The organism is Algibacter lectus, from assembly GCF_900112395.1.
GTDB classification, from domain to species: Bacteria; Bacteroidota; Bacteroidia; order Flavobacteriales; family Flavobacteriaceae; genus Algibacter; species Algibacter lectus.
This window is the reverse complement of the sequence record NZ_FOLN01000001.1, coordinates 576,716-807,401: the sequence shown is the minus strand read 5'-3', so window position 1 is coordinate 807,401 and position 230,686 is coordinate 576,716. Positions and strand designations below refer to the sequence as shown.

At 33.3% G+C, this 230,686-nt stretch carries 159 protein-coding genes (2 of these 159 cut by a window edge); 98 read left to right on the top strand and 61 right to left on the bottom strand.

Annotated elements, in window-relative coordinates; translation table 11 throughout:
- From BM246_RS02815 to BM246_RS02800, 4 genes are all read left to right on the top strand, one after another.
- Window positions 1-773, top strand: partial view of an endo-1,4-beta-xylanase gene (locus tag BM246_RS02815; RefSeq protein ID WP_175489766.1) — the 3' portion only. The gene continues 595 nt to the left of window position 1, outside the view; 773 of the gene's 1,368 nt are visible here — the last part of the coding sequence; its start codon lies off the left edge, out of view; it ends in the stop codon at window positions 771-773.
- Window positions 774-910: 137 nt separating this feature from the next.
- Window positions 911-1,993 (top strand): endo-1,4-beta-xylanase, encoded by a 1,083-nt coding sequence (locus BM246_RS02810; protein WP_074935698.1) that lies wholly within the window; start codon window positions 911-913, stop codon window positions 1,991-1,993.
- Window positions 1,993-3,282 carry a sugar phosphate isomerase/epimerase family protein gene (locus BM246_RS02805; RefSeq protein ID WP_083415692.1) on the top strand — a complete coding sequence of 430 codons (1,290 nt, stop codon included), beginning with the start codon at window positions 1,993-1,995 and terminating at the stop codon, window positions 3,280-3,282. Before BM246_RS02810 ends, BM246_RS02805 begins: the two co-directional genes overlap by 1 nt.
- Before the next feature lie 10 nt (window positions 3,283-3,292).
- A complete protein-coding gene (locus BM246_RS02800; protein ID WP_074935697.1) occupies window positions 3,293-4,045 on the top strand; it encodes a ThuA domain-containing protein in 753 nt (250 codons plus the stop codon).
- Between the two features lie 114 nt (window positions 4,046-4,159).
- Here BM246_RS02800 and BM246_RS02795 read toward each other — a convergent pair whose 3' ends face one another.
- The 4 genes from BM246_RS02795 to BM246_RS02780 all read right to left on the bottom strand — a co-directional run bounded on the left by BM246_RS02795 (window position 4,160) and on the right by BM246_RS02780 (window position 8,832).
- Window positions 4,160-5,197: a glycoside hydrolase family 43 protein gene (locus BM246_RS02795; RefSeq protein ID WP_074935696.1), complete on the bottom strand. Its 1,038-nt coding sequence runs from the start codon at window positions 5,195-5,197 to the stop codon at window positions 4,160-4,162.
- A 20-nt stretch (window positions 5,198-5,217) separates the two neighbouring features.
- Window positions 5,218-6,654, bottom strand: a complete 1,437-nt coding sequence (locus BM246_RS02790) for an MFS transporter (RefSeq protein ID WP_074935695.1) — start codon at window positions 6,652-6,654, stop codon at window positions 5,218-5,220.
- Between the two features lie 5 nt (window positions 6,655-6,659).
- Window positions 6,660-7,820, bottom strand: coding sequence for an endo-1,4-beta-xylanase (locus BM246_RS02785; protein ID WP_074935694.1), 1,161 nt, complete (start codon window positions 7,818-7,820; stop codon window positions 6,660-6,662).
- A gap of 541 nt (window positions 7,821-8,361) precedes the next feature.
- A complete protein-coding gene (locus BM246_RS02780) occupies window positions 8,362-8,832 on the bottom strand; it encodes a hypothetical protein (protein ID WP_074935693.1) in 471 nt (156 codons plus the stop codon).
- Window positions 8,833-9,265: 433 nt separating this feature from the next.
- Between BM246_RS02780 and BM246_RS02775 the strand changes: the two genes are divergently transcribed.
- The 10 genes from BM246_RS02775 (at window position 9,266) to BM246_RS02730 (ending at window position 18,071) form a co-directional block, all read left to right on the top strand.
- Complete coding sequence (locus BM246_RS02775) at window positions 9,266-10,222, top strand: glycoside hydrolase family protein (RefSeq protein WP_231961808.1); 957 nt, start codon at window positions 9,266-9,268, stop codon at window positions 10,220-10,222.
- Between the two features lie 269 nt (window positions 10,223-10,491).
- Window positions 10,492-11,082 (top strand): Crp/Fnr family transcriptional regulator, encoded by a 591-nt coding sequence (locus BM246_RS02770; RefSeq protein WP_081958690.1) that lies wholly within the window; start codon window positions 10,492-10,494, stop codon window positions 11,080-11,082.
- 207 nt (window positions 11,083-11,289) lie between these two features.
- Window positions 11,290-11,955, top strand: coding sequence for a DUF6796 family protein (locus tag BM246_RS02765; RefSeq protein WP_074935692.1), 666 nt, complete (start codon window positions 11,290-11,292; stop codon window positions 11,953-11,955).
- Window positions 11,948-13,615: a CRTAC1 family protein gene (locus BM246_RS02760; RefSeq protein WP_074935771.1), complete on the top strand. Its 1,668-nt coding sequence runs from the start codon at window positions 11,948-11,950 to the stop codon at window positions 13,613-13,615. Before BM246_RS02765 ends, BM246_RS02760 begins: the two co-directional genes overlap by 8 nt.
- A 3-nt stretch (window positions 13,616-13,618) precedes the next feature.
- Window positions 13,619-13,888 carry a hypothetical protein gene (locus tag BM246_RS02755; RefSeq protein WP_074935691.1) on the top strand — a complete coding sequence of 90 codons (270 nt, stop codon included), beginning with the start codon at window positions 13,619-13,621 and terminating at the stop codon, window positions 13,886-13,888.
- A complete protein-coding gene (locus BM246_RS02750) occupies window positions 13,888-14,268 on the top strand; it encodes a hypothetical protein (RefSeq protein ID WP_074935690.1) in 381 nt (126 codons plus the stop codon). The genes BM246_RS02755 and BM246_RS02750 overlap by 1 nt, the downstream gene beginning before the upstream one ends.
- A 38-nt stretch (window positions 14,269-14,306) precedes the next feature.
- Window positions 14,307-15,713, top strand: coding sequence for an FAD-dependent oxidoreductase (locus tag BM246_RS02745; RefSeq protein WP_074935689.1), 1,407 nt, complete (start codon window positions 14,307-14,309; stop codon window positions 15,711-15,713).
- 4 nt (window positions 15,714-15,717) lie between these two features.
- Window positions 15,718-16,089, top strand: a complete 372-nt coding sequence (locus tag BM246_RS02740) for a hypothetical protein (protein ID WP_042504565.1) — start codon at window positions 15,718-15,720, stop codon at window positions 16,087-16,089.
- Window positions 16,090-16,177: 88 nt separating this feature from the next.
- On the top strand, window positions 16,178-17,419 hold the full coding sequence (locus BM246_RS02735) for a cation:proton antiporter (protein WP_074935688.1): 1,242 nt from the start codon (window positions 16,178-16,180) through the stop codon (window positions 17,417-17,419).
- 25 nt (window positions 17,420-17,444) lie between these two features.
- A complete protein-coding gene (locus tag BM246_RS02730) occupies window positions 17,445-18,071 on the top strand; it encodes a Pycsar system effector family protein (RefSeq protein ID WP_052415316.1) in 627 nt (208 codons plus the stop codon).
- 112 nt (window positions 18,072-18,183) lie between these two features.
- On the opposite strand, the gene BM246_RS02725 is transcribed toward BM246_RS02730, so the two are convergent.
- A complete protein-coding gene (locus BM246_RS02725; RefSeq protein ID WP_074935687.1) occupies window positions 18,184-18,828 on the bottom strand; it encodes a carbohydrate-binding family 9-like protein in 645 nt (214 codons plus the stop codon).
- Between the two features lie 264 nt (window positions 18,829-19,092).
- On the opposite strand from BM246_RS02725, the gene BM246_RS02720 reads away from it, so the two are divergent.
- The 12 genes from BM246_RS02720 to BM246_RS02665 all read left to right on the top strand — a co-directional run bounded on the left by BM246_RS02720 (window position 19,093) and on the right by BM246_RS02665 (window position 37,570).
- The gene (locus BM246_RS02720) at window positions 19,093-20,145 is read left to right on the top strand and encodes a substrate-binding domain-containing protein (protein WP_074935686.1); all 1,053 of its coding nucleotides are present in this window, start codon (window positions 19,093-19,095) and stop codon (window positions 20,143-20,145) included.
- A 115-nt stretch (window positions 20,146-20,260) separates the two neighbouring features.
- Window positions 20,261-21,748, top strand: coding sequence for a sodium:solute symporter family protein (locus tag BM246_RS02715; protein WP_074935685.1), 1,488 nt, complete (start codon window positions 20,261-20,263; stop codon window positions 21,746-21,748).
- A gap of 23 nt (window positions 21,749-21,771) precedes the next feature.
- On the top strand, window positions 21,772-22,905 hold the full coding sequence (locus tag BM246_RS02710) for an N-acetylglucosamine-6-phosphate deacetylase (protein WP_074935684.1): 1,134 nt from the start codon (window positions 21,772-21,774) through the stop codon (window positions 22,903-22,905).
- A 47-nt stretch (window positions 22,906-22,952) separates the two neighbouring features.
- Window positions 22,953-24,269: a sugar MFS transporter gene (locus BM246_RS02705; RefSeq protein ID WP_074935683.1), complete on the top strand. Its 1,317-nt coding sequence runs from the start codon at window positions 22,953-22,955 to the stop codon at window positions 24,267-24,269.
- A 1-nt stretch (window position 24,270) separates the two neighbouring features.
- The gene (nagB, locus tag BM246_RS02700) at window positions 24,271-26,214 is read left to right on the top strand and encodes a glucosamine-6-phosphate deaminase (RefSeq protein ID WP_262481197.1); all 1,944 of its coding nucleotides are present in this window, start codon (window positions 24,271-24,273) and stop codon (window positions 26,212-26,214) included.
- 122 nt (window positions 26,215-26,336) lie between these two features.
- Window positions 26,337-27,938 (top strand): aryl-sulfate sulfotransferase, encoded by a 1,602-nt coding sequence (locus BM246_RS02695; protein ID WP_074935682.1) that lies wholly within the window; start codon window positions 26,337-26,339, stop codon window positions 27,936-27,938.
- Between the two features lie 439 nt (window positions 27,939-28,377).
- Complete coding sequence (locus tag BM246_RS02690) at window positions 28,378-31,470, top strand: SusC/RagA family TonB-linked outer membrane protein (RefSeq protein ID WP_074935681.1); 3,093 nt, start codon at window positions 28,378-28,380, stop codon at window positions 31,468-31,470.
- 13 nt (window positions 31,471-31,483) lie between these two features.
- Window positions 31,484-32,854, top strand: a complete 1,371-nt coding sequence (locus BM246_RS02685; protein ID WP_074935769.1) for a RagB/SusD family nutrient uptake outer membrane protein — start codon at window positions 31,484-31,486, stop codon at window positions 32,852-32,854.
- A gap of 44 nt (window positions 32,855-32,898) precedes the next feature.
- Window positions 32,899-34,344 carry a CBM96 family carbohydrate-binding protein gene (locus BM246_RS02680; protein WP_074935680.1) on the top strand — a complete coding sequence of 482 codons (1,446 nt, stop codon included), beginning with the start codon at window positions 32,899-32,901 and terminating at the stop codon, window positions 34,342-34,344.
- 17 nt (window positions 34,345-34,361) lie between these two features.
- Window positions 34,362-35,108 (top strand): glycoside hydrolase family 16 protein, encoded by a 747-nt coding sequence (locus tag BM246_RS02675; RefSeq protein ID WP_074935679.1) that lies wholly within the window; start codon window positions 34,362-34,364, stop codon window positions 35,106-35,108.
- 124 nt (window positions 35,109-35,232) lie between these two features.
- On the top strand, window positions 35,233-35,994 hold the full coding sequence (locus BM246_RS02670) for a 6-phosphogluconolactonase (protein ID WP_074935678.1): 762 nt from the start codon (window positions 35,233-35,235) through the stop codon (window positions 35,992-35,994).
- A gap of 16 nt (window positions 35,995-36,010) precedes the next feature.
- Entirely contained in the window at window positions 36,011-37,570 is a 1,560-nt protein-coding gene (locus BM246_RS02665; protein ID WP_231961807.1) for a family 20 glycosylhydrolase, read from the top strand.
- A 43-nt stretch (window positions 37,571-37,613) separates the two neighbouring features.
- Here BM246_RS02665 and BM246_RS02660 read toward each other — a convergent pair whose 3' ends face one another.
- Window positions 37,614-38,636 (bottom strand): LacI family DNA-binding transcriptional regulator, encoded by a 1,023-nt coding sequence (locus BM246_RS02660; RefSeq protein ID WP_074935677.1) that lies wholly within the window; start codon window positions 38,634-38,636, stop codon window positions 37,614-37,616.
- 284 nt (window positions 38,637-38,920) lie between these two features.
- On the opposite strand from BM246_RS02660, the gene BM246_RS02655 reads away from it, so the two are divergent.
- Window positions 38,921-40,525: a beta-N-acetylhexosaminidase gene (locus BM246_RS02655; RefSeq protein ID WP_074935676.1), complete on the top strand. Its 1,605-nt coding sequence runs from the start codon at window positions 38,921-38,923 to the stop codon at window positions 40,523-40,525.
- Window positions 40,526-40,844: 319 nt separating this feature from the next.
- Here the strand turns inward: BM246_RS02655 and BM246_RS02650 are convergent, their stop codons facing one another.
- From BM246_RS02650 to BM246_RS02605, 10 genes are all read right to left on the bottom strand, one after another.
- Window positions 40,845-42,053, bottom strand: coding sequence for a glycoside hydrolase family 117 protein (locus tag BM246_RS02650; protein ID WP_074935675.1), 1,209 nt, complete (start codon window positions 42,051-42,053; stop codon window positions 40,845-40,847).
- A gap of 24 nt (window positions 42,054-42,077) precedes the next feature.
- Window positions 42,078-43,091 carry an L-rhamnose/proton symporter RhaT gene (locus BM246_RS02645; protein ID WP_042504568.1) on the bottom strand — a complete coding sequence of 338 codons (1,014 nt, stop codon included), beginning with the start codon at window positions 43,089-43,091 and terminating at the stop codon, window positions 42,078-42,080.
- Window positions 43,092-43,132: 41 nt separating this feature from the next.
- Window positions 43,133-44,167: an aldose epimerase family protein gene (locus BM246_RS02640; RefSeq protein WP_074935674.1), complete on the bottom strand. Its 1,035-nt coding sequence runs from the start codon at window positions 44,165-44,167 to the stop codon at window positions 43,133-43,135.
- 34 nt (window positions 44,168-44,201) lie between these two features.
- A complete protein-coding gene (locus BM246_RS02635; protein WP_074935673.1) occupies window positions 44,202-45,296 on the bottom strand; it encodes a mandelate racemase/muconate lactonizing enzyme family protein in 1,095 nt (364 codons plus the stop codon).
- Window positions 45,297-45,311: 15 nt separating this feature from the next.
- Complete coding sequence (locus BM246_RS02630) at window positions 45,312-47,498, bottom strand: glycoside hydrolase family 3 C-terminal domain-containing protein (RefSeq protein WP_074935672.1); 2,187 nt, start codon at window positions 47,496-47,498, stop codon at window positions 45,312-45,314.
- A 63-nt stretch (window positions 47,499-47,561) separates the two neighbouring features.
- Entirely contained in the window at window positions 47,562-49,016 is a 1,455-nt protein-coding gene (aldA, locus tag BM246_RS02625; RefSeq protein WP_074935671.1) for an aldehyde dehydrogenase, read from the bottom strand.
- 17 nt (window positions 49,017-49,033) lie between these two features.
- A complete protein-coding gene (locus BM246_RS02620) occupies window positions 49,034-51,568 on the bottom strand; it encodes a glycoside hydrolase family 2 protein (RefSeq protein ID WP_074935670.1) in 2,535 nt (844 codons plus the stop codon).
- A 21-nt stretch (window positions 51,569-51,589) separates the two neighbouring features.
- Window positions 51,590-52,354: an SDR family oxidoreductase gene (locus BM246_RS02615; RefSeq protein ID WP_175489770.1), complete on the bottom strand. Its 765-nt coding sequence runs from the start codon at window positions 52,352-52,354 to the stop codon at window positions 51,590-51,592.
- Between the two features lie 38 nt (window positions 52,355-52,392).
- Window positions 52,393-53,409 carry a zinc-dependent alcohol dehydrogenase gene (locus BM246_RS02610; protein WP_074935668.1) on the bottom strand — a complete coding sequence of 339 codons (1,017 nt, stop codon included), beginning with the start codon at window positions 53,407-53,409 and terminating at the stop codon, window positions 52,393-52,395.
- Window positions 53,410-53,917: 508 nt separating this feature from the next.
- Entirely contained in the window at window positions 53,918-55,573 is a 1,656-nt protein-coding gene (locus BM246_RS02605) for a tetratricopeptide repeat protein (RefSeq protein WP_083415688.1), read from the bottom strand.
- Window positions 55,574-55,924: 351 nt separating this feature from the next.
- On the opposite strand from BM246_RS02605, the gene BM246_RS19825 reads away from it, so the two are divergent.
- From BM246_RS19825 to BM246_RS02560, 9 genes are all read left to right on the top strand, one after another.
- Window positions 55,925-58,435: a T9SS type A sorting domain-containing protein gene (locus BM246_RS19825; RefSeq protein ID WP_074935667.1), complete on the top strand. Its 2,511-nt coding sequence runs from the start codon at window positions 55,925-55,927 to the stop codon at window positions 58,433-58,435.
- Between the two features lie 362 nt (window positions 58,436-58,797).
- Window positions 58,798-60,273, top strand: coding sequence for a sulfatase-like hydrolase/transferase (locus tag BM246_RS02595; protein ID WP_074935666.1), 1,476 nt, complete (start codon window positions 58,798-58,800; stop codon window positions 60,271-60,273).
- Between the two features lie 34 nt (window positions 60,274-60,307).
- Window positions 60,308-61,240: a family 16 glycosylhydrolase gene (locus tag BM246_RS02590; RefSeq protein ID WP_074935665.1), complete on the top strand. Its 933-nt coding sequence runs from the start codon at window positions 60,308-60,310 to the stop codon at window positions 61,238-61,240.
- Between the two features lie 625 nt (window positions 61,241-61,865).
- Complete coding sequence (locus BM246_RS02585) at window positions 61,866-64,181, top strand: SusC/RagA family TonB-linked outer membrane protein (RefSeq protein WP_074935664.1); 2,316 nt, start codon at window positions 61,866-61,868, stop codon at window positions 64,179-64,181.
- Between the two features lie 19 nt (window positions 64,182-64,200).
- Window positions 64,201-65,934 carry a RagB/SusD family nutrient uptake outer membrane protein gene (locus BM246_RS02580; RefSeq protein ID WP_074935663.1) on the top strand — a complete coding sequence of 578 codons (1,734 nt, stop codon included), beginning with the start codon at window positions 64,201-64,203 and terminating at the stop codon, window positions 65,932-65,934.
- Between the two features lie 12 nt (window positions 65,935-65,946).
- Window positions 65,947-67,530: a hypothetical protein gene (locus BM246_RS02575; RefSeq protein ID WP_074935662.1), complete on the top strand. Its 1,584-nt coding sequence runs from the start codon at window positions 65,947-65,949 to the stop codon at window positions 67,528-67,530.
- Window positions 67,531-67,622: 92 nt separating this feature from the next.
- Window positions 67,623-68,915, top strand: a complete 1,293-nt coding sequence (locus BM246_RS02570) for an Ig-like domain-containing protein (RefSeq protein ID WP_074935661.1) — start codon at window positions 67,623-67,625, stop codon at window positions 68,913-68,915.
- A 247-nt stretch (window positions 68,916-69,162) separates the two neighbouring features.
- The gene (locus tag BM246_RS02565; RefSeq protein ID WP_074935660.1) at window positions 69,163-70,356 is read left to right on the top strand and encodes an HYR domain-containing protein; all 1,194 of its coding nucleotides are present in this window, start codon (window positions 69,163-69,165) and stop codon (window positions 70,354-70,356) included.
- Window positions 70,357-70,641: 285 nt separating this feature from the next.
- On the top strand, window positions 70,642-71,445 hold the full coding sequence (locus BM246_RS02560) for a T9SS type A sorting domain-containing protein (RefSeq protein ID WP_083415686.1): 804 nt from the start codon (window positions 70,642-70,644) through the stop codon (window positions 71,443-71,445).
- Between the two features lie 90 nt (window positions 71,446-71,535).
- On the opposite strand, the gene BM246_RS02555 is transcribed toward BM246_RS02560, so the two are convergent.
- Together BM246_RS02555 and BM246_RS02550 are read right to left on the bottom strand one after the other, a co-directional pair.
- Window positions 71,536-74,103, bottom strand: a complete 2,568-nt coding sequence (locus BM246_RS02555) for a glycoside hydrolase family 2 TIM barrel-domain containing protein (protein WP_231961806.1) — start codon at window positions 74,101-74,103, stop codon at window positions 71,536-71,538.
- Window positions 74,104-74,341: 238 nt separating this feature from the next.
- Window positions 74,342-75,211 (bottom strand): AraC family transcriptional regulator, encoded by an 870-nt coding sequence (locus tag BM246_RS02550; protein WP_042504575.1) that lies wholly within the window; start codon window positions 75,209-75,211, stop codon window positions 74,342-74,344.
- A 217-nt stretch (window positions 75,212-75,428) separates the two neighbouring features.
- Between BM246_RS02550 and BM246_RS02545 the strand changes: the two genes are divergently transcribed.
- The 18 genes from BM246_RS02545 to BM246_RS02460 all read left to right on the top strand — a co-directional run bounded on the left by BM246_RS02545 (window position 75,429) and on the right by BM246_RS02460 (window position 107,006).
- Window positions 75,429-78,671 (top strand): DUF1553 domain-containing protein, encoded by a 3,243-nt coding sequence (locus BM246_RS02545; RefSeq protein WP_139221831.1) that lies wholly within the window; start codon window positions 75,429-75,431, stop codon window positions 78,669-78,671.
- A 31-nt stretch (window positions 78,672-78,702) separates the two neighbouring features.
- Window positions 78,703-80,217 carry a DUF1501 domain-containing protein gene (locus BM246_RS02540; protein ID WP_074935657.1) on the top strand — a complete coding sequence of 505 codons (1,515 nt, stop codon included), beginning with the start codon at window positions 78,703-78,705 and terminating at the stop codon, window positions 80,215-80,217.
- Window positions 80,218-80,228: 11 nt separating this feature from the next.
- Entirely contained in the window at window positions 80,229-81,335 is a 1,107-nt protein-coding gene (locus BM246_RS02535) for a twin-arginine translocation signal domain-containing protein (protein ID WP_074935656.1), read from the top strand.
- A gap of 20 nt (window positions 81,336-81,355) precedes the next feature.
- Window positions 81,356-82,750 carry a DUF2231 domain-containing protein gene (locus BM246_RS02530; RefSeq protein WP_074935765.1) on the top strand — a complete coding sequence of 465 codons (1,395 nt, stop codon included), beginning with the start codon at window positions 81,356-81,358 and terminating at the stop codon, window positions 82,748-82,750.
- A gap of 11 nt (window positions 82,751-82,761) precedes the next feature.
- On the top strand, window positions 82,762-84,249 hold the full coding sequence (locus tag BM246_RS02525; protein WP_074935655.1) for an alpha-L-fucosidase: 1,488 nt from the start codon (window positions 82,762-82,764) through the stop codon (window positions 84,247-84,249).
- A gap of 184 nt (window positions 84,250-84,433) precedes the next feature.
- Entirely contained in the window at window positions 84,434-87,568 is a 3,135-nt protein-coding gene (locus tag BM246_RS02520) for a SusC/RagA family TonB-linked outer membrane protein (protein ID WP_042504578.1), read from the top strand.
- 17 nt (window positions 87,569-87,585) lie between these two features.
- Window positions 87,586-89,400 (top strand): RagB/SusD family nutrient uptake outer membrane protein, encoded by a 1,815-nt coding sequence (locus tag BM246_RS02515; RefSeq protein ID WP_042504579.1) that lies wholly within the window; start codon window positions 87,586-87,588, stop codon window positions 89,398-89,400.
- An 11-nt stretch (window positions 89,401-89,411) separates the two neighbouring features.
- Window positions 89,412-90,974, top strand: a complete 1,563-nt coding sequence (locus BM246_RS02510) for a hypothetical protein (RefSeq protein ID WP_042504580.1) — start codon at window positions 89,412-89,414, stop codon at window positions 90,972-90,974.
- 156 nt (window positions 90,975-91,130) lie between these two features.
- Entirely contained in the window at window positions 91,131-92,813 is a 1,683-nt protein-coding gene (locus BM246_RS02505) for a sulfatase family protein (RefSeq protein ID WP_074935654.1), read from the top strand.
- Window positions 92,814-92,823: 10 nt separating this feature from the next.
- Complete coding sequence (locus BM246_RS02500) at window positions 92,824-94,443, top strand: DUF5060 domain-containing protein (RefSeq protein ID WP_074935653.1); 1,620 nt, start codon at window positions 92,824-92,826, stop codon at window positions 94,441-94,443.
- A gap of 128 nt (window positions 94,444-94,571) precedes the next feature.
- Complete coding sequence (locus BM246_RS02495) at window positions 94,572-96,119, top strand: alpha-L-fucosidase (protein WP_074935652.1); 1,548 nt, start codon at window positions 94,572-94,574, stop codon at window positions 96,117-96,119.
- 320 nt (window positions 96,120-96,439) lie between these two features.
- On the top strand, window positions 96,440-98,812 hold the full coding sequence (locus BM246_RS02490; protein WP_074935651.1) for a glycoside hydrolase family 3 N-terminal domain-containing protein: 2,373 nt from the start codon (window positions 96,440-96,442) through the stop codon (window positions 98,810-98,812).
- 1 nt (window position 98,813) lies between these two features.
- The gene (locus tag BM246_RS02485; RefSeq protein ID WP_074935650.1) at window positions 98,814-100,220 is read left to right on the top strand and encodes a sulfatase-like hydrolase/transferase; all 1,407 of its coding nucleotides are present in this window, start codon (window positions 98,814-98,816) and stop codon (window positions 100,218-100,220) included.
- A 35-nt stretch (window positions 100,221-100,255) separates the two neighbouring features.
- Window positions 100,256-101,767: a sulfatase family protein gene (locus tag BM246_RS02480; RefSeq protein WP_074935649.1), complete on the top strand. Its 1,512-nt coding sequence runs from the start codon at window positions 100,256-100,258 to the stop codon at window positions 101,765-101,767.
- Between the two features lie 34 nt (window positions 101,768-101,801).
- Window positions 101,802-103,211, top strand: a complete 1,410-nt coding sequence (locus BM246_RS02475) for a 3-keto-disaccharide hydrolase (RefSeq protein ID WP_231961805.1) — start codon at window positions 101,802-101,804, stop codon at window positions 103,209-103,211.
- A 14-nt stretch (window positions 103,212-103,225) separates the two neighbouring features.
- A complete protein-coding gene (locus BM246_RS02470) occupies window positions 103,226-104,545 on the top strand; it encodes a Gfo/Idh/MocA family protein (protein ID WP_074935648.1) in 1,320 nt (439 codons plus the stop codon).
- Between the two features lie 4 nt (window positions 104,546-104,549).
- On the top strand, window positions 104,550-105,731 hold the full coding sequence (locus BM246_RS02465) for a Gfo/Idh/MocA family protein (RefSeq protein ID WP_074935647.1): 1,182 nt from the start codon (window positions 104,550-104,552) through the stop codon (window positions 105,729-105,731).
- Window positions 105,732-105,836: 105 nt separating this feature from the next.
- Entirely contained in the window at window positions 105,837-107,006 is a 1,170-nt protein-coding gene (locus tag BM246_RS02460; RefSeq protein ID WP_074935646.1) for a cytochrome-c peroxidase, read from the top strand.
- Window positions 107,007-107,088: 82 nt separating this feature from the next.
- On the opposite strand, the gene BM246_RS02455 is transcribed toward BM246_RS02460, so the two are convergent.
- From BM246_RS02455 to BM246_RS02415, 9 genes are all read right to left on the bottom strand, one after another.
- A complete protein-coding gene (locus BM246_RS02455) occupies window positions 107,089-109,248 on the bottom strand; it encodes a right-handed parallel beta-helix repeat-containing protein (protein WP_074935645.1) in 2,160 nt (719 codons plus the stop codon).
- Window positions 109,249-109,405: 157 nt separating this feature from the next.
- Window positions 109,406-110,611 (bottom strand): carboxypeptidase-like regulatory domain-containing protein, encoded by a 1,206-nt coding sequence (locus BM246_RS02450; protein WP_083415685.1) that lies wholly within the window; start codon window positions 110,609-110,611, stop codon window positions 109,406-109,408.
- 108 nt (window positions 110,612-110,719) lie between these two features.
- Window positions 110,720-112,276 carry a sulfatase family protein gene (locus BM246_RS02445; protein ID WP_074935644.1) on the bottom strand — a complete coding sequence of 519 codons (1,557 nt, stop codon included), beginning with the start codon at window positions 112,274-112,276 and terminating at the stop codon, window positions 110,720-110,722.
- Window positions 112,277-112,281: 5 nt separating this feature from the next.
- The gene (locus BM246_RS02440) at window positions 112,282-113,535 is read right to left on the bottom strand and encodes a glycoside hydrolase family 117 protein (RefSeq protein WP_074935643.1); all 1,254 of its coding nucleotides are present in this window, start codon (window positions 113,533-113,535) and stop codon (window positions 112,282-112,284) included.
- 8 nt (window positions 113,536-113,543) lie between these two features.
- Window positions 113,544-114,920, bottom strand: a complete 1,377-nt coding sequence (locus BM246_RS02435) for a glycoside hydrolase family 28 protein (protein ID WP_083415684.1) — start codon at window positions 114,918-114,920, stop codon at window positions 113,544-113,546.
- Entirely contained in the window at window positions 114,921-115,808 is an 888-nt protein-coding gene (locus tag BM246_RS02430) for a family 16 glycosylhydrolase (protein ID WP_074935642.1), read from the bottom strand.
- A 31-nt stretch (window positions 115,809-115,839) separates the two neighbouring features.
- Complete coding sequence (locus tag BM246_RS02425; RefSeq protein ID WP_074935641.1) at window positions 115,840-117,681, bottom strand: sulfatase family protein; 1,842 nt, start codon at window positions 117,679-117,681, stop codon at window positions 115,840-115,842.
- A 6-nt stretch (window positions 117,682-117,687) separates the two neighbouring features.
- Complete coding sequence (locus BM246_RS02420) at window positions 117,688-119,067, bottom strand: glycoside hydrolase family 28 protein (protein ID WP_074935640.1); 1,380 nt, start codon at window positions 119,065-119,067, stop codon at window positions 117,688-117,690.
- Window positions 119,068-119,071: 4 nt separating this feature from the next.
- Window positions 119,072-120,373: a sulfatase-like hydrolase/transferase gene (locus BM246_RS02415; protein WP_074935639.1), complete on the bottom strand. Its 1,302-nt coding sequence runs from the start codon at window positions 120,371-120,373 to the stop codon at window positions 119,072-119,074.
- 490 nt (window positions 120,374-120,863) lie between these two features.
- Here BM246_RS02415 and BM246_RS02410 point away from each other — a divergent pair, with 490 nt between their 5' ends.
- The 7 genes from BM246_RS02410 (at window position 120,864) to BM246_RS02380 (ending at window position 133,831) form a co-directional block, all read left to right on the top strand.
- Window positions 120,864-122,510, top strand: a complete 1,647-nt coding sequence (locus BM246_RS02410; protein WP_074935638.1) for a sodium:solute symporter family protein — start codon at window positions 120,864-120,866, stop codon at window positions 122,508-122,510.
- 20 nt (window positions 122,511-122,530) lie between these two features.
- Complete coding sequence (locus BM246_RS02405; RefSeq protein WP_074935637.1) at window positions 122,531-124,810, top strand: FAD-dependent oxidoreductase; 2,280 nt, start codon at window positions 122,531-122,533, stop codon at window positions 124,808-124,810.
- A 21-nt stretch (window positions 124,811-124,831) separates the two neighbouring features.
- Window positions 124,832-128,026 (top strand): glycoside hydrolase family 2 TIM barrel-domain containing protein, encoded by a 3,195-nt coding sequence (locus tag BM246_RS02400; protein WP_083415683.1) that lies wholly within the window; start codon window positions 124,832-124,834, stop codon window positions 128,024-128,026.
- Window positions 128,027-128,031: 5 nt separating this feature from the next.
- Complete coding sequence (locus tag BM246_RS02395) at window positions 128,032-129,153, top strand: glycoside hydrolase family protein (protein ID WP_074935635.1); 1,122 nt, start codon at window positions 128,032-128,034, stop codon at window positions 129,151-129,153.
- Between the two features lie 6 nt (window positions 129,154-129,159).
- A complete protein-coding gene (locus tag BM246_RS02390) occupies window positions 129,160-130,896 on the top strand; it encodes a glycoside hydrolase family 2 protein (protein ID WP_139221830.1) in 1,737 nt (578 codons plus the stop codon).
- Between the two features lie 163 nt (window positions 130,897-131,059).
- A complete protein-coding gene (locus tag BM246_RS02385) occupies window positions 131,060-132,361 on the top strand; it encodes a glycoside hydrolase family 117 protein (protein WP_074935633.1) in 1,302 nt (433 codons plus the stop codon).
- 12 nt (window positions 132,362-132,373) lie between these two features.
- Window positions 132,374-133,831, top strand: a complete 1,458-nt coding sequence (locus BM246_RS02380; protein WP_074935632.1) for a sulfatase family protein — start codon at window positions 132,374-132,376, stop codon at window positions 133,829-133,831.
- Between the two features lie 39 nt (window positions 133,832-133,870).
- Here BM246_RS02380 and BM246_RS02375 read toward each other — a convergent pair whose 3' ends face one another.
- The gene (locus tag BM246_RS02375; protein ID WP_042504606.1) at window positions 133,871-134,887 is read right to left on the bottom strand and encodes a LacI family DNA-binding transcriptional regulator; all 1,017 of its coding nucleotides are present in this window, start codon (window positions 134,885-134,887) and stop codon (window positions 133,871-133,873) included.
- A 490-nt stretch (window positions 134,888-135,377) separates the two neighbouring features.
- On the opposite strand from BM246_RS02375, the gene BM246_RS02370 reads away from it, so the two are divergent.
- From BM246_RS02370 to BM246_RS02335, 8 genes are all read left to right on the top strand, one after another.
- Window positions 135,378-136,619 (top strand): family 16 glycosylhydrolase, encoded by a 1,242-nt coding sequence (locus tag BM246_RS02370; RefSeq protein ID WP_074935631.1) that lies wholly within the window; start codon window positions 135,378-135,380, stop codon window positions 136,617-136,619.
- 203 nt (window positions 136,620-136,822) lie between these two features.
- Window positions 136,823-139,441 carry a WD40/YVTN/BNR-like repeat-containing protein gene (locus BM246_RS02365; protein ID WP_074935630.1) on the top strand — a complete coding sequence of 873 codons (2,619 nt, stop codon included), beginning with the start codon at window positions 136,823-136,825 and terminating at the stop codon, window positions 139,439-139,441.
- Window positions 139,442-139,594: 153 nt separating this feature from the next.
- Window positions 139,595-141,157 (top strand): alpha-L-fucosidase, encoded by a 1,563-nt coding sequence (locus BM246_RS02360; protein ID WP_074935629.1) that lies wholly within the window; start codon window positions 139,595-139,597, stop codon window positions 141,155-141,157.
- A gap of 67 nt (window positions 141,158-141,224) precedes the next feature.
- Window positions 141,225-143,018, top strand: a complete 1,794-nt coding sequence (locus BM246_RS02355) for an arylsulfatase (RefSeq protein WP_042504632.1) — start codon at window positions 141,225-141,227, stop codon at window positions 143,016-143,018.
- The gene (locus tag BM246_RS02350; protein WP_074935628.1) at window positions 143,018-144,859 is read left to right on the top strand and encodes a sulfatase-like hydrolase/transferase; all 1,842 of its coding nucleotides are present in this window, start codon (window positions 143,018-143,020) and stop codon (window positions 144,857-144,859) included. The genes BM246_RS02355 and BM246_RS02350 overlap by 1 nt, the downstream gene beginning before the upstream one ends.
- A 17-nt stretch (window positions 144,860-144,876) precedes the next feature.
- Window positions 144,877-146,670, top strand: coding sequence for a metallophosphoesterase family protein (locus BM246_RS02345; RefSeq protein WP_074935627.1), 1,794 nt, complete (start codon window positions 144,877-144,879; stop codon window positions 146,668-146,670).
- Window positions 146,671-146,682: 12 nt separating this feature from the next.
- Window positions 146,683-147,948, top strand: a complete 1,266-nt coding sequence (locus BM246_RS02340) for a family 16 glycosylhydrolase (RefSeq protein ID WP_074935626.1) — start codon at window positions 146,683-146,685, stop codon at window positions 147,946-147,948.
- 41 nt (window positions 147,949-147,989) lie between these two features.
- Window positions 147,990-150,503 carry a glycoside hydrolase family 2 TIM barrel-domain containing protein gene (locus BM246_RS02335; RefSeq protein ID WP_231961804.1) on the top strand — a complete coding sequence of 838 codons (2,514 nt, stop codon included), beginning with the start codon at window positions 147,990-147,992 and terminating at the stop codon, window positions 150,501-150,503.
- 52 nt (window positions 150,504-150,555) lie between these two features.
- On the opposite strand, the gene BM246_RS02330 is transcribed toward BM246_RS02335, so the two are convergent.
- From BM246_RS02330 to BM246_RS02300, 7 genes are read right to left on the bottom strand one after another with little or no spacing between them, the layout of a single operon-like run.
- Window positions 150,556-151,359 (bottom strand): alpha/beta hydrolase, encoded by an 804-nt coding sequence (locus tag BM246_RS02330; RefSeq protein WP_074935625.1) that lies wholly within the window; start codon window positions 151,357-151,359, stop codon window positions 150,556-150,558.
- A gap of 9 nt (window positions 151,360-151,368) precedes the next feature.
- Window positions 151,369-153,870: a glycoside hydrolase family 2 TIM barrel-domain containing protein gene (locus tag BM246_RS02325; protein WP_074935624.1), complete on the bottom strand. Its 2,502-nt coding sequence runs from the start codon at window positions 153,868-153,870 to the stop codon at window positions 151,369-151,371.
- A gap of 25 nt (window positions 153,871-153,895) precedes the next feature.
- Entirely contained in the window at window positions 153,896-154,762 is an 867-nt protein-coding gene (locus BM246_RS02320; RefSeq protein ID WP_074935623.1) for a LamG domain-containing protein, read from the bottom strand.
- A gap of 16 nt (window positions 154,763-154,778) precedes the next feature.
- On the bottom strand, window positions 154,779-155,894 hold the full coding sequence (locus BM246_RS02315) for a Zn-dependent alcohol dehydrogenase (RefSeq protein WP_074935622.1): 1,116 nt from the start codon (window positions 155,892-155,894) through the stop codon (window positions 154,779-154,781).
- Window positions 155,895-155,906: 12 nt separating this feature from the next.
- Complete coding sequence (locus BM246_RS02310) at window positions 155,907-157,154, bottom strand: NAD(P)/FAD-dependent oxidoreductase (RefSeq protein WP_074935621.1); 1,248 nt, start codon at window positions 157,152-157,154, stop codon at window positions 155,907-155,909.
- A 7-nt stretch (window positions 157,155-157,161) separates the two neighbouring features.
- Complete coding sequence (locus BM246_RS02305) at window positions 157,162-157,470, bottom strand: 2Fe-2S iron-sulfur cluster-binding protein (RefSeq protein ID WP_074935620.1); 309 nt, start codon at window positions 157,468-157,470, stop codon at window positions 157,162-157,164.
- Window positions 157,471-157,482: 12 nt separating this feature from the next.
- On the bottom strand, window positions 157,483-158,643 hold the full coding sequence (locus BM246_RS02300; RefSeq protein ID WP_074935619.1) for a cytochrome P450: 1,161 nt from the start codon (window positions 158,641-158,643) through the stop codon (window positions 157,483-157,485).
- 125 nt (window positions 158,644-158,768) lie between these two features.
- Here BM246_RS02300 and BM246_RS02295 point away from each other — a divergent pair, with 125 nt between their 5' ends.
- The gene (locus BM246_RS02295) at window positions 158,769-159,008 is read left to right on the top strand and encodes a cupin domain-containing protein (protein WP_042498918.1); all 240 of its coding nucleotides are present in this window, start codon (window positions 158,769-158,771) and stop codon (window positions 159,006-159,008) included.
- 122 nt (window positions 159,009-159,130) lie between these two features.
- Here the strand turns inward: BM246_RS02295 and BM246_RS02290 are convergent, their stop codons facing one another.
- Genes BM246_RS02290 through BM246_RS02280 form a run of 3 tightly spaced genes read right to left on the bottom strand, consistent with a single transcriptional unit; the run spans window position 159,131 to window position 162,457 of the window.
- Window positions 159,131-159,976, bottom strand: a complete 846-nt coding sequence (locus BM246_RS02290) for a class II fructose-bisphosphate aldolase (RefSeq protein WP_074935618.1) — start codon at window positions 159,974-159,976, stop codon at window positions 159,131-159,133.
- Window positions 159,977-159,994: 18 nt separating this feature from the next.
- On the bottom strand, window positions 159,995-161,551 hold the full coding sequence (locus tag BM246_RS02285; RefSeq protein WP_074935617.1) for an L-fucose/L-arabinose isomerase family protein: 1,557 nt from the start codon (window positions 161,549-161,551) through the stop codon (window positions 159,995-159,997).
- A gap of 3 nt (window positions 161,552-161,554) precedes the next feature.
- Entirely contained in the window at window positions 161,555-162,457 is a 903-nt protein-coding gene (locus BM246_RS02280; protein ID WP_074935616.1) for a carbohydrate kinase family protein, read from the bottom strand.
- 135 nt (window positions 162,458-162,592) lie between these two features.
- Between BM246_RS02280 and BM246_RS02275 the strand changes: the two genes are divergently transcribed.
- Together BM246_RS02275 and BM246_RS02270 are read left to right on the top strand one after the other, a co-directional pair.
- Window positions 162,593-163,438, top strand: a complete 846-nt coding sequence (locus BM246_RS02275; protein WP_074935615.1) for an AraC family transcriptional regulator — start codon at window positions 162,593-162,595, stop codon at window positions 163,436-163,438.
- A gap of 77 nt (window positions 163,439-163,515) precedes the next feature.
- Window positions 163,516-164,355, top strand: a complete 840-nt coding sequence (locus BM246_RS02270; RefSeq protein WP_074935614.1) for an AraC family transcriptional regulator — start codon at window positions 163,516-163,518, stop codon at window positions 164,353-164,355.
- A gap of 1 nt (window position 164,356) precedes the next feature.
- Here BM246_RS02270 and BM246_RS02265 read toward each other — a convergent pair whose 3' ends face one another.
- The 14 genes from BM246_RS02265 to BM246_RS02200 form a co-directional block, all read right to left on the bottom strand.
- Entirely contained in the window at window positions 164,357-166,000 is a 1,644-nt protein-coding gene (locus tag BM246_RS02265) for a sulfatase-like hydrolase/transferase (protein ID WP_074935613.1), read from the bottom strand.
- Between the two features lie 66 nt (window positions 166,001-166,066).
- Entirely contained in the window at window positions 166,067-166,783 is a 717-nt protein-coding gene (locus tag BM246_RS02260; protein WP_074935612.1) for a 3-ketoacyl-ACP reductase, read from the bottom strand.
- A 13-nt stretch (window positions 166,784-166,796) separates the two neighbouring features.
- Window positions 166,797-168,323, bottom strand: a complete 1,527-nt coding sequence (locus BM246_RS02255; protein WP_074935611.1) for a Dabb family protein — start codon at window positions 168,321-168,323, stop codon at window positions 166,797-166,799.
- A gap of 4 nt (window positions 168,324-168,327) precedes the next feature.
- Window positions 168,328-168,828, bottom strand: coding sequence for a GlcG/HbpS family heme-binding protein (locus tag BM246_RS02250; protein WP_074935610.1), 501 nt, complete (start codon window positions 168,826-168,828; stop codon window positions 168,328-168,330).
- A gap of 88 nt (window positions 168,829-168,916) precedes the next feature.
- Window positions 168,917-169,489: a Crp/Fnr family transcriptional regulator gene (locus BM246_RS02245; protein ID WP_074935609.1), complete on the bottom strand. Its 573-nt coding sequence runs from the start codon at window positions 169,487-169,489 to the stop codon at window positions 168,917-168,919.
- A 42-nt stretch (window positions 169,490-169,531) separates the two neighbouring features.
- Window positions 169,532-171,352, bottom strand: coding sequence for an arylsulfatase (locus tag BM246_RS02240; protein WP_074935608.1), 1,821 nt, complete (start codon window positions 171,350-171,352; stop codon window positions 169,532-169,534).
- 16 nt (window positions 171,353-171,368) lie between these two features.
- Window positions 171,369-173,177: a beta-agarase gene (locus BM246_RS02235; protein ID WP_074935607.1), complete on the bottom strand. Its 1,809-nt coding sequence runs from the start codon at window positions 173,175-173,177 to the stop codon at window positions 171,369-171,371.
- 88 nt (window positions 173,178-173,265) lie between these two features.
- Complete coding sequence (locus tag BM246_RS02230) at window positions 173,266-176,142, bottom strand: glycoside hydrolase family 2 protein (protein ID WP_074935606.1); 2,877 nt, start codon at window positions 176,140-176,142, stop codon at window positions 173,266-173,268.
- Window positions 176,143-176,295: 153 nt separating this feature from the next.
- Window positions 176,296-177,825 (bottom strand): sulfatase-like hydrolase/transferase, encoded by a 1,530-nt coding sequence (locus BM246_RS02225; protein ID WP_231961803.1) that lies wholly within the window; start codon window positions 177,823-177,825, stop codon window positions 176,296-176,298.
- Window positions 177,826-177,879: 54 nt separating this feature from the next.
- Complete coding sequence (locus BM246_RS02220; protein ID WP_074935604.1) at window positions 177,880-179,271, bottom strand: sulfatase-like hydrolase/transferase; 1,392 nt, start codon at window positions 179,269-179,271, stop codon at window positions 177,880-177,882.
- Window positions 179,272-179,273: 2 nt separating this feature from the next.
- On the bottom strand, window positions 179,274-181,763 hold the full coding sequence (locus BM246_RS02215; RefSeq protein WP_074935603.1) for a glycoside hydrolase family 2 TIM barrel-domain containing protein: 2,490 nt from the start codon (window positions 181,761-181,763) through the stop codon (window positions 179,274-179,276).
- A 14-nt stretch (window positions 181,764-181,777) separates the two neighbouring features.
- Window positions 181,778-185,044 (bottom strand): beta-galactosidase, LacZ type, encoded by a 3,267-nt coding sequence (locus BM246_RS02210; RefSeq protein ID WP_074935602.1) that lies wholly within the window; start codon window positions 185,042-185,044, stop codon window positions 181,778-181,780.
- Window positions 185,045-185,061: 17 nt separating this feature from the next.
- On the bottom strand, window positions 185,062-186,576 hold the full coding sequence (locus tag BM246_RS02205) for a sulfatase family protein (protein ID WP_074935601.1): 1,515 nt from the start codon (window positions 186,574-186,576) through the stop codon (window positions 185,062-185,064).
- 153 nt (window positions 186,577-186,729) lie between these two features.
- A complete protein-coding gene (locus tag BM246_RS02200) occupies window positions 186,730-190,956 on the bottom strand; it encodes a hybrid sensor histidine kinase/response regulator transcription factor (RefSeq protein ID WP_231961802.1) in 4,227 nt (1,408 codons plus the stop codon).
- A 360-nt stretch (window positions 190,957-191,316) separates the two neighbouring features.
- Between BM246_RS02200 and BM246_RS02195 the strand changes: the two genes are divergently transcribed.
- Genes BM246_RS02195 through BM246_RS02165 form a run of 7 tightly spaced genes read left to right on the top strand, consistent with a single transcriptional unit; the run spans window position 191,317 to window position 198,795 of the window.
- Window positions 191,317-192,327, top strand: coding sequence for a zinc-binding alcohol dehydrogenase family protein (locus tag BM246_RS02195; RefSeq protein WP_074935599.1), 1,011 nt, complete (start codon window positions 191,317-191,319; stop codon window positions 192,325-192,327).
- 3 nt (window positions 192,328-192,330) lie between these two features.
- Entirely contained in the window at window positions 192,331-193,983 is a 1,653-nt protein-coding gene (locus tag BM246_RS02190) for a UxaA family hydrolase (protein WP_074935598.1), read from the top strand.
- Between the two features lie 26 nt (window positions 193,984-194,009).
- Window positions 194,010-195,467: a tagaturonate reductase gene (locus BM246_RS02185; RefSeq protein ID WP_074935597.1), complete on the top strand. Its 1,458-nt coding sequence runs from the start codon at window positions 194,010-194,012 to the stop codon at window positions 195,465-195,467.
- Window positions 195,468-195,469: 2 nt separating this feature from the next.
- Entirely contained in the window at window positions 195,470-196,297 is an 828-nt protein-coding gene (locus BM246_RS02180) for an amidohydrolase family protein (protein ID WP_074935596.1), read from the top strand.
- A 2-nt stretch (window positions 196,298-196,299) separates the two neighbouring features.
- On the top strand, window positions 196,300-197,091 hold the full coding sequence (locus tag BM246_RS02175; protein ID WP_074935595.1) for an SDR family oxidoreductase: 792 nt from the start codon (window positions 196,300-196,302) through the stop codon (window positions 197,089-197,091).
- Between the two features lie 36 nt (window positions 197,092-197,127).
- Entirely contained in the window at window positions 197,128-198,447 is a 1,320-nt protein-coding gene (gene fucP / locus BM246_RS02170; protein WP_042506616.1) for an L-fucose:H+ symporter permease, read from the top strand.
- A gap of 6 nt (window positions 198,448-198,453) precedes the next feature.
- Window positions 198,454-198,795 carry an L-rhamnose mutarotase gene (locus BM246_RS02165; RefSeq protein ID WP_042498888.1) on the top strand — a complete coding sequence of 114 codons (342 nt, stop codon included), beginning with the start codon at window positions 198,454-198,456 and terminating at the stop codon, window positions 198,793-198,795.
- Window positions 198,796-198,960: 165 nt separating this feature from the next.
- Here BM246_RS02165 and BM246_RS02160 read toward each other — a convergent pair whose 3' ends face one another.
- From BM246_RS02160 to BM246_RS02150, 3 genes are read right to left on the bottom strand one after another with little or no spacing between them, the layout of a single operon-like run.
- The gene (locus BM246_RS02160) at window positions 198,961-199,689 is read right to left on the bottom strand and encodes an SIP domain-containing protein (protein ID WP_042506620.1); all 729 of its coding nucleotides are present in this window, start codon (window positions 199,687-199,689) and stop codon (window positions 198,961-198,963) included.
- 7 nt (window positions 199,690-199,696) lie between these two features.
- Complete coding sequence (locus tag BM246_RS02155) at window positions 199,697-200,326, bottom strand: ferric reductase-like transmembrane domain-containing protein (RefSeq protein WP_042498882.1); 630 nt, start codon at window positions 200,324-200,326, stop codon at window positions 199,697-199,699.
- 5 nt (window positions 200,327-200,331) lie between these two features.
- Window positions 200,332-200,769 (bottom strand): MoaF-related domain-containing protein, encoded by a 438-nt coding sequence (locus tag BM246_RS02150; protein ID WP_042498879.1) that lies wholly within the window; start codon window positions 200,767-200,769, stop codon window positions 200,332-200,334.
- A 339-nt stretch (window positions 200,770-201,108) separates the two neighbouring features.
- Between BM246_RS02150 and BM246_RS02145 the strand changes: the two genes are divergently transcribed.
- Both BM246_RS02145 and BM246_RS02140 read left to right on the top strand, forming a co-directional pair.
- Complete coding sequence (locus tag BM246_RS02145) at window positions 201,109-201,546, top strand: hypothetical protein (protein ID WP_042498876.1); 438 nt, start codon at window positions 201,109-201,111, stop codon at window positions 201,544-201,546.
- A gap of 5 nt (window positions 201,547-201,551) precedes the next feature.
- Window positions 201,552-202,901 carry a type VI secretion system contractile sheath protein TssC gene (locus BM246_RS02140; protein WP_074935594.1) on the top strand — a complete coding sequence of 450 codons (1,350 nt, stop codon included), beginning with the start codon at window positions 201,552-201,554 and terminating at the stop codon, window positions 202,899-202,901.
- 103 nt (window positions 202,902-203,004) lie between these two features.
- On the opposite strand, the gene BM246_RS02135 is transcribed toward BM246_RS02140, so the two are convergent.
- The 6 genes from BM246_RS02135 to BM246_RS02110 form a co-directional block, all read right to left on the bottom strand.
- Window positions 203,005-203,628: a toxin-antitoxin system YwqK family antitoxin gene (locus tag BM246_RS02135; RefSeq protein WP_074935593.1), complete on the bottom strand. Its 624-nt coding sequence runs from the start codon at window positions 203,626-203,628 to the stop codon at window positions 203,005-203,007.
- A gap of 5 nt (window positions 203,629-203,633) precedes the next feature.
- The gene (locus BM246_RS02130; protein WP_074935592.1) at window positions 203,634-204,992 is read right to left on the bottom strand and encodes a zinc metalloprotease; all 1,359 of its coding nucleotides are present in this window, start codon (window positions 204,990-204,992) and stop codon (window positions 203,634-203,636) included.
- A gap of 2 nt (window positions 204,993-204,994) precedes the next feature.
- Window positions 204,995-205,690: a type VI secretion system tube protein TssD gene (tssD, locus tag BM246_RS02125; RefSeq protein ID WP_074935591.1), complete on the bottom strand. Its 696-nt coding sequence runs from the start codon at window positions 205,688-205,690 to the stop codon at window positions 204,995-204,997.
- A 179-nt stretch (window positions 205,691-205,869) separates the two neighbouring features.
- Entirely contained in the window at window positions 205,870-207,225 is a 1,356-nt protein-coding gene (locus BM246_RS02120; RefSeq protein ID WP_074935590.1) for a DUF5689 domain-containing protein, read from the bottom strand.
- Window positions 207,226-207,246: 21 nt separating this feature from the next.
- Window positions 207,247-210,399 (bottom strand): carboxypeptidase regulatory-like domain-containing protein, encoded by a 3,153-nt coding sequence (locus BM246_RS02115; protein WP_074935589.1) that lies wholly within the window; start codon window positions 210,397-210,399, stop codon window positions 207,247-207,249.
- Between the two features lie 275 nt (window positions 210,400-210,674).
- Complete coding sequence (locus tag BM246_RS02110) at window positions 210,675-213,128, bottom strand: AAA family ATPase (protein ID WP_074935588.1); 2,454 nt, start codon at window positions 213,126-213,128, stop codon at window positions 210,675-210,677.
- Between the two features lie 269 nt (window positions 213,129-213,397).
- Here BM246_RS02110 and tssD (BM246_RS02105) point away from each other — a divergent pair, with 269 nt between their 5' ends.
- From tssD (BM246_RS02105) to BM246_RS02025, 17 genes are all read left to right on the top strand, one after another.
- Window positions 213,398-213,787: a type VI secretion system tube protein TssD gene (gene tssD, locus BM246_RS02105; protein ID WP_042499012.1), complete on the top strand. Its 390-nt coding sequence runs from the start codon at window positions 213,398-213,400 to the stop codon at window positions 213,785-213,787.
- A 154-nt stretch (window positions 213,788-213,941) separates the two neighbouring features.
- Window positions 213,942-214,394 (top strand): hypothetical protein, encoded by a 453-nt coding sequence (locus tag BM246_RS02100; protein ID WP_074935587.1) that lies wholly within the window; start codon window positions 213,942-213,944, stop codon window positions 214,392-214,394.
- Window positions 214,395-214,409: 15 nt separating this feature from the next.
- Entirely contained in the window at window positions 214,410-215,762 is a 1,353-nt protein-coding gene (locus BM246_RS02095) for a DUF5458 family protein (RefSeq protein ID WP_042506825.1), read from the top strand.
- A gap of 186 nt (window positions 215,763-215,948) precedes the next feature.
- Window positions 215,949-216,380, top strand: a complete 432-nt coding sequence (locus tag BM246_RS02090; RefSeq protein WP_042506827.1) for a GPW/gp25 family protein — start codon at window positions 215,949-215,951, stop codon at window positions 216,378-216,380.
- A 40-nt stretch (window positions 216,381-216,420) separates the two neighbouring features.
- Window positions 216,421-218,223, top strand: coding sequence for a type VI secretion system baseplate subunit TssF (locus BM246_RS02085; protein WP_139221829.1), 1,803 nt, complete (start codon window positions 216,421-216,423; stop codon window positions 218,221-218,223).
- 13 nt (window positions 218,224-218,236) lie between these two features.
- Window positions 218,237-219,241 (top strand): PKD domain-containing protein, encoded by a 1,005-nt coding sequence (locus tag BM246_RS02080; RefSeq protein ID WP_074935585.1) that lies wholly within the window; start codon window positions 218,237-218,239, stop codon window positions 219,239-219,241.
- A 3-nt stretch (window positions 219,242-219,244) separates the two neighbouring features.
- Window positions 219,245-220,399: a hypothetical protein gene (locus BM246_RS02075; protein ID WP_074935584.1), complete on the top strand. Its 1,155-nt coding sequence runs from the start codon at window positions 219,245-219,247 to the stop codon at window positions 220,397-220,399.
- 39 nt (window positions 220,400-220,438) lie between these two features.
- Window positions 220,439-220,948, top strand: coding sequence for a type VI secretion system TssO (tssO, locus tag BM246_RS02070; protein ID WP_042501681.1), 510 nt, complete (start codon window positions 220,439-220,441; stop codon window positions 220,946-220,948).
- Between the two features lie 141 nt (window positions 220,949-221,089).
- Window positions 221,090-221,695 carry a C40 family peptidase gene (locus BM246_RS02065; RefSeq protein ID WP_074935583.1) on the top strand — a complete coding sequence of 202 codons (606 nt, stop codon included), beginning with the start codon at window positions 221,090-221,092 and terminating at the stop codon, window positions 221,693-221,695.
- A gap of 30 nt (window positions 221,696-221,725) precedes the next feature.
- A complete protein-coding gene (locus BM246_RS02060; protein WP_074935582.1) occupies window positions 221,726-222,640 on the top strand; it encodes a hypothetical protein in 915 nt (304 codons plus the stop codon).
- A 14-nt stretch (window positions 222,641-222,654) separates the two neighbouring features.
- A complete protein-coding gene (locus tag BM246_RS02055) occupies window positions 222,655-223,521 on the top strand; it encodes a TssN family type VI secretion system protein (protein ID WP_133966490.1) in 867 nt (288 codons plus the stop codon).
- A gap of 28 nt (window positions 223,522-223,549) precedes the next feature.
- A complete protein-coding gene (gene tssD / locus BM246_RS02050) occupies window positions 223,550-223,945 on the top strand; it encodes a type VI secretion system tube protein TssD (protein WP_042506842.1) in 396 nt (131 codons plus the stop codon).
- A gap of 11 nt (window positions 223,946-223,956) precedes the next feature.
- Window positions 223,957-224,673, top strand: coding sequence for a hypothetical protein (locus tag BM246_RS02045; RefSeq protein ID WP_074935580.1), 717 nt, complete (start codon window positions 223,957-223,959; stop codon window positions 224,671-224,673).
- Window positions 224,670-225,443: a hypothetical protein gene (locus BM246_RS02040; protein ID WP_074935579.1), complete on the top strand. Its 774-nt coding sequence runs from the start codon at window positions 224,670-224,672 to the stop codon at window positions 225,441-225,443. Before BM246_RS02045 ends, BM246_RS02040 begins: the two co-directional genes overlap by 4 nt.
- Before the next feature lie 12 nt (window positions 225,444-225,455).
- Complete coding sequence (locus tag BM246_RS02035; protein WP_074935578.1) at window positions 225,456-227,228, top strand: type VI secretion system Vgr family protein; 1,773 nt, start codon at window positions 225,456-225,458, stop codon at window positions 227,226-227,228.
- 8 nt (window positions 227,229-227,236) lie between these two features.
- The gene (locus BM246_RS02030; protein ID WP_074935577.1) at window positions 227,237-228,589 is read left to right on the top strand and encodes a hypothetical protein; all 1,353 of its coding nucleotides are present in this window, start codon (window positions 227,237-227,239) and stop codon (window positions 228,587-228,589) included.
- A gap of 4 nt (window positions 228,590-228,593) precedes the next feature.
- Window positions 228,594-230,686, top strand: partial view of an RHS repeat-associated core domain-containing protein gene (locus BM246_RS02025; protein WP_074935576.1) — the start only. 2,260 nt of this gene lie beyond the right edge of the window; only the first 2,093 of its 4,353 coding nucleotides appear in the window; it begins with the start codon at window positions 228,594-228,596; its stop codon lies off the right edge, out of view.

Below are 230,686 nucleotides of genomic sequence, written 5' to 3'. Positions count from 1 at the left end.
TAGGTTTCGCTCAAGCAAATGATATGAATGTGCATGGGCACGCTTTAATTTGGCACAATGCAACACCTAGTTGGGTAGAAAATTTTTCTGGAACCGATGCAGAGTTTGAAGCTATGGTAGAAGATTATATTACAACAACTTTAAATCACTATAAAGGAAAGGTACGTTCTTGGGATGTTGTGAATGAAGCTTTTGAAGATGGTACAGGGCACCCGTTAAGAAATTCAGTTTTTAGACAAAAAATGGGAGATGATTATATTAAAAAATGTTTTCAGTTTGCTAGAAATGCAGACCCAGATGTAATTCTTTTTTATAACGATTACAACATGGCATCTAGCCCAACAAAACGTCAAGCTATGTTTAACTTGGTTGATGAGTTGGGAGATTTAATTGATGGTGTAGGTGCACAAATGCATATTTCTTACAACGGGCCTTCCGCAGCCAATATTCAAGCTGTTGCAGATGGTACAGTATCTAGAAATTTAAAATTGCACTTTGCAGAATTAGATATTAGAGCAAACCCAGAAGAAGATACCAGTTTAACTTCACTTTCTTCAGATAGAGCAAATGCTCAGAAAGACAAATTTAAAGAGGTTGTTCAAATTTATAATGCCATTCCGTTGGATAATAAATTTGCATTAACAGTTTGGGGTGTAAGAGATAATGAGTCATGGTTGTTAGATTTCTGGGGTGTTCCAGAGTGGCCATTAATGTTTGACGAAGATTATAATAAAAAGCCTGCATATGCTGGGTTTTTAGAAGGATTAGAGTAATAAATATCATTTAATATTTTAGTTAGAAAGCCCTAAGTTGTTCCGCATTTTAGGGCTTTTCTATATAAAAAAGTTAAAGTATTTAGGTCTAGAGATAAAAAACATACAAACGAAAGTAACCAACAAATAATAAGAATATGCTTTTCAATAAAATCTTAAAAATTACCTGTGTAACCTTGTTATTACTAGTTATGCATGCATGTAATAAAAAACAGAAAGAAAATGGCTTAAAAGCTAATGCGGAATTTCCAATAGGAACCGCCATTAAAATTGAAACTTTAAATGCCGATTTTGAGCTTCAAGATTTACAAAAATCAAACTTCAATAGTATAACCTCTGCAAGCGACATGAAAATGAACCGAATCACAGAAAGCGAAGGTGTGTACAAATGGAGCAGAATAGATGGTATTCTTAATTACGCTCAAAATAATAACCAACGTTTGTTTGGTCATAATTTAATTTGGCACAGTTCTACACCTAAATGGGTAGAAGAGAAAGCTTTAAAAGATACGTTGTGGTTAGCCGGTTTTATGAAAGATTATATAACAACTTATGTAGGCCGCTATAAAGGTAAAGTCGCGGGCTGGGATGTTGTAAACGAAGCATTTGAATCTGCAGGAGGAGCCATGAGAGAGACCATCTGGTACAGCGTTATGGGCAAAGATTACATCGCTAAAGCATTTACTTATGCCCATGAAGCCGACCCAAATGCAGTTTTGTTTTATAACGATTTTAATATTGAGCGAGACACTTTAAAACTAAATGCAACACTTAAATTAATAGAAGATTTAAGGGAGAAAAATATTCCAATTCATGGTTTAGGTTTTCAAATGCATATCCGTATGGATATTCCAGATGAGGTGATTGCAAATGCCTTGAAGAAAGCAGCCGATACAGGTTTAAAAATTCATTTATCTGAAGTTGATATTATTTTTAATGCACATAATGATACGCAATATGGCGGTGAACAAATTTACACTGAATTAACCGATGATATGAAAAAGGCACAAGCCGAAAAATATAAAAACCTTGTTAAAATGTACCGTTCCATTGTACCGAAAGCACAACAATACGGCATTACATTTTGGGATTTTACAGATAGAGACTCCTGGATAGATGGCTTTTTTAGTATAACCGATTGGCCAACTATTTACGATGATAATTTACAACCAAAACCCGCTTATTTTGGAGTTTTAGAAGGTTTAAAAGAAGAATTGTAATGAAAGCAAGAAATAGAATCATTAAGATATTGACTGTATTAATGTCTACGTTCAGTTTTGGGCAAACAGACTATAGTATTTCTTCTCAAAAAGATAGATTAAGGCAATATTCTGGGCAATGGGTAAGTGCTATTAATTCTAGCACAGATAGCGTTGCAGTACTGCCGACTTTGAAAATGAGCAGTATAAGTAATTTTAATAATAATTCGCTTAGCATAACGGTTTTGCAAAAAAATAGTGCCAGTAAATATGAACCAATACTTAGGGAGATAATTGGTTATGATCGTGTTACGAATACTGTCTTTGCAGCCGGACATAATAATGAAGGTACTTTTTTTACAGGGAAAGGCAGGTTTTCTTCAGAAAAAAAATGGACCATGCAGGATAAAGATCTTAATGGAAATAACACCATGACGGTTAATTTTAACTTTAATAATTATACCGATGTTACTTTGGAAGGCTTTGATAATAATGAAAAACATTTATGGAAAACGAGATACATCAAACATAATCCTAAAAATAAGAATATAGGTATTCAATTAGTTTCGGTCCATGATGATATGCTTAAAAATCCAGAAAAAACTTTGATCCAATTAGGTAGAATGGGTTATAGTTATGTTGAAACTTTTGTGTATAGAGAAGGGGGTTTTTATGGTTATACTCCGGAAGCGTTCAAGGCTGTAGTTAAAAAAGCAGGTATGAGGTTTTTAGGTTCTATGACGTTCTTTGATCCTGCAGATAAAAATGATGATGTTGCAATCAAGTTTTGGTGGAATAAGGCTATACAAGATCATAAAAAAGCGGGTGTCGAATATCTTTCAACTTCAAATATTAAAATAAAAAGTATTAAGACAATTAAAGAGCTTCAAGATTATTGTAATTATTATAATAAAATCGGAAAACTTTGTAAAGACAATGACTTAAAATTTATTTTTCATAATCATGCTGATGAATTTTTAATGGTTGAAGGTATAAGAGTTTACGATTACTTTCTGCAAAACACAAATCCGGAATATGTGTTTTTTCAATCGGATATCTATTGGATGCATGTCGCAGGTGTTAATCCTGTTCATTATTTTGAAACCTATCCTAACCGATTTATTAGTTGGCATGTTAAAGACTATAAAGAATTAGGAGAAAGCGGGAAAATAGATTTCGAAGATATATTTAAGTATCAAAAAATATCTGGAGTTCAATATATTTTATCTGAAGTTGAAGATTATAGCTTTCCACCGTTGTTTAGTGTTGGTTTAGCTTGGGAATATATTTATTATGAATTATTAAAATAAACCTTTGATTATGAAACCTGTTACAATTAAGAATCTTTTATTAACTCTATGTATGCTTACAATGATTAAAACCAATGCTCAAGATCAGTTTAGTGTTTTATTGTTTACCCAACATGATGATTGGCACTACAATAGCATTCCTATTGCTATTCAGGCCTTTGAAGATATGGCAGAAGAACATCAATTCAAATTTAATTGGACACAACGACCAAATGATCTTATCGAGAAATTACCAGAACATGATGTAGTAATATTTATGAATGCCAATGCCGATTCTTTGAGGACAAAGCATATGGTTGCTTTAAAAACATTTATGAAACGTGGTGGAGGTTTTGTTGGTATACATGGAACAGCAGATGGTGAAAACGATAATACTTGGTTTGATGGCCTTGTGGGCGCAAAATTTGTTGATCATCCAAAATTACAGGCTGCCATTGTAAAGGTTGAAAACACCGATTTTCCAGCAACATGGCATTTGCCAAATAAATGGTTACGTAGTGATGAGTGGTATAATTTTGAAAATATGAATTTAGATAAACTAAATATAGTATTAACTGTTGATGAAGCTTCTTATAATTTTACTGCAGGTTATGATGAAATTCCGTTAAAAGGTATGGGAGAAATACACCCTATTTCTTGGTTTCAATATTATGAAGGAGGAAAGTCGTTTTATACAGCCTTAGGGCATAAACCAGAATCGTATAAAGACAAAAATTTCTTAGATCATATTTTTGGTGGGATCTACTGGGTGGTTAGTAAGTGAAATAATTTAATATGAAGTTTAACTAAAAACTTCATATTAAATAAAAATGGATTGTAATGCTCAATAAGTCGCTTTACAATCCATTTCATTTATAGTCTTATTTCATAATAAACATTAGTCTTTATAAGGGGTTAAGGTCTCAATACTTCCATCTTCTCTATGTGTGATTTCAGCAAATTTAACAGACCTTAAATGCGTTACACCTTTAGATAAACTAGAATCATGATAAAATAAATACCATTTTTTATCAACTTTGCAAACAGAGTGGTGAGAGGTCCAACCAACTACAGGATTTAAAATACGTCCGCCATAAGTAAATGGTCCATAGGGGCTGTCTCCAATAGCGTAGCAGATAAAATGCGTGTCTCCGGTAGAATAAGAGAAATAGTATTTATCGTTATATTTATGTAACCAGGCAGCTTCGAAAAAACGACGATTATTGTCGCCAGCTAATAGTAAGTTTCCGTTTTTATCTAAAATTTCTATAGCTTTTGGTTTTTCGCTGAATTCTAATAAATCGTCCGTCATTTTTGCCACATAAGGGAGTAATGCAGGTTCGTTATCTTCAGGAAGAAATGCCGTTGGGCTATCGGGTTGAGCTGCATTAAATTCTCCACTTCTCCAGCGCTGTAATTGTCCGCCCCAAAGACCACCAAAATACATGTAGTAACTCCCGTCGTCATCTTTAAAAACTGCAGGGTCAATAGAAAAACTGCCTTTAATAGCTTCTGGTTGCGCTTTAAATGGTCCTATAGGCGAGTTGCTTGTGGCGACTCCAATTCTAAAAATGCCATCATGAGCTTTCGCAGGAAAAAACAAATAATATGTACCGTCTTTTTCATTGGCATCTGGAGCCCACATTTGCTCTTTTGCCCAAGGCACATCATCTACGTGTAAAGCGACACCGTGGTCTACGGCTTCACTATCGATAGAATCCATTGAGATTACATGATAGTCTTCCATTGCGAAGTGGCTTCCTAAATCGTCAAAAGCTTCTCCAGCATCAACATCGTGAGATGGGTAAATGTATATTTTTCCGTTAAAAAAATGGGCAGATGGATCAGCAGTGTAAATATTGGTTACCAATGGTTGGGAAATAGCGCGCTTATTTAGGTCATCAAAATTGATGTTTTCGATACTTTCTTCAGGCATAATTTTATGTTTTGTTAGTTTTAACTTTGTCTTCGTTCTTTTAGTTCAGCTTCAATTTGTACTTCCATTTTCTTATTAATTTCATAAAAGAAAAGTAAACCTACTCCTAGTAAAAATGGAATTGCAGGATATATACTTACAAGCATTTTAGTGCCTGTAATTGTAATGGCAGTTTGTTGCGTAAGGTCTGCATCATAACCATAACTTGCTAAAATGTAGGCTAAAAGCGCAGAGCCAATGCTTAGGCCGCCTTTTAAACCGACCATCATTGCAGAGAAAATAATGGCTGTTGCTCGACGGTTCGTTTTCCATTCAGAATAATCTGCAACATCGGCAATCATAGCCCAAAGTAGCGGGATAGTGATTCCGTAGAAAAAACCATGTAAAATTTGTGATGCAAACATCAGTTCTACAGATGTTGAAGAGAAGAAATAAAAGAAGATGATAAACAAAGTTGAAATAAATAAAAACGTCATAAAAACATCTCTTTTTCCATATTTGTCTGCTAATTTTTTAGATAAACCAATACCAACTATCATGAAAATAATACCACCAGCGTTGAATAATCCAAACCCTGCAGATACAGGATCTTCACCAAAGAAATTTACACCAATACTTGATAGAAAATCTAATAACGGACCTATAAAACTTGTTAATCTATCGGCATCTACGTAGTTTTTAAAATAATACACATAAGAGCCTCCCTTCATGGCTAGAGTAACAAAAACTAATGTGGTAACGGTTAACGTTATAACCCAAGGTTTGTTTTTAAATAAATCGGATAAATCTTCCTTAACACTCGATTTTTGTTCTGGCTTAGGGACAATACGCTCTCGCGTAGTGAAAAATGTGATGAGCAACATAATGGTGCCTATAATGGCAAGCCACGTCATTACTATTTCTATTCCAACTGCTTTATCACCACCTCCGGCAGATTCAATAATAGGTAGCATAAATACTTGCACAAAAAATTGTGCAAACATTACTGCAACAAAACGATACGCAGAAATGCTATTTCGTTCGCCCATATCGCCAGTAATTACCCCGCTTAAAGCTGAATATGGTAAGTTGTTTGCAGCATAAAGTAAAAGTAATAAAGTGTAAGTAACAACAGCATAAATAACTTTGCCTTTATATTCAAAGTTGGGCGTGCTAAAGGCTAAAAGTGCCACAACTCCAAGTGGTACTGCTGTCCATAAAATCCATGGTCTAAACTTTCCCCATTTAGAAGTTGTTCTGTCTGCAATAGCACCAATAATTGGATTAAACCCGAAAGCAGCAACAAGGCCAACACTTAATATAATTGCTGAAGCATGATTGGCTTCAAGACCATAAATATCAGTATAGAAAAAAGCTAAATAGGTAACTAATGTTTGAAATACTAAATTGGCAGCTAGGTCTCCTAAACTATATCCTATTTTTTCTTTAACTGAAAGTTTTTGTGTATCAGAACTCATAACTTTTAGTTTTGTTTTGGTTGATTATCACTTTTTAAAGCCATAACACGCTCATATGCTTTTTTAGGATTGAAGTCTCTATCGAATAATAACGGATGATTCGTTCTTCCGTTTATAGGCCAGTAATTTAACCAAGACTGACCGTCGTTTACTCCCCAAAATGTAACTCTATCAATTTTGTCTTTATGTTTCAAGAAAAGCTTAAAAATAGTTTCATATCTGTTAGCCAATTGCATAGCTGCAGCTTCAGATAATTTTTCTGGATACGGATTCATTTTTGGGTCACCTTCATACTGCTCATAACTTTGTTCTACGGCAGCACCATCCAAATCCCATGGGTTTGGTAGAGCTGTAACATCTAACTCGGTGAAACTAACTTTTACGCCTAATGCGGCATAAGCAAGAATACTATTTTCTATATCTTCTATAGATGGGCCTTCTAAACTCCAGTGGGCTTGCATACCAACACCATCTATTTTTACACCTTTTTCTTGTAGACTTTTTACAAGCCTTACTACACCGGCTCTTTTTTCTGGTTTCCAAAGGTTGTAATCATTGTAAACTAATTTTGCATTAGGGTCGGCTTCAGCAGCTAATTTAAAAGCAAGTGCTATAAAATTATCACCCATAACCTCGTAAAAATTAGAAGTTCTAAAACTGCCATCTTCATTTAAAGCTTCGTTCACCACATCCCAAGTATCTATTCTGCCTTTGTATCTTTTTACAATAGTATTTACATGGTGTTCTATATTTTTCACCATAGTAATGCTGTCTTTTTCATTTTCCATCCATGGCGCCAATTGGCTATGCCAAACCAAAGTATGCCCAACAATATGCATATTATTTTTTTCTCCGAGTGCTACATATTTATCGGCAATATCAAAATAGAATGTATCTTTTTGTGGGTGAATTTGTTCCCATTTCATTTCGTTTTCTGGAGTAATGGTATTAAATTCTTTTTCTATAAGGTTTATAGATAATGTGTCTTTTTCTTCTATTTGAGATTTGTTTAATGCCGCTCCAATAAGAAAATCACCTTTAAAAGCATCTTTCAATGAAGTGGTTTTAATTTCGGTTTTACTAATTTCTTTTATTTCGTTTTTACAGCTAGATGCACTTAAAATTAGTGCAGAAACTAAAAGGATATTTTTTATTCTGTGGGTCATGGTTATGGTTTAAAAAAGACGTTTTATAATTGAAATTTTAATACTTAAAATGATTTGAATAAAATTACTTTTTTAATAGAATGTAGAGTAAAACAAAATGGACTAATGGTGAAACAATTGTTGCATATGGTTGAAATTACTATGTATAACAGCTATTTCGAAATGATTGATGTGAAATAATTTTACTAGGGATAGATTTAGATGTCTAAAAGAAATTTAGTGTAAATGCTCTTTTTAGTTATAAAACATGGACACTTTTAAAAGATGAAATAATAGGAGGAAAGGCTTAGTTTTTTCATGAGGAAGGCTGTGTTTTCAATCTCACTTCAATAAAAAGCGAAGTATGAAAATAATAACAGATAATATAAATTATCCTGAATGTTTTTACGTAACCAATGAATAAGTTGGTTACGATTTTTTTTTTTTTGATGTTATCCAGAACATTAGTAGGTTGAACTGGAAATTATAAAGTCTTCTTATAAATACTTTAAATATTTATAAGAAGACTTTTTTGTTCCGTAAGGAAAGTGGTTGATGGACCTTAATTTATTTTTTTATAAACTTCAATGTTGTGATAAATGGTATCATTATTCTTATAAGTGTTTACTTGTTTATAAGAGTTTTTTCCGCGTTCAATAGGTATAACGTATGTATTGATATCACTTTTCATTGATTTCGAAGTAGACGTTAGCTTTTCAATAATGGTGTCGTTTTTAAAAGTATAAGTACCATAAGCATGCCATTCCGAAGCATCGGGAGCCGGATCTGTGTTCCATATTACATAGCCGTCTAGGTAAATTTTATGTTGCACTTTTGAAGTATCAACTATAAGGGTATCTCCATTAGCAAGATGGTAGAATTCGCTTAATTCCCAAACACCTTCCATGGTATTAAAATTTTCAACTTTTTTTGAATTAATTCTAGAACCACAAGCGATAGATATCATTGAAATTAATGCTAAATAAAATAAGTTTTTGAACGTTGTGGTTTTAATAATAGCCTTTCTTTTCATGGTTTTCTGTAGGTGTTTAAGATGAATTGTTTTTCGTCTTTAAATTAGAGATGTTTTAGAAATTTATTCACAATATATCTACGTAGGTAAAGTTTTACTAATATAATATAATTTTTTTAGTAGATAGAGGAGAAGGGCTTATCTTATTTTAAAAAGATAAGCCTTACTCCGTTTCGTGCTATTCAAAGGTATTTTACATCAAAATGAAACATAATTTATACGAATAGGGAATAATTAATACTTATAAAGATAGAGTGAAGGCTATTTTTGTTTGCATGACACGTAATGTTATTGATAAGCTATTACAGACGGCAACACAGGAGCAGAAATAAAAATTACTACTTGTTATAACAAGTCGTTCTATTCTAAAAAAGTATATATGATAAATCGGGTTTTTTGCAAACAGACTTTATTTCTTGTCCTGAGTTTAATAATGTTTCAAGGTTATGCTCAAAAAGAAGGGCAAGACAAGTCTAAAATTGTTGTGTCTAACTCTAGTCTAGAAAAGGACAGCGAAAGTGTTTTTGTGCGTTCGGAAAATAATTTGATGATCTATCCGGAAATGGATGGTTTAGAAGGCCGATTAGGTGAAAATATAAACGGGCCTTCGGTAATAAAAGTACCCGATTGGATTGAAAATCCTCTAGGTAAATACTATATGTATTTTGCGCATCATCATGGTAAGTTTATTCGGTTAGCTTATGCAAATTCGCCGGTTGGACCTTGGACTGTATATAAGCTAGGAGTGCTTCATATTGATAAAACAGCAGCTATTGGCCATATAGCTTCGCCAGATATTATTATAGATGAAGAAACGAAAACCATTAGAATGTATTTTCATGGATATAACAGAAATAAAGAAGGGCAAAAAACGTTTTTCAGCACGTCTAAAAATGGAATAGATTTCAAAGCATCCGATATCATACTGGGGCCTTCCTATTTTCGTGTTTTTAAATACAAATCGGAATATTATGCATTAGTAAAAGGTGCTTTTTATCGGTCTAAAGATGGTATGCAACCATTTGAGAAAGGTGCTTTAATTTTACCTAAAGCAAGACATACCGCTGTTAGCTTAAAAAAAGATAAGCTTGCTGTATTTTATTCCCAAAAAGGAGATGCACCAGAACGGATATTAAGTTGTGATGTTGATCTTTCTGAAGGTTCATGGAAAAGCTGGAAAGCTAACGAGGTTAAAGAAGTATTAAAACCAGAAATGGATTATGAAGGTGTAAATCTTCCTATTGAAAAATCGGTAAAAGGTTTTTCTAGAAAACCACTGCATGAGTTGAGAGATCCAGCTATTTTAAATGATAACAAAGATGTATACCTTTATTATTCAGTATCTGGAGAATTTGGAATTGGAGTTGCTAAACTCCTGAAAAGTAATTAAATATTATCTTCTGAACCAAATCGTTATAGTTGTTATTGATGGCTTGCTTTTTTAAGTTGCTTTTCAGCTAAATTAGGAGGGAAGTTTAAGAGAAACAAAATCGTACTAAGTGTCGCGTTAAGTAACTATCAAAAATTTAATACCCTTATTCAAATGTTAAATGTGATACCTTTGGCTTTATAATTATTACCAAACTACAATTGAAAGCAATTACAAAATACTGGTTTTTAGAAGATTTCAATCTTTTTAAGAAGCTTGGCACGTTCAATATGATGAAGATTGTTGAGATTCTAGAAATGGATAATATTGAAAAGGGAAAAGCTATTAACCTTAATGATGAGCATAAGAATAGTGTGTTCTTTCTAAAAAAAGGGAGTGTAAAAATTGTAAACAAAACGAACAACACTGTTAAGTATGTTTTAAAGCGTGGTAATATTTTTGGAGAACTTGCATTATATGATAAAAAAGCGGCAAGCGAAGAAATAGCTTATGCTTTAGAGGACTGTGTAATCTGCTACATAGAATCTGAACAGATGGAAGTGCTTATGGAAAAACATAAGTCTTTGAAAAATGGCGTGCTAAAAATTTACGGACTTCGAATTCAAAAACTAGAAAGAAGACTTCACAATTTGTTATACAAAGATAGTGTAACAAGAATTAAAGAGTTTATTGCAGATTATCTAGAAGAGTTTGGTGAATCCAATGAAGGTGGGCATTTAACTGCTAAAAATTTACTTTCACATAAAGAGATTGCAAACCTTACAAATACCTCTAGACAAACAGTGAGTAATGTACTGAGTACAATGAGGAAAGAAGGGATAATAGATTATAATATCGAGTTTATTTCAAGTATAAAATAGTTGTTAGAATCTATTAACGTTTCTTGTATGAATTCGATATAGATTATACATCGGTAGGCGTAATAATTAGCTGTTAAACTTGGCTTTTGATACTGTTATCATATAGATTGTTACTTATTGTAACCTGTTAATTCATAGTGTTTTATTTTATCTGAAAGGAATTTTAACATATCTCGACAAACCCATAACTAACACATTAACAATTAAATGAAATTAACTAAAACTTTAGGGTATCTAGGCCTTATTGCTTCTATTCTTGTAGGTTTGGGCGAATACTTTTTACACTATTCACCCTCAATTTTAGAACATTCAGAAAATTATGAATTTTTCAAATTTGTAGCATTAAATAATCTTACCGCAGGTCATTTCTTGGCCGTTATTGGATTGCCATTCTATTTTGCAGGATACATACATATATACCGAATGCTTAAATCGGGTAACGAAAATTTAGCTAGGCTAGTTCTTGCTATTGGGTTTGTAGCTTTTGCTGTAGGCGGTGTTTGGATTGGCTCTCGTGCTTCTATAGGTAATATTGTTCATTTAAAAGAAGCCATGGATGCTAATACTTACCAAAATCTATTAGCGAATTATACAAATCACATGGAAGTATTAGTGCAAGCGCTACGTGTTATTATAGCAACATTATCTGTTGTTTTTGCTATTGCTATTTTAAAAGGCGGTACATACTACCCAAAATGGATGGCAGTTTTCAACCCCATTGTAATACTTGTTTTATTAGTGGTTTTAGGTAAACTAATACCAGATTTAGGAAAACACATGCTACCTATTTTAATGAATGTCACTCATTTTATTCTTTTCGGATTATCATTATATCAATTTAATAAATACATTAAAAATCAAAAAAATGCTTAAAAAAATTCTAAAATACACAGGAATAGTTATCCTTTTACTAGTTGTACTCGTTCTTGGTTTTTTCTGGCGTGATTCAGTTTCAGATAAATACAACATCACAATAGAAGATAGTAAAATTCCTTTATTCGAGGACGTTGTAATCGATTTTAAACATCAATATAATGGTGATAAATCTTTACCAATTGCACCTTCTGCTTTAATAGATATTGATAACGATAATATAGATGAAGTCTTTTTTGGAGGTGGCATGTTTCAAGAAGATGCCATTTTTGCTTATCGCGATAATAAGTTTGTAGATATTTCTTCTGAAGTTAATTTACAGAAAAAAGGAAGTACTTTAACCACTGTTGGTGTTGTTTCTGCCGATTTTGATAACAATGGATTTACCGATGTTTTACTTGGTAGAGAAGATGGTTTAACAATCTATTATAATACCGACGGGAAATTTACCGCTAAAAAAATTGACACACCAATAAACGAAAAATCAACACCTGCCGGATTAACGGTTGGTGACATTGATAAAGATGGCGATTTAGATATTTTTATGGCAACCTATCTTAAAAAAGAGCTGATGGAAGGGCAAACCATTTTTGAAGATTACACTTATGGTTCCACAAGTGAATTACTTTTAAATACAGGCAACGAAAATTTTGTAAGTATCACTAAAGAAGCTGGTTTAGACTATGTTCACAACACGTTTCAAGGTGTTTTGGTTGATATTGATAACGATTCTTGGTTAGATTTAGTTGTGGTACATGATACGGGTGAAGCAAGAACTTATAAAAACAATGGCGACCTAACATACACGATGAAACCGAACCCGCTAACCAAAAAATTCGCCTACCCAATGGGGTTAGCAGTTGGAGATTATAATAATGATGGGTTGGTAGATTTTATGTTTTCGAATACAGGAAGTACGCTTCCTAGAGAGATTGCGAAAGGCGATATAAAAGATGCATCTTTATTTAATGAAAAATGGATTCTTTTTAAAAATGAAGGAAACTTTAAATTTACAGATACAGCTGCTGAAACTAAAATTGCAGACTATGAGTTTTCTTGGGGTTGCACCTTTGCAGATATGAATAATGATGGTTTACAAGATTTAATGGTAGCTGAAAATTATGTAGATTTTGCACCTAATAAACTGTTTAAACTGCCTAGTAGATTTTTAGTTCAGAAGGAAGATGGCACGTTTGCACCAACTGAAGAAAAAAGTGGTGTTGTTAATCCGTATTACGCTATAACATCATTAGTAAGTGATTTTAATCAAGATGGTTATTTAGACATGATTTGGGTAAATATCGATTCACCATCTTTAGCCTATATCAACAAAGGAGGAACTAACAATTATCTGCAAGTAGACTTAGGAGAATCTGTAAATGCACAAGGAGCAAAAGTAACAGTAACTACGCCAACAAGAACGTTAACCGATTGGCTGGTAAGCGGAGAAGGTTTAGCTAGTGATCAAACGGCGTTGCTTCAATTTGGATTAGGGAAAGAATCTACTGTTTTGAATATTAAAGTGCTTTTGGCAGACAATAGGGAGATTAGTATTGATAATCCGAAAATTAACTCGGTTATCGATTTAAAACCGCAAGTTAAAGTTCAAGTTGCTCAAGAAATAGATGTAGATACAGAAACAATCGAAGAAAGTAAGTAAGAAATGAAGTTTATAAAACAATTATTAGTAAAAGGTAAACAAGAGACGATCAATGATTTATCTAAGGGCTATTGTCCTAATTGTTGGGGGCATCAAGAGTACGATAACCTCATAAGAGAAAAGTATGAAGATGCACAGATAAGTGTTAATAACCACAGTGCTAATTATGCCTTTGTACAGAATTTTATGGTAACACATCTAAATGGTATAAAATTAAAGAGCACAGTTAAAGGTACAGAATGCCCTACTTGTGTGGTTGTTAATAACAAATAATGCTAAAAAGAATTACATATTATGCTATTCTTGGTATACTCATAATAGGTGTATATGGAGCTGGCGGGTTAGTTGTTGAAGAATTTAAAACAGGTGAAGGTTGCCCAAAAATAATGGGCATCCCCATGTGTTTAGTTATTCTATTCTGTTTTCTTGTTTCGTTAATAGTACATCTTTTAAAAAGGAAGAATATCGTATATTTTTTACTTACAGGCTTAGCAGGCAGTATTGCTTTAATAGCTTCAATCATGCAGTTTTTTGGTTATGCCAAATGCCCTAAAGCAGCTTCAGGAACACCAATGTGCTATTATTCATTATTACTTTTTAGTAGTTTAATTGTGTTAAAAATAGTACATTCAAAAATGAAAGTTCAACAATAAAAAACATTAGTCATAACGCTATTTTAAAATAAAAAAATATGAATACAATAGATTTATATGGAGCAGATTGGTGCCCAGATTGCCAAAGAGCAAAAGCTTATTTAAAAGAAAATAATATTGATTTTAATTTTGTTGATGTTGATTTAGATAAAGAAGCAACAGCAAAAGTTGAAGATATTAATAAAGGCAAGCGCATTATACCAACCATTATTATTAACGAAAAGCCATATACCAATCCGGACAATAGTATTTTAGCAAGTGTATTAGGTATTAATGAGCAAGGCCGCGTTATTTTATACGGAGCAGATTGGTGTCCAGATTGCCAGAGAGCAAAAGGGTATTTGCAAGATAATCATATTAATTTTCAATATATAGAAGTCGATAAATACACTTGGGCTGCCGACAAAGTAGAAGAAATTAATAATGGTAAACGTATTATTCCTACTCTGTTTATTGGCGATAAGAGCTATACAAATCCAGATAATTCAATCTTAAAAGAAGTTCTGAACATTGGTGAAGAATCTAAAAAAAAGGTATATGATAGTATTATTGTAGGTGCTGGTGCAGCAGGATTAACGGCTTCTATTTATATTCAACGGGATCGTTTTAGTTCTTTAATTCTTGAAAAAAAGAATATTGGAGGTAATGCTTTTTTAACTCAAAAAATAGAAAATTATCCTGGTTTTACAGAGATTTCTGGTCCAAAATTAATGCAACGTATGGCAGAACAAGCCAAGGTTTATGGTGCAACTATTGAAACGGGTGTTGAGGTGAAAAGTATTTCTAAAGACGGAAATTTATTCAATATAGATTCTAATATGGGCAAGTATCAAAGTAGATCTGTGGTATTAGCTTTAGGCTCTACATATAGAAAATTAGGAATTCCAAATGAAGAAGATTTAATAGGAGCAGGCATTCATTTTTGTGCAACTTGTGATGGTGCTTTTTATAGAGATAAAGAAGTTATCGTTATTGGTGGAGGAAATAGTGCTTTGGAAGAAGGTATATTTCTAGCAGGTTTTTGTAAAAAAGTAACTATTGTAAATCGCGGTGCGGCGTTTTCAGCTTCTGAAACTTATATTGAGAAATTACCATCAATAAAAAATATTGAAACACACCTTAATAAAGAATCATTAGCATTTATTAAAGATGAAAATGGAAACTTCAAAGGTTTAGAAGTAAAAGATAAAACGACTGGAGAAACGGAAGAGCTAACGGCAGATGGAGCTTTTATTTTTATAGGATTAATTCCAAACACAACTAGTGTAAAAGATATTATTGAGTTAAATGAAAGCGGCTTTATAACTACAACAGGATTAGGTGAAACTAACGTATCTGGTGTTTTTGCAGCAGGAGATTGTCGTGAGGGTGCCATTGCTCAAGTTGCTGCGGCTACAGGCGAAGGTGTGTTGGCAAGTTATGGTGTGAGAAATCATTTCAAATAAAATCATGGAAAACTGGCATTTACCAATTACAATTGTTCCGGGTTTGGGGTTACTTATTCTTTCTACCTCAAACCTAATGGTGACTTTGAGTAATGAAATAAGCGGAATGATTGAAAATTCTAAAAAGAAAGTAATTACAGCAAAAAAGTTAAAGCAATTAAAGTTGCTTAATATGGCGATGGTGTTTTTCTATGTTGCTGTGGCACTTTTATTAGTTTCTGCTGTTATAAATGGTTTATATGAAGTTGGAAAAACTTCATTGTATACCAGTGTTTTGGCTATTGTTTTCGCCCTCATCGGACTTATTTCTTTGGTAACCTTTTCCTTTAGGGCAGTAACAATTCGGCAAAATCAATTTCAGAACAAAATAGATTAAATCTGATATCTTATTATTAATTCAATGGGAAGTTTTACCTTACTATTGTTATTTTCGTAACGAAATATTTTAATACCATCTAAATAAAATGTTCGAATCATTCAGTATTGTATTTACAATTTCAGCGCTTTTTAGCTACATTAATTATAAGTGGTTAAAATTACCAACAACTATTGGGCTAATGATTCTAAGCTTAATCTTAATCGTTCCAATAACGCTTAGCAAGACTGTTTTTCCTGAATTTTACAGATTTTTTTGTGATATCATTGTTAATGCAGATTTTAAAACATTATTACTTAATGGTATTTTAAGTTTTTTACTGTTTGCAGGAGCTCTGCATGTTAATCTTGCGGCGCTTACAAAAGAAAAAAAGTCAATATTTCTATTTGCCACTTTAGGTGTGCTAATATCTACATGTATAGTTGGTAGTTTAACCTTTTTTGGAGCGCAACTTATTGGTTTAGAGTTACCTTTTTTACATGCACTTTTATTTGGAGCATTAATATCTCCAACCGATCCAATTGCTGTTATGGCTATTTTAAAAGAAGCGAATATTGCTGAAAGTCTAGGTATTAAAATAGAAGGAGAGTCCTTGTTTAATGATGGTATTGGTGTTGTTGTGTTCTCTGGAATATTATTAATTGCGGCTGCTACGGGAGAACTTAGTAATACAGAGATTGGCACAGAAATAGGCATGTTGTTTTTAGAAGAAGCAGTAGGCGGGTTGTTCTACGGATTGGTAATTGGTTTTTTAGGATTAAAATGTATTCAATCTTTAAAAGAAAATCCTCAATTGGCCGTAATGATTACCCTTGCCGTAGTTATGGGTGGAACGGCTGGAGCTTTTTTAATGGAGGTTTCAGCACCATTAGCGATGGTTGTTGCCGGATTATTTATAGGAAATAAAATTCATGTTAATGAAGATAAGAACCCAATACAAAAAGCAATTAGTTCCTTTTGGGAAATTCTAGATGATGTTTTTAATGGTATTTTATTTGTGCTAATTGGGCTCGCCATTCATTTACTGAATATTAATACAAGTTATTTTTTATTAGGCATTCTTGCTATTCTAATTGTACTTCTAGCTCGCTTTATTTCTGTGTTTTTGCCTTATTCCCTCCTAAAGCATGAGGAAACAAAACCAATGAAAACCGTTGCCGTTTTAACTTGGGGAGGATTGCGAGGTGGTATTTCTATTGCATTAGCTTTAAGTTTGGGTGAAGAACTTTCGGGAGATTTAATACTTCATATCACTTATATTATTGTATTCTTTTCCATTATAGTTCAAGGATTGACTATTGGTAAAGTTGTCAGAAAAATCTACTCTTAACACTTCAGTTTTTATAAATTTTAATATGAACAACAAACAAAAGGAAAAAGCAGAAGATCAATATTTAATGGAAGAATTAAATATTGATAAAGATGCTTTAAAACAATTAAAAAAGAAATTAGCTAAAGTCGCGCCAAGGTCTGAAAGAGGTGTTGAAACATTGTTCAGGTTATTGTCTAAAAATCAGTATACTTTAAATACGATGATTGATACCAAATCGAACATTTTAATATCTATAAACGCTTTAATTTTGTCGTTAATATTAGGGACGGTAATGAGTCAGTTAAGTAATGATCCACACCTCATTTTTCCTATAGTCATGATATTATTCACCAATTTGGCCTCTATTACTTTTGCCATTTTAGCAACACGACCAGAACTTGTTCATGGAAAAAATGAAACGAAAAATTTAATGTTTTACGGCAATTTTCAAGATATGGAAGAAGATGAATATGTTGAAAATATTACCAATTTAATGAATGAAGGGGATGAGCTTTATAAAACCATTGCAAAAGATACCTATCATTTAGGAAAAACGATTGATCGTAAATTTAAGCTCCTTCGCAAATCGTTTAATATTTTTTTAATTGGTATTATTTTATCCGTGATTGCATTTGTTTTGTGCCATGCTTTGTTTGGCGGATTGATGTAGTTTTTAATAAGAGAAGAGTGACTTTTTTAATATTAGCCAAAACATAAAGTGCTTAAGTAAATATTGTTAGAGTTTTTTAAATTTATGGCGCTTTTAATTAGAAAATAATAAATTAATTAAAATCAATTTCTCCAAAGTATGATTTTAAATGAAAGTCTGGTTTTTCTGATTTTATGGGGGTCCAACTTATGTAATGAGGTTTAGAAAGATCATCTCCACATTTATAAAAATTTGCTCTTGCTTTTAGTTTTTCGAAAGATTTTATGGTGCTAAATGCAAAAGTTTTTAAAGGAATTTTAATATATAATTTCCAATTAAATGTGGTTAAATCATGTTGATTTATTCGTTTTATTTTCGTTTTCACTTTAATTAAATCTATTGTTTCGATGTCGATTAATTGTCTTTGATATCTGTCTAGACCATAGCCGAATAATATGGTTCCCAGGGGGTTAAACTCAAAATTATAATAGCTTGGGTCATCTTGAAGGCTAATGAAGAATTCGACGCAGCTATCTTTGCAAACAGGATCGTTGTGATTAAGGTACCTAGCTGCCATTTCAAGTTCGATAACATCGTAGTGTAAATAAATATTTTTATTATCATGAGCTATTTTGAAGCGTATATGCTCAGGTCCATTAGGTGTTTCCCATGAGTATTGGTCTATATTATGGTAGTCAATAAATTTAAAAACTTTTTTTAAACTTGTTTTTTTATTTAAAGATTTAGATATATCTGGTACTACTAGTTTATTTTTCAATGACTCTTTTATTTAAAGAACGAAACTAATTAATTTTAGTAACTAATTATTGGTTTTTTTTATATAAATTGAGTTGCGTTACCGTAATTTTAGTTTGTATTCAAGATTAAGGAGAATGTTATTTTTAACAATGAGTAATATTTTAAGATGAAAGTAAGTTTTATAGTCCTTTTGGGGTTAATGAATGTTTTAGTAAAAAGATATAGTTTAATTTTGCTGTTAAATTAGAGTGAAATAAGTTTCGAGATAGTATAAAAGTTAAGTATGGATAATGATGAGCGCGTAATAGGTATTAAAGATGTAGCTAAAGCGGCTAACGTAGCATTGGCAACGGTAGATCGTGTAATACATAATCGTGCAGGTGTAAGCCTTAAAACAAAAGAAAAGGTTCTAAAGGTAATAAAACAAATGGGGTACAAGCCAAATATTATGGCTAGTAATCTGTCTAAAAGCAAGAAAATTGTAATAGGAGTTTTGTTGCCTAATATTTCTGAAGGTTCTGGTTATTGGGAGTTTCCAATGCAAGGAATTTTAAAAGCTAAAAAAGAATTAGCTCAATATAATATCAAGATTAAGACATATACCTTCAAGCAAGATAATAGCAAGGAAATTAGAAAAAAAATATTAGAATTGATTAATAGTGATATCCAGGGTTTGGTTTTAACTTCTAAGTTTGCTGATGAGATTGAAATTTTATTAGACGATTGTAAACAAAAGAATCGTCCATATGTTTTTATTGATTCCAACGTTAGAAAAATAGATTCACTATGTAGTATTCATCAACCGTTATTTGAAAGTGGGGAATTAGCAGCTCAGTTATTTAATTATTGTTTTGATCGAGGAGAAATTCTAATTCTACACTTAAAAAAGACCATGGATACAGAGGGTATAATAGGTCTAAAAGAAAAAGGTATGAATGCGTATTTAAATGAGAAAAATAACGCTATAACTACCAAGTCACTTGTTTTAACAGATTTTAATGAAGATGCCATAAGTGATATTTTATTTAAAACTTTAGAAGATAATCCACTTATTAAAGGTGTTTTTATCCCTAATTCGAAAGTGGCGTACATCGCAAAATATTTTGAAAAGCGGGCTGGTGATAAAATATATCTTATTGGATATGATTTTTTTAGAGAAGATGTTGAATATATGGAGAAAGAAATTATAGATTTTCTTATTTGTCAACGCCCGGAAGAACAGGGGTATCAAGCTGTTTTTAAGTTGTTTGAGCATCTTGTGCTGAAGAAAGAAGTTGAAAAAGAAATCATAATGCCTTTAGATATTATAACAAAGAAGAATTATAAATATTATTAAATAATTACGTTCTTTTTTTTAAACATGCTAGGTTAGTATGTTTTTTTTTATATTTTTGAGGTACGTTACCGTAAATTGAGGCATTGATTGTTAACTAATAAAAATTAAAACGCACATGACGCTACAGCTATTAGATTGGATTGTAATTATTATATTTTTCTTAATAATGGTAGCTATTGGAGTTTGGGCACATTATAAAAATAAAGACTCTGGAGATTATTTTACAGCAGGTGGCAATTTGCCTTGGTGGTTATCTGGTATTTCTCACCATGTTTCTGGTTACAGCGGAGCTGTGTTTGTGGCTTATGCGGGATTAGCCTATACCCATGGATTTTCAATTTATGTATGGTGGGCCATGACGGTTGGTATTTCAATTTTAGTTACAATAAATATATTTCCGGTGCGCTGGGTGAGATTACGACAGAGAATCGGGATCCAATCGCCTTTAGAATACCTCGCTATAAGATATGGTGTAAAAACTCAGCAAGTAATAGCTTGGAGTGGTGTTGTTTTAAAACTGTTTGATGTTGCTGCTAAATGGGCAGCTATTGCTATTTTATTAAAAGTATTTACAGGTGTTCCTATTCTTTATGGGGTACTTTTTTCTGGTGGTATTTCTATTGTGTATATAACTATTGGAGGATTATGGGCTGTAACTGTTAGTGATTTTATTCAGTTTATAGTTCAAATCGGAGCTGGAATTGTTATGTTCTTTGCTGCAACATCTAAATTAGGTGGTATAAATTCTGTTTTTACTATTTGGGATCAATTACCGGCCAAAAACAGTGAGCCTTTTACTGAGCCTTATACCGTTGGTTTTGCCTTGGCTTTCTTATTTATAAATATGTTGAGTTATAATGGTGGTACATGGAATTTAGCCACAAAGTACATTTCCTCTCCCGATGAAAGGAATACAAAAAGAGCAGCGATACTGTCGGGTGTATTATATCTTATCTGGCCTTTAATATTGTTTTTCCCTATGTGGGCAGCACCTATTTTGTTACCAAATTTGAATGATCCTACAGAATCTTATGGGCTTTTAACCATCACGCTATTACCAAAAGGGATGATAGGTTTGGTGTTGGCGTCTATGTTTGCAACCACCATGTCTATGACTTCTAGCGACGCAAATACTATTTCAGCAGTAATAACAAGAGATATATTACCACTTCACTTTAAAAGGTTTAATGTTAATGCGTCTGTTAATCCGTTGATTGTAGCACGAAAAGTAACATTTATATTCATCTTTTTTACAATCTTGATAGCAACACAATATGAATCTTTCGGTGGTATATTGGGGCTTATAGTAACTTGGTTTGCTGCACTTGTAGGGCCTATTGCAGTACCTATGTTGTTAGGGATGCTTCCGTTATTCAGAAAAAGTGGATCTACAGCTGCTTTGGTCTCCATTTTTGGAGGTCTGACGAGTTTTGCTTTAATTAAAATCTTCTCTATAAGTCTACCTTTTGCACTAGAGATAAGTTTGCCTCTAATAGTATCCGTTTTCTTATATATCCTTTTTGGCTTTATAAATCGAAAAGTAGAAGTAGCTCCAGAAGTATTAAAGTTGCTAGAATCTATTGATAAAAAATTTGAAAATTAAATTTTAATAATTCTGAAAAAATAATGAAAGAAAGTATTAATTGTGTTGACTGTATTTCGAACGAATTAATTCAAATAGTAATTGATGATAATTTATTAGTTTCAAAAACAAAAGGTGAAACCAAAGATTCTGAAACTATCTTTTTTGGTCCTGGTTTATTTGATCTTCAAATAAATGGGTTTTCTGGAGTCGATTTCAATACGTTTCCTATTATTGAAAAGGATTTTATTAAGGTGATTAATAAACTTTCAAAAGAAGGTGTTTTGTCCTTTTTTCCAACGGTTATTACAAATTCAGATGAGAATATTATTAATCTTTTAAAAAATATAAATGAACTGTGTTTACAAAACCCTTTAATAGCGTCTTACGTTACTGGAATTCATTTGGAAGGTCCTTTTATTTCCCCTGTAAAGGAGGCTTCTGGGGCGCATTCTAAAGATTATATTAAGGCGCCCGATTGGGAACTGTTTCAAGCATTTCAAAAAGCCTCAGGAAATAGAATTAAAATAATAACATTAAGTCCGGAATGGGACAATTCAGCAGATTTTATTGCAAAGTGTGCAGCACATAATATTATTGTTTCAATTGGACATACAGTGGCAAGCAATGCGCAAATAGACGCTGCCGTTAAGGCGGGAGCGACCATGTCTACGCATCTTGGTAATGGAGCTCCTTTATCGCTTCATAGAAATTCAAATATTATTTTAGATCAATTAGCAAATAATAAACTAACACCAAGTATTATAGCCGATGGATTTCACTTGCCTGATAATTTTTTGAAAATAGTACTTAATGTTAAAAAAGAGAATGTTATTCTAGTGAGCGATTCTACCATGTTTGCAGAGATGGAGACAGGTGTTTATCATACGCATATCGGAGGTAAAGTAAAGTTGGAAAAAGGAGGGAGGCTTTCTACTTTTAAAAACGAAAATGTTTTAGCAGGCTCAGCTGTTTCTTTACTTGATTGCATTAATACACTTTTTTCAAAAAGTATATTGAATTTGGCAGAAGTATGGTCTTTAGCTTCGATAAAACCTAAAAATTTGGTTGATTTACCTGATAACACAGAGGACTTTGTTTTGTTTAAATTGAAAAATAATTCCATATCTATTCTAAGTGTTTTTAAGTCAGGAAAACAAATTTTTATAAAAAATTAATATTTGAAATATAGTTTAACAAATTAATCAATTTTATAAAGTTACTTATGAAAGAATCTACCAAATCAAATACACTAATTCCAATTATTGTTATAGCAAGTTTGTTTTTTATTTTCGGATTTGTTACTTGGATAAATGGTGCGTTAATCCCTTTCATGAAGACTATTAATGAGCTTACAGATGCTCAATCGTATTTGGTAGCTTCAGCCTCGTATATTTCCTTCGTAGTTATGGCATTACCAGCTTCATGGATTTTAAATAAAATAGGTTACAAAAAAGGGATGTCTTTAGGTTTGGTAATAATGGCTATTGGTGCCTTAGTGTTTATACCTGCTGCGGAAGCTAGAACGTATTGGTTATTTTTAACAGGAATTTTTATACAAGGTATTGGTATGACCTTGTTGCAAACTGCTGCCAACCCCTATATCACGATATTAGGGCCTATAGATAGTGGCGCTAAACGTATCGCAATTATGGGTATAGCCAATAAAGTAGCAGGAGCTTTGGGGTCTATTATATTTGGGGCATTATTACTATCAGGTATCGACGAAGTAAAAGAAAAATTAGGTAAGGCTTCTTTAGAAGAGAAACAAGTACTTCTAGATACTATGGCTGATAGTGTTTTTATGCCTTATTTAATAATGTCGATAGTTCTATTTATTTTAGGTATTCTAATTAGAAAAGCTCCATTACCAAATGTAGAAGCAACCCAAGAAGAATTATCTGATGAGGATGGTGCAGTAAAAACCAATATTTTTCAATTTCCTCACTTATGGTTGGGGGTGCTTACCTTGTTTGTTTATGTTGGAGCAGAGGTTATTGCAGGTGATACCATTATAGCTTATGGTATTTCTTTAGGTTTTCCTGCAGCCGATGCTAAGTTTTTTACCACGCTTACTCTATTTGCTATGGTTTGTACCTATGCCATAGGAGTTTTGTTAATTCCTAAATATTTAAAACAAGGCACTGCCCTTAAAATAAGTGCGGTATTAGGTGTCGTTTTTAGTATATGTATTTTATCAACAACAGGTTTTAGGTCTGTTTTATTTGTTGCAGCCTTGGGGATTTCTAATGCTTTGGTTTGGCCTGCGGTATGGCCGTTAACCTTAGCGGGATTGGGTAAGTTTACTAAAATAGGCTCAGCTTTATTAATTATGGCTATTTCCGGAGGAGCTATCATTCCTCCACTATATGGCAGAATGGTAGATGCCAATAAGTATGAACTCATTACAAATGGAGTCAATGAAGTAGACGCTTTGGCAACAGCCTCAACAAATAGTTATTGGATATTAATTCCCTGCTATGTATTAATTCTATTTTTTGCATTATGGGGACACAAATATAAAAGTTGGTCAAAACAATAAAATAAAAAAAACAAGCATGTTAAAGAGTAATACAGACAAAGCAACAGGCTTTGAAAAAAGATTTGAGAACATCGGAACGATTGTTTTTGAAAACTCAACTATGGCATCAAAAGCTGTAGCCAAAGAAATTGCCGATTTAATAAAAGTTAAACAATCTCAAAAGCAACCTTGTATTTTAGGTTTGGCAACAGGAAGTTCGCCTAAAGGATTATATGCAGAGCTAGTTCGTTTACATAAAGAGGAGGGTTTGAGTTTTAAAAATGTAGTATCATTTAATTTGGATGAATATTATCCAATGGAGCCAGATTCTATTAATAGCTACGTGCGGTTTATGAAAGAGCAATTATTTAATCATGTAGATATTTTACCGGAAAATTATAATATACCTGATGGATTATTATCTAAAGAAGCTATTGCAGGTTATTGTGATGCCTACGAGGCAAAAATAGAAGCTCTAGGAGGTATCGATTTACAGATTTTAGGTATTGGTGGTAATGGCCATATAGGGTTTAATGAATCGAGATCACTTCAAAATTCAAAAACGCGTTTAGTAGCCTTAGATCATATTACCAGAGTAGCAGCAAGTGGCGATTTTTCAGGCTTAAATAACACCCCTAGAACAGCTATTACTTTAGGTGTTAAAAAAATAATGGAAGCGAAAAGAGTAATTCTAATGGCTTGGGGTGAAGGTAAATCTAATATTATAAAAGCCTCGGTAGAAGATACGGTTACCAACTTGGTGCCTGCTTCTTATTTGCAAGAGCACAATAATGCAACCTTCGTGTTGGATAATGCGGCGGCATCGAAACTAACACGTGTTAACAGCCCATGGTTAGTTGAAAAAATTGTTTGGACCGATAGACTAATTAGAAAAGCCGTTTTAAATTTAGCCTTAGATTTAAAGAAGCCTATTTTAATGCTTACTGATGCCGATTATATAGAAAACGGTATGAGCGATTTATTAGCAGATTCGGGGCCTGCCTACGACATAAATATTAGTATATTTAATAAACTTCAAAATACCATTACGGGTTGGCCAGGTGGCAAACCTAATGCAGACGATAGTAAACGTCCAGAACGTGCCGAACCTGCAAAAAAACGAGTGCTTATTTTTAGTCCACATCCAGATGATGATATCATAAGTATGGGAGGAACATTTAAACGTTTACAGGAACAAGGGCATGAAGTGCATGTAGGGTACCAAACTTCAGGAAATATTGCTGTAGCTGATGATGAAGCTTTGCGTTTTGCTAGTTTTGTATGTGATTATAACGATAAGTTTGGAATAGAAAATACAGAAGCGAGCGCCATTTATAAAAAAGCTGCTAAGTTTTTAAAGAATAAAAAATCTAGTGAAATTGATACTGCCGAAGTGCGTTATATCAAAGGATTGATACGTAAAGGAGAAGCGCGTGCTACATGCCATTTTGTTGGTATCCCAGACGAACAGATACACTTTATGGAATTGCCATTTTATGAAACTGGGGCGATAAAAAAGAACCCAATTGGTATCGCAGATGTAAAAATAACTTCAGATTTAATTGAAAAAATAAAGCCTCACCAAATATATGCTGCTGGTGATTTGGCCGATCCACACGGCACTCATAAAGTTTGTTTAGATGCTATTTTTGAAGCTGTAAAGCAATTAAAACCTAAAACGTTTATGAACGATTGCTGGGTATGGCTATACCGGGGAGCATGGCAAGAGTGGGGTATAGATGAAATTGAAATGGCAGTACCTATGGGGCCAGATCAAGTACTTGAAAAACGTAAAGGAATTTTTAAACACCAATCTCAAAAAGATGGGGTGGTATTTCAGGGGAATGATAGTCGAGAGTTTTGGCAACGTGCAGAAGATAGAAACCGAGAAACTGCCGATATATATCACCAATTGGGTTTATCTCAATATGCTGCGATGGAGGCATTTGTGAGGTGGGAGTATTAAACTAGTGATACGGCTTTTAAGTTTAGCATAGGCAAATTAATTAGTATTGTAAACGTTTGCATTTTTCTATTTTAAATTGTCTATTGTATTTGTTTCTGGAAATTAGCTATTTATAAAAAAAAATGATAAAAAAAATAACATTTATTCTTATTTTAACCGTTTCTGTCGTTAGAGCGCAAGCGCCAACGGTTGGGTTGCTCTTTTCAGATAGTAATGTATCGGAAGGTTACACACTATTTTCCCCAGAAGTAAACAATAGTGTGTATTTAATTAATAACTGTGGTGAAAAGGTAAATGAATGGACTTTTACGGAGTTTCCAGGAGCAACCTGTTATTTGTTAGAAAATGGAACATTATTAAGAGCAGGTAAAAATAAGTTAGAAATTAGAGGCTGGGATAATACAGTACTATGGAACTATGAGATGAATGCCAATGGGCTAAATCAACACCATGATATTGAACCACTTCCAAATGGAAATGTTTTATGCATAGTTAGAGATAGTTATTCTAATACAGAGATTATTGCTCAAGGAAAAGACCCTCTTAAAGTTGATCAAGTTATTGACTTAGATAAAATAGTTGAATTAAAACCTATTGGAACTAACCAAGCTGAAATTGTTTGGGAATGGAAATTTATAGACCATATCATTCAAGATTATGATAGTTCAAAAGCGAATTTTGGTGTTATTGAAAACCATCCCGAACGTATTGATATAAACTATGTAGATTCTAATATTGAAAGTTTGGATAGAGGTTATACGCATGTAAATGGGATTGATTATAATGCAAATCTTGATCAAATTATTATCTCTGCACGAAATTTAAATGAAATTTATATTATTGATCATAATACCACAACTGCTGAGGCTGCGGGACATGCTGGAGGTTATTCAAATCTAGGAGGCGATTTATTGTGGAGGTGGGGTAACTCTAGAGTTTACAAACAAGGCGGAGTTGAAGATCAAAAACTATTTTCGCAACATGATGTAAAATGGGTAGAGCCTGGGTATTTGGATGAAGGTAAAATATCTGTTTTTAGTAATGGAAGTGATCAAACTAGAGCTTACAGCACAGTCCATTTATTAGATACTGAGATTTCTGGTAATACGTACACTAAAGAGAATAATACATTTAAACCATTAGATTTTAACTGGTCGTGGAGTGGTGATATATTAGAAAAAACCATGTACGAAACAATAAAATCTGGAGCACATAGCCTTCCAAATGGGAACTTTATAATCTGTCAAAGTTCTTTAGGGCAGGTATCTGAAATTACAAAAGCTGGTGAGCACATATGGACTTATAAAAATCCATCTGGGAATAGTATATTTAATCAATTTGATAATATTTCTCAAAATTTCAACCCAATATTTAGAGCCGAAAAATATTCTAGTAATTATATAGGGCTTTCGGGCAAAGACTTAACACCCAGGGGATTTATTGAAAATGAAAATTCTCTTTCCAGCGCTTGTGCAACTTTAAGCGTAGCTCAAATTGAAATCGATAATATTAGGGTAACCAACCCGGTTACTGGTCATGTTCTAAAATTCAACCAAAAAATAGAACTCGATGCATTAAGAATAATAGATATAAATGGGAGAGTAGTATTCTCATCTAAAAATTTCTCGAATGATCATGCGTTGATAAATACTCAATCAGGTTTTTATCTTATTGAATTTGAAAAAGAAAAAATTATCAAACGAATAAAAATTATAGTCAACTGATTTTTTTATCATTAGAAACTATATAACTGTTGAACTCATTTTGTAAAAGTCATTCATGTTCTTAGTCTAATACTCTTCAATATATAATATGGTTACTAGTAGTAAATAGGGGGTAAATGGATAAAAATCAATACTCTGAAGCTCCTAAAAAACTACCAACCCCTTCAAAATATCAATTTTATAGATTTCTTAAATTCTTTATCTAAAAATTTCAATTACTTAATTAATCGTATCAATAAATTCACATTCCACAATCGTTTGCATTTTTTAATACTTTAATTATAACTAAAAAGTGATATTTATGAATTATTGTCACAGTTTATTGATTTTAGTGTGTTAAATGTTAATATTTTTGTTAAAATATTTTATGCAAACGTTTGCATTGAATCTAATTTTAGCTATATTTGGAAAACTAATTCTCAATAACAAATTTTAATTCATGAAAAAACTAACGAAAAAACCTTTTCTCGGTCTATGGAAATGGAAGAGTAAAACAATTTTGGCGTTGCTTGCTATTTGTTTTTCTACAGCTCATATGTATTCTCAGAATATGACTGTTTCCGGTAAGATCACCGATGAAATAACAGGAGAGTCTTTGTTTGGAGTAAATATTATTCTAAAAGGCTCAATTAGAGGCGTGTCATCAGATATGAGTGGTGTTTACAGCATAGGTGATGTTTCTCCTAACGATGTTTTACTGTTCACATATTTAGGATATGTTGATATGGAACTTAAAATTGGTAGCGAAAATGAAATTAACGTCGCTTTATCTCCCGCCATTGATGAACTTGATGAGTTGGTAATAGTTGGTTATGGAGTTAAAAAGAAAAGAAATTTAACGGGTTCTATAGTTTCTATAAGTAGTGACGATATTAGCGAATCTAATTTACAAGATCCTATATCTGCAATACAAGGTAGAGCTGCTGGAGTTCAAGTTGTTTCTAATTCAGGTGCTCCAGGAGGAGGGATGTCTATAAAGGTGAGAGGAAATTCGTCTTTAAACTCCGGAAATACACCGCTTTATGTTGTTGATGGTGTTCCAATAGAGTCTAATTCTTTATCAACTTTAAATGGTACTGAAAATTTTGGTTTAAATCCATTAGCTGATATAAACCCTAATGATATTCAATCTATTGAAATATTGAAAGATGCCGCATCCACAGCTATTTATGGTTCTCGTGCTGCAAATGGAGTTGTTTTAATAACCACTAAACGTGGGAAATCTGGAAAAGCACAAGTTGATATTAATATTTCGACTGGTATCAGTAGTTTAACTCGTAAACTAAGTGTTTTAAATGCGAGCCAATATAGAGATGCGGTTATTGATTCTTACAGGAATATGGATAACCCAACGCAACCTAATGCAATTGTTATAGATTCTTTAAACCCTAGAAATAGTGGAGATGTAGATTGGCAAGATGAAGTGCTTAGAATTGCACCTCAGCATAAAATTGATTTTGCTGTACGTGGTGGAACAGATGATGTTAAGTATTCGTGGAGTTCTTCTTTTTTAGATCAGGACGGAATTATTTTAAATTCAAATTACCAAAGAGTTACGTCTCGTTTGAATGTTGATTTTAAAGTTTCAGACAAATTTACTTTTGGTCAAAGTATATCTTATACAAATGGCGTTAATAAAAGAATTAATGCTGCTGGTGCTAATAACCTAAGTATTATAAGAGAATTATTGGTTCGTCCCCCAACTTTTGCTATATATCTACCAGATGGTTCGTATAATGGATATCAATTTGGTAGAAGAAACCCAGTTGGTCTAGCAGAACTTGCCACAAACCTTAATAAAAGTAATCGTATTATAGGAAATCAATATGTTGAATATAATATTGTAAAAGGATTGAAGCTGCGTAGTAACGTTAATTTGGATTATGTTTCTATGAAAGAAGATAAATTTCTTCCTTCAACGCTAGATTATCGAGCAGGTTACAATAGCGGTGAGGTTCGTGCTATAAATAATTTAACTTGGGGTAATGAAACCTTTTTAACATTGGATAAACAGTTTGGAGAAAATCATAATTTTGGAGCTCTAGCCGGTATGAGTTTTCAAAATTGGCAATATGAAAGAACGGGATTAGATGGTATGTTCTTTTCTAGCGATAATATAACAACGTTAAATGGAGCAGGAACTATTTCTAATCAAGATGTAAACATCACAACAGAACATTCATTACTATCTTATTTTGGAAGATTGTCTTATGATTATAAAGGGAAATATTTGTTTGAAGCAAACCTTCGTGCAGATGGCTCTTCAAGGTTTGGTGAAGATAAAAGATTTGGGTATTTTCCATCGGCTTCTTTAGCATGGCGTTTTTCAGACGAGAATTTCTTTAAGAATATAGAAGTTGTAAATGATGCCAAAATACGTTTAAGTGTTGGGCAAACAGGTAATGAGTCTATTGGTAACTATACGGCACAAGGAGAGTTTGCTGTTGGTGCTAATTATTTAGATTTTTCTGGAGCTGCGCCATCAGTAATGCCAAACTCTGGTTTATCATGGGAAACAACAACACAATATAATGCTGGTTTAGATTTGTCTTTCTTAAAAAATAGAATAACATTCAATGCAGATGTATATTTAAAAGTTACCGAAGATTTACTTTATAATGTTCCAATACCAAGAACGACAGGGTTTTCTTATGTAACGCAAAACATTGGAAGTATTGAAAATAAAGGAATAGAATTATCGCTTAACTCACGTAATTTAGTTGGTGAATTTAAATGGGATACTGGATTTAATATTAGTTCTAACCGCAACCAAATTACAGAGCTACCTGAAGATTTATTAACAAATGGTTTTATTCAAAACGGTAGCTACCATATTTTACAAGAAGGCAGTCCAATAGGAACGTTTTATGGTTGGAAATTTAATGGCGTTTACTCACGAGATGAAGACAACGTTAATCAAGTTACCAATGGTGCTTTAGGTGCTGTGTTTGAAGGTGGAGATCCTATTTGGGAAGATGTTGATGGTAACAATATTATAGATAATAATGATAGACAAGTTATTGGAGATGCTACTCCAGATTTCTTTGGAGGGATTACAAATAATTTCTCTTATAAAGGCATTAGTTTAGGTGTCTTTTTTCAGTTTTCTTACGGAAACGATATATATAGTGAGATAAATCATCAACGAAATTCTATTGTAAGATATAACAACTTATCTACAGATGCATTAAACAGATGGAGAGAACAAGGTGATGTTACAGATTTTCCAAAGCCTGTTCAAGACGACCCTTTACAATCGGATAGTAGAATTCAAAGCCGTTGGGTTGAAGATGGATCTTATATAAAACTTAAAAATATAAATTTAAAGTATAATTTCCCTGATCCTGTAGTGTCTAATCTAGGCCTAAGAAAGGTGGAAGTTTACGCTTCTGCACTTAATGTTATTACTTGGACAAAATATACAGGTTTCGATCCTGATGTTAATTCTTATAGTGGTTTAAGAGAAGGTGTAGACGAGGGGTCTTACCCGCAAAGTCGTACCATCATGTTAGGTTTAAATATTGGATTTTAAAAAAAAAAATATTATGAAATACATAAAAAATATTATAGGAATAGGGCTTCTTGCTTGTCTTGCGGTATCCTGTTCAGAACAAGTTTTAGAAAAGGATCCAGTAAGTAGTTTTTCTGGTCAAGGATTTTATCAAACATCTAGTGATGCTCAGGCCGGTGTTTATGGTATTTATGATGCATTACAATCTACATTCCGAATTAACTTTTCTTATTGGGGAGAGGGGCGTGCCGATGCAGTAAATACAAATCATTCTGGAGATCCATTAGCTTTACAGCAAAACACATTGAGTCAAGATATTTCATCTGCAAGTTGGAATAATATTTATGAAACTATTAGTCGTGCAAATTACGCTATTAAATATATACCAGGTGTCTTTGCTGGTGAAAGTGAATTTAGTTTACAGCTTATTGCCCAAGCTAGAGCCTTAAGAGCAATCTCTTATTTCTATGCTGTTAGAGTATGGGGAGATGTTCCATTAATTACCGAACCTTACGAAAGTGTTGATCAACAATTTTTTATTTCAAAAACAGATCAAGAATTAGTGCTCGATCAAATTGTTGAAGATTTTATTTTCGCAAGTGAAAACTGTAGAGATAATTTTTCGGGAGATAATACCAGAATACTCTTAACAAAAGGTGCTGCACACGCATTTCTTACCCAAGTGTACATGTGGAGAAAGGAATATGCAAATGCTATTGAATCTGCTGAAAAAGTAATAGACAACAGTCTGTATTCATTAGTGCCTATAAATGATTGGTCTAGAATATTTACTTCAGGATACTCTAATGAAAGTATTTTTGAAGTAGGTTATAATGATGTGCAAACCAATTCCTTACGTGTTTTGTATGCTATTGGTGCAGATAGTGATTATTTTCCAAGTGAATCCTTTAGAGATACGTTTGAAGATGACGATTTAAGAAAAGATCTTATTTGGGATACTACAGAGGAAAACCCACGAAAAATATGGAAATTTTTTGGAGAAGGTTTTAGCGATGAAAGTGCAGACCCGTCGGCTAATAATATTGTTCTTGTGAGGTTAGCAGATATTATGCTTTTAAAAGCAGAAGCTCATAATAAATTAAATGAAACCACTGAGGCTCTTAACTTATTAAATACTATAAGAAAAAGAGCAGGCATTACAGAACTAACGCTAGCTGATGCAAACGGCTTATATGGTGATTTAGAATCAGCAATATTACATGAAAGATTAATTGAATTATCCTTTGAAGGGCATCGTTGGTTCGATTTAGTTCGTACCGGAAAAGCAATAAGCACCATGAATCCAATTAACGGATTAAGTGACGAGGCAAATCTTGTTTGGCCTATTCATGAAGATGCGATAAATAGAAATCCTAGTTTAGAACAGAATGATTTTTATAAATAATCTGAAGAAATATTATTGTTCAATAAAATTTAAACTCAAAAATAATGAAAAATAATAAACCAATTTTATATGTTACTATAGCAGTTTTGTTTGCAGGTGTAACAAGTTTGTTTCACAGCTGTGAAATTCAAGAGAATTTTTCATATCAAAATTCAAACTCTAATGCTTCGTTAGGTGTAAATGCTTGGGAATATATACAAGCAACAGACTCTTTAAGTCTCTTTGAAGAAGCTATAAAACTTACAAACACAGAAAGTTTGTACGAGTCTAGTTCTAACAAAACATTTATAGCGCCTTCAAATCAAGCATTTGAAGAGTACCTTCAAGATAACGCATACACTGATTTGTCTGAAGTACCAGTGCCAATTTTACGCAATACTATTAAATACCATGTCGTAAATGCTACAGTATCTTTTGATGATCCAAATATTTCAGAAAGCAATAATCCGTTGCCATATATGAGTGAAAATGGTCAAACCATTTTTTTATCACGAACTAGTGGTTATATGGGGTTAGTAAATGAAGGCACCAACAAACAATGGAGCATTTTTACTTCCAATTTAAAAGCAACCAATGGTATTATACATATTTTACCATCTATAGTTTATTTTTCAGCGCGTTCAACAAGTATAGAGGGACCGGATGATATAGTAAGAGATACTATATTTCCAATAGCAGATACTTATGTTAATGGTGGAAGTAATTCTGGACGTAATTATGGTGCTGATGTACGTATGAGATTGAAAAATGTAACTGGTAGTGGAGGTTATGACAGAAAGGTTTTTTTAATGTATGACCTAGACGATTTTACAAAAGAAGGAGTTATAGTCGATTTAAAACTTGAATTAGCTGTAAGTTTTACAGCTGCAAAAGGAATTGATGTAGATGTTTACAACGTAGAAGACACCTCATGGACAGAAATGGGATTAACTTTTGATAATGCAAACTTTCCTACCACGGAACCAATATCTACAATAACATCATCAAAAGTAGATAAATTTGAATTTGATATCATTGACTACTTCAATGGATTAGATCACAATGGACGCATTGCTCTTATGGTAGATCAAGAAGCTGGTAAAGATGAAACTGATGAGTTCCATTCTAAAGAAAATACAGGCGGATTCTACGCACCTATGTTAATTGCAAGATATGCTTCTGGAGGTACTACTTTAATAATCGAAAAAAATACAGGATTCATTGTTAATAGTGGGGAGGCTTATGCTTTAAATAACGATGTTTTAGAGGTTTCTGGATCCATACCAGCAGATGTTAGTTTTACAATTCAACAAGCACCACTAAATGGTTGGTTAATAAGGGGCGCTAGTGTTTTACAGGTGGGAGAAACTTTTACACAAGAAGATATTGATGCCATGAATGTGGTTTACATAAATAATGGTGAAGGAACTGAAGATACTATTATAGTTAATGGAAAAGATAAAGCAGGAGCAACTTTAGAAGCTTTTAATATAAATATAACAGTGCAATAGTGCTAGTAGCCTAACACATGAAAATTAATAGCCCTATGCATTATATAGTAATAATATTATTAGCCATTAGTTCTTGCAGTTCACCCAAGGATGAAAACATTCAACCCATTGAACCCATAACACGAATCATTAATTTTTCGGGTTATGAATGGATAGTAAGGACTTCCGATGATGCTAAACAAGGTCCAGGTCCTAATTTGTTTTCAGATTCAGAAGATAATGTTTGGGTAGATGAAGAAGGTCGATTACACTTAAAAATTGTGCAAAAAGGCGGTCATTGGTACTGTTCAGGAGTCACACTACGCCTATCTCAAGGTTACAAAAAGTATGTTTTTTATGTAGCGAGTAGAGTAGACCAATTGGATGAAAACGTTGTGGGCGGACTTTTTACGTATAAAAACGATAATGAAGAGATCGATATAGAGTTTTCTAAATGGTCTCAGTCTGAAAATCAGGACTCTCAATTTGCAATTCAACCTTCAGATAATGTGGGTAATAAAACGCGTTACGATTTAAATTTGAAAAGCGACTTATCAACTCATTTTTTTAATTGGCAAGCCAGTAGTATTGAGTTTGCGAGTTATCAAGGACATACTTTAGAACCCAATGCAGAAGATGTTATTAGTACTTGGACGTATACAGGAAGCGATATTCCTCCTCTTAATAATGAAAAATTGAAATTGAATTTATGGTTATTTAGAGGAAATGCTCCAACAAATAATCTACCCGCAGAAATGATTATAGATCGAGTAGAAATACTATAAATTTATAATTATTGAATTAGTCTGCAATTATATAAATTCTGGTTGGTTTTAACTTACCGGCCAGAATTTTTTAACCTAACATGAGCACCTACGCTGTGTTTTAATAATAATTTTTAATAAAGAAATGCTAGATTTTACACAGAATATAAACGTTCTTTCTAACAAGACAACAACAGGTATGGCTGCGGGAAAAGCAGTAGAAGATTGTATATTACTATTACAAAAAACAAAAGAAAAAATCAGAATAGTTTTTGCAGCTGCGCCTTCTCAAGATTCTATGCTTGATTATTTATCAAAATCAAAATTAATAGATTGGAATAAAATAGAGGCATTTCATATGGATGAATATATAGGGTTAGCCCCCGGTTCTCCACAATTATTTTCGTCTTATTTAGAAGATAATTTGTTTTCAAAAGTACCTTTAAACAAAAACACCATTAATGTAAATAATGATGTGCCAAGCGAAATTATAAGATATACTAATTTGTTAGAAGAAGGTCCTATTGATATTGTGTGTTTAGGCATAGGAGAGAATGGCCATTTGGCTTTTAACGATCCGCATGTAGCCGATTTTAACGATGCTGAAATTGTAAAAGTAGTTGAGTTAGATGATGCATGTCGCATACAACAAGTCAATGATGGTTGTTTTGAGTCTTTTGAAAAAGTGCCTGAGAAAGCAATCACATTAACCATTCCAACGCTATTAAAAGGAACACATTTATTTTGTGTAGTTTTAGGAGTAAAAAAGAGTGAAGCTGTTAAAAATGCCCTTACTGAACCTTTAAGCACATCTTGTCCTGCGTCTATTTTAACAACGCATGCCGATTGTAATTACTATTTCGATAAAGCTGCCTATAAAGGCATAGAATCTTTAGAAAACGCATAAAATTGTAGATTAAGATATGATGAATTATAAAAATATTTTTAAATTCTTATTACTAGTAACTTTGATGTTTGCTAATACTGTAAATATCACAGCGCAAACAATAGCTTCTACGGAAGATTTTAAAGTCAAAGGGTTTCATTTGGATCTTCGAATACAGGTGATGACTCCAGAGGCGCTTAAAACTTTAGCGAATGAGCTTTCTGAAATGGGTATTAATACCTTAATTATGGAATGGGAAGGTACGTACCCTTATGAAAAACATGCCGTTATCTCAAACGAATATTCATATACTCGAGAAGAAGTAAAAGATTTTGTTTCCTACTGCGGTGGCTTAGGGATTAAAGTAATCCCTTTACAACAAAGTTTAGGGCATGTAGAATACATTTTAAGAAACCCAAGATATAGCAACTTAAAAGAAGATCGAAAAGATATTTCTCAATTATGTCCAATGGAAGCTATGGAAAGCAAAGCGCTTTTTAGAGATTTATTTTCAGATTTGGTAGAAACTCATAATTCAGATTATATCCATATTGGAGGGGATGAAACCTATTTATTGGGGCATTGTGAAAAATGTCAAGCAAAAGTAAAAGAAGAAGGTAAATCTAAATTGTTTGTAGATTACATGAAGATGATTACTGAACTCGTTATTGAATTAGGTAAAAAACCTGTTATGTGGGCTGATATTATTTTGAAACACCCAGAAGCAGCTTCAGAATTACCAAAAGAAACCATTTTTATAGATTGGAATTACGGGTGGAAAATTAATCATTTTGGAGATATTCCAAAGCTTCAGGAAATGGGATTCGAATTTTGGGGAGCGCCAGCCATTAGATGTCATCCTGATAATTGGTATGTAACCGATTGGACAACGCATTTTAAAAATCAAAAAGAATTTATTCCGTATGCAAGAGAGGCTGGGTATGAAGGCATGGTTATAACCTCGTGGTCTACCACAGGTGTATATGGTTTTACTTGGGATGTTGGGTATGATGTTATAGATATGGTTCAAATAAGAAACACCTATCCATTATCGGCTTTTCGTATTTTAATAGCGAGCTATACTAAGGCTTTAAATATGAAAGAAGCTTTAAACCCTGAAGATTTTGTTACCGAATATGGCAGAACAAGGTTTGGTTTAAATAAAAAAGATGCTTCAGTTTTATGGCATTTTTTATCAGCAGAACCAGAACTTATAAGTAATGGAAAACCTACTAAGAGTGAAAATATCGCTGAGGTTAAAACTAAATATAATGTGCTTAGAGAAGCATTATTGAAATTAAAACCAAAACAAAATGAAGCTGAACTAGATCAATTTAAATTAATGGCCGATTTAAGAGTACATTATTTAGATTTTAAAGAAGTGGAGTCTAAATATAATGCGCCTAGTTTTGTGTGGTCTCAAGCACCTATTTTGCTTAAAGCACTAGATATTATTTTAGCAGATGCGAAAGAACTGAATAAAAGATTTATTGCACTCAATAAAGGATTTTTGTATGATTCCGAATTAGAAGAACAAAATGAATTACGCGTGCAAGCGGTTCATGTACTTTATGATCGATTGGCTAAATTGAAATAAATACAAGACTATTATTAATTTATAGTTTAATCAGCTGAAACTACTATTTTATACTGGATTCACGAATTATTAGTTCTGTTTTTAAGGTAATAGTTTCAGAAGATATAGACTCATCTTTTTCTTCTATTTGACGAATTAGTAATTTAGTTGCAGCTTCCCCCATTTGAAAGGCGCGATCATTAATTGTTGTTAAGTGAGGCTCTATAATTTTAGAAATAGGATAATTACTAAAGCCTACAATGGCTACATCTTCAGGTATTTTTATTCCAGCCTTTCTAAAAACTTGAATAACACTTACGGCAGTATAATCATTAGCACAAAAAATGCCATCTGGTTTTGTTGTACTTTTTAGGTATGTTTCAGCGCATTTAACCCCTTCTTCGTAGCTAAGGTTATTTGTGAATAATATTAATGATTCTTCTACGGGTAATTTGTAATGCTTAAGAGCTGCTTTATAGCCTTCTAAACGTGCTTTGAAAATATTAGTAGTTTGGCTACCAGAAATATGTCCAACTCGCTTACATCCACTTTTTATAAGATGTTCAGTCGCTAAATAGGCAGATTCAAAATCATTGATAATTATTTTGTTTGTGTCAAAATCAGTGGGCACTCGGTCATAAAACACCAATGGGATGCCTAGTTTATTGATTTTTTTAAAATGATCACAATTTTTGGTTTCTATACTTAAGCATACAATAATACCATCAACCATTTTATTCTGAAGAATTTTTATAATTTCTTTTTCTCTTTTAAGTGAATCTTTAGATTGAAATATAGTAACATTATAACCATTGTTATACGCAAACTCTTCGATACCACTTATAACTAAAGAGTGAAAGTGAATATCAATTCTAGGGGCAATAACTCCAATAGTTTGGGTTTTTTTCTTTCTAAAGCTAGAAGCTATAGAGTTTGGTCTAAACCCCAATTCTTCAGCCATTTTTTGTACTCTTTTTTTTGTAGCATCACTAATGGCAGGATGGTTTCCTAAAGCTCGAGAAATGGTAGAGGGAGAAAGGTTCAAATCTTTTGCTAAATCTTTTAAAGTAATTCTTGAGTTCTTCATATTAATGGAAACAAACGTTTGCGGTTAAAGTTATCTCTATTATTTATTGCTAATTTAAAATTTACAGTGTTTAGGATTTTTCCTTGAAAAGGAATACAAATTAAATCAATAATAGTTGATAAATGTGTTTAAAACAATAAAATAGTTATGCAAACGTTTGCATAACTGTTTTATTGTTTTAAATTTGTTATTCACTATCAAAGTATTCGCTATTGTTTATAGTTTTTAATAGTAACGATAAAGTGAGATAGTTTTATACTTAAAATTCTAACCTTAACTATATTATGAAAACATTTAAAATATTCTATATTTTTCTTCTTTTTTTTATTTCTTTAGGAAATGCTCAAGTTAATATAATACCGCGCCCTCTAGAAGTTTCTACTGAAGATGGTTTTTTTGAATTGAACAATAAAATTGCTATCATATCTGATAAAGCTTCTAAAAATCAGGCAGATTATTTGGCTGCTATTTTAGATAAAGCTTTTGATATAAAAACAACCATTAAGAAAAGGGGGGTGGGGATAATTTTAAAAATAAATTCTGATCTAGAAATAACGTTAGGTAAAGAAGGATATCACCTTACATCTTCTAAAAAAGAAATTGTAATTGAAGCATCATCAAATACAGGTTTGTTTTATGGTATTCAATCACTGAGACAATTATTACCTAGTAATTTTGAGTTTTCTAAGCAATTGAACAAAAAAGTTTTAATTCCACAGGTAGATATTAAAGATAAACCACGTTTTGGATGGCGTTCTTTCATGCTTGATGAGTCTCGCCATTTTAAAGGAAAAGAGGTAGTTAAAAATTTATTAGATCAAATGGCTCTTCTTAAAATGAATGTTTTTCATTGGCATCTTACAGACGATCAAGGTTGGAGAATAGAAATAAAAAAGTACCCGAACTTAACTAGAGTAGGTAGCTATAGAGAAGATACTCAGTTAAGTAGAAAAAGTGATGAGCGTTATGGGTATTCACATCAAGGGTTTTATACACAGGAGGATATAAAAGAGATTATTGCTTATGCTGAAGAAAGACAAATTTTAATAGTTCCTGAAATTGAAATGCCGGGTCATGCAATGGCTGCGATAGCATCTTACCCTTGGTTGGGGATTTTAGGAGCAAATACTAAGGTGCCTGAGTTTTTTGGTAAATTGGACGATTCTTTCAATATAGCCAATCCAAAAGTATATCAATTTCTAACAGATGTTCTTGAAGAAGTATTTAAACTTTTTCCAGGGAATGTTGTCCATATTGGAGGAGATGAGGTGATGTTTGATATTTGGAAAAACTCCGAAATGATTCAAAATAAAATAAAAGAAGAAGGCTTGTCTTCTCCTGCCGACCTACAAATATTTTTTACAAATCAAATGTCCGCTTTCATGGAAAGTAAAAACCATAGAATGATGGGATGGAATGAAATATTGGGTGCCAATGTGCATGAATGGCAAGAAGACTCGGATGTAAAAGTAGAACAAAAATTAGCTAAATCTGCTATAGTTCATTTTTGGAAGGGTAATGTAGAACTTATCAATGAGGCGGTTAGCAATGGATATGATATTGTAAATTCTTTACATTCTATGACTTATTTAGATTATAATTATGATAATTTACCCCTTTCTAAAGCTTACTCTTTTGATCCTATTCCAGAAGGAGTAGATGAAAAATACACTAATAAAATACTTGGGTTGGGTTGTCAAATGTGGAGTGAATGGATACCTTCAGTACAACAAATGAATAATCAAATATTCCCTCGAATCGCGGCTTATGCAGAAGTCGGTTGGACTACTAAATCTAATAAAGATTATGAGGTTTTTAAAGAATCTCTAAATAGATACAAGAAGCGTTGGGAGCTATCAGGTATAGAATATCATAAAGATTTTAAATAATAATTAAATGAAGAAATCTTTAATAATAAGAAGTCTTTTGAAGTTATAAAACGCAATATGGATGTTCGTGAATACTAATTATAATTAAATAATTAGAAGCTTAATTCAATATATTCCTGACCAATGAGCATAGTGGAATACTAAACATTATTAAAGAAGATTAATATTTTTAGTTTTGGGAGAATTATAGATTAATTTTCCCAAAACTAAAAATATAGTATTAAATAGATAAGAAGTATTTTTAGCTAACAAACTATCTATAAAGGTTTCAAAAAATTTATAAATATCCTTATATTAAGGGCTGTTTATATAAAACAGTTTATTCCTCACCCACACCTTTAGCAGTATGCTTTTTCATTCTCCATGTTTTAAAACCTCTAATATATTGGTAATCGGAGTTTTTATATTCATGTGTTAAACCCCAACGTAATATTTCGGTAGGTTCTTTTTCGTTATCAGCAGTTCTATCTAAACCTATAGCATGTGGAGCTCCTTTTACTACACCTTTAATATCAAAGTTAATACCATCTGGAGACCATTGTACCGTGTTTTTCTCTGGACCATCTGTAGTAATTAATGCTGCTATACCGCCATCATAAGACCAAACACAAATTTCGTGTCCGCTATTTGAAATCGGGTTGTATGGAGATTTTACGTAAGGTCCTTTAGGATTATCTGCAATGGCAACACCATGTCTAATTTGTCTGCCCCCAAAAGTAATAGCTTCCCCCATTTGTTCACCTTTATAGTACAAGTAGAACTTCCCTTTGTATGGAATAATGCAAGGATCGTGTACTTTATGACTATCAAAATCCCCTTTCTTTTCTACGGCAAATCGGTCTTGTTTTTCTCCTTTCCAAATACCATTATCAGCAGGACTTAAAATAGGCTCTTCACTCTTAGTCCAAGGACCATTTGGTGATTTAGACCAAGCTAAACCTACTTGATTTTTAACACGAACACTATATGGGTTTTTAACCGTTTGATAGCATAAATAGTACGTGTCTTCATGTTTCATGATTTCCACAGTAAATACAGAACGATCATCATAATCACCTGCTTCTCCTCGAGCTACCGCTAAGCCTTCTTCTTTCCATGTAATTCCATCTTCTGAAGTTGCATACCAAATATCACAACGATCCCAAGGGAACACTTTATCTTTAACTACATCGCCGCCAAATCCTTGAGAAGGACCAGTACTTCTACTGTACCAAACATAGTATTTTCCATCTTCTTTAATTAATGCGCTAGGGTCTCTTCTTACAACACCTTCTTCATAAGCTAAATCGCCTTTTAAATCGAAAACTTGATATTCAAAAAACCATTCATTTCCTAAATCTGTTGGCCATTTAAGAGCTCTTTTTGAAGCAGCACTTAAATATTCTTTATTGGTGATGCCTAAAAAATCTTGTTGTTCGTCAGAAATTAAAGTCTCAGTTTCTGTAACATCTTGTTTTTTTTCTACGTTATTGCATGAGGTTAAATTCATTGCCATAGCAATAGTTAATGTGTATATTATTTTTTTCATTTTCTAATGATTTAATTTTTTTATTTATGAAATTCCATTTCCGTATGCCACAATCACAATACCGACTACCATGCATACTAATCCAAAATATAAAAAGCTTTTTGCTTTTCCTGAAGCCTTTATCCATTCTTTAGTAATAATACCACTCAAAATAGCTGTAACTACACAAGATGTATTAAAGATAGCATAACCAACAGTATTTCCACTTTCTCCTAACTTAAAGGCGGCAAATGCAAATAAAGCTGAAGCCGCATAATGAAAAACGGCCATGATTAAAATAAGCATAAAGTTTTTGCTAAATGCAGGTGTTTTAAATTCTCCCCATGCTTTTTTCTGAGATAACTGCCACAAGAAATAAGCCGTCATTACAATACCTCCACTAATAAAAATAGGAAACATAACGGCAACAGCAGTAATCCATTCTGCATTACCAGCCGCTTGACAAGCCTCATGTAAATACGGGCGACCCGCAGCATTGGCATAACTAAAACCAGTGGCTAATAAACCTCCAATAATAGCAATTAAGATACCTGTAAGCATAGAGCCTTTTTTCTCCTTTTTTTCAGAAGAATTAGCCTCGTCTTTTTCACGTAGTAAACCTGCTTTTCCATTAGCAAAAACACCAACTAAAACAACAGCTAAACCTATTAGAATAGTGGTTAGTACGTTTGTTGCAGGTAAACCTTCTTCAATGTAAGGTAATAGAGAACCTACAAGAATAATGGTGCCTATAAATAAAGAAAACCCTAAAGATAACCCAATGTGATTAATGGCTTTACTCCACATCATAACACCAATTCCCCATAGAAAACTTGTTAGACCCATTTTAACCCAAATATCGGTGGGCATGTTTCCAAAAATATCACCGAAACCATTAATTAAAGTTATTGAAGCGATAATTGGCACGACAAACATGGTTAGTAAAAAAAATAAACTCCAAGTATTTTCATACTTAAAATCTTTGGTAAATTTTTCTGGGAGTGCGTACAATCCCAACATTAATCCTGCGAAAATCGCTAATAAAACGCCTTCAATCATAATTGGTTTTTTTAGTTATTAATTTAGTTCTGTTATTGTAATTACCATCCAAATTTAAAGATGGTAGTACTTTTAAATTCTTCACCCGCTTTTGTTATTGATTTTGGTGAGTTTTCAATGTTTGGCCCATTTTGATATCGATGAGTTTCACAACAAAAACCGCGGTATTTTCCATATTGTTCACCATTTTCTCTTTTAATAGCGTCCGATGTGTATTTTCCAGTATATAATAACATACAAGGTTCTGTTGATGATACTGTTAATGTTCTTCCAGATTCATCCGATGTAATTTGAGCTACTTCTTGAAGCTTAAAATCAGAATTATCAAACACATAAAAATGTTCAAATCCATCACCCATTACAGCATGTACATCTCCAATGATTTTACCTTTAGATAAATCATCAATCTTACCTTCTATATTTTCAATTACTCCCGTTGCCGCACCTGTATCGTCCATATTGTGCCTTTTATTTGTATTTACTTTAGCACTATGGTTTTCTACATTAGAAGAAAAAGCATTTAAATTGAAATACGTATGATTTGTTAAAGAGAGCGGAGTGTCCTGATCTGGTGTGGCAGAATAATCAATCCTTAACTCATTATCTGATGATAAAGTAAATGTTACAGAAACTTCAACGTTTCCAGGGAACCCTTCTTCTAAATCCTTACTATAAAGAGACATTTTTACGCCATTATCAAAAGTTTCAGCTTTCCATATTCTTTTATCAAACCCAAGAACGCCACCATGAAGATTATTATCTCCACAATTTTTAGCTAAATGATATATTTTTCCATTTAAAGTAAATTTTGAATCTTTTATTTGAGAACAATATCTTCCAATAGTACCTCCAAAGTATGGTGAGTTTTCAACATATTCTTTACCGAAATAACCATCTAAAGTATCAAAACCACAGGCAATATTTTCAATTTCGCCCTTTTTATTTGGAACCGTTATTGAAGTTATAGTTGCTCCATAATTAGTTATTTTCACTTCAATACCATGTTCATTTTTCAATGAAAACTGTTTAATATCTTCACCTTGGTAATTTCCGAAAATTGAAATTTTTACACTCATATGATTGTATTAGATTTAGTTTGTTGTTAACTTATTATTTAGCTTCAAAAGGCGCTAATTTTTCCCAATCGAAAATCACACCAATTCCTGGGTAATCTGGGGCAACAGCTTTATAGTTTTCTACCACTAAAGGTCTTGTTGTATATTCATCTATTGGAAAGCTATGTACTTCTAACCAGCCTGAATTGGGTTGTGCAGATACTAAACTTACATGCAATTCTTGCATACCGTGAGAGCAAGCAGGAACCCCATGTTTATCTGCTAATCTTGCCGCTGCCAACCAACCAGTAATACCTCCACAGTTTGAGGCATCAGGTTGAATAAAGGATAGTTTTGCCTGATCGAAAGCATATTCAAATTCATGAATAGTATGTAGGTTTTCTCCCATAGCTAACGGAAAACCCGTTTTATCGACAATTTCCCCAAAACCTTTATAGTTATCTGGTATAATTGGTTCTTCAAACCAAGTGATGTTGTGCTCTTTAAAACCTTCAATAGCTTTTATGGCTTTTTCAACAGTCATGGAATAATTAGCATCTACCATAAAAGTAACATCTGGACCAATAAATTCGCGAACTGCTTTAATACGGTCTAAATCTTCTTGAAGATTATCTCTACCTATTTTAATCTTAACCGCTTTAAAGCCCTTAGCTAAATAGCCTTCCATATTCTTTAAAAGCTTTTCAATAGGAAACATTAAATCAATACCACCACAATACGCTTTACAGGTATTATTTACGCCACCAGCCATTTTCCACAATGGTAATCCTGCTTTTTTACATTTAATATCCCATAGGGCAATATCTACCGTAGAAATAGCGAAAGAAGCAATACCTCCGCGGCCTACGTAATGTACATGCCATTCTAAAAAGTCGTAAATACCATCAATATCAGTTCCGTCTTTACCTATTAAAACATTTGTAAAATCATGTTCAATCATGGCTTTAATGGCATACCCACCTTTTCCTCCGGTATAGGTATATCCTGTGCCTTCGCTACCATCTTCTAAAGTGATGGTTGTGGTTACTAGCTCAAAATGATAATGGTCGCCATGTTTAGCATCCGACATAACTTCGGGTAATGGTACCGTAAATAGACGTACATCTACTTTTGAAATTTTTGTACTCATATTATAAGTCTTTTACTATTTTAGTTTAATTGTTATTTCAATAGGTTTAGCTGCGCCAAGTTTTAAGCTTTTATTACTTGGTAACGCATTGCCTATCATTAATTTGTAATTTCCTTTTATCCACGCCTTTTCTCCTTCTAAATTAGTTTGATAGAAATCTTCATTAGAAATATTAAAGCTTATGTTTTTTGTTTCGCCTGCAAGTAATTCTACTCTTTTAAAGGCTTTTAAAGAATATTTTGGTAAGAAGCCTTGAGTATCTTCAGGCACTAAATAGACTTGAATAACGTCTTCAAAGTTTACTTTACTAGTATTCTTAATATCTACAGAAAAGGAGAAGTCTTGTTTTTTACTAATACTTTTTAAATTGCCGCTAGCATTGGAGAACTCTGTTTGGCCATAAGTTAGTCCGAAACCAAAAGGATACATAGGTTCTTTTTCCATGTATTTATAGGTTCTGCCTTTCATACTATAATCATCAAAAACAGGTAATTGTTCTACGTTTTTAGGAAATGTAATTGGTAAGTGACCAGAAGGAGATACATCGCCAAATAGAATATCGGCAACGGCATTGCCGCCTTGCTCTCCTGGATACCACATTAATACAATAGCATCTACATAAGGTTCTACATCTTCTAGCGAAACTGGGCTACCTGTGCCGATAACTAGAACTAATGGACCTTTTTTTACTTCACTTATTTCTTTTATATAATCTATTTGGCTTTGCGGTAGTTTTAAATCTTTTCGGTCACCTTTATGTTCAGATGCAATTGCATCAACTTCTTCACCTTCAATTTCGTTCGAAATACCAACAACTAGAATGGTAGCGTCAATTGTTTTTGCAACATTTGGAGCCCAATTAAGAGGATTTAAATTCTTTTGAAAAGGTAATACGCCTTGTCTGTAATTTAAAGAGGTTCCTAACGATACTTTCTCTGTAACACCTTCCAAAACCGTTACTAAATTGGAAGACATACCATAGTAATTTGCTATTAAAATATTACTTGAAGAGGAAAATGGTCCAGTGACATAAAGTGATTTTATTTTTTTATCAAGCGGTAAAACGTTATTATCATTTTTTAATAGCACTATTGATTGCTGCGCTACTTTTCTAGCAAGATCTTTATTTTCTTTAGAATTGATAACCTCTATACCTATACTATTATATGGATTACTTTCATCTTTATCAAAGAATCCTAATTTGAAGCGAGTCAAAAACAATTGCTTTAAACGTTCATCTAGCAGGGACTCAGAGACTAGTCCTTTTTCAACAGCAGATTGAATTGAATTATAAACCCATCCACAGTTTAGGTTAACTCCGGCAATAAGTGCTAATGCCGCTGCTTCTTCAACAGTTTTTGCCTTTTTATGTCCCTTTAGAATATCTCCTAAAGCACCACAATCGGAAACTATATAACCATTAAAACCCCATTGTTTTTTTAAAATATCATCTAACAAAAAAGTGCTACTAGTTGATGGTTCTCCATATACCGCATTGTACGCACCCATAACACCTTGTACATTAGCTTGTGTAACTAAGGCTTCAAAAGCAGGTAGGTAAGTTTCGTTTAAATCTAATTTTGAAGGATTAGCATTAAAACTATGACGTAGTTCTTCGGGGCCAGAATGTACCGCATAATGCTTTGCACAAGCTGTAGTTTTTAAGTATTTTGGATGATCACCTTGTAAACCTTTCACATAAGCAATACCTATTTTTGAAGTTAAAAAGGGATCTTCTCCGTAAGTTTCTTGTCCGCGCCCCCAGCGAGGATCTCTAAATATATTCACATTTGGAGACCAGTAGGTTAAACCGGCATATTGACCTCTATTATTTATAGATTTTGAAACTTGAAATTTGGCTCTGCCTTCATCTGAAATTGCAGTTGAAACTTCCTTTATTAATTCAGGATTAAAAGTGGCTCCCATAGCTATTCCCTGAGGGAAAATAGTTGCCTTTCCGTTTCGTGCAACGCCATGTAGAGACTCATTCCACCAATTGTATTCTGGTACGTCTAATCTTGGTATTGCTGGTGATGCTGAAACAAATTGACTGCATTTTTCTTCAAGAGTCATGGCTTGAACCAATAAATTGGCTCTCTCATTAAAGGGGATACTTTCATCATACCATTTAAAGTTATTTTGAGCATAACTTTGCAGGGTTAGAATAAATAGAATTATAAAGATTAAAACGTTGTTTTTCATTTAAATTTAATGCTATTAAATTGAATTGGTTTTGATTCATTCAAAACCAATTCAATTCACTAATTAGGCTTTATGTTTTATGTAAAAAGTTTTCTTTTCCATGTACTGTTCAAAACCATATTTACCATCTTCACCACCAGAACCAGATAATTTGTAACCGTTATGAAAGCCTTGGTGTTGTTCTCCATGACCTCTGTTTACGTAAATTTCTCCGTATTCTAACTCATCATTACATTTCATTATAGTATTCATGTTATTTGTAAAAACCATAGCCGCTAAACCATATTCACAATCGTTAGCATAACCAATAACCTCTTCAAAAGTTTTGAATTTTAAAACAGGTAAAATAGGACCGAAGGATTCTTCATGAACAATAGTCATATCTTGTTTAACGTTGGTTAAAACGGTTGGCTCGAACCAATAGCCCTTTTCAAATTGAGAACCTTCTGGTCTTTTACCACCAGTAGCAACAGTTGCACCTTCTTCAATACTTACAGCAACCAAATGTTCCATATGTTTTAATTCCGAAGCATTTACTTTTGGTCCCATATCTGTATCGTCTAACATCGGGTCTCCAACTTTAAGCGCTTTTGTGGCAGTAATAAACTTTTCCATAAAAGTTTCATAAATATCTTCATGAATATACATGCGCTCATTACAAGTACACACTTGTCCGCAGTTATCAAAACGAGAATGTAAAGCCGATGCTACAGCGGCATCAATATCAGCATCTTCAAAAACAATAAAAGGTGCTTTTCCTCCTAATTCTAATTGTACATGTGTTAAGTTTTGTGCAGCGTTTCTAGCAATTTGTTGACCAACAGGCGTAGACCCTGTCATGGTTACCATTTTACAGATAGGGCTTTCAACTAAAGCGTTACCCATTGCTCTACCTGGGCCTGTAAGAATGTTAATAACACCTGCAGGAATACCTACTTTATTAGCTAAATTTCCTAACTCTAAAGTTGCCAAAGGCGTTTCAGAGGTTGGTTTTATTACGATAGTATTTCCTGCAACTAGAGCAGGTCCTAACTTACGTCCAGCTAATGCTAGTGGGAAATTCCATGCTGTAATAGCAACAACAACACCCCTTGGTATTTTTTGAATCCATATTTGCTCGTTAGGATTATCTGAAGGGATAATATCGCCTTCAATTCTTCTAGCACCTTCGCAAGCATATTCAATAAAAGAAGCTGTAACAGCAACTTCCATTTTTGCTACCTTTAATAATTTACCTTGCTCTTTTACTAATAATTCTGCTAAATAATCTGAATTAGCTTTAATTTCATCAGCTAATTTATAAAGTAATTCTGCTCTAGAGCGTGCAGGTAATTTTTTCCATTCTTTTTGTGCTTTATCAGCAGCTTGTAAGGCTTCAATAGCTTCTTCAGCAGTACCGTTTTGTACACGTGCTACTATGTCTTCAGTAGAAGGGTTTACAATATCAATGGTATCACCAGAAGTTGAAGTTCTCCATTCTCCATTAATAAATAATTGGTATTCTTTAATTTCTGCCATTTTATTTTATTTTTTGTTTAATTTTTAGTTTTAAATCCTCTTGCAATAATTGTGTCTGTTTTACTTTCATAAATCTCTCCATTTTCGCCAGTTAGTTTATCAAAAAACTGATTATAATTGGAGTATTTATATATCGCATTTCTTTGTCTAATTTCATTTCCCATGGCCTTAAATTCTTTACCAGCATTATCATGGTTGCCAATTAAAAGCATGTATTTGTTTTTAGAAATTAAGTTTCCATTTTTATCTTTTAATTCTAAATTCACATAGAAATTACTTTTTACTTTTTTTAACACATCTACATTTAAATCCAACCATTTTTTAGAACTATTTTCATCAATTTTATCTATTTTAAATGATCCTTTGTTTAAAACAACAGCATTATCATTAGTGATAGTATAACTTGCAATACAATCTTTGTATTCTTTATAAAAATCGTTTACAATCCAAATTTTACTATTAAATGTTTCGTTGTTAAACCATCTTCTTTTTCCAAATTGAAGGTTTATTAAAACAGGCTGATAAGCTGTTTTAACATAATTAAATGAGCGCTTTTTTTGCTGATAATTATCAACAATACCCCATTTCATATCTGGCCAATAAGTAATAAAATGGCAGAGTGCAATGCCACTTGTTTTTGGCTTGTTTCTTCTAAAATGCTCTATTGATAATTGAAAAATAATACCTTGCGCATCTTGAGTTGCATCAACAAATTCCTGAAGAGAACCTGTTTTTTCACTTCCAAAAGTGTCGAAATTTTGAGCTCGTAAACGGTCTAAATCTGCCCAATGATGCCCCCAGCTTGGTCCAGGTGGCCATATTTCGTTTTCAGGGATAAATTTCTTTAAACTTTCAACATTTGGTACTGAAGTAATTGCTAGTTCGGGTACAATTGGAAAATCTAATTTATTAATCCAATCTTCCATTGGAGCATGGCCCATGTTGTAAAAATATGCTAATGCATGAACTGCTTCTTTGGGTTTGTAGCCAGCTTCTTGTGAAGCTTCACAAGTTAAAGGTGAATCAGGAACATATGGTAAATCTATATTTTCTTGTAATGTTTTACCTAAACGCTCTAAAAAGTCTCTAGTGAATTTTGGATCTCCAGAACGTAAAAACATTTCTTCACCTCCTTCCATCATTATTAAAGAAGGATTATTTCTACGTTCTTTAATTACAGCTACGCCTTCAGCAATAGTTGTTGCTATAAAATCTTCATCATGTGATAAATTTCCAGTTCCTAGAGGTATAACGTCGTTCCAAACGGTAATACCAGCTTCATTACATAATTCATAAAATAAAGGGATTTCAGAAGGGTGCCATCCAAAAATTCTAATGTTATTCATGTTTGCCTCTTTAGCTAACTGAATTAATTTTTTGTATTTTTCTTTAGACGTTCGACCTGTAAAAATATCTGGAGGCCCTCCCCAACAAGCAGAACGTATAAATATTTTTTTACCATTGATAAGTGTTGTTCTAGGGAAACTTACTTCATCTTTAGTAAAACCAGGATTCCATTCCATTTTAACTTCCCGTATACCAAAAGTGGTTTCCTTAAAATCATGATTAATTTTATTTTCAGATATTGAAAGTTTAGATATATATAAGTTTGGTTTCCCTATATCCCAAGGCCACCATAATTTGGCGTCTTTAATTGAGATGTCTTTTTTAATTGTATGTTTACCAGGGGCAATTTTTTCTGTAAATACCGTGGTAATAATATCTGATTTAAAGTTTTTACCCTGAATTGTAGATGTAAAAGTTATGTCTTTTGCCTCAGCTTCTGTATTTTCAATTTCTACTTCGAGCGTTACCTTTGCGTTATTATTAGCTTCAATCTTAGGACGTAAGTAAACATCTTTAATTCTTGTTTTACCTGTATATACCATTTTTATTGGTCTATAAATCCCAAAAGGAATTAAGTCTCTCCAATAATCGCCAAACCAAGGTGTTTTTCTGCCGGCTACTTTAGCATTAACTTGTGGAGGAGGAGCAAGCCTAATCATTAAAATATTAGAGCTAGCTAGATTTTTTTTACTGCTTCGTATGGCATGATTAATATCAAATGAAAAACCTGAAAAAGCTCCTTCATGACTTCCTAAAAAATGACCATTCAACCAAATATCACAGGCATAATCAACACCCTCAAAATCTAACCGTACTAATTGATCGGTTAGATCTTGAGTAACATTGAATTGAAGCGAATACCACCATTCATAGTGCATAACCCATTGGGCTTTTACGCTGTTTCTTCCAAAATATGGATCATCAATAGCTCCAATTTTCCATAAATCGGTATAGACATCACCTGGCACTTGAGCAGCATTCCAAACTAAAGTTTCAATATCTTCAGGAGGAAGTTCATGCAATCCTGCTTTTATGCCTTCTCCCGGAAGCATCATTTTCATTTTCCACTTAAAACCACTCAAATCTTGCGATAATTGACTGTTGTTTTTGTGTGAAACTTCAGATCCGGGTTGTGCTAAAGCCGCTAGAGATATAAAGAATACAAAATTTAAAATTATTAATTTTATTTTTTTATTGTATTTCATGGTTGTTTTGAATTTGTTGCATTATCGCCCCATCCAGCCACCATCTACTAGTGTGATAGAACCATGCATATAATCTGATGCTTTTGATGCTAGGAATACAATAGGTCCTGCAAAATCTTTAGGTTCACCCCATCTACCAGCTGGTATACGCGCTAAAATAGAATCTGCTCTTTCGGGGTTGTTACGTAATGCTTCTGTATTATCTGTAGCAATATATCCTGGCGCAATACCATTTACGTTAACACCTTTACCTGCCCATTCGTTAGCAAAAGCCATAATCATTTGGCCAATAGCACCTTTACTTGCTGCATAACCTGGTACTGTAATACCACCTTGGTATGTTAATAATGATGCTGTGAAAATGATTTTACCAGAACCACGAGCAATCATATCTCTTCCAAATTCACGAGTTAATATAAATTGTGAGTTTTGGTTTACTTCAATAACTTTATCCCACATTTCGTCTGGATGTTCTGCCGCTGGAGTTCTTAAAATAGTTCCTGCATTATTAACCAAAATATCTATTTGAGAGTGATTCGCCTTTACACTTTTTATAAATGTGTATAATGCTTTTCTATCTGAAAAATCACATTGATAAGCTGTGAATTTTTTTCCTAGGGCAGTTACTTCTTTTTCGATAGCACTACCTTCTAATTCTAATGAAGCTGATACGCCAATAATATCTGCACCGGCTTCGGCTAAAGCAATTGCCATACCTTTACCAATACCTCTTTTACAGCCTGTAACTATAGCTGTTTTTCCTTCTAAACTGAAACTATTTAAAATACTCATCGTTTATATTTTTATGTTTTTTACTTAATTTATTATGCTTGACAGTCCATAAGTACCTTTAAACCATCTGGGTTATTGTCTATGTTTTCAAATACTTGTTGAATATTGCTTAGAGGCTGCACATCTGTAATCATATCTTCAAATGGTAATTCGTTTGCCGTGATTAGAGTAATTGCTTTTTCATAATCCTCTTTTTCATAAACACGAGCACCAATTAATTTTAATTCTTTCCAGAAGAATTTAAATAAATCAACTTCTTTTTTAACACCATGTATGGCAACCATAACAATACGTCCGCGAATACCTGCTACTTCACACATTACATCTAATGCAGGTTGTACACCAGCAACTTCAAAAACCACATCGGCTTTTCTACCCTCCGTTTTGCCACTCACATAATCAACAAGATCGACATCGATAGGGCTTACAGCATCAAAACCTAATGATTTTGCTTTTTCAATACGTTTTGGGTTTACTTCGGAAATAATAACTTGAGCACCAGCTTCTTTAGCAACCATAGCAACTAATAAACCAATAGGGCCACCACCTAAAACTACAGCAGTTTCACCTTTAACTAATCCGCTTAAGCGTACATCGTGTGCTGCAACAGACAAAGGTTCTATTAAAGCTGCTAATTTTAAATCTGTATTTTCTTTTAGTTTGTGCAATGTAAATGCTGGCACATTCCAATATTGTTGCATAGCACCAGGACTATCAATACCAATAAATTTTAACTCTTCACAAATGTGATTAAATCCTTTATCAGACGCTTTTACTTTTCTGTCATCCAATGGGCGAACAACTACTTTTTCACCTACCGAAAAACCACTTACTCCTTCGCCAACAGCTTCTATAACTCCAGACATTTCATGACCAATAGTTTCTGGAATGTTCACACGTTTATCCATCATACCATGATAAATATGCACATCTGTTCCACAAACGCCAACATAGGCTACTTTAATTTGAACTTCTCCAGTTTTTGGTTGTTCAATTTCTTTGTCGATTACTTTGAAGGTTTTATTGCCTTCGTAAACTGTTGCTTTCATTATTATAGATTTTATTTTATGTGAGTTTGTCTGTTGTTTAAAATTTGATGCTTTGCCAGAATTTTACCAGTAGAAATTCCCTTGTATAAGTGTTTAAAATTTTATTGGTACATCAGCAGGACAATTTTAATTAATTTATAAGCCGAGCTGTATCTGATATGGTTTTAGATATATCTCATATTGTCATTTCAAACAAAATCTAGCTTACTCCGTATACTTTGGTTATATTTTTTATAGCCTTTAGTAACTTAATTAGCCTCATAAAAAAGAACACATGTGTTGTGTGCATTAATTTTTAATTGAAAAGATTTTAATGAGATAAATGTTTAATACATACACGTGCTAAAACCTTTAGTAGTCTTAAATACGGACTAATAAAAGGTTTAAAAGCAGTGTAGTATCGAGCATGGCTAAATTAGAAGATAGAGCCATAAATAGCGTTTAAATCAACTTGATTTAAACTTTACAAAGGAGGTGAGAGTGCGTTTTAATACTGACAAAAACTATACTATAAAGAATTTATGTAATCTTCGAGGTTTATATTTCTATCTAGGTTCATTTTTTTTCTAATGCGGTGTCTTGAAGTGTGTACAGACTCAACAGAAATACCTAGCAATCGAGACATTTCTTTACTAGACATATTTAATTTTATTAAGGCACAAATTTTTTGATCGCCTTGACTGAGTTTTGGATATTTGGCAAAAATAATGTCATAAAAGTCCTTGTTAACTTCTATGAAACGTAATTTAAATTCTTCCCAATAATTGGTGTTATCCACAGATACAGATCTTAAAATTTTATTTAATTCACTTTTTTTAATGGTTGGTTCGCCTTCTCTAATTTTTGTTTTAAGGTTTTTCATGAACTCATCCTTTTCTATCAATTGAAGCGCAGAAGCTGCTAGTTCTTTGTTTTTAAGTTCTAAAAGTTCTTTAGCTTTCTTTATTTCCAACTCTTTATTACGCCTAATAAGTTGTTTTTCTGCTTTGTGTTTTGTTCTTAGATTTTTTATGTAGAAATACCCAATAATAAGGATAAAAACAACCGATACAAGTAAAATAATTCTTTGTAGATTTTTTATCTCGTCTTCTTGCTCTAGCTGTCTTAAATGCTGAGCTTGTATAAGTTTTTCTTGTCTGTCTTTTTCAAGTCTGTAAGAATCCTTGATTTCCAAAAGAAAATGATTGTTAGGGCTACGACTATCAAAGAATTTGGCATCCAAATCTTTTGCTTTTTGCAAGTTTGCAAAAGCATTTTTGTAATCATTTTGTTTTAAATATAGCTCTGTAAGTTTTTCGTAAATTAACGGTGTAAAGTCGATATGACTTTCGTATTCTGAAGATACGTTTAGCGCCTTTTTGTATAATGTTTCACTTTTATCAAGTTGCATTAAATTGAGATAAATATCACCCCAAAATTTGTAAAACAAGACTAAATATGAAGGTTCATTTTCCACAAACCACGGATGTATATCTTTAAAAATTACCAGCGCTTCTTCATTTTTATCTTGTAATGCCATAATATTGGCCTTTTCAAATTCTAAAAAAGACTCTGCTATAGCTGGTTTACTTTTAGAGAAATATAAATAGCTACTATCTAGGTATGTTTTAGCGAGCTCCGTTTTTTTTAACTCTCTATAACTTGTAGTTATTGAAAAATAGTAGGGTACCAGGCCTGATGCTGGAATTTTGTTTTGTTTTACCAAAGACTTGTGAATTTCTAATGCTTTTTTTAAGTATTCTAAAGCCTTGTCTTCTCTTTTAAAATAATTATATATACTACCTAATCTATTATAAACAAGAGATTTTGTTGTTTCGAGTTTTGTGTTATCGGTAAGTAATAAAGCATTCCATAATACATTATAAGAGTTGGCATATTGGGCTCTATTTCCATAAACTAGAGATAATTCCATTAAACTTTTTATAGCATTAACGGTGTCTTTATTTTTTAAGTAAGCTTCGTGGCTTTTTTGAAATAAGATGATTGAACTATCTGGCTTTTTAAAGCGCAAATCCATCGCCCTATCAAATGATTGTTTTGTATTGTTTTGAGCACTTAGACTTCCAGTAATTAAAAAGAGAATAAGTGCTAAAATATTTAAAACTCTAGTGCTTTTTAGGTGTTCTAAATTGTTGTAAAACTTAATATTTTTTTTTACCATCATTAATTTGTTTGTAATGCTGTTTAGTTATTAAAAATATAAACTTATTAAGTTAATGTTGAAAATAATACAAAATAAGTCTTGTTTTTAAAGAATTGTGTAATTGTTGGTGTGGGTAAATATATAATTTTGAATTTAAATTTAAGTATATATATGATTTCTTATATAGAAAATTATTTATACAAAGGAGTAAATATATTTTATTTAGTTGAATGTTAAGTATATCTAAAGGTGCGCAAATACTAAGAAGTTGGTTTGTCAAGTTTTTGTCAAGTTGAAATTAATGATATGCCTATGTGATTTATATACATTTATCATTAATACTTACAAAAAATCAATTTTATATAAAAAATCATGAAAAAAATTACCCTATTATTTTTTTTTGCATCAACTATTTTAGCTGCACAAAGTTCAATTTCTTGGACAAATGCACCAACAAACTTAACATTTTCACCTGGGCAGGTTGTAGATATGGAACTAACCTATAATACGCCTGATTTAGATTATATATGTGTTTGGATTCGCGAAGTTGATGCAGCAGAAAACACGGTTGTTCAATATGGAGCTTTCATGACTTGCCCGCTTGGTGGATCACCTACAGATACACATGCAAATAGTGATGTTATAAATTACAATTACGCAATTCCGGCTAATGTACCCGAAAGTAATACTTTGGCAGCCGGACATTTTTATAAAATAATTATTTTTTTGGTTGATGATGGCGGAGGCTCTGCGAACGGCAGTGTTGATGTTACCGTATCATCAAGCATTAATGCTAATTCTAAAGTTACAGCGATCCTGAATGCAAAGCATATTGTAGGAGGTATTGAAACATTAGACCGTTCCAAATTTATTACAATTCATGCGAGTCAAACTGAAAATGAATGGAACGGAACTAATTTTACAGCAGATTTAAGAGATCATTTTTTGAATGGTTACGATGTTTACATGGGTAGAGATACTGGTGGTGTATCGTGGTTTTCAAATCAAATGCAAGAAGATCCAGCTAGAACAGGTTACGCTAATCCAGCACATATAGCATCACTAGGTTTAAATAGACGTAATACTTATGCGTCTCAAACAAATTTACATCCTTATGAAGCCAGAAATACTTTAATTTTAGGTGCTCAAAAATATCCATTTTGGACAGGCGAAGGACAAAAAGCAACAAACCAAGGTTGGAGTTTTGCTAACGGAACTGCAACTGGTGAATATATGGGGCGTTATATTAATGAGTTTCATGGCAATAATGGTCAGCCCGTTCCCGAGTTTGTTGAAATTATAAATGAACCTGCTTACGAACACCTCGGCGGACCAGAAGATTATACCAATTCATTACAAGAAGTTGCAGATTTTCATAACGATGTCGCCATAGCTATAAAGGCTCAAGTACCCAATGTTAAGGTAGGTGGTTATACTGCTGCTTTTCCAAATTTTGAGAAAGGCGATTTTCAACGTTGGATAAATAGGGATAAGCTATTTATGGATGTTGCAGGTAATAACATGGATTTTTGGTCTATACATCTATACGATTTTCCTTCAATAGGAGGTGGGCAGAAAAAGTTACGCTCGGGTAGTAATGTTGAAGCTACTCTTGATATGATGGAGCAATACAGTTACATGTCTTTTGGAGAAGTAAAACCATTTGTAATTTCAGAATATGGCGCACAAATGCACGATTATTCAAATCAACAATGGAGTCCGTATAGAGATTGGCTTCATTTAAAAGCGCAAAATGCTCAATTAATGTCTTTTCTAGATAGGCCAAATAATATTGCTTCTGCTATCAATTTCGTGATAGTAAAGGCTGAGTGGGGTTATAATAATGGCATTCCTTACAATCATCGTTTAATGCGTAAAGAAAACGAACCAACGAGTTATACAGGGCAGTGGGTATATACCGATATGGTAAAGTTTTATCAGTTATGGAGTGATGTTAATGGTACTAGAATAGATACGTTTTCAGATAATTTAGATATTCAAGTTGATGGTTATGTAGATGGTAATAAAGCTTATGTTATACTCAATAATTTAAATTTTACAGATGAAGAAATTGATTTAGATGTAATAGAAATCGATGGTTTATCTATGGCTTCTTTAATAAAAAAGCACTTGTATTTGGGTGGAAGTAATTTACCTCAGTTATTAGAAGAATCTATAGCAGTAAATACTTCAACTGTAACTTTAAATGCTGAAAGCACCATGATTTTAGAGTATACTTTTAGTAATGCTATTTTAATTGATGAAACAACTACCGAAACAAAATACTATGCTACAACGTATTTACAGCCTATTGTTGCAAATCAAACTACAAATTTTCAAGTAAATGATGTGTCAAAAAACACGTTTGGTGAAGCCGTTTTAAGAGTAGGTTTGGGTAGATTGCATGGCGCATCTTTACAACCTACAATAAAAGTAAATGGTACTTTGGTTGATGTACCAGAGAATTGGAGAGGAGATAATCAGGCACAACGTGAACGCTTTTTTGGAGTTTTAGAAATCCCTGTTCCTTTTAGTTTAATTCAAGCAGATAATACGGTTTCCGTAGAGTTTGGAGATACCGGTGGACATATTAGTACATTAACTTTACAAGTATTTAATTTTAGTAGTGATTTAAGAAATTTAACTTTAGATGTTCAGGATAACAAATTAGCGCCTTCAATAAAGCTATATCCTAATCCAACTAAGGGTGTTATTAATTTTAAAGGAGCCATAAACTACAATAATATTCATGTTTATAATATTGCAGGCTTAAGGGTTAAATCGTTTAAAAAGAATACCGAAATAGATATATCCGAACTTACTAACGGTATTTACTTTTTAAAAACAGATACAGGGTATCATTTTAAAGTGCTAAAAAAGTAGTTTTTTCGAATTGTCTAATTTATGTGAAGTACCTTTTCTAATATTTACTTAAATAAAATATTTGATTTGTTATATAATTAATCTAAAACTAAATAGTATGAAAAAATTATTTTATTATTGAGTGGGACATTTGCTTTTGCTCAAAAAAATGTTTCATGGCCTCCATAAACGATCAGGCCAGACCAGGCTTTTTTTTAATTTAAGGCAGGAACTAATGCAACGCTAAATGTTGCACTCAGTTATGATTTCACTATCGATTATTCAGGTCAAGATGTTTCTAATCCAAATAATGTGATTTTAAACTTATAAAAAGCACGTGTTTTTTGTAAGTACTCGTTAAATAAAACCTTTAAGTTTAAAATATGAAAAAGAAAGTTTCAATTATATCTCTTCTAATTGTTTCGTTTTTGTGCGGGCAATCTACACTTCTTACGGCACAAAATCGTCCTAATGTATTAGTAATACTGGCCGATGATTTGGGGTATCACGATGTTGGATTTACTGGATGTAAAGATATTTTTACGCCACAATTAGATAAATTGGCAAATAATGGTATTGTGTTTACAAATGGTTATGTAACACATCCTTATTGTGGTCCCTCTCGTGCAGGACTTATAACAGGTAGGTATCAGGCTAGGTTCGGAATGGAAATCAATTCAACCTATTCTCCTTTTGATCTGTATATGGGTTTACCGCTTGAAGAAAAAACCTTTGCCAAACGTATGCAGGAAACCGGTTATAGAACGGGAATTATTGGTAAATGGCACTTAGGTGCGGCAGCTCCTTACCATCCTAATAATAGAGGTTTTGATCATTTTTATGGGTTTTTATCAGGTGGACATACCTATTTTCCAGAACAAGTAAATACTATTATACCCCTAGTAAATAAAAAAGGAAAACCTAATTATGGAGCCAACGAAGGAGATTTTTATCCACTTGTTTTAAATAATGGGGCAGGAGAATTTAATGAATATCTTACCACGGCCTTAAGTCGTGATGCTGCCAAATTTGTTAAGGAATCAGATACGCCTTTTATGTTGTATTTGGCTTATAACGCTCCGCACATGCCACTGCAAGCTCCAAAAGAAACTATTGAAAAATATAAGCATATCGAAAGTAAAGAACGTCGCATTTATGCGGCCATGATTGATAAGATGGATGAAGGTATTGGTATGGTTGTGGATGCGCTTAAAGAAAGTGGAAAATTAGACAATACTATTATTTTCTTCCTTTCCGACAATGGAGGGGTCGCAACTACCGGATATAATAATGAGATTTTTTCTAGTAATTATCCATTTAAAAAAGGTAAAGGCTCTATGTACGAAGGTGGGAGTCATGTTCCATTTATAGTGCACTGGCCTAATGGAGTTAAAAAACCTAGACAGTTTGAGGGGTTGGTTTCATCATTGGATATTGCAGCAACAGCTATTGCAGTTTCTGAAGCTGACACCGAGAATGCAAAACTTGATGGTGTGAATTTGTTGCCATACCTACAAAATGAAGTAAAAGGCTCTCCTCATAGTGCACTGTTTTGGCGAGCATCAGAAGGTAAGGGATGGGCTGTAAGAACTTCAACTTCAAAATTTTTATTAGAGAATAAAAATATGGCGCTTTATAATATGGAATTAGACCCATTTGAATCTAATAACCTTATAGAATCTAGTAACCTACAGCGAAAGAAAATGGCGAATTTGTGGAATAATTGGAATGCCAATAATCAACCTGTTATCTGGCTGCAAGCTAATGCCTATCAAAAAAAGCGATTAGAAATGTATAGAGAATTACATGAAGAATTAAAAGTAGAAGCTTTAAAACGTACTCCAAAAACAATTGAATAATTTGATTTTCACATTTTTAAAAAAGATAAAAGAAATGAAACATATAAGTTATATAATATTAGTGTTATGCGTTTTTGCTTTCAGTTGTGAGAAAGCTAATTCTCTTTTAAAAGAAGTTGAAGAGCAGGAACAAACTGATATTGAAGATTTAGGCGATGAAACTGAAGATAAATATATGCTTCCTGAGCAATTACCTATACCAAATGAAGGTAAGTTTTGGAAATATCAAGATAAATTCTCAAACGAATTTTCATTCGATAAATCATCTGCTGAATTTACAACTAACTGGCAAGATAAATTTTTTAACGGATGGAGAGGTCCTGATAAAACCAGGTATACCCCTTCTCGTTCCGCTATTAGTAATGGAGAGTTGATATATGAAGCGGCCATAATTAATGGAACTGTGGAAACAGGTTGCATTAGCTCAAAAGAAATGGTTAAATACCCTTTATATATGGAGGTTCGGGCAAAAATAAGTAACTCGCCTTTAGCGTGTGCTGTGTGGATGCTAAGTGAAGATTCTACTCAAGAAATAGACAATCTTGAAGCTTATGGTGATGTAACTAACGATTATTTTTCTAAGAGATTGCATTTAAGTCATCATGTTTTTATTAGAAGTCCATTTCAAGATTATCAACCTACAGGTGCAGAAACTTGGTATGCTGATGGTGAAAATACAGTTTGGTCCCAAGATTACCATAGGTATGGTGTATTGTGGTGGGGCCCCAAAGATTTGCGGTATTTTGTAGATGGCAAAGAGGTTAGAAGAACTCCAGAGAATCAAATAGACCCAGAGAACTACACAAATAGTACAGGTTTAAATAAGCCTATGTATTTAATTCTAAGTCAAGCAGCGCAAGGTTGGAGAGAAAGTAATGGTATTGACTATCTTACCGATCCAGGTGTAACAAACCCTGAAAGAACAAGAAATTATTTTGATTATATAAGGGTTTTTAAACCTGAGTAAATTGGTTAACAGTTTTAATAAAATTAAATTAAACCAGAGAAGTTAATTTCTCTGGTTTTTTTGTTCCAATTTTAAAAAGAAAAGTACAAATTACTGCTCTTTATAAAATAGTAAAGTGCTAAAAAAATAATTGTATAGTTTTCGAAGTAGTTGTGCATTTATTGATCTAGGCTGTATTTTAATACAGCCTATTTTTTTAACAACAATGACATTTTTGTTTTTTCAATTTAAACTGAGCAAGAAGCTCTTAATTTCTACAATAAAAGCTTAATAATCTGAAATTTGAGATATGTTGTGTTCGTGTTTTGTGTTTAAGGTGTTGGTTTTTAGGTGTTTGTTTTGTTTTTTGGCTATTAATGTCAAGGTCATGTCAAGTATAAAAATGTTAAATTATTGTAGGGTAAAGTTCATGTCAAGTCAGTATTTCGCCATTTTTTTATCAAATTTATAATATTGGGGTATCAATTTTATAAACTAAATAAACTTATGAGTATTAAACTAACAATTATGAAATACGGGTTAGCGTTCATGCTGTTTATGAGTTATGGACTCATGCACGGCCAAAACCTAACAATTAAAGGATACGTATTCAGGTATTCAAAATATTACTTCAGGAACACCTTTAATGAATACTGTTGAGCAATTATATCTTTTGGAAGTAACTACCGAATTGTTGGGAACAGAACCATTAACGTTTTTTTTCAATGCAGATCCCTTAGATTATGATACCGATTTTGTTAGCGATGTTCAAAATAACAATGCCACTATTCAAAATCTAAATTTAAATATATCTGGAGGTCTTGAAAACTTAACGTTAAATTTTGCCACAAACTACTTTAAGCAAGATGGTGTTTTAATAAATTCTGGGTTTGATAGATTATCAAATAGATTAACGGGACAATTCACTAAAGGAAAATTTAAAGCTTTTGCTACTGTTGGTTATACAGTAGAGAATCGTACACAAGAACCTTGGTCGCTTTATGAGTATGGTGTAGGGCAGCAACCATGGTCTAGACCATTAGGAGCTATTCCATCTGTTGGTGAAAATAGTGTAGAGCTAGATGTGGGCAACGAAATTTTTTATAGCTATTTATCACGTCAATTAGATAATGTTGATGAAAGAGAAACAAAATCGAACAACATAGCGCTTAATCTAGAATATGAAGTTGCAAAAGGTTTAAAGTATAAAGTAAACCTTGGTAGAAATGAATTTAATTATTTTAGAAAGTTTTTTAGACCTCAATATTTAGCATATACACGTACTGGCGATTATAGTGCTACGGCATCTACACCAAATGCTTTGTTAAATGAAGATTATATCTTTTCTAAAAGAGAGTCTATTGAGAATATTTTAAATTATTCAACGCGTTTCGGAAAGCATAACCTTTCTTTATTAGGTGTACTTTCTTATGAAAGATTTGAAAGAAGAAATCTAGGTGTTGGCGTTATTTATAGTGATGATGCAAGTAACGATTTACAAACTTTAGGAAGTGGTTCAGAAGGTATTAAGCCAACAAGTTATAATGAAACTACAACTCTAAGTGGTAAATTAGCTAGAGTACAATATAACTATGATGAAAAGTATTTGTTTTCTGCAAGTTATAGACGCGATGGTTCTTCTAAATTTTCTGAAGTTAACAGGTATGGTAATTTCTTTGGTTTTTCTGCAGGTTGGAATATACATGAAGAAAACTGGTTTAATATTGAAGCCATTAGTAATTTTAAGTTAAGAGGAAGTTGGGCAGAAGTAGGTAACCAAGGTATTGCACCATATTTATTTACGCCTATTATAGAGTCTGGAATAAATTATCCTTTTGGTCCGAATGAAGAATTAAATTTTGGAGCTATTCAAAGACGTTATGTAGATCCTAATATTAAATGGGAAACTACTTTGTCTAAAAACATTGGTGTGGATTTATCCTTGTTTAAAAACAAATTAGCTATAACAGCAGATTTGTATCAAAATGATAAAAAAGATATGCTACTTCAAGAACGCCTTCCGGCATCTTCGGGTACTTACCAAACTGGAGCTTCTGGAGTTTACGATGTAAAAGTTGTTAACGGAGGAAATATGGTAAACAAAGGACTCGAAATTGCCATTAGTTATAAAGACAAAATTGGTAGCGATTTTAAATACAGCTTATCAGGTACGTTCACTAAAAACATAAACGAAGTAACAGATTTAAACGGTATAGATAGAGGGTATGCTAACGGTAGACCTATAATTTCTATGGGTAATAATGTAGAATACACTACTTTTTTAGCTAAAGGTTACGAAGCTGGTGCTTTTTTCCTTCTTCAAAATGATGGGGTAATTAAAACTCAAGAGCAGTTAGATGAATATACTCAGTTAGATTTAAGTAGTTTAAGTACACCTCAGTTAGGAGATATGATGTACAAGGATACCAATAATGACAACAAGGTAGATGATAATGATAGAGTTTATTCAGGATCAGGACAAGCAGAGTTCGAAGCAGGGTTTGTATTAAATCTAGACTATAAAGGATTCGATTTTAATGTTTCAAGTTTTTATTCTCATGGTTCAGAAATTTATAATGGCGCCAAGCTATATGCTTATAAAAATGGAAGACATAGAGATTTACTATATATGTGGTCTCCACAAAATCCAACTGCAGATGTGCCTACATTCAGGCAAAATGGATTCCATAGTAATGTAAAAGCAGGTTCCGATTATTTTATAGAAGATGGAACTTACTTAAGAATTAGAGCTATAACGCTTGGTTATACTATCCCTGATATTTCAAATACAGGAATTGAAAAAGCAAGAGTGTATTTAACATCAACTAACCCATTCACATTTACTAACTATTCTGGTTACGATCCAGAAGTAGGAGGTGATGGTATATTTACTCGTGGTGTAGATCGTGGTAACTACCCAGTTACTCGCCAGTTTATGTTAGGTTTTCAATTAAGTTTTTAAAAAATTAAAATTAATAAGTATGAAATTATTAAAAAACATAACTTTTACATTAATTTTTCTTTCTTCGTTTGCATTTGTTGCCTGTGATGAAGATAAATTTTTGGAAGAGATTAATCCGAATGCGATTACTACAGATACCTTTTGGAAGTCTGAAAGACAGTTTAATAGCGCATTAACGACCGTTTATGGCGCACTTCAATTTCAAAGTATAAGTGGTGGTGAGTTACAGTACGAATTTGTTTTAGGTGATATCGCCGGAACAGAATCTTGGTACAGACCACAGGCCTTTAGAAACTTAACCTTTAATGCAGGTATTTATCATGTCACCGATAAATGGAATGAGTTGTATGTTGGTATTTTTAGAGCCAACCAAGTAATTCAGTATATCCAAGAAGCCGATGATAGTGTGTTTACTGGCGATGCTAAAAATCAAATAGAAGCACAAGCACGTTTTTTAAGAGCTTTCTTTTATTTTCAATTAGCTCACACTTATGGAGGTGCAGTAATTCATGATAAAGTTGCCGAAACTAAAGAAGAACTTGCTAAACCATTTTCTACTATAGATGAAGTTACCGATGCTATTATTCTTCCAGATTTAGAGTTTGCGCAATCAAACTTACCACAAGTTTGGGATGGAGTTGATAACGGTCGTGTTACTTGGGGTGCAGCAACAACATTACTTGGTAAAGTGTATTTGTATAAGAAAGATTGGCCAACAGCAGCAACCGTTTTTAAAAGTGTTATCGATTCTGATGTTTATTCATTAACAAGAAATATTAGTGATAATTTTGGACATGAAAATGAGTTTAATGAAGAATCTATTTTTGAAGTTAATTATTCTTTCGATTTATCTCCAGGAACACCAGGAAGTGCTGTAGATGATACGCCATTTCAAACAGGAGCAGAATCATCTACTATGGCTACAGCTGTAGGGCAATTAAACTATGGAGCTTTTAATACTATTATGCCTACTTATAATTTGCATGAAATGTTAGTTAATGATGAGGTAGATACAGAAAATTCAATAAACGACGATAATGTAGAATCTAGAAGGATGAATGCAACTATTGCAGTTCGTAACATGGAAGGCACGTATTATACTTTAGAATCTTCAGAAGTTAAAGGTTTCGGGTTTGGGCAAAGTGCATATATTAAAAAACATTCTAATTGGTACCATTTAAGTGCAGAGCCTGCTTTATCTAGGTCGGGTATTAACTTTAGACATATGAGATATGCCGATGTATTATTAATGTACGCAGAGGCTGTCCTTATGGCAAATTCAGATTATGAAACAGCTATAAAATATATAGACATAGTTAGAAGCAGAGCTGGTGTTATTACGTTACAGCAATATATGGATAATAATGCCGGAATGTTTCCACAGTTACATGTTAGTAAACAAGTACATGGAACGCAACCTATGGTAGCAGCTAATGCAGAAACAGTGCTTACACATTTACAACGTGTAGAGCGTGTTGTGGAGTTGTGTTTTGAAGGCCATAGATGGAAAGATTTAGTACGTTGGGGTATTGTTCAAGAGGTGTTTGACGAGCTTAGAGCCGATGAGATTTGGAGAGAAGAAAATAAGGAAACAATTTTAAATGTTGGTTCTGGTGGTGTAGCACCATTAGATATTGTTGAGCGAATTAGACCAGATTTTGTTCAAAGTTCTGCGAATTACAACCCTGCACAACACAACTATTTCCCGATACCAAATCAAGAAGTACAAACCAATGATAATTTATTTAATTAAAAAAAGCGAATTATGAAAAATATAGGAATTTTTAAACTTATTCTCTTCATGGCACTTTTTGCAGTTGCTTGTGCTGAAGATGAATCGGTTAATTTAGTTGAACCAAGTCATAGAGCTATTGTTACTTCCGAAATGGATTTTGATAATACTATTAATGTTGGAGGTCATATCGATTTTGGCGATATTTCTCGTGGTGTGGAATCTAGAACATGGACCTTTCCAGAAACAGTTTCTAGAATATCTGGCACAGATGAAAACACATCTCCAAAAGATGTTGTAAAAGGTTTTTTCTATGAGCCAGGACAACATAATGTAACGTTACATCAGGTTTTTAAAGGCGATGTATATCCTAATGAAGATAGCACTGTACCTAATAATAGTAGAGAAATTGATACTACCATTGTAGTAACTGTACTTGGTGCAGTTGAGGCCTCTATAAAAGCACATTATATTAATGATGATGGAAGTACTGGAGCAGAATTAACTTTATCTGATAATGCTGAAAATGAAATTACGGCGAGTAAAGCAGTAAGATTATCTTATACAACAACAGGAGAACCTATTAGTTTTGTTTGGAATTTACCAGGAGCTAAACCAATACAGATAATGGATGCAGCTCCAGAAGTAGATGTAAAATACAGCAAGTTAGGATCTTGGGATTTACAATTTATTACTTCTAGAAGTAGACCAGGAGGTGCAGATACTATTAATGTGAAAAAATTCATTAAAGTAATACCTTCAACAGAACCTGTAACATTAGATCGCGTTTTCGAAAAAGAATCTCAAACTAAAATTGGTTTAGAATTTAGTAGAGAAATGGATTCGGAAACGGTAAATAAAAACAATTTTTCTGTTTCAATAGAAACCGCAGGAGGCGCTGTATTATCTCCAATAATACGTAGTGTTCTTGTAGATTCTGAAGAAGGCAATATTTTAGTTGTTGAATTGGATAATGAAATTATGTACAATGATGATGTTGTTAAAATATCATATACACCAGGAGATTTAGGAACGCTTGATGCTGTGGCATCCGAAGCATTTACAGACGCGGTTTTAACAGATTTTATAAAAGTGAATCTTTTTGACGATCCAAATTCAAACGTTGATAATTCATTCGAAACTTCAGAAGTTAGCAACTGGCCATATCTTTGGTGGGGTGCACCATGGGATGCATATAGCATGAGTTTCTCTTTTGATCAAGCTCATTCTGGATCAAAAAGTATGTACTTAGAGTTTGAGCCAAATGGAGGAATGATTATAGGAAATACAGATGCAGATGGTAACAACGTAACCTTTCCAACAGAAAAAGGATTTAAATATGAAATGGGTGCATGGATCTATGTTGTAGATTTAGGTACTCCAGTTACATCAAACCTTAGAATGTTTTGGAGACCTTCTACAGATTGGGGAGTTGCAGATAATCCTAATTTTAACGCTACAACTCCAATAGGTGAGTGGTTTTATACCTCTGTAACGGTTTCTTTTGCAGCAGATGGAAACGAGAGTTTTATGCTAAGAGGGCAAAATGTAAATTCTGAAACACTTAAGTTTTACATGGACGATTTAACACTGTATAAATTAACAAATAGACCTTAATAAATTGTTGAGTTAGTTTTTATAAAAAGGGGAGGCTGTGTTTTTAAGCGCTCCCTTTTTATTCGTTTAACTCATAATTAAATCAATAAAAAATGTTAGAAATAAGCTTTTTAAGTAAAAATATTAGTTTGCTAATCTTAGCGATAAGCTTAAGTTTGGGCAGCTGCAGTAATGATTCTAAAACAGAAGATCCAGCTGAAATTATAGATTATAAACCTACAGCAAATAATGATGAGTTAACTGTTGAAGAAGGTAGTACAGCAGGCACTGCTAATCAGGTAAATGTTTCCATAAATGATAATATTGGAAACGATGGAGGAGATGGAGATGATTATAACCTAGAAACTACCGCTAGTAATGGAGGTGTTACTGAGGTTAGTGATGGCGTTTTTGAATATATACCAAATGCAGATTTTAATGGTGATGATAGTTTTACTTATACCATTACAGATAAAGACGGAGATCAAGATACCGCAACGGTAAACATAATAGTTAATGATGTTGTTGATGGACCTACTGCAGAAGATTTTAACAATATAGACCCAACACAACCGTCTTTTACGTCTATAGATAACACAACACCAGATGGAAAAAAATGGGTTAAGTTAGAGAGTATGTCCGATGAGTTTGAGGCGTGGGATGGTAATAAGTGGTTTAAATCTACTTGGAATTATGGTATACCTGTTTTCATGACTTCTGCTGCTACCAACTCAGGAGTAACCGATGGTAATCTTTGGATAAAAGCAACATTAAACGAAAGTAATCCAGAAGATCGATGGTTTCAAACCGCTAGAATACATTCAAAAGCAGAGACCAGTTTCCCAATGTATACCGAGGCTAGAATAAAAGCCGCTCATATTTCAGCTTATAATACCTATTGGTTAAATAATGGCGATATTAATAATAGAGATGAAATTGATATTATTGAAAATAATTCTAAACCTTCTTGTTTAGGCTGTTCTCAGGCAGCAGATTTTCCTAATCAAATGAATTCGCAATATTTTCATGCAGATTCTAGTAAATCTCCTGTAACGATTAGAGATGAAGATAATTTCAAGCGTTCGGGCTTATCAGACACTAATCCGCTAAAAAATGTAAAATGGAATGAAGATTATCACACATTTGGAGTTTGGTGGAAAGATGCTAAACACATTCAGTTTTATTTAAACGGAGAACCAGCAGGAAGTGTTGAGGTTGGCGAAGATCGATCTGGAACAACATATACCGGTCGAGAATTTAGTAGAGATTTAGAAATTATTTTTGATTTATGGACAAATGAAGCTGTTTGGGTTGGTGGTCTTCCTCCTAAATCTGATTTAGCAGATAATACCATAAACACCATGAAAATTGATTGGGTTAGAACTTGGAAATTAGAAGACGAATAACACATTGATTACCGAATGTAAATGAAATAAAAAGTCTTTTTTTTTGAATATCATATTGGGCGTAATTGAAAATTTGAGTTTAAAACTTTAAAATTTCAATTACGCTCATTTTTTTTAATGATAATAGTGGTTTACCAAGGTTTAGTGATAAATTTTAATGATATAAAACCATTTGTTATAGTTTGAAATACATATGAAAAGTCGATTTTTTTAAATGAAGACTAAGTTTGTAGAATAAATAAATATTATGTTTCAAAAAATAGAAAAATATACGTTTTTAGCGCTAGCGTTATTTGTTATTACAGCATGTAGTAATAATGATTCTGATGAAAAAGAAGAAGTAATACCTATAGATACAACAAAGCCAACAATAACATGTGAATCTTCGATTTCGGTTTTTATTGATGCAGGAAAAAACGATGCCATTGTTAATTATACCGCACCTGTAGGTACTGATAATGTGCTAGGTGCCGTAACTGCGCAAACGGCTGGTTTAGCATCCGGATCATCATTTCCAATTGGTACAACAACAAACACTTTTGTTACTACCGACAAAGCAGGGAATACGGCTTCATGTAGTTTTGATGTTGTTGTTATGGAACCTTCTGGAGATAAGCCTTATGCTGTAGTAGATGGAGTTGAGGTGCCTAGCGGAAAAAAATGGGTAAAAGTAGAAGATATGTCGGACGAATTTGACGGTACTACTTTTGATGATAATAAATGGCATAGATATCCTTCATCAGATGGATTTAGTTGGATAGGAAGACCACCTGCATTATTTGAAGCAGATAACGTAACAGTAGCTAATGGTAATTTAAATATTACTGTTGAAAAATTTGACGCTCCAAAACGTGTTAATGGTATAGATTGGACTCACGGTGGAGCTATTGTGAGATCTAAAATTACAGCTAAACCAGGCTATTATTACGAATGTAAAATGCAAGCTAATAAAACAATAATGTCTTCTACATTTTGGATAGCTTTTAAACAAAACTGTAATACAGGACCTGTTAGAAAACTAGAGTTAGATATTCAAGAATGCGTTGGCCGACTTACAAATACGGCGGCTTGGGCTGATAATTTTGATCAAATATACGCATCGAATACATGGAGACACGAAAGAGATTGTGATACTGAAGTTACAGGATCTAAACAAAGTCCTGCCAAAACTATTTTAACCGAAAAAAATAACTCGAGATATTTTGTGTACGGTTGCTGGTGGAAATCACCAACGGAAATATTGTTTTATTTAGACGGAAAATTAAGTCATTCTATTACCAACCCTCCAGCAGATTTTGATTTAGAAGGCCATATTACCATGGCTATTGAAACCTACGATTGGAATCCAATTGATGCCAATACTATTTTTGATACAGGGTCTTTTGATGATTTAACAACAAAATATGATTGGGTAAGAACTTGGAAGTTAGAAGATCAATAAGAATATAAAAGTAAAAAAGATAAGTTTAAAAATATTTCCTAAGTATAAATTTAGTTAGTTTTAGTTAGTTTTTTTTAAGTAGAAAAGTCGTCTGAGTTGTTTCGGGCGACTTTTTGTTTTTTTGATGTTTTACATCTGAAACCAATGATAGTTCAATAATAGAACTACTTAGCCTCTAGATTAATAGAGTTTAAACATATGTGTTATTCTAAAAAACATATATACCACTGTAATCTCCTATAAATTAAGAGATTTGGTAATATATAAACTTAAATAACTTTTATTATGATTAAAAAATTACTCGTAACTTCTTGTTTAATAATGGGGAGTTTGGCTTACGGACAGTATGCAATGGACTTTGAAACTGGAACATTAACTCCAATTGTTAGGGGAGGTGCGGCAGCACAAGCCACTGCTGTTAATGCCTCTAACCCTTCAACATCAGGAATAAATTCTAGTGCAACAGCTTTTCAAATTACTTTAACAGATACAGCTCCGGCATGGAGATGGTTGGCTATTAATAATCCTGGAGGAACTTATGGAGCAACTGATGGAACTTGGTATAAATTTAAATTTTTATCTGCTAATGAAACAGCTGTAGATATACAATTAGAACCATGGTTTGGAGGCGTTAGGTATTTAACAAATACAGTTTCTCTTTCTGGTTTAACTGCAAATACTTGGTATGAGGTTGAATTTAATTTTGAAGACGCTTTAAGAGAATCAGATGGTTCTACAGCTGCTGGAGCTGAGCCAGGATATCTATCTAGATTAGATATTAAACTTAATGCTACAGGAACTTATGATGGTGATGTGTTTTACATTGATGATATTCAGCAAAATACCAATGTTACTTTAAGCACAGCAAAAACGGAAGCAATAAATCAGCTTGCAGTTTACCCAAACCCTACAAGAGGTGAATTAAATATTGTAAGCCCAGGTGTTACTATTAAAACTGTAGAGGTTTATAACGTAGTTGGTGCTTTGGTTGGTGCTTCTACTGATTTAACAAATTTTAAAAGCGGGGTTTACTTTCTAAAATTAAATACCGATGTAGGAAGCGTTACTAAAAGAATAGTTAAACAGTAAATATTTTATTAGTCACAAAAAAAACGAAAATCAACTTGATTTTCGTTTTTTTTTGTGACTAATTCTAATGTAATTAATAAGTTGAAAAGCTTATTTAATATTTACTTTTATAGAGCTAGAAGGTAAGCCTTCCGATGTTGCAATAACTTCAACATCACCCGCTTTGTCCATAGCTTGTATAATTAATAAAGTGGTTCCGTTATAGGTTGTATTCACGTTAGTTTGAAATTTTTGAACACTCTTTTTCCATCCATTATCAATTCCTAATAATTTGGCATTTCCTTTTATTTCATAAGTAATTTCTTTGTTATCCGTTTTAACAGGGTTACCGTTATCATCAGTTAATTGTACAATAATATGCGAAACATCATAATTGTTGGCGTTGATAGATTTTTCTTCTGTAGAAAGCTTTATTTGCGTTGCCTTTCTTGCTGTAATTATTTCAGAAGTTATTTCTTTTCTATCCTTATAGCCTTTTGCAACTAAATTACCATCAGCAAAAGGAACGCCCCATTTGTAAATGTGGTCTTCAAAATCTGATAATTTCTTTTTGCCAAGAGATTTTTCATTTAAAAACAATTCTATTTCATCACAGTTAGAATATATTTCTACAGATATCATTGCGTCTGTATTATAATTCCAATGTTCGTTTACGTCTTGCCATTCCCAAAGTGCATGCTTCCATTTTTCAGGGTTTTTAGCAGTGATTTTGCCGTTAGAATCTATTTTATTTAATGATTTTTCAATGTTTTGAGTAGCAATATAAAGGTGTGGTTCGTTAGTCCATAATGTTTTCATCATATGGTACGATCCTTTTTTGAATCCAGCAGTATTTAATAAACCAGAAGGTTGAACACGAACAGGCCAAGGCGATCTAATTTCACCCATATAATCTATACCAGTCCATAAAAATGTTCCAGAAATATGAGGGCGTTCCATAATGGCTTTCCACTCGTGGTATTGTGCTAAATTTTCGGTACCCATTATAGGTTTATCTGGGTAGTTTTTATGACCATAATCGTATAACACACGTCTGTAACTATAGCCAATAACATCTAAAGCATCGGCATACCCAGATAAATGGCTAGCAGAAGGTAAAATAAAGTTTGCTGTAACAGGACGTGTTGTATCTAGAGCTTTAGTCCATTTTGAAAGTTTTTGCGCTGTTTCGCCAATATCATATTTTCCTCTAGGTAAGGTTTCTAGTTGATGCTTAATTTCTTCAACAGAATATGGAGGTTCATCCCAAAAATAGTTTCCATTCCAGTTCATATTGTTAAAAAATCCTGTAGCCGCTGCATTTCTTGGGTAGGTCCATTCTATTTCGTTTCCAATACTCCATTGAAAAATAGAAGGATGATTTCTATGGCTTAACATAACAGCCTCTAGATCTTTATGAGCCCATTTTTGAAAATGCTCACCATAACCACGGGTAATATAATCGGTGCTTTTAGATTCGTTTTGGTTTAGGCGTTTGTCTTTTGGGTTATCCCATTCATCAAAAAATTCATCTTGAACTAAAAAGCCCATTTCATCACAAAGGTCTAAAAGTTCTGTTGATGCTGGATTATGCGAAATTCTAATGGCATTACAACCTCCATCTTTCAAAATTTGCAGTCTGCGTTTCCAAACACCTTTTGGCACTGCGGTACCAACAAGACCAGCATCGTGGTGTAAACAAACACCTTTGATTTTCATGTTTTGGCTATTTAAAAAGAAGCCTTTATTTGTGTCAAATTTTATAGTTCTAATTCCAAAATCAGTTTCGTAAGTATTAATATCCTGGTCCTCTTTTATAATGGTCGTTATGGCTTTGTAAAGATTCGGGTTGTCAATATCCCATAACGATGGATTAGCTATTTCAATATTTTGAATAATATCTTTTAAACTATTCGCTGCAAGACTTAAGTTGCTGCTAGTCGAGGCAACTTCTATATTGTTTTGATTAACAATACTTGTTTTTACGACAACATGTTCTTCCGAAGAAAAATCGTTTTTTACTGAAACTATTATTTGTGCTGTTGCTTTTTCAGTTGAAACTTCTGGTGTGGTAACAAATGTTCCCCAAACCGGAACGTGTATTTTGTTAGCCGTAACAAGCTGTACATTTCTGTAAATACCAGCACCTGTGTACCAACGACTATCGGCATATCTAGTATGATCAATTTTTACGGTTAGCACGTTGTTCTTTCCGTTTTTATTTAAATACGAACTTAAATTAAAATAAAAAGGAGAGTAGCCATAAGGGTGGAATCCTAATTTTTTACCATTAATCCAAACTTCAGAATTGTTGTAAACCCCATCAAAAAGAACATAGGTAACTTCGTTTTCATTGAAAGGTTTATCAAAGGTTTTTCTATAATAACCATAACCTTTACTTGCTAAGTAACCGGTTGCTTTGGCATCATTAGCTAATAAAGAATCGAATTTACTTTCTACAGCCCAATCATGTGGTAAATTTAGTGTTCTCCAATTTTCATCATTAAATTCTAGATCGCTGGCTAGAGAAATACTATCGTTTGATAATTTAAATTTCCAATCAAAATTAAAATCTTTAATATGTTCTGTAACAATTTTGTTGTCTTCTGCGGGTTTGCAATTAAATAAGGCTATACTTATAAAAAAGCATAGCATGGGTTTTAGATTTTTTAAATTCATTTTTAGTTTATTTGGTTTTAGTGATTTTTATTTGAATTCCATTAAGCCAAACAATACAATATTGAAGGCCGTTTTTTTTTTAGTAGATTTATATTTTTAAAACTTAATTAGAGCAAATTAAATATTGCATTTATAGAGCTACTTTTAAAATTTAAAAGTAAAGTTGTTACTTAGGTTGATACATAATAAATGTATTGTTTTATAACACATTTGATTAATGGAATAATTATAGTATTGATTATATGGTGACTTGCTCTTTTCTAAAAGCAGCGGGTGTTTTTTTAGTATGTTTTTTAAAGGTTCTAGAAAAGTATGCTAAGTTTTCAAATCCTACTTTTTGAGCAATTTCTTTAAGAGAACTAGTTGTGGTTAATAACAGTAATTGCGCGCGTTCTATCCTTTTGGATTGTATATATTTATTAGGTCTAATGCCATGAGTTTTATAGAAAAGTCTTGAGAAATAATCTGTACTATAATGGCACTTGTTAGCCAATTCGTCTATAGTTATTGGTGCATGTAGATTTTCATTAATATAGTTCTGTATTAGGTATATAGCTTTATTTGGGGTAACGTGGTCTTTATTGATTTTGTGGTTGGTTATAAATTTGGATAACAAAGTGGTCAAAATCCCTTGGGTTTCCAGTAACTCTTTGGCGTTTAACGTATCGTTTTGCTTAATAAAATCTTGCAAAGTTGGTCGATTGTCGTATGTTTTTGGGTTACTGTTTTTTATTTTTCTGTTATTATTTAATTCTACGAGCCGCTGAAAATAGTAAAGACAGTTTTGATCTGCTTCAATTTCATATTCAAAATCTTTTATTCCATATATAGAAAGTCCGTTACTAATATCTTCTAAAAAACTTATATAGTATTGTTCGTGGTAGTCTTCACAGGTATATCGAGCATAAGTGTAACTTGGTACGAGATAAATATGGTTTGGTTTTAAATCAAAAACCTTATTACTGTGGTAAACTTTTGCTGAGCCTTTTGTGATATAGTACATGCGAGTAAACGGACTAATCACGTTATCAAAATCCCATAGAGCATTTAATTTGGCATAACCGGTATTAAGTAATGTTAATCTTAAAGACTGAAAAATTTCTAACATTTTTTTTGATTAGTTTGATTACTGATTTTTTTAAAGAGACTGTTTTCAAAATTACACCAATTCACTCATAAAACTACAAATAAAAGGTGTGTTTTATACTTGACAATAACTGAACATGTCGGAAATGTGTATTTTTAGGGCTGATTTATACAGTTTTAACGGAATTGTAAAAATTATCTTTGAAAGATCAACTAACTATAATTTTATGTTCAAAGGTATGAGTTTTTACACCCTGATTCTAGGGGTGTTATTTATGTTTTCGTGTGGCGGACCAGATTTGCCAGAAGCTGTTTATGTAGCTTATAAAGAGCTACCAAAAAGCATAGATTTTAATCAGCATGTTAAACCTATTTTGTCGGATAAATGTTATTTGTGCCATGGGCCAGATGCAGGTAATATTAAAGGTGGTTTACAATTGCATACAGCAGATGTAGCCTATGCCGAGTTGCCAGAATCGCCAGGTAAAGTAGCTATTACACCAGGGGATTTAGAAAAAAGTGAATTTTTTCATCGTATTATTTCGGATGATCCAGATTTAATTATGCCCGAGCCCGGATCTCATCTTACTTTAACCAATTATGAAAAAGCAGTTCTTATTAAATGGATTGAAGAAGGAGCAGAGTATAAAGAACATTGGGCCTTTTTAAAACCCGAAAAACCAGAAATACCTAAGGTAAAGCAAACTGAATTTGTTTCAAATACCATTGATAATTTTGTTGTTAAGCAATTAGAGAACTTAAAATTATCACCTTCAGAAAAAGCGGATAAAGAAATTTTATTACGTCGTGCTTCTTTCGATTTAACTGGGTTACCTCCAACTTTAGAAGAATTAGATGCTTTTGTAAAAGATACATCGCCAAATGCTTTTGAGAAACAAATAGACCGTCTTTTAGCATCGCCTCATTATGGTGAACACATGACTTTGGATTGGATGGATCTTTCGCGTTACGCAGATACACATGGGTATAGTAATGATAGATATCGAGATACTTCGCCTTGGAGAGATTGGGTTATTGAAGCTTTTAATAAAAACATGCCTTATGATGAGTTTGTTACCTGGCAATTAGCAGGCGATATGTTCGAAAATGCGACACGAGAGCAAAAATTAGCAACAACATTTAATAGATTACACCCTCAAAATCTTGAAGGAGGTATTATTGATGAAGAGTTTAGATCGGAATATGTAGCAGATAGAACCGCAACTGTTAGTCAAGGTTTGTTAGGTTTATCTTATGCTTGTGCTAAATGTCATGACCATAAATACGACCCGATTTCTCAGAAAAACTACTTCGAAATGTACAGTTTTTTCAATAATGTAGACGAAACGGGATTAATTCCGTGGGATTTGGCAACACCAGTGCCTGCAATGATGCTTCCTACTAGAGAACAAGAAGAGGTTTTAGCCTACTTAGAAACTTTAGTAGACGATTCCGAAGAAAAAGTAAAAACAACAACTAGTAAAGAAAAGCCTAAAGCCGAAAAATGGATTGCTAGTAATCAATTCAAAAAAATACCATCAAAAAAGCAACCTAATGGCTTAGTTGCTGCATTTAATTTTGATAATGAAAAACTTATCAATTTAGCAGGTGGTAATGGGCAGAATAAAATAAGAATGCGTCAGCAATTTGTTGATAACGAAAAGGCTATTTATAAAAAAGGAGCAAGTGGTAAAGGTCTTTTTATGAATGGTGATACTTGGTTGGATTTAGATAACATTGGTATTTTCCAAAGAAGTCAACCTTTTAGTATTGGCATTCAGGTTTACATTCCTAAAGACTTAGAAACAGGCGTGATTTTTCATAAAATGAATAGTCCGGAACTGCATAGTTTTAGAGGGTATCACTTAAAAATTAAGGATAATAAAATAGAAGCCTTATTAGCGCATGTATATCCAGATAATGCTATTGTTGTAGAGTCGCTTAACGATGTGCCAAAAGAAAAATGGGTGCAATTAACCATGACTTATGATGGTTCTAGTAAAGCAAATGGCGTGTCTATATTTATGGATGGTGAAAAATTACAAACTAAAACTGTGTTTGATAATTTATATAAAGACATTGTTTTTCATGGCTTAAGATTATATGGTAAGGATAGTCCGCGTCTAGAACCTGGTTTACGTATTGGAGCAGTTTGGAGAGGAAAAGGAATTAAAGATGCTACTATTGATGACCTTATGGTATTCAATAAAGAATTAACAGAAATTGAAGTTTTACAAATTGCAAACCCTGATAATTTAGATAAAATTAAGCAAAAGGAATTAGCGGATTTAAATGAAACTGAAAAAGAAAAATTAGCTGAGTATTATTTAGCTAATAATTCTGAAGCTTATAGTTCTGCGCTTAAAGATTTAGAACAAAAGCGTTTGGTGTTAGCAGATAGTATAGATCCTATTAAGCAAATTATGGTGATGAAGGAGAGTAAGCTTAATAGACAAACTTATATTCTAGATAGAGGTAATTATGATTCTCCTACGGATAGTGTTTTTCCAAATGCTCCCGAAGATATATTTCCTATGACGGAAGATATGCCTAAAAATAGATTGGGGCTTGCAAAATGGATTACGCATAAAGATAATCCGTTAACAGCTCGAGTAACAGTAAACAGATATTGGCAAAATATCTTTGGTAGAGGACTTGTAAAAACGTCAGAAGATTTTGGAAACCAAGGTGAGTTACCAAGTCACCCAGCATTATTAGATTGGTTGGCTATTCAATTTATTGAATCGGGTTGGGATGTAAAAGCTTTGCATAAAACCATAATGATGTCTAGCACCTATCAACAAAGCTCTGTTATTACTGAAGCACTTTTAGCTGTAGATGGAGAAAATAAATGGTTAGCACGAGGCCCATCAACCAGATTATCTGGAGAAATGCTTCGTGATAATGCCTTATATGCTTCAGGTTTATTAAACACCAAAATAGGAGGGGAAAGCGTAAGGCCATACCAACCAAAAGGTTTATGGAAAGTAAACGGTGATACTTATGTGCAAGATGGAGAAGAAGGTTTGTATAGGCGAAGTATGTATACTATTTGGAAGCGTACCGTACCAAACCCAACAATTTCAATTTTCGATGCACCAACAAGAGATTTGTGTACTACTCGTAGGCAAAAAACAAATACACCACTTCAAGCTTTGGTAATTTTAAACGATCCTACTTACATAGAAGCTTCTAGAGTTTTAGGAAAACAAATTACAGAAGCCGATGATTTAAAAACGGGAATTACCAGTGCTTTTAAGAGGTTAACGGGACGCCAGATCAGCAATGAAGAATTAGATTTATTAACTGCTTTGCAAAAAGAGGAATTTAAAAAATTTGATGCTAATCTAGAGAAGGCAAAAGGATGGCTCCAAACTGGTGCTTTTGAAATCGCTGAAACAGATAATAAAGCCCTTATTGCGGCAAATGCGGTTGTAGCAAGTACTATTATGAATGCTGATGCTAGCATAACCAAAAGATAAAAAGCTAAACTCTAAATAAAGAAAAGACATTATGTGTAACGATCACCACAATAAACTAACATCTAACAATAGAGATTTACAAAAAATTGAACGGCAAATAGACCGAAGACATTTTTTAAAGAAAACCTCTTTAGGTCTAGGTGCCATAGCGCTAAGTAGCTTACTTGGGGCAGAAAAAATGTTTGGTGCTACAGGCAGCAAAACTAAGGAAGATATAATTCTAGAGAACTACAATAAAAACAGACTGGGCTTACCACACCATCTCCCTAAAGCAAAACGTATAATTTACTTATTTCAAAGTGGTGGACCTTCGCAAATGGATTTATTCGATTATAAACCAAAGTTGGTCGATATGTTTGGTAAAGAATTGCCAGAGTCTATTATTGGCGGGCAACGTTTAACAGGGATGAGTGGCAGCCAAAGTACCTTGCCAATTGCGCCGTCTACATTCAATTTTAAACAATACGGAAAATCTAAAGCGTGGGTAAGTGATGCCATGCCTTATTTATCTGAAGTTGTTGACGATTTATGTTTTATGAAAGGCATGCAAACCGATCAAATTAACCACACACCGGCTATAACCTTTATGCAAACTGGGCATCAATTACCAGGTAGACCATCAATTGGTTCTTGGTTAAGCTATGGTTTAGGATCCGATAATGAAAACCTTCCAACGTTTATAACATTAGTTTCAAAAAATGGAAAAGGGCAACCTCTAAAATCGAGTTTGTGGGGTAATGGTTTTTTACCAACAGAACATCAAGGTGTACAATTTAGATCTGGTAAAGATCCGGTATTGTATTTAAGCGATCCTGAAAATTACGATGGTAACGATAGAAGACACATGTTGGATTATTTAGGAGGTTTAAATGATATTCAAAATGATGCTTACGGAGATCCTGAAATTCAGGCAAGAATGTCTCAGTACGAAATGGCATTTAAAATGCAAACTTCTGTTCCGGAAGTAGCCGATTTATCTGATGAGCCAGATCATATTTTTGAATTATACGGTAAAGATAGTAGAGACCCTGGAACCTATGCTGCAAACTGTTTAATGGCGAGAAAACTATTAGAAAAAGGAGTGAAATTTGTTCAATTATATCACCAAGGGTGGGACCAGCATAATAACTGTCCAGGTGGCTTAAAGCATCAATGTAAAAAAACAGATCAAGGTACAGCAGCTTTAATAAAAGATTTAAAGCAACGTGGTATGCTAGATGATACCCTTGTAATTTGGGGAGGCGAATTTGGAAGAACGGTTTATTCTCAAGGTCAATTAACAAAGGAAAATCACGGAAGAGATCATCATCCAAAAGCATTTACAATGTGGATGGCTGGAGCAGGTGTTAAGCCCGGGTTTTCTTATGGGGAAACAGACGATTTTAGTTACAATGTGATAAAGGATCCTTTACATGTACATGATTTTCATGCAACACTAATGCATCTAGTTGGTGTAGATCACGAGCGTTTAACCTTTAAACATCAAGGGCGCCGATATCGATTAACAGATGTTCATGGTCATGTTGTAAAAGATTTATTAACCTAATCCTAAAAGTTATGTCATCAAGAAGAAATTTTATAAAAAAAACAGGTTTAGCTGGGGCTGCTTTAACAGCTATGCCGTCATTTGGATTTCATATTATGAGAAAACCAAAGGGCAAAGAAGTTATTTTAGGTCATGGCGATTATCAATATAAATTAATAAAAGATTGGGCTAAAATGAGCTCCATTGAAACACCTTTGCTTAACTGCCACGAAATGCAAATGGACAGTAAAGGCCGATTAGTTATGATTGGAGATCATCCAAAAAATAACGTAATCATTTTCGATAAATCTGGGAATGTAATAGATTCTTGGGGAACGGCTTATCCGGGTGGACATGGTTTAACGATATCAGACGAAGGTGGAGAAGAGTTCTTGTTTTTGGCCGATTCTGGTTGGTTTTTAAACAAACAAGGAGGCTGGACAAAACATAATGGTCGTATTAGTAAAACCACAATGGATGGTCGTGTTGTTTTCGATATCGGTCATCCAATTACTATAGGTATTTATAAACCAGGAGAATCTTTTTGTCCTACAGAAACAGCTATTGGGCCTAATGGCGATATTTATGTGGCCGATGGTTATGGTATGAGTAGAATTATTCAATATGATTATAACGGCAGATACATAAGACATTGGGGAGGAAGTGATAATCCTGATAAAAATTACCAAATAATGAGTGCTCACGGCGTAGCTATAGATTATAGAGAAAAAGGCAACCCAATGGTTGTTGTAACCTCTAGAAATCAAGCTAGTTTTAAATGGTTTACGCTAGATGGTAAGTATATTAAAACATTACACTTACCGAATATGCAAGTTTGCAGACCGGTGTTTGATGATACTAATTTATATGCTGGTGTTTGTTGGTCTCAGCCCGAAGTAGGAAAAACAGATTGGACACAACCAACAGGATTTGTTACTATTTTAGAAGGTGATAAGGTGGTTTCAAACCCAGGAGCAACAGCACCTATTTATGTAAATGGAGAACTTCAAAAATCGTATCAATTAACCGATAGACCAATTTCTCACGGTCATGATGTTTGTGTCGATAATGATAAAAACTTATATATCTGCCAATGGAGAGCAGACAAAACACCTCCTTTAAAATTAGAACGCATTTAAAAAATATAAAGAAAAGATATATGGATAATAGTGTTCCAGATTTTGTATTGTTTTTAGGTAGATTTCACCCACTTGTAGTGCATTTGCCTATCGGTTTTTTGTTTTTTGCTTTTGTATTGGAGGTTTTTAGTCGATGGAAAAAAAATCCAATGTTAACTACAGGTATTCCTTTGGCATTGCTTTTAGGCGCAATAAGTGGTGCAGTCGCTTGTGTTCTAGGATATATGCTATCTTTAAGTGGCGATTATGAAGCAGACGCGTTGGATACGCACTTTTGGTTTGGTATAGCAACTACGGCAATTGCTTTTTTAGCATGGTTAATTCGAATAGAAAAGATAAAAATAGCCAAATTAAATCGTTTGCAACCTAATATTTCATCACTAACCTTATTGGTTATTCTATTAAGTGTTACAGGTCATTATGGAGGTAACTTAACACATGGAAGTGATTATTTATTAAAATATTCCCCTTTCGGGAAAGAAGAAAAAACAGAACTTGTAGCTGTAACAAAGTTAGAAGATGCTCAGGTTTTTAATCATTTGGTAGGTCCTATTTTAGATAATAAATGTGCTAGTTGCCATAATGAAAGTAAGAAAAAAGGAAGTTTATCTTTTCACGATTCTACAGCGATTTTAAAAGGAGGGAAAAACGGTAAAATATTAATTTCAGGAAATGCCTCGGAATCGGAAATGATTAAGCGTGTACTTTTAGAACCGCATCACGATGATTTTATGCCGCCAGAAGGAAAAACACCTTTAACAGAAGAAGAAATAGCCATATTAACCTATTGGATAGATAACGCAAAAGGAAATTTTGATGCTACAGTTGCAAACGTTGAAACTCCAGAAGATATTTCGGGTATTGCAAGCACTATGTTAGGTTTGTCTAGTTCAGTAGTAAAAGGAGCAGATATTGCTTTACCAACAGTAAGTGTGGTAACAGCTAATCAAATTGTAGACCTTGAAAAAGAAGGGTTTACTTTAAGAGAACTCGTTTTCGATTCAGGTTTGTATGAGGTTGTTTTGGCTCCAAATACAGTGGTTAAAGGTGATGGTCAAGCGGCTTTAAAGAAACTTGAGAAATTACTTACCATAAAAGAGAATATTATTTGGTTATCTTTAGAGGATAATCAATTAACAGATGAAAGCTTGAAAATAGTTGGTCAATTACCTAACATTCAAAAGCTGAAATTAAATAAAAATCCTTTGTCAGATACTGCTATTACTGAATTAGTTAATTTAAAAAGTTTAACGAGTTTAAATCTATACGGTACTCAAGTAACCTCAAAAAGTTTACAAACTATTGCAAAGATAACGAGTTTAAAGCATGTATACGTTTGGAAAACTAACATTAAACAAGAGGATATAGATGAAATGGCATTAAACGATTATCCTGAAGTTATTTTAGGATTATAAAAACAACTTTTATGAACAAAAGCATATTTATAAAAAGCATAATTTTTCTTTTGTTATTATCATGTTCCTCTAAAAAAGGTTCAAAAGCAAAAGAATTACGTACACCAAAATATACAGCAGATTGGGAATCATTGCAGAAATATGAAGTTCCAGAATGGTATAAAGATTTAAAATTTGGTATTTATTTTCATTGGGGACCATATTCTGTACCGGCATATAAAAATGAGTGGTATTCTATTTGGATGTATAAAGAAGGGCATGATATAAATAAGTATCATAAGGAAACCTATGGGAATTTGGATACATTTGGATACAAGGATTTTATACCCATGTTTAAAGCTGAAAAATTCGATGCTGATGTTTGGGCCGATTTATTCGTAAAAGCAGGTGCGCAATTTGCAGGGCCTATTGCAGAACATGCCGATGGTTTTGCCATGTGGGATAGTGATTTAACAGAATGGGATGCTAAAGATATGGGCCCAAAAATAGATGTTGTTGGCGAAATGGAAAAAGCAATAAAAGCTAGAGGTTTAAAATTTATTACCACTTATCATCGTCATTGGTTATATTCATGGTATCCTACCTGGGATGAAAATACTGATGCTTCTAATCCGCTTTATGAAGGTCTTTATGGACCAAAAGTTCCGGAGGGCACTTTTGTTATGGCAAACAAATCAACAAATCCTTTACCAGATGATAAATTTAATCAAGAATGGTTGGATAGGTTGACCGAATTAACAACCAAATACGATCCGGATATTGTTTGGTTTGATAATAAAATGGATATTATAGGTGAAGACTATAGAAAACAATTTTTAGCCAATTTTTATAATCAAGGACTAGCTAAAGGTAAAGATGTTGTGGTTACTTATAAGTTTACAGATTTAGCGGTAGGATCGGCAGTTTTAGATTTAGAACGTTCTAGAATGAGTGAAAAGAAAGACTTCACTTGGTTAACAGATGATTCTATAGATTGGAATGCTTGGAGTAATATTCAGAATCCGGCTTATAAATCAACCAACAGATTAATCGATTTTTTAGTCGATGTTGTAAGCAAAAATGGAGCCGTTCTATTAAATATAACACCTACTGCAGAAGGTGTTATTCCAGAAGAAGTTGAAAAGCGACTATTACAGATGGGCGAATGGTTAACCGTTAATGGAGAAGCTATTTACGGAACTCGACCATGGAAAATTTATGGGGAAGGCCCTGCTGAAGTGATTGAAGGTCATTTAAGCGAACATAAAAATAAAGACAATACAGCAAAAGATATTCGGTTCACTACAAAAGGAGAAACCTTATATGCTACAGTTTTAGATTGGTCTACAGAACCTATTCACATTAAATCATTATCTAATAAAGATCAAACCATTAAGAGTATTGAACTTTTAGGTAGTGATGAAACCATCATTTGGGAACAAACTAGCAGCGCATTAATCATGCAACCATCAAAAGTAAAAATTGGTGATTATGCTTTTGTTTATAAAATAAACTTCTAACAACATTTACTCCTCAGTTCTACATGGGTTTTTATCGAAAACCCGTGTTTGTTGGCTTTACAAAGCCCTGTTTTAACAAATTTTTATGATTTTATCCATATGTTTTGTTTAAAAAATCATTTGTTACCATTCAAAACGTGAAGAAAAACAAAATTTGTAGAACTAAACTTTAAACAATACAAATATGAAATTTAATTTACTTGTTGGGTCTAGACACAAAACTTTTTTAACAATACTATTTTTTGTTATCAGTCTTGGTTTAGTGCAGGCACAAACAAAAACCGTAACCGGAAATGTAACAGGAGAGGGACAGCCTCTTCCTGGGGTGAGTATCTTGGTTAAAGGAACAGCTACGGGAACTGTTACCGATTTTGATGGAAACTTCGAAATTAAAACAGATTCTAAAGGTGTGCTAATTTTTACCTACATAGGTTTTTTAGCGCAAGAAGTTCCTGTTAATGGACAAACCAAAATGAATGTAGTTCTGAAAACCGACGTTGCCACTTTAGATGAGGTTGTGGTAATTGGTTATGGAAAGCAAAAGAAAAGAGAGCTTACAGGAGCTGTTGGGCAAGTTCAGGCAGAAGCCATTGAGCGCATATCAACATCGGATGTTGGTAATGCACTTCAAGGACAAATTGCTGGTGTAAACGTTACATCGAGTAGTGGGCAACCAGGTTCGGATGCTGTTATTCTAATTAGAGGGGTTAACTCTGTTTTTGGTAGTAACACACCTCTTTACGTTGTTGATGGAATTCCTCAAGATGGTAACCCTCAGTTGAGTGTTGCGGAGATTGAAACAATTGATGTACTTAAAGATGCTGCTTCTGCTGCTATTTATGGTACAAGAGGTTCTGCTGGTGTTATTTTAATAACCACAAAAACTGGTAAAGTTGGTAAAATGAATATCAGCGTAACGAGTTACATGGGAGTTCAGGATATTACTTCTAGCGTGCCTTTAATGAATTTTGAAGAATCTGTTTATGAGAATTTTTTACGAGTAGGTCACCTTAACGGAACTTTTCCAAACAATTCATTTACAACGTTAGAGCAAAATCCAAACGATTTTACTAACGATACCTATTTAATGGATATTTTACAAGTTGATAATGCTCGAATTCAAAATCACACCATGAATGTTTCTGGTGGTAAGGGTGGACTTATGTATAACGTATCTATGAATTATTTTGATCAAGTAGGATCTTTAATTAATTCTGGTTTAGAGCGTTTAAACGTTAGAGCGAATACAACTTATAAAAAGGATAAGTGGACGGTTACTACAGGTATTGGTTTAAGAACCGATCAACAGCAGTATACTCCATGGGGAATTTTATTAGATGGTTACAGGTATAAACCTTACCAAAAATTAATTGATCCTAACTCTCCAACTACAGAAGATAGTGCGGGTAATAATACAAGTAATGATGCTGTTAACTTAAGTTATTTAACAGGAAAGCTTAAACAATCTGATATTAGAACAGGTGATAACATGAGTATGCGTGTTCAAATAGATCACCAGTTAAACAAAAATTTAAAAGTAACAACTCGTGCATCTATTGGTCGTAATAACAATATGCGTACTACAATAAATCCATTATTCACAGCTTATGCTACAGATGGAACGCTAATACCACAACAAATTAGATCAGGAGTTAAGGAGCAAAGCAGTAGAAATACCAGTGCTACTATTGATGGTATTATTACATTTAATAAAAAGTTTGGTGATCATCAAGTAGGACTTGTTGGAGCATTATCTACAGAGAAATATACATTTAAATCGTTCTTTGCTCAAAAATTCGATTTATTTAATAACGAGATCACTACATTAAACGGAGCAACTTTAGATGCTAACGTTGGTACTGGAAGCGGTTGGGGACAAGATAGAGTGAATACTTTAATTGGTATGCTAGGTCGTGCTCAGTACGATTATAAAGGTAGATATTTATTAAGTGCGAGTTTACGTCGTGATGGAACAAGTCGTTTTTCTGAAGATAACAGATGGATTTATGCGCCATCAGCTTCTGCTGCATGGATTATTTCAGATGAATATGGTTGGGATGATATCTTTGGTAAAACTTTCAACTTCTTAAAAGTTAGATTTAGTTACGGTACTACAGGTAACCAAAGTATACAAGATTATAGTACAGATCCAACTATTTCTATTGGTAATGATTATGTTTTTGGTACAGGAGCGAATGAAGAACTTGTATTAGGAGCCGTTCAAGAAGCTTTTAAAAACCCTAATGCAAAATGGGAGAAGAAAATTGAAAAGAATTTTGGTTTAGATTTCGGGTTTTTTAATAACAAACTAACACTAACAAGTGAAGTTTATGATGGATCTAGAACTAATATGTTATTCCCAGTTATTTTACCTCCAACTGTAGGTGGTGGAAACAATTCTACTGTAATTCTTAATGTAGGAGATATGCGTAACTATGGTGTGGAATGGAGTGCAAATTATAAACATAGAGGAAAATTAAATTGGAATCTATCTGCAAACTATGCGGCCAATAACAATTTAATTACTAGAATGAGTGATTCTAATAAATTCTCATTTTTAGGAGGAAGTCAAGTAGCTCCAGGTTTACCTAGTGAAGATTTAGTAACAGCTTTAAGAGAGGGATATCCAGCAGGTGCTTTCTTTCTTATAGAAACTAATGGTTTAGTAAAAACAGAAGCAGAATTGGCTGAATATAGATTATTAGATCCTACTGCTAATTTAGGTTCGCTTAGGTATGTAGATCAACCTACTGTAGACACCGATAATGATGGTGTTGCCGATGCAGGTGATGGTGTGTTTGATCTTGATGATAGAGTTTTTAAAGGAAGTGGAGCTCCAGATTTTGAAGTTGGGTTAAACTTTAATGCTGATTATAAATCGATAGATTTTTCAATGAACTGGTATGCAGCTGTTGGAGGAAATATTATAAATGGAAGTAAGGCTTACGCTTACAAACAAGGTACTCACAGAGATTTAGTGTATCAATGGTCTCCAGCAAACCCAACATCAAATATCCCTGCCGATAGAGGTCGTGATAACTTTAATTACAGAGGTTATACCGACTTATGGTTACAAGATGGAAGTTTTGCTCGTTTAAAAAACACAACTTTAGGATATACATTACCTAAAAAATGGAGTAATAAACTAAATATCACAAAACTTAGATTTTATATAGCAGCAGATAACCTTATTACTATTACTAGCTACGATGGTTTCGATCCAGAAGTTGGTAATGATGGTTTAAATACAAGAGGTATTGATCAAGGAACATATCCTATCAGTACACAATATAGAGCTGGTGTTGAATTTAGATTTTAATAAAAAAAATAAGAAACATGAAAAAATTAATATTTAACAAAATAGCTGTTGTTTTACTGTGTATTATATGCAGTACTTCATGCTCGACAGAAGAATTTCTGACTGAAACAAATCCCAATGAGTTGTCAACGGGTAGTTTTTGGAAAAACAATCTAGATCTTAACTCGGGGTTAACCTCTGTATACAATGCTTTTAAGAACACCAATAATTTCTTAATAGTAGAAGAAAACTGTAAAGCAGATATGACTTGGCCTGGTTTCGGTAGACCAAATTCTAACAATCAATTTTCACCGTTTTATATATATACCTACAATGATTCTCAATCACAAATTAACAACAAGTGGTCATCATTATATGTAACTATATTTAGAGCAAATCAGGTTATTGAAAATGGTACGCGATTAATGGCGACTTATACAGATCAAACAAATATTGATTTTGCAACTCAAATAATGGCGCAAGCTAGATTTTTTAGAGGGATTGCTTATTCATATTTATACAATACTTTCAACCAAGGTAGTGTGCCTATTTTTGATTTTGTTCCAAAAGGTGAAAGTGAGTTTTATCAACCTTTAAGCCCTGCTTCAGAAGTTAAAGCTTTTTATTTAGCAGATTTAGAGTATGCTTATGAAAATTTACCTCCAATTTGGAGTCAGAACGTAGATTTAGGACGTGTAACTTCAGCAGCGGCAGCAGCAGAACTTGGTAGAAGTTATTTATATGAAGAAGATTATACTAAAGCTTCAGAATATTTTAACGACATTATAACTAATCCAGAATATCAAAGAGCTTTAGTAGATAATATTGATGATAATTTTTCAGCAGCAGGAGAGTTTAATTCAGAATCTATTTTGGAGGTGAGTTATTCTGTTAACTTTAAGTCTGAGTTAAATGCTTTTGATTCTCAAAACGTTTCCAACTCACTAGCTAGAGCTTTTGCATCAGGTAATGTTGGTGGCTACAGAAGTGGCATACCTAGCTGTTGGTTACAAATGGAATACAAAAATGAAAAGATGGATTTAAACGATCCACGTAATTACGTGCCTTGTGAAGATGGAAGTGAAGGCTGTGATCCGATAACATTAATGAGACCTAGATCATATTCATTACGTACTTCTTATACATTAGCGTTGGTTGACGATATAGATACACCATATTATGGAGGGTTTTTAGCAGGAGCTATTACACCTTTCAATAATAAAGAAAATGCTTATTTTAGAAAGTATACAAATTGGGCAACCGTAACTACTGAAGCCGATTTTATACCAAACTCACGTTCTCCTATCAATATTCGTTTAGTGCGTTTAGCTGATGTATTATTAATGCAAGCTGAATGTTTAATTAAAGGAGGAACCGATGATAGTAACCTTGAAGAAGCTCTAGTTTTAGTAAACAAGGTGAGATACCGTTCTGCTTTGCAATTGTTAGGGTTAGATGGAACTGGAGAGCATCCAGCGGCAGATCATGATAATGTGGCGTATAATGCACAAAGCTTAATGGAGCATTTAATGTATATTGAAAGACCCTTAGAATTATCTGAAGAAGGTCATGCCGTTCGTTTTCTTGATTTGAGACGTTGGGGAGTTCTTAAACAACGTTTTGAAGACTTGAGTACCAGAACTTATTATGGAATGCATTATGAGACAAAAGATAAAGATGGTAAAACAGTTACAAGATGGAATTCTATTTTACAAGAAGGAACTCCTCCATTAGCTACCGATTATGTCTATAAAGATTACGAACAAGCTGCAGTAAATTATAATGAAGCTTTACATGCTTACTATCCTATTCCAAATAGTGAAGTAACAGCTAACCCTAATTTAAATAACTAAAAAAAAATAACATGAAAAATAAATTAATTTTAATAGCATGTATCATTTCACTTTTTGCGGCTTGCACAAGTAGTGATGATTATGATGCTCCGAATTCGTTTTCAGATGTGTCATGGTATACAAGTGCGTTTAGAAGCGCTACACTGGGTGTAAGTGTTAATGATTTCGCTTCTTTTTCAGATTTGTCTCAAGGTGAGTTATCTCATTCATGGACTATTGAAGAGGGGAGTTTCTTTTTAGAAGGCCCGATCACTAGATCAGATTCTGTATATGATGAATTTATTATTGAACCAAGATCTTTAGAAACCGAAGATAAAACAGTACATGTATTATTTACCGAAGGTGGACTTAAAAAAGTTAGACTTTATAATGTGTTTAAAGATTCTGTAGCATTTAAAGGAGGAGACGATTTTATATTTCCAGCTAAAAGAGAATCAGGGCAATGGGTTATTGATACTACGTTTATTGTAGATGTATACGATACTATTGTACCTCAAATTTTAATTCGTCAAAATGGAGTTGTAATTCCACATGAATCAGTTTCTGATATTATTACAGTAGAAGCAGGTTCTACTCTCGAGTTGGTAGATGTTACAACTATTGGTCGTCCTAATACAAGAAGTTGGAATATAGCAGGAGTAACAAATACAGACTCGTTAGCAGTTATCCAATTTAATAAACTTGGTGAGTTTAAGGGGAATTTAAATTTAAGCAGACAAGGGGAAGAAATACCTGGAGATTATGAAAATTATAAAATTCCAGCAACCTTTAATGTAATTCCTTCATCGCTTCCATTTGAAGTTTCAGCAGAATTAATTGAATTAGAAAATCAAACAATTGAAGTTCCATTTAATGGAGAGTTTGCTCCTTTTGGAGATCAAGAGCCTTTCTTTACAGTTAACGTAAATGGATCTCCTTTTACAATTTCTTCTCTAGCTAGAAGTGCTACGGATGCAACTAAACTAGAAATCAAATTAGTAGATCAAATCTATAGATCAGATGTTATAACAGTTACTTATGATGGTAATGGAACGTTAGAGTCTACAGATACACGTAGTCCTGTTGCTTTTACAGATTTACCAGTTGCAATGTTTCAACATGAAGCTATTAAGTTTGATTTTGAAACAGGAGCAGGAAATTTTGTACCAAGAGATGGAGAAAATTTAGCAACTACTACTATTGAAATATCTACAGAGCAAGCAGCTAGTGGCACCAACAGTATAAAAATGGATGCAGCGGCATCAGGAAATTGGTCAGCTTGGATTAATTATACTGATACTTTTACGCTACAAGCTGGGGTACCTGTAATGTATGAATATAAAATATACAAAGTTTCTGGGACAGCAATAAATTTCTTAGCTCCATGGATTAATAGAGGAGGAAATACGACTGTGCAACAATTTTGGCATAATACCATCCAATCGGCTCCGTTTGATGAATGGACTACCATAAGAACTCAATTAGCGACACCATCAAATACAGCTAATGATTACAATATGTATTTTAGACATAGTGGATCAGGAACTATTTATTTAGATGATGTACGTATTATTGAGGCAGATGAAAGACCTTAAATCATTTTCTAATTAAGATATATTCAAAAAAGGTTTCGCATATTTTGCGAAACCTTTTTTATGTTAACATAAACCATAATTTATCGTAATAAAAACATATGTGATATTACTTGTTTGTATATATATGGATATTTACATGATTAAAAAAACTAAAAAATGAATAAAATTCTTGCACTCTGTTTAGCAATCATAGCATTTTCTTCTTGCTCAGAAGAAACAAAAAAGAAAACAAAAACAACGACTACAAAACAACCAAATATCATCTACATCATGTCAGATGATCATACCACACAAGCATTTGGTATTTATGGCAGCAGGTTAGCGAGCTTAAACCCAACACCAACATTAGACAAAATTGCAAGCGAAGGTATAATTTTCGATAATTGTTTTGTAAATAACTCAATTTGCACACCAAGTAGAGCAGCCATTTTATCGGGTCAACACAGTCAAGCCAACGGTGTTTTAGATCTAGAAGGCGCACTGCCTATGGATAAGCAATACCTGCCTATTGAAATGAAAAAATTAGGTTACCAAACAGCCATGATTGGTAAATGGCATTTAAAAGAACAACCAAATTTCGATTACTTTAATGTGTTTACAAAACACGGTCAGCAAGGTTCGTATTTTGATCCTTACTTAACTGAAACCGGAATGCATTTTGCTGAAGAAAAAGACCCAAGTTATGAGGGCAAACAATATAAAGGGCACAGTTCAGACATTGTTACCGATATTTCTATAGATTGGTTAAAAAACAAGAGAGATCCATCTAAACCATTTGTGTTATTTCATCAATTTAAGGCGCCTCATGACGATTTTGAGTTTGCACCACGATATTTAGATTATTTAAAAGATACTGAGATTCCTGAACCCGAAAGTCTTTATGATAATGGAAATAATGGATCGATTGCAACTCGAGGTCAGAACGATTCTTTAATTCATGTTATTGGTTCATCAGTTTCAAAAAGAAACACGATTAGACATATGGGTATGCGTCTTTGGAGCAAGCAATACACTAAAAACAATAATCCTGATTTCGACCCTACGCAAGCAGATGGTCTAAGTGAAAAAGAATATATACACGCTACTTATCAAGAGTATTTAAAAAGATATTTACGTTGTGTAAAAGGAGTTGATGATAATGTGGCACGATTAATTAAATATTTAAAGGCCGAAGGTTTATATGAAAATACAATTATTGTTTATACAGGCGATCAAGGGTTTATGTTAGGAGAACATGATTATATTGATAAAAGATGGATGTACGAAGAGTCTTTAAGAATGCCATTTTTTGTGCGTTATCCAGAAAAAATAAAAGCTGGTACAAGAACCGATGCGATAATAAATAATACAGATTTTGCACCCACACTTATTGAATTAGCAGGCGGAAAAGCTCCAGAAAAAATGCAAGGTCATAGTTTTAAAACTATTTTAGAAACAGGCAAAGAGCCAGAAGGTTGGCAACAATCTAGTTATTATAGATATTGGATGCATATGGCACATGCACATGCTAATCCTGCACATTTTGGTATTAGAACAAAACAGTATAAACTAATTTTCTTTTACGGGAAATATTGGGTAGATACAGATAATCCTGAAGCAGATTGGAATAAGAAAAGTTGGGGTAACAGATTTACTCTACACACACCAGCGGCTTGGGAATTTTACGATTTAGAAGCAGATCCTCAAGAAATGAATAATGCTTACAGCGATCCTAAATACAAAACGATTATTGCCGATTTAAAAGAGGAGTTAATAGCTAAACGTAAAGAGTTAAATGAGGAAGATGGAGCGAAGTATCCTCATATCCAAAAAGTGATTGACGAACATTGGAATGATTAAATAAAAAGGTATGAAGTATTTTTTTAACGTAATTTTAGTTGCTTTGCTATGTTTTTCAATTAATAGTTTTAGTCAATTAAAAAAGGAAAACTATAAAACGAATAAAACATACCAAATTCCAAAATGGGAAGTATTAGATATTTCTTTTACAAATAATGTTGATGTAAAATCACCATATACAGCTAAATTTAAGGCCGTTTTCACTCACGAAAACGGTTTTATTCAAGAAGTACCAGGTTTTTATAATGGCAATAACGAATGGATTATACGCTTTTCGAGTAGTTTAGAAGGGCAATGGAGATTTGAAACCAAAGCAGATGCTAATAAATTAGCGGGTAAAAAAGGAAAAGTAACAGTTACAGAAGCTAAAGAAAACAATCATGGTGCTGTAACTGTTAATAAAGAAGATCCTCAGCATTTTTATTATGAAGATGGAACACCGTATTTTGTATTAGCTTTTGAATGTGATTGGTTATACGCTTTAGATTATCATAATGATAAGAATCTTCCAAAAACAGAACATTTACTGAATTTAATAGAAGAAAGCGGATTCAATCAAGTTGTAATGAATGTGTTTTCGTACGATGTAAGTTGGAAGAAAGATGAAAAATTAAAAGACCATCCAGAGCATGAATTTGGAGGACCTAAAAATATATTTCCTTTTCTTGGTAATAATGAAAAACCAGATTATTCCGCTTTAAACCCAGAGTTTTTTCAAAAATTAGATCGTACCATTAGCTTAATGCACGATAAGAGAATAGTATCTCATTTAATGATTTATGTATGGAACAAACTTGTTGCGTGGCCAGACATGAACACGGAAGCAGATAACATGTATTTCGATTATGTTGTTAAAAGGTATCAAGCGTTTCCAAACGTAATATGGGATATCTCTAAAGAGGCCTTGTTTTATGGTAGGGCAGATGAGGCCTATATTCATGACAGAATAGAACGTGTTAGAGCTAACGATGAGTTTAATAGATTGTTATCTGTACACGATTTTAAATACTGTTCAAGATTCCCTGAAAAGGTAGATTTTATTTCAACTCAAAATTGGGTTCATGATATTTATAATAAAATGCTCGATGCTAAAACGAAATTTAAGAATAAACCAGTTTTTAATATTGAACATGGCGGTTACGAAGAATCACCGTATAAAGTGTTTACCGGCGATTATACCAATGCGGAAATTTGTTTAAGGCGTAATTATATGTGTTTATTTGCCGGAGTATATACCACTTACTATTGGCAGGGCGCATCATGGAATGTTATAATTTATAATCCGTTTGAGCAACCAGAAAATTTTATTAAACCAAAATTTGAATATTTCGAGCATATGCAAAAACTGTTTACGCTATTCAATTTTAGTAAAATGAAACCAACACCATGGAAAAATGGAAGCGCTTATAATTTAACCGATGATAACGAAACTGTTTTACTTTATATCCATAAAGAAAACTATGGAATTGATGCGGCTTTTTTAAGAAAGGAGCATAACAATAGAACGGTTCAGTGGTTTAATACCTTAACGGGAGAATTTAGTGATATTGAAGCGGTTTCTAAAAACGGTAAATTTATATCTCCTTGGCAGGGAAAGGCCGATTCTATCATAATTTCAAGGCTTAAGTAGCCAATAGCGAGTGTTTTAAACATTTGCTCTAGTATAAAAGACATACGTTTTGTTGCTTTTAACTTGATAATTAGAACTTCGTTAAATAATTTTTAAAAAACCGAAAACCATTTAACAATTTAGTAAATATGAATTTTAGAATATATAAGTTGTTCACCTATTTGTTATGTTCGATAGTTATTTTATCATGTAACAACGACAAAAAAAGTAGCAAAGAAGTTGTTCAAACCCAAAAACCAGTTTTCGAGGCAAATTGGGAATCTATTAAAGCCAATTATAAAGACCCGGAATGGTTTAATCAAAAAAAGTTCGGAATTTTTATTCACTGGGGTGCGTATAGCGTACCAGCATATGGTTCAGAATGGTATCCAAGACAAATGTATATGGATACGGCCAACTTTAATGCACAGTTAAATACAGGCCGAAAAGGACCTTCTAAAGAATATTTGCATCATAAAAAAATATGGGGAGATCAAAAAGATTTCGGTTATAAGGATTTCATTCCTCTGTTTAAAGGAGAAAAATTTGATGCTAACCAATGGATCGATTTATTTAAAGAAGCTGGTGCAAAATATGTAATACCAGTTGCAGATCATCACGATGGTTTTGCTATGTACAAATCGAACACCACAAGATGGAATGCTTATGACATGGGACCTAAACGTGATGTTTTGGGTGAGCTTTTTACAGCAGGAAGAAGTAAAGGCATGATTATGGGAGCATCTTCTCACTTTGCGTTTAACTGGTCTTTCTACAACAAAAAAGATCATTTTGATACTACAGATCCTGAATATGCAGATTTATATTCTTCAAAAGGAAAAGATCTAAAAGAACCGGTTTCAGAAGAGTTTAAAGCACGTTGGTGGGACAGAACAAAAGATCTTATCGATAACTATCAACCAGATATTTTATGGTTCGACTTTTACTTAGATATTCCAGATTATGCAGACCAAAGACCAAAATTAGCGGCTTACTATTATAATAAAGGGATTGAGTGGGGTAAAGAAGTGGTTTTACAAGATAAAAACTTCTCACACGAGGCATTTCCAGAAGGCACAGTTATTTACGATTTAGAACGAGGTAAATTACCAGGTATTAGAAAGTTACCTTGGCAAACAGATACGTCTATAGGAAAGAATTCTTGGAGTCATGTTACCAATTGGAAATCTAAAACGGCAAATGAAATAGTTGACGATTTAGTAGATATAGTAAGTAAAAACGGAAATTTATTATTGAATGTTGGTCCTAAATCTGATGGTACTATTCCAGAGGATCAAAAAGAAATTTTACTTCAAATTGGTGGTTGGTTAAAAACAAATGGAGAAGCTATTTATGATACTAAATATTGGAAAACATTTGGAGAAGGCCCTACGGAAGTTAAAAAAGGACATCATTCTGAAGGTAATAATGAAGGACTATCTTCTAAAGATATAAGATTTACAACTAAAGGAAATAAATTATATGCTATTGTGCTAGATTGGCCAGAAGATGGTAAAGTTAATATTACCACGTTAGCTAAAAATGCAGAATATGCCAAAGATTTAAATATTTCTAATATAGAAGTATTAGGAAGCTCTGAAAAAATTGAATGGACACAAAACGATCAGGGTTTATTGGTAAACATGCCAAAAGTAAAGCCAACTGATTTTGCATATGTAATTGCACTTTCGTTTTAAAAATTTTTGTTTCGCTAGTAGTTAGTTTTAAAAGTGCATTTATTAATTTAAATGTGCTTTTTTTTATTGTTGTAATCAATGCAAATCCAATTTATCAATACGTATAAGATTGTTTTGTGTACTATATTGTTTCCGTTACAACGAAGCTTTAAACATCGTTTTTACACATTCAGGCGGCTTGATAAAATATGGATTAACGTACAATAATTCATCCGTTATACTTTTTGGAACATACGTACTCCGCTTAAAATAGTTCAGTTACTACATTTGAGAGTATTATTATTTAAAATTAAATTAACAAAATAGACTTCAGTGTGTTTATGAAACAAAACCAAAAAAGTATAAAATCTATTTGTTTAATATTCGTATTTTTTAATCTATTGGTGATTCAATCTCAAGAAAACAAACCGTTTCTAACAGAAGAATTGAGTATTAAAGTCGATGAATTAATGGCAACCATGTCTATGGACGAAAAATTAGCGCAAATAACGGGTACTCGCCTAAGAGATATTATGTTAGATGGAAAAGTTTCTATTGAAAAATGTAGAGAACATATTCCTAATGGTATTGGTCATTTTTGTCAATTTTCTTCAGGTTTAATATTGGAGCCAGAACAATTAAGAGATTTAGTCAGAGAAGTACAGCATTATTTAATGACGGAAACCAATACTAAAATTCCGGCCATTTTTCATGAAGAAGCTATAACAGGTTTTGCAACTCAAGGAGCAACAACGTTTCCACAGCAAATAGGAGTTGGATGTTCTTGGAATCCAGAAATTGTAAAAAATAATGCGCATTCTACTGCGCAAAGCATGCGTGCTGCGGGAGCAACATTTGCATTATCACCTATGTTAGATTTAAGTCGTACCGCACATTGGAATAGACTTGAAGAAAGTTATGGCGAAGACGCCTATTTAACTTCTAGAATGGGTGTTGCTTTTATAAAAGGATTGCAGGGCAATGATTTAAAAACAGGTGTAGCAGCTACGGCTAAACATTTTGCTGGTTACGGAACGGCTAATGATAATGCTAAAGAATTATATGAGGAATATTTAATGCCTCATGAAGCGGCTTTTAAAATTGCAGGAGCTAAAAGTGTTATGCCTTCTTATGGAAAATATAAAGCATTAGCTGTCACAGCAAATCCAACAATGTTAGACCAAATGCTGCGTAAAGAAATTGGGTTTGATGGACTTGTTGTAAGCGATTATGGTGCGGTTAATTTAATATACAAAGGGCATAAACAAGCTAAAAATTCAGCTATGGCAGGAGCCATGGCCATAAACGCTGGTGTAGATATAGAGCTATCTTCACCAATTGCTTTTCCCTTATTACCAGATGCTATAAAAGATGGGTTGGTTACAGAAGAGACTATAAATAAAGCGGTTAAGCGATCATTAGTAATGAAAGCAAAGTTGGGCTTACTAGATAAAAACCTTAAAATAGGTAAGGATGGTCCGTTAGATTTTGATCCACCTTCTAATCGAGAATTGGCATATAAAACAGCATCACAATCTATTGTTTTATTAAAAAATAATGGTGTTCTACCTTTAAATAGTGATATCAAAAAGATAGCCTTGGTAGGGCCCAATGCATCAACATATCATTGCTTGTTAGGTGATTATACGTATCAGTCTATGATTTCTTTTTGGCATAGTACAGATTTTGATCCCACAAACCCAAAGTTAATTACATTGCTGCAAGGTCTTGAAAATAAGTTAGGAGAAAATGTAGAAATCAATGTAGAAAGAGGATGTGATTGGAGTGCGCCTTTAGAATCTAAAATAGATACGAGTGGTTTAGGAGATGATAGGTTGAGTAAATTAAAAATGCTAACGGTAAAAGGGTTGCCACAACCAGATTTACAGAAGGCAATAAAAATCTCTGAAGAAAGCGATGTTATTATTGCTGCTGTAGGTGAAAACTTGTATTTGTGTGGCGAAGGTAGAGAACGAAAAGGCATTCGATTACCTGGGGAGCAAGAAGCATTTGTCGAAAAATTAATAGCAACAGGTAAGCCGGTTATATTGGTTCTGTTTGGAGGTCGTCAACAATTAGTAAGTAAGTTTGAAGATAAATGTGCCGCTATTGTTCAAGCTTGGTTTCCTGGTGAAGAAGGCGGAAATGCTATAGCAGATATATTGGTTGGTAATGTAAATCCATCTGCCAAATTATGCGTAACCTATCCTAAAACAGAATCGCGTGCAGAAATTAATTATAAAAATGGATATGGTAATGGTGATTTGGTTCAATACCCTTTTGGTTTTGGTTTGTCTTATACCGATTATCAATACTCTAATTTGAAAATTAAATCGAAAATAGATATTAATGACGAACGTTTTTCGGTGTCATTAAAGGTGAAAAATATAGGTGATATGGACGGTACTGAAATTGTTCAACTCTATATGTCTCCAATTGATAAAGCATCAACTCAAAAACCTATTCAGTTAAAAGGATTTGAACGAGTAAAGCTAAAAGCAGGAGAAGAGAAAACACTAACCTTTAATGTTTCGCCAGAGCAATTTGTGCAATATAAAAACAATAAATGGATCGTAGAATCGGGTAAATATCAACTTAAAATCGGAGCATCTTCCACAGATATTCGGTTAGAAGGTGTTATTGAACTTAAAGGAAAAGATGTGATTCTAGAAAATGGTAGAGACGTATTTTTTACAATGAATAAAACTAAATAAAATGAAACAATTCAAGATTATAAAATTAGTATTAGGTGCTTTTTTAATAAGCACTTCATTTTTGAATGTATCAGCACAGAAGAAAAATATTATTTTTCTTTTCGCAGATGATGCTGGGTATCACGATTTTGGTTTTCAAGGAAGTAAAACGTTTCCAACTCCAAACCTAGATAACTTAGCAGCTGAAGGTATGGTTTTTAATGAAGCCTACACTACAGATTCGGTTTGTGGACCATCGAGAGCCGGATTGTTAACCGGAATGTATCAACAACGTTATGGTATTGAAGAAAATAATGTACCTGGATACATGAGTGATTCTTCTAAATTATTAGGTGACGAAATGGGCTTGCCTTTAGGGATTAATACGGTTGCAGATTATTTGAATCCATTAGGATACAAGTCGATTGTTTTAGGGAAATGGCATTTAGGTAATGCTGATAGATATCACCCATTAAATAGAGGTTTTGATGAGTTTTATGGTTTTAGAGGTGGTGCTAGAAGTTTCTGGCCGTTAAGCTTAAAAGCAGCTTTAGATCGCCCTGAAGATAGAATGGAAAAGGGATTTGGTTTGTTTGAAGAACCAAAAAAATATTTAACAGATGCCATTGCCGATGAGGCTTGCGATTTTATGGAACGTCATAAGGAAGAGCCATTTTTTATGTATGTTTCTTTTAATGCAGTTCATTCTCCGTTGGAAGCCACCGATGAAGATTTGGCGAAAATAAAAGGTTTAACAGGAAACCGTAAAAAGCTTGCAGCAATGACCTTGGCTTTAGATCGTGCTTGTGGTACCATTCTTAAAAAATTGAAAGCACTTGGTTTGGAAGAAAATACACTTATTGTTTTTTCTAATGATAATGGAGGCCCAGACGGAACCGAAACATCTAATTATCCACTAAGTGGTTGTAAATCTAATTTCTTAGAAGGCGGAATACGCGTGCCTTTTATTATGAAATTACCAGGAGTAATCAAACCAAAAACAGAATACAAAAAGGCGATTAGCATGTTAGATATGGTGCCAACATTTGTAAATATTGCAGGTGGTAATGCATCCGAATTAAAAGGGTTAGATGGTGTAGATTTAATGCCTTTTATCACCAATAAAAATAATAACGCACCGCACGAAAGGTTATTTTGGAAAATTGAAAATAGGGGCGTAGTACGCGAAGGTGATTGGAAACTATTGCGTTACCCAGATCGTCCGGCAGAGCTATATAACATAGCCGAAGATATTACTGAAAATAATGATTTAGCTTTAAAACACCCAAAAAAGGTGCGTGAAATGTATAAAACATTGTTTAATTGGGAAGCTGAATTAGAACGTCCTTTATGGCAATTAAAACGCATTTACGAGGTTAATGCCGTAAAACGTATTGATGAAAAAAGAAACCCAGTATTAGATAAATAAAACTTGATTTAGAAAAAGAGTAATTCTATTTAATTATGAAAAAGAACACACTATTTGTTTATTGCTATATCGTTTTTACAACGTTTGTCTTTGCTCAAGAAAAACCTAATGTTATTGTTGTTTTAGCCGATGATATTGGACTTGGAGATATTTCATATTATCGAGAAAAACATTCTAAAAATATTATTCTTGAAACACCAAATATAGATAAACTTGCAAAAGAAGGTATGGCTTTTACAGATGCGCATACACCAGCAGCATTGTGTGCACCAACGCGCTATGCAATAATGTCTGGAAATCATTGTTACAGAAGTTATGCGCCTTGGGGTGTTTGGGGTGCTTATAGGCCTTCGCCAATAGAACCAAATCAACTTACTTTAGGCAAACTCATGAAAAATGCTGGATACCAAACTTCTTTCTTTGGGAAATGGGGATTCGGGATGGATTTTGCAAGAAAAGATAACCCAAATGTCGTGTATGATTCGCCTCGTATTGAACATGAATTGGATGTCGATATTTCTAAAGTGATAGATAAAGGTCCTGTTCAAAATGGATTTGACTATAGTTTTATGTATCCTGCAGGAATACAAGCAGAGCCTTATGCTGTGTACGAAAATGGCGTGATGATGCCTTTAAATAAAGACTCAGAAATCGTGTTAATCACTCAAGAAAAAATGAGCAAGCTTAATGTTAAACTTGATAAAAAAGAAGGCTTAGGCGATAGCTATTGGAACCCTTATAATTCAGGGAAATTATTAATAGATAAGGCGGTAGGTTTTATTGAAAATGCTTCAGATGAAGATCCTTTCTTTATGTACTATTGCTCACAGGCTGTGCATTTACCGCACACACCTTCTAAAAAAATGAATGGTACCAAAATAGCAGGCACAACACCTTCTAGTCATTTAGATATGGTGAAAGAATTAGATGTACAAATGGAAATGCTTGTTGATGCCTTGAAAAAGAAAGGTGTTTATGATAATACGTTAATCATCTTTACATCAGACAATGGTGGTTTATTAAAACCAAAAACCATCAAATCGGGACATCAATCGAACGATATTTATAGAGGAGGTAAAAATCAAATGTACGAGGGTGGACATAGAGTTCCATTTATCGCTTGGTGGCCAAGTCAAATTAAAGCAAATACAGTTTCGAATACTCCAATTTTAGGAATAGATATTATGGCAACTTTAGCCGATATCACAAATCAAAAAATAGAAGGAAATAACGCTATGGATTCTTCAAGTTTGTTACCGCTTTTAAAAGGTGAAAACAAACAAGTTCATCCGTTTCTTATGACGCAATCGGGTACCGGTAAACAAACCATTATTATAAAAGATGGTTGGAAATTAATTATTCAGCTTGATAAAAAGGACAAAACCGATCGTAATAGAATGCCATTCGCGTTGTTTAATTTAAGTAAAAACCCTACAGAAAATGAAAAGGACAACCTCATTACAAACCCGAAATTTAAGAATAAAGTAAATGAGTTGTTTCAATTATACAATGAGACTAGGGATAGCGGGGTAATTACAAGAACGTAATAATTTGAATAAATAGGAATAAAACTTATTTGAAATGAGAGAATTTTTTAATTACAAATGGATGTTTTTTTTAGTGTTAATTGTCACAGGGATTAATGCAAATAATAGCTATTCTCAGTCAAACAATGAGGGCTGGAAAATGTTATTTAACGGTAAAAATCTAGATGGTTGGAAACAACTTAACGGAAAAGCAGAATACAAAGTAATAAATAACGAGATTGTTGGAATCTCTACTTTAAAAACTCCAAATAGCTTTTTATGTAGTGTTGAAGAATATTCAGATTTTATTTTAGAATTTGAAGTAATTGTTGACCCAGTAGTAAATTCTGGTGTACAATTTAGATCTAAAAGTTTAGCTGAATATAATAACGGAAGAGTGCATGGCTATCAATTTGAATTAGACCCCAGTGAAAGAGCATTTAGTGGAGGGGTTTTTGAAGAAGGAAAACGTGGTTGGCTATATCCGTTATCTTTAAATGAAAAAGGTAGAAAAGCTTATAAAAATGGAATCTGGAATACTTGCAGAATTGAGGCTATTGGTAATACAATAAAAACATGGATTAATGGAGTGCAATGTGCAAATCTGGTTGATGATGATGCTGCCTCTGGCTTTATAGCCTTGCAAGTACACAGTATTGGCGGCAATAAAAGCAAAGACGGAAAACAAATAAAATGGCGAAATATTAAAATTAAAACCAACAATTTAAAAAAGGAGAGTTGGAGCCAAAACCCTCAGGTTGTCGAGCAAAGTTATTTGGTAAATACAATTACAGAAAACGAAGCACGGTTAGGGTGGCGATTACTTTGGGATGGTAAAACAAATAAAGGTTGGCGAGGTGCTAAGCGCATCGATTTCCCTAAAACCGGTTGGGAAATTAAAGAGGGTGTTTTAAGTGTTCTGGCTACAGATGGAGCGGAGTCAACAGGTCCTGGAGATATTATTACAGAAGATCTATTTAGTAGTTTTGAATTAGAATTGGAGTTTAGAATTACTGAAGGTGCAAATAGCGGAATTAAGTATTTTGTAAATCCAGAACTTAATAAAGGTAAAGGGGCTGCTATTGGTTGCGAGTTTCAAATTCTAGATGATAAAAATCATCCTGATGCTAAGGCGGGCGTTAATGGTAATAGAACCGTTGGTTCTCTGTATGATTTGATAACTGCTGAAGGATTAACAATTGCAGGTAGAAAAAAAGTTTTTAAAGGTGTTGGCAATTGGAACAAAGCTAGAATTGTAGTTAAAGATGGTAAGGTAGAACATTGGTTAAATAATGAAAAAGTTATAGAATACGATAGATTCTCCCAAATGTTTAAAGCACTTGTGGCATACAGCAAGTACAAAAACTGGGAAAATTTTGGACAATGGTCAGCAGGACATATTTTGTTGCAAGACCACGGAAATACAGTAAACTTCAGAAGTATTAAAATAAGAGAGTTCAATTAAATTAAATCAATAATATGGAATCGTCTAGACGAAAATTTATAAAGCAAACGGCTATGGGAACAATGGGGACTCTTATTGTTCCTCAGTTAAGTTTTGGTAAAAATATATTTAATGCAAACGAAACTATAAATGTTGCTGTTATTGGTGTAAGAAGTAGAGCCAAATCTTTAACTCAAGCTATACATAAATATGAGTATGCTAAAATTATATATACATGCGACGTTGATGATGACGTAATTGATGAACACAACATTTTTTTACAAAAGAATATTGGTTACGTGCCTAAAGTAGAAAAAGACTTTAGGAAAATTTTAGATGATAAAGATGTAGATGCTGTATTTATTGCCACACCAGAGCATTGGCATGCTCCAATGGCAATTATGGCATTACAAGCAGGTAAACATGTTTATGTTGAAAAACCATGTAGCCATAATCCTCATGAAAATGAATTATTAGTTGCTGCCCAAAGGAAATATAAAAAAATAGTTCAAATGGGTAACCAACAGCGTTCTGCTCAATCTAGTGCATTAGCTGTTAAAGAGATAAAAGAAGGTATTATTGGTAACGTATACAAAGGCGAAGCCTATTATTCTGCGAATAGAGGTTCTATAGGGACTGGTAAATTAGTTGATGTTCCTAAAACTCTCAATTGGGATTTATGGCAAGGACCAGCACCAAGGGAAGCTTTTAGAGATAATGTACATCCTTATAATTGGCATTGGTTTAAATCTTGGGGAACTGGTGAAATCCATAATAATGGAACACATGAGATTGATATATGTCGTTGGGCATTAGGTGTCGATCTTCCAAATAAAGTAACTTCCTTTGGAGGGAAATATACATTTGATGATGATTGGCAATTTCCAGACAATCAAGAAGTAACTTACCAATATGATGATAAATTAATTACATGGACAGGACATAGCAGAGGTAAAGTTCAACCTAGTCAACCAGGTCGTGGAGCATCAATTTACGGTAGCAAAGGTGTTATAACATTAAGTAGAAATAATTATAAATTGTTTGGTTTAGACGGGGAATTAATAAAAACTGTTGATGAAAAAGTTAAAAGTGAAACTACTAATACCGTTGGTGGTGGTGGTTTGGATGTCACACATATTGCTAACTTTTTTAATGCCATTCGTTTAGGGGAGAAACTAAATGCTCCTATCGAAGATGCAAGTATAAGCACCATGATGTGCCATTTGGGTAACATTGCGCAAGATGTAGGTGAAACTATTAACATCGATCCCAAAACAGGCAAAATAGAAGGTAATAAAAGAGCCATGAAAAATTGGAAAAGGGATTATGAAAAAGGATGGGAACCAAAATTATAGGTAAATGAATAGAAGAAGGTTTATACATCAAGGAGGTTTAGTTTCTTTGGGTCTTTTAGCAGGGACATCGACTCTTAGAGCTTTTCAGTTTAATGGTTTTTCTAAAGAAACTATTAATATTGGAGTTATTGGAACGGGAGGGAGAGGTATTGGTCAAACATCATTAATCAATAAAATAGAAAACCTTGAGGTAGTTGCTGTTTGCGATATTCTTCCTTTTAGGTTAAAAGAAGGACTTAAAGCCACTAACAATACAGCAAAAACTTATACAAAATACAATGATTTAATAAATGATAAAAATGTTGATGCCGTTTTAATTGCCACACCATTTAGTGAGCACTACAAAATGGCTATGGATGCGTTGAATGCTGGTAAGCATGTTTATTGTGAAAAAACTATGGCAAAAGGATTGGTAGAATCGGAAAACCTTGTGTCTAAAGTATCAACAACCAATTTAATTTTTCAAGCCGGACATCAATATCATAGTTCAAGATTATATACTCACGTTGTTGGTATGTTGAAAGAAGATGTAATCGGCAATATAAAATCTTTTGAATGCCGATGGTATAGAAAAGGAGACTGGAGAAAACCAATACCAGAAGCAAAATATGAAAAAAACGTAAATTGGAGAATGTACAGAGAATTTTCAGGTGGTTTAACGGCTGAATTAAGTTCGCATCAAATAGATTTTGTGAATTGGGTATTGGATGAAAACCCAAAGAAAATAATGGGAACAGGTGGCGTTAATTTTTGGAATGATGGAAGAGAAACATTTGATAATACGCATCTTATTTTTGAATATCCTAGTGGGGTAAAAGCCCAATTTAAGTGTCTTACAAGTAATATTCCTGGAGGCTATCAGATAAAAGTAATCGGAGATAAAGGTGTTATTACACTTACTACAAATAAAGCTTGGATAAATTATTATAAGAAACCAGAAAAAGTAAAGTATGCCGATGTTGATGGTGTATCAGGTGCCACTGTTCCAAAAGATTATAATGATGAAAAGGGAACACCAATTAATGTGGTGCATTCAAATCCAAGTGAGCAAGCATTAATAGATTTTAAAGAATCTATTTTTAATAATAAACAGCCTATTTCTAATGTAGAAACGGGAGCTAATACTGCAAAGGCAGTACAATTGGCTATAGATGCTATGTTAACAGGGAAAGTACAGTATTGGTAGTTGATTTTAAAATTCAATTCAATTTATACTAGTAATTTTTCTGCTTGTATTTTTATGGATTCAGTGTTGAACTACTTTTAAAGTAACAATTTAATTTAAGTATTAATGAAACTCCATATTAACATTTATCTTATCTTTTTGATTGTTTTTAGTGGTTGTAACAATTCAACTAAAAAAAACATAAAGGAGCTCATAGAACCTGATAATGATGGTTATATCCCCTTGCCTGAAAATGTTTTAGAACCTCGAGATAATATTTCTAATCCCGATAAAGTTAAATTAGGTAAATTGCTTTTTTACGATCCTATTTTATCTGGAAATAAAGATGTGTCGTGTGCTACGTGCCATCATCCTGAATTTGGGTTTGCAGAACCTTTAGATCTTTCTATTGGTGCAAATGGTAAAGGTTTAGGTTTTACACGGAAATTTAACGAGCCTAACCATATTCCTTTTGTAAAAAGAAATGCGCATACTATTTTAAATACGGCATTTAATGGAATAGATATTCAAGGAGTATACCATTCAAATGAATCACCGATGTTTTGGGATAATAGAGCTAAAGGATTGGAGGCGCAAGCATTATTACCTATAGAAACATTAGAAGAAATGCGAGGTGATAAGATTTCTGAGCATGATATATTGAATGTTGTTGTAGCGCGATTAAAAGAAATTCCAGAATATGTTACTTTATTCGAAAAGGCATTTAAGAGAGATAATGCTATTGATAAAGTTAATTTAGGGAAAGCTATTGCGGCGTTTGAAAGAACGTTAATTACACCAAATTCAAGGTTTGATAAGTATGTTCAAGGTGATGAAAACGCTTTGTCTATGGCTGAAAAAGATGGTTTCGAATTATTTAAAGCAACCAAATGCAATTTATGCCATAACGGGCCTATGTTTTCTGATTATAAAACTCATATTTTAGGTGTTGTAGATAATGAGAAATTACTGTTCTCCGATGGTGGAGTAGATAGTACCTACGCTTTTAGAACACCAAGTTTAAGAAATTTGAGATATACAGCGCCTTACATGCACAATGGTAAATTAAAAGATTTACAGGCCGTTTTAGAGTTTTATGAGGATATTTCTAATGGACCTTCTAAAAACAATCATGTTCCAACAAAACATATCGATTCTTTAGCTAAGCAAGTCAATATAAAGGTTATGGACATGAGCTTAATTATTTCATTTTTGAATAGTTTAAATTCCGAAGATTTTGATAAAGACATACCAGAACAAGTTCCAAGTGGACTTCCGGTAGGAGGTGATATATAAGATGTTTATCGTTTTCTTATTGTTGAAATATCATTTAAAACTAGGGTTACCATTTAGCAACCCTAATTGTAAACTTTATCATTTATTTCTTTATAAACTTAGAATTAAATGAAGCACCATCTCTGGATTTTACTCTAATAATATATGTTCCGGTAACTAAATTTTCTATTGGTATTACAAATGTTGAATTATTTAAGTTTCCTTTTACCTCAGTACTTTTAACAAGAGCTCCAAGCAGCGAATAAACGTCTATGGAACCAGTTGTAAAGTTATTTGGTAATATGATGTTTAAGTTATCACGAACCGGATTAGGAAATAATTCTAGTTTCAATAATTCGTTATCGGTTGTGCTTAAAGCTTCGCCAGTGTCTTCTATGGCATTTACGCCAGCAGTCCATTGTGTACCTAATCTTTCATAAGCGCCAATATCTGGAGCAGTTCCTTTATAAGTTGTTGTAAAACTAGATATAAACCTTCCTGCGTCTAATACTGAGCTTCCAGCAGCAGGCATAAAGTTTTGGTTGTTTGCATCTTCAAAAGGCGAAGTATTTGTTATTATATTATCCTGAATATCGAAATCTGTAGCAGTTTCAGTAAACCAATTACCAGTGTTTGCAAAATTATTATAAATCTTATTATTTTCTTGAGTGTAACCATTTACCCAGGAGTCCATGGCGCGTTCTGCATTCCAAATAGTATTATGGTAAAAGTCTAAATTTGTATTATTCCAATTTACTTGATATCCACTCCAAGATACATTCCAAATAACATTGTGATGAACCGAGTAACCTTTACTATTATTATCTAAATAGATTCCTGCCGCTTTACCTGGATTGTTTGGATTATGTGAATAAGATGGCGCAGTAGCATCATGAAACCAATTATGATGGATTTCATTATTCTTTAAAGACGCATTTCCAACGGTATAAAATACACCAGAATCACTATTTATTTTTTGTGAAGCAGAAACGTCGTTATAGCCAATTTCGCAATTAGAACCAGATACATACATTCCGTCTCTACCTGCATTGGTTATGGTGTTTTTTAATATTTTCATATCGTTACCACTCGCTCTTAATGGAGAAGCGTGAATGCCAATGTAGTCTATATTGCTAATGTAATTGCCTTCAATAGTACAATTTGAGGCAGCCCAACCCGCTATAACAATACCACTTACAGAACTATGATTTACAGTACAGCCTTTTATTAAGGTATTATCTCCAAGAACTTCAAGTGCTGCTTCACCAACTTGAGCAGATGTATTTGTTAAACTATCATGACCTTCACTACCGTGAATTATAGAACAATTTAGAATTTGGTTATTGTCTGCATTATTATGAATTTTTACACTCCCTCCAAAAAAGTTTAAACCTTCTAGCTTAATGTAATCGCCTTTTAATTCTGCGGCAAATTTAGATGCAGCATATTCAACGCTACCATTGGCAGGCATAGTTCCATCTGCAGTTTGAAGATAAAGTGTATTAGTTGTCTGGTCATAAAACCATTCGTTAGCATAATCTAGAGCTTCCAATTTATTAAATAAGTATAATTGTCCTCTATTATTTCCTGGGTTATTTCTCCAAACGGTTGGATTATGTGGTGTAAAAGGCCATTTTGTAATATCAACCTCAGTATAGTCTATTCTACTGGTTGTGCTAGCAGTTATTGTCCGTGTCCAACTTGCTCCAGAATGCGCGCCTAGGTAATATACCATGCCACCAGTCCAATCAATATTAGGTAAATTACTTGCTGTAAAATGAGATCCGTCTCCGCCTGTTACAGGTGTGCAATCTATAGTCCAACGGTTATTATCTGTGTTATTTGGCCATCTTGCCAAATCCATATATTCATTGTTGTGATATACGGCTCTAAAGCGGCTTTCAATGGCCATATTTACTGTGGCTTTGTAAATGTTTCCGCTATGTGCTTGCCAACCATTTACTTTATTGGTGGCTCTAATTTCAACATCTTCACCATCGGCAGCTTTAAAGGTTAAATAATTGCTAGAAGTTCCGTTTTTATTGATAGTAAGTGCGTCTTCATAAACACCACCTCTAATAATACATACATCACCTGCAGACATAACAGATATCGCCTTATTGAAGGTTTTGTAGGGATTGCTTATAGTTCCGTTTCCTGATGTGTCGTTGCCATTTGTAGCAACATAAATATCATTAGCGAAACTTATAGTGCTCGATAATAAAAAAAAGAGATAGAAATAAGCTTGAGTAATTTTATGCATAGTGATTAATTTAGATTTAACTCAAAATTAAATAAGACTAGGACTGAGCAGTATGCTCTATCTCTTTTTTTGTAAAACAAATGGTTAAAAAGACTAGAACATAACAGTCAATTAAAACAGTTGTGTTTTATTCTTTTTTAACTAAGAAATCAAGTTGCTATTTATTAACTAATTCAAACTGCTTTTCTAAAGAAACACCATAATTACTTTCTAGCTCACTTTTAATTTTCTTGTAGAATTTAGTGTCTGGCGGCATACTTAGGTTTCTCCAAAATTGAGGGTGATAGGGTAGGTCTAGAGATCCCATATCGGTGTCATCGCCAAAACCTCGTATTCTAATTTTCTTTTTATCAATCTCAATATTATACACAAAAGCTTCAAGACGGTAGCTCATTTTTTCGGCTTCTGTATTCCAATATTCCTCAGGAATCATATCTCTTTGAAATCCCCATTCGTTGGCATAATAACTTAAATATAACTTTCCGTTTTGGTGCTTCTGATAAATATAAAGCGCCTTTTGTTTTTCTATCCTATAAACACTGTAAGTGTCTATGCCGATGTATAGCTTTATTTTATTCCATTGCTTTTTGCCTGTACCTTCGAGTATAAGTACATCTTCACCTTCATAAGATGAGTCTCCTATTTTCTTCCAAGTAAATTTCTTTAAGTTTGGTTGTTTTTCCGATGGTCTTAAAGGATTTCCATTTGCCATATGATTAATAGAGTGTGTCCATTGCACACGTTTCCAAATTCTATAATCTGCAGATTTTCTAGCTTCAGCTACTTCAACGATTCCTAAAGGATATGCTGGTCCGCGATCTCTGATTTTTATATAGTTTTCCACAAGAAATTTAGATCTGCCGCCTTCGGTTGCTGCTCTTCTGTAAAGCATCTCTATTTTATGGGGTGTACTAATGGTATTTTCTTTTAAGCGTTTTTGTGCGTTTAGAACATATTCTAACGGGTTTAGAAGCTTAATCTCATCCATTTCGAAAACACTTTCAACTAAAACAATTTTCTTTTCTTCTTGGTTTAGATAATCTTCAACCTTAATTTTAATAGTGTTGTAACCTAAACAGGAAATGGAGAGACTATCTTGTAGTTCGCTTTTTGTTACCAACATAGAAAACTCACCATCTTCTGTACTAGAGGTTCCTAAATATTTTTCAACTATTCCAACAGCGGCATAGGGCACAGGGAAGTTTGTTTCATCTAAAATAATTCCATCAATTTCAACTTTGCCTTCTTGAGATTGACCAATAGTTGGAGTTAGAAAAAAGAGTGTTATTATTAAAAGCGGAAAAAGATTCTTTAAAATTGTATTAAAAATGTTATCATTTTGAGCGTGTGTAATGTATACCATAGTTTATATTTTTATCAGAAATAAGTTGTTCTGTAAAAATATAAATGAGGTTCGCTTTGCGGCATAACAAATGTCTATTAGTTTACCACATATAGTTTCTGGTGATTCTTAATAAAAATCCCAGAAATCGTATTTTTCACCTTGTATGTTCTCTTTTTTATCCCCAATTTCAATGGCTTTTGCTTTCATTTCTAAGCGCATTTCTGCAATTATTTCTTTGTTTTCAGGGAAGAAAGATAAATCTTGTGTTTCCCACGGATCTTTTTTAATATTGAATAATTGAGTAACTCTAGAACCCGTAATAGATGCTCCGTTTTTATTTGAAAAATCGTTAGCCCTTACATATTCAATTAATTTATAATCTCCTTTTCTGAAAGCTCTTTGGAACTGCCTGTAAGCATGATAAGTTGAGTTTCTAACTTGGTTTTTCTTATTTTTTATTACTGGTGTTAGACTTTTTCCAGAAACAGAAACAGGGATTGGAACTTGCACAAAATCGCAAATTGTGGGGTAAATATCATGTATGTAAGATAAAGCGTTAAAGCGCGTTCCTTTGTTTTTTATTAAGTTTCCTGAAAAAATTAAAGGAACATGAATACCATCTTCATCATAGATGTTTTGTTTTCCCATTAAGCCATGATTTCCAACAGCTAAACCACTATCTCCAGAAAATACAATTAGTGTGTTTTCGTATTGCCCACTTTCTTTTAGAGCAGTTATTACTTTACCAATTTGCACATCTAAATGGGTTATTATGGCATAATAATCTGCTAATTGTTGTTTTGCAACTTCAGTAGTTCTTGGCCATGGCGCTAATTCTTCATCACGCAAAAACATATGTCCATTATCAAATGGATGTTGTGGCATATAAGATGGCGGTAATGTTATAGCTTCGGCAGGATACATGTCTTTATATTTCTGTGGCGCTTGGCGCGGATCGTGAGGCGCATGAAAAGCTAAATACATCATAAAAGGTTTTTTACTTTTATAAGTATTGAAATAGTTGGAAGCTTCATTTGCTATAACTTCAGAGGTATGGGGCCCGTTTTCTTCTGTTCCGGTTGGTCCTCTTTTGGCATCCTTTGGAACGGGTTTACGAATAATGTTTCCACGATCATCATAACCTAAAAGATAGGCATCTTCTTTTTTAAATGCGCCTGCTTTATCCCAATCGTAAAACGGCATTCTAAAATGATCTACAAGATAAAGACCTCTTCCCATTATTTTATCTCCCGATGTAAAACTACGTTTTAGCGATTCGCCATCTTGGTGCCATTTGCCAATAATATGAGTGTTGTAACCTTCCTTTTGAAAGGTTTCTCCAATGGTTTTACTTTTCTCCAGAATTTTATGCCCAGCACCACCTAATTCAAATAAATTGGTTCCAGTGAGTAACATCGCTCTACTTGCTACGCAGGTTGCTCCTGTAAAAGCACCCATTAAATAGGTGTTATCAAACGTTACTCCATCAGCAGCCAAAAGGTCTATGTTGGGCGTTTTAACATCCATACCGCCTAAGGCATGAACACCAGAGTAGCGATGGTCGTCTGTGAAAATGACTAACACATTTGGTTTTTTACTACTTTTTTGTCCAAATGAAAAGATAGAACATAGCATAAATAATGTAACAGAAGACTGTTTGAAATAAGAATAGAGCTTAGCCATGAATTCTAGTTGTTTTGTGATTTTTGGTTTTCTTCTTGTATTCTTGCTTTTTGTTTAGGATTTAAACCTTGCTTAAAAAATACTTCTGGACTATGATAAACATGATGTTTTTTCATAGCAGGATCATTAACATCTAAACTTAAATCACAATCAAAACGCGCTAAAATAGCATGATTTGTAGCCCAACCATTATAACTTGTAAAATGAGAAATACCCCAAGTAATACCACGACCATCTTTAGTATCTGTAAAAGCGTCTGGAATATATGGGCCAGCCGCAGCAGGCATTAATTCTACTAAAGAAGCTATTTCAAAATTAATACCGTCTTTAGAAAACTGTATGGTGTTATGCTCGTTTCCATCTCTAATAGTTAAAGCTGCAATACCTTTTTTAAAAGGGAAAAGTGTAGTTTCATGTCCTGAGGTTAAAACGGGATTTAAAGGGTTTTTTGTAAACGGACCAAACGGACTTTCGGCTGTTGCTAAACCTTGCATTCTCACTAGGTTTGGTTTTCCGTTCATGTCAGATTTGTAATACAAGTATATTTTACCTTTATAAACTAAAGGGTATGGATCGTGAATTGAATATTGATCCCAAGTGTCTTTAGGTCCATTTGGAATTACAATTTCATTAGTTGCAGTCCAAGGTCCATCAGGAGAATCGGAATAAGACATTAAAACCGGACAATCGTCACCACGTAAACCACTGGCTTCACTAAATCCTTGGTAGTACATATAATATTTTCCTTCCCATTTTAAAATATCTGCTGTAGATACCGAACGATGCCCTAAATTTGGTTTTGGTGGGCGAGGTATAGCGACACCTTGTTCTTCCCAAGTAAAACCATCGGTACTGGTAGCGTACCATATTTCGGATAAATCCCAATCTGCAGATGGTATGGTTTCTGTACTCAATTTAGCGCCTTTTGGAGGGGTTTCTGTTTGCCTGTGTGTATACCAAACATAATATTTTCCGTTTTCAAAAATCACTTTAGAGGGATCTCTTCGGCTTATAGTTCCATCATGATTACTGTAATCTAAACCTTTTATTTCTGTATATTTAAATTGCGTGTAAAGCTCGTTATCTTCTGGTCTTGGTGCCATGTAATTTTCGTAATTACGCTCCATAGCTCTACTTAGAGGTTGGTTTGGTTTTTCTTTTGGTAATTTAAAAGGGAAACTTTGTGAGGTGACTTGACAGGAATTGAGAAATAAACCTGATGTTAATGCTACGAGTAAAAGGGTTTTATATGTTTTCATAATTTATACTATTCTATTATTAACGATTTGCTTCTTTGATCTGGTGAATTAACTTTAAAATTTACATTTGAAATTTTTAAATCTTCAATGTGTCTCGCATACAATCCGTAGGCTGGTAATACTTTGAAAAAACTGAATTCTGGATATCTGGTTTCGTCTTCAGGAACATTAAGTCCATCATCTTTTTTTCCACCACCAGGTAATGTAATATTGATGTTTTCTAATTTTAGGTTTCCAATTTTATGGTTTGGAGTTCCTGTTATTAAAATTCCAGAAGGCGGTGATATTCGAGATTCTTCTAAACTCCTGGTAGTTGCTGTTATATTTTTTATAAGTACATTATTTATAGTGCCAACAGCTTGTTTTTTTGCAGTTCTATAGGTTTTTAATCGTTCACCTAAACGCACAAAAATGGGCATATCTACATTGTCCATTTCAATATTTTCTATGGTAATGTCGTGAATATTGGCACCGTCGACACTTAGTATTTTAATGCCACCACCTTTATTGTCGTAAATTTTACAATCTCGAATATCGATGTTATAAAAATCGCCCATGGATTCTGTTCCAAATTTTATGGCTCCCCAATCGCTTTTTAAAGTACAATTTGATACCTGAACATCGTGGGTAGCTAGTGGACTAGTAGATTTTATACAGATAGCATCATCTCCAGAATTGATATTACAGTTTTTGATAACCACATCGTGACTCGAATCTAAATCTATACCATCATTGTTTTTATTAGCATGATTGTAAATAGAGATATTATCTACTAAAATGTCATAAGATTGAAAAAAATGACAAGCCCAAGCTGCAGCTTCACGAATATGAATATCTTTTAAAGTAATTTTATTAGACTTAACAAAACGTAATAAAAAGGGGCGGTTTTTTCCAAAATTATCGTCTGTAATACCTAAGGCCTTTTTAGTTTTTGAAAGATTTTTAGCTAGAAAAGCCGCTCCGTTTCCGTCTATTGTACCTTCACCTGAAACACCAATATTTGTTGCTTTTAGCGCACCAATTAAGCAAGTGCCGCGTTGTTGACCAACGGCATCTACAAAGGTGTCTATACTTTGATAATCTTGTGGATTAGAACTACCTACTAATTTGGCGTTTTTTTCAACCGTAAGGGTTACATTATCTTTTAAAATTATGGTTCCGCTAATAAAAATACCTTCTTTAATAAGTACAATACCACCGCCGTTTTTAGAGCAGTTATCAATGGCCTTTTGTATGGGTTTTGTATTAATGGTTAAGCTATCGCCCTTAGCTCCATAATCTTCTATATTGTATGTTTTAGAATTTGAAGAACAAGCCAGTAAGGCAGTAACAAAACCTAAGAATATTAAGCTTTTTAACATGCTATGTTGTTGTTTTAGTTTCATTTATTTTTCGTCTAAAGTCCAAGATCTAACCCAGTTGTATGTGGTTGTTCTATCTTCTTCAGAACCCGTCATGCCGCCATCTTCAGGAACTGGGTTCCAATTATAAGTTTCAACTACCATTCTTAAATACATCTCAATATCATAATCTGCAGGAGGTGCTACTTTTCCTTGTAATTTACCATCTAAATAAAATAATACTTCATCTTTAGATTTCCACCATACACCATAAACATGAAAATCATCATAGACTTTTCCGCCTATTAAACCGCCCGATTTATTAGACCCTTTTTCGTAATCACAGCCCTCAGGAATGTTTCTACTGTGTGTATTTGAATTCATGCTTTGGTCAAAATTTTTCATCCATTCTGCCGGATTTGTTATTTGCCCAACGCTTTCTTGAATATCTAATTCCGTAGTTCGTTTATCGCAACCCTCAAATCCTTTACCTTCATTAATCAACCAAAATGTAGAAGACATAAAGGTTTTATTAGCTTTCATTTCACATTCGTAAAAGCCGTAAGTCATGCCGTTTTTAGAACCAACATATCCGCCACCGTGAGTAAAAACTTTATTGTTTTTGGTAATAGGTTTTGGTAATAATTTGGTTGTTATTTTTAAACTACCATCATCTAATTTTATGTTTTCTGCCTGAAATAGGCCAGGAGCTCTACCTATCCAACCTTGACCAGAAATTTGCCATTTATTCTCGTCTATTTTTTTTCCATCAAATTCATCAGACATGTTTTTGATTAACTTCCACTTTGCGTTTTCTGGTTTTGGATCTTCACCATTCTGGAAATAAGGCCCTTTTTGTGCAAAAATTGTATTTGCTGTTAATAGCAAAAGTAAAATTGAAAATTGCTTCGATCTTTTAAGTATAGCTTTCATGTTTTTAGTTTAAAAGTTGGTTTATATGTTATTATTTTGAATTTATATAGGCCACTCGTTCTGAAATAAGTTTGTTATCGAGTAGTTTCTTATCTATTTTACTGGTGTTTATGTTGAAGTTGTATTGCTGATAAAAATCTTTTTGTAATGTCAAGGCATTTAAAATCAATAAGGCTTCAGTGTCGTTTTTAGACTGATAAACCGTTTCAATCATATCTTTAGTTGTGTCTTTCAAACCGGTAATACCAAAATATTCGGCTGCGCGCATTCTATTTATTAATTGAGTATCCGATTTCATTATGTTTTCAATCTGAGGTATAAATGCTTTAGCTTTTTCAGCAAAGGTTGTACAAACAATTAATGCCCAATAGCGTTCCCAAGGATCATTGGATGTTAAATGTTTTGAAATTTTAGATGAAGCTTTATCATAATCTAACAAGGCTAAATTTGATATGTTTAAATAGCTTTTAATATCTTTTTTGTGAGTATTACCAAACTCTACTGGATTTTGAATAGCATTTTCAAGCAAATAAAACTCAGGATAGAATGATAAATCTGGCTGACATTCCATCCATGAAATTAAAGTTTTACGCATGGTTTTTAATTCAGCTTGATACCCTTCTTTATCAGCTAAATTGTTAGTTTCAAAAGGATCTTTTTCAATATCATAAAGCTCTTCAACTGCTTTAGTTTCAAAAAACTTAGATTGTGTTTTATTTAGTTGGCCTGCCTTAAAAAGATTAAACCATTCTGCATATGCCATTTGCTTGTAACGGTAAGCATTCATTAAGCCATCAATATTAAAAGGTTGAAAATTACGAATGTATTTGAGGTTGCCCTTTCTGTAACTTCTAACCATGTCGTACTTTTCATCAAATCTATCGGCGTAGCCAAAAGTTTCATTTCTTTTCGTAATGGTTTTCTCTTTTATGTTATCTCCCAAAAAAGGTTTACCATCCATGGTTTTAGGAATCTCTATACCTGCGATATTTAGAACAGTAGCTCCAAAATCTACAAAGCTCACAAAAGGATCCGTTTGACTTCCTGCATTAAAAACACTTAGGTTTTTATACTTTTCGGGAACATGTACAACTAATGGCACTTGTAAACCTGTTTCGGTTAAATAACCTTTACTGAATGGTAGCACACCACCATGATCTCCAAAGTAAAAAATAATGGTGTTTTCTAAAAGCTCATCATCTTTCAATTTATTAATTACAGCACCAACTTCGGCGTCCATGGCTTGTATCTTGTCTCGATAATAGGCATTGGTGTATTTAAATAAATCGGTTTGTGGATGATTTGGTTGTACAAAAACAGAATTAGTGCTGGTATTGGTTTTGGTGGTATTCATGGTTTCTTCAGAGAAATGTAAAGTACCTTCATGAGTTGTACCAATATTGAAAACATAGAAAAAGGGTTGTCCTTCTTTTCTGTTTTTCCAAGTTGCTTTTTTTGAAGAATCGTCCCAAACATCATCAGGTTTATTGATGTTGTAATCCTCTTTTGCATTATTAGCTGTATAATAACCAGCTTTTCTTAAATAAGCAGGAAACATAGTTTGATTATTTGGTAAGGTCACTTTTCCTTCTGCTCTATGGTAGTGTGTTGCTAATCGGGGACCGTAGCTAGAAGTTATTAATGTTGAGCGCGCCGCACTACACACGGCAGCATTAGAAAAAGCATTATTAAAAACAATGCCATTTTTTGCTAATCTTTCAATATTTGGTGTTTCAATACCGTGCTCATAAAACAGTTTCATGTAGTGTTTAGAATTGTCTTCAGAAGTAATCCAAACAATATTTGGTTGTTGTGCTTTTAAAACGGAGTTAAAACACAAGAACATTACAATAATTAATAACCGATATTTCATTTAATTTTAAAATTTTAAATTGACTTCTTTTCTATTTAAAAAGATAGCTTTTGTACTAGAATTCACAATATCAGAAAAAACAACAGGTTTTCTGTGATCTTCATTTATAGTTTGCAAATGAAAATTATTGATGCTTAATCCATCCACATGTCTCGCATAAATTCCAGAAGCAGGAAGTGTACCTACTTTACTAAATTCGGGCCACCAATTACCTAACGTTTCTAGTGTGTATTCTTTTAGATTTATTTTATTAGCATCCTCTTTTGTGCCACCACCAGAGACTTTAAATTGAATATTATTTAATTGAATATCTGTAATATAATGCTCTGGCATACCTGTAATAAAAATGGCTGAATTTTTATCTAATTCGCTATTATCTGCAATAATATTACTGAAAATAAAACCGTGCATCGCTTTCATAGGTTGCATGTCTTGTGGCGCATCAACGCCTGCTCGTTGTTGGCAAAAGGTCATAAATATAGGGCGTGGTACGTTTTTCATAATTAAATTATTGAAAACCATATTTTTCATCTCACCACCTTCATTCATTTGAATTTTTAAACCCGAATCTTGTATATCGTGAAATGTACAATTACTCACCGTTACCGATTCGAAATCGCCTCTAGAAGCTAGACCAATACGCATTCCTGCCCATTTACTTGTAAAAACACAATTGGTTATTACAATGTTTTTACATGGCTTGTCTGGTCTTGATGTTTGTAGGCAAATAGAATCGTCGCTTGTATCGAAAGACGAATTAGAAACACGCACATTGGTACACCCATCAAAATCCAATCCGTCACCATTATTGTTAACGCGGCTTATAATTTTAATCCCATTAACCACAATGTCATTGCAGTACAACCAAGCGGAAGTCCAAGCGGCTGGATTTATTAATGTGACATCTTTTAGTTTGATGTTGCTACAATTAAGAAAGCGCATCATCATCGGGCGACCGCCTTTTTTCTTTGTAAAATATTTTGAATGTCCATTAGCATCAATTGTGCCATAGCCTTCTATGGCAAACGATTTAGCGTCTCGAGCATATATGAGACAGCGATCCATATGGGGTTCGTTTTTATAGGTGTTTTTGTGGGTGTCTGTGGTATAGTCTTCGTAATTTGAACTTCCTAATAAGGTTGCACCGTTTTCAATATGAAGCGTTACATAATCTTTTAAATAAATGGTGCCAATAACCACTGTTTTACTAGACGGAATTATAACTTTTCCGCCACCTTCTTTGGAACATAAATCGATGGCGTTTTGCACAGCTTTAGTATCTAGAGAAACACCATCTCCTTTGGCTCCGTAGTTTAAAACATTATAGTCTTTGGCTACAATCTGTATAGAAAAACTCAAGCATATTATTAGTAAGAAGTTCTTCATATTATTAAATGTATTGATTGTAAAAGGCTGTTAAATCCGTTTTGTCTGCCGTTTTTAATTGCCATGCTTTCATCTCTTTTAAAAGTTTAGAAATGAGTGATTTCGATGTCTTTTTACTAATTAGATTTTTAGTTTCCCACGGATCGTTTTTTATATCGTATAACTCTAAGTTGCCTGTTTTAGGGTAAATTATTAGTTTTTTATCTTCGGAAATAATACCTCTTTGATCATCAAACATCGCTAAGTATATAGAAGCTCTCGCTTTTCCGTTTTTAGAAAGTAAAGGCGTTAAACTTTGAAAGTCTGTAGGTTCGTTAGATTCTAGTTCTAATAAATCGAAAAGAGTAGGAGCAATGTCCTGTAAATAAACGCGAGAAGTAATTTTACTATTAGGCGTAACCGTTGGTGCTTTAATAATTAGTGGCGCTGTAACGCTAGGTTCGTATAAACATACTTTACCTGCAACTCCATTTTCTCCAAAATTAATACCATGATCTGATGTGAAAACAATAATAGTATTATCATACACGCCTTTATCTTTTAGAGATTTAATAATATCGCCAATACGGGCGTCCATATGCGTTACCATGGCATTATTTTGTTGAACACGTTGTTGCATGGTTTTAGATCGTAAAGGATCTGGTGCGTATTGATATTTTACATTTTTGTTTAAAGGAGTATTGTCTACAACACTAGGAGGAAGTTCTATACTATTTGCAGGATATAAATCGTAATAATTTTGTGTGGTTTGCCTTGGTACATGAGGCGCATTAAAGGCTACATAGGCAAAAAACGGTTTATCATTTTTGTAGTTTTTTATAAAGTTAACAGCTTCGCTTGCAGTAATATCGGTAATATGTCCGGCTGGTGCGTTGTATGTTTTTAATTGCCCAGGCTGTATGCTTCCAGTTTCGTCAAAAATAGTTTTTACGGGTTTTCCCATGGCATGCCATTTGCCAGTTATATAGGTGTAGTAACCATTATCGTGTAATTTTTCGGGTAATGATTTTGGAGCATTTTGCTTATTAATTTTTTGCGATTTCCATAAGTATTTCCCGTAAATAAGCATGGTTCTACTAGGTATACAAACGGCTGGCGACCAACATCCCATATTATAAGCAGATGTAAATGAAACCCCTTCATGGGCTAGTTTGTCAATATTAGGTGTTACCATGCTATTATTTCCATAAGCACCAACAGCTTGGTTGCTTTGATCATCAGATTCTATAAATAAGATGTTCATTTGAGCAAAACCACTTAAAATACAGCTAAAATAAAGTGCGACAAGCAATCTGTTTTTTTTCATATGTACATATTTCAAGACAAAGTTTTTATGAAAATTATAAATTTAAATAGCCTTTAATTTGTCAGAAAATAAAATTATAGATTCATTAAACAATAGTGTGCAAGAGATATTTATAATACTACCATAAATGATTTATTTTGAAAAACAAAGAAATCACCAGTGGTGTTATTCTGCTTTAAATCAGACACTTAGTATGTTTTGTTGATGTGTAGTCGTGTTCTTTTTTTTTATAATTAACTTCAGTTTTATTATCGATTTTTAAGAAATGATTCACGTTTATATAGTGTTAACTAAAAATTAGCAAATCAACCTTCAATAATTAAAATGAGCTATTGATTAATTTTTATCAAACAAATAGAGTTTTCGGAAACGTTTCCGAAAACTAAATGATTTCCGGAAACGTTTCCGAAGGTGTTTTTTATACATCGAGTTGTTTTGTTAAATAATTTAAGGTTACTTGCTTTAACTTTCTAAACTAAATCAATCAAAAATGTCTAACATTGATATTGTTGTAATTCTTGTTTTTACGCTTCTCGTTTTTATTTGCGGGATGAGTTTCTCTAAGGCAGGAAAAAATATGAAATCTTATTTTGCAGCTGGTGGCGCTCTTCCTTGGTGGATGAGTGGCTTATCTCTTTTTATGAGTTTTTTCTCTGCAGGTACATTTGTCGTTTGGGGTTCTATAGCCTATTCAAGCGGTTGGGTGGCAGTAACCATTCAATGGACTATGTGTATTGCAGGAGTTATTATCGGTTTTTTTATTGCACCTAAATGGCAAAAAACAAAGGCGCTTACTGCTGCCGAATTTATTACAGATAGATTGGGTAAGTCTACCCAAAAAGCATATACCTACATTTTTCTTGTAATTTCCATATTTACTACGGGAGCCTTTTTATATCCTGTTGCTAAAATTGTTGAAGTTTCTACAGGAATTCCAATAACCACAAGTATTATTGTTTTAGGGGTTTTAATATTAGTTTATACTGCTGTTGGCGGTTTGTGGGCTGTTATTGTTACAGATGTATTGCAGTTTATAGTTTTAACGGCTGCGGTGCTTATTGTTGTGCCTTTATCTTTTGATAAAATTGGAGGTTTAGATAATTTTATTTCACAAGCGCCAGAACAATTTTTTGAGTTTACAAATTCTGAATACTCTTGGGTGTTCATGATTGCATTCGGATTGTATAATTTGTTTTTTATTGCCGGAAACTGGGCCTATGTGCAGCGTTACACGAGTGTTGCAACACCTAAGGATGCAAAAAAAGTAGGTTGGTTATTTGGTGCTTTGTACACGGTAAGCCCATTAATTTGGATGTTACCACCAATGATTTATCGTGTTTTAAATCCTGAATTAGGTGAACTAGCCGATGAAGGTGCATATCTATTAATGTGTAAAGAAGTGCTTCCTGTTGGTATGTTAGGCTTAATGCTTGGCGGTATGGTGTTTGCAACTTCTAGCTCGGTTAATACCACACTAAATATCTCTGCAGGTGTATTAATTAATGATATTTATAAGGGGTTATTTCCTGAAACTAGCGATAAAAAATTAGTAAAAACAGCAAGAATAGCAACTATTCTATTAGGAGTTTTAACTATTATTATAGCTTTATTGGTACCACTTTTAGGCGGTATTGTAGAAGTGGTTATGAGTTTAGCAGCTTTAACAGGTGGCGCTATGTTTTTACCGCCTTTGTGGGCGCTTTTTTCCAAACTTCAAACAGGGAAAACAGTTTTAAGTGTTACCGTAATTTCTCTTGGTATCAATGCGTTTTTTAAATTTTTTGCACCAGATTTAATAGACTTAACTTTAGGTAGAGCCATGGAAATGGGCGTTGGTATGGGGATTCCTATTGTATTACTGTTAGGTATTGAATTGTATTTAAAATATGCAAATAGTAGTACTTCTGCTTATGATGTATATGAAACTAAAAGGCAATTAAAAGTAGCAGAACCGCAAGAAGCTGAAGATGGCAGCAATAATAAAGGGACAAGAGTTATTGGTATTGGAGTAGCATTAACAGGCTTATTAATATTAATACTATCGTTTATAGGAGAGTCGGCTCAACTTTTAGTTGGAGGCATGGGTGTTTCGGTGCTTGTTTTAGGATTATACATTATCAGGAAAACAAGAAATTAGATTTAAAAAGTACATAACAGATGATTTTAGAAACATTCAATAAAAATGTTAGAGATTGTAAATCAGTAACTATTAATACCGATTTTGTAATTGTTGGCGGTGGAACTGCTGGTGTTTGTGCAGCTATAACGGCAGCAAGAAATGGCACCAAAACTATTTTAGTGCAAGATCGGCCGGTTTTAGGTGGTAATGCATCATCAGAAGTACGCTTATGGATTTTAGGCGCAACGTCTCACATGGGAAACAACAATCGTTGGGCACGTGAAGGTGGCGTAATGGATGAAATTTTAGTGGAAAATCTATATAGAAATCGAGAAGGAAATGCTGTTATTTTTGATACCGTTTTGTTAGAAAAAGTGCTTGCAGAGCCTAATATTACATTACTTTTAAATACTTCGGTTTACGATGTTACTAAATCTGGAGATCATAAAATAGAATCTGTAAAAGCGTTCAACTCTCAAAATTCAACAGAATATAATATTAATGCACCTTTGTTTTGCGATGCTTCTGGAGATGGCATTGTGGCTTTTAAAGCAGGCGCTTCTTTTAGAATGGGAGCAGAAACTAAAGAGGAATTTGGAGAGGCCTTTGCACCCAAGAAATCTTATGGCGAGTTACTTGGTCATTCTATGTATTTTTACAGTAAAGAGACAGAAAAGCCTGTAAAATATATTCCGCCTGCATATGCTTTAAAAGATATTACAACCATCCCGCGATATAAAGCCATTGGTAAAGATGATAAAGGTTGTCGTTTTTGGTGGTTTGAATATGGTGGCAGGCATGATACCATTCATGAAACCGAAGAAATTAAATACGAACTTTGGAAAGTCATTTACGGTGTTTGGGATTATATTAAAAACTCCGGAACTTTTGAAGGTGTTGAAAACATGACTTTGGAATGGGTGGCAACTGTTCCTGGGAAAAGAGAAAGTCGTCGTTTTGAAGGCTTATATATGATGACGCAACAAGATGTTATAGAGCAACGCAAATTTGATGATGCTATTGCATTTGGAGGTTGGGCAATCGATTTACATCCAGCAGATGGCGTTTATAGCGAACTTTCGGGTTGCACACAATGGCACTCTAAAGGTATTTACGATATTCCGTATCGCTCTTTCGTTAGTAAAGACATTGATAATTTATTTTTAGCCGGCCGTATTATAAGTGCAACGCATGTTGCATTTGGTTCTACTCGAGTTATGGCTACTACTGGGTTTTGCGCCCAAGCCGTAGGTATGGCAGCGTCTATGTGTATCGATAAAAACTTGAAACCAGCAGAGATTTTAGAAAATGGAGGAATTAAAATTCTTCAGAATGAATTGAATAAAATCGGGCAAAGCATACCAAATGTTCCTATTCTATCTACTAGTAATTTAGTAAATCAAGCAAAACTAACGAGTTCTTCAACGTTAAGTATTTCAGAAATACCTTTTAATGGCAATTGGTTTAATTTATCAATTTCAGCAGCACAAATGTTGCCGTTAAAAGCTAATAAAAATTACAAAGTTCGAGTTTTAGTTTCGGCTGAAGAAAAAACAGATTTAAAAGTAGAACTAAGAACTTCTATTAAACCTGAAAACTATACACCAGAAGTTATTTTAGAATCTCAATTATTCAATTTAGAACAAGGAGAACAATATATAGATGTTGAATTTTCTAATACTTTAGAGAATAATCAATACGGATTTATCACATTTTTATCTAATGAAAAAATCAGTGTTAAAACGAGTGATAATAGATTTACAGGAGTACTTTCTGTGTTTAATGGTGTTAATAAAGCTGTTTCAAATAACGGAAAACAAACACCGCCTGATAATATTGGAGTAGATACATTCGAATTTTGGACACCACACAGAAGACCAGAAGGGAAAAATATTGCAATGGAAATTTCACCGGCTATTGAAGCTTTTGAAGTTGAAAATTTAAGCAACGGATATGTACGACCAGGAAAGACAGTAAATGCATGGGTTGCAGATATAAATGATGAAAAGCCAACTTTAAAAATTGAATGGGATTCTGAACAAGAACTGTCTGAAATTAAGTTGTTTTTAGATTCAGATTACGATCACCCAATGGAATCTACACTTATGGGACACCCGGAAGATATCGTTCCTTTTTGCTTAGGTAATTATAAAATTAAAGATGTAAATGGTACTGTTCTTTTTGAAAAAGAAGATAATTATCAAACTATAAATACTTGGCATTTCAAACAAAAACACAAAACAAAAGGGATTGTTATTGAAACCGAAAAATCGCAAGCGCATGTGCCTGTATCTATTTTTGAAATTCTAATTTCCTAATAAGGAAACACATCATTCAGCATGAAAAATTATTATATAAAATATCATTTTGCGTTTCTTTTAATTGCATTAACCTTGATAGGTTGCGGAAATTCCGTTGTAAAATCGGGTGATTTAGTTGAGGTAAATAAGTTGACTTTAAATGGCGATTGGAAATTCCATACCATTTATGGCGAAGGTTCTAATTATCTAAATATAGTAGAAACTGAAAATGATATCATTATTGATAATACCAATTCTAATGTGGAAACACATGGTAAATGGGAAACTAAAAAGACTGCAGCTAGAAATTCAGGATTTTATAAAACCGATTATGCGCAACACAATTTTTCGATAACCAATTTAAAAGGAGGACAGAAAGACGATGATTCTTATTTTAGGTTTTATCCAAATTTAGAAGCTTCAGGATATTATGAGGCATTTACTAAGTTTCCGTTCGCGTCGCATTTAACGGCTCAGTACAATATTAAACATGCTCAAGGTACAACCACAAAATACATAAGCCAAAGAACGTTTTGTAACGAATGGATTAGCTTAGGGATTTTTGATTTTAATAGTACAGATAAGAATTATGTAGAGGTAACAGCCATTGTAAATGGTAGTGTTGCGGCCGATGCTGTTATGTTTAGGCCAGTTGCTAAAGAGAAATACTTAAAAGCTAAAAAAGAGCCAAATCGAGTATTTTTATCTGATTTTGATGATTCCGATTGGGACGATTTATCGGTTCCAGGACATTGGGGAATGAACAATGCATATTCAAACTATACGGGAAAAGGCTGGTATCGTAAAAGTATCACCCTTCCTAAATCTTGGACAAAAGCTTCGGATGATAGATATTATTTAAAATTTGATGGCGTGTATCATCTATCAAAAGTATATCTCAATGGGCAGTTTATTGGTAAAAATAGGGGAGGTTTTACACCTTTCGAATTTGATGTAACCCATGCGGTAAACTTCAATGGAGAAAATGTAATTGCAGTTCAGGCAGATAATAGTTCTATTGTTGGAGCAACCTGGAATTGGGGTGGTATTATTAGAGATGTTACGCTTTTGCAAAATAAAGATGTACGCATAGACTATCAATATATTCATGCCGATCCTAACTTAAAAACGGGAGCAGCACACTTAAAATTAAAAGTAAAAATTGAAAATAATGCTTCGGAAAAAAGAAAGATTACAGTCCATTCTAAAATAATTAATAAGGTTACCATTGAGACTTTAAAAGGTGCTATAGAAATTGAATCAAACAGTACAGCAGATTTACTTTTAGAAACTAATTTAAAAGCTGAAGATGTAGAATTATGGCATTTCGATAACCCGAAGTTATATCAAATGGTAACGACTATTTCGGAGAATGATGTTATTCTAAATGAAAGAAAAGATAATTTCGGAATTAGAAAAGTAGAGCTTACCGATTCTAAAATGATATTAAATGGTGAAGCTGTGCGATTGGCAGGATTCAATAGAGTGAGCGAACATCGTTTTTGGGGATCATCTGAGCCTTTAGAAGTTTTAGAAAAAGATGTAGATTTAATGAAGGAAGCCGGTGCTAACTTTATGCGAATTATGCATGGTACTCAAAATGAAAAACTCATTGAATTGTGTGATACAAAGGGCATTTTATTATTTGAAGAAATTAATGTTCGAGATTTGGATAATGATGAATTTAGAGCAAATTACTATCCGGTTTCTAAACTTAAAAACAAAAAATCAATCAATATTAATAGTGAAGATGAAGAGGTTTTAATGTTAGACGAGCCTTATGTTAAACTTACGGATAAACATAATATTAGTGTTTCTGAAAAAAACTATGCACTTTCTAAATATTGGTTAAAGGGTATGATTGAACGTGATATTAATCACCCAAGTATTATAGGTTGGAGTGTTGGTAACGAATTAAATAATCACAAAGCATATGTTATTGAAGCCATAGATTATATTAAAAAAGAATTAGATCCTTATAGGTTAATAACCTGTGTTAGTAATTCTGGCCAAAAGGAAGAATACACACCTGAAACCGACCCGAATACTTATGTCGATATTATTATGCATAACATGTATCGTTGGCAAGGGGAGCCACAAGATATTTTGAATACCCTAAGAACAAAATGGCCCGATAAACCTGTATTTATTTCAGAATTTGGTTTTGATCCTTTTCCGTCAACAGCGCTAGATGGTGATAAAGAAATATTCTCAGAATGGACCAATCATTTCCGACATAAAAATGAATTTGTTATAGGGACTTCAATGTGGACATTTAACGATTATCGTAGTGGTTATGCCGCAACAACAGCAGAAGAAAATCGTGTTTGGGGTATTATTAGTTCTTGGCGCCAAAAAAGACGCTTGTTTAATCGTATAAAAAAAGAACATTCACCTGTTTTAGATATTCAAGTTTCAAACATAGATTTTGAAAAAAACACGGCCAATATTGTGATGCCTATTAGAGATGCTGGAGATTATCCTAGCCATAGTATGCGCAACTATAAATTGGAATATCAATTTAAAAATTCAAAAGGCGAAACGGTTTTAAAGCAATCTCATGATTTGCCTAATTTAACGCCAAAGGATGGAGAATGGAAAAGTGCTATTTCTTGGGGGAAATTACCAGAAGATATTTTAGATCTCACCATAAGTTTAATAACTCCAACTGGCTATTCAAGATTTGATAAAACCATTTCTTTTCAAAAAGCAATTACGCCCGAAATATCTCAAATAATTCCGGGAAACAATGCAGTAAGAATTCTTTTTGATGCTGTTCCAAATGCTACAGAATATTTTGTAACGTATACCAACGCAGCAGGGAAAGAGCTAACCTCAAACAGAACCATTACAAATGCCATAGAAATAGATAGTTTAATCAATAAAAAAGTATATAGTTTTAAACTTTATGCGGTTAATGATAAAGGAATTAGTAAGCCTTCAAAAACCGTAGGTGTAACACCTAACGGAAACGAATTGCCACCTATTATTTGGGATGCTTTTATAGCTGATAGAAAATTAGTGATTGGTTATTCTAGCGATTTTAATGATGGTGATTACACGGTTCAATATGGAGCTTCAAGTGATAATTTAGATAAAGAATTTGTAACAAATGTACGAGGCATGCTGTCCATCGATTTAAATGGCGAAAAGCAAATATTCTTTAAAATAAAAAGAAACTCTGATGGAAAGGAAAGCAATTGGTCGCAAATAGTTAAAGTAACAACAAACTAAATAATATGAAACATCAAATTTCAATAGTATTTTTAATTTTAGCCTTAATAGGTTGTACAGATAAAAAAAGTAAAAAAGCGCTAAACCAAACGTCAAGTGTTAAAATTGAGAACTATAAAATAGAACTCGGAAAAGTATCGCCAAAATCTGTTTTTGTTAGCGATACTATGAGTATTTGGGGAGGTTCTCTAGTTAAAGGTGAAGACGGATTGTATCATATGTTTTATTCGCAATGGCCTAAGAAAATTGGTTGGGAATGGGTAAATTATTCTATTATCTCTCATGCCGTTTCAAAATCGCCATTTGGTCCGTTCACTCATAAAGATGATGCTTTACCAGACCGTGGTGCTCAATTTTGGGATGGTTCTACAACACACAATCCTACCGTTCATAAATTTAACGGAAAATACTATTTGTATTACATGGGGAATACAGGTGATAAAGAAATTATGAGTGTACCTGGTAAACCTAAACTTAATTGGGTGCACAGAAATAATCAACGTATAGGTGTTGCTGTTGCCGATAGTCCTGATGGGCCATGGAAACGTTCCGATTCACCGGTTTTAGATATTTCTTCAGATGAAAATTCTCATGATGCTTTAATGACATCGAATCCGTCGGTTTGCCAAATGGCAGATGGAAAAATTTTAATGGTTTATAAAGCCGTTGGAAAGAAAAATAAATTACCTGCAGGAGGTCCTGTGGTACATATGGTGGCCATTGCAGATTCGCCTGTTGGTCCATTCAAAAAATATCCAGATCCAATTTTTACTTTTGAAGGAGAAACATTTCCTGCGGAAGATCCTTATATCTGGTATCAAGACGGAAAATATAGAGCCATTGTAAAACGTATGAAGCATATTGGCCATAAACGTATTTTCTCATTAGTGCATTATGATTCTGAGGATGGCATTAAGTGGGATCAAGGAAAGTATTTTGAAATCTCAGACCGAACAGTGGTTTGGGAAGATGGCAAAACTACAAAATTCGAACACTTAGAGCGCCCTCAAGTATTTATGGAGAACGGAGAGCCAATAGCCTTGTTATGTGCCGCAGATTCTCTAGATGTTAATAATGTTAGACATTCATTTAATATTCAAATTCCATTAAAAATCACAAAAGAATAATAAAACATGATGTCAAAATCCATTCTTTTCGTTTTTACTTTCAGTTTACTCATGTTTTCCTGCAAGGATAACGATAGTGCTGAATATGGTGATTATAAAAAAGTAATTTCCCTAAACGGTACTTGGCAGTTTTTGGCTTCTAATGACGCACAAATTGAAGATCTTATTGAAGCATCGTATTCCGAATGGGATACCTTACAAGTTCCTGGGAATTGGGATACCCAAGATCGCTATTCAGAATATGTTGGTAAAGGCTATTATCAAAGGGAATTTAATGTGCCTGAAAATTGGGATGGCAAACAAATACGCATAAAATTCGATGCTGTTTACGAGCGTTCTAAAGTTTGGTTAAATGGCACTTTACTGGGCGAGCATGTTGGAGGTTACACGCCGTTTGAGTTTAATATAGCAGACCTTGTTAATTTGGAAGAATCCAACACCTTACTTGTAGAAGCCGATAACACCTATAAACGTGGCGCTTGGTGGGCTTGGGGTGGTATTAGTAGAAATGTTTCATTAGAAGCTCATGAAGATGTTCGATTAGTATATCAACACATCACTTCAACGCCAAACTTTGAAACTAATGAAGTACAATTTACGGTTAAATATAAAATAGAAAACAATAGTAATAATGCGATAAAAACTGAAGTACAATCTAATATTGTTGACGTTGCAAAGCCGGAAAAAATTTCTGTTAATATAAATGCAGGAGGGACTAAAATTGCTGTTTTAAAATTTACAGAAGAATTATCTAAGGTAAAACTTTGGCATTTTAATACACCAAACCTTTATGAATTTAGTAGCACGTTAGCAATAAACGGAAAGGTTATAGCTGAAAAGACGGATAACATTGGAATTAGAAAATTTGAAGTAAAAGGAGAACAGTTCTATCTAAATAATGAAGCCGTTCGAATGAATGGTGTAAACCGCGTACACGATCATCCAGATTTTGGTAATACTGAGCCTTACCATTTAATAAAGCAAGATATGCTCGATCTTAAATCTTTAGGATGTAATTTCTCAAGATTAATGCATGCACCATTATCTAAAAATCTATTAAAATTCTGCGATAGTATTGGGTTTTTAGTTGTTGAAGAAATTCCTGTTTGGGGTGATGATGATGAACAAGCATTTCCTAACAATCCGCTCACAGAAAGATGGATGAAAGAGATGATTGAAAGAGATTTTAATAATCCATCTGTAGTAGCTTGGAGTGTAGGGAATGAGTTGAGAAATCCAGGAGAAGATTGGAGTGATAAAGCATTAACCAAAGCGCAATATGGCTATGTAGATTCTATGCTAGATTATGTTGTTACCTTAGACAATACACGTTTAAAAACCTACGTAACTATTACCTCTTACAGAAAAGGTGAGATTGGTACGGAGCCTTATGAGAAGGTCGATTTTATATCAATGAATAGTTATGGTAACGCACCTGTATTAGTTGAAAAAACACATAAGAAATTCCCAGGAAAACCTATTTTTATTTCAGAAATAGGTATTGGACAAATAGGAGCAGCACCGCATGGTAAATTGAGTGATGAGTTGGTAGATTATTTAAAAGAATTGAAAACATATCCATACGTAACAGGAGTTTCGCTATGGAGTTATAACGATTATAGAAGTAATTACAAAGGGACACCGCTTTCCGGTTTTAGAGAATGGGGCATTGTAGATGCCCGTAGAAATAAAAAAGAAGCATATAGTCAATTAAAAGAAATTTATAAATATTGGCAAGAATAGATTAAGATGGAAAGAGTACTGGTATGTAGGCAGTTTGTTTTTTACCTATGGAAAACGCCTATTAGAGAAGATCAAATTACAAATTCTACTTTCGAGTTAGATTAGTTTCTTTACCATCCCATAAAAAGATAAGTTCAAAATAAACACTATAAAATCAACGATAATGCTACTAAATAAAATTAAAAAAATCACCTTATTGTTTTTGGGGCTATCAGTCATGTCGTGTTCACAAAAAGAATCTAAAGTTGAAACGCCTGCTAAGGTTGAAACTTCAAAAGTATTTCCTTTTAAAATGCCAACAGAGAAACCTAACATACCGTTAAGTGCATCTTCAGAAAGAATGTTCGATTATCCAACACCGCGAGTTCAAGATAATGAGCTTTTTTCTCAATTTAAGTATACACGCTTAAAAGGTTTTGATTATAATAATGGAGACGGAACTATATCGCGTCGTGACCCGTCTAGACCAATTTTTGTAGATGGTAAATATTATGTGTGGTACACAAAACGTAACACTATAGTTCCTCCAATAGGATGGAATCGTGCAGCTGAAGCAACTGATGAAATTCCTTCAACAGATTGGGATTTATGTGATATTTGGTATGCCACAAGTGAAGACGGTATTACTTGGGAAGAACAAGGTGTAGCGGTTTCTAGACCAGAAAAGCCAAAATCAGGATGGCGCTCTGTAGCAACTCCAGATATTTTAGTTTGGAAAGGTAAATATTATTTGTATTACCAAGCTTTTGATGAACCTAGCGGACTTAGAGGCGATTTGTGTCCGGTTTCAATTTCTTATGCCGATTCACCTAACGGACCTTGGACGCATGGTGGTGATAAAGTAATTCCTTTTGGAAAAGAAGGGGAATGGGATCACAAAGCAACGCACGATCCACAGCCTTTAGTTCACGATGGTAAAATTTATGTGTATTACAAAGCGGCTTATAATAAATGGCCAGATAACAGAACTAATTATGCAGTTGGACATGGTTTAGCTATAGCCGAAGATCCTCTAGGTCCTTATAAAAAACATGCTTTAAACCCGGTGATGCAATCGGGTCATGAAACCACTTACTGGCCATATAAAGGAGGTATCGCAACTTTAGCCATTAAGGATGGAAATGAACGTGAAACAATACAATATGCAGAAGATGGTGCTAATTTTAAAATAGCATCTAGTGTGTCTTTAACGCCTACGGCAGCGGCACCATTTACCGCAGATGCCTTTACAGATACAAACGATGGTAGAGGTTTTACTTGGGGCTTATCACATTTTGTAAACGCAGGAAAAGGAGATAAAAGGCATTCTATTATTGCACGTTTTGATTGTGATTTAAGTTTAGATTACAACGAGCCTGCTTTTAAAAATACAGGTGTTTGGCACAAACCAGAAGTTTACTTTGCTCAAGGTGTGGGTAGTATTAACAAACATCCGGAGGGACGTGGTGCTAGCAAAAAACACTAAATACTTATAAAAATGAATTCTTTAAAGCATCATATTTTATCTGGTTTATTCATGTGGGTATTAAGTATGCAGGCACAACAAAGGCCAAATATTTTATGGATAAATGCTGATGATTTAGGATTAGAATTAGGGTGTTATGGCAATTTGGATTTAAAAACGCCCAACATCGATCGCTTGGCAAAACAAGGGGTTCTTTATAAAAGAGCCTACGCTACAGCACCTATTTGTTCTGCTAGTCGCTCATCTATGATTACAGGAATGTATCCAACAAGTGTGAATAGTCAGGATCATAGAACTATAAATATGACACCATTACCTGATGGCATAGAGCCGATAACAACCTATTTTAGAAGAGCAGGGTATTTCTGCTCGAATGGAAATTCGCATAATATGTCTAGGGGAGGAAAAGGTGATTTTAATTTTTTAGCTGAAAATATTTTTGATGGAACCGATTGGAGACAACGGAAAGAAGGTCAGCCATTTTTTGCTCAAGTTCAAATTCACGAACCCCATCGAGATTTTGTTAAAGATAAAGAACATCCAATTTCAGCAGATAAAGTTACATTACCTGCTTGTTATCCAAATCACCCACTGCTTCGAGCAGATTGGGCTATGTATTTAGAAAGTGTGCAAGCATGTGATAAACAAGTCGGAATTATTTTAGGTCGATTGGAAAAAGATGGATTGGCAGAAAATACAATTGTGTTCTTTTTTGGTGATAATGGTCGTCCACATTTACGCGATAAACAGTTTTTATATGAAGGCGGACTGCAAGTACCATTAATCGTCAGATATCCTGATCATTTTAAGTCAAAAGTAATAGAAAAGGAATTGGTTAGTTTAATTGATGTTTCGGCAACTTCGTTAGATTTGGCAGAAATAAAATTACCCAATTATTTACAAGGGAATATTTTTTTAGGAAAAAAAGCCTCAAAAAGAGAATTCGTTTATGGGTTTAGAGATAGAGCTGGAGATGCCGTTGAAAACATGCGAAGTATTTGTAATGGACGATACAAACTCATTTGGAACCACACTCCTGACCGGCCTTGGATGCAATTAAGCAGCTATAAAAAGGGACAGTATCCTGCATTCACATTATATAATATATTATATAAAAAGGGTGAATTAGAATCGCCATTTAATCAGTTTATGGCTGGGACTAAACCTGAGGTAGAATTGTACGACCTCAAGAAAGATCCTATGGAGTTTTTGAATTTAGCAGATTCTAAAAAGCATCAAAAGATAAAGCAATTACTTTTCAATGAACTGTCTGTTAATATGGTTGCTTTTGAGAAAAACATGATAGTAGAGCGTGCAGAAACTATATTGAAAGCAAAAGAATCTTCACTAAATTATTATAGAAAACTGATAAAAAAATATAACCCAACTTTTGATGAAAATACTTCAAATGAAGACCTTTTAAAAGCTTGGGAAATGAAATTATTAAATTCAACTAATTATGAAAATTAGTTAAGAAGTCTTTTAATTTTTAATAAACTAAAGCCTGCTTTATATAATTTTTACAGACGATTCTCTTATGTTTAATGTTCCATTTAGAATAATGGTTTGTGGTAAGTAAGCGTGTGGGTTTTCTATTTGATCGAGTAACATTTTTGCAGCCTCAACTCCAATATCATGGGTTGGTTGCATCACCGAGGTTAGCGGCGGATTAATAAGTCCGGCTAATTTACTTTCTGTAAAACCAACAAAAGCAATATCTGTTGGTATTTTATATCCATTTTCTTTAAATACCATCATAGCACCAATAGCAGGAGGATCGCAAGACGCAAAAATAGCGTTCGGAATTTGATTGTTCTTAATCATTAATTCTGCTGTCGCTTTACCAGATTCAATAGTAAATCCAGACTTTATAAAGTGATTTGATGTGAGCTCTATTTTATATTTTTTGTGAGCATCAATAAAACCTCTTTTTCGTTCTTTTGATAATGTAAGAGACTCTAAACCTTCTAAATGTACAATGTTCTTGTAACCTTGTGTTATTAAATGCTCAGTTGCAAATAAGGCCCATTTGTAATCGTTGAAGAGTATTTTAGAAGATTTCAATTTGGAATTTACGCGATTAAAAAATACTATCGGAAATCCTTTATCTATTAAAGTTTGGTAATAATCGGTGTTTTTGGATTCACTGGAAAGTGAAATAATTAAACCGTCGACCATATTATCAACTAATGTTTTTACATTTTTTATTTCAGACTCGTAACTTTCATTGGACTGCGTAATTAGAACTTGATAACCTTTCTCGAACAATATTTCTTGAGCTCCAATAATAACTTCTGGAAAAAATCCATTGATAAATTCCGGAACTACAATACCAATATTAAAAGATCTTTTTTGTGTTAACTTTTTCGCCATAGGGTTTGGGTGGTATCCCATTTCGGTGGCGGTTTTTAAAATTAATTCTTTGGTTTCTTTCTTAATATCATACTTATCATTAAAAGCACGTGAAATGGTAGAAACAGCTAAGTTTAATCTTTTAGCAACATCTTTTATAGTAACATAATCCATAGAGAAGCTTTAATTAACTAGATCAATGTGTATTTCTAATTCCGTAATAGGTAGAAATCATTAAATTGATAATAATCATTTTTTAAATATACATATAAATCGATTATTATCATTTTTTCAATTGAATTCTCGAAACTCGATTAATCATTTTTCTAAAGTTTTATTTTGGGCTTTTCTTACTAGAAAGACTTGTAAAAAGCACAGCATGCATCATTAAAAAGGTCGCTACTTCATTTATATATTCCATTTATTTAAGGGAATTAATATTTTACGGAAACGCTTCCGAAAAAAGAAAACGGTTTCGGTAACGTTTCCGGTTGGTTCATTTTATAATTCACCTCTTAAATATATTTAAGTTTGGCTATATTAGAACATGCCGGAGAAGTAACAGATGCCGCTGATGGAACAAGTATGAAAATAGATTACGTTAGATATTACAAAGAAAAATAATTTTAGCAATTTTGCTTTAAGTAAAACAAACATCATAATTATGAATAAATTAATAGTTGTAATTACTTTTATTTTGTTGGGTTCTAATGTATTTGCTCAAGAATCAGAAAATGGCTTCGATTACACAAAATGGGAATTAAAATGGGAGGATGAATTTGATTATGACGATTCTAAATTAGAAGATAATTGGGCATCTCAAAATAACTCAAGCGGCCATATTCTTTGCAGCCGTTGGAGAGAAAATGCAGTAGTTAGAGATGGCGTATTGCATTTAGATATTAAAAAGGAAAAAAGAGGAGGTCAAGATTGGACAGCCGGAAGTATTTGGACGCGTAAGCAGTTTAAATATGGGTATTTTGAATGCCGATATAAATATGCCGGAGGAGAAGCAACTAATAACTCCTTTTGGTTGATGACAAGAGGTGGTGAACCTGCTGAAGGTAAAAAGTTTGAAATTGATATAAATGAAGGTCATTACCCTAACGAAGTAAGTACAAATATTCATAACTGGTCGGATTTCACATTATTACCTAACGGTAAAAAATCGCATCCAAGTTATAATGAAATGTTCTTTTTTGGAACCAAACCCGATTATTCTATTCAATTAGAAATTCCTGTTAAAACAGAAAAAATACGTTTTACTTCTAAAAACAGCTCTAGGTTTAATTTAGGAGAATTTAGAGTTTACGGTGTAAATGAATCTGGAGAATACCCAACCGTATTATCCGAAACAGCAGATAGCGATATTGAGGGGTTAGTAAACTATGCACGAGCTAAAAATGTACGCATTACTTCTAGTGGTTCTTATCAAGATAACGCATCAGAAAATAAGTTAGTAGACGGTAACCCGTTTACCTCATGGAGTACGCAACAAGAAGGTGAAAAATGGGTAGAGTTTACTTGGGAGCAACCCATAACAGTAGGTTGTGTTCAGTTTACAAATGGATGGAGAGATAAAAATAAAACTTGGCATAGTTTAGTTAGTAATTACAAAGTTCAATATTTAAAAGGTGGAGAATGGAGAGATATTTCTGTTTTAGATGCGAGTAAAGAAAATGATTTTTCTGAAGAATATCATACCTATGGTTTGGAATGGGATGAAAATGAGTTAGTGTTCTATTTTGATGGAAAAGAACTAAGAAGAACAAAAAACGAATTTTGTTATAGTGAAGCACCTATCTTTTTAAGTTTAGCTTTAATTAAATGGCACGGCGTATTAAAAGATGATTTGGATGGTAAAAGTATGAAAGTTGATTATGTTAGATATTACCAGAAAAAATAATGCTCAAAACATATAAAATAATACCGGTAAGTAATATAACTGTATGTTTTACTTGGGTTTAAGAAGGGAACATCCCATTTAGTAAATGTTGGGTGAACTAAAAATTATTAATATTTAGACCATATGTTCTGTTGGTAAAAACATATCTGTTTAAAAATTGAAAAACTTAAGGGTAGTTTTATTGAAATAATTTTTCAATAAATATGAAAAGAAATTTCACATTAATAACTGCCCTTTTATTTGGGAGCATAGTAGGTTTTTCTCAACAAAAAAAGACTGAAAGTTCTACTGCTTTTTTCAAGAAAATTAAAACTGAAAAAGTAATTTCAGACCCATCTGTTGTTTGGAAAAACTTCGGACCAGGAATGTCTGGCTATAACGAAGAGTTTTGGTGCCATCCTACAGATCCAAACGTTATGTTTATGGGGCCAGATATGCATGTTAGCTATGGCACTTGGGATAATGGGAAATCTTGGCATACCATAAAAGATTCTGATGGTCTTGGTTTAGATATGGAGCGTGTTCTCGATATTACATTTTCTGAACAAAATCCCGATTTTGGAGTCGCTATAGAGCGTGCCGGTGGTGTGTATACCTCAAATGATAGAGGTAGAACCTGGAATTTAATTTACGATATTCCTAGAACTAGCGGAAAGCATGTAAGTAATGCGCATACTCAAGTAGCTATTAATCCTGAAAATGATAAAGAATGGTTAATAGGGGCAGGCGATTTTTGGAATGTAAAAGATAATCACAGAAGTTTAGCTCAACCACATGGAAATATTCATAAAAGAGCAAGCTATGGCTATATTTTAAAAACCAAAAACAGAGGGAAATCATGGTCTAAAATTGCAGTAGATATTTCTGAAAATTTAGATGTGGCTAGAATTATTTATCATCCTAAAAAGCCTTCAACTATTTTTATAGCAACTAATTATGGTTTTTTTGTAAGTAAAAATGCAGGTGATGATTGGAAAGCAGCAAACAAGGGACTACCAAATAACTTACCTCGCGATTTAACATCTTATTACAACCCTAAAACAGGCGATTTCGAATTGTTTTTAATAGAACAAACTGTTTATAAAAAATCAGGAAATACAACAACATCTAAAGGAGGTGTTTATAAAAGTATAGATGAAGGAAAATCTTGGACAAACATTACCGGAAACCTAGCTATTGATTTAAATGAGATTAGTTTTTCTCCAGAAATAGATAGGTATTACAACACTATTGGTAATTGGTTTGGACAAACTAAACAACAAATTAAAGCAGAGCTAAAAGAATTACCTACAGAAGCGTTACCGGTTTTTAATAGGTTGGTGGTAAATCCGTTAAATAAAGATGAAATTTATGTTGCTTTTAATAAAAAACACGATAAAAGTTTTGGAGCAGGAGATCTTTGGAAAACAGACAACGGTGGTAAAACATGGATTGTTTGTGCTCGAAACGGTATGTACTGGAAAACTAAAAAAGATAAAGCCTATTGGGCAAGTAGAAATAACCCAATAGGAGATAATATTGAATTTGCACACCTGCAAGTCAATATGGATAACGGATCAGAACGTTCCGGAAATCGTATGTTGGCTATTAATGTAAAAGGAGAAGTATTTATTGGTATAGATCAACAAACTTTAAAATCTAAAGATCATGGTAAAACTTGGCAACAAGTAGACGATTTTGAAACCTCGCCAGGAAGCAACAAATGGATTGGTAGAGGCGATAGTGATTTACCTGGAAGATACATGTTACACGAAACAGGAATTAAAGGAAGACGCTTATTAGCTAGTGGAGAGCATGGTTTGTGGCAAACAACCGATTTAGACGGTTGGCCAGATAAACAAGCTGTGGCTGTAGAACAAATAGATGGGCAAGTGCACGACCATAGTGGAATGCATGGGCAACATTCAACTTCAACTATGGCAGTTCATCCTAACGATCCAAATACAATTTATTCATTGGCTTGGAGACAAGAGCATAGAGGAAAATTACGTAGAACGCAAGATGGAGGAAAAACTTGGGAAAATATAGCGACTATCTTAGAAGCAGACAATCCGTCTTATAGAGGTTTGGTTACTCAGTATTCTTTAACAATTGATCCTAAAGAACCCAAAAACATGTATTTCTGTACAGTGTTTAAACCTATTGCAGAGGTAGGAAACGGAATGGCAAAACTAACCAAAGGAGGATTAGGTTTTTATCGTTCCTTTGATGGAGGGTATACATGGGAATTAAGCAATAAAGGTTTTCATAAAGGAGCAAGTGTAAGAAGAATTAAGCTAGATCCTGAAAACCCAAATATTATTTATGCTGCTTTAAATGATAGTAATGGAGGCTTGTATAAATCTATTAATAAAGGAACGTCTTGGGAAAAAATGCGTATTCCATCAGAAATTAAAGCTGTAAACAATGTGTTTATAGATAGAAATAGTCAGAACTTATACATAGCAACGGGCAGACGTACCGGAACCTATGAAGAAGGAGGCGTTTGGAGAAGTAAAAACAACGGCAAATCTTGGGCACAAATTTTTAAAGCGCCTTTTGTATGGCAAGTAGAAACTTCTCCATTAGATGAAAAATTAATTGTAATTAGTGTGGCTGGACAAGCCGGACATATGTCTAAAGAGTTTATGAATCCTGGGATTTATCTGTCTCAAGATGGAGCAAAAAGCTGGACAAAAATTAACAATGGCCTTGGGCAACCTAATAAAATGGTAGATGTAAAACCAGATCCGTATAATAAAAATGTACTGTGGAGTGCGGCATGGGGATCAGGTTGGTTTATTACTTACTTAAACGGATCGACAGAAGGTTGGTCCAAATAAAAAATCTTTCAAACTCATATATACAGCAAGGTTTTTTTAGTGTTTTAGATAAAAAAACGCTAAAAAAACCATTTGTTATTGTCTTTTACACAAGCGAATAATGAAAGAATATGGTTTCTGCGACCTTTGTATATGTATTTATAAATTAATCAAATGAGACTTATTAAGCGCCCTTCGTTATTCTTATTCATTCTAGTATTTTGTGTTTCAAATTACATAAATAGCCAGAATAGAGAATCTTTTAAAGAAAATTGGAAATCAATAGAAACAGTAAATCAAGCACCAGATTGGTTCAAAGATGCCAAATTTGGAATCTATGCACATTGGGGACCTGTATCATCTGCTTTTGAAGGTGCCGATCCAGATAAATGGTATGCAGGTTGGCATGGGATGAAAATGTATGTAGATGGCAAGATTGTGCCTCAGCCTAATGGAAAACCTTCTAATAATTTCGTACATCATTCAAAGAAATATGGACATCCAAAAGATTTTGGTTACAAACACATTATAGAACAATTTGAAACTACTGGTTTTGATGCTAAAAAATGGGCAGATTTGTTTGCGAAATCAGGCGCTAAATTTGCTGGTCCAGTAGCCATGCATCACGATAATTTTGCAATGTGGGATAGTAAAGCAACACGTTGGAATTCTATGAATTACGGAGGTATAGATCCTTCGGCGGCGCTAAAAAAAGAAATTGAAGCCAAAGGTCTAAAATTTATGGGATCTTTCCATCACGCATTTACATGGAAATACTTTGCGCCGGCTCATGCACACGGCGGTATTGATCCAAAAGATTATGATTTATATACAAATCCACATGCATTAGATTCTGATACTCCAGATGCTCAATTTTATGAAGATTGGTGGGCGAAGTTAAAGGAGTTTATTGATGTTTATCAGCCCGATTTAATTTGGTTTGATTGGTGGTTAGAAAACATGACGGAGGAATCTCGTCTTAAATTCTTAGCTTATTACTACAACAAAGGTTTAGAATGGAATAAAGATGTTGCTGTTTGTTATAAAGAAACCACATTTACAGAAACTACAGCTATAAAAGATTACGAACGCGGGCGTCCAAATCAGCCAAAAGAAAACCCATGGTTAACAGATACATCACCCGGAGCATGGTTTTATCGCCCTGGAGCTCAGTTTAAATCTCCAAACGAATTGGTAGATATATTGGTAGATATTGTTTCTAAAAACGGTTTAATGCTGTTAAATGTACCACCAAATCCTGATGGATCTATTCCTCAGGTTATGGAAGATTTACTTATAGATATGGGAGCTTGGTTAAATGTAAATGGAGATGCTATCTATGGCACACGCCCTTGGATTGTTTTTGGTGAAGGCCCAACACGTTTACCAGAAGGAGGACATAAAGTAGAAGACAAGGTTAAAATAGCTTACAAGAATACCGACATTCGATTTACTAAAAAATCTGATAAAGAATTCTTTGCTATCGTAATGGATAAGCCAGAAAACGAGATTGTAATAAAAACATTAAGCACTGAAATTGGGGCATTAAATTCTCGAATTTTAAAAATTGAATTACTAGGTAGTAACGAAACTATTGAATGGGAAAGAACTAAAAAAGGACTTGTTATTCAAACTCCCAAAGCATTCCCAACAGATTATGCTCATGCTTTTAGAATTGTTTTAGAAGGTTACACCGAAAATAATATTGGTGGTGATGTTGGTGCTCACGAAGATTAAAGCATTATAATTTTTAAATAAATCATTAATGGTGTTTGCTGAAATTTTTTTTAAGAAGAAATATAACATGAATGGGAAGGTTATATTTTTATTCATTTTCTGCTTACAGCTGAATGCAATCTGTTTTGCTCAAGAAAAAGAGCAAGAACGCCCTAATGTTATTTTAATATTAGCAGACGATTTAGGGATTGGAGATTTAGGTTGCCAAGGAAATCCATGGTTAAAAACTCCCGAAATCGATTCTTTTTACGAAAAATCGGTAAGAATGACTAATTTCCATGTAAGTCCACTTTGTACACCAACAAGAGCTGCGATTATGACGGGGCGTTACCCTATAAATAACGGTGCTTGGGCAACTTTTAAAGGAAGAGATGCTTTGTCGGCTAATGCCTTAACAATGGCAGATGTATTTAAGCATAATGGATATCAAACGGCTTTGTTTGGTAAATGGCATTTAGGTGATAATTATCCAACAAGGCCTACAGATAGCGGATTTGATACAGCAATAAATCATTTAGCTGGTGGTGTTGGAGAATTATCGGATTATTGGGGAAATAGCTATTTTGATGATGTATATCATATCAACAATAAGCCAAAACAATTCGAAGGCTATTGCACAGATATTTGGTTTAATGAGAGCATAAAATATATAGAAGAGCATAAGGCAAATCCGTTTTTTGTGTATCTGCCTTTAAACGCTCCGCATGATCCCTTAAGAGTAGATGAAAAATACGCTAAACCATATCAGTATTTAGAAGGTAAAGAAATTATTAGCGCGAATCTTTATGGTATGATTGCTAATATAGATGAGAATTTCGGGAAATTATATCGGTTTTTAAATCAGCAAGATTTGATAGAGAATACCATTCTTATTTTTATGAGCGATAATGGTACCCGATTCGGATACAGCAAAGATGGAAGATATGGATATAATAAAGGTTTTAGAGGGACAAAAGGTGATAAGGAAGAAGGTGGACATCGCGTTCCGTTTTTTATTCATTGGCCAAAAGGACATATAGATGGCGGGAAAGAAATCAATAGTGTCGCCGCTCATGTTGATTTAATTCCAACTTTGGCGTCTTTGTGTAATATATCAACTCCTAACGCTATGCCTCTAGATGGTATAGATTTTTCTTCTTCAATATTAAATAAAAATTTAGATGAAACGGGACGCACTGTTTTTTTACATAACCGACAAGATTGGAGACCGCCAGAAGCAATCAAAAATTCGAGTATCATTAAAAACGAGTGGCGATTAATTAATGGAAATAAATTATACAACATTGATAAAGATCCCAAACAAAATAAGAATTTAGCAACAGCATATCCAGAAATAGTAAAAGAACTCACGGCAGAAAATTTAAGTTTTATAAATGAAACTAAGTTGAACTTCGAATATAACGAATTACCGGTTAGTATTATTGGTAACGTGGCACAGCAAGAAATTAAATTAACTATTCAGCATGCCATTGGAGAAGATAGTGGTATCTGGAAACCAGAGCAGGTTGCTAATGGTGTTAAAAACAAAAATAATACGCACGCTATTGAGGTAGAAAAAGAAGGCGATTATTTAGTATCATGCAGACGTTGGCCTAAAGAATGTCCAGGACCTATTTGGGGTATACCTTCAGAAAATCCTAAAAACTTATATGAATACAAAACAATTCACCCCAAAAAAGTTCAAATAAAAATTGCCAATCAAATATTAGAACAAGAAATAAGTGAACAGCAAGAAGCCGTTACATTTAGAGTGCATTTGAAAAAAGGAAAAACATTATTGGTTAATAACTTTATAAACGAAAACGAATCTTACGGTGTTTATTATACATACATCACCGCTCTAAAAGCAAAGTCTATATAATGAAATTTAAAGAGATAAGTAAATTACTGTGTGTTGTGTTTTTGGTGACGTTTAAATATGTAAATGCACAGCAAACAGAACAACCTAAACCAAATATTTTATGGGTATTAACAGACGATCAGCGTTATGATGCTATTCGCGCTTTTAATAAAATTCTAGATGGTCGAGAAATGAGTGCATTGGGTTATGTAGAATCACCAAACGTAGACAAATTAACTCAAATGGGGACTACTTTTATAAATACCTATTGTCAGGCAACAGGTTGTGCACCTTCGCGAGCTTCAATGATGACGGGACGTTATCCTTTCAGGTCTGGAGTGTATGAGTTTGAATATCATAATAATCAAGCAGAACATTCTAAACCTAGCTTGCCAGAACAAATGGCCGATTTAGGGTATGAGACTTTGCATATTGGTAAACTCGGTTTTCGTTTAAAAACAACGAAAAATGGAAAATTAAAATCTGCGGAAGTGTTCCAAAAGAATATTGATTTTAAGCAATTAAGGCGAGATGGTTTAACCGATTGGGGAAAAGATTGGTTTTACGAATTGGATGGAAAGAAATTTGATAAACCAATTAAGAATTTAGAGTTTTTTGTAACTCCTGAAGGTAAATTTGAATACGTTATACCTAAAGATTTAGAAAGCAAGTTTACCAAGTATAAAGGTACAGCTACTACATCTGTTGCAAAGTATGATTTATTTAGAAAATATAGTAAAAAAGACCCAAAGTCCGATTATGAAGGAATGATTTTTTCTGGTGTTAGTAGCCGAAAAGCGGGAAAAACAAGAGATGGTTACTATGCTTCAATATTTGAAGATTATTTAAAAAATGAAAATCAAGAATTCACTGTAGGTTCTAGAAACTTTAAAGGTGTAAATACAGAGAAGCCGTTGTTTTGCCATATCGGATTCGATTTTCCTCATACGCCCGTATTGCCTCCCGCAAGTTATAGAAACCGTTTTCAAAAATATACTTATAAGGTTCCTGCTTTTAATAAGAAGGAATTAGAAAACATGCCTAAGCAATTAAAAAAACAAATTAATAATGCGTATTCAGATGACTTTACAGATGAAGAAAAGCAAAAAATGATTCAAGATTATTATGCTTTTTGTGCTTATGGCGATGCTTTAATAGGTGAAGCTACAGATGCTTTTATCAAATATAGCGAAGCAAAAAAACAACCTTGGGTCATTGTTTACGTTTGTGGAGATCATGGTTGGAAGTTGAACGATCACGGATCTGTTTCTAAGTTTTCATCATGGGAAATTGATAGTCATAATCCAATAGTAGTGGTATCGTCAGATAAAAAAGCATTTCCAGCAGGAAAGGTGGTAAGAGATTTTACTGAGTTTGTTGATATTGCTCCAACCATTTTAGCAGCATCGGGTGCTAAATTAGAAGATGAAAAATTTAATTATTTAGATGGTTTGGATATGGCTAAAATAGCATCAGAATCTATTCCGTCAAGAGATTATATTGTAGGCGAAAGTCATGCTGTTACAGGTCCTAGAGCTTTTATTCGAACTAAAGAATATGTGTTTTCTATGCAAACGCGTCCTGATAAAAAACGTGGCGAAAATATGGATTGGGCATTACATGCGAGTTATAAAGACTTAGATCCTGCATTGTATGATATGAAAAACGATCCGAATGAAATCAACAATTTAGCCTTTGATAAAAAGTATGCAAGCATTGCAGAAAAAATGAAAGAGAAGTTGAAAAACGTTGTTTTAGGAGACAATAGAGTTGAAGTGAAATGGGGGAAACGTGGTGATGGAACGGAGGTGTTTCGCAGCAATTTTGCTCCTGGAGCTCATGATTACAAACTAAAATTATAACATAAAACGAATAAAGAATGAAAAAGAATATTCTGTTTTATATCTGCTTTTTTCTCGCGTTAAGTTTGGTTCATGCACAAAAATCAACCGAAATATCTAACGTTAAAAAAAACAATGCAATCTGTTTTGCTTTGTACACGGTACATGAGCAAACTTTAAAGCTAACAGCACAATTTTACCCTGTTAAAGATTACAACCCGTTTACGGCTTTATTACAAATTAAGAATAATAATAAATGGGAAGATGTTCAGGAAGCGAGAATTCAATATCCTGGTTATACAGCTCATTTCAGAATAGATAATTGGGATGATACTCAAGAAAAAGAATACCGAGTAGCTTATAAAAATCAATTTTTTTATGATGGTATAATACGCAAAAATCCAAAAGATAAAGAAGAACTTATTATGGCGGCGTTTTCTTGTTGGTCCATTTATAAGAGACATGGCGGACAAGGACCTGCAGATGATATTCTTAATAATTTAAATACCCTAAAGCCAGATGTGCTCTTTTTTGCAGGAGACCAATCTTACGATCATAGTGACCATTACGGATATTGGTTAAAATTTGGAGAAGTTTTTGGAGATATTATTAGAAATACACCAACCATTGTTATACCAGACGATCATGATATAGGGCAAGGTAATTTATGGGGAGATGGCGGCAGAAAGTCACCAAATAGAGACGGGAATCTTGGAGGTTACTATATGCCTGTGGAATATATTAAAGAGGTGGAGCGTGCACAAACAAGTCATTTACCCGATCCTTTTGATCCTACACCAGTAGAACAAGGCATTGGAGTGTATTATACAGATTATAATTGGGGCGGTATAAGTTTTGCGATTTTAGAAGATAGAAAGTTTAAATCTGGTCCTAAACGTGTTTTAGAGAAAGGACGTTTTGAAGACACTCGCGAAATGGATGTACAAGGAGCAACTTTGTTAGGAGACCGACAATTAGATTTTCTAGAAGCTTGGACTACCGATTGGAAAGATGCCGAAATGAAAGCCGTTTTATCTCAAACCATTTTTGCTAACGTAACTACACATTCGCCAACATTGCAAAAAAAGCAACGGTATAGTGTAGATTCTAATGGTTGGCCTCAAGCAGGTAGAAACAAAGCATTGTCTGTTATTAGAAAAAGTTTTTCATGTATGATTGCTGGCGATCAACATTTGGGTTCGGTATTGCATCATGGAATTGAAGATTGGAATAATGCAGGATATTCTTTTGCAGTGCCTGCAGCTTCAAACTTTTGGATGCGTTGGTTTAAACCCGATGCTCCAGGTAAAAATCATGTAAAAGGAAGGCCTAATTATACCGGCGAGTATTTGGATGCTTTTCACAATAAAATAACGGTACACGCAATAGCTAATCCAACACATGACGATAATACAGCAAAAGAAAACCTATTAAATGGCAGGGCTTCAGGATATGGTATTATTCGTTTTAATAAAGCGTCTCGCCAAACTACTTATGAGTGTTGGGCAAGAAATGTAGATATGTTTGCACCTAATGCAAAGCCTTATGATGGATGGCCGGTAACCTTCAATCAACAAGATAATTTTTTAATTAAAAATGGTTTCGAATTACCTGAGTTACAATTGAACAAACCGAATCAAGTTGTTACCATTAGAAATCAATACACCAAAGCCGTAGTGTCTTCTTTAAGAATAAAAGGAAATACTTATAAACCAAAGGTTTTACAATCAAACATGTATGCTATTGAAGTAGGTGAAGGAGCTAATGTAAAACACCTTTTTGATATTGAAGCCATCAAGAAAAACAATAAAACAATCAAAATAGATTTATAAAATAACACTGCTATGAAAAAATATATAGGCTTACTCTTAATATTTGCGAGTATATGCCACGTAAATGCACAATCCGGACCACCAGAACCACCAATAGGGAAGCGTTGGGTAATTAACCCTAGTTTTTCAGATGAATTTAATGGTGAGACTTTAGATTCAGATAAATGGTACGATTATCATCCTTCATGGAAAGGTAGAGAACCAGGTATATTTTTGCCTTCACAGGTATCCGTGAAAAATGGTTTTTTGCAAATTAAAGGAGAGAAGTTAGAAAAAGATACCATTGTAAAAGCCTATGGTAGAGAGCTAAAATTTAATATTGCTGGAGGTGCAGTCGTTTCAAAAAAAACGGCATTTCTTGGGTACTATGAGTGTCGTGCAAAAGCGGCCGCAACTACCATGTCCACTACATTTTGGTTTTCGACCACAGGTGCTGAAGATGGCCCGAATGGATGCGATAAATATGGTCAAGAATGGGATATACAAGAATGTATTGGTAGAAGCGGTGATTTTGCAGGTAGTTTCTTTTCTAATGGCATGAATTCTAATGGTCACTTTTGGTACACAGACTGCGATAAGAAAAGGCACGATTTAAGAGCGCCGGCTGTAAAGTTTGTTAATAAAGAGTTAGCTTCAAAAGATTTTCATGTGTATGGTGGTTGGTGGCGAGATGAAAAAACAGCAACACTTTATTACGATGATAGAGCTCCTAAGCACATGAAGTTTTATGATGAGATAGTTGACAAGCCTTTTAACAGACCTATGTATATGCGATTGGTATCTGAAACGTACCCGTTTCCTTGGATAGAATTACCAACAGATGAAGAATTAGCAGACCCTAGTAAAAATACAGTGTATTATGATTGGGTAAGAGGGTATGATTTGGTTGATGTTGATGCTAAAGATATCGATCAGTCTTATGAGAAGGGTTTAAATTTATATAATGAAAGCATCATTTTTTCGGAAGTAGAAACCTTAATGGAAGTGACTGACGGGTTGAAAATTCCTTTAAGTTTTAAGGCAAATGAACACAGGAAAATTTATATAAAAATTTCTGAAACTACAGATAAACTAAAAGAAAAGTGGAATAAAAAAGTTTTTGAAAAAACAATTGATGTGTATCCAGGTTATGGACATATGGAGGTTGTATGCAATGTAGATAAAAAAATGTCTAAATCTGCAACTTATGTTGTAGAAGCATTAATTAGAGATATTAACGACGAAAATAAATCTAAAGGAGCCTTAGATACAAGTACTTTATTTTTTACAATCCGTTAATGTTTTTAGTAGTGAATAATTATAAAATGGGAAGAAAAGCAATGAGAAGACTAGGATTATTATTGATGTTATTAGTGTGGTGCAATAGTTTTTATGCACAAGAACGAACTCAAGATTTTAATTTTAATTGGAAATTCACATTAGTTGAAGATACTAAAACTCCAACAAATTTACCTTTAGATGATACTAAATGGAGAGATGTGCGCTTGCCACACGATTGGAGTGTAGAAGCGTCGTTTAGTGAAGATTTAGATGGTGCTACGGGATATTTACCAGGTGGTGTTGGCATATATCAAAAACATTTTGATGCGCCTGCTGATGCTGAATCCAAAAATGTATTTGTCTTGTTTGATGGTGTATATAATAATGCAACCTTTTGGCTAAATGGTAAATTATTAGGCGAAAATCCATATGGTTATTCACCAACTTATTTCGATTTAACTGAAGTTTTAAAGACAGACGGCACTAAAAATATATTAACCGTACATGTAGATCATTCTCGTTATGTGGACAGCCGTTGGTATACAGGAAGTGGTATTTACAGACATGTAAAGTTAATAACGGTAGATAAATTACATATTCCTATTTGGGGAACTTTTGTAACTACACCCGAAGTTAGTACAGAAGTTGCAACGGTTCAAATACAGACCAAAATTAAAAATGGTTATAGTAAAAATCAGAATATCACGTTAATCACAAAAATTATTGATAACCAAGGTAAAACGGTTACCCTTCAAGAGAAAGAAACAAAAATAGGCTCAGGTAAAAAATTAGAGGTTTTACAAAGTTTGCAAGTCGCAAATCCTAAGTTATGGGATACAGAGCATCCTAATTTATATAAAGTAATTACCAACGTATCTGTAAAAGGAAAAGTGATAGATACCTACACAACGCCTTTTGGAATAAGGAGTTTATTATTCGATAAAGACAAAGGTTTCTTCCTAAACGGTAAACCAACTTATGTAAAGGGTGTTTGTTTGCATCACGATGCAGGTTTGGTTGGTGCTGCTGTTCCTAAAGGTGTTTGGGAAAGAAGATTACAAATCTTGAAAGAAGGTGGTGTAAATGCTATCCGTACCTCTCACAATCCTTTTTCAGAAGAATTCTTAGATCTTTGTGATGAGATGGGATTCTTAGTTCAAAATGAAATTTTTGATGAAATGGATAACCCAAAAGATAAGCAGCACAACATGAATGAAAAAAGTGTGCAGTACATTACTAGAGGTTATACTGAACATTTTCAAAAATGGGGAGAAAGCGATTTAAAGAGAACCATGTTAAGAGATAGAAACCATCCTTCTGTATTTCAATGGAGTATTGGTAATGAGATTGAATGGACTTATGAGGGCTATAAGCATGTAAGTGGTTTATGGGATCCCGAAGTAAAAGGTGGGTATTGGAATAAAATTCCGCATTTAACTAAAGAAGAAATGAAAGCGCGTTACAATGCGTTGCCAGACAGAAAATTTAAATTAGCCGAAACCGCAAAGCGATTATCTAAGTGGGTTAAAGAAATGGACCAAACACGTCCTGTAACCGCTAATTTAATTATACCCGTAGCAAGTTTAGCTTCTGGTTATGCCGATGCTTTAGATGTGGTTGGGTTTAGTTATCAAACCAATCAGTACCATTGGAGTAAGAAAAACTATCCGAATAAATTATTTACCGGTACAGAGAACTCAGGCGGTTGGCAAGATTGGAATTCTATTATAGAAAACCCGATGGTGTTTAGTATGTTTATGTGGACAGGTATCGATTACATGGGCGAGGCTACAAATAAATGGCCTCAAAAAGGATGGGATGGCGATTTATTAGACTTTGCAGGTTTTAAGAAGCAAGGTTGGTATTATTTTAAAAGTATTTGGGTGAATAAACCACATGTGTCTATTGGCACAACACCTTTAGAAGGTTCTGGTTTTGAAAGCGATTCTTTAAGTGGAAAAGCAGTAGTATCTTCTAAAAAAGTATTGAATTGGAATAATAGTAAAGCCAACATGCATTGGAATTATAAACCAGGAGAGTTAGTGGTGGTTGAAGTTCCAACAAATAACCATGTAGTAGAATTGTTTTTAAATAATCGTTCCTTGGGAAGTAGAAGTTTAAGTGATAATCCTGATAGAATTTTACGCTGGGTAGTTCCTTTTGAAGCTGGCACATTAACAGCGCGTGCAGGTTTTGAAGGACAAGAGGTTGAGTCTGTATTAAAAACGACATCTGCTGCTGTGGCCATTAAATTATCTGTAGATAAGACCACTTTAAATTCCGATGGGTATGATGTAGCTCACATCATTGCTCAATTAGTGGATAAAGATGGTTTAGAAGTAAAAACTGAAAATGCAGAATTAACTTTCAATGTAGATGGTAATGTTAAAGTTTTGGGTGTTGATAATGGCTCAAAGGATAATATTCAAGATTTTCAATCGAATAAAATCATAACTTTCAAAGGAAAAGCTTTATTGTTAGTACAGTCTTTAAAAGATAAAACAGGAAAGATGAATATAAAAGCTAAAGCACCAAATCTTAAAAGTAATTTGGTGGTAATTCAAGTTGAATAATTAATATAATTTATGCTCCTGAAGGTTTTCAAGCTTTCAGGAGCATTAAAAATTAAGTATTAATATTATTGAAAAATAACAAGGACTTTTTAATATGCTCTTGCCAATAAGGCCATTCATGAGCTCCTTCAAATTCCTCATAGACATGAGGGATTTTTTGTGCTATTAATTGGTTGTGAAGTTTTCTGTTATGTTCAATTAAGAGGTCATCTTTACCACAATCAAATCGGGTAGGCGGCAAGTTGTTTTTATTACTTAGTATCATATCCAAAACAGAAGTTTCTGTTTGCTCTTTCTCGGTGTAAAGGGCTTCATCTTCTTCCACAAATAAATGCATTTGTGTAATATCGGTTATGGAAGAATGTCCGGAAATAGCACTATAAGTTTCTGGATGTTTTGCTCCTAAACGTAAAGCGCCATAGCCACCCATAGATAACCCTGAGATGAACAAATCAGATTTAGTACTCGTACAATCAATATTTTCAATAATAGCGTTATTTACATCTTCAACGATCCAGTTTTCAAAGTTTTTACTATTGTGTGGTAAATATGCAGAACCATCGCCCCATAAGCCATCCGAAGGCATAGCAATAACCATAGGCTTTAAGATACCAAGTTCCATCATTTTTAATGCCGTAAAATGAACACCAGCTTTGTGCGTCCAAATCCAAGCACTTCCATAAACACCATGCAATAATGTTACAATAGGAATATCTTTAAGATTCTTCATTGGTGGTACAAATACACAAATATCGCCACGACCTCTTAAATTAGGCGTTTTTACCGTTATAAATCGAAGATTATTACTTTCAAATTCTGGGTTGGATAGTTCTGTAGTTCTAAATTTTGATTCCATACTGCTTGCTTAGTTTACAATAACTGCTGTATTTGTGCCTTCTAACTCACCTGAAACTGTTTTTAATACAATGGCTCCTTTTGATTTGGATTGTACATAAATAACAGCTTGTCCGTTAAAAAAATCTCTAGTAGGTTTCGATAGGTTTTGTACATTGGTTGGATCTCCATTTCCTGATGCTAAAAATTGAGCGGCACCACTAACTTCAATACTCATGGTTTTGTTGTAATGTGGGTTTAAATTTCCGTCTTTGTCTACAACCGAAACCACGTACACGGCAACTTCACCATCGTTTATTTTTTGTACTTCATTTTTAATATGAATATGATGAGGTTTGCCAGGAGTAACTCGTTTAGTTTCTGCTACTTTCTTACCTTTTTTGTTATATCCAACAACTTTAACTTCACCAGGCTCGTAAACAACATGTTCCCAAACCATGGCATAGGCTTTTAACTGAGCCATAGTTGTACCACCCGAAGCTTCTTTTTTTATGTCTTTAGCTAGAAATTCTGGTACAAGTGGTTTTTCTTTCGTTTTGATACCATAACTTTTGCCGTTTACAAACAGTTCAGCTTTGTCGTAAGTGGTATAGCAAACCACAGGGATTTCTTTACCTGTCATTTCAGGGAGTGACCAATGCGGGAAGACATGTAAAACTTCAGCATCTTCATTCCATTCGCTTTTGTATAAATAGAATTTGTCTTTTTCTAAACCTACCATATCAACAGGAGCAAAGTAAGAACTTCTTGATTTTGCTGTGTGGTATGGAGATGGTTCGCCTAAATAATCGTAACCCGTCCAAATAAAATCACCATAAACAAAATCGTTATATTCTTGTGAGGCTAATTCTTTGTATGGTGCATATCCCCAAGGTACATTGGTGTTCTCATAGTTTCCTGGTTGACCATCAGCATACAATTCTGTATTTACAGAGGTTCCTCTTTTATTTTGTAGCGTATCAAAAACTACAGGGAATTTATAGGAGTTTCTAGTACTTAACGCACCTCCTGTTTCACTTGCATAAAACTTTAAATTTGGATAATGTTCTCTTATTTTATGATAAATCCCCGGTTTATAATTAAATCCAGCCACATCAACTGTAGCTGCCATACCACTTTCTAAAGCATTATTAGCGGAGTTAAAGCCAGCGGTAGTAGCACGAGTGGTATCTAGTGTTTTTACAATATCATTTAGGTAAGCAGTAATGTTATTAGGGTCATGTTGGTATTGCTCCATAATTTCATTTCCAATACTCCACATAATGATACTTGGGTGATTTCTATCTCTTAAAATCATGTCGCTAAGATCTTTTTTAGCCCATAAATCGAATTGTTTAGAATACCCATTTAAAACCTTGCCTAATTGCCATTCATCAAAAGCCTCATCAATGGCTAGAATACCCATTTCATCACAAATATCTAAAGCTTCAGGAGCAGGCGGGTTATGAGAAAATCGAATAGCATTTACGCCCATTTCTTTCATCTTTTTCATTTGACGCACAAATAATTCCTTATGAAAAGCCGCACCTACAGGCCCGAAATCATGATGCATATTCACGCCTTTAAACCGTGTTTTTTTATCGTTTAAATAAAAGCCGTCTAGTTCAAAACGAATACTTCTAATTCCGAAATTAGTAATATAAGAATCAACTAGGTTTCCATTTTTTAAAATTGACGTTTTTAATTTATAAAGATGAGGTGTTTTAATATCCCAAAGTTGCGGTTTTGTAACTTTAAAATCTTCAGATAGTTTCTCTTCGCCATTTAGAGAAATAGATTTTGAACTTTGTGTAATTTGTTTTCCGTTTGGATCGATAATTTCATTTAACAGCGTGTAATCACCTTCACCTAAAACTTCTAAATCTAAATGTACTAAAGCCTGTTTTTTAGTGATTTGAGGTGTGCTAACAAAGGTTCCCCATGTTTTAATATGGGTTTTATTCATTTTAGTGATTGATACTTTTCTGTACAAACCAGCACCAGGATACCAACGCGATTGACTATTGAAGTTTTCTAACCTAACAGCAATGGTGTTATCTCCGGGTTTTAAGAATTTAGTAATATCAAAGTAGAAAGAAATATAACCAAATGGGCGCTCACCAACATATTTGCCGTTTACGTAAACCTTAGCATTACTCATGGCTCCATCGAACATCAATTGAACCTTTTCCTCTAAATCGGCTGCCGAAATAGTATGTTTTGTTCTATACCATCCAATACCGACATAAGGTAAAGCACCTGTTCTTCCTGTTCTATATTTTGGCTTGGTTTCACCATCTTGAATCACCATGGTTAGTTGGATATCATGGGTGAAGTTAAAATCTTCTTTTACTGCCCAATCATGAGGTACGGTAACGTTTTCCCATTCCGCATCATCAAAATTTTCTTGAAAAGCCGCTCCATAATCGTAATTAGAAAACTTCCAGTCTTTTAGAATTTCAACGGTTCTACTTTGAGCCGTTAACAAGTTAATGGTACAAATTAAGATTATGATTGATGCGTATTTTTTCATTTTGTATACTATTTTATTTGAAGTTTTAGTCTTTTGAATCTACTAACTTATAAGTTCTTATATAATCAATGAAAGCAGTTCGGTCTTCTTTGTTTGCACTAGCAACTTTTCCGCCATCTTCAGGAATTGGATTCCAGTCGTAACTTTCAATAGAAAAATGAATGAAGAGTTGTTGATCAAAATCTACAGGTGGTTTTATGGTATATACATGTTTTCCATCGAGATAGAATAACAGTTCGGTTGGACTTTTCCACCAACAACCATACGTATAGAATTTATCAGAATTTTTAACATCAGGAATTATCATGTCTTGACTTCTAGTAGCTTCGTTACATTCTGTTTTTCTAAAAATGGTATTAGAATGCATTATTTTGTCCCAAATTTTTCCCCAGTCTTTAGCTAGAGGCGATACACTTCCAACAGATTCTGTAATGTCTATTTCGTGTTTTTTACCACAATTATTTCTAGACATTAACCAAAAGCCACCGCCCATTTCGGTTTTACTCATTTTGAATTTAGATTCAAAATAATGACCGTATGAAATAGGTTGAACCGCTCTAATGATACCACCGTAATAGTTGTAAATGGATGGTGTTTTATATTTTAGGCTAGTGATGGTTTTATCTAATTTTCCAACTTCAATTTCCATGAAACCTTTGTTGACTTTTATAGAGCTTTCTTTGAAAAGGGCAGGAGGTCTTCCAATCCATCCGAAGTCTGGATGCTTTTCAGGATCGCCTATCCATTTTTTATTATCTAATTTTTTTCCATCAAATTCATCGGAAAGATTATCGATTTTTACCCATTTTTTTCCTTCCGGAGCAGGTGTTTGCGCATATAACAAGCTGTTAAATAATGTACAAGTAAATAATACTATATAGAGTTTTTTCATTTTCAATTAAATTTTTTTATTCAAAAACAATAACACCTTTTGCGTTTTTACCAGTAAGCATATCATCAAATGCCTGTTGTAAATTTTCTAACGGATAGGTTCGCGTAATCATTTCATCTAACATTAAATCTCCTTTATCATAGAGGTTTGTTAATTTAGGGAAGTCTATTTGCGGGCGACATTTACCGTACAAAGGGTTAATGTAGATTTTATCCCATTCAAACAATCTCATATCGATAGTGATCTCTTGCTCGATACCACTTACTTGAACTGCTGTTCCTGCATTTCTAACCATGGCTAAAGGTGCAGCTCCTAATTCTGGAATGGCGGTACATTCAAAAGCATAATCGGCACCTCTACCGTTGGTCATTTTTTTAACTTCTTCCGAAGCTTTTATTAAACCTGTATCATTTTTATCGGCCAATATAGTGTGAGTTGCGCCAAATTGTTTTGCCATTTCTAATCGCTCCTGATTGATATCGATAGCAATAATTTTAGCTGCACCAGATATTCTGGCACCTTGAATAACGTTAAGGCCAACACCTCCTGTGCCTAAAACAACAGCCGAACTACCAGCTTGAAGTTTTGCAGAATTTACTACCGAGCCATAACCCGTCATAACACCACAGCTTATAATACTTGCGGAAGGCATTGGTATATTATTTTCAATCTTTACGCAAGCGGATTCTTTTACTAAAGTATATTCTGAAATGGTACCTATATTAAATGAACGCTCGATAGGGTTGTTGTCCCAAAGTGTGCCTTCTATATGAGCATGACCTGGTGTATAACCATTGCCACCAGCGGTTACTGGGGAGTTGTTTTCGCAAATATGTTGGTTTCCTTCTTGACACTGAAAACACGTCATGCAAGGAGTAGCCCAATTTAAAATAACAGCATCGCCTACATTTACGCTCGAAACAGCGCTACCTATTGCGGTAACAAGTCCGGCGCCTTCATGCCCCATAACAATAGGTTTTCCCCAGTTTAGAGAATCGTGATCTGTATGGCATAAACCAGCAGCTTTTATTTTAACGATAACTTCATCTGGTTTAGGATCTGCAACGGTTACGGTATCAATAATGAAAGTGCCGTCTCCCTTTGCAATGGCTGCTTTTGATGTAATAGGCATAATTTTATTTTTTTAAGCTAAAAAGCTGTTTGGTTTAAATGGTATGGATAAATCTGAGATTTTAGATTTGTCTAGTTTTTGTTTTGATTTGATGAATTTTGTTCCCAACACATAAGCTTTGGCAAAATTAACGGCGTCTACAGCTAGTAATTCGTCGTCTTTAAAGTACCAGGTTGAAAAGCTGTTTTCGGCTTCTTCTTGGCGTATAATAATCTGATTATAACCTTTTGAAAGACCTACAATTTGAAGTTTTACATCGAATTGATCCGACCAAAACCAAGGAATGGTATCGTATACTACTTCTTGCTCACAAATGGCTTTTGCTGCAGCTTTAGCTTGGTCTACCGCATTTTGAACAGATTCTAAACGCAAATGATATTTGTAATGCGGATTAAAATGATACGTACAATCGCCAATAGCATAAATATTAGGATCATTCGTTTTGGCGGTTTCATCTACTTTAATACCGTTTTCAATGACAATTCCGGCATTTTGAGCGAGTTCACTATTCACTTTAATACCAACGCCAACAACAATTAAATCGGCATTTAATTTAGTGCCATCATCACAAACCACAACGTTGTGATCATCTTTGTTTTCAATAGAAACTACATTTTTTCTAGTGAGAACTTTAACACCATTATTTTGATGTAATTGCGTGAAAAAGTCTGACATTACTGGTGCTGTAACTCGGGCTAAAACACGTTCTTCTCTTTCTAAAACAACAACATCTGCACCTAGTTTTTTTAATGATGCGGCGGTTTCTAAACCTATATATCCTCCACCAATAATTACAGCTCTTTTTGTAAGTGAGTTATTTATGGTTTTTCTAATATTAATAGCATCTTCAGCAGTACGCATTGGAAAAACGTTTTTTGCCAAATCTAGACCTTGAATAGGAGGGATGAACGGTCGAGCGCCTGTTGCAATTACTAATTTATCATACTGTTGTACGCTGCCATTAGCGAGAGTAATTGTTTTTTCTTCTTTGTTTATAGTGTTTACAGCGATACCTAATTTTAAAACAATGTTATCGGTTTTATAGTTTTCCTTCGGAAATAATAAACTTTGTTCCGTTCCTTCTTCACTAGTCAAATAGGCTTTAGAAAGTGGTGGACGATGATAAGGGAATTCCTTATCGTTATCATACAGGATAATTTCTCCTTCCCAACCTTCTCTTCGAAGTGCAAAGGCAAAATTAACACCGGCATGACTTGCTCCAATTACTATACAAACCTTATTTTGTGTTGTGCTGCTCATTAAAATGTTATTTAGCAACGGTTAAGATAAGTCCGTCTAGATCTTCACTAACTTTCATTTGACAAGATAAACGACTGTATTCACTTACGTTATCATCAAATTCTAGCATATCATTTTCAAGTTCATCAGGCGCTCCCGTTTTGTCCCATTGTTCTGGATTAACATGTACATGGCAAGTTGCGCATGAGCAAACGCCACCGCAGTCGCCATCAATACCTTTAATTTTATTTTGAACTGCTAATTCCATCACAGACCCTGTAGAACCTTCTACAATTGTTGTATTTCCATCACTTGTTATAAATGTTATTTTAGCCATTTTCGTTTTTTTTTAGAGTTTATTAAATTTTACTTGAATACTATCAAAGCCAACTTTACGCTTAAATTCATCAAGATTTTCTATGTTTTCTTCACAATCTAAAATCTCCATAGATTTTACTTTTTGTGTAAGTACAGTTAACAAAATTCTCATAATTTGACGCGCGTGAGTGGCACCTAAACAGTTATGAGTTCCGAATCCAAAAGCAACATGCGGATTTACTTTTCGGTCTAAAACCACCTCGTTTGCTTTTTCAAAAACACGCTCATCTCTATTTGCCGAAGCCCAACACATAGATATTCTGCTTTGTGCTTTTAAAGCATGCTCACAAACTTGAGTGTCTTCTGTAACAACGCGTCCCATTTGTGTTAATGGCGAGAAGTAACGTATAAGTTCTTCGATGGCAGTGTTCATTATTTCAGGCTCATCACGCAAACGCTCTAAAGCTTGCGGATGCTCTGCAAAATAAGCTATGGAGTTTGTTACTGCATTAATAACCGTATCTCTACCTCCTGCAAAGGTTAAAATCATGACTCCTTTTGCTTCTTCCTTAGTTAATTTTGTACCATTATTTTCTGAAGCCAATAGTACAGAGTACAAATCATTTCCAGGGTTAGCAATAGCTTTATCTAATTCTGCATCAATATAATCATATAAAATATTAGCTTTACTACTATCTAGTGCAGTGTCTTCGCTTCTAAATACATGAGTTCCCCAAGAAATCCATAAATCTGCTTTTTCCGGAGGCACATTTAATAATATAGTTAAGGCTCTAGATTGTAGTTTTAAAGCAAATTCTTCAACAACTTCAATTGTTTCTTTTGATAATGCTTCATCAACTACATTGTTAATGATTTGAGATAGGTTTTCTTGATATTTTGCTTCTAAAGGGCGCTTAAACCAAGGTTCTACTATATCTCTATAGCCTTTATGTTCTGGCGGATCCACTTCAAAAGGAATTTGACGCGTGTCTCTAATATGAACTTCAGAAGGAACTACAATTCTGCCAACTTCTTCTCCTCCAGATTGAAATGTTTTCCAATTATGAGCAGATTTACGAACATCTTTATGACCTAAAATCATTGTTACAGGATCGTTTTGGTCATTCATTTTTCCAAAACCTTTTTCAAGTCTTGCTTTTTTGAATGGGTCTGAAATTTTGCTTTTTTCCATGAGTTGAATTTTTAACAAAATTGAATATAATATGCGATGTATTTATAGCCTTTTTTAGCTGATAAGTAACTTATTCTGTTTGTAAAAGTGTATTTATAAATTAATAGTGATAAAATAGAATATTTATGAAGCCAGTATTAGAACAAATTGAGTTAGGTAAAAAGCAATCTATTTTGGTTTTTGAATATAATGCTCCTTATTTTGATACGCCTTGGCACTTTCATCCTCAGCATGAGTTAGTACATATTGAAGAAAGTGTTAGCACCAAATATATTGGTGATTATGTTGGGTTTTATGTTTTTCTTTTTAAAAACCTGCATATATGGAATCTCAAACGGCCGCAGTTTCAATGTTTAGTAAATTAGAATGATAAATTGTTTTCCTTTTAGTAAGTCAACCTGAAGAAGAATCATTAAGGTAATCAACACCTATATTAATATTTAATTAGGTAGTTTTTTCACATTCTTCAGGTGGATTTCATTCATAATTACTCATTTTTGTAATTCACTGCATGCAATCTACTAAGTACAACATCTTTAATTTTTGGAATTACGTTTTTCATTAAATACGGAGGATATGCACCTGCAATGTCTTTTCCAATTTCATTGTATAGTTCTCTCATATAAGTTGTGTGAACAATAGTTCCTACATTTAGCTTTGCGACACCCATTGTGATAGAACGTTGAATATCTTCATCTGGAATACCAGTTCCACCGTGTAAAACTAAAGGAACGCTTACGGCCGCATATATTTCTGCCAATCTATCAAAATGAATTTTAGGAGTTCTTGGTGTAAATCCATGTGATGTGCCAATACCAACAGCCATAATATGTGGGTTGGCTTCTTCAACCATTGCTTTTACGTCGGCTACACTTGCTAAAAAGTCGGTATCAGATTTTACAATAACGTTACGCCCCATAATTTTTCCAATTTCGGCTTCTACTAAAACACCGGCAGATTCAGCATATTTTACGACTTCTTTAGTCATTGCGATGTTTTCTTTCAAACTTTTTTGAGAGCCATCAATCATAACCGAATGATAGCCATCATCAATGGCTTGTTTACACATATCTACAGACACACTATGATCTAAATGTAAATAAATAGGTTGTTTTGTATAAGTTTGAATTCCTTCAACCATTTTTTTACATAATAAACTTGAATTTAATTCAACAACAGGAGGGTAGGTCATTGCCATAACCGGACAATTTGCTTCTTCCGCAGCTAATGCAACCGCTTTTAAGTCGTATATGTCATTTATATTAAACCCAATGATACATTTTTTTTGCTCTCTATAATTGTTTAATAATTGTATTAAATCTTGATTTTTCATTTTTTGAATATTTTAATGTTAGTAGTTTAAGTTTTTTTGAATACTTCGTCCTGTAGTTCCAGACTGGACAAACTCTAAATCTTCAATGTTTGCCCAATGATTAAATTCTTTTAAATCTTCTTGAATATGGCCTCTACCAATGATCCAATGGTGATCTAAACCTTTGCTTAAAATGGTTCCTACAACTGCTGAGGCTTTTACATTTTTAGGTGCAACTTCGCCATAAGCACCTCTAAATCGCATTGGAGAATCTACAATTTCACCTTCAAAAGAAAGCATACTAGAAGCATGTGGATATTGATATTTAGCGATGGTAATATGTCCTTTTTCTAGTAAAAATTCCAATAACATTCCATAAGATTGCGCCTCATCATAATTATCTAAAATGCTATGGTTTCGTATTTCAAAGCCAGTTCCTTTACGAAGTAATTTTGTTGGAGAACCACCACAATGCCACATTCCTAATTTATTTTCGTCAGAATTTAAAATTGATAAATCGGTTAGAGTAGGCAAAGCATTTCCATTACTAATTTCGTTCATCGTAATCATGGTAAGTAAACCTCCCATATCAGATTCATCAGCGACTGGAATTCCTAGATCTTGAACTAAAGCACCAGCACCATCACCTGCAATTTGGTAATTGTCAAATAGTTCTGGCCAGTTTTTTAAAGCTACACCCAAATAATTGCCTCGTCTAACGTAATCTGCAATTGCTAAACTAAAACGAACAGAAAGAAACAATTCGCGCTCGCTTACTTTTTTATATTTACATTCTTTAGCGTTAATTAATTTTTTTACAATGGCATTAATATCTTCTTTTTTAAATTTGTTACCATGTTTCCAAACCGTTTCAATATCAACTCTGTCAACTCCTAAGCCAAAATGTTTAGCAATAGACATTTCGTTTAATTCACAATCGTAAAAACCAGGTACTCGCATACCTCCAATCATTAGTATATTAGCATGTTGCATTCTTTTTTTTGCACTTACAACTCTAATTAATCGATCTAAAACAACATCTAATTGTTTTGTTTTAGGCGCGTTGAAAACCCAAGAGTATTTAACTTCCAATGAGTTTAAAATGTTTAATAAAAAGTTTTGACCACAAAGCCTATTTGCGGTTAATCGCCCTCCTGTTACTTCAGGATGTGACCAACTTAATAAAGGGGTATTGTGTTCACGTAACCAATTTCCTAAGGCCAAAGCGAGGTCTCCAGCAATGTATGAAGCTTGGTAAATAATTAAACCGCTTATTCCTTCCGCTTTAAAATTATTTAAAACGTCTAATAATTCTTTTTTAGTTTGAACAGGCTCTTTTAAAGCTAATAATGCGTTGTTTACGCTAAAAACACTTTTAGTTTGTTCTACAGCTTCAGAATAGGACTGTTTTGCTTTTTCCCAATCAAAATGCAACTCAAAACCAATTCCGATAAGCCCAATTTTAACATTTTGTTTATTTCGAGCCTTACAAATCAATTTTTCCATTTCTTCAGCTACAACACCTTTGCGCTGTAAGATGTCTATATTTAGATTTATAGAATGTAGGGCGGATTTTTCTAATATATCTGTTTCCATAATTTATTTTTTTAGTATTTGTTGTTCAATTTCTTCAGTACTTGGGAAATAGCTTCTTCCACCAAAATGTTTTGCTATTATTGATGAGTATGCCGAAGCAAATTGCAATCTATCTTTTAAATTTTTGCCTTCTAATAAAGCGGCAGCGTATGAGCCGTGAAAAGCATCACCACAACCAGTTGTATCAACAACTGTTGTAGGAAAAGCAGGTTGATGAATAATTGTATCGCTTTCAAGAGCCCAACTACCATTGGCACCATCTGTAATAACTAACTGACCTTTAGTTAATGAACTTAGGCTTTTTAAACAATCTTTAGGTTTTTCTAAGCCACTTACCATTTGCGCTCCTTCCAAAGGCAAAATAATGTGACTTCCAAGTGAAATCATTTCTTTTAAAACACTTATATCTCCTGTTTCAATATCTAAAACAGATGGGATATTGTGTTTTTTCGCCATTTTTAATAGTTCCAAATTTCCAACTACATCGTAACCATCAACAAATAGTAACCTGCTGTTTTTAATCCATTCTTCATTTAGGTCTTTGGGTTGAAGTGGTTTGTAATTATTTGTTGAATAAAATACCGTTCGCTCTCCATTGTCTGAATTTATTTCAACAACAGCAATTGCAGGTTGAAAATCTTCCTTTTGAATGAGTAAGGAGGTATTAACACCACATTTAATTAATTCCTGATTGGCAATCATACTCAATGTATTGTCTGCGGTATATCCCAAAAAAGTGGTTTTTAATCCTAACTGTGCAATTACGCAAGCGGCATTTCCTGCAGGTGCACCACCTTGAATAATTATTTTTGAAACTTCGTGTTTTGTTCCTGATTTTATGTTAGATGGAACTTCAGATAAAATATCTACAACCATCATTCCTGAAACGATTACATCAAATAGCATTTTTAATTCCTTTAAAATTATAAGGTAAATGTACCATTAGCTACGCCTGATTGTTAAATACAGGATTGGTCATAAAGTGTACTATTTTTCCATATATTTGGTTTATTGTTTAGCTAATGTGAAAATATATACATAATGAAGGCAGTTTTTGAACCTATATCTAATTATTCGAATGAGTCATTTTATTATAGAGTGTTCGAAAAACTTGAATTTGAAACTCCTTGGCATTATCATCCTGAGTGGGAATTGACTTTTATCACAGAAAGCACAGGTATAAGAAGTGTAGGGAATTCAATTAAAGCTTATCACCCAGGAGAATTAGTATTATTAGGTCCAAACTTACCCCATTGTTGGAAAACAAATAAAACAACTAAGCAACTTGCAAAGTCTACAGTAATTCAGTTTGATAAAAATTTACTGGGTGAAGGCTGGATGGAAAAAGAAGAATTTTTACTAATTAAAAAACTGCTTTGTAAAAGTAGCTATGGATTAATATTTAATGAAAACGTTTCAACTATTTATGAAGAAAAAATGGTTTTGATGAAAGGAATGTCTCCTACATTAAGAATAATTGAAGTAATTAAATTACTTCATGAATTATCATTAGAAAAGTATGAAGTATTAAGCTTAGGAGCAAGATTTGATGTTGATGCTGTTGTTTCAAAACGAATTGAAAAAATTATTGATTTTGTAAATAATAATTATCAGGATAAAATTGATTCTTCTCAGTTAGGAGAATTAGTTTTTATGACTCCAGTTTCATTTTCAAAATTTTTCAAGAAAACATTTAAGAAAACATTTACTTCCTATTTAAATGAATACAGAGTTAGTAAAGCATGTGAATTATTAAAAGAATCGGATTCTTCAATTGAGCAAATAGCTTTTGAAACAGGGTATCCAAATCTATCTTTCTTCCATAGACAATTTAAGCTTTTTACATCTCGTACACCTGCTCAATACCGAGCAGTTTTTTTTAGATAATATATATTAATTAATAAGTAGCTTATTCTGTTTGTAAAAGTGTATTTTTGAATTAATAGTGATAAAATAGAATATTTATGGAGGCAGTATTAGAACAAATTGAGTTAGGAAAAAAGCAATCTATTTTGGCTTTTGAATATAATGCTCCTCATTTTGATACGCCTTGGCATTTTCATCCTCAGCATGAGTTAACTTATATTGAAGAAAGTGTTGGTACCAAATATATTGGTGATTATGTTGGGTTTTATGAGCCTGGTGAGTTGGTGCTACTCCGTTCTAATTTACCACATTGCTGGAAAAACCATAGTGATGTTAGCAAACAATCTAAGTCTATTGTAATCCAATGGAATAAGGGTGTCTATGCAAAAGTACCAGAATTGCAATCTTTGTTTAGAATGTTAACTAGTGCATCTCGAGGTGTTATTTTTGATAAAGAGGTTGCTGCATCTTTTTTGCCAAGGATTAAAAAAATGACTCAATTAGATAGTCATCAATTATATATTGAGTTATTGAATCTACTTTCAGATTTATCAGAATGTGATTATACCACATTATCTAAAGCCCATTTTATTGACGATTTACCTATTGAATTTGGCAGCAGAATGAGTAAAATTCATGATTTTATTGAAAAGCGATTTCATGAAAAAATTTATTTGAAAGAATTGGCAGATTTAGTGAGCATGTCAGAACAGTCGTTTTCGCGATTTTTTAGCAAAATGATGGGGCGTCCGTTTTTTACATTTCTTAATGAATACCGAATTAATATTGCTAGTAGAATGCTGATTGATACCGATTTAACCATAGCACAAATTGGTTATGCTTGCGGTTATGAATCGCTACCATTTTTTCATAAGCAATTTCAAAAGTTCATGCATGTATCGCCTCTAAAATTCAGGAAAAAATATGCCATTCAATAAATTAATGTTTTCCCTTTGGGTATAAATCATTTGTGTATCTAAAAACTTCAGCTTTTCCGGTACCTCTGGCTTGTGTAATTTCAATTTTCCATTGCGCTCTTAGTGTATTTAAAACCTCAGCATGATCTTGCTTATTCACTAAATTATGTAGCTCTGCAGGATCCTCTTTTAAATGGTATAATTCTTCGTAAACTGGTTGTTCATTATTTAAAGGCGCGTCAATATAATCACGATAAACAGCAATACCTGGGTCGTGCATATTATAAAGCATCTCGTTTACAGGTATGCCTAATTCTTTAGCATATTTGATTTCTTTAGTAGCAGAGAAATTATTGTTTTTATAATATCTAATGTATTTCCATTCCTTGTTTTGAACCGATTCGCAACGTGGATTTCCAAAATGGGTAGACCATAAGTTTTCGGTAAACACATAGTCTCTAACTTCTTTTTTACCGCCATTTGCCAAGTTAGAAATATCTTTTCCTTGAAAACTACTTGGTTTTTTAATACCTGCCATTTCTAACATAGTAGGAGCGATATCAATGGTTTGCACCAGCGCATCACTTTTTTTACCTCTATTTTTCTTAGGTGTGTTTGGATTGAAAATAATAATAGGTACGTGGGTTGTTTGCTCATAACACAAAGCTTTACCTCCTAAGCCTTGTTGGCCGCCAAATAAACCATGATCTGAAGTGAAAATAATTATCGTGTTTTTGTGCAGTTTTAATGCCTTTAGTTTTGCTGTAAGGTTACCAACCAATCTGTCAATACCCGTCATGGCTTGTAATTCTCGAATGTAACGCTCTTTAAGCTCTTTAGGGGTATCTACATAATTATAGCCTGTTTGTCGGTCTTCTACATGTAAAAGATTTTCAGGCAGTTTAGGTGTTTTTATATCGGCTTTGGCAATATAATTTTTGTGTAAAGGAATTTCTAAATCTCTGTATAAGGTTTTATAGATAGTATCATCAGAATCTTTTTGCTTCATGGTATTCGTACTGGCACCATGAGGTAAATTGAAATTTATGGATAGCATGAAAGGTTTATCCGATGGTCTTTCTTCTAAAAAATGCAAAGCACCTTTTAGTTTTCGAGCATTTGGATCTAAAAATTCATCTACCCCTTCATTTATAATTTCGGGTTGTGTAAATGCAATAGCATCGTTAAAAATGTCATGATTATCCTTTGGGTAAAATCCTAAATGGCCATGACCAGCATACCAATAATCGAAACTTTTTTCCATAAGTCCGCTGTTATATCCACCTTTTCCAATTGGTGCGTGGTTTTTTCCAATCCATCCTGTATAATAGCCATTGTTGCGCATAATTACAGGGTACGAATTTTTCCAGGCCGTATCTGAAACACTTGTTCCAGAATTAAAATTAACACCATGTTTACGTTCATATTGACTTAATAGAATGGATATTCTACTTGGTGTGCAAATGGCGCTAGTTACATGAGCATTGGTAAATAAAGTTCCGTTATTGGCTAGTTTATCAATATGAGGTGTTTGCACTATGGCGTTTCCTGTACAGCCTAATAAATCGTAAGATTGATCGTCGGTTAAAATGAAAATGATGTTTGGCTTTTGCTGAGCTTGTAAAATTCCAGAGAATATTAGAAATATTAGAGTTATTTTTTTCATTTGTTAAGTACTAAATATTATATGGTTATTTCGAAAATCAATCTATAAATTTTGGTTAGATCTATGTTATGGATTTGTAGACCATAGCGCGGCACTTTTAAGCATTGCTCGTCTTGGTAATTTTAGACCTGCAACTATTAAATCAGCAAAATCTTCTGGTTGTAACACATTTTCTGAACCTTTATCTAGCATGCCCAATTCAACAGTCATATCTGTTTCTATAGTGCTTGGTGTTAACGTATTTACCCGAATGTTGTTTTTACGAACCTCTTTCATTAGTGATTCAGACATACCGATAACAGCAAACTTTGATGCGCAATACGCCGATATATTTGGGTTTCCATTTAATCCTGCCGTAGATGATACATTAATAATATCCCCTTCATTTTTATCTATTAAATGTGGTAAAACTTCTTTGGTAACATAATACATACCCATAACGTTGGTTTGAATAATTTCACTCCATTGCTCAACAGGCATTTCATTGAAAGAACCAATAGCGGCAATACCTGCGTTATTCACTAAAATATCTACACCGCCTAAATTGCTAATAATATGTTTAATGTTAGTTTTTACGTCTTCATAATTACCAACATCAAAAACAGCATATGTGGCTCTAACACCAAGTGCCTCAATTTTAGAAACAGTTTCTTTTAAAAGGCTTTCCGTTCTCCCGGTAATGGCTACGTTTATACCCTGTTTAGCAAAAGCAATTGCCGTAGCTTTTCCTAAACCTCTTCCGCCTCCGGTTATTATGGCATTTTTGTTGTTTAAGTTTTCCATTTCTTTAAGAATATTAATTGTTTTTTGTCCAATAGTCCATTACAAAAACATCACCTATAATTGGGCCTACCTCATTAACTAATTTTAAATGCGCTTTATGAAAGAGGTAAATTTCTCTGTCGTGTTCACTATTAAACGTTATTGTAAAAGTGTGAGTAAAACCTTTACTAGCGCCTTCGGTACTATCATTTACTCCCCATTCTATATGAGCGATTTCCGGAATTTCATTTTTTAAATCTAAAAAAACTTTAACAGCCGTATCAATTTGTGCGTCTGTTGCATCTTCTTTATATTTTAAGTTTACTATGTGCCTTAAAACTTTGCCCTCTCTATTTATTTTAGGAGCTATTTTGTAACTGGCTATTTTACCTAAATCGAACCTGAAGGAACCTGCAATTAAGAAATTGTTATCTTCAATTTTATGATACCTTAACCCATAGTAGATTGAAAAACCAGTTTCTAAATAATTAATAGGCGTAAGGATACCTTCTTTATTTAGCTTTAATAATTGAATGCTAGCATCGTCTCTTGTGCCAACTGCTAGAATAGCTTCAGCATTATTTGTTGAGATAATTTCAATTCTTGTCTGTCCTTGTAGCTTTGTAGTTTCATCATCTTTAAGAACAAAATGCGGAACTAAAGCTCCTTTTTTATTCACTTTAAAAACACTTACACCATCACCATGATATACAAAATTGGTTTTTTTTATAAAACCACCTCGCTTATAATATTTATGATGTCTGTGTCCTACAATTACATATTTATTTTCTGCTATGGTAGCCCCAGTTACGGGGTAAGCACCTGTTAAATATCTATCTGTATTATTATCACTTATGTTATTAATATTTTTAAACGTACCATCTTCGTAAACTCTAAAACTACTTACGCCATTGTCTTGAAAACCGCCTGTGTATAAATAGGTTTTTCCTTTAATGTTATGCACATACATGCCTATAATACCATCTGTATGAACGGTTTCGTCGTCTTTCATAGACTGCACATGGGTTAGCTTCCCATCATTATGTATTTTAAAACTACTTAACCCAGGAGTTTCTTCTAAACCGCCTATGAAAAGGTACGATGCTTTTTTCATGTGAACGACCTGTAACGTAATAGCTGTTCCTAAATATGTTTTATCGTTGTCTTCAACTAAAGCAACACGTTCTAAAGATCCGTTGTTTAAAATTTTAAATGTTTCAATGACATTGCCGTGCTTGTTAGCCACAAAAAGAAAATCTGTTCCATTAATACGGTCTGCAACCATACCTCGAGCAGGACCTTTTTTCATATAAAGTTCATGGTTGCTTATTGGGGTTAGAATACCTTCTTTATCTAAACTATAGACATCAATATTACCTACGCCACCTGCAAATACATAATGAGAGCCGTCTTTCTCGTAACTAGTTACAGAAACTGTGTTTTTTCCAGATATACTTTTGAAGTCTTTTCGGTAAAGCATGACATCATCAGATATCTGGGAGAAGCTTATTTGTGATAACACTAAAAGGCCAAGAAGAAGTATGTTTTTTAAAAGATTCATGTTTTTAGTTTTTTAAGTTATTTAAAATAGCATTTGCTCCTGCAATGGCAATATCTCGATCTTGTTCTATAGTGCCACCACTAACACCAATAGCTCCAATAATATTTTTATTTTGATTTATTATCGGGATTCCTCCGGGGAATGTAATTAAGCCACCATTAGAATGTTCAATGTTATAAATAATTCCTCCTGGTTGACTAAGTTTTCCTAAATCGCCTGTAGCTATATTGAAGTAGCGTGATGTTTTTGCTTTTTTTATAGCAATGTCAATACTGCCAAGAAACGATTCGTCCATTCTTATAAACGATTTTAAGTTTGCGCCAGCATCAACTACGGCAATGTTAACGAGAACATTTAATTCTTCTGCTTTTTGTTTTGCTATTAAAAGCGCTTTTAAGGCATCATTATGTGTAATATCATTTGATATTTGAGCATTTGCCAAACTTGATGTTAATGAGACCATAATTAGAATGACACAAATTTTAAAATGTTTTAATGAATTCATTTTTCTGATTTTTTATGAATTACAAAAATTAGAAACCATTAATAGAAAACAGTTGAACAAGTTCAACATGTAAAAAAATATTATTAAATTAAGATTGCCTTTTTATCTTACTTAAAAATTCGTGCCGAATACCAAGGTAACCTGCTATTTGTTTATCTGTAAGTTTTGATGCAATGTCTGGATACTTTTCAATAAAATGCAAATATCTTTCTTTTGCTGTGAATGAATGATTATTTATTAATCGCCTTTGCCATGAAACCAGAGCTTTTTGAGACATAATTCTAAAAAGTTTTTCAACCTTCGGAAACCTATCGTATAGCGCTATTTTATCTTGCTTATTAATTAAAAGTACCTTACTATCTTCTAAAGCTTGCATATTTAAGTTAGAAGGAATTTGGTTCATAAAACTATCAATATCCATTAGCCACCAATCTTTAGCGGCAAAGTATAAAGTGTTCTCATTACCTTTTTTATCGATAATGAATATTCTGAAACAACCTTCTAAAACAAAACCTTCGAATTTGCATATTTCACCTTGGGTTAACAAGAATTCCTTTTTTTTAATGGATTTGGAGTGAAATAGTTGGGTGAATTCTTCTAATTCTGTTTTAGAAAAAGCTACATTTTTAGTTATATTTTTTATTAATAAATCGTTTATCATTAAAAGCGTAGTTCTAAATTTTTATATCACTATGTATTCATGTTATATTTTTTTGATGTACGCATAGTATACTGTGTTATTTTGTTCTGTTTTATCTAAAAAATTAGCTGTAAACTTAGTTTTTCCTGCTTTTAATGAAACGGTAAATGTGGTTGATAGATCAGTTTCATTTACAACCTTTTCTAATTTAAGTTGATTGTCAAACTCAATGGTAGCTTTTACAAAACTCAAGTTTTTTCCTTTTGGAATATCGTTTTCCAAACCGGGTAGTTCTTCTTTTGTTATAGCAGGTGTTGTTGCATTTATAGCTAAATTTGATTCTATAGGATAACGTCTTAAAGACACCTCGTAATTGCCGCTTTTTAAAATATCGACACTCCAGTACCCATTACCAATTACACCTTCTCTAATATAAATTTGGTTCCAAGGATAAGCGCCCGATTCTGCATGAATATCATGCGCAGTAAGTGTTATTGGGTTCTCATGTTCTGAACCTAGTTTAAAGTAAACTTCTTTATCAAAATCTTTAGAAACTTGCGTCCACCAGTTTTCATAAAAGGCTTTCATTTCATTTACTTTTTCAGGATGTTTAGCTGCAATATCATTTTGCTGTCCTTGATCTGTAGAAATGTTATATAGTTCTTTTCCGTTTATCAATCTCCAATTTCCTTGCATAACGGCAGAGTTTTTCCATTTTTTAGGATGTTGAACACGTTGCGAATCTGTTACTAGCATTCTGTTTTTTAAAGTGTCTTTTCCTCTTAAAAGTGGCACTAAACTTTGTCCGTCTAAAGGTTGATGGTTTTTTGGTAAATTAATGCCACACAAATCTGCTAAAGTGGGCATAATATCTAATTGTGCGGTTAATGTATTTATATCTTTAGGCGTTGTGATTTTTCCGTTTTTCCAATGAATAAAAAACGGGACCCTATGTCCACCTTCATATTCGCTTCCTTTGGTACCACGCATATCAGCATTAAACCCTGTAATCCTGCCTTTTTTATTGTAATACCCAGAAGAGGTACCATTATCGGTCATGAAAATAAGAATTGTATTATCGGCTACATTTAATTCTTTCAGTTTGTTTCTTAGTTTACCAAAATTATCATCAATATTGGTAATCATTCCGTAAAAACGTTTTTGGGTATCTGCTAAAACATCTTTACCTAAATCTTTATATAAATTGTAATATTCCGTTGGCACATTGTATGGACCATGTGGAGCATTTGGAGCGATATAGCAGAAAAAAGGATTGTCTTTATTCTTCTCTATAAAGTTTAGAGCTTCGTTGAAAAACAAATCTGTGCAATAGCCCTGATATTTTTGAGGTTTTCCGTTATGAAAATAAGTGTCGTTAAAATAGGTGTTGTTCCAATAATCTGGAGTTTGTTGAACGCCACCGCCACCGTGCATTACGGTTTCTTGAAAACCTCTATCTTCGGGTCTAAACGGGTAGTTGTCTCCCAAATGCCATTTTCCAAAACCACCGGTTTTATAACCAGCTTCGGCAAACATATTGGCCATAGTTTTTTCATTTTCTCTCAACAACGACCAGCCGCCAACGGTATGCCAAACTCCTGTGCTATTGGCGTATCTAGCCGTCATTAATCCTGATCGAGTAGGAGCGCAGGTAGGGCCCACATGAAAATTAGTTAAATGATAGCTTTCTTTGTGGAAGTTATCAATATTTGGTGTTTTTATAATTGTATTTCCATGTGCACCAACATCTCCGTAACCTTGATCGTCGGTAACAATAAGAATAACGTTCGGTTTAGATGTGTTTTCGGTTTGGGGATTCTGCTTATTTTTAACACCACAACTTGTAATGATTAAAAAACAGACTAAAACTTTTATAATTTTCATCTTATTGATTCTCAGTTTAGTTTTCAATATTTAATATCACAGAGCTTACAAATCCCCCAGTATCAGGAAAAGTTAATTCTACTGTGTTATTTCCGTTTTTAGTGTTTTTTATATTTGTAGGAATTGGGATAACTCCAAAGAACTGTTCTCTTCCTGCTTGGTCGTACCCTGCCCAATTAGATGGCACATCTACAGTTATTCCATTAATTTTAACAGTAGGTTTTTTACTTAAATTATGAGCTCTACCAAGTCCCATTTTTATTGTGGCATTACCTTTTTTACTTGTTTTTACATGCCCAATAGTAAAAGTTATTGGTTGTTTTGCTGTAATAGGTTGTAAGCAGGTGTTTGAATAATTATTAGTTTCGGTAACCGAGTTTGTAAATTTGGTAGGATTAATATCATAATCTAAAATTATGGTTTCGCCTGCTTGTAAAGTGATTTCTGATAATGTGTTTTTTTCTTTAACATACAGAAGCTGTGGTATTCCATTTTCTGAAATAAAAGAGCGTCTAATAGTTAAATTTTTAATTAGCGCCTTGCTTTGTTTTAGATAATCTAGATTTATAGTTTGCTCATTGTCTGCTAAATTATTGATGGCGACATACGCTTTTTCTTTTTCACTAAAAGCATTTACCTGAATATCAGGGTTGTTAGATGTTGTGTAAATCCTATTACCATTAACATCCTTCCATAATTCCCAAAACTTTTTTAGATGGGTGTATTCATAAGTTTCGTTTTTAGTTTTTCGTATTAATACCCATGGGTAAGGGTGGCCTTTTTTGTTTTCTTCAGATTTATAAAACCATGCTGCTTTACCAGTAATAAAAGGAACAGCTTTTAATAAACGGTCTGGTTTATCCAAAAGGGACATTAATATTTTGTTGTAAGACATTAGGCATACACCATTAAGTTCTGGCGAATATGGTTTGCCTTGTAATCCTTTTGCTGTAAAACCATATTCTGAGATTAAATGTGGTTTTACTTTACCCCATTTTTGATAGCTGTAAGATTCAATTAAATCTAGAATAGCTTCAGAGTTGCTACCAGATCTATAATTAAAACTGCCTTCAACATTTCTACCATCGTAAATATGAGTTGCAAAAAAGTCCATGTTTTCACCAGCCAAATCCATAAAAACTTTCATTCTTGTATTCCAAATGGCAAAATTATTTTTGTCATATTCTGGCCATGCTGCACTATAACCTCCAACAAGTATATTGGGAACTTTTGCTTTAACTTTTTCGGCAACTATTTTGTGAAATTTAGACATTTCGATAATGACGTCGTTTGTTTCTTGGTAAGTTTTAACAAAGTCTTTAGCGTGTACAAAAGGTTCATTCATTACTTCATAATATTTAGGCATTACAGGGTATGCGTGTTTAATGTATTCTGCATTAAATGCTGCTGCTTTTTGGTAATCTCCTTTATATTGAAATGCTTCTCTTGGATGGTTTGTAATGATTAGATCTTCGGTTTTATACTTGTTATAGAGAAGTGCTTTTTTATATCTATTAGAATTGGTTATACCTAAATTTTGTGCATTTTCAATAGATAAATTATTTTTATTGATTTTTGAATAGGGGCGTGGGCCTCCAAAAGTTCTTCCAAACTTAATGCCTAAATCATCGAATAAATATTCGGGATTATCTGCTAATCCATTATCCGTATAAGACCCATGCATTGCAAAGTATTTTTCTCTATTTAATTCGCTTTCAGAACCTATAAATTTTTGAGTAGTAAAATCTATATTAACTGTGTTGTTTTGAGAAAATCCTACTAATGCTATTAGATAGATAACAAAAAATAAATGATATTTTTTCATAATTGTTTTTTATTTAGTTAAACGACTTATGATGTTTTTACATAGTTACTACTGATAAAAGCCATAAAAACGACTTTCCTAAACATCATTACTTTATTTGTTTTAGTATGAAACCATTTAGCCATAATGTTCCTTTGGCATTGATACTTTTAAATTTTAAAGTAACAGCTTCAGAGCCATTTGATGTAAAGGTTGATTGTATTGAAATTGGTTTACGCTCACCACTGCTAGAATTATCATAATAATTCACAATATGATCGTCGGATGTGCGTGTAAAACTTCCATCTACATCTTCAATAGTAACTTCTATGTCGTTGGTTAATTTAATATCCGTTTTTCTGGCATGGTGAAAGGTTTCTATAGCATATTTACCAGCTTTTAAGTTCGTTAGTTTTAGAGTGATTTCTCCTTTTTCAACAAATACACCATCGGTACCTACAAAACTTAAATCACCAATCATACTCGTGCCGTTTCCTAACCAATTTATATTTTGATCTGCACTTATTTCTACTTGTGTATTGGTTTCTTTTAAGTTGTATTTTAATTCGTTCTTAGAGTTGCCTGTCCATTCTTGCCATTCAAATTGCACCAATTGTTTATCGCCACCAATATCTACGCGTTCTATTGGATAGTCGAAAATAGGTTGAGCTTGGTTTGTAATTTCGTTGGTGTTAAATTTTACGGTATTAATTGTTGCTTTTCCTGACTTTAAGCCTTTCGCTTTTGCAGTAATGGTTATGGTACCTGTTGCATTAGTTCCTTTTACATAAATAGCGGCTACACCATTGTACACTAGAGCAGGATTAGCATAAATTTTTCCATTATCAATTATTTCGCCAGCGCCAGATATTGAGAACTGAACTTCGTTTTTTGTGGTGGTAACGACTTCGCCATTTTCATCTAGAATAGAAGCGTATACCAATCTAATATCCGATCCGCCTGCATAAAATGGTTGATCTGTGATGTTATATTCAACTTTTATATGATGTGGTTTGCCTTCTTTTTGTCTTGTAAATTCAGTTACTTTTTCTCCGTTTGAATATCCAATAGCTTTTAAGGTGCCTTTTTTCCAATTATGTTTGAATGTAAATGAAGGATGATTTAAATTGGTTTTTGTAACATCATTATCCGGTAATTGTCTTGCTATTAGTGTTCCATCTTGATATAATTCTACTTCTTGACAGTTACTGAAAACTCTAACTTTTCCGTCTTTTGAAGCTGTTTCATCTGCAATATGAACTATTGGTTTTTTTACAAGTTCTGATTGATACCAGTAATAAACTGGCTTCGGGACTCTATAAGGAGACAGCACGCCATAAGTGGTCATGAAATCTCGCGACCATTGATCATCGATAATATCGGGTTGTAAATGATTGTAATCTGCACCTAACCAGGTAATGGCAGCAAAATTATTTTTATTACCTTTGTATCTTGAAATATGAAATTGATTGACTTCAGCATTTGGAGAACTACCATGTTCCATAACCATAGTAAACGCACTCTCTGGGAATTCTGTTCTTCTATAATCCATTGTGGCATGAACATCTGTAATACCTTCATTTTTTGGACCATCCCATGGCGCAGAAGCCGAGGCTGTTAATCTAAAAGGGTCTTCTTCTTTGGCAACAGTTTGCATTCTAGGTACAGGACCTCGGTGGTTAATTCCTGCTCCCCAAACAATAATTGAAGGATGATTTCTATGGTTACGAATCATGGTTCTGGTTGCTTTTTCTAAGTTTTCGAACCAAGTATCATCGCCCCATTCAATCCAAGTAGATGGTTCTTCATAAACAAAAATCCCTAATTCATCACAGGCATTAATAAAAGCATCATCTTGTGTGTAATGTGATAATCTTATAATGTTCATTCCTGCTTTTTTATACTGTAAAGCTTCATTATAATGAAACGAATTTGGAACAGCATCTCCAATATTAGGGTAACTTTGATGGCGATTGGCACCTACTAAAAAAAGTGGTTCTCCATTTAAAACGAAACCTTTGCCTTTTTCTAAAGAAAATTTTCTGAATCCGAATTTGTTTTCTACAAAATCTACAGGTGTTTCTTCGTTATAAATAACAGAATTTACACGGTATAAATATGGTGTATCTGGAGACCATAAATGATAATCTTCTTCAACCGTTGCAGATTGTCTAAATGTATATGATGAGTTTGCAGCAATAGTTACTTCTGAAATGAGCTTCTTAATTACAAAACCATCTTTATTAATAATATTGGTTACTATTTTACTGTTTATATCTGTTGAATTTTCATTTTTTACAGTGGTTTTAATAGTAACTGTACCGTTGTTTCTGTTTACAGTTGGTGTTGTGATGTGTACACCTGCATCAAAATTTTCCCAATTGAAATTGACATGTAGTTTGTTAGTGGTTACTAAGTAAACATCTCTGTAGAGTCCTCCAAATTTTACATAATCTGTTCTATGAGGATCGGGAGCAATAGTTTGGTTATAGGTGTTATCTGCTTTTATTGCAATAGTATTTTCTTGTCCGAATTTTACAAAATTGGTAATATCAAAATGAAAAGGAGTATAGCCATTTACAGTATAATTACCCACTTTTTCTCCATTAACCCATAACTCTGTTGCGTTATGTACGGCTTCAAACTCTAAAAATATTTTTTGAGAAGTATTAGCTTCAATCTTCAGTTTTTTTCTATACCAACTAATATCTCTTAAATAGTTTTCTTGTACCCAAGTTTCTTTAATACTATCCAGCTCATAAGAAACTAATTGCGGGTTATGTGGTACAGAAACATCTTCCCAATTACTATCATCAAAGTTTATGCTTGTTGGTTTCGCTTTAAGATCTCCTAAATGGAATTTCCATCCTAAATTTAGGTTTGTTTTTGTCCTGTCTCCAGCCTCAAAACCTTTTGGTAAATTATTACTTTGGGCAAAATTAAGATGACCAATTAGAAGTCCGATAATTAAGAATTTGATTTTCATTTTTTGTTGTATAAAATTTATCCATACCAAAAATATTTATTCTTATCTCGTGCGGTAATTAGATATGGATAGAATGATAGAACATATGGTCTAAAATGAAAAAAGGCTTTGAATTTTCATCCAAAGCCTTTCTTATTAATACTATTTTTTAGTTTATTTTAATTCGAGTTCTTTAATTTCAATGTCGGATTTACCTCTTAATTTGTGGTAGGCTGCAGTCAATTCAGCTAATTTGTCTTTGTTAGTATTTGCTAAATCATTTTTCTGAGCTCTATCTTCTTTTAAATTATAAAGTTGATATTCATTAGAAATTCCTAATTCAATGTTTACTTGCTTATTCACAGGCTTTCCTTCGTAAGGCGGAATTAATACCCAGTCTCCACTGCGTAATGCTGTTTTTTGACCAGCTTCTAAAATTAAATTTTTTCTACCTTGGTTAGATTTTCCTAAAAAGGCATTTAATAGTTGTTCACTATCATCTGTTTTTTCAGTGCTACCAGTTAAATGGGCTAAAGAGCTAAATAAATCTAATTGGCAAACTACAGCATCTGATACCGTTGGCTCAATAGTTCCTTTCCAGTATGTAATAAATGGCACATGTGTACCTGCATCAAACAAGCTATATTTCCCACCTCTTAAACCTCCGGTAGGAGAGTGGTTTCCTAATTTCTCTACAGCATCATCATTATATCCATCATTTAATACCGGGCCATTATCACTAGATAAAACAATAAGTGTATTTTCTAAGATTTCTTCTGTTTCAAGAGTTTTAATGAATTCTCCAATAACCCAATCGGCCTCTAAAATAACATCGCCACGTGGTCCCATACCAGATTTTCCAACAAAGCGTGGGTGTGGTGTGCGTGGTACATGTGGTTGTTGTAAGGCATAGTATAAAAAGAATGGATTTTCCTTATGTTTTTTTACATAGGTTTGCGCTTCTTTTAAAAAGTGGTCTGCCATGTCTACATCGTTCCATTTTGCAGCTTCGCCACCTTTCATGTATCCAATTCTAGGTATTCCGTTTACAATGCTGTTATTATGGCCGTGGTGCCATTCCATAGATAAAAGTTCTGGATTATCTTTTCCTGTAGGCTCTCCTTCAAAATTTGTTTTGTAACTAATTTCAATAGGATCGTTAGGATCTAAACCGTCTACATGACCATTTCTTATATACACAGTTGGCACTCTATCTTGTGTTGCAGCCATAATATACGATTCTTCAAAACCAACTTCATTTGGTCCAGGAGACACGCGTTCATTCCAATTTACATTTCCTCTACCTAAACCTAGATGCCATTTACCAACGATAGCAGTTTGATAGCCTTGTTGCTTTAACATTTTAGGAACTGTAGTTTGTTCTGTACTTATAATTAATGGAGCTGTACCTGGTAAAATAGCAGCATCTTTATTCCTCCATGGATATATACCTGTTAAAATCCCGAAACGGCTAGGAGTACAGGTTGCTGATGTTGCATAACCGTTTGTAAAACGTACACCACCATTGGCTAATTTATCGATGTTGGGCGTAGAGATTTCTGTTGCTCCATTTGCGCTGATGTCACCATAACCCAAATCATCCAAATAAATGAAAACAATATTTGGTTTGGTTTCTGTTTTTTGAGGTGCTTCTTGCTTCTTTTCGTTTTTACAGCTTACGGATAAAGCAAGCGTAATTATCATAATAGAGCATTTAAAAAATGTTGGTTTAAATAGTTGAATCATAAAGAAATAGCTTTAGTTTGAGTTTGTTGATTTTTTTCTAGTGTGTTCCCATCTTTTTTCTTCTTTAAGCACATTTTCTGCATGTGGATCAAGCCAGTTAGGATCAATATTTTTAGCATCCCATTTTTTATAAGCAGCTTCTAGATTGGCTATGATTTTTGAATTACCATCCGAAATATCATAACGTTCTAAACTGTCCTTTTTTAAATTAAACAGTAGGGTTTTGTTTTTATAAGCACTCTTGTATAGTTTGTAATCTCCTTTTCTTACTGCATATTCAAAGTTTCCAGAAGACCTCCAAAAAAGTTCATCGTGTGGTGCCGATTTTACTTTATTTGTAATGTATGGTAATAAATCTACTCCATCTAGTTGTTTTTCTTTTTTGGCCTTAGCTCCAGCCGCATTTAAGAATGTAGGAAATAAATCTAGAGATGATACAATATTTTGATAATGTTGATTTTCTTTAATTTTCTTTGGCCAAGTCATGAAAAAGGGCACTTTTATACCGCCTTCAAATAACATCCCTTTATGACCTCTATATGGTCTGTTATCTGCATGTTCAATTCTACCGCCATTATCGCTTAAAAATACAATAATAGTATTGTCTTTAATATTATTGGCTACCAAAGTAGAATCTATTCTACCAACATTATTATCAACAGCGTTTACCATGGCAGCATAAATACTTCTACCAGCGTATTCAATATGTTTTGTTTTTTCTAGATATTCTCTAGTTGCTTGATCTGGCGAATGAGGTGCATTATAGGCTAAATACATAAAAAAAGGTTTGTCATCTTTTTTAGAAATATACTTAATAGCTTCATCTGTAAAATCGTCAGTAAGGTACTTTAATTCGTTTTCAGGAACAACCTTACCATTTCTATATATGGTTTGAATATCATTTTTAGATTTCCCCCAATAGTTCATGCCGCCTCCAGGAAAACCAAACCAATGATCGAAACCTTGATTAGGAGGATATAAATCTGGATGATCTCCAAGATGCCATTTTCCAATAGCACTAGTTCTATAGCCTTGTTCTTTTAATGCTTCAGACATCATTTTTTCTGATAAAGGAGTTCCTACTGTTGCATCATTTTCTTGATGATAAGGCATGTTACAATCATGACCAAAACGAGCTTGATAGCGCCCCGTTAATAAACCAGCTCTCGACGGACTGCAATACGGGTGAGATACGTAGCCGTTTGTAAATACAACACCTTGAGAGGCTAACCTGTCTAGATTTTGCGTAGGAATGTCTGTGCTGCCATTAAAACCAACATCGGCCCAACCTTGATCGTCGGTTAGGATCACAATAATGTTAGGTTTGTCTTGACCAAATGTATTATTTATGGAGGTAAATAATATTAAAAATAAAAGGCCTAATGTTCTTTTTCTGAAATTCATTTTTACTTAGTGTTTACAATAATGTTATCTACCTCTAAACCATTAGAAGTTGCTTTTATATTTATAGTTCCTGCTTCTTCGGTGCCTTTAATAATTGCTAAACATTTACCGTAGAAAGCTTTGATGTGATTTTCTTTAAATGATTCTAATGATGCAGAGTTACCATTCCCCACAGATTCTAAAACACCATTTCCGGTTATTTCAAAATTCACTAGGTTTTCAGCATTCGGGCATAAGTTACCATCCTTATCTTCAATTCTAACGGTTATAAAAGACAAGTCTTTTCCGTCTGCATCGATTTCAGTTCTATCAGCTATTAATCTGATTTTAGCAGGTTTTCCAGCTGTTTTAATTTCTTTGGTAGCAGCAACTTCACCGTTTTTATAAGCAACCACTTTAATGCTACCCGGTTGGTAAGGCACATTCCAAGACAATCTGTATTTTGACTTAAACATACCTCTTTTAAATCCGTACCCTGAATCTAAAAAGCCTCTGTATTCTGTGTGCACGTCGGTTAAATCTTTTCCTTTTACTCTTTTTCCGTAAGATTTTCCGTTTACAAATAGTTCAACTTCATCACAATTGGTATAGGCGTAAACAGGAATAGTTTCTCCCTTTTTAGCTTCCCAATTCCAGTGAGGTAAAACGTGAACCATTGGTTCTGTTGTCCATTGACTTTGGTATAAATAAAATCTATCTTTTGGAAATCCACATAAATCTACAGGAGCAAAATAAGAGGCGTGAGATGGCCAATCGTCATTCCAATAACCATTGGTTGTATTATCTCGACCACCATAAGGCGTTGGTTCTCCTAAATAATCAAAACCTGTCCAAATAAACTCTCCTAAAGAATGTGGATTTGCTTCTTGAGCAGCAAATTCAACATCTGGAGAATATGCCCAAGATGGTCCAACAGTAACATCGTAACTAGAAACCTGGTTGGTTTCCTTTTTAACCTTGTAATCTAAGGGTATATCGTAATAACCTCTTGTACTGGTTTGAGAAGATGTTTCAGATCCATAAAAAATCATATCCGGGTTTTGTTCTCTAATTTCACCGTAATATGCCGGTTTGTAGTTTACACCAACAACATCAATTTGATACGCTAATTTATTTGTAAATGATGCAGGATAGTAATTAAAACCAGCAGTTGTTGGTCTAGTGTTATCTTCATCATGGCAAATATCATTAAGCATTTTTGCTATTTTCCAACCATCTGGTTTACCTTGCTCTAAAATTTCGTTACCAATACTCCACATAATAACAGAAGGATGATTACGATCTCTTTTTATCATATCTCGTAAATCGGTTTCTGCCCATTCATCAAAATAATTACTGTAGCCATTAGGTACTTTTGGTAGTTTCCATTCATCAAAAGCTTCATCAATAACAACAATACCTAATCTATCGCAAACTTGTAGCATTTCTGTAGATGGCGGGTTATGACTTGTTCTTAGAGCATTAGCGCCCATAGATTGCATAATTTGCATTTGACGCTCTGTAGCTCTATAATTTACAGCGGCTCCTAGAGGTCCTAAATCGTGATGCATACAAACACCGTTTAGTTCTACAGCTTTTCCGTTAAGGTAAAAACCTTCTTTTTTAAATTCAATTTGTCTAATACCAAATTCTGTTTCAAACTCATCTACAACGTGACCATCAATTTTAACTCGGCTAATGGCTTTGTATAAATTAGGAACACCAATATCCCAAAGTTTTGGGTTGCTTACTTCAATGTCTTGAATTTGTTTTCCTTCGGAATTTTTTTCTAGTTGAATAGTTTGAGTAGATACCGCAACACTATTATTTTCTGTATCTAAAATAGTTGTCTCTAAAGTAGCTTCCGTATTAGAATCTGTTGCGTTTTTTATTTTAGTTTCAATTTTAACAGTTGCTTGTTCTGCAGTTGCGTTTGGCGTTGTAATATAGGTTCCCCATTGCGGAATATGTACGGCATTGTTTATTTTTAAGCGTACATTACGATAAATACCAGCACCAGGATACCATCTTTCCGATAGGACTTCTGGAGCACATTGTACTGCAATAACGTTATCTTCTCCAAACTTGATATGCGGTGTTAAATCGTACTCAAAACCACTATAACCATAATGCCTTTTACCAACATTGTGGCCATTAATAAATACGGTAGAATTATCCATTACACCATCAAATTCTATAGAAATTTGCTTGTTTTTATGGTTAGAATCAACAGTAAAATGTTTTCTATACCAAGCAATGCCATCTATTGGTAAACCGCCATTTCGGGCATTGTGCTTATTATCAAAAGGACCTTCAATAGCCCAATCGTGTGGTACATTTAATTTTCTCCAACTACTATCATCTAAAGTGATGCTTTCACCTTGAGGAATAGTGTCTTTTTTAAATAACCAATTCTTGTTAAAGTCTTTATCGGCAATTAACGTTGGTTTGTTCTCATTACATGAAAACATAAATAGAATTAAAATGAATACTAATATTTTATGAAATTGCATAATTCAATTAGGGTTTAAAATTTAATCGATTTTGGATTTTTTATTGTTGTTTTTAAGTCTGAAGGCAATAAATAGAATTGATATTGATATGTACCAGGTTTTATTAAATATTCGTCGTGAGGTTCAGCACCTGGAGACCAAGTATCATCGCCACCCACACCTGTTTGATTTAAATCGATGTTGACAGTAAAAACATCTCTATTAACTAATTCGTTGGTGTGTTTTGCTTCTTGTAGATTTTGTGTGCTATATGGTATTACACTAAAATTTAGTTTGTCTTTACCAGAAACTAACACCGATTTACCTTTTGGGTTTTCTAGTTTAAACCAACTTATTTCTGTACGGTTTCCGTATTCTTCTGGATAAACATATTGGTAATTCATGCTGTTTACATTTCCAGAATACAAACCAACATGTGCACCATAACTTCTATCTGCATAATTTGGTTGTGGTCCTTTGCCTAAATACGTTACGTTTTGGAATGTATTCGGGATATCGAATTGCATACCTATACGCGGTACATTTGGGGCTCCATGGTTAATTTTAGCGGTGTATGATACTTTTACTTGGCCATTTCCTAAAATGGTGTATTGTAAATTAACTTCCGTTTTTGGTTTTTCAATGGTACCTAGAACATCTATTATAGCTTTTCCGTTTTCATTTTTAACAACCGTAACTTGTTCAGCTTTAAATTGATCGCCAGCATGCATCCAATCTAATTCGTTTTGTTTTTTAGTTGCTTTTCTATATGCTTCATCATTTTCTGTTTCAGCTCTCCAAAAGTTTAATTTTAAAGGTGAAGACATTAATGATGTGCCTTTAGATATATATGAAGTGATATAACCGGATTCTCTATCTATTTGAAGTTTAATGTTTTTGTTTTCAACAGTTAAAGCGTTTTCTTTATCAATGATGTTTAAAGCTGAGGCGCTTTTTACGGTGGTAGCTTCTTTAACAGTATAATTTAATTTAAACTGTTCATTAAAAACGATATAGCCTTTTTTAGCCCATAATTCATTTGATTTTAGCTTACCTTCAATATTGAAATAATAAGCACTAGCTGCATTTAATTTCGGCTTTTTGTAGCTTATTTTTAATGCACTAGTTTTAAAAGGAGCTGTTGTTAATTGGTCTATCGTTCCTTGTTTTATAACCACACCATTTTCTGTTATATTCCAAGACAACTCGTATTTAGATAAGTTGATGGCATGATGTCTGTTTAAGATTTTAAACTCACCTTTTTGAGCATCTATTTCAGAAATTTCTACAGGTTGATTTACTTTTTTACATTCGTACATGGCTGGTTTTGGTGTTCTGTCTGAAGCTATAACGCCATTTATACAGAAACTTCCTGAGTTTGGTTTATCTCCAAAATCGCCGCCATAGGCTAAGAATTCAACACCGTTTTCATCTGTTTTCACAATGCCTTGGTCGATCCAATCCCAAATATAGCCACCTAAAGCTCTGTCGTTTTTATAAATAACATCCCAATATTTTTTCATGTTACCAGTTGAATTCCCCATAGAATGAGCATATTCACACATTACAACAGGTCGGTTATCAATTGGACTTGTATGGTCTATTAAATCTTGTAAGTCTTGTGGTGAAGGGTACATTCTACTTAGCATATCTACCCAAGATGGATCTGTTGGGTTGCCTTGGTTTTTCTTAAAAAACTTTTGTTTGTAGTCTGGATGAGAGGGATCACCTTGGGCACCTTCATAATGAATATAACGTGTTGGGTCAAAATCTTTAATCCAACCAGACATGGCCGCATGATTTGGCCCCATTCCAGACTCGTTACCCAAACTCCACATTACTATACTTGGGTGGTTTTTATCACGTTCCACCATTCTAATAGCACGCTCTAAGTAAGCTTGAGCCCAACTTGGCTCATTTGCTAATTTCCCACGAATACCATGTGTTTCTAGATTTGCTTCATCCATAACATAGATTCCGTATTTATCACATAAATCATAAAAATAAGGATCGTTAGGGTAGTGGGAGGTGCGTACGGCATTGAAGTTAAATTGCTTTAATAGTTTAACATCGGTTTCTATATCTGCTCTAGATACCGTTTTTCCGTTTTTCATGTTATGATCGTGTCTATTAACACCAATCATTTTTACAGAATTTCCGTTAACTAAAAATCTGCCTTTATCATCAATTTCAATTTCTCTAAAACCAACTTTTGTACTAGAGTATTGAATGGTGTTTCCTTTATCGTCTTGCAATTCAAATAAAAGTGTATACAAATATGGATCATCAGAAGACCATTTTCTAGGCGATTTAACTTCAGTTTCAATTAAACCGAAATAGACATTATCACGCTGCGGATATCTTTCTCCAAAATAATCTCCTAATTTTAATGCGTTGTTATTGCCAACTGTATAGCCTTCAGCATCGATTAGTTTGGTTGTTAAGGTCCAATTATCAACCGTAGTTTTTAAAGGATTATCTCCAAAATGGCCTACTTTTTCAATATACTTATCTGTAATATTGGCTATAAAATCTGGTCTTATTTGTAATAAAGCATTATTGTAAGCGTCATCGAATTCTGTTCTAACAAAAAAGTTAGATAAACGTACTTTAGGCACGGCTTTTAAGTAAACTTCTCTTTCAATACCACTCATGCGCCAATGGTCTTGTGCTTCTAAATAACTACCGTCGCACCATCTATAAACTTTAACAGCAATTGTATTTTTACCTTTTTTGATGTTTTTAGTGATATTAAATTCTGATGGTAAACGCGTGTCTTCACTATAACCAACAAACTCACCATTTATCCAAACATAGAATGCAGAAGATACGCCTCCAAAATGAAGAATGATATCTTGTTCATTCCAAGACTCATCGATTTCAAAAGTTTTAATATAGTGTCCAACAGGATTATCGGAGTTATTTATATATGGGAAATCACTAAAAAACGGATAAGTTGAATTCGTGTAAATAGGAGTCCCGTAACCTCTCATTTCCCAGTTTGATGGTACATCTATGGTTTTCCATTTGGATGTATTATAGCTTGTTTCTTGAAAAGAATTAGAGGCTTCAGCAGGCGTAGCCACCCATTTAAATTTCCAATCGCCGTTTAATGTTTTATATTGGCTAGAAGCTTCTCTTTCTCCAGAAATAGCTTGGGCTTCATTATCAAAATTATAAAAAGTTGCGGTTGCCGGAAGCCTGTTAATTTGATTAACCTTCGGGTTCTCCCAATCATTTTGCTGAGCAAAAACAGAGAAGGATAGAATAAATATTAAAAAGCTTAATTTAAATTTTTGCATGGGTTATTTATAAAAATTTATAATGTTTTATTTAAAGCCGAAATGTCTAATGGATCGTCCATGTCTTTTTGAAGCTTTAATAGTTGATTGAATAATGTTTTTACGCGTTCTCTTTGTTCAGGGTTTTTAGAAATGTCATGTATTTCCTCGGGATCTTTTTTAAGATCGAATAACAATACTTTTTCAATTTTAGGGTATACCAAAAGTTTATATCCGTCTTTTCTAATCATCCTTTGGGCATCTTTATAAGCACCGTAAATAGCATGGTAATTACTAGTTTTCTTAGCACCTTTGGCAATGTCTAAAAAAGTATTAAACTCAATATACTTTGGTTTTTCTACACCTGCAATATCTAGTGAAGTGGCCATGGCATCTTGCAAATACACATCTACATTTGTTTTTTTATTCTTAGGGATATCTGGTCCTAGAATTATCATTGGTGGTCTAATACTATGGTCAAATAAGCTTTGTTTTCCTATTAAACCATGTCTTCCCATAGCTAAACCATGATCTGCAGTGAAAATAATATAGGTGTTGTCCATTTTACCAGAAGCTTTAAGCGCTTCAATTATTTTACCTATTTGTGCATCTACGTGTGTAATACTCGCGTAATATTCTTTGGTATGTGTTTTTACAGCTAATTCAGTTCTTGGAAATGGCGCTAAGGCTTCATCTCTAACATTTATACCGCTAGCAATATCCTCATTAAAAGGGTACTTTGGCAAATAACTTTCAGGTAACGATATGTTATCTAAGTTATACATATCAAAATACTCTTTTGGTGCTTGCCTTGGATCGTGAGGGGCATTAAAAGCTAAGTACATAAAAAAGGGATTGTCTTTAGTTTTTGCTTCATCTATAAAAGATATAGCATCATCTTTTAATACTTCACTCCAATGTGTTCCGCCTTCCCAAAAACCACCTTTAGACGTGTCAAAAGACCTCCAAGTGGTGTCGTTAATAGATTTTGGTCGGTTATAACCATTAGGCATAATAGCCTCGTAATCTGGATTTTTTGTTTTAGATAGCGAATCGAATTTTGCAACCATTTTCCAATGATCCCAAGTGTCTTTTGGCATTCCCGGACGCACATGTTTGGTATGTTGAAAAACCTGGTTTGCAGGTGCATCTACATGCCATTTCCCTGTCATGTATGTATCATAACCATTTGTTTCTAGAAGTTTTCCCCAGGTTTTATTTAAGGAGTCTTTTTTTATCCAATTTTTTCTGAAGTTATTTACATTCCAAACAGATCTACCAGAAATTAACATGGCTCTAGAGGCAGCACAAACGGCGCCACTCCAAGCTCCCATGTTGTAAGCATTTGTAAATGTGGTTCCTTCTTTAACCAACAAATCCATTGTTGGGGTTATTATTTCATTATTCCCAAGTGCATGAATAGAAGAGTAAGTTTGGTCGTCGGTAAAAATGAAGACGATGTTTGGCTTTACTTTAGAAGCTTCTTTTTCAACCTTTTTGTTACATGAAGAAATAGCAACTATTAAAAATAAAAAACAGATTTTAATTTTCATGTTTCACGTATAGAAATAAAATTAGTATTTTTTTTTTGATCACGAGTCTAATAGAGACTCGTGAGAAAACTTTTAGAAAAAGTTACAATACAAATTTGATATTTCTACATTTAAATGCGAATCACAGATGGTTTTTAAAGGGTAACAAATGTTTTAAGCATCTGTTTCCCCTTTTTTAGCATCATCAGAATCTGAAAGACTTATGTACTTGCTAGGGATAACTCCAAATTGCTTTTTAAAGCATTTAGAAAAGTATGAAGCCGTGTTAAAACCAGTCATATACATGATTTCTTTAACAGAAAGGTCGCTGGTTTCTAATAACTGTACAGCGCGTTTTAAACGAATATTTCTAATAAATTCACTCGATGAAAGCCCGGTAAGTTCTTTGGTTTTTAAATATAAGTTACTTCTACTCATATTCATTTCTTTTACAAACATTTCAACGCTAAATTCTGAATTCATCATGTGTTTTTCAACAATTTCAATAGCATTTTGAAGGAAAGATTCATCGGAAGATGTTACTGTAATCTCATTCGGTTGTAAAGTAATATCTCTATTAAAACGCTTTCTTAATTCTTCACGATGTTTTAAAATATTCGAAATTTTTAACTCCAAAAGTTCTAAATCAAATGGCTTTCTTATATAAGCATCTGCACCAGTCTTTAGACCTTCAATTTCTTTTTCTTGAGATGTTTTTGCGGTTAACATTACCACAGGAATATGACTAGTTTCTTGAGAGCTTTTAAGCTGATTACAAAATTCTATACCATCCATAACAGGCATAACTAAATCTGTAATTACAATGTTAGGCATAAATTTATTTGCTAATTCTAATCCTTTTAATCCGTTTTCTGCTTCGTAAACATAATACTTCTCTCCAAATCCTTTTTTAATGAAAGATCTAATATCTGCATTATCATCTATAATTAATAATATCGGCAGCTTAGATCGTGATCTCGATATGTTTTGGTCAACAATATCATTCATAAAACTTATGGCATGAGAGTCGGCATCTTCTTTAGTAAGGAAAGTGTTGGATTCAAAAACCTCATGAAAATTTGTTTCATTGTTCGTATTAAAATTTTCCTTGTCTTTTGGCAGCCATACTATAAATTTCGATCCATTTTCCGAATCGCTAATTACTTTTATAATGCCTTGGTGCAGTTCTACTAGATTTTTCGTGAAAGAAAGCCCAATACCAGTACCTTTTGTGTCTTTTTGTTTAGTGATACCTATTTCGGTATAAAAGCGCTCAAAAATATGTTGAATTCTATGTGCAGGTATCCCCGGACCAGAATCTTTAACTTGAATTACAATGTATTTAGATTGCTCTATATCCATTGAAATGCCTTCAGGTTCAATGAAATCTTCACCATCAAATATATCTAAGCTGATAGCACCTTCTTCCGGAGTAAATTTAAATGCGTTTGATAGTAAATTATTTATTATTTTTTCAACAGCATCAGGATCAAACCAAGTTAAAATGGAATGTTTTGAAGCATCTATTTTAAAAAAGATGTTCTTCTTTTTGCTTAAAAATTGAAAAGGTTCTCCTATTTCTTTTAGAAATTCAACAATATCACTTTTACTTAAATTCAGATTCATTTTACCCTGATCCATTTTTCTGAAATCTAATAATTGGTTTATTAACCTCAGTAAATAGTCGGTGTTTTTGCGCATAATTCCGTACTGGTCCTTGGTTTCCTTAGGACTGATGGTTTCGCCTTTTTTTATTAGGTAATCTAATGGACCTTTTATTAGGGTTAATGGCGTTCTGAATTCGTGCGATATATTAGTAAAGAATTCCAGTTTTAAACGGTGAATTTCTTCATTTTTTTCTTTCTCAAATTGGTTGAGTTCCAATTGATGCTTTTTAGCAGAACGTATAATAGTATACCTTCTATAAGCTAAAAGAAGACCTATAGCGATTAGCAAGTAAAGAAATTTAGCGGCATTGGTACGCCACCACGGTGGAATTACATTAATACGTAATTCTACAGGAGTTTCATCCCAAATATTATCATTGTTTGATGCCTTAACCTTTAGTGTATAAGTTCCTGGTTCTAAGTTGGTATATGTGGCGTATCGATTGTCTGATGTTGTGTAAATCCAGTCTTTATCAAAGCCTGCAAGTTTGTATGCGTATTTGTTTTTACTAGAGGCGGCATAGTGTAGTGCGGCAAATTCGAAGGAAAAACTATTTTCAATGTATTTTAATTCAATCTCGTCTATGGAGTTTATAGATTTGTTTAAAATTACGCGTCCGTTGATTTCTTCACCAATAGAAACGGGTTTGTTAAAAATAGAAAAGGCAGTAAGTACAGTTTCTGCTTTTATTTTGTTGCTAATAATGTCTTCTGGATAAAATGCATTAAATCCGTTTACACCACCAAAAAGCATTTTACCGTCCTTAGTTTTAAAGGCAGATAACTCACTGAATTCGTTGCTTTGCAAACCATCATTTACATCATAATTTTGAAAGGTTTCATTTTCGGTATTAAATTTTGATAATCCTTTATTTGTAGAGAGCCACAGGTTTTTTTGATCGTCTTCTAAAATCCCTTTAATAACATTATTGGGCAGTCCATCTTTTTCAGAATATGCTTTGAAACTAATCTTGTTATCTGTTACAATCAGCTTATTCAATCCGCCTCCAAAAGTCCCAATATAGATATCCCCAGATTTGGTTTCAAAAACAGTTAAAATATAGTTGTGGCTTATAGATGTTTTGTCTTTTGGATTGTTTTTGTAAATGTTGAATTTTGGATTTTTTACATGAATTTGATCCGGCGTTAATCTAGATAAACCATTACCTGTAGCAAACCAAATGTTTCCTTTTGAATCTTGAAAAATATCACGAATAATATTGTTAGAAACACTAAATTTCTTGTTTGGATTGTTAGAGAGTATGTCTTTCTTAAAACTAATGCCGTCTTCATTAATTAATCGTCTATGTATACCACCATTGTAAGTGCCTATCCAAATGTTTCCATCTTTATCTTGAAGCAAAGAAAAGACACCGTTTGGAAACTGTTTTAAGGGTTTTAAGTCACTATCTTTTAATTGATTGGTTTTTGATAAATCTGATAAGTCTATTTCAAATAACCCAGGAGAACCTTCACCACCAATAAGTAGTTTTTTGGAGCCTTTTAATTGTATTTCTTCAAGGGCAAATACCTTACTTAGTTTTATAAAATGATGAAATTGATTGTAATTATTGTCATTTGCTGTTTTATTCAAAAAATTTAAGCCGCCACCTTCGGTACCAATCCATAAATTTTGGTTGCTGTCTTCAAAAATGGAGCGCACTTTATCGTTACTTAAACTACCAGGGTCTAAGCTATTTTTAATATGACTAAATTGCTTTTTGTACGGGTCAATTTTATTAATACCACCACCATTAGTTCCAACCCATACAATGCCCGCGTGATCAATAAATATGGATCTTACGGCATTTTTACTCAAGCTAAAGCTAGGGTTTTTGGGGTCGTATTTATATTTGCCAATTAACTCTGGTGTTTTTGTTTCAGAGAAATTAGTAAACTCCAAAAGACCATCATCTGTTCCTGCCCAAATATGATTATCATTTATAGAAACGGCATTGTATGATCCTTTACCTATTAATTGAACCTCTTCAATGTCACTATTAACAACATATCGATATAATCCATCATTGGTGCCTAAAATTAAATTACCATAACTGTCTTCGTTTATCGTTTTTACATCAAAATAGGGTAAATTGATAAGGTTGTTAACGTGATGGAAATAAAAATCTCCATTTTTATCTCTCGATAATTTTGATAAACCGTTAATGCCTCCAAACCAAACTTGGTGTTTACTATCTTCATAAACTGTGCTTATATTGTTTTTAGACCTTGTTGGTTTAGAACTGTTTTGATAGAGGTTGAAATGTTCAAATTTTAAAGAGTCTATTGGTTTAGAGAGATCAGCCATATCTATACCTTCATTACTACCAACCCATAATCTGTGGCTGCTATCACGAAAAAGCACTCTAATATGGTCACTTTTTATACTATCCGGATTGTTTGGGTCACTTTTAAAAGATTTAAACTCTTCAGTTTGTTTATCAAAATAATTTAAACCTCCACCTGTTGTAGCAATCCATAAGTTCCCTTTGCTATCGTCAATAATTTTCCAAATTAAGTTACTGCTTATGCTCTTTGGATTTTTAGAATCTGGTTTAAATATTCTAAAGTTGTAGCCATCATATTTGTTTAATCCGTCATGCGTACCAAACCACATAAAAAGGTTGTCGTCTTGAAATATGGTATTAACGTCACTTTGTGATAACCCATTTTCAGTTGTAAAATGTTCAAATTTTACCGTATTTTGGGCATAACAATACGATACAGTTATCAATAATAAATAAATTATTAGATTGCTGTATTTTCTCTTTTTGTATTGTTTATTGAAGCTGTTCGTCATACTAACAAATATATAAATTAAACAGAGAAAAACTAGGTGTTTTAATTTAACTAGAATATACGTGTTATTGATGTTTTTGCTTAAAACACTGTAAATTAGATTATTAACTTTGTGTTTCTTATTGATGGATTTAAAATTATAACATATGTTCTAGCTTTTAGAACATATACTATAACCCAAAACACTTTTATCAACGAACTTTATCGAATATTACAAATAGTGTTTAATGCTTATTGTTAACTGTAAGTGTTAAATAGAAAAAAATAGTTTTATTAGAAATTTTATCTACAAAAAATGAAATATATAGTTTGCGAAAAACCCGGAGAATTCATCTTAAAAGAAAAAGAGGCGCCCGTTAGAAAAGCTGGGGAAGCTTTATTAAAAATAAATAAAGTAGGCATTTGTGGTACCGATTTACATGCTTACAGTGGTAATCAGGCCTTTTTTACTTATCCAAGAATTTTAGGACACGAATTAGCTTCGGAAGTTTTAGAAATCGATGAAAATGCAAAAGGAATCAAAGCCGGAGATAAAGTTGTGGTTATGCCTTATGTAAGCTGTGGCGAGTGTATTGCTTGTAGAAACGGCAAAACTAATTGTTGCACAAATATTCGCGTTTTAGGTGTACATGCCGATGGTGGTATGCAAGAACAAATTACCGTTCCTGCTAATATATTATTACCTGCCAATAATCTTTCAAACGATCAAATGGCTATTGTAGAACCTTTAGCTATTGGCGCTCATGCTATTAGGAGAGCAGATATTAAAGCAGGAGAAACTGTAGTGGTTGTGGGTTGCGGTCCTATCGGGATTGGTATTATGAAACTCGCACAAATTGCAGGCGCGAAAGTAATTGCATTGGATATGAACGAAGACCGATTAAAATATGCTAAAGAAAGTATAGGTGTAGATTATGTTGTAAATGTGAGTAACGATCCAGTAAAGCAAATTGAAGAGATTACAAATGGCGATTTAGCCACTGCTGTATTCGATGCTTCGGGAAATAAATTTGCTTTAGAAGCTTGTCCAGATTATATGTCTCACGGCGGACGCTTTGTTTTAGTAGGGCTTTCCAAAGGAGAATTAACATACACACATCCAAAAGTACACGCCAAAGAAATGACTTTAATGTGCAGCAGAAATGCCACAACAGAAGATTTTGAACACGTTATTAGTGTATTAGATCAATTTCCGACAGAATCTTTTATTACACACAGCGTACCTTTTACAGAAATGATAGCCAATTTTGATAGTTGGTTAAAACCAGAAACGGGTGTTATAAAAGCAACCGTAAATTTCAATTAGAAGATGTCTAATAATTACGTACAAATAGATCCTAAAGACAATATTATTGTCGCCATTACGCCTTTGCAAAAAAGCATGTTTATAGATGTTGCAGGTCAAACGTTTACTTTACAAGAAGGTATTAAGCAAAAACATAAATTTGCTTTGTACGATTTTAAAGTGGGCGATGCCATTTATATGTATGGTGTTTTAATTGGAAAAGCTGTGTTACCTATAAAAAGAGGAACGGCTATTACTATTGAAAATGTAAAACACGCTTCCGCGGAATTTAACGCTTCACAAGAAAAAATATCTTGGTCGGCTCCTGATGCTTCTGCTTTTGAAAATCGCACATTTAACGGCTATCACAGAGAAGACGGAAAAGTAGGTACAGCCAATTATTGGTTAGTAATTCCGTTAACCTTCTGTGAAAACAGAAATATTGATGTTTTGGAAGGGGCACTTTCAGAACAATTAGGTTACGAAACCAAAAAAGATTTCGCTGTAGATACCGATGCATTAATTAAGCAATATAAAGCAGGAGGTTCTGATACCGATATTCTAAATACACCCATTATAACAACTAAGGAAGAAATTGAACAAAACCGAACCTTCCCGAATGTTGATGGTATTAAATTTTTAAAGCACGATGGTGGTTGTGGCGGTATTCGTCAAGACTCCGAAACACTTTGCAAGTTACTAGCGGGTTACATTACAAACCCAAATGTTGCTGGAGCAACCGTTTTTAGTTTAGGTTGCCAAAATGCGCAAATAGAAATGTTACAAAGCGCTATTAATGCTATAGACCCTAATTGTAAAAAAACGGTTCATTATTTAGAACAGCAACACAGTTCTAGCGAACGCCAATTAATAGAGGAGGCTGTAAAACATACTTTTTTAGGGTTAATGCAAGCTAATAAAATAGTCCGTAAACCAGCACCATTAAGTAAACTTGTACTAGGTTTAGAATGTGGCGGGTCCGATGGGTTTTCTGGTATTTCAGCGAATCCCGCTTTAGGTTATGCTTCCGATTTATTGGTTGCTTTAGGCGGAAGTCCTGTACTTTCTGAATTTCCAGAATTAAACGGTGTGGAACAAGACATTATTAATAGATGTGTTACCGATGAAGATTCTAAAAAATTCTACGGGTTAATGCGTGCCTATTCAGCAGCAGCTGTAGCCGTAGGTTCTGGTTTTGAAAATAACCCTTCACCCGGAAATATAAAAGATGGCTTAATTACCGATGCCATGAAATCTGCAGGAGCAGCAAAAAAAGGAGGTACATCTCCCGTTGTTGCTGTTTTAGATTATACCGAGCAGGTTACAAAATCGGGTCTAAATTTATTGTGCACACCTGGAAATGATGTAGAATCTACAACGGGTTTAGTCGGTTCAGGCTGTAACGTTGTGGTATTTACTACAGGTTTAGGAACACCAACAGGTAATCCGGTGGCGCCTGTTTTAAAGATGTCGAGCAATACTAGTTTATACGAGCGTATGAATGATATTATAGATATTAATGCAGGTACTGTTATTACTGGCGAAGACACCATCCAAACCATGGGAGAAAAAATATTAGACCATATTATTAAGGTGGCTAGTGGAGAAGTAGCTTCAAAAGCAGTTCTGCACGGTAATAACGATTTTATTCCATGGAAACGTGGCGTTTCGTTGTAAATTAGTCACAAAAATATAATTAGAAAATGACAAAATTAAATAGAACTACAGCAAACAAACCCGTACAGCATCCTGTGCGTATTATGCAATTTGGAGGAGGTAATTTTTTAAGAGCCTTTTGCGATTGGATGTTTGATGTTTTAAATAAAACCACTGATTTTAATGGGAGTGTTGTGGTTGTAAAGCCTACTAAACGCGGCGATTATACAGAGTTAAGAACTCAGGATGGTTTGTTTCATGTAGCTCTAGACGGCGTAAGAAACGGTAACTTGGTTTCCGAAGTAACTTTAGTAGAATCTGTTAGTAGTGTGATTCAACCTTACACACAATGGGATGAGTATTTAGCTTTGGCAGAACAACCTCAATTGCGTTTTGTGGTATCAAACACTACCGAAGCGGGAATTAAGTTTTCTGAAACTGATAAACTAACCGATTGTCCACCACATGAATTTCCAGCGAAGTTAACTTTATGGTTGCATCATCGTTTTAATCATTTTAATGGAGCAGCAGATAAAGGTTGTATTTTATTACCATGCGAATTGATTGAAAATAATGGCGATGCTTTATTAAAAACCATTCTACAATATGCTGAATTTTGGAATTTATCCGAAGCCTTTCAAATTTGGATTTTACACCATAATCATTTTTGTAGCACGTTGGTCGATCGTATTGTTTCCGGTTTCCCGGAAGGAAGAAAAACTGAAATCTCGCAACAAATTGGTTTCGATGATGATTTATTAGTAGCTGGAGAAGATTACCACAGTTGGGTGATTAAAGGTCCTGAATTGGTTCAAGATGAATTACCTTTTTCTAAAACTGATTTAAACGTTCAGTTTGTAAACGATTTATCGGATTACAGAGAAATGAAAGTTCGTATTTTAAACGGAGCGCACACTTCACTGGTACCTGTTGGATATTTAGCAGGATTACGTACAGTAAAGGAAAGTATGGATGATGAAGTTGTAAAAAATCATGTTTTGCAAGTGTTATCGACTGAAGTAAAACCAACCTTAACTAATTTTTCAGAAAGCGAAATTGATGCCTTTATTGCTTCTGTTATCGACAGGTTTAAAAACCCAACATTAAAACATTATTTATTAGCTATTTCATTAAATAGCACCTCTAAATTTCAAGCGCGATTATTGCCTGCTTTTCGAGAGTATACCGCTTTAAACGAAACTTTTCCGAAGCGCATTGCGTTTTCATTAGCTTGCATGATTCGTTTTTATAAAGGAGAATTTAATAATGAAACTATTGATGTTAATGACGATGCTAAGGCTTTAAAATTCTTTCAGAAGGAATGGGAAAAAGTAGATTCAGGAGAGCAAACGTTAGCCGAATTAGTTGAAAATACATTAGCAAACAAAACGATTGTAGGTGATAATTTATCTGAATACAATGGTTTAACAACTTTCATTACAGAAAAAATTAAAGCGATTGAAACTCATGGCGTTTCATTTGCATTAAACACATTAATCGATTAAATATGGTTATTGATTCGCATCAACATTTTTGGTATTACGAACCTGAAAAACACGCCTGGATAGACGATAGTATGTCGGTTATTCGTCGTGATTTTACACCTTCAAACTTAAAAACCACTTATCAAGAAAACGGTATTGATGGTTGTGTGGCTGTACAAGCCGATCAAACTTTAGCCGAAACTGAGTTTTTATTAAGCTTATCGGCTAAAAACGATTTTATAAAAGGCGTTGTAGGTTGGGTAGATTTACAAGATGAGCAAGTTGTTGGCGTTTTAGATGAATATGCTCTCCATGGTAAAATAAAAGGTTTTCGACATATTGTACAAGGTGAAGCCGATCATAATTTCTTACTGCGTCCTAATTTTATGCGCGGGATTTCAGCTTTAGAAAAACATCAATTCACTTATGATATTTTAGTGTTTCCACACCAATTAGGAGCAACTTTGGAATTCATTAAAAAATTTCCAAATCAGAAATTTGTTATCGATCATATAGCAAAACCTTACATCAAAGATGGTTTTTTCAATGGTTGGGCAACAATGATGAAAGAAATAGGAAAGCATGAAAATGTTTCGTGTAAACTATCAGGTATGATTACCGAAGCCGATTTTAAAACCTGGACTCCAGCTCAAATAGAACCTTATATGCAATTGGTTTTGAATGCTTTTGGAAGTGAGAGAATATTATTTGGATCGGATTGGCCTGTGTGTTTAGTCGCCGGAAATTACAAACAAGTAAAAGATTTAACAACAGATTTTATAGCAGGTTTAAGTACCGACGAGCAGGCCGATATTATGGGCCGAAATGCTATAAAATTTTATAATTTATAATTATGGATTTAGGATTAAAAGGAAAAGTAGTGGTTGTAACAGGCGCTGCTGGAATAAAAGGAAGTATTGGAGAAACTATTGTACAATCTTTAGCCAATGAAGGTGCAATTCCTGTAATAGTTTGCAGAAACGATAGGGGTTTTGGTTACGAAAAAGAGCTACAAGATAAAGGTATTGATGCTTTATTTGTAAAAACAGATTTATCGGATTACAAGCAAATTGAAGCGGCAGCCCAAGTTATTGAAGCTAAATATGGTAAAATTGATGCCTTAATAAATAATGTAGGTGTTAATGATGGCGCCGGTTTAGATGCTTCTATGGATGATTTTATGTATTCTCTAAAACTTAACATGGTGAGTTATTTTGCTATGACAAAATACTGTTTGCCTATGTTGAAAAAAGCAAAAGGAAACATTTTAAATATTGGGTCTAAAGTGGCATTAACAGGCCAAGGTGGTACTTCTGGCTATGCGGCATCTAAAGGTGGTGTATTTGGATTAACACGCGAATGGGCTGTAGATTTAATTCCGTTTGGTATTCGTTCTAACGCGATTGTTATTGCCGAAAGTTGGACGCCGGCTTATGATGCTTGGATTAAAACTTTAGAAAATGGCGAAGAAAAATTAAAAGCGATTGTTAAGAAAATTCCTTTGGAAAACAGAATGACGATGCCAAATGAAATTGGCGATCAATGTTTATTTACTATTTCAGGTAAATCTTCACACACAACGGGACAATTTATCACTGTTGACGGTGGTTATGTGCATTTAGATCGCTCGTTACTATCAGAATAAACAAAATTATACACCAACTAAACTAACGAATATAAAATGAGTATACCTAAGAAAATTCCTGTTGTAAGAAAAGAACTTTTACTTCCGTTTGTAATTATTACTTCACTATTTGCACTCTGGGGCATTGCGAACGATTTAACTAACCCCATGGTTTCTGCCTTTAAAAAAGTAATGCCAGAACTGTCTAATGTTCAGGCATCTTTAGTTCAGTTTGCTTTTTATTTTGGATACTTCTTTATGGCATTACCTGCAGCTTTATTCATTAGAAAATATAGTTACAAATCGGGTATTTTGTTAGGCTTAACATTATACGCTATTGGCGCCTTTATGTTTTATCCTGCGGCAGCGAATGAGGAATTTAATTTCTTCTTAATTTCTTTATGGATTATTACTTGCGGATTGGCGTTTTTAGAAACCACCTCGAACCCTTTAATTTTATCTTTAGGTGATAAAGAAACGGCAACACAACGTCTAAATTTAGCACAAGCATTTAATCCGATTGGATCGCTTACAGGAATGATTATTGCTCAGGTGTTTGTAATTGGAGCTTTGCGCTCAGACGATTATACAACCGAAGCCTACAATGCTTTAAGTTCTGAGGAGTTAGCAAGTATTAGAGAGAACGATTTAAGCGTTATTAGTATTCCATATATTGCTTTAGGCGTATTGGTTTTAGCAATTATGGCGCTTATCATTTTTACCAAAATACCTAAAACAGCCGCAGAAGATAAGATGGGATTATCAGAATCTTTCAAAAAACTATTTTCTAACAGAAATTATAAACATGGTGTAATAGCTCAAGCCTTTTATGTTGGTGCTCAAATTATGTGTTGGACTTATATTTTTCAATATGTAGATAATTTGAATGCTAATACTGGTGAGGATTATACGGCTACTTATTTCAATGTAGCGGCTATGATTTTATTTCTTGCAGGCCGATGGATTGGTACAGGTTTAATGAAAACCATAAACCCGTCTAAAATATTAATGTTATTTGGTATTGGCGGTGTTATTTGCTGTGCAGGTTCTATTCTATTGCCAGGCATTACTGGTTTAATTGCCTTAGTTGCCGTATCTATTTTTATGTCTATTATGTTTCCTACTATTTACGGTATTGCGCTTAAGGATATGGGAGATGAAGCTAAAATTGGTTCGGCCGGATTGGTTATGGCTATTGTCGGTGGCGCTTTAATGCCCGTATTACAAGGTAGTATTTTGGATATGGGCGGTTCTGGATTTGCCGATATTCAAATTCTTGGATTTATTCCTGAGGTGAAATTTTCATTTATATTACCATTAATCTGTTTAGCTGTTGTGGCCCATTATGGTTACGCTACTTATAAAACTTCAAAATAAAAACATATGAGTACTAAAAGACACTGTTTTTCTTGTGATTTAAAAGACGATTCTAAATTAATTGCAGAATATAAAGCGTATCACGCTGCAGGAAATGCTTGGCCAGAAATCACCAAAAGTATAAAAGATGCAGGTATTGTGGATATGGAAATTTACCTTATCGGAAACCGTATGTTTATGATTATGGAAGTTGATGATACGTTTGATCCTGTAAAAAAGGCAGAACAAGACGCTAACAACCCGAAAGTACAAGAATGGGAAAACCTAATGTGGAATTACCAACAAGAATTGCCTTGGGCCAAAGATGGTGAAAAATGGATGGCTTTAGAACGGGTATTTAAATTATAAGGTTAGAACGTAGTTTTTTTTTGAAAAGATATAGGGCTTATTTTATATCATGACATACATTACTAATTAAACTATAAAAGCTATAAACACAAAGTTTATAGCTTTTATAGTTTAATAAACGACTAGGGAAGGAGTTACTTCTTAATTTTAGTAGGAAAAATGCTTTTATTCTAATCCTTTTTTCTCTGGATTCCAGAACGGTTTTATATTAATATGTTTAGTATTCCAGTTTAATTCTTTTCTGAAATATTGATTTAAAGCAACACAAACACGACTGTCTCCTGCAATGTAAACCATTTTATCGCCTTTCATTTTTGGTATTATGTTTTTAACTAAATTCAAAATTTCTTTAGTTGAGTTTTGCTTCAAACTATGAAAATTGAAAGGTTTAGAACCATCACTATCTGCGAATAAATCGTTTGTATTTTCGCTGTAGATTAAACTTTCAACTTGTTTATTATCAGGTAAATTTCTGTTTATAATGTACAAATGCGACAATGCTGATAAATCGCCGATCATTAAATAACTATCGGCATTATCATTTAGTAAAAAGTTTCCTTTCTTCCATTTAAAATAAACAAAATCTCCTACTTTGGCATCGACTACCCATTGAGATCCAATTCCCTTGCTTTCTGTTGCAATTGCTAAGTCTAAAGTGCCTTCTGCTTTGTTAATATTCCAAACACTATAGCTTCTTACTTTATCTTTTAAGGTCAAGTTATCATTACCAATTCCAATTCCTAAACGTAAAAAATACCCAGGTTTAAATTCTGAGTTTTTTATAGCATCACTTTTCAGTTGAATTTTAAAAACGGAAGACGATAACATGTCCTTTTTGCTAATAACAGCCTCTTCTAAGACCACTTTTTTTAATATGTTTTCTATTAAACTCATGGTAGGGCTATTGTTTTACAGTTTTCGTCTTTAATCGTCTTTCTATAAGTTTCTCTTTTATAGTTGGTATTCTAATTATAAAGCCTAAGCCAGCAATTACAGCATAAATAATCCAAGTTTTATCTAAAATAGCAACATGAACTAAGCTTAAAAAAATGGCGAGGTATGCAAAACTTTGTAATTTTTTCCATCGCTTTTTTAGCTTTTTCATGGATTTCCTATTCGATGTAAATAGCAATGGAATAAGTATTAAAATAGCAATAAACCCAGCTAAATAGTTAAACTGAGTAAAGGTTTCTAATAGGCCTTCTGCAATTACAAATATGGTAAAGTGTAATAAACTCCATATTGCGGTTGCAATTCCCATGGCTTGCCTCACAAAAAGATTGTTTACTCCAAAAAGGATGTAAAATGGTGTTAAAGTTAATACGGCAGTCATCCAACGGATGGCAAATTCACCGGATATATGATAGAGCATTTCGAGGGTTGTTTTTCCTTCGCCTGTCGTATTTTCTACCAATGAAATGGAAATTTCATTAGAAAAATCGATATTCACCATTTTGAGAATTGCTAGTAAGGGTAATGAAGCCAACAGTGTAACAATGATCCACCCGTAATTTCTTTTGAGAACGTACATTTATATTACTTTTTTAAATGATCAATGACTCCAGTTGAGAATACAGTTTTTAATGTTCTTTCTGGTTTGTTTTCATAGCCTATAATAATAGAACTATGTATTATCATTTTATCAAAATCAAAAACTATGGTTAAATAATCTTTTTTTCCTGTTTCATGCCAATTCACTATATATAAGTTTTCTCCAATTTTACGTGATCGGTATGGAATGTCCGCGTTTCCATTACCTTTTCCTGGTCCTGAAATCCATTCATATTGTGCTTTTCCGTCGTTAAACTCCATATGTATGGCTTTTCCATCTTGATATTGGAAGTTTAAGGAATATCCATCTAAAAAATGTTCATCCTCTGCAAATTGAAATTTATTGTCGTCTGCTACTTTGGTTTGTGAAAAACCGAGACTAAATATTATAAGACTGATAAATGTTATTAATTTGAGTTTCATTTTCTTTAGTTTTAATGATGCTACAAAGATGAAACAACTATAACTTGTAGAAAAGATGAAAATGGGTGTTAAAATGGTTAAAGTTGAACCATTACTTTGTTTTAAAGAGTTTTACAAAGAATTTTAGGGGTGAACTTGGATTCTTTTTACAGTATAATTGGTGAAGTGGTTTTGCTTAGAATGTCCTTTTGAATATGGAGTAAAATAAAGGAGAAAAACTTCAATTATTGGTATTTTAAAATTTAATAAGAAATGAAAAAAAAATGAGCTTATGAGTAAAATAGTAGTAATATTCCAACTCAATTGTATATTTTTAAGATTTAATAAACTACACTAATTATGGCGATTAATTTTGGATTTGATGGAAGCTCTAAAAACAACGATGGTGTTCAGGAAATCCCGTCAAATAAATCTCTATTAATTCAAAAATTAACAGATTTACCACCATTGCTACCCGAGGTTGTAAAGGGGTTGCAAAATACCGAAGCTGTTTTTCAGCACTTTAAACCGAGTGTAAATGTCGTTTTTGATAACCTAGATAAAGGCATGGTTAAGGAAACTATTCGTTTTACGGATATGTTGGATTTTGAAGTTGAAAAAATAGTTTCAAGAAGTGAATTTTTAACAGAGTTGGAACTTAAAAAACGGATCTATTTTGATATTGTAAATAAATTACAAAATAATAGCGAGTTAAAAGAACTCCTTAAAAACAAGGATTCTAAAACAGCTCTTTTGAAAAAAATTCAAGATTTAAAAAAAGAAATAAAAAACTCATAATATAGATGTCATTAGTTCAAGATAAAAGTTCTGAAAGTGAAAATAATCGCGATTTTGAGATTAATCAATTAGAAGATTTAAGTTTTGATGTTTTGGAAACCATTATTCCAGAATTAAGATATTTGAACTCTAACAGGCCTCATGAAAAGCATAACTTTTTAAAAACATCTGTAAGTAAAAAAGATAAAGAAGAGCTTTTATTAACTCTTGATTTATGGGAAGAAATACTTAAAGAGGATGCTGAAACTGATGAGATGATAGATTCTACCTCGCAGAAAATAACAGATACCGGTTTAAATTATATTAAAAATTTAAACTTGTTGGTGCAGAAATCTAAAGATTTGGAGGTGGCGTACAAATCTGTTTCTTTGTTTTTTGAAAATACACAGAAAAAAAAGGTACATAATTTAACCATTTTAAATGCCGATTTAGAACAGCTAAAAGATTTAGATAATCCTGTGTTTATTGATGCTGTGCGCAATGAAATTAACGATGCTTATGATAGGTTAGATTTAGTTGATAATTACTCACTTTTAATTATTCCAGGGTATTTAGGAAGTAATATGGTTTTAGATAAATGGGCTAAAATAGCTCATGATAATAAAGTGTTATTAATTACAGATTTTGCTCATTTGGATGGTCCAGATGATGTGGTAGAACTATTTGAAAGTACAGACCATGTTCGAGCAGATACTTTCTTGTCGAATACCATCATGACCTGTAATTGGTTGGTTGGTAGAGGTAGGCATGATTACATTAATGAGGACGATGATTTATACATTCCGCCATCTACATCCTTAGCAGGTAAAATTTATAGTAATAAAATGTCTCAAGCGAGTGCTGGAACAAAGTTTGGTGTTTTGGCAAGAATTGGAGGTGTAAGTTTTGATCTCAAAAAAAATGATTTAGCATCATTGGAGCGCCTTGGTTTAATTCCGATGGTTTATAAAAATGGCGAAATTATAGCTTTTTCGGCCAAAACAATGTTTAATGGTGATAATTTAGGGCTACAAACTTATTCTGTGGTTAGAGTCTTTGATTACGTAAGCAAGGCGCTTATCGATTATTTTAACAGAAAAACTTTTGAGAATTTTAATGTCCGTACTAGAAAAGAATTTATGCGGGAAATAGTAGATTTTTTAGATAATAACACAGGATCGCAAAAATTGATTGAGAGTTTTGCCATAAAGCGTTTAGAACAAGACTCCCAACATAAAGATCGTGTTTACTTAGAATTACATATGGAACCTTATTTTCCTGCTAAAAACTTCTTAATTAGGTTGGATGGTAAAATTGGTGGTTCAGGCAAGGCTAATACTTGGGAAGCGTCTTATGAGCAAAAGGCTAGGGGGTAGTGGTAACTATTAACAAGGTTGAATAGTTTTGAACTTAGATATTATTTTTACTTGAAGTAACGTTTCTTTAGGATATACTTATTATTAAATTTAAAAGGTTTATTTAAGGGATAGATATTCCTTTTTTGTAAGTAACAATTTCTTTAATATTGCCTTGCTCATTATAAGTACACCATTCTCCTTCTTTTTTTCCGTTTTCGTAGTTTCCTTCCTCTTTTAAAACGCCAGTTTTGTAGTGATAATCTTTATATTTGCCATTGCCTAGAGTCCCAAATGTAGTTTTATAAAGCAATTCACCTTTTGTATTATAGACTCTATATTTGCCTATAACTAAGCCTTTATTGTAATTTATAGTTTTAACTAATTTATTTTTATGAGTGGTTTTCCATAAGCCGTTTTTGTAACCTGCATGAAAGAAACCTTTTAAATACGTGCTAGTACTCACGCCTTTTAATCCATAATTTGGAATATCGTTGCCTTCATTATTTTTTTGATATTCATATGATTTAGATTTTTCTTTCTTTTTTCTAACTAATATTAAGTACTCTCTATTTTCCAAGGTTTTTTTTTGTTCAATAAAAGAGAAAAATTCTTTACCTGATTTAATAGTAGTATTTAAATCCAATGAATTAACATGAATAGCTGGAATTAGTGGTTTCTCTCCTGCGTTTTGGCTAAAAGAGTTAATACCAATTATTAATAATATTAAAATTATTGCTTTTTTCATTTTTATTATTTTTCATTGTAAAACTTTATCACATCGTCATGCAACGCTTCCCACTGGTATTTCCAAAAAGACTCTCTAACATTGTCATAATCCATAATGTTATCTGTTGCTCCTTCCTCAAAAATATAAGGATTTCTGTAATGGGTATTCAAATAACGTCTGTATGATTTATATTGATCTTTGTAAAAATTCCATTCTTTTGAAATTTCTTCTTGAGATTCGGTTTTAATCATAGAATTTAAACGTTTATCAACTTCTATTATAAATTGATTCATTGAATAGACATCTTCTTCAGGTGACTTAGTTTGAAATGAATGTGTCAGACCTAAAACATGAGCAATTTCGTGTGCAACAGTTGTTTTATCCCAAAGGTTAGATAAATAGACAACAAGCCTTTTAGCGTCTAGCTCGCTGATTTCACCTTCTCCACCTGCTTCTTCATTATTTAAAGGTGATAAAAATAATACTAAACCTCTTTTTTTAGCTTGAATAGGATGTTGCTTTTTAAACTCTTTGTCAAACTTTTCTAATACGTCTGCACCTTTAAAAATTTTTCCTTCGTCTTGAATTAAATCATTTATAATCCATTCGCTTTCGTCTATAATAATATCATAAACCTGGCTAATATTACATTGTAGTAACGCTTGGTTTAATGAGTTTTTATTTAGATAATTTTGAAGATTTGTTAAATCTGCAGTTAAATCCCTTCCTTCCTCTCCCCAGCCTTTTACTTGTTCATTAACACCATTTTTTATTATTGTTCCTTCAAAATCTATCTGTTCTTCAATTATGTTAATGTCAATTTCTTGAGAGTTTTTTCTAAGAATACGTACAGGTGTAATGTTAAAGTGTAATTGGTCGTGATTCGCATTTTTAAATACATTTAATTTACCGACCTCATTATTATCTTTGTCTAACAATGAGATAGCAACATCATTACTCAATGGCGTTTCGCAAATTATAGTTATTTCTTTTTCGTTAGCTTCGGACACTTTGATCTCGTTCGGCTCAAATTTTATTCCTTCTTTTGACGGGAACTTTATAATATCTATATCTGTCGGAGAGCCTTCTATTTGATTTATTTCCAGTTTTAATTTTACATTTTCTTGGTTGGGAAACATGCTTAACCACGGCACAAAATACTCGTTTTCATGAATAGTTAAAGGGGTGTATTCATCTTTTAATTTTTCATAATCTTCACAATTAGTTATGTAGTCATCACGCATCCAGTCAAATCCATATTCTCCTTTATAACTACTTGGACGTCTAAAGTTTACTGTAAATTTTTTTGGCGATGCTACTTTCGGAACTTGAATAGAGGTTGAAGTATTAGGAAATCCTTTTATTGTTATTGTTTGTGCCATAATTAATCTTCTTGTAAAATTGCTTTTAATGGAATATTAACGGTATCGCCATCAATTTGAACTTCTAGTTTATCTTCTTCTAGTTTTACACCGTTATATTCATAATCTAGCTTGCTATCATCTAAATCTAACTCAAAAATTTCTCCTGCAGCATTGCTACTTTCAACTACTAAAATTATTTCTTCACCAACTTCTATTTCCTCTTTTTCAATGATGTTACCGTCTAAATCTTCAATATGATATCCTACAATTTCTGGTTCGCCTAAGGGAGTAGTATCTTCGACATCCTCATTAACAAAAGGATTACTAGGATTCCATTTTTTTTCATGAATAGTTCCTCTAACACGACTAATACCATAAGATATTATAATGTGCATATACATTGGATCATCGCCTGTAGATGAAAAATGCTCGTATAAGTTAATAATATGTGCATTGGCAAACTCAATATCAAAATCTTTTTGGAAGCCATCTCGTTTAAAAAAACGAATGTATCCTTTAAACATGCGGTCTGGATGGAACATGTAATTATAAAACAACTCGTCGTCCTTAGTAGACTCGAAAGCAAGTTGTAAAGGCTCACTAACAGGTAGTTGTGTGGGTCTGCCATTGTAATCGGCTATTTGTGAGTAAACTAGAACTGAGTTTAGTAGGTTTCGCTCTTGGCCTTCTATATATAGTTTTGCTTTAAATGACACTTATATGCGTTTTAATTAGTAGGAAACAAGGTAAAAAAAAAACCTTAATATTTGAAGATTAAGGTTTTTTTTGTGAGAATTTTATTCTTCAGAAATAACAATGTAAGTATTTTTCGGTTTTTATTTTAAAATAGAAAAAACCTTAACCGATTAAAGCTAAGGTTTTTTTTTTAAGGTTTTTATTCTTCAGAAATAACAATGTTATCTATTTGGTATTCTGTATTAGATGGAATACTACTTCTTTTGTTATATCTAAACCCAATTCTAAAACTATCTAGATTGTCAGGTATTGTTATAGTTGCTTCTTTTGCTATAAACCCATTCGTATCTTCTGTAGGTACAATATTATTGATTTCGTTATCTTCGGAAAAATTAATATCATCTCCATTTACACTATCTACAATAAATATTTCCAGATTATCACTATTTCTAGAGTTTACATTAATATTTAGATTAAATTTTAAGGTTCGAGAATTTTGTATCTGTATTTCTTTAGTGATTAGCCAAGCATCATATTTATCTGAAGAACCTCCTTGTTCTATTTCAGCAAAAATATTATCTCCCGTTTTTTTCGCTACCCAAAGGGTGAAAAGTTGTGGATCCGAAATATTGATATCAACCCATCCATCTAAAGTAATTATTTCATTAGTTTCAGTAATACTTTCAAAATCTTCATGTAGCAATACACTATCATCTATGCAGCGTTCTTCTGTAAAGTCGATATCATTAGTATCTCTAATAATAAGTTTGTTTTTTGAAAGTATTGCAGTAATTGTACCTTGTTCTGTAGGGAAGGGTAGCGCTTTAAATGTAGATAAACCGCTATTTTGTAAAATAATGGTTTGGGTATCTTCATCTGTGCAATTGATTAAAGTTTTATCCACATCACTGTTGTTATCTACATTGGCATACGTTGTGTTTAATTGCTCATCAATAATTTGCACATTCTCGATAGATACTAAAATTGTAGGAAGAGGTTCATCTGAATTAGCAGCTTCTATAATTTCGTTTATCGTTAATATTTTAGGAACAATAGTTTCTTTAGTATTTGTTCTAATAACAAAATCTTGAAAATCGTCGCCCGAAATAGGAGTAATGGCACCATCATTATATACACCAATATGTAGTTCGTTACCAACTTTCTTCATGCCTAAGCCGTTAAGTTTAATTAGCACTTCGCGACCTATTCCGTGAGTTAAAAAAATGTTATCTAGTTCAACATCTATAACAAGACCACTTTTAGCATCTTCTGTTTTGTCTTGGATATAAATTTGGTTATTTATATTAGAACTAACATCACTAGAAATAATAAAACCAGAAGTGACTAATTCTCCTCCGTTTTGTACCTGATCGAACTCAATTACATTACCTGTAAATAAATCTGTAATAGCAAGTAATTCTGTATTAGCTTCAACATCGGTTGGGTTGTCTTTATCTAAATCTGGTATGCTAATGTCGTCATTGCTAGCACAAGAAAATGTGGTGGCGATAATTAAACTAATTACAATAATGGGGTTTAAAAAGAAGTTTTTCATGTTTTGTTTTTGTTATAGTTTTTAAAATCTGTAATAAATATTTGCAAAATAGGTAGCGCCGTAACCTTTCCAGTAACGATTTCCATATAGTGGTTGTTCACGTTTAGAGTCTTCTAATAAGGCATCATATTTTATTTGTCCTTGAGTTTCATACCCACCTAGTTCATGTTTTTGACCTAAAATATTATTTATACCTGCTTTAAAGCCAATGTGGTTATTATTAATTTCCCAATATTTTCCACCAAATAAGTTAATAGTTAGGTAGTTGTCTAGTTTTTCTTGCTTTAATAATGCTGTAGCATCTTGAGTGTTAAAGCTTTCAAATACAGCACCATCTGTATCTAAGAAAAAATCGCGCGATCTAAAGTAAGGGTTTATGTCTACATAGCTACCGGTAAAGTAATTACCCATGGCCTCAAACCACCAGTTATCTTTATCTTTATACTCAAAACCTATAGAATACACATTAGATGGCGTACCAGATACGTGTACATTTTTTAAAGCGGCTTCACCTAGGTTTTCAACATGACCTTCAGAAATAATATATTGTAAATTGGCGTTTTTTGCATACCTAAAATCGCCTATGGCTACAGCACTTTTTAGGCTTAGCGTTTTTAGTAATTTGTAAGCTAAACCAAGTTCTACACCCATATATTTTTTATCTACATCTGTAAGCACTTCTTGTATGGTAGACGATGTGTTTTGGTTGAAACTAGACCCTAAGAAAGTTCTGTTTGATATACCGTCGGAATTTTGATTAAAATAAGCAGTGGCACTCGCCTGAAGTAAAGGGGAACTATATTCGTATTTTATTTCGGCCGAAAGGTTTGTAGTTTGTACAATATCTATAAACTCTTCTAAACCACTAATATCTTCACTAGTTAATGTCCCTGAAGGCAACGTATTGAAATCAATAGTAGAGAAATCTCTTGGGTTATCACTTTCTCTAGCATTTAAAAATATGTTATTTAGGTTTGGTGCATTTTTACCGTATAAAGCTCTAATGCTAAATTTGTTTTCTGAATTTACTTCAACACCAACACCTAATTTTACATTGTAGTCTAAAAATGTATATTCTTCTCCTTTGCCTAAAGACATATATGGAGATTTTCCGTTTTGATAATTACCATCTCTGGTATTATTAGAGTATTTAAGGTTTGCACCAATAAAAGCATCAAATTGGTCGTACTTATAATCTGCTTGAAGAAACCCTTTAAAGGCTACTCTATTTAAGTCGTAATTATATCTAAAATCATCATCAGTAGAAACTATTCGGTTTGGGTTTAATAAATCGGATTGTATTTCATCTCCAGAACCCTCAATAGTATTAACATCCAAATAACCTTGACCTCCTAAAAGGTTTTTTATTCTAGCGAAATTGTTTGTGTTATAATTTTCGTAACCTACCGAAGCGTTAATGTTTAAAAGCGAATTTATTTTAAAATCTGCTATAGAGTTAACCGAAATATTAGAGTGCTTTTCAACATCTTCGTAAAGTGCATAAATAGAAGTGCTTAAATTACTATTAATATTAGTATCAAATAAATCGAACCAATTAATTTGACCATTATTCTGAAATGCTTCTCTTGCTAAAGTAGCACCTTCATAGTCTGGGTTATCGGCATCTGCAAAGAAAAAACTTGGTAGGGCAGAAGCTCTACTTGGGTTTGGATCTTCACCAAAAGAATCCGAAATATTATTAGCATTATCAATACTAGCACCATTAAAATCTAAACGACTTCTAGCTTTAGTGCCAAAACTATAAGCTACATTAGTTTGAACTTTAGTATTAGGCCCCAAGTTTAGATAATGATTTAACATTAAAAGGGGTTGCGATATACTTTGAGCACTAGAGTTGTGAATTTCGTCGTTTACTGTTCCCCAGTTACTATTGTACTTATTATCTTTAAGGTTGAAAACTTCGTTGGTGTTTGCAGATCTTCCATTACGGCTAGTTGCATTAAAAATACCAGTAAAGTTAATAGCATTATTAGTATTTATTCTAGATTCTGCACTAATAAGAAGCGAGTTAGAATCGTATGGTGTACCATCAAAATAACCTTCGTTAAAAGCAGTTCTTTTTGTTGCAGAAACAGCTAGTGAAAATCCGTTAGCATTTCTTCCAGTGGCATACGTCGCGTTCACGCCATGAGAAAAACGTCGGTTAGAAGAGAAGTAAGAAACTTTACCACCTTTTCTTTGAGAAGATGCTCTGGTGTCTATATTTAAATTTCCTAAAGTACCACCTAAACTATATTTAGATGAAGATAAACCAAAACTTAAATAGTTGTTCTGCATAGCTTCCTCTAAACCACCAATACTATTCCATTCGGTATCTCCATTTAAAGGCGAGTTATTCACCACACCATTAATCATTACTTCGCCATTTGATCCATCTTGTCCTCTTACTTTATAAAAGGCAGAACTAAATTGAGTGGCCGCTGTGTTTAAGAAAATATCGCTTGAAGATTGATAGAAACCAGCATTATTAGTAACTGTATTATTGTCTGCGTATAATTGGTCTTCTGTAAAAGTATTTATTTGCTGGTTTTGTATATCATAAAGATCATTTCCTAAAGTGATACCATCTACATAGGCAATTTTACCGCTATTAATAAAAATGTCGTACATTTTTGGTGTGTACTCATCTTTAGCAACTTTTATTCTAATAGGTCCTTCAGGAACATTACCGTTAAAAACAAAGTAGCCATCCTCATCTGTTGTGGTTGTCATAAAAGATCCTACAATGTTTATTCTAGCATCTTTAATAACCTTTTTGGTTTGTTTGTGAGTTACAGTTCCAGTTAGGGAAGTACCAGATAATATTATTTTTTTATCTTCGGGATCTTCATCTTCCTCTTCTTCAATATAGAGATTTATATCCTTAACATTGGCTACTTTGCCTTCAAAAATTTCAATTTCAAATCTTCGAGTTACATAACCAACTTTTCTTATTATAACGGTAATTTTACCAATAGGTAAATCTTCTTCAATAATGAACTCTCCAAGAGCATTTGTTTTTTGAATTATCTTAGTGTTTTCAATTATAACGAAGGCATCAGTAATAGGTTTTTTACTAATATTGTCTATTGTATTTCCTTTTAATGAGGCTAATTGAGACCATCCAGAGAAACATACACAGAAGAAACAAAGTGTGTAAAAAAATCTTATCATTTAATTTAAATTTTTTAAATTTTTCGAATATACGAGGTTAATTAGGGATTGCGACTAAATTTTTACATTTTTTCTCACAAAAACATTTTTTTTCTCACAAATAAACGGAAGAAAATACATAGCTTTTAAATTGGTAATGATGATAACCTAAAGAGGTGAAATTAATTTTAATGAAACTAATCTCATTTTTGTTTTTAAAAGGTATTTGTAATTCTTTTTACGGTTTTATTATAAAGATTAACGTGCTGTTTTTGTAATCCCTGTATAGTTTTATGTTATTTTTTGTTTTGCTTTGGAATGAATTTTACAATATTATCCTCTAGCTTAATTTCAACAACTTGTGGTGGTTTAATTTCATCGGCAATTATCATTTTAGCCAAAGGTCTTTTTAATTGATTTCTAATCACACCTTTTAACGGTCTAACACCATATACGGGAGAAAACCCATTAAGGGCTAAGTAGGTTCTAGTTTCTTCGTTTATTTCTAGAGTTATACCTAAACGTTCTGCCATGTTTAGTAGCTCCTTTTTTAAATGTAAATTGAAAATAGATACAGCTATTTTTTCTGAAATAGGAGCGAAAGGAACAATTTCTGTAATACGACCTAAAAATTCTGGTCGGAAATAATTAGACATAATATCTGTAAGTTGATTCGATGTTGGTACATCGCCTTTTTCCATGGTTTTAGATATAAAATCTGAACCAATATTAGATGTAAATAGAATAACTGCATTAGAGAAATCGCCTTCTTTACCCAATCGATCGTGTAACTTTCCTTCATCTAAAATTTGAAGAAAAACATCGAAAACAGATTGGTGTGCTTTTTCAATTTCATCAAAAAGAACAATAGCGTAAGGCTTTTGGCGTATTTTGTTAACTAAAACACCACCTTCTTCATAACCTACGTAACCTGGAGGTGCTCCGTATAATAATGCAGCAGAATGCTCTTCTTTAAATTCCGACATATCAAAACGGATGATAGCATTTTCGTCGTTAAATAGAAACTCAGCTAAAGATTTTGCCAATTCTGTTTTTCCTGTTCCTGTTGGTCCAGAGAAAAAGAAAGAACCAATGGGTTGCCCAGGTTTTGATAATCCAGATCTGGATTCTACTATGGCGTCGGAAATGGTTTTAATGGCAACATCTTGACCAATAACACGTTTTCTTAAAGTGTCTTCCATATCCAAAAGGCGTTCTTTTTCTTGCGTTTGAACTTTTCCTGCAGGAATACCTGTAATTATGGATACCATAGCTGCCAAATCACTATCTGTTACTTCGGTGATATCTTTTTCGGCATGGGTTTTTATTTTTTCTAATAGCGCAATAATACTTGCTTGCTTTTCTTCTATAGTTTTATGGTTTGTTGGATCTTCATCTAAATATTGATCTAAAACAATAGCACTAACTTTATTGGTTAACGATAGGTAAAACCAGTCTAATTCTTCAAGGCGTTGGTCTTGGGTTTTTTTATTGTTTTCTTTTTGTAAATCTAAAAACTCTGATTTTAGAGAGTCTATGTCTTTAGGTAACGATTGTTTGGAAACCTTAACGGCAGACATGGTTCTATCAATTAAATCGATTCCTGAATCGGGAAGGCTTTTTTCCTTCAGGTAGCGCTTAGCTAACCTTATAATTTCTCTAATAGAATCATCAGAAATTGAAAGTTCGTGGTGCTCTGTGTAAAGTTTAGCATTATTGCTTATCATTCTAAAGGCTAACTCATCGTCTGGTTCTTCAACCTGTAAAGTTTCCATTCGTCTTTCTAAACCTTCATCAACAGCTATTAATTTTCTGTAATTTTCTGAAGTTGTAGCTGTAATTAAGGTTACACCTCCTGTGTTAATTTCAGATTTAATAGCATTGGCAATACTTTTATTTGTTGATTTATCTTCTAAAAGCGTGTGGAAATCATCGATAAAAATGATAGGCTTTTGGTAATTTCTAGATTCTTTAAAAATGTTTAATAAACGGTCTTCAATTTCTCCTTTATAAGAAGCTGCCGATAATAAAATAGAAGTGTTTACTTCAAATAAGGTCGCATCCTTTAAACTGTCTACAATGTTGCCGTTATATATAGCTGCTGCAAAACATTCAATTAAAGCGGTTTTTCCAACACCAGATTCTCCTAATATAATAACATGTGGTTTAGATTTTCTATTTAGAATTTCAGAAATTTGTTTCAGTTCTTTATCGCGCCCAATAATAAAGTCATATTTGCCTGTGGCGGCATCAATAAGTTTGTTGGTTGCATATTTATCTAGATTATCACCATTTGAGTTAGAATCTACATTAGCAGATTTTTTTGAAGTAGCAGTCGCGCTGTCTTTAAACTTATCACTAAGTTGTGTATGGGTAACGGGTAAGGATTTTAATTGGTCGAAACTAAAGCCAACTCCAGGTGTTATGGCCGCAATAAAAAGGCTTAACAAATCGGGATAATTATCATCTAAAGTTGTTTTTACATCTTCTGCTTCTACTAATACCGTTTGTGCATCACTATCGGCTGTGATGTCTTTATGGTTATGCGAGCGTTTCGGGTAGCTTTCCAAATGCACGTTTGCCCATTCCTCAATGAAATAAACATCAATATCATTGCTAAACAGCAAGCGCATTAGTGCAAAATCTTTGTTTAGCGCCGCCTTAATAAGATGCGCGGTGCCATAATTTTCATGTTGATATTCTTTTGCTATTTGGTGTGCTATGTGTACAACTTTATCGAAATCTTGCATGCCTTACTAAAGTTTATTTTAAGAAAAATTAATTAAAGAATTATTCAAAAGTAATATTTTGAAAAGTGAAAATCACAAAAAATATTGAACTATTAATTTGTAAAAATATAATATTTTTCTTTCTTATTGGTTATTTGAGAGTTAGAGGTTTTTTTTAAATAAATCCGTTTAAAATTCTTTCAAGTTTATTTTTTTTAATAGATTTGTTGCTGGCGTTCATGCCGTTATATATATTTAATCAGGTAATTTTTACCACAAAACAAATTTTTATGGCTTTTAAAACAAAGTTAAAAGTAGGAGGAAATGAGTACAACGTATTAAGTTGTAGTTATGCTCTTAAACAAGAAACAGATGCAACTGGAAGACCTTCTTCTGTAACAAGAGGAGGAGAGATTAAAGTTACAATCGAATCAACAGGCGGAACAGAATTGTTCGAATGGCAATGTAGTAGTTTTGAGCGCAGAGATGGATCTATTGAATTTACAAAAAGAGACACTGATGCTAAACTAAAAGAAGTAAACTTTGAAGAAGGTTACTTAACTTTTTACAAAGAAGATTTTGATGCTTCAGGTACAAACCCGTTAACTCAAACGTTTACTATTTCTGCTAAGAAACTTTCTAGTGGTGGTGGAATTCACGAGAATGAGTGGCCAGTATAATTTGGCTTTTTTAGTCGTTTTATAATGACTAATTGAATAATATTACATTAAAGAGAATGTTTGAGTTTTTTCAGACATTCTCTTTTATTCTTAAGATATCTTAGCTATATTAGCGGGGTGAAAGTTAAATTTTTAATATATATAGATACATATTATGGCATCAAATAAAGTTGGACTTGGTGGTAATGTAACGGATGTCGATGCTGGTGAAGCATTAAATGAAATCCCTCAAAACAGAACACTTATAGCGGGTAAACTTACACCAAACACTCCTATAAAACCAGAAGCAGTAGAAGGATTAAGAACGGTTGAAGATGTTTTTGAACACTTTTCTCCAGAGCTTAATATTGCATACGAAGATAAAGAAGGTGGTACGATTAACGAAGCTACTAAATTTAATAATCTAGGAGATTTCGGGAAAAGAGGAATTACTGAAGGTAGTAATTTTTTAAAAGGCCTTGAAATTGAAAGCGAGCAATACAAAAAAATAATTAAGCAACTTAAAACGAATAAAGTTCTTAAGCAGGCGTTACAAGATGAAGAATCAAAACAAGCATTAGTTTCTACTTTAGAAATGCTAATTGAGGAGTTAAGTACCGCTAAATAAAGATATAATTAAGATATGGCAAATACAGAAAATAGTCAGCAAAGCTTACAAGAAAAATCTTATTCGCAACAAATTCAAGAAAAATCCAATGCGTTAACTAAATACGGAGGGTTTGATCTTTTAGAATCTGCAATTGATAATGTTCAAAATTTAAACCCTGAGCGTAAAGCAAGGCGTAAAATATTTTTAACAGAAAATAATAAAAAACAAGAACGTAGTGATTTACTTAAAGTATTAAAACTATGGTCGGAAACGCTAAAGTCTGATGGTGATCTTATTGATATTATAGAAAAAACAGACGAAAAAGCAGAGCATTCTAAAGCGGTCTTAAAAAAGAACTTAAAAATAGCGTTAGATGAAACAAGAGAGCTAGAAGCATCTTATCGTTCTGTAGCGTTGTTTTACAAAAATACAGATGAAGCGTCTATTAAGAATGCAACTATTGTAAATGCTGAGATGGATCAATTATCAGATCTTGATAATACAAGATTTTTTGATTATATCCGTGAAGAAATAGTATCTAGTTATGATCGTTTAGACTTAAGAGATAATTACGCTTTACTAGTGTTACCTGGATATTTAGGTAGTAAAGCCGTAGTAGATAAATGGGCTAAAATGGCGCATAGCAATAAAGTAACTATGGTTACCGATTTTGCGCATTTAGATGAGCCGGACGATGTTATGGAGCTTTTTGAAAGTGCAAACTTAGCAAGTGGAGATGCTTATCTATCTAATACCATTATGACATGTAATTGGTTGGTAGGAAGAAATAAAGAAACAGAACTAGGAGAAGAAGAAGATGTTTTTGTTCCACCATCTGGAGCTTTAGCTGGTAGCATGTATAAAACACTGATGTCTCAGGTAACTGCAGGTAAAAAACATGGTGGTTTAAGTGAAGTAGAATCTGTACGCTTTGATTTAAAAAAGAGTGAGATTGCTACATTAGAAAGCTTAGGTCTAGTACCTATGGTTAACGAATATGGTAAGGTTATGGCATTTTCTGCTAAAACATTATTTAATGGCGATAACATTGGCCTGCAAACATACTCTGTAGTTCGTGTGTTTGATTATATATCTAAAGTTTTAATGGACTTTTTAAATCGTCGTGCTTTTGAAAACTTTAATACTAAAACTAGAAACGAAATTTTAAAACAAATTGTTAAGTTTTTGGATGGTGTTACTGGCCCAGATAAGTTAATTGAAAACTTTGATATTAAAAGGTTTGAACAAGACCGAGATCAAAAAGATAAAATACACGTGGATATTCGGTTAAAACCGTATTTCCCTGCAAAAAACTTCTTAATTACTATGGATGGTCAAAAAGGAGATGAAGGTACCGAGTGGGATACTGACTATGCAGAACAATAATATTTAGTTTTTGAAAATATAAGAAGCTGCCTAAAAACCATAAGGTGGCTTTTTTTTGTTCAATATACTTATTTAGCACATTTTTATGATGTTTTAATAATTTACTGTTTTAAATATTGAGATATACGATAATAGCTTTTACGCCCACTCGTTTAGGCAAAGCTAGTATTAAAATCAAAGCTTATAATGCAACATAAATATTATAAATTACCACTAAATGCCACTGCGTTAATTAATAATGGATCCGTAGAGAAATCTAGTATTGAGGAGTCTGTTGCTAATTATATTCATTTAATAATGACCACGCGTTTTGGTGAGTGTAATTTCGATTTATCTTTTGGATGTGCCGTTTGGGATGTCGATTTTAATAATATATCGTCCGATAATAAGCTTAGAGTTATTGTCTCTGATTCTTTAGTAAAGTCATTAAAAAAGCATGAAACTAGACTTTCTAACTTAGAATTTGATGTAAATATAGAACAAGAAGAAATAAATATTAAACGCGAGAAAAGTAGAATTAAAAAATCTGTATATGTAATGGTTAAAGGAGTCGTTAAAAAAACGAATGAACCTTTTAAATATGTAGAGCATTTTTATATAGCCCCTTTATCTTATTGAAATTATGAGTTATACCACTAAGGAGGATATAAAGAACCGGATGATGAAAAAGGCTGCAAGCCTTTGGAATATACCTGCAAATGAAATTGCCGATTCTTTTGATCCTATAATCTCTTTACTGTTGTCGGCATGTGCATCAGAGCTAGAAAAGCTTTCTGGCGACATTAGCGATTCGCATATTAGGGTTACTGAGCGACTCATTCAGTTAATGACACCGTTGTCTACATTTGATGTGAAACCTGCGCATACTATTGCTTATTGCGAATCTTTAGAGCCGAAAACAATAATTACTCCGGAGCATCAATTATATTATAAAAAAAAAACGACTTCACAGAGACTGGCTCAAGGGTATAAAGATATCTTTTTTACACCCACACAAAATACAAAGCTTTTAGATGCTAGAGTAAAACACATTGTAACGGGTAATAAACTTTTTACGTTTTCTGATAAAAAATCGAAAGACCTAGCTCAAATGTTGGGAAACGAATTTGATTTAGAAGCGGGCACGCTTTATATTGGTTTAGAAAGTGAGCATAAAAACTTAGATCTTAATGATGTCTCATTTTACTTTGAGTACATGGGCGTGGCTAACAAAGATCTTTTTTATCACCATTTAAGTAATGCCACATGGTATCTTGGTGATCAAAAAATAAATACCATTGATGGTTACTATAATAGTGAAGAATTAGATAGAATTACGCTCGAAAATATTTTAGATGGAAATACAAGCAAAGCAAGTACGCTTTGTGGAGAAATTAATAAATACTATCAAAAGCATTTTGTAACATTAAAACTACCAAATAAAGTAGAAGATTTTCCTGATTATCCAGAATTACAAAATTTTAAAAACCCTAAAAATGATGCTTTTTTAGGAAGCGATTTGTTGTGGTTAAAAGTTGAGTTTTCTAGTATTATATCATCAAAAGCCTTAGAACAGCTGTATTGTTCCATAAATGCATTTCCTGTTTTAAATAGAAAATGGAATAATATTAGTTATAAAATGAAGGATTTTATAGATATAATTCCCATTCTTTCAGAAGACCCTTTTTTCGATGTAAAATCTATTGAAAATGCTAACGGAAAAACTTATAAACTGGAAGCTGAAAATGTTGATGAAGTTTACAAGGGAACTTATTTTCTTAGAAGTGCAAACGTAGGTAAGTTAGATTCTAGAAAAGCAAAAGAATACATTGTTCATTTATTAGAGTTGCTTAGAGATGAAAGTGCTGCTTTTAAGTTTTTTAATCACGAATTTTTACAAAATAATTTAAACACCTTAAATCAAACTATTGCGTTAATAGAGAAAAAAGCGAACGAAGTAGTCGATAGTTCTTTACATACTAATTATGTTTATTTAAATCCTTTTACAAGTAGTGAAAATATTAATGTAACCTATTGGACCACAAATGGAGAGGAAGCAAACCATATAAAGGCAAGAAAAAGTCTTGAAATTTATAAAGGCCCTAATTTAAAAACGAAAAGCAGTTATTTTTTAAGACCTGTTTTTGGCGGTAGTAATAGTTTAACTATGGAGCAGCGTATAGAGGCTTACAGACGCGTTACTTTAACAAAAAATAGAATTGTAACCGAGGAGGATTTAAAAGCGGTATGTTACGAATTGTATGGCAAAAACATAAAGCATATTGAAGTTAAAAAGGGTTTTATGACAGATTTGTCTATAACTAAAGGGATTTTGCAATGCATTGAAATTATCTTAACACCTAGTGAAAACCAGACTTTAAAACCTTACGAGTGGGATTATTTAAATGAAAATTTACTGTCTATTCTAAAAAAACAAGCAGTAAACATTTTTCCTTATAAAATTGTGATTAAAGAATTATAAAATAATTTAACAAATGAGTAAATCTAAGAACGAAAATTTAACAAAATATCTAGATAAAAATGTAGTGTATTTGTTTTTGGTAGTCTTTTTTATTTCAGGGAGTGCTTTGGCTTACAGGTATTACACAGATTTTCCTTGCGATCAAATTAATATTGATATTCAGGCTAGTGACTATAGAGTGGGTGAGCTTATAAAATTTAAAGATCTTACAGAACAAGGTCAGAGTTGGGAGTGGGATTTTGGCGATAGTACCGACGTTTCTGTTATTAGTCAAGCTTTTCATATCTATAAAGAACCTGGTGAATATAACGTTAGATTATTAGTAAATAATAGCTGCGAAAAAACAGAGACGATTATTATTAAAGAGAAAAAGTTTGTTTTAGACCCTACTAAAATTCCAAATTTAATTATACCAGATAGTATTACCGTAGGGCAAGAGTTAAAAGTTATAGATAACACAAAAAATGCTTACAGTTGGGAGTGGCGTTTTGGTGAAACCGCTAATGCCAATGCTACAACTAGATCTGCAACATATGTTTATGAAGAATCTGGTTTAAAAACCATAACATTAGTTGTTAATGGTGATATACAGCACATCGGTAAAAAAAGAATTCGGGTTTATGAGAAGGAAACACCAACTGCACAAATTGATGCTCCAATAATTGAACCAGAAAGGCCAATAGGTTGGGATATACCGTATGAGCCCGTTTTGGCTGATGATAAAAATGAAGAAGAGCAGTTGGAAAATATTGAAGTACCTTACATTAGCGAACCTGATTTAGAAAAAAGGCTTTACAAAGTGTCCGAAAGTAAAATTACCGAAAAAGAATTTTCGAACTATTTCTGTGGCGATGTTAATAAACCTATTGTTGTAAACGGAAGGAATACCACATTTTTGGTGTTCTGTCAAAAAATTAGAGGGAAAAGAATTAATATAAAACGATTAACTATTTTTAGAAACGATGGTTCGAATTGTATTAAAAATTTGAATATAGAATATAGCAGAAAAATTCTTTAAATTATGGAATCTAAATATAAGCATAGAGTAAATTGGGCAGATGGAATGAAAATTAATAAAGATCACTTTATTGATTTTGAAGATGCTTTAATGCAACAACTTATGTTGGTAAATAGTAATTTTATTCATCAAAATAACTTCGGTTTACTGCCTAATCCTGGAGATAGCGATTTACCTGTAAAACTTTCCGTTTCTATGGACGGACAAGAAAGTGTAATTGTTGTTGTAAATAAGTGTAATGCCGTTACTTTAGGTGGTTATCAAATAATAATTAATAAAGATATTAATGCATATTTGGAACAATCTGGGCACCTTATTAAAAGCAAATTTGCAATTAATAATGAAGATAGCGTTTGGTATATCGTTCTTTCAGTAAATCCTTATAGTAGAATTCCAATTGGATATGCAAACCCAAACGAGGAACCTGCTAGAAAGCCGTTTGTTGTTGGTAAATATCAAATTTCATTACTTTCAGAACATCATATCAATAGCAAAGAAGTTGGATTGAATAGTATAATATTAGGTAAAGTTATTATTGAAGATAACACGTCTACCTTAGTAGAAGATTTTATTCCACCATGTACCTCTATACAAAGTCATCCGGACTTACAGCACACCTTTGTAGAAGTGGGTGCTTTTTTTAATGCTATAGAATTATACTGTACGCAGGTTATTCAAAAAATACACCAAAAAAAGCAAGCAAACGATCTTGCTAAAATGGTTTTAGTACTATCTACAGATGTTTTAGCTTATTTAAGAGGTATAATTTCTACTTATCGTATTAATGATAAATACGCTTCACCTGTAGAGATGGTTATTAAACTTATTAATTTAGCTAGAACCATTAAAGGAAGTTTAGATATATATGCAGGTACAGGAAAAGAGGAGTTGTTAAACTACCTTACCGATTGGTGTGATGTAAATCAAGGAGCGTTTGAAAATGTTTTAAATGAAATGATTAGCTTAGAGTATATCCATACAGATGTTAATGCCTCTATTGAAAAAGCATCGTCGTTTACAGTACTCATGAATGCTTTATTTAAGAAGTTAAACGAATTAGAATACATTGGAAAAAAATCAGATTCTAATATCTTTGTAAAAGAAGATGTTATTGTTGAAGAGCAAGTTAAAAAACGACGTCGTTTTTTCATGGAATAAATCAAACGGAAATATACAAACTCAAATAAATTATTACGAATGAAACCAAAAAATGTTAAGGAGCGTAGATCAAGTTTTATCAAGTTTCTTCTATTATTCATATTAACTACAACAACTATTATGGTTGCTGTTTTCTTTAACTTTAGAGTACCTCAAAAAGAGAATGCATTATTAAAAGAACGCGCAAAAAATATGGAACGCGAAATGCAATTTCAAAAAACCTTTGCTTCAGAAATTGATGGCATTAAATCGATGATAGATTCTCTAGATATTCCTGGACAAAATGTATCTTTTATCAATAACTTAATAGGTAGTAAATTAGCAGACGTACAAACCACAATACCTCGCGAAGACTCAACATATCGTTATAATATGTATCTAGGTGTTATTGAAACTTTAGTGGATTTGCAGAAAGCAAAAAAAGAATTGCATGGTTTGGCTGATGCTAAAAGTAAAATTGAAGAGTATAAGGTGGCCTTAGAAAGTACAAGAAACGAACTAGAGCAAACTAAAAGAGATCGCGATATTTTAAGGCTTTCACAAAAGTAAATAACCTAAATACTTACATTAAAAAGGTTGCAGTTTGAGATTTAAAAACTTCAAATTAATTATTAATGTAAATAATGTATTTTTGTAAGTATTTTAGTCAAAGAGAATAAAATTTATTTTAAAATAAAAAAGATTAAACAAATGATTAAATTTTTTGGTAAACTATTATTCACATTGGTAGTATTATTCACTATTATAAATTGTAAAGGTCCTGAAGCTACTGTTGCTAATTCTAATGATGATATTGTGGTATCTTATGATTCCTTAAAAGTAAAAACACCTTACTTACCTGTACAATTAGAGTACGCCAAATTATTGAATACCAAACCAGATTCTCTTCAAAACATTAAAATGTATACGTTTGTTGATAAATGGATGAATACACCATATTTACTAGGAGGAGAGACTAAAGAAGGTATAGATTGCTCATCGTTTACACAACTATTATTTATTGAAGTTTATGATAAGTATATAGAACGTACTGCGCAAAAGCAATTCGATTCGGAGCATATTGTTAAATTTAGAGGAAAAGAATTTTTAGAGGAAGGCGATTTTCTGTTTTTTAATAGTCCAAACGAACAACAACTTATTACCCATGTAGGAATTTACTTGAAAAACAATAAATTTATTAATGCAACCTCATACAGAGGACCGAGTGGTGCTAGCGGTGTTAAAATTTGCGATATCACTAATCCATTTTGGGAAAAACGATTTGTTGCAGGAGGTAAAAGAACCGATTTAGAATAATTTTCGTACATAGTTATAAGACGCGTAAGAATGACCAACCAACTCGATGCTGTTTATGAAGAGCTTTTAGAAGTCTATCACGACTTAAAGGCCGAAATTGTGGTGTCTGAAGTTGAAGAAAAAACGTCTATTCCAGAAGATAGTATTATAACATTAAATCAAAGTACTTTTAATAGGTCTTATAGAAGAGATATTGCAGAAGTTAAATTAGTCCAATATCAAAAAAATAAAGACGCATTACAATTAGATTTATCTCGAAACGGTATTTACGATTTACTGCCAGAGGGTGTTTTTCATAAAATTGATACCAAAAGGAGCTCGGCTTCTTTTGCATCAATAAGAAAACAGCAAAAAAAAGAAGAGCATGATGCTAGGCTTTTATTGGCTCCTATAGAAAACGAGTTATTTAGACAGCGCGTAGATATAGAAAAAAAAGAGAAATCTATAATTAAAAAGTTTTCTAATTTAGAAGATAGGTTTTTAATAGATTTTTGGAAAATAGATAATTCCATACCAAAAAAGTACGCTATTAAACTAGTGAGGTTATTGCCTTATGCACATCAAATTTCGGGAAATCTAGAATTGGTTTTTTTAAGTCTAAAAAAAATATTAGGTGTAGATGTTAACTACAAGAAAACATTTGAGTCTAAAAAAGTAAATATCGGTGGAGAATCAGAAGGACGGCTAGGGCAAGACTTTGTATTAGATCAGGAAACCTTAATAATACAACAACCAGTATTAAATGTAGAAATACAACTTAAAAAAAAGAGCGATGTGGCTCACTTTTTAGGTAAAAAAGGAATATTAAATTTTGTAGATATATTTTATAAGTTTTTTATACCAATAGAATATATGGTTAAAACAGAAGTTGAATTAAAACAAGAAAAAGAATTTATCTTAGATAAAGAAGTAGGTGCGTATTTAGGTATGTCTACTAGAATTTAATAATTATAAATGCTATGATGTCAAGTTTACTAAATGGAAACGTTTTAAAATTAAGTATAATTCTATTTATAGTGAGTTCTATACTTATGGTTTTAGTAAAAAAGGTACGTAAAGTATTCACTAAAAATAAAGTACAAGCCATTGTTTATGTTTTAGTGTTAGCCTTATTATTTGGGTTAACCGGGCTGCTTGGATATTACAAAATTTTAGATAACTCGCCTACTAATAGCTTTATTGCTATAGAAATTATAATATTTTTATTAGGTATAGGTCACATTTTTGTGTTGCGTAGTTTCTTTAGTGAATTGTCGGAAAATAAAAATGAATTTTTCGGTGAGTTTATTATAACCTTAGCGTTTTTAGGCATCGCTTTATTGGCCTTTACGCAAGTAATTAGTAGGTTTAGAGAACCTTTTGTTTTAACATATCTTGCAGTAGGCTTTGCTTTTATTATACCGTTATTAGTATTAAAAACATACGAATTTGCATTATCAATACCTGTTCCTGTTTATAAAAAATGGTTTTATCCTTTAAATGAAAATATTAAAGATCCAACGAGTAACGAATTAAGCAACCCTATCGTTATTAGTTTTGAGTTTAAAAAGAAGTTTGGCGATAAGGATATGAGCCGTTTTAAAGTGAAGGCACCAGAGCATATGGAGTTTGGTAAGCTTTTTTACTTTTTTGTAGATGATTATAATGCGTTACACCCAGAACGTAAAATTGAAGTTTTAGGTGAAAATAACGAATTAGCAGGCTGGATTTTTTACTTCAAACCACATTGGTGGAGTGCTCTTCGACATATCGATGCCAACAAAACCATAGAGTGGAATGGAATACGAGAAGAAAATAATATTATTGTTCAACGTTTAAAGGTTTAAGCAATCTTAAAAATTAAAAATAGAATTTATGTCATTTTTATCAAAATTGGTCATCGGAAGCGATGAAATGAACGTGCTAGATTGCACATTCGAATTTTCTCAAGGTGCAGATTATAACGGAAGACCTGCGGAAAAAACAAGAGGCGGACAAATTAAACTACTAATAGAATCGACTTCTAAAACAGATTTTTTAGATTGGGCTATTTCTCCCGATATGGTTAAAAACGGCGTAATTACTTTTTATAAAAGAGAAAATATGGCCAGTTTAAAAAAAGTAGAATTTAAAAATGCCTATTGTTTACATTATAAAGAGCATTTTAATGCTATAGACGACCATGCCATGCAAACCCAAATAGTAATTTCGGCAAAGGAGATTACCATAAAAGATACAACGTTTACAAATAACTGGCCAGTGAAAGCTTAAATTATAGCAATATGGGTAAAATAAAATCTAAACTTGAACGGAAAAAGGAAATACAGGATATGTATGACGTTTACGTAAATGCTTGGGGTGGTTATGCAGATGAACCTAAAGAAGCTCCCGTAGTTGAGATTATAGAGGGAATAGCTAAAGATGTAGGCTTACCTCCTTCATATTTATTTACTATAGCCACAGGTGAAGGTTTGGGTTGGATTTATTTAAGTGATTTAAAAAACTATAAAAATGGAAAAGTAATTACAGATAAAAAAATTAGTGGTTTTCAAAATTTTGGTTTAGATTTTTTTGGCAACCCTAAAGAGTGGCCAAACTTAAAAAAGTATTTACCTAAAACCTACAATGAAGGAGATGAATTTGTAAGCATTGCAGAAAAACGAGATGAAGCTTATGGCAAAGAAACGGTATATAGTGCAGATTTTAAAAACCTAGAAAGCTCTATATGGGCCATGGCTGCCGTTTTAAAGCAAAGAGCAGACCGGTTTGAGAGAGATTGGAACGAATTGAATTATATAAAACCAACAGAAGATGAATGGGCATTTTGGACCTATTTTTATTACCAAAGACCTGAATTAGCTTTTCAGAGAATAAAAGAGTTAAAAAGTTACGATATTTTCTATTTGAAAACATCAGATAGAACTAAAATAAGAACCAAAGCCTTAGAAAGAGTGGCTGCTTGGAGGTATATTCAATATTATAATATTTTTTCAACATGAAAAGCGTATTTACTATAGTTATCATACTTTTTACCAGTTTAAATTTCTGTGGAACAAAAGATGTTGAAACATCTTCTAGGACAAACCTTAATGAAGATGTTCTTATTTTAAGAAAACTTCACGACGATTATATACAAAAGAGATCACAACACAATGATGGTGGTAATGCACTATTTACTTTTGAAGAAAAGTTAAAAGAAATTCTAGAAAATTCACACTACATCAATAACGACTTATATAAAGCACTAAGTGAAAATGATTTCTTTTTAGTTAAATCTGAAGATGATAAGCTGATTTTTATTTATTGGGAAATCATTGACTATGGCTGTCATCATTCATACAAATCTTTATATAGATATAGTGATGAAGATAGTTTGTTTGTAGATTACTTTGCTGGTAAAGCAAATATTGAGTTCTCAGAAGATAATGGCGCACACCCATATAAAGTGCATAAACTAAACGATAGCACATATTTAACATTTAACACACAATTGGTTTGTTCATCTAGTAGGCTTTTGTCATCTAAAGTTATTTGTTTTAATAATGAATCTAAAGGTATTTGCTTAGATTGTTTTGAAAATTCCGATGGTTTATACACAAGTGTAGGAAGGCGAGATACATTAAATTTAAAATTTGATACGGTAACTAAAGAACTATTTTACCCAGAACTTACGCCATTAATTCACGAAGGAGAAGATACTGGGATTCTGAAAACGACAGGTAAATACAAGAAATTAGTTTATCGTGAAGGTAAATTTATAAAAAATTAAAAAAATATAACTATGGCATTACAATCCGTTACAGAAATTTTTATTGGAAGTACCGCTATCACCTCATTTAAGCGTTTTGTTTTAGATCAAGGTATTAATGCGCACCATTTTTTAAATTTGGAATGCAGAACCGATGTGCTAGAAAATTTAGAAGGAGAGATTTCTAATAGTACAAAAAACTATTTGGGAGAAACGCTAACACTACAAGTAAGTTCTCTAAGTGATTTTTCTGGTTATAAAACATTAGAATTTAAAGGTGTTGTTACCTCTGTAGCAAATAAGCGCGGATACAATAACGAAAATATTGTAACGATTAAAGCAGAAAGCCCAACGGTTTTATGTGATGATGGTCCGCATTATAATTCCTTTTTAGACAAAAGTTTATCACACATTATAGCACTTACTTTACAAGGGTATGATACCTCAAAACTTAGCGCTATAATGAATCCGCAAAACAGTGCGCCTTTGCATTATAGTGTACAACATAAGGAAAGTAATTGGCGTTATGCAAGCCGTTTAGCTATGCAATACAGTGAGTGGTTGTACTATGATGGTAAAAAACTTATTTTCGGACAACCAGAAGATGGAGAAGATGTTGTTTTAACATATGGGCACGATTTACATGGGTTTTCATTAGATTTAGTGCCACTTCCTAACAATTTTAATTACTTCACCAACGACTATCTTACCGATGAAAAGCATGAGAAAAAAACATCGGAAGTAAGTACAGGCTCTACCGGATATAGCAGTTTTACAAGCGAACGCGGTAACGCACTTTATGCTAAAGAAACCAATGTTTGGGTAAACGGGTTTAACGATCCAGGACTTAAACAACGTATGGACACCCATGTAGAACAACAGAAAAAAGCTGTAGAAACCCAACAAGTAAGAATGAAGGGTGATAGTGATAATCCTGGTGTAGGCATTGGAAAAATAATAGACATACAAGGTGAAAATGCAAGTCATGGCAGATACCGTGTTATAAAAGTGCGCCATAGCAATAACGAAAACGGACAATACCATAATACATTCGAGGCGCTAAGTGCAGATATGGATGTATTTCCAGATACAAACTTTGAAGCAACACCAAAAAGTGACACGCAAACAGCCGTTGTTATGGAAAATTCAGATCCAGATGGGTTAGCACGTATAAAAGTGCAATTCCCATGGCAAAAGCCAACAGGAGTAACTACGCCATGGATTCGTGTGGTAACACCACATGGTGGTGGTGATAAAGGCTTTCATTTTATACCAGAAGTAGGCGAGGAAGTTTTAGTTGGTTTTGAAGGTGCGAATGCAGAACGTCCTTATATGCTTGGAAGTTTATATAATGGTAATGCGAGCGCAGCAGATTTTCAAAGTGAAAGCAATGATTTTAAAGCTATTAGAACAAGAAGTGGGCATACTATTAAGTTAGACGATACTGACGGAAAAGAAATGATAACCATTTCTGATAAAAACACAAATATTATTCATTTTGATACGGTTGAAAAAACATTAACTATCTCGAGTGAAGAAAAATTATTTTTACGTTCTAAATTTATTGCCATGTATGGCGATAATATTGAATTACATGGTAATGCTACCAAGATAGTTTCAAAGAATGAATCGGTAATTCAAACAGGAGCTTCTAACATAGGTGTGTTACCAGAGGGTATTGTAATAGATTCTAAAAAGGTAGATGTTAACGGTAAAGAAGAAGCTAATATTGTTGGTGGTAAAATTAATACCAATTCAACAGGCGAGACTTTAATTTCAGGAGCCATAGTTAAACTTAATTCATAACATATATTATGAGTAACGCATCTATAGCGCAAGAACTTGCTAAAATTAGAAATAAATGGGAATCGATAACCACCTACAAATGGGATATGGCCATATGGGTATGCGATTACCACGATATTGAGATTTTAGATAAATTTATGGATATTGAAGCTTCGCCTATTGGAGTTTTTGAAGACATATTTTTTAGATTTCAATCTGTTTATTCTGATGATCTTTTTGAACAACACCTTTGGGAAGAATTTTTATCTTGGTTTAATACTAGCGACGACAACAAATATGATTTAATATATGCTTATAAAAAAGATGGCTATTTACCAGAATCTTATGATGTAAATAGAGCATTACCGCCCACTTTTAAAAGTGTGGTTGGAGAATTAAAGCGATTAAAAGATCTACTTCCGTTTAAAGAAGAAAACTTTATACTTTATTTTGCTCCAGGAATGCATGGGGTAGGTTTTGATGCATGGTTGTCAAATCAATTATCAGGATCCTTACCAAACGATTTTAGATTGGCAGCTATAGATGTTGATGTAAAACGAAACCTATCAAAATTACAAAAGCATAAAACGGCTAGAGTTGTAGAATTAAGAGCAAATCTAGACATGGCAAATGCCATGCGTAATGAAATGGACAAGGATAGTGATAGTGTAAAACCACATTCACCAAGTACAAAATTTCAGAAGCAAGTGCGTAAAGTGATGGATGCCACTATTGATGATGATATCAACATTAAAAAAGAAGCAAAAGTACTTATAGAACTCGGCTATCAATTAAAAAAACTAACGACTAAAGCAACATCACATTTAATTTGTGCTATTGCCTTTTTTAATATAAAAAATAAAGAGTTGGCTTTCGAGAATGCAAATAAAGCGATTGATTTGGCAGAGCCAGAAATTAAAAAGTCAGATGAGGCTTACCCTATATGGAGGTCGGCATTAATGATAAAAGCTTCATTATATTTAGTTGATAAAAAAACACGACCAGAAGCTATTTCTTGCTATGAAAAACTAGTTGCTGAAACAGCTAAACACGGTGATGTTTTTTACACCATGGAAGGTTATAGAATGTTGGCTCTAGTTAATTTTCAATCTAAAAATATGGAAGCCGCTTGGGAGCATGTTATTTTTTCATTGCAAGCGGGCACTAATTTACCGTTAGAAGTAAAAAGAGCATCAACATATTTGTTTTCTGCATCTTTAGCAAAACAAATTTGCGATAGCAGTTACAAATATAGAAGTATGGATACCATGTTAAACAAACAATTTGAAACTGAAATAGGTACAGATTGGGATACGTTATTACAAGGTACAGAATACCTTAATTTGAAATATGTAAACAGAAGAAAACCACTAAAAGTATAAGTAAATGGCAAAAATTGTAAATAAAGTTGTTTCTAATAGTGATAGTGATAATGAGTCTTCTGGATTCATGTCTTTTTTATCAGAAAAAAAAGAAAAGCTAGATGCCTTTCAGTCTGATCTTGCAGCTTCTATAATGCCTTCAATTCCCGGGCAACCGGCAGGAAAGTATCAAGATATTGCTCTTGGTATTGATGTACACCCTACTATGTTTCCGCCGTCGCCATTAATGGCTGTGCCACACGTAGGGATGGTTTTTGATATTATGGGTGCCATTTTTGCCGCCATAAGTTCTGTAATACCAACACCTCCGGTGCCAGAGCCACCAGAAGATGGTAGTGAGCCAGAACCACAACCTTTAACGGTAAGTAGTGTAGCTGTAGCCATTGTAAAAGCCATGGCACCAAGTGTTATGGTAAATAATAAATTTATTGCTAACGCTGGGGTAAGCCTTCAACATTTACCAGGTATTATATTGCATGCATTACCATCAGTAAGTCCTATGGCATCGTCAGAGATGTTTATGGGGAGTTCTACGGTTTTAGCAGATGGTGCACCGTTTTCAGGGCAATTCCTACCTGCTTTATCTTGTAATTTAATTGGTATTCCTGCGCCTTTTAGGTTAGGGAAAACCAAACCAAAAATGTCTTTAATGGCACCAACATCGGTGCTATTAAACGTAATACCTGCTGGAAAACCAGTGTTAGTTGGTGGCCCGCCAACTATAGATTTATTAGCACTTGCCATGTCTCTAGGTTTAAAAGGTCTTGGTAAACTCGCTAAAAAAACGGGTGGAAGTATTTTAAAAGGAACCAAAAAAGGCTGGCAGAAAGTTGGTAATAAGCTTCAGAAAAAAATTGATAATTTAATGCCTAAGAATCCAAAGGCAGCACAACGATTACAAGATTTTAAATGTAAGCACTTTGGAGAACCTGTAGATGCTGTTTCGGGGCGCGTTATTTCAGAAAATTTAGATTTTAGTTTACCAGGACCAATACCTTTGGAGTGGACACGGCATTATTTTAGTGATGCAGAAATTGAATCACCAATTGGAAGTAATTGGCAACATAGCTACAATATTGGATATTGGGATATGGGAGAAGGCGCTATTTGTTTGCAATTTCCAGATGGTAGACAAGTTAATTTGCCAAAACTGTCTAGCGGAGATATGTACTATAACCGCCAAGAAAAAATTACGTGGTTTAAAGATAGTATAGGCGTCGCTTATAAAGGAGAAGACGGGCTAACTTATCGTTTTACAACCAATAGCAACGAGGACGATTTTTTTCCAATACAAGCTATTACTAACGATTTAGGGAATGAAATTCGTTTTGAATATCGCCATGGGTTACTCAATAAAATAATTGACAGTACAGGTAGAGTTTTACAGGTTACGCACGAAAATAGACGTATTACAGCTATTTATAGTATCATAGACGATACCCGCATAAATTTTATTCGTTATAAAGTAGATAATGATGATAACTTAGTACAGGTAACAGAGGCTAATAATGTAAGTAAGCACTTTTATTACGAGGGGCATTTATTGGTGAAATTAACCAACCAAAGTGGTTTGTCATTTTATTGGGAATACGAAGGTAAAGGGGATGATGCTAAATGTGTACACACTTGGGGAGATGAAGGTATTTTAGAATATTGGACTCAATATGAAAAAGGCAAAACCATAGTAACCAACTCGTTGGGGCATACCACAACGTATTATTACGATAGCAATAATTTAATATATCGAATTACAGATGCTAAAGGTGGCGAAACCTACCAAAAATATAATGACTTACAGTATCTAGAAATGCTAACAGATCCGTTAGGTAACACCACTAAGTACACCTACGATTTGTTTGGTAATACAACGTCTATTGAAGATGCCGATAAAAATAAAACGGCATTCGAGTACGATAGTATGCAACGTTTAATTGGCTATACGGGACCAGATGGTAGTATGTCATGGAAATATGATATCGATAATAAATTAATTGCTCGAAGTTTTCCAGACGGTACGCAATTAAAATATGAGTACGATACCAACAACCAGTTACTCGCCATGACGGATAGTGCAGACAACCGCACCACCTTTTTCTG

Excerpts from the sequence above, each read along its gene's own strand:
- BM246_RS02810 (WP_074935698.1), top strand. The coding sequence starts at position 911 with ATGCTTTTCAATAAAATCTTAAAAATTACCTGTGTAACCTTGTTATTA.
- BM246_RS02805 (WP_083415692.1), top strand. The coding sequence starts at position 1,993 with ATGAAAGCAAGAAATAGAATCATTAAGATATTGACTGTATTAATGTCT.
- BM246_RS02800 (WP_074935697.1), top strand. The coding sequence starts at position 3,293 with ATGAAACCTGTTACAATTAAGAATCTTTTATTAACTCTATGTATGCTT.
- BM246_RS02795 (WP_074935696.1), bottom strand. The coding sequence starts at position 5,197 with ATGCCTGAAGAAAGTATCGAAAACATCAATTTTGATGACCTAAATAAG.
- BM246_RS02790 (WP_074935695.1), bottom strand. The coding sequence starts at position 6,654 with ATGAGTTCTGATACACAAAAACTTTCAGTTAAAGAAAAAATAGGATAT.
- BM246_RS02785 (WP_074935694.1), bottom strand. The coding sequence starts at position 7,820 with ATGACCCACAGAATAAAAAATATCCTTTTAGTTTCTGCACTAATTTTA.
- BM246_RS02780 (WP_074935693.1), bottom strand. The coding sequence starts at position 8,832 with ATGAAAAGAAAGGCTATTATTAAAACCACAACGTTCAAAAACTTATTT.
- BM246_RS02775 (WP_231961808.1), top strand. The coding sequence starts at position 9,266 with ATGTTTCAAGGTTATGCTCAAAAAGAAGGGCAAGACAAGTCTAAAATT.
- BM246_RS02770 (WP_081958690.1), top strand. The coding sequence starts at position 10,492 with ATGATGAAGATTGTTGAGATTCTAGAAATGGATAATATTGAAAAGGGA.
- BM246_RS02765 (WP_074935692.1), top strand. The coding sequence starts at position 11,290 with ATGAAATTAACTAAAACTTTAGGGTATCTAGGCCTTATTGCTTCTATT.
- BM246_RS02760 (WP_074935771.1), top strand. The coding sequence starts at position 11,948 with ATGCTTAAAAAAATTCTAAAATACACAGGAATAGTTATCCTTTTACTA.
- BM246_RS02755 (WP_074935691.1), top strand. The coding sequence starts at position 13,619 with ATGAAGTTTATAAAACAATTATTAGTAAAAGGTAAACAAGAGACGATC.
- BM246_RS02750 (WP_074935690.1), top strand. The coding sequence starts at position 13,888 with ATGCTAAAAAGAATTACATATTATGCTATTCTTGGTATACTCATAATA.
- BM246_RS02745 (WP_074935689.1), top strand. The coding sequence starts at position 14,307 with ATGAATACAATAGATTTATATGGAGCAGATTGGTGCCCAGATTGCCAA.
- BM246_RS02740 (WP_042504565.1), top strand. The coding sequence starts at position 15,718 with ATGGAAAACTGGCATTTACCAATTACAATTGTTCCGGGTTTGGGGTTA.
- BM246_RS02735 (WP_074935688.1), top strand. The coding sequence starts at position 16,178 with ATGTTCGAATCATTCAGTATTGTATTTACAATTTCAGCGCTTTTTAGC.
- BM246_RS02730 (WP_052415316.1), top strand. The coding sequence starts at position 17,445 with ATGAACAACAAACAAAAGGAAAAAGCAGAAGATCAATATTTAATGGAA.
- BM246_RS02720 (WP_074935686.1), top strand. The coding sequence starts at position 19,093 with ATGGATAATGATGAGCGCGTAATAGGTATTAAAGATGTAGCTAAAGCG.
- BM246_RS02715 (WP_074935685.1), top strand. The coding sequence starts at position 20,261 with ATGACGCTACAGCTATTAGATTGGATTGTAATTATTATATTTTTCTTA.
- BM246_RS02710 (WP_074935684.1), top strand. The coding sequence starts at position 21,772 with ATGAAAGAAAGTATTAATTGTGTTGACTGTATTTCGAACGAATTAATT.
- BM246_RS02705 (WP_074935683.1), top strand. The coding sequence starts at position 22,953 with ATGAAAGAATCTACCAAATCAAATACACTAATTCCAATTATTGTTATA.
- BM246_RS02695 (WP_074935682.1), top strand. The coding sequence starts at position 26,337 with ATGATAAAAAAAATAACATTTATTCTTATTTTAACCGTTTCTGTCGTT.
- BM246_RS02690 (WP_074935681.1), top strand. The coding sequence starts at position 28,378 with ATGAAAAAACTAACGAAAAAACCTTTTCTCGGTCTATGGAAATGGAAG.
- BM246_RS02685 (WP_074935769.1), top strand. The coding sequence starts at position 31,484 with ATGAAATACATAAAAAATATTATAGGAATAGGGCTTCTTGCTTGTCTT.
- BM246_RS02680 (WP_074935680.1), top strand. The coding sequence starts at position 32,899 with ATGAAAAATAATAAACCAATTTTATATGTTACTATAGCAGTTTTGTTT.
- BM246_RS02675 (WP_074935679.1), top strand. The coding sequence starts at position 34,362 with ATGAAAATTAATAGCCCTATGCATTATATAGTAATAATATTATTAGCC.
- BM246_RS02670 (WP_074935678.1), top strand. The coding sequence starts at position 35,233 with ATGCTAGATTTTACACAGAATATAAACGTTCTTTCTAACAAGACAACA.
- BM246_RS02665 (WP_231961807.1), top strand. The coding sequence starts at position 36,011 with ATGATGAATTATAAAAATATTTTTAAATTCTTATTACTAGTAACTTTG.
- BM246_RS02660 (WP_074935677.1), bottom strand. The coding sequence starts at position 38,636 with ATGAAGAACTCAAGAATTACTTTAAAAGATTTAGCAAAAGATTTGAAC.
- BM246_RS02655 (WP_074935676.1), top strand. The coding sequence starts at position 38,921 with ATGAAAACATTTAAAATATTCTATATTTTTCTTCTTTTTTTTATTTCT.
- BM246_RS02650 (WP_074935675.1), bottom strand. The coding sequence starts at position 42,053 with ATGAAAAAAATAATATACACATTAACTATTGCTATGGCAATGAATTTA.
- BM246_RS02645 (WP_042504568.1), bottom strand. The coding sequence starts at position 43,091 with ATGATTGAAGGCGTTTTATTAGCGATTTTCGCAGGATTAATGTTGGGA.
- BM246_RS02640 (WP_074935674.1), bottom strand. The coding sequence starts at position 44,167 with ATGAGTGTAAAAATTTCAATTTTCGGAAATTACCAAGGTGAAGATATT.
- BM246_RS02635 (WP_074935673.1), bottom strand. The coding sequence starts at position 45,296 with ATGAGTACAAAAATTTCAAAAGTAGATGTACGTCTATTTACGGTACCA.
- BM246_RS02630 (WP_074935672.1), bottom strand. The coding sequence starts at position 47,498 with ATGAAAAACAACGTTTTAATCTTTATAATTCTATTTATTCTAACCCTG.
- aldA (WP_074935671.1), bottom strand. The coding sequence starts at position 49,016 with ATGGCAGAAATTAAAGAATACCAATTATTTATTAATGGAGAATGGAGA.
- BM246_RS02620 (WP_074935670.1), bottom strand. The coding sequence starts at position 51,568 with ATGAAATACAATAAAAAAATAAAATTAATAATTTTAAATTTTGTATTC.
- BM246_RS02610 (WP_074935668.1), bottom strand. The coding sequence starts at position 53,409 with ATGAAAGCAACAGTTTACGAAGGCAATAAAACCTTCAAAGTAATCGAC.
- BM246_RS02605 (WP_083415688.1), bottom strand. The coding sequence starts at position 55,573 with ATGATGGTAAAAAAAAATATTAAGTTTTACAACAATTTAGAACACCTA.
- BM246_RS19825 (WP_074935667.1), top strand. The coding sequence starts at position 55,925 with ATGAAAAAAATTACCCTATTATTTTTTTTTGCATCAACTATTTTAGCT.
- BM246_RS02595 (WP_074935666.1), top strand. The coding sequence starts at position 58,798 with ATGAAAAAGAAAGTTTCAATTATATCTCTTCTAATTGTTTCGTTTTTG.
- BM246_RS02590 (WP_074935665.1), top strand. The coding sequence starts at position 60,308 with ATGAAACATATAAGTTATATAATATTAGTGTTATGCGTTTTTGCTTTC.
- BM246_RS02585 (WP_074935664.1), top strand. The coding sequence starts at position 61,866 with ATGAATACTGTTGAGCAATTATATCTTTTGGAAGTAACTACCGAATTG.
- BM246_RS02580 (WP_074935663.1), top strand. The coding sequence starts at position 64,201 with ATGAAATTATTAAAAAACATAACTTTTACATTAATTTTTCTTTCTTCG.
- BM246_RS02575 (WP_074935662.1), top strand. The coding sequence starts at position 65,947 with ATGAAAAATATAGGAATTTTTAAACTTATTCTCTTCATGGCACTTTTT.
- BM246_RS02570 (WP_074935661.1), top strand. The coding sequence starts at position 67,623 with ATGTTAGAAATAAGCTTTTTAAGTAAAAATATTAGTTTGCTAATCTTA.
- BM246_RS02565 (WP_074935660.1), top strand. The coding sequence starts at position 69,163 with ATGTTTCAAAAAATAGAAAAATATACGTTTTTAGCGCTAGCGTTATTT.
- BM246_RS02560 (WP_083415686.1), top strand. The coding sequence starts at position 70,642 with ATGATTAAAAAATTACTCGTAACTTCTTGTTTAATAATGGGGAGTTTG.
- BM246_RS02555 (WP_231961806.1), bottom strand. The coding sequence starts at position 74,103 with ATGAATTTAAAAAATCTAAAACCCATGCTATGCTTTTTTATAAGTATA.
- BM246_RS02550 (WP_042504575.1), bottom strand. The coding sequence starts at position 75,211 with ATGTTAGAAATTTTTCAGTCTTTAAGATTAACATTACTTAATACCGGT.
- BM246_RS02545 (WP_139221831.1), top strand. The coding sequence starts at position 75,429 with ATGAGTTTTTACACCCTGATTCTAGGGGTGTTATTTATGTTTTCGTGT.
- BM246_RS02540 (WP_074935657.1), top strand. The coding sequence starts at position 78,703 with ATGTGTAACGATCACCACAATAAACTAACATCTAACAATAGAGATTTA.
- BM246_RS02535 (WP_074935656.1), top strand. The coding sequence starts at position 80,229 with ATGTCATCAAGAAGAAATTTTATAAAAAAAACAGGTTTAGCTGGGGCT.
- BM246_RS02530 (WP_074935765.1), top strand. The coding sequence starts at position 81,356 with ATGGATAATAGTGTTCCAGATTTTGTATTGTTTTTAGGTAGATTTCAC.
- BM246_RS02525 (WP_074935655.1), top strand. The coding sequence starts at position 82,762 with ATGAACAAAAGCATATTTATAAAAAGCATAATTTTTCTTTTGTTATTA.
- BM246_RS02520 (WP_042504578.1), top strand. The coding sequence starts at position 84,434 with ATGAAATTTAATTTACTTGTTGGGTCTAGACACAAAACTTTTTTAACA.
- BM246_RS02515 (WP_042504579.1), top strand. The coding sequence starts at position 87,586 with ATGAAAAAATTAATATTTAACAAAATAGCTGTTGTTTTACTGTGTATT.
- BM246_RS02510 (WP_042504580.1), top strand. The coding sequence starts at position 89,412 with ATGAAAAATAAATTAATTTTAATAGCATGTATCATTTCACTTTTTGCG.
- BM246_RS02505 (WP_074935654.1), top strand. The coding sequence starts at position 91,131 with ATGAATAAAATTCTTGCACTCTGTTTAGCAATCATAGCATTTTCTTCT.
- BM246_RS02500 (WP_074935653.1), top strand. The coding sequence starts at position 92,824 with ATGAAGTATTTTTTTAACGTAATTTTAGTTGCTTTGCTATGTTTTTCA.
- BM246_RS02495 (WP_074935652.1), top strand. The coding sequence starts at position 94,572 with ATGAATTTTAGAATATATAAGTTGTTCACCTATTTGTTATGTTCGATA.
- BM246_RS02490 (WP_074935651.1), top strand. The coding sequence starts at position 96,440 with ATGAAACAAAACCAAAAAAGTATAAAATCTATTTGTTTAATATTCGTA.
- BM246_RS02485 (WP_074935650.1), top strand. The coding sequence starts at position 98,814 with ATGAAACAATTCAAGATTATAAAATTAGTATTAGGTGCTTTTTTAATA.
- BM246_RS02480 (WP_074935649.1), top strand. The coding sequence starts at position 100,256 with ATGAAAAAGAACACACTATTTGTTTATTGCTATATCGTTTTTACAACG.
- BM246_RS02475 (WP_231961805.1), top strand. The coding sequence starts at position 101,802 with ATGAGAGAATTTTTTAATTACAAATGGATGTTTTTTTTAGTGTTAATT.
- BM246_RS02470 (WP_074935648.1), top strand. The coding sequence starts at position 103,226 with ATGGAATCGTCTAGACGAAAATTTATAAAGCAAACGGCTATGGGAACA.
- BM246_RS02465 (WP_074935647.1), top strand. The coding sequence starts at position 104,550 with ATGAATAGAAGAAGGTTTATACATCAAGGAGGTTTAGTTTCTTTGGGT.
- BM246_RS02460 (WP_074935646.1), top strand. The coding sequence starts at position 105,837 with ATGAAACTCCATATTAACATTTATCTTATCTTTTTGATTGTTTTTAGT.
- BM246_RS02455 (WP_074935645.1), bottom strand. The coding sequence starts at position 109,248 with ATGCATAAAATTACTCAAGCTTATTTCTATCTCTTTTTTTTATTATCG.
- BM246_RS02450 (WP_083415685.1), bottom strand. The coding sequence starts at position 110,611 with ATGGTATACATTACACACGCTCAAAATGATAACATTTTTAATACAATT.
- BM246_RS02445 (WP_074935644.1), bottom strand. The coding sequence starts at position 112,276 with ATGGCTAAGCTCTATTCTTATTTCAAACAGTCTTCTGTTACATTATTT.
- BM246_RS02440 (WP_074935643.1), bottom strand. The coding sequence starts at position 113,535 with ATGAAAACATATAAAACCCTTTTACTCGTAGCATTAACATCAGGTTTA.
- BM246_RS02435 (WP_083415684.1), bottom strand. The coding sequence starts at position 114,920 with ATGAAACTAAAACAACAACATAGCATGTTAAAAAGCTTAATATTCTTA.
- BM246_RS02430 (WP_074935642.1), bottom strand. The coding sequence starts at position 115,808 with ATGAAAGCTATACTTAAAAGATCGAAGCAATTTTCAATTTTACTTTTG.
- BM246_RS02425 (WP_074935641.1), bottom strand. The coding sequence starts at position 117,681 with ATGAAATATCGGTTATTAATTATTGTAATGTTCTTGTGTTTTAACTCC.
- BM246_RS02420 (WP_074935640.1), bottom strand. The coding sequence starts at position 119,067 with ATGAAGAACTTCTTACTAATAATATGCTTGAGTTTTTCTATACAGATT.
- BM246_RS02415 (WP_074935639.1), bottom strand. The coding sequence starts at position 120,373 with ATGAAAAAAAACAGATTGCTTGTCGCACTTTATTTTAGCTGTATTTTA.
- BM246_RS02410 (WP_074935638.1), top strand. The coding sequence starts at position 120,864 with ATGTCTAACATTGATATTGTTGTAATTCTTGTTTTTACGCTTCTCGTT.
- BM246_RS02405 (WP_074935637.1), top strand. The coding sequence starts at position 122,531 with ATGATTTTAGAAACATTCAATAAAAATGTTAGAGATTGTAAATCAGTA.
- BM246_RS02400 (WP_083415683.1), top strand. The coding sequence starts at position 124,832 with ATGAAAAATTATTATATAAAATATCATTTTGCGTTTCTTTTAATTGCA.
- BM246_RS02395 (WP_074935635.1), top strand. The coding sequence starts at position 128,032 with ATGAAACATCAAATTTCAATAGTATTTTTAATTTTAGCCTTAATAGGT.
- BM246_RS02390 (WP_139221830.1), top strand. The coding sequence starts at position 129,160 with ATGATGTCAAAATCCATTCTTTTCGTTTTTACTTTCAGTTTACTCATG.
- BM246_RS02385 (WP_074935633.1), top strand. The coding sequence starts at position 131,060 with ATGCTACTAAATAAAATTAAAAAAATCACCTTATTGTTTTTGGGGCTA.
- BM246_RS02380 (WP_074935632.1), top strand. The coding sequence starts at position 132,374 with ATGAATTCTTTAAAGCATCATATTTTATCTGGTTTATTCATGTGGGTA.
- BM246_RS02375 (WP_042504606.1), bottom strand. The coding sequence starts at position 134,887 with ATGGATTATGTTACTATAAAAGATGTTGCTAAAAGATTAAACTTAGCT.
- BM246_RS02370 (WP_074935631.1), top strand. The coding sequence starts at position 135,378 with ATGAATAAATTAATAGTTGTAATTACTTTTATTTTGTTGGGTTCTAAT.
- BM246_RS02365 (WP_074935630.1), top strand. The coding sequence starts at position 136,823 with ATGAAAAGAAATTTCACATTAATAACTGCCCTTTTATTTGGGAGCATA.
- BM246_RS02360 (WP_074935629.1), top strand. The coding sequence starts at position 139,595 with ATGAGACTTATTAAGCGCCCTTCGTTATTCTTATTCATTCTAGTATTT.
- BM246_RS02355 (WP_042504632.1), top strand. The coding sequence starts at position 141,225 with ATGAATGGGAAGGTTATATTTTTATTCATTTTCTGCTTACAGCTGAAT.
- BM246_RS02350 (WP_074935628.1), top strand. The coding sequence starts at position 143,018 with ATGAAATTTAAAGAGATAAGTAAATTACTGTGTGTTGTGTTTTTGGTG.
- BM246_RS02345 (WP_074935627.1), top strand. The coding sequence starts at position 144,877 with ATGAAAAAGAATATTCTGTTTTATATCTGCTTTTTTCTCGCGTTAAGT.
- BM246_RS02340 (WP_074935626.1), top strand. The coding sequence starts at position 146,683 with ATGAAAAAATATATAGGCTTACTCTTAATATTTGCGAGTATATGCCAC.
- BM246_RS02335 (WP_231961804.1), top strand. The coding sequence starts at position 147,990 with ATGAGAAGACTAGGATTATTATTGATGTTATTAGTGTGGTGCAATAGT.
- BM246_RS02330 (WP_074935625.1), bottom strand. The coding sequence starts at position 151,359 with ATGGAATCAAAATTTAGAACTACAGAACTATCCAACCCAGAATTTGAA.
- BM246_RS02325 (WP_074935624.1), bottom strand. The coding sequence starts at position 153,870 with ATGAAAAAATACGCATCAATCATAATCTTAATTTGTACCATTAACTTG.
- BM246_RS02320 (WP_074935623.1), bottom strand. The coding sequence starts at position 154,762 with ATGAAAAAACTCTATATAGTATTATTTACTTGTACATTATTTAACAGC.
- BM246_RS02315 (WP_074935622.1), bottom strand. The coding sequence starts at position 155,894 with ATGCCTATTACATCAAAAGCAGCCATTGCAAAGGGAGACGGCACTTTC.
- BM246_RS02310 (WP_074935621.1), bottom strand. The coding sequence starts at position 157,154 with ATGAGCAGCACAACACAAAATAAGGTTTGTATAGTAATTGGAGCAAGT.
- BM246_RS02305 (WP_074935620.1), bottom strand. The coding sequence starts at position 157,470 with ATGGCTAAAATAACATTTATAACAAGTGATGGAAATACAACAATTGTA.
- BM246_RS02300 (WP_074935619.1), bottom strand. The coding sequence starts at position 158,643 with ATGGAAAAAAGCAAAATTTCAGACCCATTCAAAAAAGCAAGACTTGAA.
- BM246_RS02295 (WP_042498918.1), top strand. The coding sequence starts at position 158,769 with ATGAAGCCAGTATTAGAACAAATTGAGTTAGGTAAAAAGCAATCTATT.
- BM246_RS02290 (WP_074935618.1), bottom strand. The coding sequence starts at position 159,976 with ATGAAAAATCAAGATTTAATACAATTATTAAACAATTATAGAGAGCAA.
- BM246_RS02285 (WP_074935617.1), bottom strand. The coding sequence starts at position 161,551 with ATGGAAACAGATATATTAGAAAAATCCGCCCTACATTCTATAAATCTA.
- BM246_RS02280 (WP_074935616.1), bottom strand. The coding sequence starts at position 162,457 with ATGCTATTTGATGTAATCGTTTCAGGAATGATGGTTGTAGATATTTTA.
- BM246_RS02275 (WP_074935615.1), top strand. The coding sequence starts at position 162,593 with ATGAAGGCAGTTTTTGAACCTATATCTAATTATTCGAATGAGTCATTT.
- BM246_RS02270 (WP_074935614.1), top strand. The coding sequence starts at position 163,516 with ATGGAGGCAGTATTAGAACAAATTGAGTTAGGAAAAAAGCAATCTATT.
- BM246_RS02265 (WP_074935613.1), bottom strand. The coding sequence starts at position 166,000 with ATGAAAAAAATAACTCTAATATTTCTAATATTCTCTGGAATTTTACAA.
- BM246_RS02260 (WP_074935612.1), bottom strand. The coding sequence starts at position 166,783 with ATGGAAAACTTAAACAACAAAAATGCCATAATAACCGGAGGCGGAAGA.
- BM246_RS02255 (WP_074935611.1), bottom strand. The coding sequence starts at position 168,323 with ATGAATCTTTTAAAAAACATACTTCTTCTTGGCCTTTTAGTGTTATCA.
- BM246_RS02250 (WP_074935610.1), bottom strand. The coding sequence starts at position 168,828 with ATGAATTCATTAAAACATTTTAAAATTTGTGTCATTCTAATTATGGTC.
- BM246_RS02245 (WP_074935609.1), bottom strand. The coding sequence starts at position 169,489 with ATGATAAACGATTTATTAATAAAAAATATAACTAAAAATGTAGCTTTT.
- BM246_RS02240 (WP_074935608.1), bottom strand. The coding sequence starts at position 171,352 with ATGAAAATTATAAAAGTTTTAGTCTGTTTTTTAATCATTACAAGTTGT.
- BM246_RS02235 (WP_074935607.1), bottom strand. The coding sequence starts at position 173,177 with ATGAAAAAATATCATTTATTTTTTGTTATCTATCTAATAGCATTAGTA.
- BM246_RS02230 (WP_074935606.1), bottom strand. The coding sequence starts at position 176,142 with ATGAAAATCAAATTCTTAATTATCGGACTTCTAATTGGTCATCTTAAT.
- BM246_RS02225 (WP_231961803.1), bottom strand. The coding sequence starts at position 177,825 with ATGATAATTACGCTTGCTTTATCCGTAAGCTGTAAAAACGAAAAGAAG.
- BM246_RS02220 (WP_074935604.1), bottom strand. The coding sequence starts at position 179,271 with ATGAATTTCAGAAAAAGAACATTAGGCCTTTTATTTTTAATATTATTT.
- BM246_RS02215 (WP_074935603.1), bottom strand. The coding sequence starts at position 181,763 with ATGCAATTTCATAAAATATTAGTATTCATTTTAATTCTATTTATGTTT.
- BM246_RS02210 (WP_074935602.1), bottom strand. The coding sequence starts at position 185,044 with ATGCAAAAATTTAAATTAAGCTTTTTAATATTTATTCTATCCTTCTCT.
- BM246_RS02205 (WP_074935601.1), bottom strand. The coding sequence starts at position 186,576 with ATGAAAATTAAAATCTGTTTTTTATTTTTAATAGTTGCTATTTCTTCA.
- BM246_RS02195 (WP_074935599.1), top strand. The coding sequence starts at position 191,317 with ATGAAATATATAGTTTGCGAAAAACCCGGAGAATTCATCTTAAAAGAA.
- BM246_RS02190 (WP_074935598.1), top strand. The coding sequence starts at position 192,331 with ATGTCTAATAATTACGTACAAATAGATCCTAAAGACAATATTATTGTC.
- BM246_RS02185 (WP_074935597.1), top strand. The coding sequence starts at position 194,010 with ATGACAAAATTAAATAGAACTACAGCAAACAAACCCGTACAGCATCCT.
- BM246_RS02180 (WP_074935596.1), top strand. The coding sequence starts at position 195,470 with ATGGTTATTGATTCGCATCAACATTTTTGGTATTACGAACCTGAAAAA.
- BM246_RS02175 (WP_074935595.1), top strand. The coding sequence starts at position 196,300 with ATGGATTTAGGATTAAAAGGAAAAGTAGTGGTTGTAACAGGCGCTGCT.
- fucP (WP_042506616.1), top strand. The coding sequence starts at position 197,128 with ATGAGTATACCTAAGAAAATTCCTGTTGTAAGAAAAGAACTTTTACTT.
- BM246_RS02165 (WP_042498888.1), top strand. The coding sequence starts at position 198,454 with ATGAGTACTAAAAGACACTGTTTTTCTTGTGATTTAAAAGACGATTCT.
- BM246_RS02160 (WP_042506620.1), bottom strand. The coding sequence starts at position 199,689 with ATGAGTTTAATAGAAAACATATTAAAAAAAGTGGTCTTAGAAGAGGCT.
- BM246_RS02155 (WP_042498882.1), bottom strand. The coding sequence starts at position 200,326 with ATGTACGTTCTCAAAAGAAATTACGGGTGGATCATTGTTACACTGTTG.
- BM246_RS02150 (WP_042498879.1), bottom strand. The coding sequence starts at position 200,769 with ATGAAACTCAAATTAATAACATTTATCAGTCTTATAATATTTAGTCTC.
- BM246_RS02145 (WP_042498876.1), top strand. The coding sequence starts at position 201,109 with ATGGCGATTAATTTTGGATTTGATGGAAGCTCTAAAAACAACGATGGT.
- BM246_RS02140 (WP_074935594.1), top strand. The coding sequence starts at position 201,552 with ATGTCATTAGTTCAAGATAAAAGTTCTGAAAGTGAAAATAATCGCGAT.
- BM246_RS02135 (WP_074935593.1), bottom strand. The coding sequence starts at position 203,628 with ATGAAAAAAGCAATAATTTTAATATTATTAATAATTGGTATTAACTCT.
- BM246_RS02130 (WP_074935592.1), bottom strand. The coding sequence starts at position 204,992 with ATGGCACAAACAATAACAATAAAAGGATTTCCTAATACTTCAACCTCT.
- BM246_RS02120 (WP_074935590.1), bottom strand. The coding sequence starts at position 207,225 with ATGAAAAACTTCTTTTTAAACCCCATTATTGTAATTAGTTTAATTATC.
- BM246_RS02115 (WP_074935589.1), bottom strand. The coding sequence starts at position 210,399 with ATGATAAGATTTTTTTACACACTTTGTTTCTTCTGTGTATGTTTCTCT.
- BM246_RS02110 (WP_074935588.1), bottom strand. The coding sequence starts at position 213,128 with ATGCAAGATTTCGATAAAGTTGTACACATAGCACACCAAATAGCAAAA.
- tssD (WP_042499012.1), top strand. The coding sequence starts at position 213,398 with ATGGCTTTTAAAACAAAGTTAAAAGTAGGAGGAAATGAGTACAACGTA.
- BM246_RS02100 (WP_074935587.1), top strand. The coding sequence starts at position 213,942 with ATGGCATCAAATAAAGTTGGACTTGGTGGTAATGTAACGGATGTCGAT.
- BM246_RS02095 (WP_042506825.1), top strand. The coding sequence starts at position 214,410 with ATGGCAAATACAGAAAATAGTCAGCAAAGCTTACAAGAAAAATCTTAT.
- BM246_RS02090 (WP_042506827.1), top strand. The coding sequence starts at position 215,949 with ATGCAACATAAATATTATAAATTACCACTAAATGCCACTGCGTTAATT.
- BM246_RS02085 (WP_139221829.1), top strand. The coding sequence starts at position 216,421 with ATGATGAAAAAGGCTGCAAGCCTTTGGAATATACCTGCAAATGAAATT.
- BM246_RS02080 (WP_074935585.1), top strand. The coding sequence starts at position 218,237 with ATGAGTAAATCTAAGAACGAAAATTTAACAAAATATCTAGATAAAAAT.
- BM246_RS02075 (WP_074935584.1), top strand. The coding sequence starts at position 219,245 with ATGGAATCTAAATATAAGCATAGAGTAAATTGGGCAGATGGAATGAAA.
- tssO (WP_042501681.1), top strand. The coding sequence starts at position 220,439 with ATGAAACCAAAAAATGTTAAGGAGCGTAGATCAAGTTTTATCAAGTTT.
- BM246_RS02065 (WP_074935583.1), top strand. The coding sequence starts at position 221,090 with ATGATTAAATTTTTTGGTAAACTATTATTCACATTGGTAGTATTATTC.
- BM246_RS02060 (WP_074935582.1), top strand. The coding sequence starts at position 221,726 with ATGACCAACCAACTCGATGCTGTTTATGAAGAGCTTTTAGAAGTCTAT.
- BM246_RS02055 (WP_133966490.1), top strand. The coding sequence starts at position 222,655 with ATGATGTCAAGTTTACTAAATGGAAACGTTTTAAAATTAAGTATAATT.
- tssD (WP_042506842.1), top strand. The coding sequence starts at position 223,550 with ATGTCATTTTTATCAAAATTGGTCATCGGAAGCGATGAAATGAACGTG.
- BM246_RS02045 (WP_074935580.1), top strand. The coding sequence starts at position 223,957 with ATGGGTAAAATAAAATCTAAACTTGAACGGAAAAAGGAAATACAGGAT.
- BM246_RS02040 (WP_074935579.1), top strand. The coding sequence starts at position 224,670 with ATGAAAAGCGTATTTACTATAGTTATCATACTTTTTACCAGTTTAAAT.
- BM246_RS02035 (WP_074935578.1), top strand. The coding sequence starts at position 225,456 with ATGGCATTACAATCCGTTACAGAAATTTTTATTGGAAGTACCGCTATC.
- BM246_RS02030 (WP_074935577.1), top strand. The coding sequence starts at position 227,237 with ATGAGTAACGCATCTATAGCGCAAGAACTTGCTAAAATTAGAAATAAA.